General features: G+C 64.1%; 207 protein-coding genes, 2 tRNA genes and 4 pseudogenes (1 of these 213 only partly in view). 120 read left to right on the top strand and 93 right to left on the bottom strand.

What is annotated here, in order from left to right; all coding sequences use genetic code 11:
* The 3 genes from JJC00_RS35440 to JJC00_RS35430 form a co-directional block, all read left to right on the top strand.
* Positions 1–22 carry the 3' portion of a crotonase/enoyl-CoA hydratase family protein gene (locus JJC00_RS35440; protein WP_200470358.1) on the top strand. The gene continues 974 nt to the left of window position 1, outside the view, so the window shows 22 of its 996 coding nt (coding positions 975–996); its start codon lies off the left edge, out of view; it ends in the stop codon at positions 20–22.
* 267 nt (positions 23–289) lie between these two features.
* Positions 290–427, top strand: coding sequence for a hypothetical protein (locus JJC00_RS35435; RefSeq protein ID WP_200470357.1), 138 nt, complete (start codon positions 290–292; stop codon positions 425–427).
* Positions 428–567: 140 nt separating this feature from the next.
* Entirely contained in the window at positions 568–759 is a 192-nt protein-coding gene (locus JJC00_RS35430; RefSeq protein ID WP_200470356.1) for a hypothetical protein, read from the top strand.
* A 221-nt stretch (positions 760–980) separates the two neighbouring features.
* On the opposite strand, the gene JJC00_RS39060 is transcribed toward JJC00_RS35430, so the two are convergent.
* From JJC00_RS39060 to JJC00_RS35395, 7 genes are all read right to left on the bottom strand, one after another.
* Complete coding sequence (locus JJC00_RS39060) at positions 981–1,331, bottom strand: carcinine hydrolase/isopenicillin-N N-acyltransferase family protein (protein WP_200470355.1); 351 nt, start codon at positions 1,329–1,331, stop codon at positions 981–983.
* Positions 1,332–1,393: 62 nt separating this feature from the next.
* Positions 1,394–3,187 (bottom strand): tetratricopeptide repeat protein, encoded by a 1,794-nt coding sequence (locus tag JJC00_RS35420; RefSeq protein WP_200470354.1) that lies wholly within the window; start codon positions 3,185–3,187, stop codon positions 1,394–1,396.
* A 109-nt stretch (positions 3,188–3,296) separates the two neighbouring features.
* On the bottom strand, positions 3,297–6,413 hold the full coding sequence (locus JJC00_RS35415) for an efflux RND transporter permease subunit (protein WP_200470353.1): 3,117 nt from the start codon (positions 6,411–6,413) through the stop codon (positions 3,297–3,299).
* Positions 6,410–9,568 carry an efflux RND transporter permease subunit gene (locus JJC00_RS35410; RefSeq protein ID WP_200470352.1) on the bottom strand — a complete coding sequence of 1,053 codons (3,159 nt, stop codon included), beginning with the start codon at positions 9,566–9,568 and terminating at the stop codon, positions 6,410–6,412. The genes JJC00_RS35415 and JJC00_RS35410 overlap by 4 nt, the downstream gene beginning before the upstream one ends.
* 8 nt (positions 9,569–9,576) lie before the next feature.
* Entirely contained in the window at positions 9,577–10,800 is a 1,224-nt protein-coding gene (locus JJC00_RS35405) for an efflux RND transporter periplasmic adaptor subunit (RefSeq protein WP_200470351.1), read from the bottom strand.
* Positions 10,801–11,013: 213 nt separating this feature from the next.
* Complete coding sequence (locus JJC00_RS35400; protein ID WP_200470350.1) at positions 11,014–12,111, bottom strand: glycoside hydrolase family 3 protein; 1,098 nt, start codon at positions 12,109–12,111, stop codon at positions 11,014–11,016.
* Positions 12,112–12,316: 205 nt separating this feature from the next.
* A complete protein-coding gene (locus tag JJC00_RS35395) occupies positions 12,317–13,612 on the bottom strand; it encodes an MFS transporter (RefSeq protein ID WP_200470349.1) in 1,296 nt (431 codons plus the stop codon).
* A gap of 102 nt (positions 13,613–13,714) precedes the next feature.
* Between JJC00_RS35395 and JJC00_RS35390 the strand changes: the two genes are divergently transcribed.
* Positions 13,715–14,311 carry a TetR/AcrR family transcriptional regulator gene (locus tag JJC00_RS35390; RefSeq protein WP_200474340.1) on the top strand — a complete coding sequence of 199 codons (597 nt, stop codon included), beginning with the start codon at positions 13,715–13,717 and terminating at the stop codon, positions 14,309–14,311.
* A 22-nt stretch (positions 14,312–14,333) separates the two neighbouring features.
* Here the strand turns inward: JJC00_RS35390 and JJC00_RS35385 are convergent, their stop codons facing one another.
* Positions 14,334–14,615, bottom strand: a complete 282-nt coding sequence (locus JJC00_RS35385) for a helix-turn-helix domain-containing protein (protein ID WP_200470348.1) — start codon at positions 14,613–14,615, stop codon at positions 14,334–14,336.
* Positions 14,616–14,657: 42 nt separating this feature from the next.
* Between JJC00_RS35385 and JJC00_RS35380 the strand changes: the two genes are divergently transcribed.
* Positions 14,658–14,918: a hypothetical protein gene (locus tag JJC00_RS35380; protein WP_200474381.1), complete on the top strand. Its 261-nt coding sequence runs from the start codon at positions 14,658–14,660 to the stop codon at positions 14,916–14,918.
* Positions 14,919–15,013: 95 nt separating this feature from the next.
* On the opposite strand, the gene JJC00_RS35375 is transcribed toward JJC00_RS35380, so the two are convergent.
* The 3 genes from JJC00_RS35375 to JJC00_RS35365 form a co-directional block, all read right to left on the bottom strand.
* The gene (locus tag JJC00_RS35375) at positions 15,014–15,412 is read right to left on the bottom strand and encodes a VOC family protein (RefSeq protein ID WP_200470347.1); all 399 of its coding nucleotides are present in this window, start codon (positions 15,410–15,412) and stop codon (positions 15,014–15,016) included.
* Positions 15,413–15,540: 128 nt separating this feature from the next.
* Complete coding sequence (locus tag JJC00_RS35370) at positions 15,541–16,563, bottom strand: LLM class flavin-dependent oxidoreductase (protein WP_200470346.1); 1,023 nt, start codon at positions 16,561–16,563, stop codon at positions 15,541–15,543.
* Positions 16,564–16,846: 283 nt separating this feature from the next.
* Complete coding sequence (locus JJC00_RS35365; protein ID WP_200470345.1) at positions 16,847–18,577, bottom strand: serine hydrolase; 1,731 nt, start codon at positions 18,575–18,577, stop codon at positions 16,847–16,849.
* A gap of 446 nt (positions 18,578–19,023) precedes the next feature.
* Here JJC00_RS35365 and JJC00_RS35360 point away from each other — a divergent pair, with 446 nt between their 5' ends.
* Genes JJC00_RS35360 through JJC00_RS35350 form a run of 3 tightly spaced genes read left to right on the top strand, consistent with a single transcriptional unit; the run spans position 19,024 to position 23,114 of the window.
* On the top strand, positions 19,024–19,464 hold the full coding sequence (locus JJC00_RS35360; RefSeq protein WP_200470344.1) for a YybH family protein: 441 nt from the start codon (positions 19,024–19,026) through the stop codon (positions 19,462–19,464).
* A gap of 43 nt (positions 19,465–19,507) precedes the next feature.
* A complete protein-coding gene (locus tag JJC00_RS35355; RefSeq protein WP_200470343.1) occupies positions 19,508–22,876 on the top strand; it encodes an adenylate/guanylate cyclase domain-containing protein in 3,369 nt (1,122 codons plus the stop codon).
* A 7-nt stretch (positions 22,877–22,883) separates the two neighbouring features.
* A complete protein-coding gene (locus JJC00_RS35350) occupies positions 22,884–23,114 on the top strand; it encodes a hypothetical protein (protein ID WP_200470342.1) in 231 nt (76 codons plus the stop codon).
* Positions 23,115–23,165: 51 nt separating this feature from the next.
* Here the strand turns inward: JJC00_RS35350 and JJC00_RS35345 are convergent, their stop codons facing one another.
* Both JJC00_RS35345 and JJC00_RS35340 read right to left on the bottom strand, forming a co-directional pair.
* Positions 23,166–23,849, bottom strand: a complete 684-nt coding sequence (locus tag JJC00_RS35345; RefSeq protein ID WP_246774034.1) for a class I SAM-dependent methyltransferase — start codon at positions 23,847–23,849, stop codon at positions 23,166–23,168.
* Between the two features lie 26 nt (positions 23,850–23,875).
* Positions 23,876–24,334, bottom strand: a complete 459-nt coding sequence (locus tag JJC00_RS35340; RefSeq protein ID WP_200470340.1) for an Rrf2 family transcriptional regulator — start codon at positions 24,332–24,334, stop codon at positions 23,876–23,878.
* 384 nt (positions 24,335–24,718) lie between these two features.
* On the opposite strand from JJC00_RS35340, the gene JJC00_RS35335 reads away from it, so the two are divergent.
* Entirely contained in the window at positions 24,719–25,222 is a 504-nt protein-coding gene (locus tag JJC00_RS35335; protein ID WP_200470339.1) for a DinB family protein, read from the top strand.
* Between the two features lie 307 nt (positions 25,223–25,529).
* Here JJC00_RS35335 and JJC00_RS35330 read toward each other — a convergent pair whose 3' ends face one another.
* A complete protein-coding gene (locus JJC00_RS35330; protein WP_200470338.1) occupies positions 25,530–27,551 on the bottom strand; it encodes a YgiQ family radical SAM protein in 2,022 nt (673 codons plus the stop codon).
* Positions 27,552–27,746: 195 nt separating this feature from the next.
* On the opposite strand from JJC00_RS35330, the gene JJC00_RS35325 reads away from it, so the two are divergent.
* Positions 27,747–27,947, top strand: a complete 201-nt coding sequence (locus JJC00_RS35325) for a hypothetical protein (protein WP_200474380.1) — start codon at positions 27,747–27,749, stop codon at positions 27,945–27,947.
* A 6-nt stretch (positions 27,948–27,953) separates the two neighbouring features.
* On the opposite strand, the gene JJC00_RS35320 is transcribed toward JJC00_RS35325, so the two are convergent.
* Entirely contained in the window at positions 27,954–28,619 is a 666-nt protein-coding gene (locus tag JJC00_RS35320) for a GntR family transcriptional regulator (RefSeq protein WP_200470337.1), read from the bottom strand.
* 8 nt (positions 28,620–28,627) lie between these two features.
* On the bottom strand, positions 28,628–30,040 hold the full coding sequence (locus JJC00_RS35315) for an FAD-binding oxidoreductase (RefSeq protein ID WP_200470336.1): 1,413 nt from the start codon (positions 30,038–30,040) through the stop codon (positions 28,628–28,630).
* 169 nt (positions 30,041–30,209) lie between these two features.
* Here JJC00_RS35315 and JJC00_RS35310 point away from each other — a divergent pair, with 169 nt between their 5' ends.
* The gene (locus tag JJC00_RS35310) at positions 30,210–31,094 is read left to right on the top strand and encodes a dihydrodipicolinate synthase family protein (RefSeq protein ID WP_200470335.1); all 885 of its coding nucleotides are present in this window, start codon (positions 30,210–30,212) and stop codon (positions 31,092–31,094) included.
* On the opposite strand, the gene JJC00_RS35305 is transcribed toward JJC00_RS35310, so the two are convergent.
* From JJC00_RS35305 to JJC00_RS35290, 4 genes are read right to left on the bottom strand one after another with little or no spacing between them, the layout of a single operon-like run.
* Entirely contained in the window at positions 31,091–32,314 is a 1,224-nt protein-coding gene (locus tag JJC00_RS35305; protein ID WP_200470334.1) for an MFS transporter, read from the bottom strand. The genes JJC00_RS35310 and JJC00_RS35305 overlap by 4 nt on opposite strands.
* A 2-nt stretch (positions 32,315–32,316) precedes the next feature.
* Positions 32,317–32,646 carry a hypothetical protein gene (locus JJC00_RS35300; protein WP_200470333.1) on the bottom strand — a complete coding sequence of 110 codons (330 nt, stop codon included), beginning with the start codon at positions 32,644–32,646 and terminating at the stop codon, positions 32,317–32,319.
* Positions 32,643–33,212: an isochorismatase family protein gene (locus JJC00_RS35295; protein WP_200470332.1), complete on the bottom strand. Its 570-nt coding sequence runs from the start codon at positions 33,210–33,212 to the stop codon at positions 32,643–32,645. The genes JJC00_RS35300 and JJC00_RS35295 overlap by 4 nt, the downstream gene beginning before the upstream one ends.
* 33 nt (positions 33,213–33,245) lie before the next feature.
* Positions 33,246–33,698 carry a MarR family winged helix-turn-helix transcriptional regulator gene (locus JJC00_RS35290; RefSeq protein ID WP_200470331.1) on the bottom strand — a complete coding sequence of 151 codons (453 nt, stop codon included), beginning with the start codon at positions 33,696–33,698 and terminating at the stop codon, positions 33,246–33,248.
* A gap of 350 nt (positions 33,699–34,048) precedes the next feature.
* Here JJC00_RS35290 and JJC00_RS35285 point away from each other — a divergent pair, with 350 nt between their 5' ends.
* The 8 genes from JJC00_RS35285 to JJC00_RS35250 all read left to right on the top strand — a co-directional run bounded on the left by JJC00_RS35285 (position 34,049) and on the right by JJC00_RS35250 (position 45,168).
* Positions 34,049–36,367: a TonB-dependent siderophore receptor gene (locus JJC00_RS35285; RefSeq protein WP_200470330.1), complete on the top strand. Its 2,319-nt coding sequence runs from the start codon at positions 34,049–34,051 to the stop codon at positions 36,365–36,367.
* 63 nt (positions 36,368–36,430) lie between these two features.
* On the top strand, positions 36,431–37,612 hold the full coding sequence (locus tag JJC00_RS35280; protein ID WP_200470329.1) for a PepSY-associated TM helix domain-containing protein: 1,182 nt from the start codon (positions 36,431–36,433) through the stop codon (positions 37,610–37,612).
* Positions 37,613–37,689: 77 nt separating this feature from the next.
* Positions 37,690–38,922: a rhodanese-like domain-containing protein gene (locus JJC00_RS35275; RefSeq protein WP_200470328.1), complete on the top strand. Its 1,233-nt coding sequence runs from the start codon at positions 37,690–37,692 to the stop codon at positions 38,920–38,922.
* 114 nt (positions 38,923–39,036) lie between these two features.
* Positions 39,037–39,441 carry a hypothetical protein gene (locus JJC00_RS35270; protein WP_200470327.1) on the top strand — a complete coding sequence of 135 codons (405 nt, stop codon included), beginning with the start codon at positions 39,037–39,039 and terminating at the stop codon, positions 39,439–39,441.
* Between the two features lie 147 nt (positions 39,442–39,588).
* Positions 39,589–40,833 (top strand): phosphoglycerate dehydrogenase, encoded by a 1,245-nt coding sequence (gene serA / locus JJC00_RS35265; protein ID WP_200470326.1) that lies wholly within the window; start codon positions 39,589–39,591, stop codon positions 40,831–40,833.
* A gap of 115 nt (positions 40,834–40,948) precedes the next feature.
* Positions 40,949–41,968, top strand: a complete 1,020-nt coding sequence (locus JJC00_RS35260) for a patatin-like phospholipase family protein (protein ID WP_200470325.1) — start codon at positions 40,949–40,951, stop codon at positions 41,966–41,968.
* Positions 41,969–41,971: 3 nt separating this feature from the next.
* A complete protein-coding gene (locus JJC00_RS35255; protein ID WP_200470324.1) occupies positions 41,972–43,426 on the top strand; it encodes a GntP family permease in 1,455 nt (484 codons plus the stop codon).
* 80 nt (positions 43,427–43,506) lie between these two features.
* Positions 43,507–45,168 (top strand): tannase/feruloyl esterase family alpha/beta hydrolase, encoded by a 1,662-nt coding sequence (locus JJC00_RS35250; RefSeq protein ID WP_200470323.1) that lies wholly within the window; start codon positions 43,507–43,509, stop codon positions 45,166–45,168.
* A gap of 33 nt (positions 45,169–45,201) precedes the next feature.
* Here the strand turns inward: JJC00_RS35250 and JJC00_RS35245 are convergent, their stop codons facing one another.
* Positions 45,202–46,920, bottom strand: a complete 1,719-nt coding sequence (locus JJC00_RS35245) for an ATP-dependent Clp protease adaptor ClpS (RefSeq protein ID WP_246774313.1) — start codon at positions 46,918–46,920, stop codon at positions 45,202–45,204.
* 209 nt (positions 46,921–47,129) lie between these two features.
* Here JJC00_RS35245 and JJC00_RS35240 point away from each other — a divergent pair, with 209 nt between their 5' ends.
* The 6 genes from JJC00_RS35240 to JJC00_RS35215 all read left to right on the top strand — a co-directional run bounded on the left by JJC00_RS35240 (position 47,130) and on the right by JJC00_RS35215 (position 54,072).
* On the top strand, positions 47,130–47,591 hold the full coding sequence (locus tag JJC00_RS35240) for a MarR family winged helix-turn-helix transcriptional regulator (RefSeq protein WP_200470322.1): 462 nt from the start codon (positions 47,130–47,132) through the stop codon (positions 47,589–47,591).
* A gap of 12 nt (positions 47,592–47,603) precedes the next feature.
* Positions 47,604–48,374, top strand: a complete 771-nt coding sequence (locus JJC00_RS35235; protein WP_200470321.1) for an enoyl-CoA hydratase — start codon at positions 47,604–47,606, stop codon at positions 48,372–48,374.
* 122 nt (positions 48,375–48,496) lie between these two features.
* A complete protein-coding gene (locus tag JJC00_RS35230; protein ID WP_200470320.1) occupies positions 48,497–50,578 on the top strand; it encodes a methyl-accepting chemotaxis protein in 2,082 nt (693 codons plus the stop codon).
* Positions 50,579–50,717: 139 nt separating this feature from the next.
* A complete protein-coding gene (locus JJC00_RS35225; protein WP_200470319.1) occupies positions 50,718–51,656 on the top strand; it encodes a dihydrodipicolinate synthase family protein in 939 nt (312 codons plus the stop codon).
* A 338-nt stretch (positions 51,657–51,994) separates the two neighbouring features.
* On the top strand, positions 51,995–53,395 hold the full coding sequence (locus JJC00_RS35220; RefSeq protein ID WP_200470318.1) for a selenium-binding family protein: 1,401 nt from the start codon (positions 51,995–51,997) through the stop codon (positions 53,393–53,395).
* 83 nt (positions 53,396–53,478) lie between these two features.
* The gene (locus JJC00_RS35215; protein ID WP_200470317.1) at positions 53,479–54,072 is read left to right on the top strand and encodes a hypothetical protein; all 594 of its coding nucleotides are present in this window, start codon (positions 53,479–53,481) and stop codon (positions 54,070–54,072) included.
* A gap of 3 nt (positions 54,073–54,075) precedes the next feature.
* Here the strand turns inward: JJC00_RS35215 and JJC00_RS35210 are convergent, their stop codons facing one another.
* From JJC00_RS35210 to JJC00_RS35200, 3 genes are read right to left on the bottom strand one after another with little or no spacing between them, the layout of a single operon-like run.
* Complete coding sequence (locus tag JJC00_RS35210; RefSeq protein WP_200470316.1) at positions 54,076–54,774, bottom strand: DUF1045 domain-containing protein; 699 nt, start codon at positions 54,772–54,774, stop codon at positions 54,076–54,078.
* Between the two features lie 18 nt (positions 54,775–54,792).
* On the bottom strand, positions 54,793–55,986 hold the full coding sequence (locus tag JJC00_RS35205; RefSeq protein ID WP_200470315.1) for an alpha-D-ribose 1-methylphosphonate 5-triphosphate diphosphatase: 1,194 nt from the start codon (positions 55,984–55,986) through the stop codon (positions 54,793–54,795).
* Positions 55,983–56,639: a chloramphenicol acetyltransferase gene (locus JJC00_RS35200; protein WP_200470314.1), complete on the bottom strand. Its 657-nt coding sequence runs from the start codon at positions 56,637–56,639 to the stop codon at positions 55,983–55,985. Before JJC00_RS35200 ends, JJC00_RS35205 begins: the two co-directional genes overlap by 4 nt.
* A gap of 174 nt (positions 56,640–56,813) precedes the next feature.
* Between JJC00_RS35200 and phnC the strand changes: the two genes are divergently transcribed.
* The 4 genes from phnC to phnE (JJC00_RS35180) all read left to right on the top strand — a co-directional run bounded on the left by phnC (position 56,814) and on the right by phnE (JJC00_RS35180) (position 60,428).
* Positions 56,814–57,623: a phosphonate ABC transporter ATP-binding protein gene (phnC, locus tag JJC00_RS35195; protein WP_200470313.1), complete on the top strand. Its 810-nt coding sequence runs from the start codon at positions 56,814–56,816 to the stop codon at positions 57,621–57,623.
* Positions 57,624–57,689: 66 nt separating this feature from the next.
* On the top strand, positions 57,690–58,625 hold the full coding sequence (gene phnD / locus JJC00_RS35190) for a phosphonate ABC transporter substrate-binding protein (RefSeq protein ID WP_200470312.1): 936 nt from the start codon (positions 57,690–57,692) through the stop codon (positions 58,623–58,625).
* Between the two features lie 73 nt (positions 58,626–58,698).
* Entirely contained in the window at positions 58,699–59,583 is an 885-nt protein-coding gene (gene phnE / locus JJC00_RS35185; protein ID WP_200470311.1) for a phosphonate ABC transporter, permease protein PhnE, read from the top strand.
* A gap of 2 nt (positions 59,584–59,585) precedes the next feature.
* Entirely contained in the window at positions 59,586–60,428 is an 843-nt protein-coding gene (gene phnE, locus JJC00_RS35180) for a phosphonate ABC transporter, permease protein PhnE (protein WP_246774312.1), read from the top strand.
* A 52-nt stretch (positions 60,429–60,480) separates the two neighbouring features.
* Here phnE (JJC00_RS35180) and phnF read toward each other — a convergent pair whose 3' ends face one another.
* Positions 60,481–61,209, bottom strand: a complete 729-nt coding sequence (phnF, locus tag JJC00_RS35175) for a phosphonate metabolism transcriptional regulator PhnF (protein ID WP_200470309.1) — start codon at positions 61,207–61,209, stop codon at positions 60,481–60,483.
* Positions 61,210–61,368: 159 nt separating this feature from the next.
* Here phnF and phnG point away from each other — a divergent pair, with 159 nt between their 5' ends.
* From phnG to JJC00_RS35125, 10 genes are all read left to right on the top strand, one after another.
* Positions 61,369–61,782, top strand: coding sequence for a phosphonate C-P lyase system protein PhnG (phnG, locus tag JJC00_RS35170; protein WP_200474338.1), 414 nt, complete (start codon positions 61,369–61,371; stop codon positions 61,780–61,782).
* A gap of 4 nt (positions 61,783–61,786) precedes the next feature.
* Positions 61,787–62,395 (top strand): phosphonate C-P lyase system protein PhnH, encoded by a 609-nt coding sequence (phnH, locus tag JJC00_RS35165; protein ID WP_200470308.1) that lies wholly within the window; start codon positions 61,787–61,789, stop codon positions 62,393–62,395.
* A 4-nt stretch (positions 62,396–62,399) separates the two neighbouring features.
* A complete protein-coding gene (locus tag JJC00_RS35160; protein ID WP_200470307.1) occupies positions 62,400–63,515 on the top strand; it encodes a carbon-phosphorus lyase complex subunit PhnI in 1,116 nt (371 codons plus the stop codon).
* Complete coding sequence (locus JJC00_RS35155) at positions 63,512–64,408, top strand: alpha-D-ribose 1-methylphosphonate 5-phosphate C-P-lyase PhnJ (protein ID WP_200470306.1); 897 nt, start codon at positions 63,512–63,514, stop codon at positions 64,406–64,408. The genes JJC00_RS35160 and JJC00_RS35155 overlap by 4 nt, the downstream gene beginning before the upstream one ends.
* Complete coding sequence (phnK, locus tag JJC00_RS35150; protein WP_200470305.1) at positions 64,401–65,198, top strand: phosphonate C-P lyase system protein PhnK; 798 nt, start codon at positions 64,401–64,403, stop codon at positions 65,196–65,198. The genes JJC00_RS35155 and phnK overlap by 8 nt, the downstream gene beginning before the upstream one ends.
* 22 nt (positions 65,199–65,220) lie before the next feature.
* Positions 65,221–65,919: a phosphonate C-P lyase system protein PhnL gene (gene phnL / locus JJC00_RS35145; protein ID WP_200470304.1), complete on the top strand. Its 699-nt coding sequence runs from the start codon at positions 65,221–65,223 to the stop codon at positions 65,917–65,919.
* 14 nt (positions 65,920–65,933) lie between these two features.
* Positions 65,934–67,085: an alpha-D-ribose 1-methylphosphonate 5-triphosphate diphosphatase gene (locus tag JJC00_RS35140; protein WP_200470303.1), complete on the top strand. Its 1,152-nt coding sequence runs from the start codon at positions 65,934–65,936 to the stop codon at positions 67,083–67,085.
* A complete protein-coding gene (gene phnN / locus JJC00_RS35135) occupies positions 67,082–67,678 on the top strand; it encodes a phosphonate metabolism protein/1,5-bisphosphokinase (PRPP-forming) PhnN (RefSeq protein WP_200470302.1) in 597 nt (198 codons plus the stop codon). Before JJC00_RS35140 ends, phnN begins: the two co-directional genes overlap by 4 nt.
* A 25-nt stretch (positions 67,679–67,703) precedes the next feature.
* Positions 67,704–68,315 (top strand): pyridoxamine 5'-phosphate oxidase family protein, encoded by a 612-nt coding sequence (locus tag JJC00_RS35130; RefSeq protein WP_200470301.1) that lies wholly within the window; start codon positions 67,704–67,706, stop codon positions 68,313–68,315.
* Positions 68,316–68,517: 202 nt separating this feature from the next.
* Positions 68,518–69,819 (top strand): IS4 family transposase, encoded by a 1,302-nt coding sequence (locus JJC00_RS35125; protein WP_246774251.1) that lies wholly within the window; start codon positions 68,518–68,520, stop codon positions 69,817–69,819.
* 157 nt (positions 69,820–69,976) lie between these two features.
* On the opposite strand, the gene JJC00_RS35120 is transcribed toward JJC00_RS35125, so the two are convergent.
* The 5 genes from JJC00_RS35120 to JJC00_RS35100 all read right to left on the bottom strand — a co-directional run bounded on the left by JJC00_RS35120 (position 69,977) and on the right by JJC00_RS35100 (position 74,342).
* Positions 69,977–70,708, bottom strand: coding sequence for an SDR family NAD(P)-dependent oxidoreductase (locus JJC00_RS35120; protein ID WP_200470300.1), 732 nt, complete (start codon positions 70,706–70,708; stop codon positions 69,977–69,979).
* 81 nt (positions 70,709–70,789) lie between these two features.
* Positions 70,790–71,293, bottom strand: coding sequence for a DUF6496 domain-containing protein (locus JJC00_RS35115; RefSeq protein ID WP_200470299.1), 504 nt, complete (start codon positions 71,291–71,293; stop codon positions 70,790–70,792).
* A 65-nt stretch (positions 71,294–71,358) separates the two neighbouring features.
* The gene (locus JJC00_RS35110) at positions 71,359–72,144 is read right to left on the bottom strand and encodes an alpha/beta fold hydrolase (RefSeq protein ID WP_200470298.1); all 786 of its coding nucleotides are present in this window, start codon (positions 72,142–72,144) and stop codon (positions 71,359–71,361) included.
* A 4-nt stretch (positions 72,145–72,148) separates the two neighbouring features.
* A complete protein-coding gene (locus JJC00_RS35105) occupies positions 72,149–73,444 on the bottom strand; it encodes an O-acetylhomoserine aminocarboxypropyltransferase (RefSeq protein ID WP_200470297.1) in 1,296 nt (431 codons plus the stop codon).
* Between the two features lie 97 nt (positions 73,445–73,541).
* Positions 73,542–74,342, bottom strand: coding sequence for an IclR family transcriptional regulator (locus tag JJC00_RS35100; RefSeq protein ID WP_200470296.1), 801 nt, complete (start codon positions 74,340–74,342; stop codon positions 73,542–73,544).
* A gap of 129 nt (positions 74,343–74,471) precedes the next feature.
* Here JJC00_RS35100 and JJC00_RS35095 point away from each other — a divergent pair, with 129 nt between their 5' ends.
* The 6 genes from JJC00_RS35095 to JJC00_RS35070 are packed head-to-tail and all read left to right on the top strand — an operon-like array spanning position 74,472 to position 79,081.
* Entirely contained in the window at positions 74,472–75,437 is a 966-nt protein-coding gene (locus JJC00_RS35095) for a Bug family tripartite tricarboxylate transporter substrate binding protein (RefSeq protein ID WP_200470295.1), read from the top strand.
* Between the two features lie 3 nt (positions 75,438–75,440).
* The gene (locus tag JJC00_RS35090; protein WP_200470294.1) at positions 75,441–76,058 is read left to right on the top strand and encodes a flavin reductase family protein; all 618 of its coding nucleotides are present in this window, start codon (positions 75,441–75,443) and stop codon (positions 76,056–76,058) included.
* Positions 76,059–76,107: 49 nt separating this feature from the next.
* Entirely contained in the window at positions 76,108–76,968 is an 861-nt protein-coding gene (locus JJC00_RS35085; protein ID WP_200470293.1) for a fumarylacetoacetate hydrolase family protein, read from the top strand.
* 3 nt (positions 76,969–76,971) lie between these two features.
* Positions 76,972–77,775 (top strand): 2-oxo-hept-4-ene-1,7-dioate hydratase, encoded by an 804-nt coding sequence (hpaH, locus tag JJC00_RS35080; protein WP_200470292.1) that lies wholly within the window; start codon positions 76,972–76,974, stop codon positions 77,773–77,775.
* A 24-nt stretch (positions 77,776–77,799) separates the two neighbouring features.
* Positions 77,800–78,192 (top strand): RidA family protein, encoded by a 393-nt coding sequence (locus JJC00_RS35075; RefSeq protein WP_200470291.1) that lies wholly within the window; start codon positions 77,800–77,802, stop codon positions 78,190–78,192.
* A 13-nt stretch (positions 78,193–78,205) separates the two neighbouring features.
* Positions 78,206–79,081 (top strand): amidohydrolase family protein, encoded by an 876-nt coding sequence (locus tag JJC00_RS35070; RefSeq protein ID WP_200470290.1) that lies wholly within the window; start codon positions 78,206–78,208, stop codon positions 79,079–79,081.
* A gap of 170 nt (positions 79,082–79,251) precedes the next feature.
* Here the strand turns inward: JJC00_RS35070 and JJC00_RS35065 are convergent, their stop codons facing one another.
* Positions 79,252–80,259 (bottom strand): LLM class flavin-dependent oxidoreductase, encoded by a 1,008-nt coding sequence (locus tag JJC00_RS35065; protein WP_200470289.1) that lies wholly within the window; start codon positions 80,257–80,259, stop codon positions 79,252–79,254.
* Positions 80,260–80,540: 281 nt separating this feature from the next.
* Between JJC00_RS35065 and JJC00_RS35060 the strand changes: the two genes are divergently transcribed.
* The 3 genes from JJC00_RS35060 to JJC00_RS35050 all read left to right on the top strand — a co-directional run bounded on the left by JJC00_RS35060 (position 80,541) and on the right by JJC00_RS35050 (position 82,220).
* Positions 80,541–81,044, top strand: a complete 504-nt coding sequence (locus JJC00_RS35060) for a Twin-arginine translocation pathway signal (protein WP_200470288.1) — start codon at positions 80,541–80,543, stop codon at positions 81,042–81,044.
* A 74-nt stretch (positions 81,045–81,118) separates the two neighbouring features.
* The gene (locus tag JJC00_RS35055) at positions 81,119–81,676 is read left to right on the top strand and encodes a ferric reductase-like transmembrane domain-containing protein (protein ID WP_246774033.1); all 558 of its coding nucleotides are present in this window, start codon (positions 81,119–81,121) and stop codon (positions 81,674–81,676) included.
* A gap of 58 nt (positions 81,677–81,734) precedes the next feature.
* Complete coding sequence (locus tag JJC00_RS35050) at positions 81,735–82,220, top strand: Crp/Fnr family transcriptional regulator (RefSeq protein ID WP_200470286.1); 486 nt, start codon at positions 81,735–81,737, stop codon at positions 82,218–82,220.
* Positions 82,221–83,268: 1,048 nt separating this feature from the next.
* On the opposite strand, the gene JJC00_RS35045 is transcribed toward JJC00_RS35050, so the two are convergent.
* Positions 83,269–83,343, bottom strand: a tRNA-Thr gene (locus JJC00_RS35045).
* A 316-nt stretch (positions 83,344–83,659) separates the two neighbouring features.
* Here JJC00_RS35045 and JJC00_RS35040 point away from each other — a divergent pair.
* The 5 genes from JJC00_RS35040 to JJC00_RS35020 all read left to right on the top strand — a co-directional run bounded on the left by JJC00_RS35040 (position 83,660) and on the right by JJC00_RS35020 (position 87,594).
* Positions 83,660–83,878 carry a hypothetical protein gene (locus JJC00_RS35040; RefSeq protein WP_200470285.1) on the top strand — a complete coding sequence of 73 codons (219 nt, stop codon included), beginning with the start codon at positions 83,660–83,662 and terminating at the stop codon, positions 83,876–83,878.
* 25 nt (positions 83,879–83,903) lie between these two features.
* Positions 83,904–85,610 carry an FAD-dependent oxidoreductase gene (locus JJC00_RS35035; RefSeq protein WP_200474337.1) on the top strand — a complete coding sequence of 569 codons (1,707 nt, stop codon included), beginning with the start codon at positions 83,904–83,906 and terminating at the stop codon, positions 85,608–85,610.
* 124 nt (positions 85,611–85,734) lie between these two features.
* Positions 85,735–86,043 (top strand): EthD family reductase, encoded by a 309-nt coding sequence (locus JJC00_RS35030; RefSeq protein WP_194479374.1) that lies wholly within the window; start codon positions 85,735–85,737, stop codon positions 86,041–86,043.
* Between the two features lie 190 nt (positions 86,044–86,233).
* Positions 86,234–86,743: a hypothetical protein gene (locus tag JJC00_RS35025; RefSeq protein WP_200470284.1), complete on the top strand. Its 510-nt coding sequence runs from the start codon at positions 86,234–86,236 to the stop codon at positions 86,741–86,743.
* Between the two features lie 26 nt (positions 86,744–86,769).
* Positions 86,770–87,594 carry an alpha/beta fold hydrolase gene (locus JJC00_RS35020; protein WP_200470283.1) on the top strand — a complete coding sequence of 275 codons (825 nt, stop codon included), beginning with the start codon at positions 86,770–86,772 and terminating at the stop codon, positions 87,592–87,594.
* Between the two features lie 9 nt (positions 87,595–87,603).
* On the opposite strand, the gene JJC00_RS35015 is transcribed toward JJC00_RS35020, so the two are convergent.
* A complete protein-coding gene (locus JJC00_RS35015; RefSeq protein ID WP_246774032.1) occupies positions 87,604–87,744 on the bottom strand; it encodes a hypothetical protein in 141 nt (46 codons plus the stop codon).
* Between the two features lie 74 nt (positions 87,745–87,818).
* Between JJC00_RS35015 and JJC00_RS35010 the strand changes: the two genes are divergently transcribed.
* The 10 genes from JJC00_RS35010 (at position 87,819) to JJC00_RS34965 (ending at position 102,641) form a co-directional block, all read left to right on the top strand.
* Entirely contained in the window at positions 87,819–88,268 is a 450-nt protein-coding gene (locus tag JJC00_RS35010; RefSeq protein WP_200474336.1) for a DUF2948 family protein, read from the top strand.
* Positions 88,269–88,413: 145 nt separating this feature from the next.
* Complete coding sequence (gene hisD / locus JJC00_RS35005; RefSeq protein ID WP_200470282.1) at positions 88,414–89,709, top strand: histidinol dehydrogenase; 1,296 nt, start codon at positions 88,414–88,416, stop codon at positions 89,707–89,709.
* Positions 89,706–90,203 carry a UPF0262 family protein gene (locus JJC00_RS35000; protein WP_027530339.1) on the top strand — a complete coding sequence of 166 codons (498 nt, stop codon included), beginning with the start codon at positions 89,706–89,708 and terminating at the stop codon, positions 90,201–90,203. Before hisD ends, JJC00_RS35000 begins: the two co-directional genes overlap by 4 nt.
* 71 nt (positions 90,204–90,274) lie before the next feature.
* A complete protein-coding gene (locus JJC00_RS34995) occupies positions 90,275–90,742 on the top strand; it encodes a low molecular weight phosphatase family protein (RefSeq protein ID WP_200470281.1) in 468 nt (155 codons plus the stop codon).
* Positions 90,743–90,900: 158 nt separating this feature from the next.
* Positions 90,901–91,530: a Maf-like protein gene (locus tag JJC00_RS34990; protein WP_200470280.1), complete on the top strand. Its 630-nt coding sequence runs from the start codon at positions 90,901–90,903 to the stop codon at positions 91,528–91,530.
* Between the two features lie 145 nt (positions 91,531–91,675).
* Positions 91,676–91,858: a DNA gyrase inhibitor YacG gene (yacG, locus tag JJC00_RS34985; protein ID WP_200470279.1), complete on the top strand. Its 183-nt coding sequence runs from the start codon at positions 91,676–91,678 to the stop codon at positions 91,856–91,858.
* 197 nt (positions 91,859–92,055) lie between these two features.
* Positions 92,056–92,131 (top strand) — tRNA-Phe (locus JJC00_RS34980).
* A gap of 336 nt (positions 92,132–92,467) precedes the next feature.
* Positions 92,468–94,165, top strand: a complete 1,698-nt coding sequence (locus JJC00_RS34975; protein WP_246774031.1) for a ShlB/FhaC/HecB family hemolysin secretion/activation protein — start codon at positions 92,468–92,470, stop codon at positions 94,163–94,165.
* A gap of 360 nt (positions 94,166–94,525) precedes the next feature.
* Complete coding sequence (locus tag JJC00_RS34970; RefSeq protein WP_200470278.1) at positions 94,526–99,349, top strand: YDG domain-containing protein; 4,824 nt, start codon at positions 94,526–94,528, stop codon at positions 99,347–99,349.
* The gene (locus JJC00_RS34965; RefSeq protein ID WP_200470277.1) at positions 99,249–102,641 is read left to right on the top strand and encodes a beta strand repeat-containing protein; all 3,393 of its coding nucleotides are present in this window, start codon (positions 99,249–99,251) and stop codon (positions 102,639–102,641) included. The genes JJC00_RS34970 and JJC00_RS34965 overlap by 101 nt, the downstream gene beginning before the upstream one ends.
* A gap of 229 nt (positions 102,642–102,870) precedes the next feature.
* Here JJC00_RS34965 and JJC00_RS34960 read toward each other — a convergent pair whose 3' ends face one another.
* On the bottom strand, positions 102,871–107,700 hold the full coding sequence (locus JJC00_RS34960; RefSeq protein ID WP_200470276.1) for an NAD-glutamate dehydrogenase: 4,830 nt from the start codon (positions 107,698–107,700) through the stop codon (positions 102,871–102,873).
* A gap of 493 nt (positions 107,701–108,193) precedes the next feature.
* On the opposite strand from JJC00_RS34960, the gene JJC00_RS34955 reads away from it, so the two are divergent.
* Positions 108,194–108,826 carry a DUF1326 domain-containing protein gene (locus tag JJC00_RS34955; RefSeq protein ID WP_200470275.1) on the top strand — a complete coding sequence of 211 codons (633 nt, stop codon included), beginning with the start codon at positions 108,194–108,196 and terminating at the stop codon, positions 108,824–108,826.
* A 38-nt stretch (positions 108,827–108,864) separates the two neighbouring features.
* Entirely contained in the window at positions 108,865–109,644 is a 780-nt protein-coding gene (locus JJC00_RS34950; protein ID WP_200470274.1) for a DUF2182 domain-containing protein, read from the top strand.
* Positions 109,645–110,081: 437 nt separating this feature from the next.
* Here JJC00_RS34950 and JJC00_RS34945 read toward each other — a convergent pair whose 3' ends face one another.
* The 5 genes from JJC00_RS34945 to JJC00_RS34925 all read right to left on the bottom strand — a co-directional run bounded on the left by JJC00_RS34945 (position 110,082) and on the right by JJC00_RS34925 (position 117,053).
* Complete coding sequence (locus JJC00_RS34945; protein WP_200470273.1) at positions 110,082–112,394, bottom strand: TIM-barrel domain-containing protein; 2,313 nt, start codon at positions 112,392–112,394, stop codon at positions 110,082–110,084.
* A 21-nt stretch (positions 112,395–112,415) separates the two neighbouring features.
* Positions 112,416–113,495 (bottom strand): ABC transporter ATP-binding protein, encoded by a 1,080-nt coding sequence (locus tag JJC00_RS34940; RefSeq protein WP_200470272.1) that lies wholly within the window; start codon positions 113,493–113,495, stop codon positions 112,416–112,418.
* An 18-nt stretch (positions 113,496–113,513) separates the two neighbouring features.
* Positions 113,514–114,569, bottom strand: coding sequence for a carbohydrate ABC transporter permease (locus JJC00_RS34935; RefSeq protein WP_200470271.1), 1,056 nt, complete (start codon positions 114,567–114,569; stop codon positions 113,514–113,516).
* A 10-nt stretch (positions 114,570–114,579) separates the two neighbouring features.
* A complete protein-coding gene (locus JJC00_RS34930) occupies positions 114,580–115,521 on the bottom strand; it encodes a carbohydrate ABC transporter permease (RefSeq protein ID WP_246774311.1) in 942 nt (313 codons plus the stop codon).
* Between the two features lie 125 nt (positions 115,522–115,646).
* A complete protein-coding gene (locus JJC00_RS34925; RefSeq protein ID WP_246774030.1) occupies positions 115,647–117,053 on the bottom strand; it encodes an ABC transporter substrate-binding protein in 1,407 nt (468 codons plus the stop codon).
* Positions 117,054–117,192: 139 nt separating this feature from the next.
* Here JJC00_RS34925 and JJC00_RS34920 point away from each other — a divergent pair, with 139 nt between their 5' ends.
* Both JJC00_RS34920 and JJC00_RS34915 read left to right on the top strand, forming a co-directional pair.
* Positions 117,193–118,176, top strand: a complete 984-nt coding sequence (locus tag JJC00_RS34920) for a LacI family DNA-binding transcriptional regulator (protein WP_200470269.1) — start codon at positions 117,193–117,195, stop codon at positions 118,174–118,176.
* 130 nt (positions 118,177–118,306) lie between these two features.
* Positions 118,307–118,555 (top strand): hypothetical protein, encoded by a 249-nt coding sequence (locus tag JJC00_RS34915; RefSeq protein WP_200470268.1) that lies wholly within the window; start codon positions 118,307–118,309, stop codon positions 118,553–118,555.
* A gap of 16 nt (positions 118,556–118,571) precedes the next feature.
* Here the strand turns inward: JJC00_RS34915 and JJC00_RS34910 are convergent, their stop codons facing one another.
* Positions 118,572–119,951, bottom strand: a complete 1,380-nt coding sequence (locus JJC00_RS34910; RefSeq protein WP_200474333.1) for a SagB/ThcOx family dehydrogenase — start codon at positions 119,949–119,951, stop codon at positions 118,572–118,574.
* A 93-nt stretch (positions 119,952–120,044) separates the two neighbouring features.
* Positions 120,045–122,285 (bottom strand): TOMM precursor leader peptide-binding protein, encoded by a 2,241-nt coding sequence (locus tag JJC00_RS34905; protein WP_200470267.1) that lies wholly within the window; start codon positions 122,283–122,285, stop codon positions 120,045–120,047.
* Positions 122,286–122,781: 496 nt separating this feature from the next.
* On the opposite strand from JJC00_RS34905, the gene JJC00_RS34900 reads away from it, so the two are divergent.
* From JJC00_RS34900 to JJC00_RS34880, 5 genes are all read left to right on the top strand, one after another.
* On the top strand, positions 122,782–123,201 hold the full coding sequence (locus JJC00_RS34900) for a hypothetical protein (protein WP_200470266.1): 420 nt from the start codon (positions 122,782–122,784) through the stop codon (positions 123,199–123,201).
* A gap of 1 nt (position 123,202) precedes the next feature.
* Positions 123,203–124,072: a VOC family protein gene (locus tag JJC00_RS34895; RefSeq protein ID WP_246774029.1), complete on the top strand. Its 870-nt coding sequence runs from the start codon at positions 123,203–123,205 to the stop codon at positions 124,070–124,072.
* Positions 124,073–124,205: 133 nt separating this feature from the next.
* Positions 124,206–124,865 (top strand): FABP family protein, encoded by a 660-nt coding sequence (locus tag JJC00_RS34890; protein ID WP_200470265.1) that lies wholly within the window; start codon positions 124,206–124,208, stop codon positions 124,863–124,865.
* Between the two features lie 22 nt (positions 124,866–124,887).
* Positions 124,888–125,592, top strand: coding sequence for a RibD family protein (locus JJC00_RS34885; protein WP_200470264.1), 705 nt, complete (start codon positions 124,888–124,890; stop codon positions 125,590–125,592).
* A gap of 9 nt (positions 125,593–125,601) precedes the next feature.
* On the top strand, positions 125,602–126,867 hold the full coding sequence (locus JJC00_RS34880) for a flavin monoamine oxidase family protein (protein WP_200470263.1): 1,266 nt from the start codon (positions 125,602–125,604) through the stop codon (positions 126,865–126,867).
* 34 nt (positions 126,868–126,901) lie between these two features.
* On the opposite strand, the gene JJC00_RS34875 is transcribed toward JJC00_RS34880, so the two are convergent.
* The 7 genes from JJC00_RS34875 to JJC00_RS34845 all read right to left on the bottom strand — a co-directional run bounded on the left by JJC00_RS34875 (position 126,902) and on the right by JJC00_RS34845 (position 132,022).
* Entirely contained in the window at positions 126,902–127,222 is a 321-nt protein-coding gene (locus tag JJC00_RS34875) for a hypothetical protein (protein WP_200470262.1), read from the bottom strand.
* Positions 127,223–127,332: 110 nt separating this feature from the next.
* A complete protein-coding gene (locus JJC00_RS34870) occupies positions 127,333–127,908 on the bottom strand; it encodes a cysteine hydrolase family protein (protein WP_200470261.1) in 576 nt (191 codons plus the stop codon).
* Positions 127,909–127,997: 89 nt separating this feature from the next.
* Positions 127,998–128,345 carry a DUF3088 domain-containing protein gene (locus JJC00_RS34865; protein ID WP_200470260.1) on the bottom strand — a complete coding sequence of 116 codons (348 nt, stop codon included), beginning with the start codon at positions 128,343–128,345 and terminating at the stop codon, positions 127,998–128,000.
* Between the two features lie 56 nt (positions 128,346–128,401).
* On the bottom strand, positions 128,402–128,980 hold the full coding sequence (locus JJC00_RS34860; RefSeq protein ID WP_200470259.1) for a hypothetical protein: 579 nt from the start codon (positions 128,978–128,980) through the stop codon (positions 128,402–128,404).
* Positions 128,981–129,182: 202 nt separating this feature from the next.
* Complete coding sequence (locus JJC00_RS34855; protein ID WP_200470258.1) at positions 129,183–130,496, bottom strand: tetratricopeptide repeat protein; 1,314 nt, start codon at positions 130,494–130,496, stop codon at positions 129,183–129,185.
* A 15-nt stretch (positions 130,497–130,511) separates the two neighbouring features.
* Positions 130,512–131,534 (bottom strand): aldo/keto reductase, encoded by a 1,023-nt coding sequence (locus JJC00_RS34850; protein WP_200470257.1) that lies wholly within the window; start codon positions 131,532–131,534, stop codon positions 130,512–130,514.
* A 50-nt stretch (positions 131,535–131,584) separates the two neighbouring features.
* On the bottom strand, positions 131,585–132,022 hold the full coding sequence (locus JJC00_RS34845) for a PaaI family thioesterase (protein WP_246774028.1): 438 nt from the start codon (positions 132,020–132,022) through the stop codon (positions 131,585–131,587).
* 68 nt (positions 132,023–132,090) lie between these two features.
* Between JJC00_RS34845 and JJC00_RS38500 the strand changes: the two are divergent.
* A pseudogene (locus JJC00_RS38500) lies at positions 132,091–132,168 on the top strand (NUDIX hydrolase); the annotation flags it as partial.
* A gap of 53 nt (positions 132,169–132,221) precedes the next feature.
* Positions 132,222–133,439 (top strand): hypothetical protein, encoded by a 1,218-nt coding sequence (locus tag JJC00_RS34840; protein WP_200470255.1) that lies wholly within the window; start codon positions 132,222–132,224, stop codon positions 133,437–133,439.
* A 127-nt stretch (positions 133,440–133,566) separates the two neighbouring features.
* Here JJC00_RS34840 and JJC00_RS34835 read toward each other — a convergent pair whose 3' ends face one another.
* Complete coding sequence (locus JJC00_RS34835; protein ID WP_200474331.1) at positions 133,567–133,869, bottom strand: hypothetical protein; 303 nt, start codon at positions 133,867–133,869, stop codon at positions 133,567–133,569.
* A 194-nt stretch (positions 133,870–134,063) separates the two neighbouring features.
* Between JJC00_RS34835 and JJC00_RS34830 the strand changes: the two genes are divergently transcribed.
* The 5 genes from JJC00_RS34830 to JJC00_RS34810 all read left to right on the top strand — a co-directional run bounded on the left by JJC00_RS34830 (position 134,064) and on the right by JJC00_RS34810 (position 139,346).
* Positions 134,064–134,543, top strand: coding sequence for a hypothetical protein (locus tag JJC00_RS34830; protein ID WP_200470254.1), 480 nt, complete (start codon positions 134,064–134,066; stop codon positions 134,541–134,543).
* A gap of 345 nt (positions 134,544–134,888) precedes the next feature.
* Complete coding sequence (locus JJC00_RS34825; protein ID WP_200470253.1) at positions 134,889–135,836, top strand: TAXI family TRAP transporter solute-binding subunit; 948 nt, start codon at positions 134,889–134,891, stop codon at positions 135,834–135,836.
* Positions 135,837–136,032: 196 nt separating this feature from the next.
* Positions 136,033–138,147, top strand: coding sequence for a TRAP transporter permease (locus JJC00_RS34820; RefSeq protein WP_200470252.1), 2,115 nt, complete (start codon positions 136,033–136,035; stop codon positions 138,145–138,147).
* Positions 138,108–138,527: a DUF1850 domain-containing protein gene (locus JJC00_RS34815; RefSeq protein ID WP_200470251.1), complete on the top strand. Its 420-nt coding sequence runs from the start codon at positions 138,108–138,110 to the stop codon at positions 138,525–138,527. The genes JJC00_RS34820 and JJC00_RS34815 overlap by 40 nt, the downstream gene beginning before the upstream one ends.
* Before the next feature lie 12 nt (positions 138,528–138,539).
* Positions 138,540–139,346: an SDR family NAD(P)-dependent oxidoreductase gene (locus JJC00_RS34810; RefSeq protein WP_200470250.1), complete on the top strand. Its 807-nt coding sequence runs from the start codon at positions 138,540–138,542 to the stop codon at positions 139,344–139,346.
* Positions 139,347–139,442: 96 nt separating this feature from the next.
* Here JJC00_RS34810 and JJC00_RS34805 read toward each other — a convergent pair whose 3' ends face one another.
* Genes JJC00_RS34805 through JJC00_RS34790 form a run of 4 tightly spaced genes read right to left on the bottom strand, consistent with a single transcriptional unit; the run spans position 139,443 to position 143,298 of the window.
* Positions 139,443–140,270, bottom strand: a complete 828-nt coding sequence (locus JJC00_RS34805) for a carbohydrate ABC transporter permease (protein ID WP_200470249.1) — start codon at positions 140,268–140,270, stop codon at positions 139,443–139,445.
* Complete coding sequence (locus JJC00_RS34800) at positions 140,267–141,163, bottom strand: carbohydrate ABC transporter permease (protein ID WP_027530509.1); 897 nt, start codon at positions 141,161–141,163, stop codon at positions 140,267–140,269. Before JJC00_RS34800 ends, JJC00_RS34805 begins: the two co-directional genes overlap by 4 nt.
* On the bottom strand, positions 141,160–142,512 hold the full coding sequence (locus JJC00_RS34795; RefSeq protein WP_200470248.1) for an ABC transporter substrate-binding protein: 1,353 nt from the start codon (positions 142,510–142,512) through the stop codon (positions 141,160–141,162). The genes JJC00_RS34800 and JJC00_RS34795 overlap by 4 nt, the downstream gene beginning before the upstream one ends.
* Positions 142,513–142,542: 30 nt before the next feature.
* A complete protein-coding gene (locus JJC00_RS34790) occupies positions 142,543–143,298 on the bottom strand; it encodes a FadR/GntR family transcriptional regulator (protein WP_200470247.1) in 756 nt (251 codons plus the stop codon).
* 169 nt (positions 143,299–143,467) lie between these two features.
* On the opposite strand from JJC00_RS34790, the gene JJC00_RS34785 reads away from it, so the two are divergent.
* Positions 143,468–144,895: a sulfatase family protein gene (locus tag JJC00_RS34785; RefSeq protein WP_246774027.1), complete on the top strand. Its 1,428-nt coding sequence runs from the start codon at positions 143,468–143,470 to the stop codon at positions 144,893–144,895.
* A gap of 182 nt (positions 144,896–145,077) precedes the next feature.
* A complete protein-coding gene (locus JJC00_RS34780; protein WP_200470246.1) occupies positions 145,078–146,352 on the top strand; it encodes a lipase family protein in 1,275 nt (424 codons plus the stop codon).
* On the opposite strand, the gene JJC00_RS34775 is transcribed toward JJC00_RS34780, so the two are convergent.
* Positions 146,349–147,440 carry an enolase C-terminal domain-like protein gene (locus JJC00_RS34775; RefSeq protein WP_200470245.1) on the bottom strand — a complete coding sequence of 364 codons (1,092 nt, stop codon included), beginning with the start codon at positions 147,438–147,440 and terminating at the stop codon, positions 146,349–146,351. The two genes, JJC00_RS34780 and JJC00_RS34775, sit on opposite strands and share 4 nt — an antisense overlap.
* A 392-nt stretch (positions 147,441–147,832) precedes the next feature.
* Between JJC00_RS34775 and JJC00_RS34770 the strand changes: the two genes are divergently transcribed.
* The 3 genes from JJC00_RS34770 (at position 147,833) to JJC00_RS34765 (ending at position 148,931) form a co-directional block, all read left to right on the top strand.
* Positions 147,833–148,285 carry a phasin family protein gene (locus JJC00_RS34770; RefSeq protein ID WP_246774026.1) on the top strand — a complete coding sequence of 151 codons (453 nt, stop codon included), beginning with the start codon at positions 147,833–147,835 and terminating at the stop codon, positions 148,283–148,285.
* Positions 148,286–148,480: 195 nt separating this feature from the next.
* Positions 148,481–148,693 carry a hypothetical protein gene (locus JJC00_RS38495; protein ID WP_246774025.1) on the top strand — a complete coding sequence of 71 codons (213 nt, stop codon included), beginning with the start codon at positions 148,481–148,483 and terminating at the stop codon, positions 148,691–148,693.
* Between the two features lie 40 nt (positions 148,694–148,733).
* Positions 148,734–148,931 carry a hypothetical protein gene (locus JJC00_RS34765; RefSeq protein ID WP_200470244.1) on the top strand — a complete coding sequence of 66 codons (198 nt, stop codon included), beginning with the start codon at positions 148,734–148,736 and terminating at the stop codon, positions 148,929–148,931.
* 94 nt (positions 148,932–149,025) lie between these two features.
* On the opposite strand, the gene JJC00_RS34760 is transcribed toward JJC00_RS34765, so the two are convergent.
* From JJC00_RS34760 to JJC00_RS34740, 5 genes are all read right to left on the bottom strand, one after another.
* On the bottom strand, positions 149,026–149,802 hold the full coding sequence (locus tag JJC00_RS34760) for a Crp/Fnr family transcriptional regulator (protein ID WP_200474328.1): 777 nt from the start codon (positions 149,800–149,802) through the stop codon (positions 149,026–149,028).
* A gap of 492 nt (positions 149,803–150,294) precedes the next feature.
* Positions 150,295–151,518, bottom strand: coding sequence for an ABC transporter substrate-binding protein (locus JJC00_RS34755; protein ID WP_200470243.1), 1,224 nt, complete (start codon positions 151,516–151,518; stop codon positions 150,295–150,297).
* 408 nt (positions 151,519–151,926) lie between these two features.
* The gene (locus JJC00_RS34750) at positions 151,927–152,859 is read right to left on the bottom strand and encodes an alpha/beta hydrolase (protein WP_200474327.1); all 933 of its coding nucleotides are present in this window, start codon (positions 152,857–152,859) and stop codon (positions 151,927–151,929) included.
* Positions 152,860–152,995: 136 nt separating this feature from the next.
* Entirely contained in the window at positions 152,996–153,430 is a 435-nt protein-coding gene (locus JJC00_RS34745; protein ID WP_200474326.1) for a hypothetical protein, read from the bottom strand.
* A 193-nt stretch (positions 153,431–153,623) separates the two neighbouring features.
* On the bottom strand, positions 153,624–154,025 hold the full coding sequence (locus JJC00_RS34740) for a DUF3606 domain-containing protein (RefSeq protein ID WP_200470242.1): 402 nt from the start codon (positions 154,023–154,025) through the stop codon (positions 153,624–153,626).
* A gap of 271 nt (positions 154,026–154,296) precedes the next feature.
* Between JJC00_RS34740 and JJC00_RS34735 the strand changes: the two genes are divergently transcribed.
* Positions 154,297–154,437, top strand: a complete 141-nt coding sequence (locus tag JJC00_RS34735; protein WP_167353997.1) for a hypothetical protein — start codon at positions 154,297–154,299, stop codon at positions 154,435–154,437.
* A gap of 11 nt (positions 154,438–154,448) precedes the next feature.
* Here JJC00_RS34735 and hydA read toward each other — a convergent pair whose 3' ends face one another.
* Complete coding sequence (gene hydA, locus JJC00_RS34730) at positions 154,449–155,903, bottom strand: dihydropyrimidinase (protein ID WP_200470241.1); 1,455 nt, start codon at positions 155,901–155,903, stop codon at positions 154,449–154,451.
* 272 nt (positions 155,904–156,175) lie between these two features.
* Between hydA and JJC00_RS34725 the strand changes: the two genes are divergently transcribed.
* The 4 genes from JJC00_RS34725 (at position 156,176) to JJC00_RS34710 (ending at position 159,176) form a co-directional block, all read left to right on the top strand.
* Positions 156,176–157,240 (top strand): amidohydrolase family protein, encoded by a 1,065-nt coding sequence (locus tag JJC00_RS34725; protein ID WP_200470240.1) that lies wholly within the window; start codon positions 156,176–156,178, stop codon positions 157,238–157,240.
* A 14-nt stretch (positions 157,241–157,254) separates the two neighbouring features.
* Positions 157,255–158,367, top strand: a complete 1,113-nt coding sequence (locus JJC00_RS34720) for an amidohydrolase family protein (protein ID WP_200470239.1) — start codon at positions 157,255–157,257, stop codon at positions 158,365–158,367.
* Positions 158,368–158,372: 5 nt separating this feature from the next.
* Positions 158,373–158,786 (top strand): Rieske (2Fe-2S) protein, encoded by a 414-nt coding sequence (locus JJC00_RS34715; protein WP_200470238.1) that lies wholly within the window; start codon positions 158,373–158,375, stop codon positions 158,784–158,786.
* 183 nt (positions 158,787–158,969) lie between these two features.
* The gene (locus tag JJC00_RS34710; protein WP_200470237.1) at positions 158,970–159,176 is read left to right on the top strand and encodes a hypothetical protein; all 207 of its coding nucleotides are present in this window, start codon (positions 158,970–158,972) and stop codon (positions 159,174–159,176) included.
* 113 nt (positions 159,177–159,289) lie between these two features.
* On the opposite strand, the gene JJC00_RS34705 is transcribed toward JJC00_RS34710, so the two are convergent.
* Positions 159,290–160,135 carry an SDR family NAD(P)-dependent oxidoreductase gene (locus tag JJC00_RS34705; protein ID WP_200470236.1) on the bottom strand — a complete coding sequence of 282 codons (846 nt, stop codon included), beginning with the start codon at positions 160,133–160,135 and terminating at the stop codon, positions 159,290–159,292.
* Between the two features lie 186 nt (positions 160,136–160,321).
* Here JJC00_RS34705 and JJC00_RS34700 point away from each other — a divergent pair, with 186 nt between their 5' ends.
* The 4 genes from JJC00_RS34700 to JJC00_RS34685 all read left to right on the top strand — a co-directional run bounded on the left by JJC00_RS34700 (position 160,322) and on the right by JJC00_RS34685 (position 165,494).
* On the top strand, positions 160,322–161,818 hold the full coding sequence (locus tag JJC00_RS34700) for an aldehyde dehydrogenase family protein (protein ID WP_200470235.1): 1,497 nt from the start codon (positions 160,322–160,324) through the stop codon (positions 161,816–161,818).
* 119 nt (positions 161,819–161,937) lie between these two features.
* Entirely contained in the window at positions 161,938–163,065 is a 1,128-nt protein-coding gene (locus JJC00_RS34695; RefSeq protein WP_200470234.1) for an alkene reductase, read from the top strand.
* Between the two features lie 156 nt (positions 163,066–163,221).
* Positions 163,222–163,725 carry a GFA family protein gene (locus JJC00_RS34690; RefSeq protein ID WP_200470233.1) on the top strand — a complete coding sequence of 168 codons (504 nt, stop codon included), beginning with the start codon at positions 163,222–163,224 and terminating at the stop codon, positions 163,723–163,725.
* Positions 163,726–163,832: 107 nt separating this feature from the next.
* Positions 163,833–165,494, top strand: coding sequence for a thiamine pyrophosphate-binding protein (locus JJC00_RS34685; RefSeq protein WP_200470232.1), 1,662 nt, complete (start codon positions 163,833–163,835; stop codon positions 165,492–165,494).
* A 78-nt stretch (positions 165,495–165,572) separates the two neighbouring features.
* Here the strand turns inward: JJC00_RS34685 and JJC00_RS34680 are convergent, their stop codons facing one another.
* On the bottom strand, positions 165,573–166,952 hold the full coding sequence (locus JJC00_RS34680) for an LLM class flavin-dependent oxidoreductase (RefSeq protein ID WP_200470231.1): 1,380 nt from the start codon (positions 166,950–166,952) through the stop codon (positions 165,573–165,575).
* Positions 166,953–167,232: 280 nt separating this feature from the next.
* Between JJC00_RS34680 and JJC00_RS34675 the strand changes: the two genes are divergently transcribed.
* From JJC00_RS34675 to JJC00_RS34650, 6 genes are all read left to right on the top strand, one after another.
* On the top strand, positions 167,233–168,618 hold the full coding sequence (locus JJC00_RS34675; RefSeq protein WP_200470230.1) for a M20 family metallopeptidase: 1,386 nt from the start codon (positions 167,233–167,235) through the stop codon (positions 168,616–168,618).
* An 84-nt stretch (positions 168,619–168,702) separates the two neighbouring features.
* Positions 168,703–169,614 (top strand): amino acid ABC transporter substrate-binding protein, encoded by a 912-nt coding sequence (locus JJC00_RS34670; protein ID WP_200470229.1) that lies wholly within the window; start codon positions 168,703–168,705, stop codon positions 169,612–169,614.
* A gap of 125 nt (positions 169,615–169,739) precedes the next feature.
* The gene (locus JJC00_RS34665) at positions 169,740–170,471 is read left to right on the top strand and encodes an amino acid ABC transporter permease (RefSeq protein ID WP_200470228.1); all 732 of its coding nucleotides are present in this window, start codon (positions 169,740–169,742) and stop codon (positions 170,469–170,471) included.
* Between the two features lie 4 nt (positions 170,472–170,475).
* On the top strand, positions 170,476–171,168 hold the full coding sequence (locus JJC00_RS34660) for an amino acid ABC transporter permease (protein WP_200470227.1): 693 nt from the start codon (positions 170,476–170,478) through the stop codon (positions 171,166–171,168).
* An 8-nt stretch (positions 171,169–171,176) separates the two neighbouring features.
* Entirely contained in the window at positions 171,177–171,908 is a 732-nt protein-coding gene (locus JJC00_RS34655) for an amino acid ABC transporter ATP-binding protein (RefSeq protein WP_200470226.1), read from the top strand.
* Between the two features lie 93 nt (positions 171,909–172,001).
* Positions 172,002–172,862 (top strand): D-amino-acid transaminase, encoded by an 861-nt coding sequence (locus JJC00_RS34650; protein WP_200470225.1) that lies wholly within the window; start codon positions 172,002–172,004, stop codon positions 172,860–172,862.
* A 139-nt stretch (positions 172,863–173,001) separates the two neighbouring features.
* Here the strand turns inward: JJC00_RS34650 and JJC00_RS34645 are convergent, their stop codons facing one another.
* From JJC00_RS34645 to JJC00_RS34635, 3 genes are all read right to left on the bottom strand, one after another.
* Positions 173,002–173,463, bottom strand: coding sequence for a carboxymuconolactone decarboxylase family protein (locus tag JJC00_RS34645; RefSeq protein ID WP_200470224.1), 462 nt, complete (start codon positions 173,461–173,463; stop codon positions 173,002–173,004).
* A 27-nt stretch (positions 173,464–173,490) separates the two neighbouring features.
* Entirely contained in the window at positions 173,491–175,110 is a 1,620-nt protein-coding gene (locus tag JJC00_RS34640) for an MDR family MFS transporter (protein ID WP_200470223.1), read from the bottom strand.
* 117 nt (positions 175,111–175,227) lie between these two features.
* Positions 175,228–176,379: an HlyD family secretion protein gene (locus JJC00_RS34635; RefSeq protein WP_200470222.1), complete on the bottom strand. Its 1,152-nt coding sequence runs from the start codon at positions 176,377–176,379 to the stop codon at positions 175,228–175,230.
* A 140-nt stretch (positions 176,380–176,519) separates the two neighbouring features.
* Between JJC00_RS34635 and JJC00_RS34630 the strand changes: the two genes are divergently transcribed.
* Positions 176,520–177,431, top strand: a complete 912-nt coding sequence (locus JJC00_RS34630; protein ID WP_200470221.1) for a LysR family transcriptional regulator — start codon at positions 176,520–176,522, stop codon at positions 177,429–177,431.
* Positions 177,432–177,653: 222 nt separating this feature from the next.
* On the opposite strand, the gene JJC00_RS34625 is transcribed toward JJC00_RS34630, so the two are convergent.
* Positions 177,654–181,103, bottom strand: coding sequence for an indolepyruvate ferredoxin oxidoreductase family protein (locus JJC00_RS34625; RefSeq protein ID WP_200470220.1), 3,450 nt, complete (start codon positions 181,101–181,103; stop codon positions 177,654–177,656).
* Positions 181,104–181,257: 154 nt separating this feature from the next.
* On the opposite strand from JJC00_RS34625, the gene JJC00_RS34620 reads away from it, so the two are divergent.
* Positions 181,258–181,713 carry an Lrp/AsnC family transcriptional regulator gene (locus JJC00_RS34620; RefSeq protein ID WP_200470219.1) on the top strand — a complete coding sequence of 152 codons (456 nt, stop codon included), beginning with the start codon at positions 181,258–181,260 and terminating at the stop codon, positions 181,711–181,713.
* A 117-nt stretch (positions 181,714–181,830) separates the two neighbouring features.
* Here the strand turns inward: JJC00_RS34620 and JJC00_RS34615 are convergent, their stop codons facing one another.
* Positions 181,831–182,334, bottom strand: a complete 504-nt coding sequence (locus JJC00_RS34615; protein ID WP_200470218.1) for a hypothetical protein — start codon at positions 182,332–182,334, stop codon at positions 181,831–181,833.
* A gap of 56 nt (positions 182,335–182,390) precedes the next feature.
* Entirely contained in the window at positions 182,391–182,732 is a 342-nt protein-coding gene (locus JJC00_RS34610) for a hypothetical protein (protein ID WP_246774023.1), read from the bottom strand.
* Between the two features lie 149 nt (positions 182,733–182,881).
* Here JJC00_RS34610 and JJC00_RS34605 point away from each other — a divergent pair, with 149 nt between their 5' ends.
* On the top strand, positions 182,882–183,799 hold the full coding sequence (locus JJC00_RS34605) for a LysR family transcriptional regulator (protein WP_200470217.1): 918 nt from the start codon (positions 182,882–182,884) through the stop codon (positions 183,797–183,799).
* Positions 183,800–183,845: 46 nt separating this feature from the next.
* Here JJC00_RS34605 and JJC00_RS34600 read toward each other — a convergent pair whose 3' ends face one another.
* Genes JJC00_RS34600 through JJC00_RS34590 form a run of 3 tightly spaced genes read right to left on the bottom strand, consistent with a single transcriptional unit; the run spans position 183,846 to position 187,091 of the window.
* Positions 183,846–184,634 carry a fumarylacetoacetate hydrolase family protein gene (locus JJC00_RS34600; RefSeq protein WP_200470216.1) on the bottom strand — a complete coding sequence of 263 codons (789 nt, stop codon included), beginning with the start codon at positions 184,632–184,634 and terminating at the stop codon, positions 183,846–183,848.
* A 15-nt stretch (positions 184,635–184,649) separates the two neighbouring features.
* Positions 184,650–186,017 (bottom strand): LLM class flavin-dependent oxidoreductase, encoded by a 1,368-nt coding sequence (locus JJC00_RS34595; protein ID WP_200470215.1) that lies wholly within the window; start codon positions 186,015–186,017, stop codon positions 184,650–184,652.
* 21 nt (positions 186,018–186,038) lie between these two features.
* The gene (locus tag JJC00_RS34590; protein WP_200470214.1) at positions 186,039–187,091 is read right to left on the bottom strand and encodes an Ldh family oxidoreductase; all 1,053 of its coding nucleotides are present in this window, start codon (positions 187,089–187,091) and stop codon (positions 186,039–186,041) included.
* Between the two features lie 295 nt (positions 187,092–187,386).
* On the opposite strand from JJC00_RS34590, the gene JJC00_RS34585 reads away from it, so the two are divergent.
* The gene (locus tag JJC00_RS34585) at positions 187,387–191,502 is read left to right on the top strand and encodes a bifunctional diguanylate cyclase/phosphodiesterase (protein ID WP_200470213.1); all 4,116 of its coding nucleotides are present in this window, start codon (positions 187,387–187,389) and stop codon (positions 191,500–191,502) included.
* Here JJC00_RS34585 and JJC00_RS34580 read toward each other — a convergent pair.
* The 5 genes from JJC00_RS34580 to JJC00_RS34560 all read right to left on the bottom strand — a co-directional run bounded on the left by JJC00_RS34580 (position 191,476) and on the right by JJC00_RS34560 (position 197,239).
* Entirely contained in the window at positions 191,476–191,817 is a 342-nt protein-coding gene (locus JJC00_RS34580) for a hypothetical protein (RefSeq protein WP_200470212.1), read from the bottom strand. The two genes, JJC00_RS34585 and JJC00_RS34580, sit on opposite strands and share 27 nt — an antisense overlap.
* Positions 191,818–192,041: 224 nt before the next feature.
* Positions 192,042–193,034, bottom strand: coding sequence for a UDP-glucose 4-epimerase GalE (gene galE, locus JJC00_RS34575; protein ID WP_200470211.1), 993 nt, complete (start codon positions 193,032–193,034; stop codon positions 192,042–192,044).
* A 15-nt stretch (positions 193,035–193,049) separates the two neighbouring features.
* Positions 193,050–193,856 carry a WecB/TagA/CpsF family glycosyltransferase gene (locus JJC00_RS34570; RefSeq protein WP_200470210.1) on the bottom strand — a complete coding sequence of 269 codons (807 nt, stop codon included), beginning with the start codon at positions 193,854–193,856 and terminating at the stop codon, positions 193,050–193,052.
* Positions 193,849–196,143 carry an exopolysaccharide transport family protein gene (locus JJC00_RS34565; RefSeq protein ID WP_200470209.1) on the bottom strand — a complete coding sequence of 765 codons (2,295 nt, stop codon included), beginning with the start codon at positions 196,141–196,143 and terminating at the stop codon, positions 193,849–193,851. Before JJC00_RS34565 ends, JJC00_RS34570 begins: the two co-directional genes overlap by 8 nt.
* A 295-nt stretch (positions 196,144–196,438) precedes the next feature.
* Positions 196,439–197,239, bottom strand: coding sequence for a class I SAM-dependent methyltransferase (locus JJC00_RS34560; RefSeq protein ID WP_200470208.1), 801 nt, complete (start codon positions 197,237–197,239; stop codon positions 196,439–196,441).
* Positions 197,240–197,628: 389 nt separating this feature from the next.
* Between JJC00_RS34560 and JJC00_RS34555 the strand changes: the two genes are divergently transcribed.
* The gene (locus tag JJC00_RS34555; RefSeq protein ID WP_200470207.1) at positions 197,629–198,657 is read left to right on the top strand and encodes a glycosyltransferase family 2 protein; all 1,029 of its coding nucleotides are present in this window, start codon (positions 197,629–197,631) and stop codon (positions 198,655–198,657) included.
* Positions 198,658–198,668: 11 nt separating this feature from the next.
* On the opposite strand, the gene JJC00_RS34550 is transcribed toward JJC00_RS34555, so the two are convergent.
* A complete protein-coding gene (locus tag JJC00_RS34550) occupies positions 198,669–199,574 on the bottom strand; it encodes a glycosyltransferase (protein ID WP_200474324.1) in 906 nt (301 codons plus the stop codon).
* A gap of 297 nt (positions 199,575–199,871) precedes the next feature.
* Between JJC00_RS34550 and JJC00_RS34545 the strand changes: the two genes are divergently transcribed.
* From JJC00_RS34545 to JJC00_RS34530, 4 genes are all read left to right on the top strand, one after another.
* A complete protein-coding gene (locus JJC00_RS34545; protein WP_200470206.1) occupies positions 199,872–200,939 on the top strand; it encodes a glycosyltransferase in 1,068 nt (355 codons plus the stop codon).
* Positions 200,940–200,978: 39 nt separating this feature from the next.
* Positions 200,979–202,400, top strand: a complete 1,422-nt coding sequence (locus tag JJC00_RS34540) for an O-antigen ligase family protein (RefSeq protein WP_200470205.1) — start codon at positions 200,979–200,981, stop codon at positions 202,398–202,400.
* An 80-nt stretch (positions 202,401–202,480) separates the two neighbouring features.
* Positions 202,481–203,623, top strand: coding sequence for a GNAT family N-acetyltransferase (locus JJC00_RS34535; protein WP_200470204.1), 1,143 nt, complete (start codon positions 202,481–202,483; stop codon positions 203,621–203,623).
* Positions 203,624–203,718: 95 nt separating this feature from the next.
* Positions 203,719–204,603: a protein-L-isoaspartate O-methyltransferase family protein gene (locus JJC00_RS34530; protein ID WP_200470203.1), complete on the top strand. Its 885-nt coding sequence runs from the start codon at positions 203,719–203,721 to the stop codon at positions 204,601–204,603.
* Positions 204,604–204,905: 302 nt separating this feature from the next.
* Here JJC00_RS34530 and wrbA read toward each other — a convergent pair whose 3' ends face one another.
* The 3 genes and pseudogenes from wrbA to JJC00_RS34515 all read right to left on the bottom strand — a co-directional run bounded on the left by wrbA (position 204,906) and on the right by JJC00_RS34515 (position 207,055).
* The gene (gene wrbA / locus JJC00_RS34525; RefSeq protein WP_200470202.1) at positions 204,906–205,505 is read right to left on the bottom strand and encodes an NAD(P)H:quinone oxidoreductase; all 600 of its coding nucleotides are present in this window, start codon (positions 205,503–205,505) and stop codon (positions 204,906–204,908) included.
* Positions 205,506–205,564: 59 nt separating this feature from the next.
* Complete coding sequence (locus tag JJC00_RS34520; RefSeq protein ID WP_200470201.1) at positions 205,565–206,263, bottom strand: pirin family protein; 699 nt, start codon at positions 206,261–206,263, stop codon at positions 205,565–205,567.
* Between the two features lie 39 nt (positions 206,264–206,302).
* Positions 206,303–207,055: pseudogene (locus tag JJC00_RS34515) on the bottom strand (SDR family NAD(P)-dependent oxidoreductase).
* 116 nt (positions 207,056–207,171) lie between these two features.
* Here JJC00_RS34515 and JJC00_RS34510 point away from each other — a divergent pair.
* Complete coding sequence (locus JJC00_RS34510; RefSeq protein WP_200470200.1) at positions 207,172–208,107, top strand: LysR family transcriptional regulator; 936 nt, start codon at positions 207,172–207,174, stop codon at positions 208,105–208,107.
* A 91-nt stretch (positions 208,108–208,198) separates the two neighbouring features.
* Here JJC00_RS34510 and JJC00_RS34505 read toward each other — a convergent pair whose 3' ends face one another.
* Positions 208,199–208,456 carry a hypothetical protein gene (locus JJC00_RS34505; protein WP_200470199.1) on the bottom strand — a complete coding sequence of 86 codons (258 nt, stop codon included), beginning with the start codon at positions 208,454–208,456 and terminating at the stop codon, positions 208,199–208,201.
* 263 nt (positions 208,457–208,719) lie between these two features.
* Here JJC00_RS34505 and JJC00_RS34500 point away from each other — a divergent pair.
* Both JJC00_RS34500 and JJC00_RS34495 read left to right on the top strand, forming a co-directional pair.
* Positions 208,720–208,977, top strand: a pseudogene (locus tag JJC00_RS34500) (tripartite tricarboxylate transporter substrate-binding protein); the annotation flags it as partial.
* Between the two features lie 95 nt (positions 208,978–209,072).
* Positions 209,073–209,423, top strand: a complete 351-nt coding sequence (locus JJC00_RS34495; protein ID WP_200470198.1) for a hypothetical protein — start codon at positions 209,073–209,075, stop codon at positions 209,421–209,423.
* A gap of 68 nt (positions 209,424–209,491) precedes the next feature.
* Here JJC00_RS34495 and JJC00_RS34490 read toward each other — a convergent pair whose 3' ends face one another.
* Positions 209,492–210,325, bottom strand: a complete 834-nt coding sequence (locus JJC00_RS34490; RefSeq protein ID WP_200470197.1) for an adenylate/guanylate cyclase domain-containing protein — start codon at positions 210,323–210,325, stop codon at positions 209,492–209,494.
* A gap of 156 nt (positions 210,326–210,481) precedes the next feature.
* Here JJC00_RS34490 and JJC00_RS34485 point away from each other — a divergent pair, with 156 nt between their 5' ends.
* The gene (locus tag JJC00_RS34485) at positions 210,482–210,757 is read left to right on the top strand and encodes a hypothetical protein (protein WP_200470196.1); all 276 of its coding nucleotides are present in this window, start codon (positions 210,482–210,484) and stop codon (positions 210,755–210,757) included.
* 236 nt (positions 210,758–210,993) lie between these two features.
* Here JJC00_RS34485 and JJC00_RS34480 read toward each other — a convergent pair whose 3' ends face one another.
* The 4 genes from JJC00_RS34480 to JJC00_RS34465 form a co-directional block, all read right to left on the bottom strand.
* Complete coding sequence (locus JJC00_RS34480; RefSeq protein WP_200470195.1) at positions 210,994–211,461, bottom strand: YbaK/EbsC family protein; 468 nt, start codon at positions 211,459–211,461, stop codon at positions 210,994–210,996.
* A gap of 64 nt (positions 211,462–211,525) precedes the next feature.
* Positions 211,526–212,257 carry a haloacid dehalogenase type II gene (locus JJC00_RS34475; protein WP_200470194.1) on the bottom strand — a complete coding sequence of 244 codons (732 nt, stop codon included), beginning with the start codon at positions 212,255–212,257 and terminating at the stop codon, positions 211,526–211,528.
* A gap of 895 nt (positions 212,258–213,152) precedes the next feature.
* Positions 213,153–213,749: a phasin family protein gene (locus JJC00_RS34470; RefSeq protein ID WP_200470193.1), complete on the bottom strand. Its 597-nt coding sequence runs from the start codon at positions 213,747–213,749 to the stop codon at positions 213,153–213,155.
* Between the two features lie 496 nt (positions 213,750–214,245).
* Positions 214,246–214,617, bottom strand: coding sequence for a winged helix-turn-helix transcriptional regulator (locus tag JJC00_RS34465; protein WP_200474323.1), 372 nt, complete (start codon positions 214,615–214,617; stop codon positions 214,246–214,248).
* A 160-nt stretch (positions 214,618–214,777) separates the two neighbouring features.
* Here JJC00_RS34465 and JJC00_RS34460 point away from each other — a divergent pair, with 160 nt between their 5' ends.
* A complete protein-coding gene (locus tag JJC00_RS34460) occupies positions 214,778–215,512 on the top strand; it encodes an SDR family NAD(P)-dependent oxidoreductase (RefSeq protein ID WP_200470192.1) in 735 nt (244 codons plus the stop codon).
* Between the two features lie 75 nt (positions 215,513–215,587).
* Here the strand turns inward: JJC00_RS34460 and JJC00_RS34455 are convergent, their stop codons facing one another.
* Entirely contained in the window at positions 215,588–215,998 is a 411-nt protein-coding gene (locus tag JJC00_RS34455) for a winged helix-turn-helix transcriptional regulator (protein WP_200470191.1), read from the bottom strand.
* Positions 215,999–216,114: 116 nt separating this feature from the next.
* Between JJC00_RS34455 and JJC00_RS34450 the strand changes: the two genes are divergently transcribed.
* Both JJC00_RS34450 and JJC00_RS34445 read left to right on the top strand, forming a co-directional pair.
* Positions 216,115–216,987, top strand: coding sequence for an NmrA family NAD(P)-binding protein (locus JJC00_RS34450; protein WP_200470190.1), 873 nt, complete (start codon positions 216,115–216,117; stop codon positions 216,985–216,987).
* Positions 216,988–217,101: 114 nt separating this feature from the next.
* Positions 217,102–217,461: a DoxX family protein gene (locus tag JJC00_RS34445; protein WP_200470189.1), complete on the top strand. Its 360-nt coding sequence runs from the start codon at positions 217,102–217,104 to the stop codon at positions 217,459–217,461.
* 33 nt (positions 217,462–217,494) lie between these two features.
* On the opposite strand, the pseudogene JJC00_RS34440 reads toward JJC00_RS34445, so the two are convergent.
* The 3 genes and pseudogenes from JJC00_RS34440 to JJC00_RS34430 form a co-directional block, all read right to left on the bottom strand.
* Positions 217,495–217,785, bottom strand: a pseudogene (locus tag JJC00_RS34440) (amidohydrolase family protein); the annotation flags it as partial.
* A gap of 58 nt (positions 217,786–217,843) precedes the next feature.
* A complete protein-coding gene (locus tag JJC00_RS34435; protein WP_200470188.1) occupies positions 217,844–219,274 on the bottom strand; it encodes a DUF1254 domain-containing protein in 1,431 nt (476 codons plus the stop codon).
* A complete protein-coding gene (locus JJC00_RS34430) occupies positions 219,271–220,677 on the bottom strand; it encodes a DUF1254 domain-containing protein (protein WP_200470187.1) in 1,407 nt (468 codons plus the stop codon). Before JJC00_RS34430 ends, JJC00_RS34435 begins: the two co-directional genes overlap by 4 nt.
* Before the next feature lie 765 nt (positions 220,678–221,442).
* Between JJC00_RS34430 and JJC00_RS34425 the strand changes: the two genes are divergently transcribed.
* Together JJC00_RS34425 and JJC00_RS34420 are read left to right on the top strand one after the other, a co-directional pair.
* Positions 221,443–222,492, top strand: a complete 1,050-nt coding sequence (locus JJC00_RS34425; RefSeq protein ID WP_200474322.1) for a SphA family protein — start codon at positions 221,443–221,445, stop codon at positions 222,490–222,492.
* A gap of 107 nt (positions 222,493–222,599) precedes the next feature.
* Positions 222,600–222,884, top strand: coding sequence for a hypothetical protein (locus JJC00_RS34420; RefSeq protein WP_246774022.1), 285 nt, complete (start codon positions 222,600–222,602; stop codon positions 222,882–222,884).
* 82 nt (positions 222,885–222,966) lie between these two features.
* Here the strand turns inward: JJC00_RS34420 and JJC00_RS34415 are convergent, their stop codons facing one another.
* Positions 222,967–223,872 (bottom strand): hypothetical protein, encoded by a 906-nt coding sequence (locus JJC00_RS34415; RefSeq protein ID WP_200470186.1) that lies wholly within the window; start codon positions 223,870–223,872, stop codon positions 222,967–222,969.
* A 326-nt stretch (positions 223,873–224,198) separates the two neighbouring features.
* Positions 224,199–225,083, bottom strand: coding sequence for an amidohydrolase family protein (locus JJC00_RS34410; protein ID WP_200470185.1), 885 nt, complete (start codon positions 225,081–225,083; stop codon positions 224,199–224,201).
* A gap of 314 nt (positions 225,084–225,397) precedes the next feature.
* On the opposite strand from JJC00_RS34410, the gene ykgO reads away from it, so the two are divergent.
* From ykgO to JJC00_RS34395, 3 genes are all read left to right on the top strand, one after another.
* The gene (gene ykgO / locus JJC00_RS34405) at positions 225,398–225,523 is read left to right on the top strand and encodes a type B 50S ribosomal protein L36 (protein WP_006611362.1); all 126 of its coding nucleotides are present in this window, start codon (positions 225,398–225,400) and stop codon (positions 225,521–225,523) included.
* Between the two features lie 120 nt (positions 225,524–225,643).
* A complete protein-coding gene (locus tag JJC00_RS34400) occupies positions 225,644–226,282 on the top strand; it encodes a tetratricopeptide repeat protein (RefSeq protein ID WP_200470184.1) in 639 nt (212 codons plus the stop codon).
* 125 nt (positions 226,283–226,407) lie between these two features.
* Entirely contained in the window at positions 226,408–226,668 is a 261-nt protein-coding gene (locus JJC00_RS34395; RefSeq protein WP_200470183.1) for a hypothetical protein, read from the top strand.
* Here JJC00_RS34395 and JJC00_RS34390 read toward each other — a convergent pair.
* Positions 226,665–226,847 carry a hypothetical protein gene (locus JJC00_RS34390; protein WP_200470182.1) on the bottom strand — a complete coding sequence of 61 codons (183 nt, stop codon included), beginning with the start codon at positions 226,845–226,847 and terminating at the stop codon, positions 226,665–226,667. The two genes, JJC00_RS34395 and JJC00_RS34390, sit on opposite strands and share 4 nt — an antisense overlap.
* Positions 226,848–227,169 lie beyond the last annotated feature (322 nt).

The raw sequence follows: 227,169 nt of genomic DNA, 5'->3' as shown, positions 1-227,169 counted from the left end.
TCCCGCCTTCCACGGTCGCTGATCCCGGGCGCCTGTCGATCATTCGTCAGACCGATCGATCAGGCGCGAGGAGAGGGGCCCTGCGAACAGATCGGTGATCCAATTTGCACGAGCGACACGCGACAGGTACGCTTCTCCGCTGATCGGCGCGGAGTAGCGGACCTCATCCAACGTCATCAGGACCAAGGAGATGACGGCGGATCACGAGTCGCGCACACTGCTTCGGTCGTGAGCACCTCATCCCCTTTTGCTTGGGGAACTTTGTTCACCCTGAAAGGGGAGATATCTCATGACTAATCCCACCGAGCAGGTGATCTTGCTGGAAGCACAGCTCCGGGTAGCCATGCTTGCCGGAGAGGTGAGGGTACTCGACGCTCTGCTGGCGGACGATCTCGTTTTTACGGTAGCGCTCACGGGGGCTAGGTAGCGAGGATCGCCTGAAACGGCGACGGCGACGCCCTCGTCGAACCATTGCGGTGCTGCGCGACGCCAAGTCTGCCATAGGCCCAAACGCGCGTGCAACTCGATATGAGAGAGCTCATGTGAGGCAATGACCGGCGTTGTGCCATGTGGCGACAAGAACAATGCGAAAGTCATGATCGCCATGCCTTTCAATTCACCGCCATCAATGCGCTGGTAGCAGGACGGTATTACACAGATGAGGATACGCGGATTGCTGCGAAGGCTGCCGTAGAAGCCAGAAACGCGCTGCCGCGCTTCGTCGAGAATTATGCTTATCTCGGTGCGATCCGTCGGTGAAGCGCTCTGCTCGATATAAACGCCGGAAGCCTCGCGCTCGAACCCGAAACAGGTCGGACAAGCCGCGGCCGCAGCAGCTGGAAAGGCGAAGCCCAAAGTTACGATAACCGCGAGGGCGCAGCCTGCGGTCGCCACGATTGGTACCGCCATACGCCGCAAAGGCAGCTTTGCTCATGCGCATGACTTTGCATCCTCCGCTCTTACGCCAGGTAACCTCGCGTCTATTCAAAGACATCGCGCCTCGCAAGCGGCCGCTGCACACGATTATTCCCGGTATGGTGTTTGAAGGAGATCGACAGTTCGGCGCGACACCAAGTTTCGAGAGGGGGAAGGCGCCGATGTGACCCCGCGTTACGTCGGTTGTATCGTCCAAGGGTTGCGATCTGGAAATGATTGGTGCAAGCGAGTTGCCGACCATCCCGCACGGAAGTTGCCACTGGCGAAGCCTCAACTACCGCTGCGGCTCCGTCTGCATCGAGAATCGAATAATTGAAGGGCTGGCCATGGGGAATTCGCGTGAGTAATCTGACCGCCTCCCGCGTCGTCGCGCATCGCGCGATCGGCTGCGGCATCACAGCCCCACGGCGAAGCAATGGTGCTCGGCGATCGGCGCCGTTCGCCGCGCATGTCGGGCTCAATGTCCGAACGCCCTGCTCAGTGCCCGCAATTCGTCCCGCACGCGATCGAGCACGCTCTCGAATTCGCGCGTTTCGGTCTGCCGGAACAGCCGCACGCTCGGATACCAGGGGCTGTCCGCGCGATCGAGCAGCCAGCGGTAGTCGGGCGTCCATGGCAGCAGGATCCAGGTTGGACGGCCAAGGGCGCCGGCGAGATGGGCAACGCTGGTGTCGACGGTGATCACGAGATCAAGGCAAGCGATCAACGCGGCGGTGTCGGCGAAGTCGGTGAGATCTGCGGTCAGGTGGAGAATGTCGTTTCTCTCCCGCAGCACCGCCGCATCATGCAGGCGCGGGGCCTTCTGCAGGCTGACATAGGTGGCATCGACGTCGAGGATACGGGACAGCGTTCGCAGCGGAATCGAGCGGGTCTCGTCATTCACGTGAAATGGATCGCCGGACCAGACCAGGCCGACCCGAAGCCTGGTGCGAGCACCAAGACGAGTCTCCCAGGCTTGAACAAGGTGATCCGGAGGGGCGGGCAGATACGGTCCCGAGGGGATCGTATCGAGCCGGGTCTTGAACGCGAGCGGCAGGCTGGATATCGGGCAGTGCAAATCGAACGCCGGCAGCGTGCCCATGGCCGACCTCGGAACACAATGGGATACACCGCCTAGCGTTGACATCAGGCGATGCAGCGGGTCTTGAACGACGAGAACAACGCGTGCTCCTCGCTCCGCGAGCATGGGGATGTAGCGGACGAAGTGAATGGTGTCGCCTAATCCCTCGTCCGCCGCGACAAGGATCGTCTTTCCCTCGATGTCTTCACCGCCGAGCCACATCGGTTGTTGAAACTGAGGGTGTCTTGCCGAAGGCAGCTTCAACCGGGTCTGGTGTCCGAGCCAGCCGGCTTCGAAATTGCCTGTCAGGAGATGCACCAGCGACACGTTCCACTCGGTCACCGTACTGCTCAGCCCGAGCGACTTCATGCGATCGGACAGTGCGAACACCTCGTCGAAGCGATGAAGGTGGAATAGCGCGACCAGTTTGTTGTCCAAGGCGTCCACGAAGCGCGGTTGGATCTCGATGGCCTTGTCGAACCATGCCAGCGCCTCTTCATTCCTGCCGAGCCGGCGCAATGAAAGACCCAGATTGTTGCAGATCTCGGCATTTTGGGGATCGAGCTGGTGCGCCCGCCTGCCGTCGGTCGCGGAGTCCTCGAACCGTTTCAGGCAATAGAGAACCCATGCGCGCACCCGCAGCGTCGCGGCATGGTTTGGAGACAGGCTGTCACTGAGATCAAGGTGAGCGATCGCCTCCTCGTTCCGCCCGAGCTTATGGAGGACAATCCCGCCCTTATACAGGGCGTCGTGATGTCGTGGATTGAGCTTGAGCGCGTGTTGAAAATTCGGCAAGGCTTGATCCAGGCGCGCAAGCTGAATGAAGATGTCGCCACGCCGTCGCCACAGCTCGGCGTCGTCGGGCCGAAGCTGTATAGCCTGGTCGATGACATTGAGTGCTTCGTCGCCGCGCCCATATTGCTGCAGGACCGTTGCGAAGCTCGCAAGATATTCGGGCTTCGGTGCGAGCTGGATCGCGCGGACGATCCACTGCAGGGCCTCGTTGTATTGCTTGGCCTGGAGAAGCAGCAGCCCCATGAGATGTTGGGCGTCGGTGTGCTCGGCATCGATCGTCAGGGCCTGCTGATAGCAGGCACGCGCGTCGAGATGCCGTCCGTCCCTGAAATGCGCAAGGCCCGCGTCACAGAAGGCGGCTGCTGTGCTCATCGCTGTTGCGTTCGAGGCTGTCATTGAATTCTGCAGGCGGCTCCGCACTTGCGACGTCCGGTCAATTCGCGATCATAATCGCTTGCAAGGGTAGGGGCGGGAGCTGGTGCGGAGCCGTCGGCGCAGCGCCGGATTAGCCGCCGAGGCCTGAAAGAGGCGAAGCCGGCGAAGCGCTTGCGGCGAGTGTCTGAGTCGCGCCCGCGGCGGGCGCCTTCTTCCGCCGCCTCAGCCTGTCCAGGATCAGGTACATCGCCGGCGTCGAGTAGAGCGTGAAGAGCTGGGCGACGACCAGGCCGCCCATGATGGTGATGCCGAGCGGCCGGCGGATCTCGAAACCCGGGCCGGTACCGAGTGCGATCGGGACGGCGCTTAAGAATGCCGCCAGCATCGTCATGGTGATCGGCCGCGCCCGCAGCCGTGCAGCGAGCAGGATGGCGTCGTGGGCGCTGAGGCCGCGATGCCGCTCCGCATCGAGGGCATAGTCGACCATCATGATGGCGTTCTTCATCACCATGCCGACCAGCAGGATACAGGCGATCGTGGTCACCAGCGTGAACTGCGTTCCAGTTGCCCACAGCGCGACCAGCGCGCCGAAGGCGGTGGGCGGCAAGGTCGAGAGAATGGTCAGCGGATGGACATAGCTTTCGTAGAGCATGCCGAGCGCGATGTAGATCGCGATCAGGGCCGCTGCGAACAGCGCGGCCTGCTTGACGATCGACTTGTCCGCCTCCTTGGCCTCGCCGCGGAATTCCGCCTTGATGTCGTCGGGCAGCTTGGCCGCGGCCTCCTCGTTGCGGATTGAGGCGATCGCGTCGCCGATTGACGTGCCGGGCTTGATGTCGAACGAAATCGTCGCGGCCGGAAACTGGGCGCTGTGGCGGACCCACATCGCCGCGTGCGCGCGCTGCGGCCGGGTCAATGCCGTCAGCGGCACTGCGCGGCCGCTGGCGCTCGGCACGTAGATCTGGCTCATCGAGCCGGGGTCGCTCGCCGCCTGCGGCTCGACCTCGAAGATCACGCGCGCATAATTGGTCGGAAGGAACAGCAGATTGATCTGGCGCTGGCCGAAGGCGTCGTTGAGCGTGTTGTCGACCGCGAGCGGCGTGACGCCGAGCATCGCGGCGCGCAGGCGGTCGATGGTCAGGCCGGCCTGGAGGCCTCCGGTTTCCCAGCTCGCGATGACGTCGATGACCTGAGGAATGCCGCGGACGCGGCGGATCATGTTCTCCGCGGCGCGCAGCACCTGCTCCTCGTCGATGCCCCAGAGCGTATATTGATAACGCGAGCCGCCGGACTGAACGCCCAGATTGAGATCCTGCAGCGGCACGAAGAAGACCCGGACGCCGTCGATCCTGTTCATGCGTTCGCGCAAGCGCGCGATGACCTGCTGGATCGACAGCTTGCGGATGTCAGGCGGCTTGAGCGCGACCAGCATCTGGCCGACGCTGAGCGCGTTGCCGTTGCCCTCTCCGATGAAGGAGGTCAGACCCGAGATCGCGGGATCCTGCAGGATCGCCTCGCCGACCGCACGCTGCCGGTCCTCCATGGACAGGAACGAGATATTCGACGGGGCGACCGTCCGGACGAACATCACGCCGGTGTCCTGGGTCGGCATGAAACCTTTCGGCAGCTGCAGATAGAGCCAGACGCTGGTCCCCGTCAGCGCGGTGATCATCAGCACGGTGAGAAAACGGTGGCGCAGCGTCCAGTCGAGGCTGCGGGCATAGAAGGTGCGGCGCTCGGGGGCCGCACCGGGATTATGTAGCCGCTGCCGGCCGCGATCGAGCAGATGTCCGCACATCATCGGCGTCAGCGTCAGCGAGATCGCCGCCGAGGATACGATGGCGACCACCAAGGTCACGCCGAACTCGCGGAAATAGCGCCCGACGACATCGGGCATGAACAGGATCGGGATCAGCGCCGCAATCAGGGCGACGGTGATGGCGACGACCGTGAACGCCATCTGGCGGGCGCCGTTGATGGCGGCCTGGAGCGCCGGCTCGCCCTCGGACATCCGCCGGATGATGTTCTCGATCATGACGATGGCATCGTCCACGACGAAGCCGGCGGCGATGGTCAGCGCCATCAGCGACAGATTGTCCAGGCTGAACCCGCACAGGCTCATCACGAACAGGGTCGCGGCCAGCGAGACCGGAATGGTGACGCTCGGGATCACGGTGGCCCAAAAGCGCCTGAGGAATAGCGCGATGACGAGCACGACCAGCGCCGAGGCGATCACGAGCGTGAGCTTGACGTCGTTCACGGCGGCCCGGATCAGCGTGGTGCGGTCATAGACAGTATGCAGCTTGATGCCGGGCGGCAGCCAGAGCTGGATTTCCGGCAGCTCGGCTTTGATCGCGTCGACGGTCTCGACGATGTTGGCGTCCGACTGCTTGTAGACGAACAGAACGATGCCGCGCTCGGTGCCGTACCAGCCGGCGAGACGGTTGTTGATGACGCTGTCGGTCACGGAGGCGACGTCGCCCAGGCGGACCGGGGCGCCGTTGCGCCAGGCCAGCACGATATCGCGATATTCGGAGGCCTGCAGCAGCTGGTCGTTGGCCTCGATGGTGAGGCGCTGCCCGTCGACCGAGATCGCGCCCTTCGGCAGGTTCTGCGATGCGTTGACGACGGCGACGCGGGCCGCCTCCAGCGACAGGTTCATGGCGGCGAGCCGCGCCGGCGACACCTGGATGCGCACCGCGCTTCGCTCGGCGCCGCTGACGATGATCCGCGCGACGCCCGGCAGTTGCGACAGTTTTGGCGAGATCACGCCGTCGGCGAGGCTGTAGACCTCGCCGGGTGTGAACACGTCGCTCGTCAAGGCGAGCGCCACGACCGCAGGGCCGGCTGGGTTCGCCTTCCAATAGGTCGGCGGCCACGGTCCCTTCGGCAGATTGGGTCCCGCCGAATTGATGGCGGCCTGGACCGCGCCGGCGGCGGCATCGAGATCGATGGAGAGCTCGAACTGCACGGTGATGCTGGTGCCGCCCATGGCGCTGAAGGAGGTGATTTCCGTCACCCCCGGGATCAGCGCGAGCGTGGTCTCGAGCGGCTGCGCCAGCGCGTTCGCGACCGTCGTCGGGCTCGCGCCGGGGAATGGCGCGTAGATCCCGATGGTGGGCCGCTCCACCGCGGGAAGCGAGGCGATTGGCAGACGGAAATAGGCGACGCAACCGAGCAGGAATACGCCGATCATCAAGAGCGTCGTCGCCACAGGCCGCAGCACGAATTGTGCGGTGACGCTCACGGCGCGGTCCGCTCCGTCTGGGGCAGCGCCGTCGGATCATCGGCGGATCCGGATTGCCATCCGAACCGGGTGCGCAGCGAGGCGAACGCCAGATAGACGACGGGGGTCGTATAGAGCGTGAGAACTTGCGAGACGATCGGGCCGCCGACGATGGCGATGCCGAGCGGCTGGCGCAGCTCGGAGCCGGTGCCCGAGCCGATCGCAAGCGGCAGCGCGCCGAACAGCGCGGCCATCGTCGTCATCATGATCGGACGGAAGCGGAGGATGCAGGCCTGCCGGATGGCGTCGAACGAGGAGGCGCCGTCCTCGCGTTCGGCGGCGAGCGCAAAATCCACCATCATGATGGCGTTCTTCTTGACGATGCCGATGAGCAGGATGATGCCGATCAGCGAGATCAGATTGAGATCCTGCCGGTACAGCATCAGCGCCAGCCAGGCGCCGATGCCCGCCGACGGCAAGGTCGACAGGATCGTGATCGGGTGGATGTAGCTCTCATAGAGCATGCCGAGGATCAGGTAGACCGTCACGATCGCCGCCAGCAGCAGCCACTTCTCGTCCGAGAGCGAATTGGCGAACTCGGCGGCGGTGCCGATCAGCTTGGTGGTGACCGCATCCGGCAGACCGATCTCGCGCTCGGTCCGGCGCAGGGCGTCAGTCGCCTGGCTCAGCGAAACGCCGTCGGCCAGGTTGAACGAGATCGTCGTGGCGGGAAACAGGCCCTGGTGCGAGATCAGCAGCGGCGCGTGCTGGCGCTCGATCCGCGCGAAGGCCGACAGCGGCACCGGCGTGGAGGCCTTGCTGAAGGCGCCGCTGAAGCCGCTGGTCTGCTGGTCGATGGTGCTGGCCTGGGCCGCTGCCGCGGTCAGATAGATCTTGCCCAGGATGTCGGGATCGTTGCGCAGGGCCGGATCGACCTCGAGGATCACGTGATACTGGGTGAGGGGACCGAAGACGGTTGCGATCTGGCGCTGCCCGAACGCGTCATAGAGCGTCTGGTCGATCGTGTTCAGGCTGACGCCGTAGCTCGCCGCGAGCTGACGGTCGATGGTGACGGACATTTGCAGGCCTTCGTCCTGGCGGTCATCGGCGACGTCGGCGAGCTCCGGGCGCTTGCGCAGCGCCTCAACCAGGCGCCGGCTCCAGAGCCGAAGCTCGTCCTCGTCGAGATCCTGCAGCGCATATTGGTATTGCGTGCGCGCGACGCGCGATTCGATCTGGAGATCCTGCGCCGGCTGCAGATGCAGCGTAATGCCGTGAACGCCCTCGGCCGCATGTTGGAGCCGCGCCATGACGGCTGCAGCGGATGATTTCCGCGCGTCGGGGCTGCCGATATCGATGTAGAGCCGGCCGCTGTTCAGCGTCGTGTTGACGGAGCCGATGCCGACGAAGCTGCCGACGGTGACGACGTCGCCGTCTCGGGCGATCACAGCAGCGAGCTGCTGCTGCCGCTCGGCCATCGCCGCAAAGGAGATATCCTGGGCCTCGTCGGTGGTGCCGATCAACAGGCCAGTGTCCTGCAACGGCAGAAAGCCCTTGGGGATGGCGACGTACAGCATGCCGGTTGCGACCAGGGTGAACACGGTGAAGACCAGCGTGAGGTTGCGGTGCTTCAGCACCCAATCGAGCCCCCACAAATAGAAGCTTGCGGATGCGTCGAAGCCGCGCTCGCTGATGCGGAACAGCCAGCCGTGCTGCGCGTCCGGGTCCTCGCGTTGCAGCAGCTGCGCGCACATCATCGGGGTCAGCGTCAGCGAGACCAGACCGGATATGACGACGGCAAAGGACAGCGTGATCGCAAATTCCCGGAACAGCCGGCCGACCACGCCGCCCATCAGGAGCAGCGGGATGAACACGGCGATCAGCGAGACCGTCAGCGAGACCGTCAGCGAGACGATCGTGAAGCCGATTTGTCGCGCGCCCTTCAAGGCCGCTTGAAGCGGATCCTCGCCGTCCTCGACATAGCGCGCGATGTTCTCGATCATCACGATGGCGTCGTCGACGACGAAACCCGAAGCAATCGTCAGCGCCATCAGCGAGAGATTGTCGAGGCTGAAGCCGCACAGCGCCATGGCACCGAAGGTTGCGATCAGCGAGACCGGCAGCGTGACGCTCGGGATCACTGTCGCCCACAGCTTGCGCAGGAAGATGAAGATCACGAGCACGACGAGGGCGACCGTCAGCACCAGCGTGAACTGCACATCGTGGATCGCGGCCCGGATCGTCGTGGTGCGGTCGCTGACGACCGAGATCTTCAGCGCCGCGGGGAGCGAATCCTGGAGCTTCGGCAGGATGCTCTTGATGGCATTCACGACCTCGATCGTGTTGGCGCCGGGCTGGCGCTGGATGTCGAGCAGCACGGCTCGCTCGCCCTGGAACCACGCCGCCTGCTCGGCATCCTCGACGCCGTCGATGGCGGTGCCGACATCGCGCAGCAGCACCGGCGCGCCGTTGCGATAGGCGATCACCGCGTCCTGGTAGGCCTCGGCGGTGAAGAGCTGGTCGTTGGTGTCGACATGAAACGCCTGCCTGGGACCGTCGAGCGAGCCCTTCGGATTGTCTGCGGTGGTGGCGGCGATGCCGCGGCGGACGTCGTCGAGCGACATGCCGAGCCCGGCAAGCCGGGTCGGGTTCATCTGCAGGCGTACGGCTCGCGTTTGCCCGCCTTCGATGCTGACGGCACCGACGCCTGGGATCTGCGACAGTTTTGGCACCAGAATGGTCGCGGCATGATCATTGGCCTCGTGCAGCGCCATCGTCCTGGAGGTCAGCGCCAGGATCAGCACCGGCGTGTCGGCCGGATTGACCATGCGATAGGTCGGCGGGCTCGGCAGCTGCTCGACCGGGATCCAGCCCGCCGCCGCATTGATCCGCGCCTGCACATCCTGCGCGGCGGCGTCGATCTTGCGCGACAGGTCGAATTGCAGCGTGATCTGGCTGTAGCCATAGGAGCTGGTCGAGCTCATGTCCGTCAGACCCGAGATCGTGCCGACGGTCGCCGAGGCGCCGGGATAGCGCGTCACCACCTGGATGGTGGGAAAGTCGACATTGGGCAGCGGCGCGATCGGAAGCTCACGGTAGCCGAGCATGCCCAGCAGCACGACCGCGACGATCATCAGCGTCGTTGCGATCGGCCGGAGGATGAAGGGCGCGGACATGGCGGACCTCAGTCAACGCGCGGCTCGGAGCGCGGCTGGGCGGTTGGCTGCGCCTTGGCGGTCGGCGTCGTGCCCTCGATCGTGATGCGGGCGCCGTTCTCAAGCCGGTAGTAGCCGTCGGTGACGACGCGCTCACCTCTGGCAAGGCCGCGGTCGATCAGCGCGCGTCCGTCGAAGATCTGCCCGACTGTGACCGGCCGGAAGGCCGCGGTATCGTCCGCCTTTGCGACCCAGACGAAATCGCCACGCGGCCCGTGCCGCACGGCGATCGCGGGCGCCGTGATCGCGTTCTTGCGCGTGTCCACCGTGATCCGCCCGTTGGCAAAATTGCCCGGCCAGAGTTTTAGCGCCTTGTTGGGAAAGGTCGCCTTCAGCTTGATCGTGCCGCTGGCCTGATCGACCTGGTTGTCGACCAGCGTGATCGTGCCCTTGTCGAGCTCGGTCGTGTTGTCCGCCGTGAGCGCGACCACCGGTGCATCGGCCTGGCCGAGGCTGAGCCGGGTCTGGCCGACGGCGACGGCAGCAAGGGTGTAGATCACCGAGATCGGCTGCAATTGCGTGACGGTGACGATGGTCGTGGGCGACACCGCGCGCACGTAATTGCCCTGGTCGACCTGGCGGATGCCCAGCCGGCCGCTGATTGGCGCGCGGACGTTGGTGAAGCCGAGCTGCGTGCGCGCATATTCGATCTGGGCCTCGTCGTTCCTGACCTGCGCCTTGTACTGCTCGACCAGCGCATGCTGCTGGTCCACAATCTGCCGGGAGATCGCGGCGGTCTTAATCAGCGCGTCGTAGCGCTCCATGTCGATCTGGGCGCCGTCGAGCAGCGCCTGGTCCTTTTGTCTGACCGCGACCTGCTGGTCGAGCTGGGCCTGGAACGGGCGCGGATCGATCACCGCGAGGATGTCGCCTTGTTTGACGTCCTGCCCTTCCTGAAAGAGGATCTGGACGATCTCGCCGTCGACCCGGCTCTGCACGTTGACGGTGTTGTAGGCCTGGATCGTGCCGATGCCGGTCAGGTAGATCGGGACGTCCTCCGCCTTCGCGGCGGCGACCTTGACGGCCACCGGCGGCCTTGGCGGAGGTGCCGCGGTGGGACCTTGCTCCGCTTCTGCCGCTTGCACGAAGGGCAGTGTGACCGGAAGCTTGAGATCATGCCTGAAATAGTAGGCCGCATAGCCCGCGGACAGCACGACCAGCGCGGCGATGAGGAGTTTTGCTGTGCGTTTCACGTTCAAACCCATCACCCCAGCCGGCCGCCGATGCCGGGTTGTTTGTCCCGGAGGCGCAACCCTTAGCATGGAGCAACCTGACGTTGATATCGGCAGGGCGCGCTATGCTACCAGTAGTAACACTAGCACGCGTAGCACATCGAGATCAACGGCGCTCGCGTTGCTGAACGTCTGGTTCGCTGATGGATTTTTGGCGGCCTGGCCGCGGGTGGCCTACACGACCTCGACGGTCGTCGCCTCGAACTGGGTGCCGGCGCCACGATGGCGGGCGAGCACCTCGCCTGGCAGCTCCGACACCGCGTTTTGCGCGGTGCTGCCCAGCATCGCGTGGACGCGCTGGCTTGATGCCTTCAGCACCGCCGGATCGAGCTTACCCTGGTCCACGCCGTTGATGATCGACTGGGCGAGGCCGCGGGCGCGTTCGGTATTGGTCAGATGCGAGCAGATCATCAACATGTCGTTGCCGGCTTCCATGAAGCGTGCGCCGGAATCCGGCGCGTCGAGCCGGCCCGCCATTGCGCGCATGCCGACGTCGTCGGACACGATCACGCCGCGGAAATTCATCGCCTCGCGCAACAGTCCGTGCGTGATCGCGCGCGACAGCGTGACGGGATCGTTGGGGTCGAGCTTCCGGTACAGGATGTGCGACGTCATGATCATCTCGATGCCGCCATCGATCGCGGCGGCAAAGGGAAGCAGCTCGCGCGCCTTGATCTGGTCGAGGTCGAGATCCAGCACCGGCAATTCGTGATGCGAGTCGACCTGCGTGTCGCCGTGGCCCGGAAAGTGCTTGCCGCAGGCCCGGACGCCGCGGCGTTCCATGGCCTTCGCGAATGGGAGCATCGACTTGATGACGTCGTCAGCCGTGCGGCCGAAAGCGCGCTCCCCGATCACGGGATTGGCGGGGTTGCTGTGAATGTCGAGCACCGGCGCAAAATTCAGATTGCAGCCGAGGGATGCGAGCTCGACACCCATGGCGTCGCCGACCTGCTCCGCGGTGCCGGCCCATCGCGCCGCGTAGGAATAGCGTGTGATCGGCGGCGGCGTGCGGCACACGCGTCCGCCTTCATGATCGATGGCGATGAACTGCTTGTCGCGCTGCGAGGCGTCGCGGATCGCGGCGATCAGATCCCGGTAGATCGACAGCCAGTCCCGATAGGGCAGATCGTGGCGGAAATTGCTTTTGTAGAGGATGACGCCGGCCGGCCGGAGATCCCGCAGCAGCGCGCGGTCGCGGTCGTCCAGGACGCTGGTCGGCCGCAGCCCAATGAAGAAATGGTCACCGACCGTTGAAAGGAAGGAATCGTTCATCCGCCAGCACCGCCACAGGTCGTTTCGGTTGAGTGAGATAGAGCCGGACGCAACGCGAACAGTCAGCCCCTGCGCGTGCTTTCGAACCGCCCGCTTCGTTGGCTCAATATTTCAAATTTCCTCAACGGAATCAATGATCAAATCACGCGTCGCGCGAAGCTGCGCCGGCAAGGTCAATTTTGATCGCCTTGCCGGCGCGCCGTCCTCACGCCGCAGCGAGCGCAGGCCGCACCGGCCGCCGGCCGATCATCAAGGAGAGTACGGCCGCGACGATGCCGGTCGCGCCGGCGATCATGAAGGCTTGCAGGTAATCGCCCTGCGACGAGCGCATGAAGCCGGCGAAGAAGGCGGCGCATGCTGCCCCCAATTGATGGCCCGCGACCACCCAGCCGAAGATCAGCGGCGCGTTCTTGTCGCCGAAAGCTTCATTGGCGATGCGCACGGTCGGCGGCACGGTCGCGATCCAGTCGAGACCGTAGAACACCGCGAAGACCGAGAGGCTGACAAAGGAGAAATCCGAGTAGGGCAGGTAGATCAGCGACAGCCCACGCAGGCCGTAATAGAAGAACAACAGCTTGCGCGGATCGAAGCGGTCGGTGAGCCAGCCCGACAGCGTGGTGCCGAACAGGTCGAAGAACCCCATCAGCGCCAGCAGGCTTGCGGCCTGCACCTCGAAGATGCCGTGGTCGCCGCAGAACGCGATCAGATGGGTGCCGACCAGGCCGTTGGTGGTGAAGCCACAGATGAAAAAGGTCGCGAACAGGAACCAGAAGGTCTGTGTCTTCGCCGCGCGGACGAGGTTGCGGATCGCCGCTATGAACGGATTGCCCTGCGCGGGCGCCGCGGGCTGATCCTCATGCGGACTGCCGTAGGAGCGCAGGCCGATCGACGCCGGCCGCTCCGGGACCAGAAAATACACCAGCGGAATCAGCGCCGCGCAGCACGCGGCGACCGTCAGCACCACCGGCTTCCAGCCGCCCCATTCGACCAGCGATGCGAGGCCCGGCATGAAGATGAGCGTGCCGGTAGCCGTGCTCGCGGTCAAAAGTCCCATGACGAGGCCGCGATTGGTGCTGAACCAGCGGTTGACAATGGTGGCGCCGAGCACGTTGGCGACTGCACCCGAGCCGATGCCGGACAGCAGCCCCCAGCTCATGAACAATTGCCACGGCGCGGTCATGAAATAGCTCATAGCCGTCGAGACCGACATCAGCGCCAGCGCGCCCAGCACCGTGCGGCGGATGCCGAAGCGCTGCATCACGGCGGCGGCGAAGGGACCTGCGAGGCCATAAAGGAAGATGCCGACGGCCGCTGACGACGAGATCACGCCGACGTCCCAGCCGAAGGCTTTTTGCAGGGGCAGCATCAGCACGCCCGGCGTCGCGCGCAGGCCGGCCGAGGCCAGCAGCGCCAGGAAGATCACGGCAACGACCACGAAGGCGTAGTTCGGGCCGAACGGCCGCCGGGAGACGGAGGAGGATTGAACCGAAGCTGGGGGCATGTTACTTACCGGTACGTATTGCGATGCGGCAGTAATACGTACCGGTTAGTAACATTGTCAAGCCAAAAACCCAAATCCACGCCGAAGATCGAACGAAGCCAGATGCCGAAAAAAGCAGAAAAACCCGCAGACGCGCCCCTTCGGGCCGCCGACCGGATTCGTGCATCCGCCAGCGAGCTGTTCTACCGCGAGGGCATCCGTGCCGTCGGCGTTGACGAGGTGGTGGATCGCGCCGGCGTGACAAAACCCAGCCTCTATCGCAGCTTTGCCTCCAAGGACGATCTCGCCGCCGCCTATTTGCGCGACTACGATCTGAGCTTCTGGGAAAGTTTCGAACGCCCCGGCGGCAAGACCTACGGCAATGCACGCGATCACGTGCTTGCCTATATCAGCCAGCTCGCACCGCGCGCCGTCGCCAAGGGCTATCGCGGCTGCGGTCTCAGCAACGCCGCGGTGGAATATCCGTCACGCGACAATCCTGCGCGGCAAGTTGCCGAAGCGCACAAGAAGGTCTTCCGCAAGCGCCTGCGCGAACTCGCAGCCGCCATGGGCGCGCGTCAGCCGAATGTGCTCGGCGACGCCCTGCTGCTGCTGATCGAAGGCATCTACGTCACCGGCCAGCAGTCCGAAGACGGCCCGGCGCAGTCGGCGCTCGCCGCGGCGAAGCTGCTGATCGATGCGAGCGTGAAGGCGGGGTGAGGGCATCGCGTGAAATGCTGCGTCAGGCCGCCGATAGCCGCACGCGGAATTTGCTGCCGGTCGCCTCGGCATAGCGCAAAAGTGTCTTTGTGCTCGGCAGTGTCTGTCCGCTCTCAAGTCGGGCGATCGTGGATTGGCTGGTGCCCATGCGGTCGGCCAGCTCGGACTGTGAGAAGCCAGCTCTCACGCGAGCCCTGAGCAATTCCGCGGCGATCTCGAATTCTGGAGTGAGCGCATCGTATTCGGTCTTCACCTTCGGATTGGTCAGAAGGCGAGCCTTGAGCTTCTCGAACGGGATTGTCATGTCATTTCCTTTCCAATAGCGAATATCTCAATTTTGAGATATATGCAGGAGGCGCTCGGCGACAAGGATTTTGCGGAGACCGACATCCGCTCGCGGGTGCATACCGGCACGGTCAATTTCGCCACGGTGCCGACGGTGCCCACGGCCGTGGCGCTGCATCAGCAGATCCAGGGCAATCGCATCTGGGACCGGTTCCCCTGTGGTCATCCTTCGAGACGCCCGCCTTTGGCGGGCCCTCAGGATGAGGATCGAGTGCGCGGCCGTGGATTTGACGCGCACCGATGCTCCTTAGCCTCATCCTGAGGAGACCGCGAAGCGGTCGTCTCGAAGGGCGAGGCGTGCGCTCAGGTCGTGCAAGATGCCATATGCGATAGCCCTCTCCCGCGGCCGCGCGTGCGTCAACTGCGCTTGATCGACTGGATCAAGTCCCAGCGGTTGCCACAGAGATCCTCGAACACCGCCACGACGCCATAGGCCTCCTGCCGTGGCGGCCGAACGAAACGGACGCCGGCGGCGATCATGCGCGCATGATCGCGCTCGAAATTATCCGTCTCCAGGAACAGGAAGACGCGTCCTCCGGTCTGGTCGCCGATGCGTGCCGCTTGAACCGGGCCGTCCGCCTTCGCGAGCAGCAGGCCGCAGCCTGAACTGCCCGGCGGTCGCACGACCACCCAGCGCTTGCCGCCGCCGAGCGGCGTGTCCTCGCAAAGCTCAAAATTCAGAGCGCCCGTGAAGAAGGCGATCGCTTCGTCATAGTCCGCGACCACGAGACTGACGAGGGACAGATGCTGATTCATCGCGCAATCCGGCGAATGGCGGCAAGCTCGCCGTCAGGAAGACGAGGATAGCACGACATCGGCCATCCGCGCGATCGCTAGAGGTAGCGCCCTAGCGCCGCCCCTTCATTGATGATCGGCTTGCAGCGTTACCGCCACCCCAGCGCCGGGGCCACGTGCTTCAAGATCGCCTCGATCGCATGCGCGCAATAGTCCACCCCGAGCTGGTTGGGGATCGTCAGCAGCAACGTATCGGCCTCGGCGATCGCCTCGTCCTGCCGCAACTGCTCGATCAATGCATCCGGCTCGGCGGCATAGGAGCGGCCGAAGATGGCGCGCGTGCGCGGGTCGATGAAGCCGATCTGGTCCTCGCCTCCGCGCTCGCCGCCGAAATAGGCGCGGTCGCGGTCGTCGATCAGCGCAAAGATGCTGCGGCTGACGGAGACGCGAGGTTCGCGGGTATGGCCGGCTTCCTTCCACGCCGCGCGAAAGCTACGGATCTGGGCGGCCTGCTGCACGTGAAAGGCTTCGCCGGTCTCGTCGCTCTTCAGCGTCGAGCTCTGCAAATTCATGCCGAGCTTTGCCGCCCATACTGCGGTTGCGTTCGAGCCGGCGCCCCACCAGATGCGTTCGCGCAGGCCCGCGGCGTGCGGCTCCAGGCGCAATAGGCCGGGCGGGTTGGGGAACATCGGCTGCGGATTGGGCTCGGCAAAACCCTCGCCCCGCAGGAGGTCGAGGAAGACTTCCGCGTGGCGCCGGCCCATCTCGGCGTCACTCTGGCCCTCGGCCGGCCGATAACCAAAATAGCGCCAGCCATCGATCACCTGCTCTGGCGAGCCGCGGCTGATGCCGAGCTGCAGCCGTCCGCCGGCGATGAGATCGGCAGAACCCGCATCCTCCGCCATGTAAAGCGGGTTCTCGTAGCGCATGTCGATCACGGCCGTGCCGATCTCGATTGTGCTGGTCCTGGCGCCGACCGCGGCGAGCAGCGGGAAGGGTGAGGCGAGCTGGCGCGCGAAATGATGCACGCGGAAATAGGCGCCGTCCAATCCGAGCTGTTCCGCCGCCACAGCAAGCTCGATCGATTGCAGCAGCGTGTCTGCCGCCGAGCAGGTCTGCGATTGCGGCGAGGGTGTCCAGTGTCCGAAGGACAGGAATCCGATCTTTTTCATGACGGCGATCTAGTTATGATCGGTCTGGTTTGCGAGACCCTCACCGCGCATGTCCGATGGAGTGACGCCGAACCGATCGGAGCTTGACCGTCGAGAACCACGCCCAGCCGGTCCTCGGCCTTGTGGCAGATCGACAGCAGCAAGGATCGCGGGATCCGTACGGTCTCGATCCGGCATTCATTGCTGACGCGCGAACTGGCTGACATTGCTGCCCTGCGGGCAAATCTCCAATGTCGGTCCAAGCGCTCGTTTCCCGCCTGCATTCCAGGCAGCGCATATCTGATCATTGCAACGATTTCGAGCCGATCGGATCGAGCGAGATCCTGTCGAATCGCAGCTGCTTGACGCGGCCATCATCGATCGACAGTGCATTGCACTTGCCATCGTTCGCGCACGCGAACTTCAGATTTCCGATCGGAAAGCCCGTCGTGAACGCATCAGTCCCGACAGGCTGCAGATCGAGCTCTCCCCGCGGATAGTGCACCATCAGTCCGTTCTCGCGAACGAATACGTCATAGATGACGCCGAGTTCTGCGCTATAGTAATGGCCCTCGTACGCCTTGAGCCGGTCCGCCGCCGGCTTGACGATGTTGATCCGCTTCAGAGGAAGATTGGCGCCGTTCTGGTGCAGAACCGCGTTCTGAGCCGTTCCGCCTTGCGCGACGTCCTCGAAGACGACTTCGGCGGGAACCACCCTCAGGCGGAAAGCGGTGTTGGAGACCGCATACATTGGAAACGATGGCTGGCCGGTCGCGCGCGTGACGAGATGGTCATTGTCCTTGCTGATGGAAATGACGAACCCCGGTCTGAGTTCATAGTCGCCAACGTAGGCATCGAGAATCCTGGGGTCGACCGTGACTTCCGGCTTGTCGTCAAGGGCTGGCTTGTCAGGCGCAGGCTTGAGCAGCTCCTTGAGATAGGTGTCGGCGATCCTGAATGAGAGCGCTGCTGGATTCATGTCTCCCGCGTTTGCCAGTACCACGACCGAGAAATGCTGGTCTGGAAATCTGAGGATGTTGGTCCGGTATGCGGCATCGCCGCCGGCATGCTCAACCGTCCTGAGCCCGCGATACTTTCCGATGAACAGGCCAGACGCGTAGTTGATGTCCTTGCCGTCGTTGAGCTTACCCTTCTGCTGCATCTCGGCGAGTAGCGGCAGCCCACCGACTTCACCGGTGTAGAAGTTCTCATCCCAACGCGCCAGGTCGCCGACCGTTGAAAACAGGCTTGAAGGCCCGACTGTCGAATAGGTCAGCGCAATATATTGGTATTTGCCGTCCGGCTGTCGCCCGTAGGAATAGGCCCGGTCGTTGGCGACGACGCCGTATTTGTCCTGGAAGTGCGTGTGAGACATCCCCAGAGGGTCGAAGATGCGCTCCTTCGCGAACTCCGGCAGCGTTTTGCCGGACACTTGTTTCACGACCATCGCGAGCAGCGTGTAGCCGCTGTTGCTATAGAGGAATTGATCGCCCGGCGCGAAGTTCAACTCGGTCTGTTGAAACAGCAGGCGCGCGACATCATCGTCCGTGATTTCGTCGTCGAGCCGCCATCCTGCGAGCGCCAGAAGATTCCACTGGTCTCGAACACCGCTGGTGTGATGAAGCAGCTGGCGGATCGTTATCAACTTGCCGAAGTCGTGCAACTTCGGAACATACTTGCGAACGTCGTCATCCAGAGACAATTTTCCGTCGTGAGCGAGGAGATAGATCGCGAAGGCGGTAAACTGTTTGGAGACCGAAGCCAGGTGGAATACGGTCGCCGGCGTATTAGGCACCCCATACTCAAGATTGGCCGCGCCATAGCCGTGGCTGTAGATAATCTTACCGTTCTGAATGACGGCAATGGAAGCGCCGGGTGAGGCCGGCCCAGCCCAATGAGCAAATAGCTGATCGACGGCGTGCGCCATAACTTCTTCGGGTGCAGCGGAGGTCTTGGCCTCCGTCTGGGCGCCACCGGCACGAGGTACCAAAAGACAAAGCACTGCAACAGCGACCGCCGCAATCCTGGCCAGCATCGAGCCTCCCCAATCGACCCGTTAAGGTTGCACCAATGACCGCAAATCGCAAGCGCCGTATCTCGGAATTGCCCGAATGCAAAGATCGCGGCGGCATCCTGCACGTCAGCAGCCGAGGCCCGACCGGACATACGCAGACGCGGCCAGATCGACACATATGATCCATTGCAACATCGAACCTGAAAAATGCCGAGCTGGATCGAGTAACATTTCCCACTCGCCGCCCGACGCGAGGTGCCAATAGCGGCGGGCGCTTTGCAGTCCCATGTCATTGGGAACAATCGCTATCGGTGCTTGTCGATCCGAACGAAACCCCAGATAGAAAGGTCGCGCCCGCGACCTTGCAGAGCGTCGATCCGATGCCCAATTGAGCCCGCCCTTTACGGTGCACCACCGTGGTGGTAAATTTCACACCCTTACAAAAGCAAATCTAAAAGGGAGGATTCATGCGCTCGATTTATGCAGCGGCATTCGCTCTTTGTTTGCTCACAGTCGCGCCGGTAAGGTCCCTCGCCGGTGATCCCCAGCACGATGTCTCGGCGGCTTACGCAACATTTGATGCGACGTACAACAAGGGCGACGCGAAGGCCGTTGTCGCCTTATATTTGCCGAACGCGAAGGTGTTACCGCCAACCCACGAGGTGGCGTCGGGTCCGGCGGCGATCGAGAAGTTTTTCGCCGGGTTCTACGCCAACGGCGTAACGGACCACAAACTCGAGCTGATCGACGCGGGTGGCGATGACAAGGTCGTCTATGGCACGGCAAACTGGAGCGCCAAAGGCAAGGACAAGGATGGCAAGCCCGCGAACTTCTCTGGCATCGCCACCCACGTGTTCGAGCGTCAGGCGGACGGTTCGCTGAAGCTGAGGTTGCATACCTTCAACTGAGCTGGCCGTATGTGCCGCCTGACGCCTCGCGAGGAGACTTCGCGTGGATATCGCGGAATGGCTTCGTGGCCTTGGGCTGGAACGCTACACACAGGCCTTCCAGGATGCCGAAGTCACGCCCGAGATCCTGTCAGAGCTGACCGACGGCGACCTGCGGGAACTTGGCTTGCCACTCGGCCCGCGTAAGACGGTGCTGAAAGCGATTTACGCACACGGTTCATCGCATGCTCCCGTCCCTGTTGAGGCTCGCGCGTCGGCTATAGAGCGGAAGGTAGCACTCCCGTCGGATGCTGACCGTCGGCAACTCACCGTCATGTTTGTCGATCTGGTCGGCTCGACCGCGCTCGCCTCGGGGCGCGACCCTGAGGAAGTGCGAGACCTCATGCAGGCCTACCAGAACACCGTGGCAGGCGAGATCACCCGGTTCGAAGGCCATATAGCCAAATTCCTGGGCGACGGCGTGCTCGCGTACTTCGGCTGGCCGCGGGCCCATGAAGACGAGGCGGAGCGTGCCGTTCGCGCCGGCATGCGGGTGACTAAGGCGGTCGCGGCCCTTGCCGAGCCCGCTGGTGCAGCGCTTGCCGCTCGCGTCGGCATCGCAACCGGCCTGGTGGTCGTCGGCGAACTGATTGGCGAAGGCGAGGCCCGCGAGCGTGCGGTCATCGGTGAGACCCCGAACCTGGCCGCGCGATTGCAAGGGCTCGCCGAGCCAGGCAGCGTCGTGATCGCCGAGTCAACGCGCCATCTAATTGGCGAAGCCTTCATGTACCATGACCTCGGCACAGTGCCTCTAAAAGGTTTCCCTGGCCCAGTGCAAGCCTGGCTGGTGATCGGTGAGAGTGCGGCGGAGAGTCGATTCGACGCACAGCACGGGGTGTCGACAACTGCGCTGGTCGGGCGCGACCAGGAACTCGCACTTCTCTTGGATCGCTGGGAGCGGGCGAAAGAGCGAGAGGGACAGATCGTCCTGCTTGGCGGCGAACCAGGCATCGGCAAATCCCGCCTCCTGCGGGCCCTGCGCGACCGGCTCGCGGGCGTTCCGCACACACCCCTGAGCCATTTCTGTTCGCCATTCCATACCAACAGCGCCCTATACCCTGTCATTGGGCTCCTTGAACGAGCAGCGGGAATTCGGCGGGAGGACCTTCCCGAAGAGCAGCTCGATAAGCTCGAGGCAATGCTCGCTCTTGCGACGGACGACGCGCATGAGAGCGCACCCGTTCTCGCGGACCTGTTGGCAATCCCGACAGGCGAGCGCTACCCGCCACTGAAGCTCGGTCCACACCAGAAGAAGGAGCGAACGTTTCAGGCTCTTTTGGAGCAGGTACGAGGCCTGGCGGCAAGACGGCCTCTGCTTGCCATTTACGAGGATGTCCACTGGGCCGACCCCACCATGCTCGAACTCCTCGACCGGGCTGTTGACGAGGTGCAGCGGCTCCCGGTCCTCATGATTATTACCTTCCGACCGGAATTCGTTCCGCGCTGGACGGGACATGGACACGTGACAGCACTCTTTTTGAGCCGGCTGGGACGCAGGCAAGGCGCGGCCGTGGTCGACCGGATAACCGGCGGCAGATTGCTTCCACAGGAGGTGCTTGAGCAGATTTTGGCCAAGACGGATGGCGTGCCGTTGTTCGTCGAGGAACTGACTAAGACCGTCCTCGAATCCGGGCTCCTTAGAGAGCGGGGCAACTGCTATGAACTGATAGGTCCGTTACCGCCGCTGGCGATCCCGACAACGCTCAAGGACTCGCTGATGGCTCGTCTGGACCGGTTGGCACCTGTGAAGGAAGTCGCCCAGATCGCAGCCTGCATTGGGCGAGAGTTCGGACGCGACCTTCTGAAAGCAGTAGCTCCGCTCGATGAGGATGCCCTCCAGCTTGCTCTCAATGAACTGTTGGAGGCGGAGCTCATATTCCGGCATGGAATTCCGCCGGATATTGGGTACAGCTTCAAACATGCGCTGGTACAGGACATCGCGCACGAGAGCCTCTTGAGGAGCAAGCGGCAGCAGATCCATGCTCGTATCGCCGCTGCTCTCGAAGAGCTTCATCCAGCCCGTGCGGAGGCGGAGCCGGAGACGATTGCTTCGCATCTCACCGAGGCTGGGCTGGCGGACAGGGCCGTCGGCTATTGGCTACGGGCCGGCCGGAACGCCGCGGGGCGTTCCGCCAATCTCGAAGCGATCACTCATCTCACAAGCGGGCTAGAGGCGCTCAAGTCCTGTCGAGAAGGGCCGGAGCGGGATCGCCAGGAACTCGCGCTGCAGACGGCAATCGGGGGTCCGCTGATCGCCATTCACGGATACACGGCTCCGCAGCTCGGCACTGCGTTCGACAGGGCTTACGCGCTCTGCAAGGAACTTGACGACGCGGATGCCTTGTTCGCCACGCTCAGCGGCAAGTTCAGTTTCCATTTTGTAAGAGGCGACTACGGCGCCATGCAGAGCCTGGCGGTCGAGGCGCGTAGCGCCGCCGAGCGCACCGGGGACATGACACTGGAATTGGCGGCGCATCGTTTGGCGGCTCTCACGGCCATGCACGCCGGTGACTTTCGTAAGGCCCGCTCCGAGTTCGAGACGATCCTGAGTCGCTATGAGCCGAAGGCGCATCGGCCGCCGCCTGTGTACTATGTCCATGACCCGAAGGCTTCTGCGTTACCCTACTTGGCGATTGTGCTTTGGATCCTTGGCTACCCCGAGCAGGCGCAGAGGGCGAGCCGCACGGCGTTTGAGTACGCTGTGGAGTTGAACCAGACGAACCTTACCGCCCACGTGGCGGTCTATGGCGGGGCGGCGCCTGCGGAGCTGATGGGGGATGTGGCGGCTGCGCGTGCACACGCGGACGCTATCATCGACCTCGCCGATCAACACAGCTTGAACTACTGGCGGTTGAGCGGACTCATCCTGCGGGGCTGGGCCATGGCACGGGAAGGCAACGTGGAGAGTGGCTTGACGCTCATGCGCCAGAGTCTGAACGAGCGGAACCGGCTCGGAGCCAGTTGGTACGAGGTTCGGTACTTGTGCATGCTGGCGGCGACGTACCTGCAACTGGGTGACGGCGACAAGGGTCTCGTTGCCCTCGCTGAAGCAAAGGACCTCGCTGCACGCAATGATGAGCACATGTGGGAGGCAGAACTTGCATGCCTCGGTGGCGAATTGCAGCGCATTCGTGGTGCTTCACCGGATGAGGTCGAGGCCTATTTGCAAACCGCGCTCCACGTTGCACAGGGCCAGAGCGCCAAGTCATTCGAGCTGCGGGCCGCGATCAGTCTCACTCAACTCTGGCGCGATCAGGGCAAGCACCCTGAGGCCCGCGCTCTGCTCGCACCGGTCTATGACTGGTTCACCGAAGGCTTTGATACGCCCGACCTGAAGCAGGCCAAGGCCTTGCTCGACGAATTGGCTCGATGAGGGCGCTTTGGGCCAGCATGTCAACCTGAAGAAGGCAAAGGCCATGGAGATCACGGTCCCGCATCCGCTGCTCGGCCGCGCAGACGACGTGATCACAAGGCATTGCAATGCTGCGGCGCGTGAGTCTGCATCTGGCCCATTGCTGACTCGCAAAGCCGAATTGGCTCTGTCCGGTTTCAAAGGCAGAACGGACGCGGCCTGCTTCGCGGACTACCCGCTTCATCAGTGCACGCCCTAGCGCCTCTGACGCCGCACTGGTGCCTGGCCGTGTTGATGAAGCCATGACGCTTCAGGCGTAGGCAACCCAGCCGCGGAAGGTGAAGCCGGTATAGAATAGCGTTGGATCGGAGAAGCCAGCCTCGCGCAAGATCGCTTCATCCTGCGCAGGAGCGAGAATCTCCAGATGGTTGGTGACGGCGTCCCGTGCGGCAGCCGCCTTGTCGGGCTCGACGCCGGACGCGGCCAGGAATGCGGAGTACCGCGACAGCCATAACGGGCGCTCGTCTTCGCCATTTGGCGCGCTCAAATGGGCGACCACGAAGGCGGCGCGCGGCTTCAGGCGGCGCCGGATTTCCGAGGCGATGCGACGCCGTTCCGCGGCATCGACGAAGTGCAGGGTCAACAGGCAGGTGGCGCCGTCGAACGGTCCTTCCGGCGCATCGTCGATGTAGCCTTGATGAAGACGCGCGCGGGGCGCGGACGATCCGAGGGTTTTCCTGGCGAGCCCCAGCATTGCCGCGGATGGGTCCACGCCATCGAAGCTCCAGCCCTGATGCGCTTCTGCAAACGCCTTCAGCTCCAGGCCGCCGCCCGCCCCGAGGACGAGCACCTTCGCGTTCCGGGGCGCACGCTCGGCCAGGAGGATCGCGGCCATGGACAGCATGGCATTGTAGCCGGGAACGAAGCGGGGCGGCCCTTCCGTGTATTTCGCCACGGCTTGCGGATCGGAGAACATGGCTTGAATGTCGGTCATGATGTTGCCTTGCTGAAAGAAGCCAGTCATGCGTGATGTGCACTGATGTCGCGGATCTTGCGGGATCCCAGCCGCTTGCGCAGATCGTCGCCCAGCATCGCCAGCGTCACCTCGCCGAGACGCGACAGCAGCAGCGCCTCGGCGTCGCGAAAGGCCTGATCAAGCGCGGCATTGACGGCCTGCTCGACCAGGCAGCCGGGCGCCTCCGTCCGGTTGCCCATGGCGAGCAACGAGGGACTTCCGAGCGCGGCGTAGACGTCGCGCAGCGTCACCTTCGAAAGATCGCAGGCAAGCCGCCAGCCACCGCCGTGTCCCTTCTCGGAGCGGACGTAACCGAGCTCCCGCAGGCCCGCCATGATGCGCCGGATCACCACGGGATTGGTGTCCATCGCTTTCGCCAAAGTCTCGGATGTGAACGGGCCAGGCTGTTGTGCCATGTGCAGCAGGACGTGCAGCACGCCGGATAGTCGGGAATCTCGTTTCATGTAACTTCATATGTTGCATGATTGAATTCGAGTCAAGCGGCTTGAGCGGTGACGACGATATCGAGGGCTGCCTTCGGCGCAGCTTGGTCCTTGTATCCCCGCCGCGCTCGGAAAATACGTCCTCCCGCGGGCGCTCGGCGCGCACCTCTTCGGCAAGCTGCTGGCAATGGCGTTGACCAAGCATCCATCACAGTGAATGCGAAGATCCGCTCACGCATGGTTGTATGAGAGCGGCAGAAAGCGTATATCGATTACCGCGTGCAGCAAATACCGTCACTCAGGCGACAGCCTGGCTTTTAGCGACGTGACGCGGATTGCATAGGACGAGACTGATCCGTCCGGCACTGCTTCAGCCCAACATCGATAACCTCTGGAGGATGAGAAATGATCTCACCCGGATACTGCCGGCTCATGTCCCGTTACAACGCATGGCAGAATGCCTCTTTGGTAGCTGCAGCCGATGGACTCACCAACGAGGAACGCTGGAAGGATCGAGGTGCCTTCTTCAAATCGATCGCGGCGACCTTCAACCATCTTTACTGGGCCGATGCCCTGATACTGGAGCGATTAAAGGGGAATGAGCGCCCCGAGGAAACCATCAAGCACTCTCTCACACATCCGTCGAATTGGGATGACTTCAAGGCGCTCCGTTTGCAACGGAACGAGCAAATCGAAGAGTGGTCCGCCGGATTGGTAGACGCGCAGCTTGGCGGCATACTTGTCTGGTATCCAGGGGATGGCTCCACTCGGATCGAGAAGCCAAAAACGCTCTGCGTCATGCAGTTCTTCAACCACCAGACACACCATCGAGGTCAAATCCACGCGATGCTGACCGCAGCGGGTGCGAAACCAGAACCGACCGATCTTCACATGCTGGAATTGCCGTGACTCAGAAGCACGACAGCCCCATTGCATTACGGTGACAGAACGCTCTTGAGACGCGGCCGGTTGCGGTTGGCCCTCCACGTTCTGCGACAATGCCACCTTGCGCCTGTTTTGCCCGACGGGTCAAGCGATTTGCGGTTTTTCGGAAATTTCGCGCTAGGACAACACGCTTATGCGCGATACCGATTCATCCCCATCTCATCGCGCTTCAAGCTCTTGATTTCGCTAACCCCGGCTACTGTGCATGGGGTTGTTTTCGACTTTTGTCTTGAAGGCGCGAAGGTGTCAGGAGAGATCCGGCGTTCGCCCGTTACTTCATCACCCGCAGCCCCTTGGTCGTGAACCGCTGCGTCTTGCCGCCGGGCCGCAGCGGACGCTTGGTGCCGGCGGCCTTGCCGGTGCCGGGCGGCTGGTGTGCGGGCACGAGCTGGTGGGGCTGCGAGCCGATCAGGTCGCGGCGGCCCATCTCGATCAAGGCCTCACGCAGCACCGGCCAATTGTCGGGGTCGTGGTAGCGCAGGAAGGCCTTGTGCAGGCGGCGCTGGCGCAGGCCCTTGATCGCCTCGACCTTGTCGCTGCCGCCGCGGCGCACGCCGCGCAAGGGATTGACGCCGGTGTGGTACATCGCCGTCGCGGTCGCCATCGGCGAGGGCAGGAAGGTCTGCACCTGGTCGGCGCGATAGCGGTTCTTCTTGAGCCAGAGCGCGAGGTTCATCATGTCCTCGTCGGTCGTGCCCGGATGCGCCGCGATGAAGTACGGGATCAGGTAATATTTCTTGCCGGCCTGTTCGGCCGCGGCATCGAACATCCGCTTGAACTTGTCGTAGGCGCCGATGCCCGGCTTCATCATCTTGTCGAGTGGGCCGCGCTCGGTATGTTCGGGTGCGATCTTCAGATAGCCGCCGACGTGATGGGTGACGAGCTCCTTGATGTATTCGGGGCTTTCGACCGCGAGGTCGTAGCGCACGCCCGAGGCGACCATCACCTTCTTGATGCCCTTGGTCTCGCGCACCTTGCGATAGAGCCGGATCAGGTCGTCATGCGAGGTGTTGAGGTTCGGGCAGATCTCGGGGAAGACGCAGGACGGCCTGCGGCACGCGGCCTCGACCTTCGGGTCCTTGCACGCCATCCGGTACATGTTGGCGGTGGGGCCGCCGATGTCGGAGATCACGCCGGTGAAGCCTGGCGTCTTGTCGCGGATCTTTTCGATCTCGCGCAGGATCGAGCCTTCCGAGCGGTTCTGGATGATGCGGCCTTCGTGCTCGGTGATCGAGCAGAAGGTGCAGCCGCCAAAGCAGCCGCGCATGATCGTCACCGAGAATTTGATCATGTCCCAGGCGGGGATCTTGGCGTCGCCGTAGGACGGATGCGGGGCGCGGGCGTAAGGCAGGTCGTAGACCGCGTCCATCTCCTCGCTGGTCAACGGGATCGGCGGCGGGTTGAGCCAGAGATCGCGATCGCCGTGACGCTGCACCAGCGGCCGCGCGTTGCCGGGATTGCTCTCACGATGCAGCACGCGTGAGGCGCGCGCATAGGCTTCCTTGTCCTGCTCGACCTGCTCCAGCGCCGGCAGCCGGATCACGGTCGCGCCCTTCTGGCGCGTTGCGCCCTCGTCGGCGGAATCGAGGTCGTCGGCATGGAGCTCCGCATAGTCCTCCGGCACGCGGCGGAACAGCGCGACGCCTCTGATGTCGTCGAGCTCGCGCGGCGCTTCGCCGGCAGCAAGGCGGTTCGCGACTTCGACGACGGCGCGCTCGGCATTGCCGTAGAGCAGCAGGTCGGCCTTGGCGTCGGCCAGTACCGAGCGGCGCACCTTGTCGGACCAGTAGTCGTAATGCGCGATCCGGCGCAGCGAGGCCTCGATGCCGCCGAGCACGATCGGCACGTCCTTGAATGCCTCGCGGCAGCGCTGGGCATAGACGATGGTGCAGCGGTCCGGCCGCTTGCCGCCTTCGCCGCCGGCGGTATAGGCGTCGTCGCTGCGAATGCGGCGGTCCGCGGTGTAGCGGTTCACCATGGAGTCCATGTTGCCGCCGGTGACGCCGAAGAACACCTTCGGCTTGCCGAGTGCCTTGAACGGCTCGGCCGACTGCCAGTCCGGCTGCGCGATAATGCCGACGCGAAAGCCTTGCGCTTCCAGCAGCCGGCCGATGATCGCCATGCCAAAGCTCGGATGGTCGACATAGGCATCGCCCGTCACCAGCACGATGTCGCAGGCATCCCAGCCGAGCGCATCCATCTCGGCGCGGCTCATCGGGAGGAATGGCGCCGGCTTGCGCGGGCGCGCCTGGGCCATCAGGGGCTTTTCGGCGGTGATGATTTGGATGTCCATGGCGCACAGGCATAGGGCTCCGGGCCTGCGAATACAACCGACGGACGCGTGAAAGATTGGGGTTCCGCAGGCGGTAAGCCGGGCGGGCGTCGAGGCCGTATCCCTGCTGCGTGAGGAACCATCCGCCTTCGCGAACATTCAGATGGGAGGGTTTGCGACGAGCCCGGCTCGCGCACGTTCGTGTCCAGGATCCGGATGACCTCGATATTCGCTTTGGGCGATGGGGGAACTGTGAGTACAGTCATAGAGAATTTGCTGTCGCGGAAGCAGCAGCTTGTGGAACAGCTCGAGAAGGCGCAGTCGGTCGAGGACCGCGACAAGATCGAGCACCAGCTCGAACAAATCAACACCGCGCTGGATTTTCTGGACAGACCGGAATCGAGAGACGCGCGGTAGGACCGCTCAATCCACCTTCAGCGCTTTTGCGTAGACCAGGCCCGAATTGGTGATGTGCGTCGTCATCGCTGCCTCGAACGCCGCGTGCTCGCCGCGCGCGAACAGATCGAGCAGCTTGCGATGCTCGTCGAAGGAGGAGCGGGTGCGTACGTCGATCGGCGAGGTCAGATTGGTGCGGAGCGCGGCGACGCGCCCCGAGACGAGCTGATAGGATTCGGCGAGATAGCGGTTGCCGCAATGCGCGAACAGGCCCTCGTGAAAGGCGGCGTCGGCGCGGCCATAGGCGATGTTGTCTTTGGTCTCGACCGCCGGCTCCATCGCCGCGATCGCCTCGCTCATCGTCGCGATCGCACCGTCGCGGTCGTGGTGAAAAGCGAGCTCGGCGGCCTTGGGTTCGAGCGCGATGCGGAAGGTGCAGAGCGCGGTGATGTCCTCCGCGCTCGGCGTGAACACAAAACTGCCGACCTGCGGCCGGATCACCACGAGCCCTTGTGCCTGCAATTGGCCCATCGCCTCGCGCACCGGGGTGCGGCTGACGCCAAAGGAATTTGCCACCATCTCCTCGGAGATGGCGGCACCGAGCCCAAACTCGCCGTCGATGATCGCCTGCCGCAGCCGCAGCATCACCCGCTGCGACAGCGATTTCGGCGCATCGAGTTTCAGCAAGCGCATGGATGCTCTCAGATGATCTTGCCGGGGTTGAGCAGATGATCGGGATCCAGCGCGGCCTTCAACGTCCGCATCAAGGCGATCTCGGGCTCGCTGCGCGCATGTCCCAGCCATTTCTTCTTCAGCGTGCCGATGCCGTGCTCGGCGGAGACGCTGCCGCCCATGTCGCGGACGAGACCATAGATGATCGTGTCCATCTCCTCCTTGGGCTGCTGCTCGACGGGAAGGCCCGTGACCCAGGAGACGAGGTGCAGATTGCCGTCGCCGATATGGCCGTAATAGACGCTCTCGCAACCTTTGATGCCGGAGGCGAGTGCCGCCTTGCAGCGCGTAGCGAACTCGTCCATCCGCGCCACCGCAAGGCCGATGTCGTAGGAGATGTGCGGGCCCAGCACCCGGCCGAATTCGGCGCAGATGTCGCGCACACGCCAGAACGCCTGCGTCTGCGCCAGCGATTGCGCCACGGCGGCATCGGCGAGCAGCCCGCGCTCCATCAGCTCTTCGAGCCAGGCCTGGAAACGCGGCGCATCGATGCTCTCGTCGGTACCCTGCGCCTCGACCAGCACATAGAGACCTTGGCCGGCGGCGACCGGCGGCTTGACGCCGGCGCGCGTCGTGATCACGTCCCAATAGTCCGGCCACATCACCTCGAACGCCGACAGCAGCGGACCGAGCCCGCTGCGTGCGGCATCGAGCAGCGCGATCACCGCGGCATAGTCCTTCAATGCGCAGAGCGCGGCCATGGTCGAGCGCGGTTTCGGAAACAGCCGCAGCACCACGCGGGTGATGATCCCAAGCGTGCCCTCGGAGCCGATGAAGAGATGCTTCAGGTCGTAGCCGGCATTGTTCTTCATCAGCTTGTTGAGGCTGGTGATGATGGTGCCGTCGGGCAGCACGACTTCGAGGCCGAGCACCAGCTCGCGCGTCATGCCGTAGCGAATCACGCGGTTGCCGCCGGCATTGGTGGAGAGATTGCCGCCAATCGCGCAGGAGCCGCGCGAGCCGAGATCGAGCGGAAAGAAGAATCCGGCTTCGTCGGCGGCTTTCTGGATCGTCTCCAGTGGCGTGCCTGATTTCACCGTCATCGTCATCGAAGCGCGATCGATCTCCTCGATGCCGGTCATGCGCTCCAGCGAGAGCGCGACCCAGCCGGCTTCGGGCGCGGCGCCGCGGCAGAGCCCGGTCAGACCGCCCTGCGGCACGAAGGGCAGGCGCGCCTGCCGACAGGTCGCAATCGTATCGGCAACGCCCTGCGCGTCGAGCGGCCGGATCACTGCGAGCGGCGTCTGCGGCAGGCTCGCGCTCCAGTCATTGCAATTGCGCGCGGGCACGTCGCTGCCGGTCAGCACGGCCGCAGCGCCGAGCTTGTCACGCAAGGCGGCGAGCAATGGCTCGGGATGTCCGATAGGGGTCACCATGTTCATGCGAGACCTCCTCTAGATTCGGCTGCGCCTCATGCGCGCAGTGACGGCGGAAAGGATTTGCGTGCATCTTGTATGTAAGGTACAAGGCCAAAAGTAAAGGGAAAACAAGGCTCGATAGGCCCTCTCAGATCATTGGAGATCAGGGGGAGCCGCAACAATGGGTGGTGCTATGACGGAGGCAATTCGCGGGTTCTGGGTGGCGTCAGCGACGCCGCTGGCGACGGACGGCAGCGTGGACTCCGCCAAGCTGGCCGCTCATGCCAAAAAACTCTTCGGCAAGGGTGTCGACGGCGTCGTGCTGTTCGGCACCACCGGCGAGGGCACCTCGTTCAATGTTGCCGAACGCGTCGCAACCATCGAAGCCGTGCTCAAGGCCGGCGTGCCGGCGGAGCGCATCGGCATCGGCGGCGGCTTCGCCGCCATCAGCGACGGCATCGCGCTGACGCGCGCCGTGCTCGGCCTTGGTCTGCGCCACGTGCTGTATCTGCCGCCTTACTTCGACCGCAGCGTCACGCCTGAAGGCATCGAGGATGCGTTCGCGGCGATCTTCGACAGTGTCGCCGACGATCGCCTGCGCGCTTATCTCTATCATATTCCGCAGGTCTCGGGCGTCGCGATCCCAACGAGGGTCGCAGCGAACCTGCGCAAGCGTTACGGCAAGGTGGTCGCGGGTCTGAAGGACTCCAGCGGCGACTTCAAGCAGTTCCAGGCATTCCGCGCCGCTGCGCCTGAACTCGCCATCACTGTCGGCAACGAAACCGACATCGCACGTGCGATCGCCGGCGGCGGCGCCGGCACCATCTGCGGCATGGCCAACATCACGCCGGAGTTGGTCAAGGCGATGATCGACGGCAAGGATGTCGAAGCGCGCATGCAGGCCGCGGTCGATATCGTAGTGAAGTCGCCGTCCTTCCTGACGACGCTAAAGGCCATTCTCGCCGCGCAGACCGGCGACGCCGGCTGGTTGCGCGTGCGTCCGCCGCTGCGTGCGTTGACGGACGGCACCGCGCTCAAGGCGAAGCTGGACGAACTGACCAGCCCCGCCATCGCCTAAGCGCGCGTTTCATTCGCGGTGAACGCCGACATGGCGCGGGCCGCAACCAGCGCGGCCGCGAAGCCTGCCGCTGCGCCCACGCCGAGCGCCCAGCGCGGACCCAGATTGTCCGCCACCCATCCGACGATCGGTGCGCCGATCGGTGTGCCGCCCAGCGCGACGCCGAGGCGCAACGCCATCACGCGTCCCCTCATTCGCGGCTCGGTGGAGAGCTGCATCATGGCGTTCGAGGTATTCGTGACCGTCAGCGCCGCGACTCCGATCAGGACCAGGCTGCCTGCGAACAGCCAGTAGTTGGGTGCGAGCGCGGCCAGCGTGCATCCCGCGCCAAAAGCAGCCGCGCCCAGCAGCAACGAGACGAATCGCGGCCGCGCGCGCCCTGCAGCCAGCAGCGCGCCTGAGATCGTGCCGACCGCCATCGTCGATGACAAAAGGCCGAAGCCGCGCGCATCGGTGTGGAAGACGCTGACCGCCATGGTCGAGATGAAGATCGGAAAATTCAGTCCGAACGTGCCGATCAGGAACAGCATGATCATGATCGCCCTGAGATCGCTGCGTGACCACACATAGCGAAAGCCCTCCGTCATGCCGCCTTTGGTCCGGTGGGCCCGTGCGTTCGGGCGAAGCTCAGAGGTGCGGAGCATAGCGAGCGAGCCGAGCACCGCCGTGAAGGATGCGGCGTTGAGCAGGAAGGCCCATCCGGTGCCGATCGAAGCGATGACAATCCCTGCCACCGCGGGCCCGACCATCCGTGCGGCATTGAAGGACGTCGAGTTCAGCGCGATCGCATTGGAGAGCTCACCGTCGCCGACGAGTTCGGCCACGAATGTCTGGCGCACCGGGGCGTCGAAGGCCGCGGCGCAGCCGAACAGGAAGGCAAACGCGTAAACATGCCAGAGCTGCACCAGGCCAGTGACCGTGAGAAGGCCGAGAACGAGCGCCAGCACGCCCATCGTCGCCTGAGTCGCGACCAGAAGCCGTCGCTGGTCGAGATGATCGGCGGCAAAACCCGTCCACGGCATCAGCAGAAGCTGCGGCCCGAACTGGAGCGCCATCACCACGCCGACAGCCGACGCATTGTGTCGTGTGAGCTCGGTGAGAACGAGCCAGTCCTGCGCGGCGCGCTGCATCCATGTCCCGGTGTTGGACACCAGCGCGCCCGCTGCCCAGATGCGGTAATTGTAGTTCCGCAGTGAGCGAAACGTACCCGCGCCCGCCATGCTCACGACCCTGTTGGCATGTTGCCGCCGTGGAGCTGGCCGAACCGCCGCGCGCAAAACAGGCTCAGCAGCAGAGCGCCGAGGCCGAGGGCTGTGACGTCACCCATGTCCAGCAGTGAAAACCCTCCGACACGGCAGACGAGGAGATATCCGACGACGAGGTTGAAGAAGCCCCAGAGCACGTTGACCGTCGACGAAGACAGCCCTTCTCCTCTCGGTTTTGCGAACGGGGTTTGGAACGGTTCGCCGCGCAGGCCACTGACGAGATGCGGAATAGTGTTCGCGAGACACGCGCCGCCGAAGAAATAGGATACGAAATGAAGCCAGTTCATGCCTGCGCGCTCCGTGTTGCCAGGTGATCGATGATCGCCTGCGTCGAGCCACTCTCGCCCAGCCGCGGAAAGACGTTTGCGATGCTGTAGTCGTGAGCCTCGGAACGTGGATCGGTCATGGCGTCGGTGGCAAGGGTGACATTGAAGCCCGCCTCGTACGCCTGCCTCGCGGTGGACTCGACGCCGGTGCCGGTGGCGACGCCGGCGATGACGACTTGCGTGACGCCGCGCTGCCGCAGCTGCCTCTCGATGTCGGTGCTCGCGAATGCGCCCCATGTCCGCTTGGTCACGGCGATATCGTCGGGCTGTCGATCCAGCTCGGGAATGAGGTCGGTCCATCCGTCGGGGAACGGACCGCCAGGGCGCGGCCGCTCAGTGCGGCCCGGCGCTCCGCCAGCGACGTTGACCAGCACGACCGGCAGGCGATGCCGCCGAAACGCTGCGGCAAGCTCGCTGGCGCGCGCCACGACGTCTCCAATGGAATGGACCGAGGGGAGATCGACGATGCCGCGCTGCAGGTCGACGATGATGAGCGCAGTGATCGGGTCGAGCATCGTGAGAGCCATGATCATGTCCTTCAGGCAGCACGGCGGGGCCCGTCAATCGTCAACGAGCCGTTTGAGCAGAGAGACGGCGGCGGCCAGTTCGTCCTGCTCCCGCGCTGACAGCCGTGCCGAAATGGTGCGCGAGAGCCAATCCTGCCGGGCGGCGCGACCGACCCGGATCCAGTCGCGGCACGCTTTCGTCAGCGACAGAATGGTCTGACGTCCGTCCTCCGGGTCGCGGGCGCTACTGATCAGGCCCGCGGCCAGAAGCGCGGCGACCGCCGTGCTCATCGATTGCGGGCGCATCTTTTCCGATCGCGCCAGGCTCGACACCGTGGCGGGGCCATCCCTTTCCAGGCGGAGCAGGATGGACACCTGAGACGGGGTCAAATCCTCCGGACCTGCCTGCTCGCGCAGCCGGCGCTTGAGCTTTCCGACCAGCGAACGGAGGTCTTCTGCGAGCGCGCCGGCGCGCGCGGATGGGCGTTGGCCCGATGAATTGATCATGGCGGAGTGAATAGTATATCTGAAGGTAATCTGCAAAGAATAACTGTACAGTTAATCTGAACAAAATGACGTGAGCGGAAATCCCGAGCGCGGAGCTCTCGTGCGACATGGCGTCGCGTCGATGACCTCATCAGCTTCGACAATGAGCAGGTGCGCTCATTTCGTGCGCGTTCCAATCCCGCTGTCCCGTTCTTGCTGGCGAAAACGTCAGGCGCCGCACGATTGCGCGATCGTTCCCACTCTTAGAACGATTCAACACTAGAGCTATTCAAGTCCAACTACGGTTCTCTTCATTCGCAGCGGCTGGTAGATGCGGCAACTCAATGCTGTGACTTGGAAGTGAATCGAACGTGCGTGCTCCTGTGGATGGCCGTTGTGTCAGCGGTCATCGAAATCGCGCCGGCAATCGCCGCGCTAGTCTTCTCGTCGGAGCGGCCGTGCTGCTCGCCCCCTTCGACTCCACCACCGTGCAGGCACAAACGGCGCTGCCGCCGGTGAATGTTGATGCGCCAACGCAGCGGCCGAAATCGGCGCGGGCGTCGGAGCAGTCCCAACGGCGCACGCAGGCAGTCGCACGCCGTAGCCCGACTGCCGGTCCACCCGTAGCACCGACGCTGTCCGAGCGTGCTGCGGCGGACGCCGCCGCACAACAGGCCGCAAAGCTCGGCTATCGTGCGATGCCGAGCGCGACCACGCTGCGCTCGGGCGCTTCGCCGCTCGATACCTCGCAATCCGTTAACGTCGTGCCCGCGCAGGTCCTGAAGGACCAACTGCCGCGCAACATCGACGATGCGCTGGTCAACATCAGCGGCATCACCCAGACCAACACGCTCGCCGGCACCCAGGATGCGGTGATCCGCCGTGGCTTCGGCGACAATCGCGACGGCTCGATTATGCGCAACGGCATGCCGCTGGTGCAGGGCCGCAGCCTGAACGCCGCGGTCGACAGCGTGGAAGTGCTGAAGGGACCAGCCTCGCTGCTCTACGGCATCATGGATCCCGGCGGCATCGTCAACACCATCAGCAAGCGCCCGGAGCTCTATCAGCATGGCTCGGTCACGCTGCTCGGCTCGACCTACGCAAACAATCGCAATGGCGCGGACGGCACCCTCGACGTCACCGGTCCGATCGGTGACGGCGGTCTCGCCTATCGCTTCATTGGCTATGGTGTCAGCGAGGATTATTGGCGCAATTTCGGCCGCCATCGGGAAATGCTCGTGAACCCGTCGCTTGCCTGGTACGGCGAGACCACGACGGTTCAGCTCACCTACGAGCATCGCGAATTCATCACTCCGTTCGACCGCGGCACCGCCTTCGTCAACGGTGCTCCGCTGGCGATCCCCGCGACGCGCCGGCTCGACGAGCCCTTCAACAACATGTGGGGTACGTCCGACCTGGTGCAGGGCTCGGTCGAGCAGAAGCTCGACGACAATTGGAAGGTCACCGCGGCCTACAGCTACAACACCGAGACTTTCAGCGCGAACCAGCTTCGCATCACCAAAGTCGACGCCAAGACCGGCGTCGAGACCCGCAGCAACGACGGCACCCAGAACTCGCTGAGCAACGCCGGCTACGGCACCTCCTATCTGCAAGGTGACGTCTGGGTCGGCGGCTTCCGCAACGAGATCCTGTTCGGCGGCGACGCGATGTATCGCACGATCGATCGCCACGATCTGATTCGCCAGGCCACGCCGAGCTTCAATTTCTACAATCCGGTCTATGGACTGGTCACACCGGGCACGACCGTTTCGGCGACCGACAGTGAGCAGACCGACAAGCTCGGCACCCGCGGCTTCTTCGCCCAGGATACGTTCCATCTGACCAACTGGCTGTCCGTGGTGGGCGGCGTGCGTTGGATGGAATACGAGCAGCTTGCCGGAAAGGGCCGGCCTCTGTTCATCACCAACACCAATCTGGCAGGCGACAAGGTGCTGCCGCTCGGTGGCGTCATCGTCAAGCTGAGCGATCAGCTCTCATATTACGTGAGCTATACGCAGTCGCTGAAGCCAACATCGGTTATCGCAGCGTTCACAACCGGCTTCGTCGTCGACTCCACCATCGCCCCTGAAGAGGGAACGCAGTGGGAGACCGGCCTGAAGTTCGACGTCAACAAGCGGCTGTCGGGCACCCTGGCGGTCTACGACATCCAGAAGAAGAACGTGCTGGTGCTGGATGACATCGGCGGCGGCAAGTCGGCGGCGCGCACCTCCGGTGCGGCCCGGTCGCGCGGTGTCGAACTGGACGTCACTGGGAGGTTGACCGACGAATGGAGCATGATCGGAAGTTATGGCTACACCGATGCCCGCCTGATCAACGATCCCGTTGTTGGCAATGCAAAATTGTTCAACGCCGCGATGAACACGGCTTCGCTCTATCTCGCCTATGATTTCGGCGACCGGCTGCCCGGACGCCTGCGCGTCGGCGGCGGCGCACACTATATCGGTGATAGGCCCGGCGACTCCGCCAACACGTTCTTCATGCCGGCCTATACAGTCGCGGACATCTTTGCGACCTACGACACCAAGGTCGACAAGGTGCCTGTGACCTATCAGTTCAACGTCAAGAATCTGTTCGACAAGGTCTACTACACCTCCAGCACCGGAAACGCCCTGAACGTCGCGTTGGGCGATGGCCGTCGCATCTCGCTGTCGGCAACGGTGAAGTTCTAGCGATGGGGTGCGGCGCAAAAGACGATGATGGTTCGGTCATTCCGGCCGGAAGGGCCTGCGCCGATGCATAGGCCCGGGCACACCATCAAGGCGGCGCTGTTCCAGGCCCATTCCATTGCAGGCCTCGTGCTCGCGCTGGTGTTCTCCCTGATCGCGCTGACTGGCGTGATCATGAGCTTTGAGGACGAGATCGTCGACCATCTGAACGCTTCCATCATGCAGGTCGTGCCCCGGACAACGCCGGCGCTGCTGCCGGATGAGCTGGTGGCGCGGCTGAAGGTGGTGCCGGATGCCGGCAAGGTTGCGGCCATCACGCTGTCGAGCGATCCGTCGGCGGCCGTGCATGTTCGCTTCGCCCGCGACGAGCAGGGCGCGCGGCCATCCTCGCTCTTTCTCGATCCCTATGATGGCCACGTGCTTGGCGTTCCGCGCGGCGAGGACTTCTTCGCAACGGTGCGCATGCTGCATCGCTGGCTGCTCATTCCTGGCGATGCGAAAGGCTGGGGGCGTCAGATTACCGGCGTTGCCGCGCTGAGCCTGATCGTGATGCTGATCTCAGGGCTTGTGCTGCGCTGGCCGCGCCGCGCCAGCAGCGTGAAGATGTGGCTGAGGCCGAATCTCGGGCTCAGCGGCCGCGGCCTGCATCGCTCGCTACACGCCGTCATCGGCACCTGGGTTCTTCCGATCTATCTCGTGATGGCGCTGACCGGGCTCTGGTACTCGTTCGACTGGTACAAGGATGGCGTGGTCTGGCTGCTGTCGCGTCCGCATGAGGCGGCGGCGAAGATGCAGCCGAAGCACTCGCGTCCCCCCGGCCATCGCGAACCGGCTCAGCCGGTCGGGTTCGATCGCGCATGGTCGACCCTCCGGCATGAGGAGAGCGGCGGTTTCGCCAGGGCGCAGCTGACGCTCCCGGCCGGCCCGGGCACGGTGATGCGGATCCGGTCGTGGCCGAAGGATTCCGCGCTCGAGTCCATGCGCGATGAGTTCCGCATCGACGCCGTCACCGGCCAAGTGGTCTCCGCAGAGCGCTATGCCGACAAGACGCTTGGCGAGAAGACGATTGCGAGCGTGCTCGACATCCACCGCGGCGCGGTCCTGGGCTGGCCCGGCAAGCTCGCGTTCATGATCGCGGCGGCGCTGATGCCGCTGTTTGCGATCACCGGCGTGCTCTTGTATCTGTCGCGCCGCAAGTTGCGGCGCCCGGCGCAGCCGCCGCTCGGACGACTCGTTCCCGGCGAGTGAGTTGCTGCCGGAAAGGCTAGCCAACGCCGCGACAATCGTTCAAAAACCGGTGGCACGTCCTTGTTCGGGTTCACGCCATGAATTTTCCCTCCGTCACTCCCGCCGATATCCGTCGCGCGCTGCTGTTGCGCGAGGAGATCGCGCTGCTCGATCTCAGGCATGAGGCCGCCTTCGCCACCGGCCATCCGCTGTTCGCCGCCAACATGGCCGCGGACCGGATCGAGATCGAGGCCGCGGTGAGGCTGCCGCGCAAGGACGTGCCGGTCGTGCTCTTTGATGACGGCGAGGGGCTGGTTGCGGCAGGCGTCGAACGCCTGGCGGCACTCGGCTACAGCAATGTCCGTGCGCTCGATGGCGGGCTGAAGGCCTGGCGCGCGGCGGGCTATGAGGTGTTCGAAGACGTCAATTCCTATTCAAAGGCGTTCGGCGAGTTGGTCGAGGCGCGTCGTCACACGCCGTCCTTCAGCGCCGACGAGGTAGCAAAACTGATCGCCGACAGGGCCAATATTGCCATCCTCGACGTCCGCCGCTTCGACGAATATGCGACCATGAACATTCCGGGCTCGGTCAGCGTGCCCGGTGCGGAGCTGGTGCTGCGTGCCGGCCAGGCCGCGCCCGATCCCGACACCACCATCATCGTCAATTGCGCCGGCCGCACCCGCTCGATCATCGGCACTCAGTCGCTGATCAATGCCGGCGTGCCCAATAAGGTACGGGCGCTGCGCAACGGCACGATCGGCTGGACGCTGGCGCGGCACACGCTGGCTCATGGTGCTGACCGGCGCGGCGCGATCGGGCCGTTCGAAGGCGGGCCGGCCAAGGCCCGCGACGTCGCCTATCGCGCCGGCGTCCGCCATATCGGCGCGGGCGAGATGTCGACACTGGTCGCTGAGACCAACCGCACGCTCTATCGCTTCGACGTGCGCGACGCGGAGGAGTATACGGCCGGTCATCTCCCGGGCTTCCGCCACTATCCGGGCGGCCAGCTTGTGCAGGAGACCGACATGGCCGCGCCTGTACGCGGCGCACGCATCCTGCTGACCGATGACAAGGGCGTGCGCGCCGACATGACGGCCTCCTGGCTCGCGCAGATGGGCTGGGAGGTCTATGTGCTTGAAGGCGGTTATGCCGGCACGCTCGAGGTCGGTCCGCCGCGCGTGCTGCCGAAGCCCGACCCCGCGCATCGCTACCGCCGCCCCTATGAGGGAACCGACATCGCCGAGCGCGCGATGCAGGCCTATCTCGAGTGGGAATACGGCCTTGTCGACCAGCTCCGCCGCGACGGCACGCACGGATTCTATGTGATCTGAGCGCGATGGCGTTGATCCACCGCAGTTGTGCGGGGTGGTCGATTTTAACCCGAGTCAGTCTTGCGTTCTGCTCAGACATCCCGGCTCCCCGGGATCCCGCCGCGACGGACGCAAATGGCTCACGACGCCGACACGATCGAACGACCAGTCTCGACGCAAGATGCAGCCGCAAGCGCCGCTTTCCTGCGCAACCTGCCGGCGCCGGAACCGTCGATGGGCTCTGCCGCCTACGCCGCCCAGCGCGAGCGCGCGCTCGCCTTCGATCCGCGCCGGCGCGCCAATTATGAAAAATATCTGCGCGCGCGGACCGACCGCAGAATCGTCGACTATCTGCCGATCAAGCTCGACATCGAGAATGTCAGCCGCTGCGATTTTCGCTGCACCATGTGCCAGGTCAGTGACTGGCACAAAGGCCAGCGCGCCGGCGACATGCCGCTCGACAGCTTCAAGGCGCTGCTCGACCAGCAATACGGCCTGATCGAGATCAAGCTCCGGGGCATGGGCGAGCCGCTGATATAGGGCGAAGGCGGATTTTCCGGCCGTTTCGGTATGCTTGTAGTGCGTCATCTGGACGGTGCGAAGCGAAATCCCATATCCAAACCCTATTGTGCTGTGCGTCGTCCGCGGTCTATGAGCTGCGGCAAAGCCGCCATTCATGGAGATATTATGCCAGCCCCAGGCCAAAGCCCTGAGCGGAGCGCGAAGGCGCTGCTGCTTGAAGGTGTCAACGACAGCGCCGTGGACCTGTTCAGGAGCGCGGGCTTCAGCAATGTCGAGCGCCTGACCAAGGCGCTGGATGGCGAGGCGCTGCGCCAGGCGCTCAAGGGCGTCTCGCTGCTCGGCATCCGCTCCCGCACCCAGATCACCGACGAGGTGCTGGAAGCCGCGGACGGGCTGCTCGCGGTCGGCTGCTTCAGTGTCGGCACCAACCAGGTCGATCTGCTGGCGGCGCGCAAGCGCGGCATTCCCGTGTTCAACGCGCCGTTCTCCAACACGCGCAGCGTCGCCGAGCTCGTGATCGGCGAGATCGTGATGCTGCTGCGGCAGATCTTTCCGCGCTCGGTGTCGGCCCATGACGGCGGCTGGGACAAGTCGGCGGCGGGCAGCCGCGAGGTGCGTGGCCGCACGCTCGGCATCATCGGCTATGGCAATATCGGCTCGCAGCTCTCGACGCTCGCCGAAGCCATGGGCATGCGGGTGATCTATTACGATCGCACCGACAAGCTCCGCCACGGCAATACCGAGCCGGTCGAGAAGCTGGACGAGCTGCTGGCGCAGAGCGACGTCGTCAGCCTGCATGTGCCGGAAACGCCGGAGACATCAGGCATGATCGGCGAGAGGGAACTGTGGGCGATGAAGCCGGGCTCGTTCCTGATCAACAACAGCCGCGGCACGGTGGTCGATCTCGATGCGCTTGCCGGCGCACTGCGTGACGGCCACATCGCCGGTGCCGCCATCGACGTGTTTCCAGTCGAGCCGTCCTCGAACTCGGAGCGCTTCAAGAGCCCGATGCAGGGTCTCGGCAACGTCATCCTCACGCCGCATGTCGGCGGCTCGACCGAGGAGGCGCAGGAGCGTATCGGTGGCGAGGTCGCGCGCAAGCTGGTGGACTATTTCATCACCGGATCGACCATGGGCGCGGTGAATTTTCCGGAGGTGCAGCTGCATTTGCGTCCCTCCGGCGTGCGCTTCAGCCACGTCCATCGCAACGTGCCGGGCATGTTGCGCCGGCTGAACGAGGTCTTCCTCCAGCGCGACATCAACATCGCCGCGCAATATCTGGAGACCGCGGGTGACCTCGGTTACGTCGTGCTGGACGCCGATCTCGGCGGCGAGGATTCAGGCGCGCTGCTGGCGCAGATCAGCGCGCTCGAGGGCACGGTTGGCGCGCGGCTGGTATTCGAGCATTAAACGGCAGGGCGTCACGTTCCGGTTGCATCACGTGGCTACAGCTCTCTAGACTGCCCTCATCCTCGGCGCGTGATAATTTGCGTCGAATTTGAGCTTCAGTTGCGTGGGTGCCGCCATGGAACGGGACGCCGTACTAATCGACCTCGCGCTCCAAGGCGGCGGTTCGCACGGCGCTTTCGCCTGGGGTGTGCTTGACCGCTTGCTTGAGGAGAAGTGGCTGACCATCGCCGCGATCTCCGGAACGTCAGCCGGCGCGATGAATGCGGCGTTGCTGGCGGATGGCTGGACGGCCGGCGGCGCCGAAGGCGCGCGCGATGCGCTCGAACAATATTGGCGCCGTGTCTCGAAGGCGGCGGCCTTCAGCCCGCTGCAGCGTTCGCCGTTCGATCGGTTGATGGGGCGCTGGACGCTCGATACGTCGCCGTTCTACATCCTGACCGACCTGATGTCGCGGGTGCTGTCGCCCTACGATCTCAATCCGATGGGTTATAATCCACTGCGCGCGGTGCTGGCCGAGAGCATCGATTTCGAGCGGCTCGCGCGCTCGCCGATCCAGCTCTTCGTCACCGCGACGCGGGTGCGCACCGGCCGCGGCCGCATCTTCCGCAACGCCGAGATCACGGCGGATGTGCTGCTGGCGTCGGCCTGTCTGCCGACCATGTTCCGCGCGATCGAGATCGACGGCGAGTCTTATTGGGACGGCGGCTACGCCGGTAACCCGACCATCACGCCGCTGGTCCGCGAGAGCGACGCGCACGACACCATTCTCGTTCAGATCAATCCGACCGAGCGGCTGGAGGCGCCGCGGACGGCCGCGGAGATCCTCAATCGGCTCAACGAGATTTCCTTCAACTCGCCGCTGATGAAGGAACTGCGCATGATCGCGCTGCTGCGCCAGGCGGCCGATCCCGGCAGCGGCGAGGGCGCGCGCTGGGCCAGGATGCGGACGCATCGGATCAAGAGCGACATGCTGGCGAAGTTCGGCGCATCGTCGAAACTCAATGCGGAATGGGAGTTCGTCTCGATGCTGCGCGCCGAGGGGCGTATCGCCGCTGACGCCTTCCTCGACGAGCACGGCGCGGATATCGGCCGGCAATCGACTGCCGATCTCGATGTCCTGCTGTCGGAGTGCTGAGGCATGGGTCTTCTCGGCCTCTTCGTCGGGCTCGGCCTGCTCGTCCTGTTTGCCTTTCGCGGCTGGAGCGTGCTCCTGCTGGCGCCATTCGCCGCGCTCGTCGCCGCGCTGTTCGGTGGCGAGCCGCTGCTTGCGAACCTGACCCAGGTTTTCATGGTCAATGCGGCGGGATTTCTGGCGCAATTCTTCCCGATCTTCCTGCTCGGTGCCGTCTTCGGCAAGCTGATGGACGATAGCGGCGCGGTGACGGCGGTTGCTGCCTTCATCGCCAAGCGTCTCGGAGAGCGCCGCGCGATCCCAGCGGTCGTGCTGGCCGGCGCGCTCGTCACCTATGGCGGCGTCAGCCTGTTCGTCGCGTTCTTCGTCATCGTGCCGATGGCCCGCTCGCTGTTTCGTGCCGCCGCGATTCCGCGCCGGTTGATTCCGGCCACGATCGTTCTGGGCACGTCGACCTTCACCATGTCGGCCTTGCCGGGTACGCCCTCGATCCAGAATGCGATTCCGATGCCGTTCTTCGGTACGACACCCTTTGCCGCGCCGGGCCTCGGGATCATGGCCTCCCTCGTCATGCTCGGAACGGGATTGTGGTGGCTGCATCGCGCCGAGGCCAAGGCTAGGTACGCCGGGGAGGGTTATGGTGATGATGTCGCGGATGCGACTGATCGCGCCGCATCCGACGAGCTCGTGCGCGAACGCGCGACGACGGCACGGGAGTTCGATCCGGCGGAGATGAAGCACGGCCATCGCAGCAGCGAGCCCTCGCCGGTCGTGAGCGCCATCCTGCCGCTGATCGTCGTCGTGGCCGTCAATCTCACGATGTCTCTCGCGGTGCTGCCGCGGCTGGACGTCGGCTATCTCGCCGAGCAGCGTTTTGGCGAAACGTCGCTCGCCGCCGTCGCGGGTGTCTGGTCGGTCGCGGTCGCCCTGACCGCGGCGATCGTCACGACGATCGCGCTGAACTGGGCTCGCTTGCCGTCATTACGGCAGACCATGGATGCCGGCGCCAATGCGTCGGTGCTGCCGGCATTCAGTGTCGCGAGCCTGGTCGGATTTGGTGCGGTCGTGGCGGCGCTGCCGGCGTTCACGGTTGTGCGCGACTGGGTGCTTGCGATCGAAGGCGGCCCGCTGGTGTCGCTGGCGGTCGCGACCAACATTCTGGCGGCGCTGACCGGCTCGGCGTCGGGCGGCCTGACTATCGCGCTCGATGCGCTCGGTCAGACCTATGTCGAGCTCGCCGCGCGCACCGGCATCGACCTTGCGCTGATGCATCGTGTTGCGGTGATCGGTTCGGGGACGCTGGACATCCTGCCGCACAATGGCGCGGTAGTCAGCCTGCTCGCGATCTGCGGCCTGACCCATCGCGACAGCTATCTGGACATCGTGATGGTGGGTATCGTGACGTCGCTGCTGGCGCTGGTGGCCGTGATTGCGCTGGGAGACGCGCTGGGCTCGTTCTGAAGCGATTGACGCAGGCACGAAGGTTGCGTTGAATGCGGTCAACCGTCGGACGCAAAAACCGAGAAAGCCGGGTGGAAACGATGACGCCAATGAGGGCAACGCTGTGTGCTGGGCTTGTGGGGACGGCGGCGGCGCTGGGCGCGACCGGCGCGTTCGCGGCGACACTGGCCGAGGATGCGGATACCGTCTGCAAGGGTCTCGTCGGCGGCACCGATGCCGTCAAGATCGACGCCGCGACGTTTCAGGCCGCGTCTCAGCTCGCTATTGCCGAACGCGGACCGACGCCGTTGGGACGCATCACGCCGGCCAATCCCGCCTTCTGCAAGGTGCTCGGCCATATCGAGCCCGTCGATCCCAAGGCGCCGCCGGTGAAATTCCAGGTCAATCTGCCCGTCGAATGGAACGGGCGCTCGGTGCAATATGGCGGCGGTGGTTTTAACGGCGTGCTGATCACCGGCCTCGGTTTGCCGCCGGCCTATCCCTTCGACAAGCCGTCGCCGCTCGCGCGCGGCTTCGTCACCTACGGCACCGATTCCGGTCATGAGTCCAAGCCCGGCGAGCCGCCGCAGCTGTTCGCGCTGAATGACGAGGCGTTCGAGAATTTTGCCCATCGCGCCTACAAGAAGGTTCGCGATGCTGCGGTCGTGCTGATGCAGCGCGCCTACGGCAGGAAGCCGGACAAAATGTACTTCATGGGCTCGTCCGAAGGCGGCCGCGAAGGTCTCACCATAGCGCAGCGCTATCCCGACGATTTCGACGGAATCTTTGCGCGCGTACCCGTCATCAATTGGGTCGGCTTGCAGCATGCCGGTACCCGTTCCGGCCTCGTCACCATGGGCGAGGGCTGGATCAATCCGGCACAGGTCAAGCTCGTCGGCGATGCGGTGCGAGCGGCCTGCGACAAGGCGGACGGCTCCGACGACGCACTGATACAAAACCCTGTCGCTTGCAAGGCGGCGTTCAAGGTCGAGACATTGCGTTGCGCCGACGGCAAGAGCGGCGACCAGTGCCTCACCGACGCGCAAATCAAGGCCGTCGATACGCTGCATGCCACCTACAAATTCCCGTTCACGCTCGCCAACGGTCTCGACGACTATCCGGGCTGGGGCGTGTCGGGTGAGGATACGCCGGCGGTCGGGCCGACCGGCGGCTGGATGGCGTGGTGGCTCGGCGCCGCGCCGCCGGCGCAGCCGCCCGCGCCCAACAACGGCATCGCCTGGATCTATGGTGCCGGCGGCATGCAATATGTATTCGCGCGCGATCCCAAGCTCGACGTCACCACCTACAAGGTGGAGGACCACAAGGCGCGGCTGCTCGAGGTCTCGAGCCTGATGGATTCGACCGATCCCGATCTCGGCCGCTTCCGCGCCCGCGGCGGCCGGCTGATCATGCTCGAGCATATGGCGGACTATGCGCAGAGCCCCTATGCCGGCATCCGCTACTTCGAGAGCGTCGAGCGCAAGCTCGGCAAGGCCGAGACCGCGGAGTTCGCGCGGCTCTACACCGCGCCCGGCGTCGACCATGTCGGCTCCGGCGCGCCCGCCAATGTCGACATGCTGAGCGCGCTGGTCGACTGGGTGGAGAAGGGCACGGCGCCGGGCGACTTGGAAGTCAGCGAGCAGAAGGTCGAAGCGCCATCATTTGCCGTGACGCGCGCGATGCCGCTGTGTCGCTGGCCGGCTTGGCCGCACTACAAGTCCGGCCCTGTGACGGCGGCAGCGAGCTTCGCTTGCGCGCCGTAGGCGCAATGCGAACAGAGCATGATGGCGATGGATTTACCCCGCCGCCATGGCCTGTGCGCCGCCGAGCAATTGCGCGTTGAGCCGGCCGCCTGAGAACAGCATGTCGTCGAGCGCCTCGTCGATATCGGCTGACGTCACGGAGTTGCCGCCATCGCGCGCCAGGCTCGCCTGCGCCAGCCGCCGCATCAATTCCTTGATGAAAGCGCAACTCGTGCCCGCGCTGCGACGGGCCGCCTCAGTGATGACCGCGTCGTCGAGCGGCAACCCCTTGCCGTAGAGCCGGACCAGCTTGCCGCGGCTGGTCTCGTCAGGGAGCGGTACTTCGATCGCCTGATCGATGCGACCCGGGCGACCAGCAAGCGCGCCTTCGAGGTCCTCGGGCCGGTTCGTGGTCAGGACGAACAGGATGTCTGCATCCTCCTTCAGTCCGTCCATCTCGTTGAGGAGCTTGTTCAGCATGGATTCTTCACACGGCCCCATGTCGTCGCGATCGCGGGCGATGAGATCGACATCCTCGATCACCACCATCGACGGCTGCAGCAGCCGTGCCAGGCTCATATAGGCACCAAGAAGGCCGATCTGCTCGGCGGTGATGATCAGCGTCGTATGTCCGGGTAGGTGTGTCGCGAGATAGCGGATCGTATGGGTCTTGCCGGTGCCGGGCGGGCCGTACAGCAGGATGCCCTTGCGCGTCGACTGGCCAAGCCGGCGCAACTGTTCGCGGGTGCCGACGAAGGTCAGCACATTGCGGTCGAGCAGCCGCAAGGTTTGCTCCGGCAGGATCACTTCCTCGCGCGCGACCTGCGGCAATCGATGCACCGTGATGCCGCGCGACCGCCCGCGATAGTCGGAGTCGGCATCAAGCGACAGGATCTTGCCGCGATAGGTCCGTGCGGCGTGGACGGCCTCTTCCAACTCGCTGAAGCATTGCTGGACCAGGGCCGCACCTGCTGAGCCCGATGGCACCAGGATCTCGATCCGAATGCCCGGCTCGCGACTGTATTCGCGGTGGGCGCAGAGCAAAACCGCATAGCGGAGATGATCCTGCTCGCACAGCCATAGTCCATTATCCAGACACTTGACTGGACTCTTCTCGCCCACGTCGACGTCTGAATATTGCAGCGGGGCGATCGCGACCGCATAGCGGCCGCTCTGGAGGAGTCGCGAAATCGACAGCGTTTCGTAGCGCTGCTCCTCGTTCAGCCCGAACAACCGGGTGGCCTTGCCGAACAGCCGGTCGACCGCTGCCTGGACATCGACCCGCATGTGGCCAGGAAACTGGCGGATCGTGGTCACGAGTTTGCTGCGCGCCGTGGCGGCAAAGTGCCAATCAAGGACGTCGCAGGCAAAGTCGAAATTTTCTTCTTGTTCGTTCGAGGGCCCGTCCGCAGCCCGCATGCATTCGCCACACAGCCAGACCGCGCGGTTGCCGATCCGAACGTCCGTCTTCCCCTCAGGCTTGCCGCAGAGTTCGCAAGGAGTCTTGATCGCCTCAAGCGTGACCTGCAGCCGGTGGCCGGCCAGGCCGATGGATTGTTGTGTGGATTTGAAAAGGGCCTCGGCGACGGATTGCGGGTAAGGCCCGCAGATCGCCTTTTCCTTCTGCTCGATCTGAGTGATCAGTGCGGTCGCTTCACGCTCGGTCTTGCCGAAAACCTGACGGAGCAGATCCATCACGAATTGGTCCGGCGTATCGTCATCATTGTGAATAACGAGCTGGGTCGGCTGGCTCTCGCTCCGCATACTGTTCATCACGAAAGGTCTCCGGGACAATCTATGATAGAATAGAACGAATAGGGAACATAAAACCAAGCGGCCGTCAAGCGTGACGTCCGCGACAAATTGCAGTTGGACGCGAGGTCTAATGCGCGCCACCCCCGCCGCCGGCCGTCTTCACGCGCCGCGTCAGCAGCACGGGGCTCCCTTTTGACAATCCGATCCGTGTCGACTATGTATTTCGCATGCGAAATAAAGCGGACGCAGCGAGGCATCATCGGCTGATCTATCTGCTGAACGTCGCGCAACGGCGCTTGCAGCGCTGGATGGCGGCGCAGCCCTCAAGCGAGGTGACGCCGGCGCAGGCGGGGCTGCTGTTCATCCTCGGCAAGCAGGATGGCGTCCTGATGGGCGAGGCGGGCGCGGCGCTCGATATGGGGCCGGCCGGCATTTCCGGCCTGGTCGATCGCAGCGCTGCGGCGAGGCTGGTCGAGCGGCGGGCCGATCGCGAGGACGGCCGCGCCTGGCGCGTATGGCTAACGCCGAAGGGCCGCGCCGTGCTGGTGCAGGCGAAGACCGACGCGGCCGCGGTCAACGCGGCGCTGACGGAAGGATTTACCAGCGCGGAGATCGACGTCGTCGCGCGCTGGCTGACGAGCATTCAGGACAAGTTTCCAAGAGATCTGACAAGAGACCCAGAGAAATAGCAGGAGAGAACCATGACCGAGCATGTCCGGATCGAGAACCAGGATGGAATTCTCACGATCACGCTGGCGCGCCCTGACAAGAAGAACGCGCTGACGGATGCGATGTACGGCAAGCTCGCCGACACCATCGAATCCGCCGAGTTCGATCCGTCCGCGCGCGTACTGTTGATCCGCGGCGAGGGTGACATGTTCACCGCCGGCAATGATGTCGGCGAGTTTGCGGCCGTGGCGTCAGGCAAGTCCGAAGGCAGCCGTAACGTCGGCCGTTTCATCCAGTCGCTGGCGCGTTGCACCCGCCCGCTGATCGCGGCCGTGCAAGGCCGCGCCGTTGGCATTGGCACCACGATGCTCCTGCATTGCGACCTCGTCGTGCTCGCCGACAACGCGCAATTGTCGACGCCTTTCGTCGGTCTCGCGCTCGTGCCGGAGGCCGCGTCGAGCCTGCTGATGCCGGCGCGCATCGGTTATGCCCGCGCCTATGAGATGTTTGCGCTCGGTGAGACCGTGCCGGCCAAGGCCGCGCTGGAATGGGGCCTGGTCAACCGCGTGGTGCCGCTCGACAAGCTCGACGCCGAGGCGCTTGCGCTCGCCCAGCGTCTGGCCCGACAGCCGGCCGGTGCGCTCACCGCGACCAAGAAGCTGATGCGCAACGGCGAGGCGCTGGTGGCGCAGATGCTGGCGGAGGGCGAGCAATTCGGGCAGCGCCTGCGCACGGCGGAGGCGCGTGAGGCGTTTACCGCCTTTGCAGAGCGCCGCCCGCCGGATTTCACGAAGGTTTCGTGACGCCGCGGCCTGGTTAAGGGTCTGGCAAATCGGGAATTCCCCTCATTTGACTAAAACCTTAACCGAACATTGGCATGTCGCGGTGCAAGGTGGCCTCTCTTGGAAGAGCAGGCCCCTGACCCATGGCAATGTTTAAGAAATCGGTAAGTTCGCTTCTCCTGGTGTTGATGGCCTTGCTGGCGGCCGGTGCGCTCGCCAGCACGGCGATCCAGATGGTCGGGGCCTTCGGCCGCTACAGCGACAGTCTCGAGACCGCGCGGCTCGCCGCCGCCGACAAGGCGATCTTCCACGGCGTATTGTCGCTGCGCAACAATCGCGGCGACGCCCAGAGCGCGCTGCTCGGCGACGACGACCCACGCGCAAAGCTTGCCGAGGCCGAGAAGGCGGAGCAGGGTGGCTATGAAGGCGTCAGCGCCGCAATGGCCAGCGTCGCCTTCGCGCGGCGCGACGAGCTTGCGAGCACACTGAAGCAGCGCTGGGGCGAGGCCGCGCCGCAGTTCCAGTTGTTCTACGACGAAGCCAAACGTCCGCGCGCCGAGCGCAAGATCGAGCGGACCAATTCCTGGTACGACGCCGTCACCAAAGTCATCGAGACCGCGAACCTCGCCTCTACCGCGGTGTCGAACCGCGCCTGGATGGACGATCCCTTCATCGCCCGCATGATCCAGGTCCGCCGTCTCGCCTGGCAGGTGCGCGACCGCTATGGAATCCATTGTTCGGCGCTGCGCTCGAACGTCAACAGCAGCAAGCCGCTCGACGACGTTCAGAAGCGCACGGTGGCGCAATGGGACGGCACAATTGCCTCCGGCTGGTCCGGCATGGCCGAATTGCTGGCTGCGCCGGACGTGACGGCGGAATTGGTCACCGCGGCGAAGGACGCGCAGGCCAAGACCGACGGCGTCCTCAAGCAGATCGGCGATCTCACCAAGAATTTTGACGGCAGCGGCAAACCGGCGATGGCCGCCTCGGAATGGAACACGCTGTGCCAGTCGCCGTTCCCGCTGATCGTTGCTGTTGCAACCAAGGCGCTCGACCAATCGATCGCGCGCGCCGAGACGGTGCAGGCGAAGGCGCTGACCAATCTCGTGATCCAGTCGCTTGCCTTCCTGCTGGCACTCGCCGTGACGCTCGCCGGCGTGTACGTCGTGCGCAATCGCCTGATGCGCCCGGTGCGCGCCATTCTCGACGCCATCGCACGGATCAGCGCCCGTGACTATGCGACGCCGGTTCCGCAATCCCGATATCCCGACGAGTTCGGCACCATGGCCGCCGCGCTCGAAAGCCTGCGCGAGAGCGCGGCGACCGCGGAACGTCTGGGCCGGGAGCGCGAATCACAGCAGGCGCTGCAGCTCGCCCGCTCCGGTACCGTCGACGACGCGTGCCGAAGTTTCGACGACGCCGTGCAGGCGGTGATCCACAGCGTCGCCGCGTCGACCAAGGAGCTCGATGCCACCGCGACCGAAGTGCGCACGCTGGTGTCGGAATCGAGCAACCAGACGGCTGCGGTCTCCTCCGCCGCCGAGCAGGCCACCAACAATCTCGAAAGCATTGCGGCTGCGACCGAGGAGCTTTCGGCTTCTGTCGGCGAAATCTCCGCGCAGGTGCAGTCCAGCGCACGCGATGCGCGCGAAGCGGTTTCACAGGTGGAGCAGACCAATGCCACCGTCGAGATCCTCGACCAGACCGCGGGCCGCATCAGCGAAGTCGTGAAGATGATCCACGCCATCGCCGGCCAGACCAATCTGCTCGCCTTGAACGCCACCATCGAGGCCGCCCGGGCCGGCGAAGCCGGCCGCGGCTTTGCCGTGGTTGCCGGCGAGGTCAAGAGCCTCGCGGCACAAACCGCGACCGCGACCGAGGAAATCTCGCGCCAGGTCGAGGAGATCCAGGGCGCGACCGGGCAGGCGGTCGCCGCCATCCGTTCGATCGGCGGGGCCATCAGCGGCATTGACGAGAAGATGACCGCGATTGCGGCTGCCGTCGAACAGCAGCGCGCGGCCACCACCGAAATCTCGCGCAACTTCCAGCATGCCGCCCAGGGCACCCGTGAGGTCACCGATACCATCGGCAGCGTCGCCAAGCTCAACCAGGAGACCGGCAACGCCGGCACGGTGCTGTCCCAGTCCGTGACCAAAATGTCGGCCGACGCCGACCGTCTCCGCGTCGCGGTCGAGGGCTTCCTTGGCGCGGTGAAATCCGCCTAGGCTTTTGTTCCCTGTCCAACGGCACGCGGATCGGCATTGCCGCGCGTGCACGCGCCCTGTAAATGGTAGCGGTACCACGCTCTAACATGCCTCGCCGGCGCATCAAAACTAGCGGCAGGACGACAGGGAGATAATTTCGATGCCGGTCACCCCCCACAACGCCCAGCGCCCCTATCGCGGCGTGTTCCCGGTTGCGCCCACCATCTTCGACGAGCGCGGCGAGCTCGATCTCGAGGGGCAGCGCCGCTGCATCGATTTCATGATCGATGCCGGCTCAAACGGCATCTGCATCCTCGCCAATTTCTCCGAGCAGTTCGTGCTCACCGACGCCGAGCGCGAGAGCGTGATGCAGGCGGTGCTGGAGCACGTCGCGGGCCGCGTGCCTGTGATCGTCACCACCACTCATTTCAGCTCGGCGGTGTGCGCGGCGCGGAGCCAGCAGGCCGAGGCCGCCGGTGCGGCCATGGTCATGGTGATGCCGCCCTATCATGGCGCCACCTTCCGGGTGCCGGAGAAGGGGGTTGTGGAATTCTTTAGGGTGCTTTCGGGTGCGATCAACATTCCGATCTTGATCCAGGACGCGCCGGTGGCGGGCACGCCGCTGTCGGTCGAGCTGCTGGCGCGGCTGGCGCGCGAACTCTCCAACGTCCGCTATTTCAAGATCGAGGTCGCAGGCGCGGCGTCAAAGCTCCGCAGCCTGATCGAGGCCGGCGGCAAGGACATCGAGGGACCCTGGGATGGCGAAGAGGCGATCACGCTGCTCGCCGATCTCGATGCGGGCGCAACCGGTGCGATGACCGGCGGCGGCTATCCCGACGGCATCCGCCAGATCATCGATCCCTACTTCGCGGGTGATCGGGAGAAGGCGAAGGCCGCCTATGAACGCTGGCTGCCGCTGATCAACTACGAGAACCGCCAATGCGGCCTGATTGCCTGCAAGGCGATGATGCAGGCCGGCGGCGTGATCAAGTCGGATGCGGTGCGCCATCCGCTGCAACCGCTGCACCCGGCGACGCGCGCGGGATTGCTGGAATTGGCCAAGGAGCGTGACGCGCTGGCGTTGCGGTGGGGGAAGTAGGGCTCTCCGCCGTCATTGCGAGGAGCTCTTGCGGCGAAGCAATCCAGACTGCACCCGTGGACCGGCTCGCGCCACGACCACTCTCCGGGGTAATGGGTCCTGGTTTTCGCCAGGACGACGTCGGTAAAAGGCGCGTGTTGGACATGCCTCGTCCAAGTCCGTTTGGCTGAAGGCGTCGAATTGGCGCGGTTCGGGCGGTTTCCCGCGGCTCGGCGATGACGTATTGTACGCTCGCCAACCAGGCCACGGAGCATCTCAAGCCGTCGCGTCGCAGATGTTCATTATGCCGTTATCCCGAGCCAGGTTGGCGCGAGCCGAAAAAACAGGGAGGCAGTGCCATGACGATGAGGCCGGATCCCACCTTTCACGCATCGCCCAAGCTTGCGATGGATGCACCTGCGGAGAACTTTGCCTACACGTTGCTGCTCAGTCCGGATTTTTCAAAGCCGGATGCCCTCGCAGTCATCGACGTCAAGCCGGGATCGCCGACCTATAGCCAAATCGTCCACACCGTGCCGATGCCCAACAAGGGCGACGAGTTTCATCACTTCGGCTGGAATGCCTGCTCCTCCGCCTTGTCGCCGCTCGCCGGACACGCCTTCATCGAGCGGCGCTATCTCATCATCCCCGGGCTGCGCTCGTCGCGGATCTACGTCATCGATACCAAGCCCGATCCGACCAAGGCCAAGATCCACAAGATCATCGAGCCCGAGGAAGTCTTCAAGAAGACTGGCTACTCGCGGCCGCACACGATCCATTGCGGGCCGGACGGCATTTACGTGAGCACGCTGGGAGGCGGCGGTAAGGACGGCACCAACGGGCCTCCGGGCGTCTTCATCATGGATTGCGAGACGTTCGAGGTTCTTGGACGGTGGGAGATCGACCGCGGTCCGCAGATGCTGCATTATGACTTCTGGTGGAATCTGCCGCGCGATTACATGGTGACGAGCGAATGGGCGTTGCCGCCGCAGTTCGAGAACGGGATCGTCCCGGAGGATCTGCTGTCGAACAAATATGGCCATCGTCTCCACTTCTGGGATCTCCGCGCCCGGCGCAATGTGCAAACCATCGACCTCGGCGCCAATCATCAGATGGCGCTGGAGGTGCGGCCCGCGCACGATCCGGTTCGCGAGCACGGCTTCGTTGGCGTCGTGGTCGACACCACCAACCTCGAAGCATCGATCTGGACCTGGTGGCGCGAAGACGGAAAATTCCATGCCGAGAAGACGGCAACGATCCCTCCCGAACCCGCGCCAAAGGAGGAGCTCCCGCCGCTGCTGCAGGGATTTGGCGCCGTGCCGCCGCTGGTGACCGACATCGACCTGTCGATGGATGACCGGTTTCTCTATGTCTCGTGCTGGGGCACGGGTGAAATGCGCCAGTACGATGTGAGTGATCCGCGAAAGCCGAAGCTTGCGGGCTCCGTCCACATCGGTGGCATCGCGCGTCGAACCCCCCATCCGAACGGGAAGGCATTTGCGGCAGGTCCGCAGATGGTCGAGATCAGTCGCGATGGCAGGCGCGTGTACTGGACCAATTCGCTCTATTCCACCTGGGACGACCAGTTCTATCCCGATGGGGTTCCGGGCGTGGAGGTCATGGCCAATGTCGGTCGCAACGGCGGCATCGAGCTCGACAAGGACTATTTCGTGAGCTTCCCCGACGGATATCGCGCGCACCAGATCAGGCTCGAGGGCGGCGATTGTTCGACGGATTCCTTTTGTTACCCGTCGGTCTAGACGGGGGGCACGCGAGCCCGGCGCTTGGCTGGCTCTGGCTCGCTCTTGTTGCGAGTGGTCTCTACCACGGGGGCAATCCGGGAATGGGATGGCCGCTTGCCGTTTCGGCCGGGCTCATGGACAAGAGCCCACGCGCGCTGTTCCGTGCGTTGTGGGCTCTGTCGGCCGGGCATCTCCTGGCAACACTTCTCGTGCTGCTGCCATTCGCGTTCCTGCTCGTGCTGGCCGAGTGGCAGCGTTTGATCCAGCTGGGCGCGAGCCTTCTCGTCATCGGCTTCGGCGTCTATCGGCTGATCGCGCGGCGCCATCCCCGCGCGCTGGCACGAATTGCGCCAACGCAATTGGCGCTCTGGTCATTTGCCGTTGCCATTGCTCACGGCGCCGCCCTGATGCTCGTACCGATCTATCTCGGGCTCTGCCAGGCCTTCGAGCTCGATGCTGGCCATGAGGCGGCGGGTGCGCTGATGAAGGCAAGTCTCGGGATGGCGGTACTGGTGTCCTTGGTGCACGTTACCGCCATGGTCGGCGCCGGCGGATGTCTGGCCTGGCTGGTCTACCGCCATCTGGGATTGAGGTTCGTCTCGCGAAGCTGGTTCAATCTGGATGCAGTCTGGGCGGCCAGCCTCGTTCTGGTTGGCGCGGTGGCGCTCGCCTTCAATCTTGCGAGCTGGCGCTGAAATCTACCGCGTCAAAGCCCATTCGCCGATGATACGGAAGCGTGAGGCGGCATCATCCTGCCTGAACAGCGTGATGCGATCGATCGCGAGTGTAGCGAGCTTTAGCGTCGCAAATCTCGCCCGTAGCATCTCCAGAATCGGCCCGCGCCGCTCCGCATCGAGCCGCCCCGTCAGCGTCATGTGGAAGCGGAATTCTTCCATCACGTAAGGATAGCCCCAACGGTCGAGATAGTCGCGCTGCCGCTCGCCGAGCTTTTCGGGTTTTCGCCGCGCGCGCTCTTCCGCCGTCAGGGGCGGACGAAAGGAATCGAAATCGCGGACGCAGTCGGCTGCCAATTGCTGGAGCGCGTCGACCGGCTCTGCCGGAATGACGGCGATGAAGCCGCTGATGGTATCGACCACCGGCCGGATCACCGGCATCGGCCGCGCCTTTTCGGCGAATGCCGCACAGGCAGCCTTGAGCTCGGCCTCGGTCCTGCCGGGCGCCAGCGCCATCGGCGCCTTCAGCGTGCCGTGAAATCCGTATCTGCGGGGATCGGTGGTGATGTCGTGCCAGTCCGGCGCGACATCCAGGGCGGCTTGCGGAAACGAAACCTCGTCGCCCGTATAGGCATCATAGCCGAGCAGCTCGGCGCCGAAGCGGGTCAGCGCATGGTCGGCGCCGGCGGCAAAATAGATCGCGTAGCGGGGTAAACCTGTCATTGCCCGAGCATAACCAATTTATGCCGCGACGACAGTCTCGCGCGGCGACACTGCTGTGCCAAGCAGCCGCGTCGCGTCGGTGAGATGCACGAGCTTGCCGGCTGATATCACCGTGACCAGCCGCGGCCGCTGCGGCGTGCTGTCGTCGACCAGCAGGATGTCGGCGCGATGGCCTGCGGCGAGCGTGCCGCGATCGGTGAGGCCGGTTGCTTGCGCCGGTGCCGACGAGATCAGCTTCCAGGCCTCCGTCAGCGGCAGCACGCCGTCGGCGGCAAGGCGGAACGCGGCGAGCAGCGGCGCCGGATAGTAATAGTCGGAGGCCAGCACCGAGCAGAGCCCCTTCGCGATCATGTCCGAGGCCTTGGTCCAGCCGGTGTGGCTTCCGCCGCGCACGACATTCGGTGCGCCGTAGACGATGGCGTCGCCATGATCTGCGGCTTCGCGCGCCGTCTCCTCGTTGATCGGAAATTCGGCGAGCGTCACGCCCATGGCACGAAAGCCCTGGCGCATCGCCGGGGTCGCATCGTCGTGCGAGAGCATCCGCACCTCGGCGGTGCGGGCGGCAGTAGCGAGCCGGGCGATCGAAGGCGGAACATCGGCTGCGCGCGAGACAATATGCGCGACGAGCTTGTCGAACTCTTCGCTCGACAGCCCCGTGCGCTCCACCATGCGGTTGCGCTTGCGCGGATTGGAGATGTCGGCAACGACCCCGTCCATGTGGTCGTTGAAGGCGAACAGGTCGACGCGCCCCTCGGCGAGCCATTGGCCGATCTCGGCCTCGGCGTCGAGATTGTAGGTCTCGTGCCGCAGGTGAAAGCGGGTGTCGGCGGCGAAATGCGGACGCTGCCGCTCGATCGCCTCGAGCAGACGCCTTGCATTGTCGCCGCTGCGCAGGCCCGGCTCCCACGACCAGGTCGTGGCGTGGAACACCGTGGTGATGCCGTTGCTGATGACCTGGCGATCGGTGTCGGCCAGCGCGACGTCGATCGGGAAATCGACGCCGGCGCGCGGCATCATCTGCCGTTCGAAGGCGTCGCCGTGCAGATCGACGATGCCCGGCAGCACCAGCAGGTTGCGCGCATCGATCGCCAGCCGCGCGCGGCCGCGCGATGCATCGATCTGCGCGATGTCGGTGCCCGATACTGCAAGGGAGGTTTCGGCGAGCTCGGAGCCGATCAGGGTCCGGCCACCCTCGATGAAAATGTCTGTCACGCGACCGCGCTTCGTTTGCTGGCAGAGGAACCTGCCCCTGCTTCGTATGCCGTCAGGAAATCTTCAATCGAGAGCTTGCGGAAATTTGGCAGCGCTTCACGCAATTTGTCGTGATCCCAGTCCCACCATGCCAGCCTGGCAAGCCGTCCGGCAGCCTCTTCCGAGAACCGGCGCCGCACGATGCGCGCCGGATTGCCGGCGACGATGGTATAGGCCGGCACGTCCTTGGTGACGATGGCGCCGGCCGCGATCACCGCGCCGGTGCCGATGTTGCGGCCCGGCAGCACGATGGCGCCATGGCCGATCCAGACGTCATGGCCGATATGGACGTGATGCTGGCGCCGCCAGTCGAAGAAATCGGTGTCGTCGCTCTCGCCCGGAAAGTAGGCGCTGGAGCGGTAGGTGAAGTGCGCCTGCGTAGCGCGATGCATCGGATGATTGCCCGGATTGATTCGCGTCATCGCCGCGATCGAGCAGAACCTTCCGATGGTGGTGTAGGTGATCTGTGCGTCGTTGACGACGTAGGAGTAATCGCCCATCGTCACTTCGTGCAGGATGGTGCGCGCGCCGACCTCGGTATAGGCGCCGAGCCTGGTCTCGTGCAGCTTCGCCATGGGATCGATGGTCGGTTGGACCGAAAGCACCTTGGCCATGCTGCATCCAAGAATTCGAGGGCGGCCGCCCGTCATCGAGCGGCTTGATGACAATGTCATGACGACGCGATGACAGGGGACGAAGTGCGTAGGATCGCCGCACCGCGGTCCACGTGTCACACAAGTGTCAAGCGCCAGCGTTAGCGGTGGGTCCCAGCTACTCTGGAGCCCTGCATGCTGGTGGTGGAAGGTCTGACGTGCCGCTTCGGCGCAAAAGCCGCGGTGGACGACGCTTCGTTTCAAATCTCCCCCGGCGGCTTCGTCGGTGTGATCGGGCGCTCCGGCGCCGGCAAGTCGACGCTGTTGCGGACCATCAACCGTCTGGTGACGCCGACCCAGGGCCGTATCCTGTTCGACGGCCTCGACGTCACCGCGCTGCGCGGCAAGGAGCTGCGGCAGTGGCGGGCGCGATCTGCGATGATCTTCCAGCAGTTCAACCTGGTCGGCCGGCTCGACGTGCTGACCAATGTCCTGATGGGACGCCTTGCCACGATGCCGGCCTGGCGCTCGTTGTCGCAGATCTGGCCCGAGCAGGACAAGGCATTGGCCATGTCGGCGCTCGAGCAGTTCGACATCGCTTCGCTCGCCGCCCAGCGCGCCGACCAGCTCTCCGGCGGCCAGCAGCAGCGCGTGGCGATTGCCCGCGCCCTGGTGCAGCAGCCCGACATCATTCTTGCCGACGAGCCGATCGCTTCGCTCGATCCGCGCAACACCAAGATCGTTATGGATGCGCTGCTGCGCATCAACAAGCACTTCGGCATCACCGTGATCTGCAATCTGCATTCGCTCGATCTCGCGCGCAGCTATTGTGATCGCTTGATCGGCATGGCGCAGGGCCGCGTGGTGTTCGACGGCGCGCCGTCCGCGCTGACCGACCTTGTCGCGCGTGAGCTCTACGATCTCGAAGCCGCCGACGTCATGGGCGGCACTCCTGCTCCGATGCCCGAGGGCGTCCCGGCGCTCGGAACGGCGGCCGCCGCCTGAGCCCGCGTCGCACCTGTTGAATGTCCTATTTTGCGTCAACCGACCCCAACCGATGAAGAGGGTATCATGATCACTCGCAGACTGGTTCTTGCCGGCGCCGCCGCGCTCGCGTTCACGACTTCGGCCTCGGCCGAGGACTGGAAAGCCAAATATCCCGAACTGACCTTCGCGGTCATTCCGGCGGAAAACGCCTCGGGCGTTACCGAGCGCTGGGCGCCGTTCATGAGCTATCTCTCCAAGGAGTTGGGCGTGAAGGTCACGCTGCGCATCGCCAACGACTACGCCGCGGTCATCGAAGGCCAGCGCGCCGGCAACATTCACATTGCGAGCTACGGCTCGGCCTCGTTCGCCCGCGCCCGCCTGACCGGTGTCAAGACCGACGCCTTCGCCAACGACATCAACGCCGACGGCTCGACCGGCTACTATTCGGTGTTCTTCGTCAAGGCGAACAGCCCGTACAAGAAGGTCGACGATCTCAAGGGCAAGAACCTCGGCCTCGTCGACCCGAACTCGACCTCGGGCAACAACGTGCCGCGCTTCGAACTCGACAAGATGGGCATCCCGGATGCCGACACCTATTTCAGCAAGGTCGTCTTCACCGGCAGTCATGAGAACGCGATCCTGGCACTGGCGCAGGGCACGGTGGATGTCGCCGCCAACCAGTGGACCAGCGATGATGATTCGACGCTGGCGCAGATGCTGACCAAGGGCATGCTGAAGAATGCCGACGGTTCGCCGATGAAGAAGGACGATTTCCGCATCATCCACAAGTCGGCGCCGATCATCAACGGCCCCTACGCCTACAACTCCGACCTGCCGGAAGAGGCCAAGGCGGCGATCGCCAAGGCGTTCTTCGACGCGCCGGCCAAGGACAAGGCTGCCTTCGACCGCCTCCAGGACGGCCAGAAGAAGGGTTTTCATCCCGCCACCACCAAGGACTGGGATGGCACGATCGAGCTGATCAAGTTCGTCGATGCACTGCGTAAGAAGAAGGCGTCCTGAGTTTTTGGGACGACGCACTGGAGCCGGGTCGATGGACCCGGCTCTTTCTCTTTTGACGGGTCCTCTTTGACCAATGACCATCGCGGTTTCGATCCTTCCCGAGCAGCAACTGGCGACGCTCAATGCCGCTTACAGCCAAGCGGTTGCGCGCAGGCGTTGGCGTCTGCTGTTCGGAGCCGCGGTGTTCGCCGCGGCGCTGCTTCTCGCCGCGGTCGGCGCGGAGGTGAACCTACGCACGCTCTTCACCCATTTCGGCAACTTCGTCAGCTATTTCGACCGCATCCTCACGCTCGACGGCGGCCAGCGCGTCTGGACCGATGTTGGCGAGTGGCTCTGGGGCTGGCGCAAATGGCTGAAGATGCTGGGTGAGACCCTGCTGATCAGCTATGTGGGGACGCTGACTGGCGCCGCCTTTGCTTTTTGCCTGAATTTCTTTGCCGCCGAGAATACATCGCCGTCGCCATGGCTGCGCTTCGTGGTGCTCCGCCTGCTTGAATTCGCGCGTACCGTCCCAGGCATCGTCTTCGCACTGATCTTCGTCATCGCCTTCGGCCTCGGGCCGATGGCGGGCGTGCTGGCGATTGCGATCCACTCGACGGGCGCGCTCGGCAAGCTGTTCTCGGAGATCGTCGAGAATGCCGACATGAAGCCGGTCGAAGGCATCCGCTCGACCGGCGCGAGCTGGCTGTCCTGCATGCGCTTTGCCATCGTGCCGCAAGTGACCGCGGGCTATGCCAGCTACGCACTGCTGCGCTTCGAGATCAATGTCCGCGAAGCTTCTGTCATGGGCTTCGTGGGTGCCGGCGGTATCGGCCAGGAGCTCGTCGTTGCCATCCGCAAATTCTATTACTCCGACGTCAGCGCCATCCTGCTCATGATCATCGTCACCGTCTTCATCATCGACATCTCGACCGGATGGCTGCGTGGCCGCTTGTTCGGCAAGGAGGCGCGGACGTGACGATTGGGCCGCAGAAGGTCGATACCGCCGAGATTCGCGCACGTTATCCCGATGTGTTCGAGCGGCCGGCCTCGGCGCGGCTTGCGACGCCGGCGATGATCGTTGCGGCGCTTGGCATCTTCATGTACGGCCTGGTCGATCTCGACTTCTCGCCGTCGCGCTTCGCCGCTGGCCTCAGCCAGCTTGGCTGGATCAGCATGATGATGATCCCGCCCGATCCCGGCACGTCGCTGCCGATCTATCTGAAGGCGCTGGGCGAGACCCTCTCGATTGCGTTGCTGGGCACCACCCTGGCCGCCATCTTCGCGCTGCCGGTGAGCCTGCTTGCGGCGCGCAATGTCGTGCCGAACATTCTCCGCTTCCCCGTGCGCCGTTTCCTCGATTCGATCCGCGGCGTCGATACGCTGATCTGGGCGCTGGTGTGGATCAATGTGGTCGGGCTCGGCCCGTTCGCTGGCGTGCTCGCGATCGCGGTGTCGGATTTCGGCGCGTTCGGCAAGCTGTTCTCGGAGGCGATCGAAGGCGCCGACCAGAAGCAGGTCGAGGGCATCCGCGCCTCCGGCGGCAGCGCGCTGCACGAGATCCGGTTCGGCCTGATGCCGCAGGTGCTGCCCGTGATCGCGGGCCAGGTGCTCTATTTCATCGAATCCAACACGCGCTCGGCTACCATCATCGGCATCGTCGGCGCCGGCGGCATCGGTCTTCAGCTCGCCGAGCAGATCCGCGTGCTGGAATGGCAGAAGGTGTCGTTCCTGATCCTGATGATTCTGGTCGCGGTCGCCGCGATCGACTTCATCTCGGGCAAGCTGCGGTTTGCGATCATCGGCAGGCGCGCTGTGGCCTGATCAAAGGTGCGAACTCTCTTCCCTTCTCCCCTTGTTGTGGGAGAAGGTGGCCCTACGGTTCCACCAAAAACTCCACCCGCTCCGCCGCGAAGCGCGAGTGCTTGGTCACCAGCGGCTTGCCGTCGAGATCGAGGTCCGTCGCATCGACCACCAGGATCGGCCGCCCCAGCGGCAGGTCGAGCCGCGCGGCGTCGGTCGCATCGACGATGCCGGCGGTGATCCGGGTCGCGCCGCGGCGATAATCGCGGATCCCGTAATGCTCGAGCATCTTCGTCATCGAGCGCGTCGCGGCGAACACCGTGCCTGCGCCCGGAAACCGCTCCGCCGACAGCCAGGTGGTGGAGACGCAGATCGGAGTGCGGTCGGCGAGACGTATCGCCTCGATCCGCACCAGCGGTGCGCCGGTCTTCAATCCCAGTTCCCGCGCGAGCTCGCGGCTCGCGACATCTTCTGACGCCGCGATCATCCGGCCATGCGGCTCGCGGCCCTCGGCGCCGACGATCTCGGAGAAGCGCGTGCGCGAGCGCAGCGGATAGGCGAGCTTCTGCGCCTCGACATAGGTTCCGCTGCCGCGCTCGGCGCGCACGATACCGCGTTCGGCAAGCGCCGCCAGCGCACGCCGTACGGTGTGGCGATTGACCCGGTAGGTCTCGGCGATCTCCATCTCGCCCGGCAATTTGTCGCCTGCGGCAAAACGGCCGTCGGCGATGCCGCGCTCGATGCCGTCGGCAACGAGGCGCCACAGCGCGACGCCCGAAGAGGCGGTGTCCTGCATGCTCATGTCGGTGGCCAGCCTAGCCCGAAAATCACAGCTTTGTCACGAAACAGTCATGGCGTTTCCGTATCAAGTTGTCTACTATCATAGACAACTTGAATTCGGCAAGGTCGGTAAGATTCGGTGACCCAGCACAACACGCAGCAAGCCCAGCGCCAGGCCGCCATGGCCGTGCTGGCGCACGCGGAGGCAGGCGAGATCGCCGCCCGCCTCCGCACGATCCCCTTGCCCGGCCATCAGGATCTGCGCGAACCGGAGAACGGCCTGGTGATGCTGCGCGGCCGGGTCGGCGGCGACGGTGCGCCGTTCAATCTCGGCGAGGCCACGGTGTCGCGCGCGGCGGTGCGGCTTGCGAGCGGCGAGGTCGGCTTCGGCTACACGCTCGGGCGCGACGGCGAGAAGGCTCGGCTGATTGCCTTGTGCGACGCGCTGGTGCAGTCGCGCGATTTTGGCGGACTGGTGGAGCGCGACGTTATCGCGCCGTTGCGTGAGCAGCTTATGATTCGGCGCAAGCAGGCGGCGGAAGAGACCGCAGCGACGAAGGTTGATTTCTACACCATGGTGCGCGGTGAGGGGTGAGGCCATGACCACGATTGCGGAACTGCCCCCGGGGTTCGTCGACAAAGTGTTGTCGGCGCAATCGACTTTTCGCTCGGTGATGGACGCGATGGCGCGGCCGGGCTCGGTCCAGCGCATCGTGCCGATGGCGGGAACGCCCGCGACGATGATGCGCGGCACCGCTGCGATCGCGCTGACGCTGTTCGACCATGACACGCCGCTCTGGCTCGATGCGCGGATGTCGGAAAGCTCCGACGTCCTGAAATGGCTCAAGTTCCACACCGGCGGGCCGGTGATCCAGGATTCCTCGATCGCAGCCTTTGCGCTGATCAGCGACGGCGGCGCGCTGCCCTCGCTCGAGCGCTTCGCGCTCGGCACCAACGAATATCCGGATCGTTCGACCACGGTGATCATTCAGGTCGACAGCCTGGACACAGGCCGCAGCTTCGAGCTGCGCGGCCCCGGCATCGACGGCATCGCAACGCTGCAGGCGTCGATCAAACCGTTCGACCTGTTCGAACGCCTGCGGTTCAACGAGACGCTGTTTCCTCGCGGCATCGACGTGGTTCTGGTCGCCGATGATGCCATGGTCGCGATTCCGCGCACCACGCGTGTCATGAGCAAGGGAGGCTAGAGGCATGTATGTCGCAGTCAAAGGCGGCGAACGCGCCATCGAGAACGCCCATCGCCTGCTCGCCAATGCGCGGCGCGGCGATCAAAGCGTGCCGGAAATCTCCTTCGACCAGATCTCGGAGCAACTCGGCCTCGCCGTCGATCGCGTCATGAGCGAGGGCTCGCTCTATGACCGTGAGCTTGCTGCGCTGGCGATCAAGCAGGCGCGCGGCGATTTGATCGAGGCGATCTTCCTCGTTCGCGCTTTCCGCGCCACCTTGCCGCGCTTCGGCGCCAGCGAGCCGGTCGACACCGGCGCCATGCGGGTGCGGCGGCGGGTGTCCTCGACCTTCAAGGACATTCCCGGTGGCCAGATCCTCGGGCCCACCTTCGACTACACCCATCGCCTGCTCGATCCCTCGCTGGCCGAAGGTTTTGTGCCGGAAGCGCCGGCTGTGACCGAAGCCTCGACGGCGCCGACGCCGCGCGTGACCGACATCCTGGGCCGCGACGGGTTGATCGAAACCTCGCCGCAGGCCGACGACGGCGCCAGCATCGGCGATCTCACCCGCGAGCCGCTGAACTTTCCCGCGGACCGCGATTTGCGCCTGCAAAATCTCGCACGCGGCGACGAAGGCTTCCTGCTGGCGATGGGCTATTCCACCCAGCGCGGCTACGGCCGCAACCATCCCTTCGCCGGCGAGATCCGCTTCGGCGAGGTCGAGGTGGAGTTCGCTGCCGAAGACGTCGGCTTTGCCGTGCCGCTCGGCTCGATCGAACTGACGGAGTGCCAGATGGTCAACCAGTTCAAGGGCTCGGCAACGGAAGCGCCGTGCTTCACCCGCGGTTATGGCCTTGCCTTCGGCCAGAGCGAGCGCAAGACCATGTCGATGGCGCTGGTCGATCGCGCGCTACGCGCCCGCGAGCTCGGTGAAGAGGTTGGGGCCCCGGCGCAAGATGAAGAATTCGTGTTGTCGCATTCGGACAACGTCCAAGCGACCGGCTTCGTCGAGCATCTGAAGCTGCCGCATTATGTCGACTTCCAGTCCGAGCTCGGCCTGCTGCGCAAGCTCCGCAGGGAGTTTGCCGAAGCCTCGAGCGAGGCCAATGCGCCCGATGCCATGAAGGAGGCCGCGGAATGAACGCGCCCGCCTACAATTTTGCCTATCTCGACGAGCAGACCAAGCGGATGATCCGCCGCGCGATCCTGAAGGCGATCGCGATCCCCGGCTATCAGGTGCCGTTCGCCAGCCGCGAGATGCCGATGCCCTATGGCTGGGGCACCGGCGGCGTGCAGGTGACCGCCGCGATCCTGGGGCCGCAGGATGTGCTGAAGGTGATCGACCAGGGTTCGGACGACACCACCAACGCGATCTCGATCCGCAAATTCTTCGCCAAGACCGCCGGCGTCGCGACCACGACGTCGACGGACGAGGCCACCGTGATCCAGACCCGCCACCGCATTCCCGAGACGTCGCTGCACGGAAACCAGGTGCTGGTCTATCAGGTGCCGATCCCGGAACCCCTGCGCTTCCTCGAGCCGCGCGAGACGGAGACGCGGCGCATGCACGCGCTCGCCGAATACGGCCTGATGCATGTGAAGCTCTACGAGGACATCGCCCGCTTCGGTCACATCGCGACCGCCTACGCCTATCCGGTGAAGGTGAATGCGCGCTACGTGATGGACCCGTCGCCGACGCCGAAATTCGACAATCCCAAGATGGACAATTGCCCGGCGCTGCAATTGTTCGGCGCCGGCCGCGAGAAGCGCATCTATGCGATCCCGCCCTACACCCAGGTGGTGTCGCTCGATTTCGAGGACCACCCGTTCGAGCCCTACCGCTTCAACGCGCCCTGTGCGCTGTGCGCCGCCGAAAATTCCTACCTCGACGAGATCGTCACCGACGACAAGGGCAGCCGCATGTTCGTCTGCTCGGACACCGACTATTGCGAGGGACGTCAGGCTGCCGGTCATCACGGTGCCCTGAGTGCTGCGCCCTACAAGGACAAGGCGCAGGGAGGAGCAAATGGCTGATCAGGATCTGCTCGAAACCGATCAGCCGTTGCTGGTCGCGGAAAGCCTCAGCAAGTCCTACGGCCGCATCGCCGCCTGCCGTGACGTGTCGTTCTCGCTCTATCCCGGCGAGGTGCTGGCGATCGTCGGCGAATCCGGCTCCGGCAAGTCGACGCTGCTGCAGCTCCTGTCAGGCCAGCTCGCGGCAAGCGGCGGGCAGGTGTCGTACCGGATGCGCGACGGCGTCACCCGTGATCTCGCTGCGCTTGGCGAGGCCGAGCGGCGGCTCTTGTTCCGCACCGACTGGGGTTTCGTGCACCAGGATCCGGCGCAGGGCCTGCGCATGGCGGTCTCGGCGGGCGCCAATGTCGGCGAGCGGTTGATGGCCGTGGGCTGGAACCACTACGGCCGCATTCGCGAATCCGCCTCCGACTGGCTCACGCGCGTCGAGATCGACGTCGCGCGTATCGATGATGCGCCACGCACCTATTCTGGCGGCATGCGCCAGCGCCTCCAGATCGCGCGCAACCTCGTCACCGGGCCGCGGCTGGTGTTCATGGACGAGCCGACCGGCGGGCTCGATGTTTCAGTCCAGGCCCGCCTGCTCGATCTCCTGCGCAATCTCGTCGCCGAATTGCATCTGGCCGTCGTCATCGTCACCCACGATCTCGCGGTCGCGCGCCTGTTGTCGCATCGCGTGATGGTGATGAAGGGCGGCCGCGTCATCGAGACCGGTCTGACCGACCAGGTGCTGGACGATCCGCGCGAGCCCTACACCCAGCTCCTCGTCTCCTCGATTCTGCCGCCATAAGCTTTTCAGCATGAGTTTACCGATGACCGCCATGATCGACATCGCCGACGCCAACAAGACCTTCACGATGCACCTGCAGGGCGGCATCGAATTGCCTGTCGTGCGCGGCGTGACCTTCCACGTCGAGCCCGGCGAGTGTGTCGTGCTGTCGGGGCCGTCAGGTGCCGGAAAATCGTCGATCCTGAAGATGATCTTCGGCAATTACCGCTGCGACTCCGGCAGGATCGGCATCCGCCATCGTGGTGAGGTGATCGACCTCGCCACCGCCGAGCCGCGGCAGGTCCTCAACGTCCGCCGCGCCACCATCGGCTATGTCAGCCAGTTCCTGCGTGCGGTGCCGCGGGTCGCCACCATCGACGTCGTCGCCGAGCCCTTGATCGTCAACGGCCTGACGCGCGCCGATGCGCAGGCACGCGCCGGCGAGCTGCTGCATCGTCTCAACATCCCCGAGCGTCTCTGGCAGCTTCCGCCCGCGACCTTCTCCGGCGGCGAGCAGCAGCGCGTCAACATCGCGCGCGGCTTCATCTCGGATCTGCCGATCCTGCTGCTGGACGAGCCGACCGCCTCGCTCGATGCCGCCAACCGCGCCGTCGTGGTCGCGCTGGTCGCCGAGAAGAAGCGCCAGGGCGTCGCCATGGTGGCCATTGTCCATGACGACGAAATCCGCCATCTGATTGCCGACCGCATCGTCGACGTCACCAGCTTTGCCGCCGCGGCCTGAAGGAAGCCAAGAACATGAAGCCGAAGGATATCGTGATCGCGAACGCCAGGATCGTGTTGGCTGACCGGGTGATCGAGCAGGGCTGGCTTGCTCTGGTGGACGGACGCATTGCCGAGATCGGCGAGGGCAGGGCGCCCGCGGGCGCTGACGATGCCGGCGGCGACCTGATCATGCCCGGCCTGATCGAGCTCCACACCGACCATCTCGAAGCGCATTATGTGCCGCGCCCGAAGGTGTTCTGGAATCCGGTCGCCGCCGTCGTCTCCTATGACGGCCAGCTCGCGACCTCAGGTATCACCACGGTGTTCGATTCGCTCCGGGTCTGGCGCGAGGACGGCGCCGAGGAGGTCGATGGCCGTGCCGGCGTGCTCGCTGCCGCGATCACGACCGCACGCGACTCGCGCCTGTTGCGCGCCGACCACTTCCTGCATCTGCGCTGCGAAATCCCGATGCCGAGCGTGGTCGAGGAAGCCAAGGAGCTGATTGACCGGCCCGACGTCAAGCTGATGTCGCTGATGGACCATACCCCCGGCCAGCGCCAGTTCCGCGACGAGGTCAAGCTGCGCGACTATTATCGCGGCAAGGGCGGTGGCAAGACCGATGCCGAGCTCGACGAGCTGTTCGCAAAGCGCTTCGAGTACCAGAAGGCCTATGCCACGACCAACATGCGCCAGATCGTCGCGCTGGCGCATCGGTACAAGATTCCGCTCGCAAGCCATGACGACACCACCGAGGAGAACGTGGCGGACGCCGTGCGTGATGGTGTCGCGGTGGCGGAATTTCCGACCACGATCGAGGCCGCGCGCGGCCTGCACCAGGCCGGCATCGACATCCTGATGGGGGCGCCCAACGTCGTGCGTGGCGGCTCGCATTCCGGCAACATCGCCGCGGTCGATCTCGCCCGCGAAGGCCTGCTCGACATCCTGTCGTCCGACTACATCCCGTCGAGCCTGCTGATGGGCGCGCTGCAATTGCCCGAGCATGCGCCGTCGATCAGCCTGCCGGCGGCCGTTCGTACCGTGACGAAAGCGCCCGCTGATGCGGTCGGCCTTACTGATCGCGGCGAGATTGCAATTGGCAAGCGCGCTGATCTGATCCGCGTGCATGTCGCGGGCAGCGTCCCCGTGGTTCGCAGCGTCTGGCGCGAAGGGGGCCGGGTCGCATGAGCCAGACGGTCACGGCGGTCGAGGAGCAGGCGGGCGCGATCGGGCCCGGGCGACTGGTGCTCGTGGTCGGCCCGAGCGGTGCCGGCAAGGACACGCTGCTGCGTCTGGCGCAGGCGGCCTGTGCCGACGATCATGGCATCGTCTTCCCGCGCCGCGTCGTGACGCGCGCGTCCTCTGCCGACGAGGACAATATTGCGTTGAGCCCCGACGAATTCGCCCGTGCGCGCGATCACGGCGATTTCGCCGTGCATTGGGACGCGCATGGCCATTCCTATGCTCTGCCGCTGGAGATCAACGACGACATCCGCGCGGGTCGCGCCGTGGTCGTCAACGTCTCGCGCACGGTGATCGCTGTGTTGCGCGGGACCTACGCCAACGTCGTCGTGGTCGCGATCACGGCGCCGCCGGACGTGCTGGCGCAGCGGCTCGCTGCGCGCGCGCGTCACAGCGACGGCAATATCGCAGATCGGCTCGCGCGCAGCGTCGATGACGCATCGACCAACGCGGACGTCACCATCTTCAACGCTGGGAGCGCTGACTATCACAGCCGCCACCTCCTGCGCGTGATCAGGAACGAATGCTGGCACGAGTAAGCGCCGGCGTAACAAGGAGAACGGAATGTCGGTGATCGAAACGGTCGAACAGCTAGAGGCCATCTACGGCGCCACCAATGACGCCTCGATCGTGAAAGTCGCCGACCACGTCACCCCGCTCTACCGCATCTTCATCGAGAAGGCGCCGTTTGCCGCGCTCGCCACCATCGGGCCCGAGGGCATCGACTGCTCGCCGCGCGGCGATCTCCCCGGCTTTGTTCGCATCCACGATCCCAACACGCTGATGCTGCCGGATCGCCGCGGCAACAACCGGATCGACTCCTTGCGCAACATCGTGCGTGACCCCCGGGTGTCGCTGATGTTCCTGATTCCGGGGTCGGGCAACGCGGTCCGCGCCAACGGCCGCGCGCATCTCTCAGTGGATCCGCAGCTGCTCTCTTCGTTCAAGATCGAGGGCAAAGCGCCGCGCAGCGTCATGGTGATGAATGTGGAAGAGATCTACTTCCAGTGCGCCCGCGCCATCGTCCGCGCCGACCTCTGGAATCCCGACAAGCGCATCGACCCGAAGACCTTGCCGACGCCAGGCCAGATCCTCGCCGAGATGAGCCAGAACAAGGTCGGCGGCGCCGAGTATGACCGCGTCTGGCCGGAGCGCGCGGCCGCGACGATGTGGTGAGCTCTTCCCCTCTCCCCACTGTGGGCTAGCGTGAGCACACATCTTTCCGCGATTTATCAAGCATTTGGGACTTGAGCGGAGGGAATCCGATGTGATTCTTTATCTGCTGTCGCGATTCTCACGAGAAGGCGGTGGCGGAGATGAATCTTGGGCATTTTGGCGACGCGCGTCTTAAAAAAACGGCGCGCGGCTGTTGCAGCGCGTGTCGGATCGGCAGACGATCTGCCTGCGTCAACTTGGCGACACGCGTGCCGAGCAAGTCGCATTCCGCCGGTTTGTGCTGAACGATCGGGTCACAGTCTCGAAGATGGTGCTGCATCAGAGAGCACGGGTAGCCGAGGCCAGCGCCGATCGTCATGTGCTGGTGATCCAAGATACCAGCGAAATCAATTATGAGAGCCAGCGCGAACGCAAACGCGGCCTTGGCACCGTCGGCAATGGCCGCGATGTCGGGTTGTTCGTGCATCCGATGCTGGCGGTAGACGCCGAGCATGGACATTGTCTCGGTCTGCTTGACGTCCAGGTCTGGCGGCGCTTGAAGGCCAAGAGCAAGGATTATCGCAAGCAGCCGATCGAGGAAAAGGAGTCCTACCGCTGGCTCAAGGGTCCTCAACGCGCCAAGGCGGCGCTGGGCAAGGCCGTCCGGGTCACGGTGATCGATGACCGCGAAGGCGACATCTACGAGAAATGGGCTCGTCTGCCGGACCGGCGCACCGAGCTTCTGACGCGCGCCTGCCGCGACCGCGCGATGGTCGATGGCGGGACGTTGTTTGCAGCCATGGCGGAACTGCCCGAAAGGCACAGCTACTCGCTTGATCTGCCGGCGCGGCCTGGCAAAAAGCGTCAGGCGCGGCAGGCCCGCCTGACCGTGCGCTTCGGGCGCGTCCGAATCCGCCGCCCGCAATCCTGCTCCGACCGGGATGCCCCGGAGGAGATCGAATTGTCCGCCATCGAGGTCATCGAGCGCGATCCGCCCGCCAAGGAAACGCCGGTCCACTGGCGCTTGCTGACCACCCATGCCGTCGATACCGCCGCACAGGCGCTGACTGTCATAGGCTGGTATCGGCAGCGCTGGCACATCGAGCAGCTGTTCCGGACCGTGAAGAGCCAGGGACTGAAGATCGAAGAGAGCGTCGCCGAAGACGGTGAGGCTCTGGAAAAACTCGCCGTCATCGCATTGATTGGCGCAACGACCAGCATGCAACTCGTGCTCGCACGTGCCGCTCCCCACCATGACCAGCCCGCCAGTCACGTCTTCGACGACAGACAGATCGAAGTCCTCGAAGCGCTCCAGGACAAACTCCAAGGTCGCACGATCAAGCAGCAGAACCCATATCCGCCCCAAAGCCTTGCCTGGGCCGCCTGGACGATCGCTCGCCTCGGCGGATGGACAGGTTATGAAAGCGAGCGATCCACAGGGCCAATTACAATGTCCCACGGCCTCACACGCTTCAATGCCATTGCCGAAGGATACTTCCTCGACCAAGATGTGTGCTCACGCTAGCCACTGTGGGAGAGGGTGGCTCGCCGCGAGAGCGGCGGGTGAGGGGTGTCTCTCCGCGAACTCATCGCATAGTTGGACTCGCGGACAGATACCCCGCATCCGGCGCTTCGCGCCACCTTCTCCCACAGGGAGAGAAGGGAAGGGCCACATCTCGCCTCTAATTAAACGCCATCCCCCCACTCAGGGCCACCGTCTGTCCGGTCATGTAGGCGTTGTCGACCAGCAGCATCACGGCTTTCGCCACCTCATCCGCGGTGCCGAAGCGACCGAGCGGGATGCGGCTGATGAGTTGCGGCTGGCCGCTCATCATGTCGGTCTCGATCAGCGAGGGCGCTACCGCATTGACGGTGATGCCCTCCTTCACCAGACGCGCCGCGTAGCCGCGCGTAAGCCCCTCCATGCCGGCCTTGGAGGCATTGTAGTGCGGACCGATCGAACCGGCGCCGCGCGCGGCACCCGAGGAGATGTTGACGATGCGGCCCCACTTTCGCGCTCGCATCGATGGCAGTGTCGCCTGCGTGCACAGGAAGGCCGATTTCAGATTGACCAGGATGGTGCGGTCGAAATCGTCTTCGGTGAGATCGTCGACGCCGCGCGTGATGGCGATGCCGGCGTTGTTGACGAGAATGTCGACGGGGCCGAGTTCGGCCGTAACCCCGTGCACCATTCCGGCTACCTGCTCACGCTGCGAGACGTCGGCGGTGACGACAATGGCGCGGCCGCCCTGCTTGCCGATCTCGTGGGCCAATTGCGCGGCCTGCTCCATCCGCTCGCGGCAGTTGATCGCCACGGCGGCACCAGCGTCCGCCAGCGCGCGACAGATGGCCGCGCCTATCCCGCGCGAGCCACCGGTGACGAGCGCGACGCGTCCCTTGAGAGTCTCTGACATGAAAGCTCCGATCGATCCAGTGGCGACCGGATCGTCAGCCGACAGCCGCTCGCGTTCAACTCACAAGGCCGCTACACGAGATCAACTTCGCCGGCGGGTCCTGGTGCGCGCCGCCTTCTTTGCGGCGGCGGAGCGGACCTTGGCGCCCTTGGTCTGGCTCGCCTTCCGTGCGGCAGCCGAGCGCGAGGCGGCGGTTCGACCACTCGCAGCACGCTTGCCCTGCTTCGAGAGCGCGCTGCGCGACGCAGTCGAGCGCGGCTCTTTCTTCAAGACGCCTTCGACGGCCCGCGACACGCGCGGCCGGCGCTTCGGGGTGCGTTTGCCCTGGCCAACCTCGTAGGCATATTTGGCGCTGCGGCGCGTCGACTTCTTGGTACGCCCTTTGCGCGGCGGCGGCAGATCGACACCGGCGCGCCGCGCCTCGGACAGGCCGATAGCAATGGCTTGCCTGGTCGAACGCGCGCCGTGCTTGCCTTGCCTGATCTTGTCGATCTCGTCCTTGACGAATTCGCCGGCCTGCGTGGTGGCCGATTTGCCGGCACGCTTGTCTTGCCGGGCTTTGCGGATGATTTCTTGTCTTGGCATGGGTCGAGTTCCCTTTTCGAATCGCAGGGATGGCCGACCACAACGCACCAGCGCGGAGATTGATCCTATCCGCCCCTCAACGCCGCTAGCAATTCATCCGGGCGTTCGGCTATGATCATGTGGCCGGCGCCCGGCACCACGATGGTCTTCGCATGCGGGATCGCCGCGGCGAGCGCCTTGCCCGCCTTCACGGGCGTCATCATGTCCCGCTCGCCGAGGATGAGGGTGGTCGGCACTTTGACGGTAGCGGCGGCGGTGAGCGCGTTCGCATAGGCGTTGCAGGCCGACAAATCCCTGAACAGCACGCCCGGCTCGCAATGCTTCAACACGGCCTGCGCGCCGCCATGCATCCACAGGCCCGGCGCGAGGCTGCCGCCGAGCTCGGCCTTGAAACCAAGGCCCCAGATCGACACCATGTCGTTGGCGTCCTGCTCGTTGGCTTCGGCGGCCTTAAGGAGTTCCGTTCCGACCGTCATGGTCGCTGCGGTGCCGATCAGGCTCAGCGCCCAGACCTTGTCGGGGTGACGTGCCGCGGTCTCCAGCGAGATCAGCGATCCCATGGAATGGCCGATCAGATGCGCCTTCGCAGCGCCTGCCGCATCGAGCAGCGCGGCCGTCCAGTCGGCCATGTCGGCGATGCTTGATAGCGACGGACCTGCCGAGCGGCCGTGACCGGGCAAATCCGGAGCGAGAACGGAAAAGCCATGATGGGCGAACCAGCGCGTATGCAGCGCCCAGGTCGAATGATCAAAACCGGCGCCGTGGATGAAGACGACCGCAGGCAAGGACTTGTCGAATTCGCGGCCGCCGGTCGCGGCAAATACCTCGGCGCCGTTGACGGAGAAGTTCATCGTGTCAAACCTTCTGCGAGATGCGCAGTGCCTGCGCGAGATCGTCGATGATGTCGCTGGCCGTCTCGATGCCCACCGACAGCCGCACCAGCTCCTCGCCGATGCCGGCGGCCTTGAGCTGCTCGGCATCCATCTGCTGATGCGTGGTCGAGGCCGGGTGGATCACCAGCGTCTTGGCGTCGCCGACATTGGCGAGATGGCTGATCATGCGCAAAGACTCGATGAACTTGCACCCCGCGGGCCGGCCGCCCTTGATGCCGAAGGAGACGATCGAGCCCGCGCCGCGCGGCAGCAATGTCTTCGCGAGCTGATAGTCGGGATGGTTCTCCAGCGACGGATGCAGCACCCAGTCCACGGCCTTGTTGGACTTCAGCGCCTCCAGCACCAGATGCGTGTTCTGGATGTGACGGTCCATGCGCACGCCGAGCGTCTCGACGCCCTGCAACAACTGGAACGCGTTGGTCGGCGACAGGCAGGCGCCGAAATCGCGCAAGCCTTCGGTGCGCGCGCGCATGATGAAAGCCGCTGTGCCGAACTGCTCGTCGAAGACGATGCCGTGATAGCCGCCATAGGGCTCGGTCAACACGCCGAATTTGCCGGAGCCGCGCCAGTCGAAGCGGCCGCCATCGACGATGGCGCCGCCGATCGCGATGCCGTGGCCGCCGATCCATTTGGTCGCCGAATGCATGATGATGTCGGCGCCGAGCTCGATCGGTCGGCTGAGATAGGGCGTGGCAAAGGTGTTGTCGATCAGCAGCGGAATTTTTGCGTCATGCGCGATCGCCGCGACCTTCGGGATATCCAGCACTTCGAGCCCGGGATTGCCGATCGTCTCGCCGATGACGAGTTTCGTGTTCGGCTTGATCGCTTTCCGGAACGCATCGAGATCGCGCGGCTTCACGAAGGTCGTGGTGATGCCGAAGCGCGGCAGCGTGTGCGCCAGCAGATTGATGGTGCCGCCATAGAGCGAGCTCGACGCCACGATGTGGTCGCCGGCGTTGAGCAGCGTCGCGATGGCCAGATGCAGCGCGGCCATGCCGCTCGCGGTGCAGATCGCACCGACACCGCCTTCCAGCGCCGCGAGCCGCTCTTCCAGCACGCCGGTGGTGGGGTTGGAGATGCGCGTATAGATGTGGCCGGCGCGCTCCAGATTGAACAGCGCCGCCGCATGATCGGAATCCTGGAACACGTAGGACGTGGTCTGATAGATCGGCACCGCGCGGGCGCCGGTCGCGGGATCCGGATGCTGGCCCGCATGCAGGCTCAGGGTCTCGAAGGCGGGCGGTTTTGGCGCGGGCATGCGTGGCCTCGTTGGTCGGTCGGCGATGGCGGCCCTTGTGCCACAAAAACGCCCGCCACGTCAGCCCATTGACAGCGTCAGGCGAGCTCACGCAGCGCTAGACACTCGTGCCGATGGCCCGCTCGATCGCGCGGGTCTCGCGCAACAAGATCTCCGCAACCTCCTGCTCGCGGCGCGGGCCGAGCCTCGTCCGAACGGCGGAGACGGTCATCGCAGCCGCAGGGCGTCCGTCGGGGGTCTTGATCCAGGTCGAGATCGATTTCGTGCCCTGGACGAGACCAATCTCCCGCATGCCATATCCGCACCGCCGCGCCGCGGTGACCTGGGCGATCACCGTTGCGGCGTCGGTCCGATAGGCCTCGAACCGCTTCTCATTCGCCGCGACGACCTTTCGCGCGTCATGCGCCGGTAGCGCGGCGAGGATGGCGACGCCGGCGCTGGAGACGCCGAGCGGGCGGCGGGCACCGACCTCGATCGACAGCACCTGGATCGGATAGGCGCCGATCCTGCGATCGACGCACAGCGTGTCGTTGCCGGTTCGCACCGTCAGGAACAGCGTGTCGCCGATCTCGGCGGAGGCGCGTCGCAGCGAAGAACCTGCGGCGACCAGCAGTGGCGAGGGCCGGGGGCGCGCGAGCGCCAGCTCCGGCACCTGGTTGCCGATCGCGTAGCGGCCGGTCCTGCCGTGCCGCTCGACGATGCCCTCCTCGATCAGCACGTGAACGATGCGGTGGACGGTTGGGCGCGTGAGGCCGGTGGCCTGCACGACCTCGGCCAATGGCACACCGTCTTCGCGGCCTGCGGCAAGAATACGCAGCACCGAGAGCGCGCGCCGGATTGCCTGCGCGCCCTGCCGCGGTTCTGTCACGTGCGCAGACCTTGCGGATGTCCTGTCCATAATATGGACAAGAACGCCACAATTCGCTCGACAGGTAAAGCCCGCATCTGGAGATTGCGATCCAGTCGGGAATGCCCTGCGACGTCACGGCACTCGATTTGAAATTGGAAGCGCCGCCGGGAGGTTAACATGAGATTAATCTGGATTGCCATCGCTGCTGTCGCGGCAATGCTGGCGGGACCGGCGTCGGCGCAACAATGGCCGGCCCGCAGCGTCAAGCTGATCGTGCCTTACCCGGCCGGCGGCAATGTCGACAGCGCGGCGCGCATCATCGCCGACAAGCTCCAGGAAAAGCTCGGCCAGCCCTTCATCATCGAGAACAAGGCTGGCGCCGGCGGCATGATCGCGGGCGAAGCTTTCGCGAAATCGGCGCCCGACGGCTACACGCTGTTCGTCGGCGCCAACGGCCCGGTGCTGTTCGCGACCGAGATCAACAAGCGCGATGCCTATAACTGGAAGAAGGATTTCCTGCCGATCTCGACCATCTCGATGACGCCGCTGGTGCTCGAAGTCCATCCGTCGGTGCAGGCCACGACCTTCAAGGAATTCGTCGACCTCGCCAAGCGCGAGCCCGGCAAGCTGACCATGGCCTCGCCCGGCCCCGGCACCACCAACCACCTGCTCAGCGAGCTGATGCAGTCGAGCCTCGACCTGCAATGGGTCACCGCGCATTATCGCGGCAACGCGCCGGCGATCAACGATTTGCTCGGCGGCCAGGTGCAGTTCGCCTTCGACCAGCTCACGGTCAGCCTCCAGCACATCAAGGCCGGCCTGTTCCGCGCGCTTGCGGTCACCAGTCCGCATCGCCTGAAGTCGCTGCCTGACGTGCCGACCTTCGCCGAGCTCGGCTACAAGGATTTTGACGGCCAGACCTTTACCGGCATGTTCGCGCCCACGGGCACACCCGCACCGATCGTGGACAAGCTGCACGAAACGCTGGTCGCGATCCTGAAGGACCCCGGCGTGGTCGACAAGTTCGACAAGCTCGGCGGCGAAGCCGTCGCGATGACGCCGGACGAATTCCGGGCTTATCTCGACCGCGAGGACGCCAAGTGGATTCCGGTCGTGCGCAAGGCCAACATCAAGGCTGACTGAGCGATGCGGATCGACCCCACCGAGCTCGGCGCCGAGCGCATCTACCGGCTGATGACCGGCATCGTGGTGCCGCGCCCGATCGCCTGGGTGACCAGCCTATCACGCAGCGGCGTGCTCAACCTTGCGCCGTTCAGCGCCTTCACCTTCGTCTCGCAGAAGCCGCCGATGCTCGCCATCAGCGTCGGCCGCAAGGGCGCCGACTACAAGGACACCGCGCACAACATCCTCGACACCGAGGAATACGTGATCCACATCGCCGATACGCCGCTGATGAATGCGGTGCACGACAGCTCCGTCGAGCATCCGCCTGAAATCAGCGAGGTCGAGCATCTCGGGCTGGAGACGCTTGACTGCGAGCGCATCAAGGTGCGCAGGCTCGCAGCAGCACCCGTCGCGATGGAATGCGTGTTCCGGCAATGTCTGGAGTTCGGCGAGGCGCGCAGCCGGCTGATCGTCGGCGAGGTCGTGATGTTCCACATCCGCGACGGGCTCGTCAATGACGGCAAGGTCGAAACCAAAGCACTCGACCCGATCGCGCGTATCGGCGGTCCCCGTTATGCCCCCCTCGGCGAGATCGTGACGCTGAACACCGTATTCCAGACTCCCAAATCGAAGGACTGAGCGTGCGGACGCCTTGCGTACGCCGCCTGAAGACCATTGGAGAACGACGATGCGACTGTTGAGCTATCTGGTGGACGGAGAGCCGCGCTACGGCGCGGCTGTTGATGGCGGTGTCGTCGATCTGACCACGCGGATCGGCCGCGACTTCTCCGATGTGAAGGCGCTGATCGCGGCCAACGCGCTGGCCGAGGCGCAGGAGGCGGTGGCCGGTCAGAAGCCTGATTATGCGCTGGAGAGGCTCACGCTGCTGCCGCCGGTGCTGGCGCCCGAAAAACTCTGGTGCATCGGCGTCAACTACGCCGAGCGCAACGCCGAATATAGAGACAATTCGGACCTGCCAAAATATCCGAGCCTGTTCGTGCGCAGCATGTCGTCGATATCAGGTTCCGGCCAGCCGCTCGAGAAGCCGCACGTGTCGGACCAGCTCGACTACGAGGGCGAGCTCGTCATCGTGATCGGCCTGGGCGGCCGCCACATTCCGCGCGAAAAGGCCTGGTCGCACATCTTCGGCATGACGCTGTGCAACGAAGGCACGATTCGCGACTGGCTGCGCCACGGCAAGTTCAACGTGACGCAGGGCAAGAATTTTGATCGCTCCGGCAGCATCGGCCCGTGGATCGTCACCGCGGACGAGCTCGACCCGCGCGGGCCGCATGACATCGTCACGCGCGTCAATGGCGAGGTGCGGCAGCAGGACACGACCGAACGGCTGATGTTCCCGTTCGACTTTCTGATCTCCTATCTCTCCACCTTCGCCACGCTCAAGCCCGGCGACATGATCGTGACGGGCACGCCGACCGGCGCAGGCGCGCGCTTCGATCCGCCGCGCTGGCTGAAGGTTGGCGACGTCGTCGAGGTCGAGTCCAGCCGCATCGGCGTGCTCCGCAATACCGTCGCGGCGGAGCAGTAGGCCATGCTCGATAGCACTACGATCGAACGCCTTGCCGCGCGGCTGGACGAGGCCGAGCGCACCAAAGTGCTGATCCCGATGTTCTCGAAGGACTATCCGGGCTTCAGCATCGAGGATGCCTACGCGGTCCAGCGCGCCTGGACAAGACTTCAGCTTGGCCGCGGCCGCGTCATCAAGGGCCACAAGATCGGCCTGACCTCGAAGGCGATGCAGAATGCGGTCGGCATCGCCGAGCCCGACTACGGCGTGCTGTTCGCCGACATGTTCTATGCCGACGCCACACCGATTCCGTTCGACCGCTTCCACGCGCCGCGGATCGAGGTCGAGCTCGCCTTCGTGCTGAAGGCGCCGCTGCGCGGGCCTGATTGCACCATCTTCGACGTGCTCAACGCCACCGACTACGTCACGCCCGCGCTCGAGATCTTGGAGACGCGCATGCACCGCGTCGATCCCGAGACCGGGAAAGCGCGCAAGGTCATGGACACGATCTCCGACAACGCCGCCAATGCGGCGCTGGTGCTCGGCGGCCGGCCGTTCCGCCCCATGGACGCGGACATGCGCTGGATTGGCGCCCTGCTGTTTCGCAATGGCGAGGTCGAGGAGACCGGGCTTGCCGCCGGCGTGCTCAACCATCCCGCCAACGGCATCGCCTGGCTCGCCAACCGCCTCGCGCCGCATGACGAGCATCTCGCCGCCGGCGAAATCGTGCTGGCGGGATCGTTCACGCGTCCCGTCGATATCCGCCGCGGCGACACCTTCCACGCTGATTATGGCGCCTTCGGCTCGGTGTCGTGCCAGTTCGTCTGAACCAACAATAAGAGGAAGCGCACCATGTCAGACCCTACGCGCCGCAAGAGCATCCAGATCGGCGGCTTCAAGCACGCCAATCCGATTCCGAACGCCTGCCGCATCGGCGATCTCGTGATGTCAGGCGTCATCCTCGGCCGCGATGCAGCCGGTGTGATGCCCGAGAGCCTCGACGCGCAGTGCGCCAACATGTTCGCGCATATGAAGGCAACGGTAGAGGCCGCCGGCGGCAACACCGACGACATCATCAAGATGACGGTCTGGCTGAAGGACCGCACGCAGCGCGGCCCGGTCAATGTCGAATGGCTCAAGATGTTTCCGGACGAGCATTCGCGCCCGGCGCGTCACGCGCTGCCGATGGACAACATGGATGGCGGCGCGCTGGTGCAATGCGACTTCACCGCCGTGATCGACTGAGGCAGTTTTGCGCATGCCGACCTATCTGCCGTTCGATCCGAACCCGCGCCGTCCGGTCAAGGCGCCGCCGCCGAGAACCGTCGACAGCCAGTTTCACGTGCTCGGTCCCGTGGACAAATATCCAGAGCGTCCGGGTGCGGCCTATCGGATGCCGACGGCGACCTGGGAAGCGGCGCTGCGCGTGCACAAGACGCTCGGCATCGAGCGCGGCATCATCGTGCAGACCACGACCTATGGCGCCGACCATTCTGTCGTGCTCGACGGCCTCGCCGCGATGGGCCCGAACTATCGCGGCTGCGCCAACGCGCTGGTGTTCGCGGAGGCAAGCGACTCCTATCTCGCCAAGCTGCATGACGCGGGCGTGCGCGGCGCGCGCTTCAGTTTTCGGCAGGAGCTGGGCGCCGTGCTGTCGGATGCGGATTTCGCCCGTGCCATCGCACGCATCCGCGAGCTCGGCTGGTATGTGAAGATCCAGCCCGAGAAGGACGGCATCGTCTCCAGCGTCGCCAAATACGAGAACCTCGACGTCCCCGTGCTGATCGATCACATGGCGCGGCCCGTGCCCGCGAATGGCAAGGACGACCCGAACCTGCGCAAGATGCTGGAGCTGCTCAAGAAGGGCAATTTCTGGGTCATGCTCTCGCTCGGCGAGAAGACCTCGCAAGCCGGCCCGCCCTACGACGACGTGATCCCGATCGCGCGCAGCTATATCGAGGCCGCCATCGACCGCTGCGTCTGGGCCAGCGACTGGCCGCATCCGGTCTCGGTGAAGCAGCCGCCCAATGACGCCGATCTGCTCGAACTGATGTTCCGCTACGCGCCCGACCAGGCGGAGCTGGAAAAGATCCTCGTGCACAATCCGGCGAAGCTGTTTGGGTTTCCGGATTAGAGGGCTCGAAGCTCGCCAAGAATGCGGTGGCTCCCTCTCCCGCTTGCGGGAGAGGGCGGGGGTGAGGGCTCTATCCTCATCGGGAGTCTCTTCGCGGGAAGACCCTCTCCCCGGCCCTCCCCCGCAAGCGGGAGAGGGAGCGCACCTTCATCGGGGCGCACACATCGCGTTCACACCACTGGCTGCTTCGCCAGCCGATCCCGCACCTCGGCCGCGATCTCGAATGAGCGCAGCCGCGCGGCGTGGTCGTAGATCTGCCCGGTGGTCATCAGCTCGTCGGCGGCGGTGTCGGCGATGATTGCCTTCAGCTTCTCCTCGACCACTGCGGGCGAGCCGACCGCGGAGATCGCCAGCGACTGGCCGACGCCGGCCTTCTCGGCGGGCGACCACAACGCGTCCATGTCGTCGACCGGCGGCGGCAGCTGGCCGGGCGTGCCGCGGCGCAGGTTGATGAACTGCTGCTGCAGTGAGGTGAACATGCGCAGCGCCTCGAGGTCGCTGTCGGCGGCGAACACGTTGACGCCGACCATCGCATAGGGCTTGTCGAGCTGCGCCGAGGGCTCGAACCGCGCGCGATATTCGCGCAGCGCTGGCATCATCATCTGCGGCGCGAAATGCGAGGCGAAGGCGAACGGCAGCCCCAGCATCGCCGCGAGCTGCGCGCCGAACATGCTGGAGCCGAGAATCCACAGCGGCACCTTCGTCCCCATGCCGGGCACGGCGCGGATGACCTGGTTTGGCTGCACGTCGCCGAGCAGCGCCTGCAATTCCAGCACGTCATGTGGAAAGTTTTCGGCAGCGGTTGCAAGATCGCGCCGCATCGCCCGCGCCGTGAACTGGTCGGTGCCCGGCGCGCGACCGAGGCCGAGATCGATCCGCCCGGGATAGAGCGACTCCAGCGTGCCGAACTGCTCGGCGATCACCAGCGGCCAATGGTTCGGCAGCATCACGCCGCCCGAGCCGACGCGGATCGTCTTGGTCCCGCCCGCGACATGCCCGATCACCACGGATGTCGCTGCGCTCGCGATCCCCGTCATGTTGTGATGCTCGGCCAGCCAGAACCGCTTAAAACCCCAGCTCTCCGCATGCTGCGCGAGATCAACCGAATTGCGAAACGCTTGCGCGGCGTCGGAGCCCTGCTTGATGGGAGCGAGGTCGAGCACGGAGAAGGGGATCATGGGGGCACCGGAGTGGAAGGGCTGCGCGTCAGAGAGCATGACATGTAATGTCATCGCGTAGGATGGGTAGAGCACTTGCGAAACCCATCATGTCTCGTCATCAAAAGACCTCGATGGGTTTCGCTTCGCTCTACCCATCCTACAAAAGCTGCTTGAGCGGCCGCGCCTCCGTTCACAACCCTGTTATTGCGACCCGTCGCGCCCCTCGTCTCAACTGGGCGTTTCGCACGTGTTGTTGTACCCTGTGGAGGCTACCGCCACCATCGCCCGGAGGAACCGACATGACGATCGTCGTACTCAGCCGCCGCAACCTCCTCGCCGCCGGCGGCTCCGTGCTTGCAACAGGCGTTTTGGCGGCCGGGGTTTCCGGCCTGCTGCTGCCGGCCCGTGCGGATGGCCTCGCACCGACTGAATCGATGACGGGCGGTGCGAACAACTACCGCAAGGGTACGGCGATCGTGGAGCGGATCGGGAAGGGTGGCTTCTGGATGAGCGGCACCGTGCGTCGCGCCGGCGACGGGGCGCCGCTCGCCGGGCAACGCATCCAGATCTGGGCACACACGGTCGAAGGTCAGGAGCACGAGCCGCAGAGTCACGGCGCCACGCTGACCGACAAGGACGGCGCGTTCCGGCTCGAGATGCCGCAGATCATTCCCATCTTCGGCCAGCCGCATGGCCACCTCGCCTATGACAGCGGTGAATTCAAAACCGTCTTTCTGCGGCCGATCATGCGGAGCGCAAAGGAAACCAGCCTCGAGGCGCACTTCGTGCTTCAGCCGGCCTGATCGCGTTGCAAGTGCAAGGGCTAGTAGGAGGGTGGAGATCCCTGATCTGGGCCGCCCTTGCTTTGGCCATCGGCGTGCCGATCGCGCTCGCTGCAGAGAGCGAGCAGCTTGCATGGCGCGGTCCGGTCTATATCCTCGCCGGATTCGCGGGCATCGTTGCCCTCGGCCTCGTGCTGGTTCAGCCTCTGCTGATCGGCGGATATTTGTCGGGACTATCGGCCTATCGTGGACGGCGCGCACATCACTGGATCGGCGGCACGCTGGCCGTCGCGGTGGTGATCCATGTCGCCGGCCTCTGGATCACCAGCCCGCCCGACATGATCGACGCGCTCACCTTCGCATCGCCGACGCCGTTCTCTCCCTTTGGCGTAATCGCCATGTGGGCGATCTTCGCCGTCGCGCTTCTGGCTGCACTGCGCCGGCGCCTGGGATTGCGGCTGCGAACCTGGCGCATCGTCCATATTCCCCTCGCGATCGTCATCGTCGCCTGCAGCGTGGTCCATTGCCTGCTGATCGAGGGGACGATGGAGACAATCTCGAAGGCGGCGCTTTGCGCCGCTGTGCTGGCGGCAACCATCAAGGTCATGGCGGATCTCTGGCGAAGGCGGACATTGCGCGGCGAGAGGGCGTAGGTGGACCTCATCCGGCGGGCTGATTGCCGCTGACGGCAACGGAAGCTATTCTCGCGCGATGACCGTCAGTTCCCCCGATCTGAAAGCGTTCCTGCTTGCGACGCCGTTCTTCGGTGGTCTCACGGATGCGAGCCTCGACCTCCTGATCTCAATGCTGGTCGAGTGCCGCTTTGATGTCGGCGCGACCATCGTGGCGGAGGGCGCGCCGGGGCGCTCGATGTTCATCGTCAAATCCGGTCGGCTGGCGGTGAGCAAGCGGGCGGATTCAGGCAGCGTCATCCCGATTTCCGTTCTGCAGCCCGGCGATTTCTTCGGCGAGATGACGCTGATCGAAATGCAGAACCGGTCAGCCACGGTGGTCGCGGAGTCTCCGACCGTGCTCTATGAGCTGACGGCCCAAAAGCTCTACGCCTGCTACAAGGCCGATATCCACGCCTATGTGATCGTCCTGCAAAACATCAATCGCGAGCTGTGTCGACGGCTCCGCCGATCGGATGATCGATTCGCGGGGCATCCGGTGGGGACGGCAATTGATCGTGCGTAGGATGGGTAGAGCACTTGCGGAACTCATCATGTCTCGGCACCGAACAAGCTCTCGATGGGTTTCGCTTTCGCTCTACCCATCCTGCAAGCGGCTCGCTGCTACAGCTACAGCAACGCCATTGAGTGCAGCGAATTTCGATGAAAGCCGAAGGCAACCAAGCCGGAGAGAAGCAACGCAGTCCCAGTCACGATCAGGCAAAACGCAAGCACTATTGGAGCCCCGGGTTCGTCTTGAATGACAAAGACGATAATAGATAAAATTTTACCGACAATCGAAAGGAAGAATTAACCTTACCTGCGCGGTCCAACAGACAGGGACCTCGGCATCTTGGATCCGATATGCGCGCAGATCCAACCCGTCGGGCAAAACACCTCCCTCCCGCCAAGACCCCGTCAACCCTCCTCCGCAAAAATATTCCACTTTACCGAAATTCGGATTTGCGGCATGATCCCGCCATCCCGACCCGAGGAGAGGGGCGATCGTACGTCGTCACGAACGCGGGTTGGGGTGCGGTGGACGCGGCAGCGCCGGCGCGGATGTGGGAGCAGGGCGGGCGGAGGATTGAGCCGAACCCCGTGAGCTCGCCGCAAGCCGTGTCGAACGAACGGCGCCTGTATCCGACGACGCTCTGGGTCTGAGCCGGCTGCGTCCGGCGTAGCCCTTGGGCGGAGACGGAATCGCTGCGTACGGCTAAACCGTGTGGTCCTGGCTGTCGTTGCTACAGCCAAGCTTTTGCGACGATGCATCGCCCCAACCGGGCGCGGTGCGTCAACGGATCGCGAAGTGACGGTGACAAAAGGAACTCGTCGCCGGGGAGAGCGCGGCATACGCCGTCAACCCATCGCGCAGGGAAGGCCGAGTGTTCGGCGTCACCTGTATGCTGCTGTGCGGTTTCCTTGCGCTACACTTTCGCGCAGCGGACCGCGGGTGCCCGTCGGCACCCGGTCTTCCCTGCGCCCTCTTCACAAAGCAGGGCGAAAGCGGAGAGCAAAACTCGGGCGTTGGGTGCCGCGAGAACGCTGATCCATGTGCATTTCTAGAGATGGAATGGTGCTGCCAGACAGGATTGAACTGTCGACCTCTCCATTACCAATGGAGTGCTCTACCACTGAGCTACGGCAGCATGTGCTGGGATAAGAATCGGCCGCACGAGGAGCCTACCAAGCGGGCCGATATCTGCCACAGGCCTCCCCGCTGTGCAAGCTTGCCGGACCCGCCAAAGCGAGAAAATCGGGGCGATATCGGGGGTATCAAGGCTGTTTGGGCTTGAAACGACCGACTTTCCGTCGATTTTGGTTCCTCTTCCCCCGGCCAACTGGCCAGTTGGCCCGTGACGCCGATTCCAGCCATTTTGAGGTTCGCACGTTCGGGACCGCGCGGGCCTCTTGAGCTGCCGCATTCTCCGGGCATGTTATCGCCAACCGCTGTATGGACCCGGAATGGCTGACGAGAACGACACGAACGCGAGACAGGCGAGAGCATCGCGGGACGACCGCCTGAAATCGGCGCTGCGGGAGAATCTGAAGCGCCGCAAGGCGCAGGCGCGCGCGCGCGCCGCAAGCGCCGACCCCTCGCAAGTCGACGATGGTTCCCTAGATGAGGGGACCGCAGGGCAAGACCGATTAGACAAGACCGGCGACCGGAAGACGAGCGGCTAGAAATTTTGGAGTGCATGCAGTGACAATGGGGCAGGACGACTCACACCGAACCGATCGCGACGCGATGATGTCGCGTTTCACCCGCCCCGAGCAGACTTTTCCCGCGCTGACATCCGCCGAAATCGAGCGGATGCGGAATTTCGGCGAGGTCCGCACCTATAAGGATGGTGAGCTGCTGTTCGAAACCGGCAAGCCGGGGCCGGGCATGTTCGTCGTGCTGAAGGGCCATGTCGCCATCACCCAGCGCGACGGCCTCGGCAACATCACCCCCTTGATCGACCAGGGGCCGGGGCAATTTTTGGCCGAGCTCAGCCAGCTCTCCGGCCGTCCGGCGCTGGTCGATGGCCGCGCCGAAGGCGATGTCGAGACGCTGCTGCTGCCGCCGGAGCGGCTGCGCGCGCTGCTGGTTGCCGAGGCCGAGCTCGGCGAGCGCATCATGCGCGCGCTGATCCTGCGCCGGGTCAATCTGCTTCAGGCCGGCGTCGGCGGCATCGTGCTGATTGGTCCCTCGCATTCGGCCGGCGTGGTGCGCCTGCTAGGCTTCCTCACCCGCAACGGCCAGCCGCATCATCTGCTCGATCCCGAACGCGATCGCGATGCGGCCGAGATGATCGCGCGCTATTCGCCAAAACCTGAGGACTGGCCGCTGGTCGTCACCTCCGATGGCGCGGTGCTGCGCAATCCCGGCGAGACCGAGCTTGCGCGCGCGATCGGCATGATCGGCGGCCCGCGCAATGACCGCATCTACGATGTCGCGATCGTCGGCTGCGGCCCGGCGGGGCTTGCGACCGCCGTGTATGCGGCATCCGAAGGGCTTTCGGTCGCAGTGCTCGACACCCGCGCCTTCGGCGGCCAGGCCGGCGCCAGCGCGCGCATCGAAAACTATCTGGGCTTTCCGACCGGCATTTCCGGGCTGGCCCTCACGGCGCGCGCCTTCAACCAGGCGCAAAAATTCGGCGCCGACATTATGATTCCCGTCACGGTGAAGTCGCTCGACTGCTCGCGCACCGACGGTGCGTTTACGGTCGCGCTCGACGGCAGCGATCCGCTGCGCTCGCGCGCGGTGGTGGTGGCGAGCGGTGCGCGCTATCGCCGGCCTGACATCGAAAACCTCACCAAGTTCGAGGGCCGCGGCGTCTGGTACTGGGCCTCCCCGGTCGAGGCGAAGCTGTGCGCCGGGGAAGAAGTAGCGCTTGTGGGCGCCGGAAATTCGGCGGGGCAGGCCGCTGTGTTCTTGTCCGGCCACGCGAAGAAGGTGCTGATGATCATCCGCGGCGGTGGCCTGGGCGCCAGCATGTCGCGCTATCTGATCGAGCGCATCGAGGCGACGCCGAACATCGAGCTGCTGTTCAACACCGAGGTCTCGGCGCTCGAAGGCGACGAGGCCTCGCTGCTGCGGCGGATTCGCCTGAAGAGCCGGTTGTCGAACGACGAGGATTCCGCCGACATCAAGAATCTCTTTTTGTTCGTCGGCGCCGATCCCGCCACCGGCTGGCTCGACGGCTGCGGCGTGACGCTCGATCGCGGCGGCTTCGTCGTGACCGGCGCGCAGTCCGAGCTGAACCAGGGCAAACTGGTGGCGCCGCTCGAGACCTCCGTGCCCGGCGTCTACGCCGTCGGCGACGTCCGCTCCGGCTCGGTCAAGCGCGTCGGCGGAGCCATCGGCGAAGGCGCGCAGGTCGTGGCCTCCCTGCACGGCTATCTCGGCGACGCCGCAAAACCGGCGCTTTAGTCAAGCAGAAGACAAGCAGACGGCAAGCCGATTGTGACTTGCAGTTTTGCCGTGTCCCACGGACTATTCACCTCGCCGCGATCAATCGCGCGTGGAAGAACAAAGATTCATACGGGAGAACTAAATGGCCGAACTCGTCGTGCTCTACAAGACGCCCAAGGACGCTGCCGCCTTCGACAAGCATTATGCCGAGACCCACATTCCGCTCGCCAAGAAGCTCCCCGGCCTGAAGAAATACGCCGTCAGCACGGGCGCGGTCGGCTCGCCCGCCGGACCATCAGGTGTTCACCTCGTCGCCATTCTCAGCTTCGATAGCGTGGGCGACATCCAGAAGGCCTTCGGCAGCGAGGCGGGCAAGGCTGCAGCTGGCGACGTGCCGAAATTCGCCAGTGGCGGCGCAGACCTGCTGATCTTCGACACCAAGGACGTGTGACGCTCCGACCCAACTTTCGTCGAAACGTGCTGTCGTTTGTGACAGCGCTGCAAAAGATTCAGCCATGCATTTGTCGATTCGCACGATGACGCATGGCTGCGCGCACATGTGTGATGCCGCGCATGTGGCAATTCGATGAGGACCGTAATATCAGTCTCTCGATCTCAATGCAGAGAATAGGAGAGATGCCATGGTTCTCGGGATGAGCCTGCAAGCCTTCACACTGGTCCATGTCATCATCAGCCTGATTGCCATCGTCGCCGGCCTGATCGTGATGTTCGGGCTGCTTGGCTCGAAGCCGATGCCGGGCCTCACTGCGATCTTCCTGCTGCTCACCATCCTGACCAATGCGACGGGCTTCCTGTTTCCGTTCAAGGAACTGCTGCCCTCATACATCATCGCCGGCATTTCGCTGGTGCTGCTCGCGATCGCCTGCATCGCGCTCTACGGCATGAAGCTCTCGGGCGCCTGGCGCCCTGTCTATGTCGTGACCGCGATGATCTCGCTCTACTTCAACGTCTTCGTGCTGATCATCCAGTCGTTCCTAAAAGTGCCGGCGCTGGCCGCGCTCGCGCCGGCCGTGCCGCCGGCGCCGCCCTCCGGTCCGGTGTTCGCCGTCGTGCAGGGCATCGTGCTGGTGTTCTTCGTGCTGGTGACCATCGGCGCCTGGCGCCGCTACAAGCCGATGGCGTTCGCCTGATCGTTTCTGACTAAAGGAGTCCCCCCATGCCCACCATCACCACCAAAGACGGCGTCGAGATTTTCTACAAGGATTGGGGCTCGGGCCAGCCGATCGTATTCAGCCATGGCTGGCCGCTGTCGTCTGACGACTGGGACGCGCAGATGATGTTCTTCGTCACCCGCGGCTATCGCGTCGTCGCCCATGATCGCCGCGGCCATGGCCGCTCGGCGCAGGTCGCCGACGGTCACGACATGGATCATTATGCCGACGATCTCGCGGCGGTGACGGCGCATCTCGATCTCAAGAACGCCATTCACGTCGGCCATTCCACCGGCGGCGGCGAGGTCGTGCACTACATCGCGCGCCACGGCGAGAGCCGGGTGGCGAAGGCCGCGATCCTCTCCGCGGTGCCGCCGCTGATGGTGAAGACGGAGGCCAATCCCGGCGGTCTGCCCAAGGACGTGTTCGACGGCTTTCAGGCTGCACTCGCCGGCGGCCGCTCGGCGTTCTATCGCGACATCGCCGCAGGCCCGTTCTATGGCTACAACCGTCCCGGCGCAAAGCCGTCGGAAGCTGTGATCCAGAACTGGTGGCGCCAGGGCATGATGGGCGGCGCCAAGGCGCACTACGACGGCATCGTCGCGTTCTCGCAGACCGACTTCACCGAGGACCTGAAGAAGATCAACGTGCCGGTGCTGGTGATGCATGGCGACGACGACCAGATCGTGCCCTACGCCGATTCCGCGCCGCTGTCGGCCAAGCTGCTCAAGAACGGCACGCTGAAGACCTACAAGGGCTTTCCGCACGGCATGCCGACCACGCACGCCGAAACCATCAACGCGGACCTGCTGGCGTTCTTCAAGGGCTGAGGGACGCGCTCACGCCAGGATCGCCCTGATCGCATCGAAGGTCCGCTTGACGAAAGCCTCCGGCTCGTCGCGCGCACCTTCGCTGAGCCAGTTCTCGCCGCCGACGCGCATCGCGCCGGTCTCGATCATGGCGGCAACAATGTCTCGCATGAGCCGCGAGCTGGGTGGATACTTCGGCAGTCCCGCGCGTTGAGCCCCGTCCGCCCGCAGGAGAAGTGTCGGTGATGTCTCCCCCGCTCAAACTGATCGCGCTCGATGCCGACGATCTCGCCGTGATCTCGACCCAGGTGCAGGATGCTCGGGTGCAGTCTTCCGACATCATCTGGCGGCAGGGCGAGAAGCGCCTGGTGGTCGGCATGAGCCGGCTGGACTGGGAGCAGACGCTGGCGGGCGAGGCCGAGCCGCGCCGGCTGGTCTCAGCGCTCCGCTTCGACCGCGTGCTCGCCTGCAAGTCGCGCAATATCGATCTCGCGACACCTGAGGCGGTCCTGGACCTCGTCGGCATCGAGTTTCATCCCCGGGACGGCCGCGATGAGGAGCCCAGCGGCAGCGCGCTCTTGCTCTTTGCCCAGGGCGGCGCCATCCGCCTCGACGTCGAATGCCTGGAATGCGAGCTGACCGATCTGGGGGCGGACGAACTGGGAACGGGTCTGAGGGTCGAGGGGGAGGGGTGAGGTTGCCTGTATACCAGCCGAACCGGCTCAGGCCGTCGCCGGAGCGACATCTTCCAAGGGTTGACGCAGCTTCCCTGCCGCGCCATTGAGCAGGGGGCCGGTGAGCCAGACTGCGCCCTCTCAACCAGCAGAAGCCAAGCCCAAAATGCCCCTTCGTCTCGACCGCAGCAGCGCCGATTTTGACCAGCGATTCCAGGCCTTCCTCGCCGCCAAGCGCGAGGTCTCGGCCGATGTCGAGGCGGCCGCGCGCACCATCGTCGACGATGTGGCCAAGCGGGGCGACGCCGCCCTGCTCGAGGCCACGGCAAAGTTTGACCGGCTGACGCTGGATGCATCCGGCCTGCGCGTCTCGGCCGCCGAGATTGAAGCCGCGACAAAGGCCTGCGATGCCGCGACGCTGGATGCGCTCAAGCTCGCGCGCGACCGCATCGAGACCTATCATCGCCGCCAGTTGCCGAAGGATGAGCGCTTCACCGATCCGCTCGGCGTCGAGCTCGGCTGGCGTTACACCGCAATCGAATCCGCTGGCCTCTACGTGCCCGGCGGCACCGCGGCCTATCCGTCCTCGGTGCTGATGAACGCGGTGCCGGCCAAGGTCGCGGGCGTCTCGCGCCTGGTGATGGTGGTGCCTTCGCCCGACGGCAAGCTCAATCCGCTGGTGCTCGCGGCAGCCTCGCTCGGCGGCGTCTCCGAGATCTACCGCATCGGCGGCGCACAGGCCGTGGCCGCGCTCGCTTATGGCACCGCGACGATCGCGCCGGTCGCAAAGGTCGTCGGCCCCGGCAACGCCTATGTCGCCGCTGCAAAACGGCTGGTGTTCGGCAAGGTCGGCATCGACATGATCGCGGGCCCCTCCGAGGTGCTGGTGATCGCCGACGACACTGGCAATGCCGACTGGATCGCCGCTGACCTGTTGGCGCAGGCCGAGCACGATGCCAGCGCGCAATCGATTCTGATCACCGACTCGGCGCGGCTTGCCGCCGATGTCGAGAAGGCGGTGGAAGCGCAGCTGAAGACGCTGCCGCGCGCCGCGATTGCCGGCAAGTCCTGGGTCGATTTCGGCGCCATCATCATGGTGAAGGCCCTCGCCGACGCGATTCCGCTTGCGGACGCGATCGCGGCCGAGCATCTCGAGATCATGACCGGCGATCCCGATGCGCTCGCTGCAAAGATCCGCAACGCCGGCGCGGTCTTCCTCGGCGCGCATACGCCGGAGGCGATTGGCGATTATGTCGGCGGCTCCAACCACGTGTTGCCGACGGCGCGCTCGGCGCGATTCTCCTCAGGGCTCGGGGTCGCTGATTTCATGAAGCGCACCTCGATCCTGAAATGCGGCCCGGACCAGCTGCGTGCGTTGGGCCCGGCTGCGATGACGCTCGGACAAGCGGAGGGGCTGGATGCCCATTCGCGCTCGATCGGATTGCGCCTCAATCTGTCATGACAAAGCCGCCCGAACAGGACGACTCGACCAATCGCATCGTCGCGGTCACCCTCGACGAGGACTCGATCGGCCGTTCCGGGCCCGACATCGAGCACGAGCGCGCGATCGCGATCTACGATCTGATCGAGCAGAACCTGTTCGCGCCCGACGGTGCGGACGGCAAGGGCCCGTTCACGCTGCACATCGGCATCACCGGCAGCCGGCTGATGTTCGACATCCGCCGCGAGGACGGTACGCCCGTGGTCGCACACCTGTTGTCGCTGACGCCGTTCCGGCGGATTGTGAAGGACTATTTCATGATCTGCGACAGCTACTACCAGGCGATCCGCACTGCGACCCCGGACAAGATCGAGGCCATCGACATGGGCCGCCGCGGCATCCATGACGAGGGATCGCGCACGCTGCAGGAACGGCTCAAGGGCAAGGTGCGGGTCGATTTCGAGACCTCGCGCCGCCTGTTCACGCTCATCACTGTTCTTCACTGGAAGGGCTAGGGCATGGCCCGGAAAAGTGTGCAGCGGTTTTCCGACAAGGCCATGCCCTCTATCAAAAGGGCCTAACCGCGATGGCGGGTCCGCCACGCGCAAACAATCCGCAATCGGTGCTGTTCGCCTGTGCGATGAACAGCGTGCGCTCGCCGATGGCCGAGAGCCTGCTGCAGCACATGTTTCCGCAAGGGCTCTACGTGAAGTCGGCCGGCGCCCGAAAGGGCGAGCTCGATCCGTTCGCCGTCGCCGTGATGGCCGAGCTCGGCCAGGACATCTCCACCCACAGGCCGCAGACCTTCGAGGATCTGGAGGATTGGGAGGGGTTGAACTTCGACCTCATCATCACGCTCTCGCCGGAAGCTCATCACAAGGCGCTCGAGCTGACCCGCACGCTCGCCGCCGACGTCGAATACTGGCCGACGCACGATCCCACCACCATCGAGGGCAGCCGCGACCAGAAGCTCGCCGCCTACCGCGAGGTCTGCGACCAGCTCCTGATGCGGATCCGCCGGCGTTTCGCCAAGGTGGGCGCCGCGAGCGGGTAGCATTGGGCAGGCGTAACACCGGCGTCACAGACTAAGGGCACACGCATATCGGATACCTCGAATCAGCAAAGTCAGGGTTCCCGGGTTGTGAAATCAGCCCCCTTCCGATAGGTTCCGCGCGCAATTCACCCCCTGCCTCGTCTCCCAAAAATCACCTGATGCTCGGCCGCCCCAAATTCGTTCTCGCCTCCGGTTCGCCGCGGCGCCTGTCGCTGCTCAACCAGGCCGGCATCGACCCGGACGCGCTCCGGCCGGCCGATGTCGACGAGACGCCGAAGCGGGGCGAGCTGCCGCGTGCCTGCGCCAATCGGCTTGCCAGGGCCAAGGCCGATGCGGCGCTCAAATCGGTGCAGCTCGACGACGAGCTCCGCGGCGCCTTCATCCTGTCCGCCGATACGGTGGTGGCGGTCGGCCGCCGCATCCTGCCAAAGGCCAATCTCGTGGACGAGGCCGCGCAGTGCCTGCGGCTGCTGTCGGGCCGCAACCACCGCGTCTACACCGCGATCTGCCTGGTGACGCCGCGCGAGGCTTTTCGCCAGCGCCTGGTCGAGACCCGCGTCCGCTTCAAGCGCCTGTCGGAAGACGACATCCAGGCCTATATCGGCTCGGGCGAATGGCGCGGCAAAGCCGGCGGCTACGCGGTGCAGGGCATCGCCGGCTCGTTCGTGGTGAAGATGGTCGGGTCCTACTCCAACGTGGTCGGCCTGCCGCTCTACGAGACCACGACGCTGCTCGGCGGCGAAGGCTTTCCGATTCGCTTCGGCTGGCTCAACGCCACCGCCGTGTGAGCCAACAAAACCAGCTCCGACAAAAATCTCGAAAACAACCCCACGCACAGTAGAAGCGGATGGGGAAGAGCATGCGCCTTCGCCGGAGGAACCCGTTTGCCGGGAGGCTCTTGAACCCTCTCACCTCGTGTAGACTGCCGCCATCATGGACGACCACCTCAAAAAGCCCGCCGGACCCCTCAAAACCTGCCCGATCTGCGGCAAGCCGCAGGCGCAGGCCACCCGTCCGTTCTGCTCCTCGCGTTGCCGCGACGTCGACCTGAACCGATGGCTGAAGGGCTCCTATGTCATCCCCGGTCGCGACGACGAGGTGGATGACATCGAATAATCAAGTAATATCAGTTGTTTAATCTGGGACCCGCCGTGCCGCGCGCCAGCCGCGGCAAACCCGCCCCACCTTGTGCACAGCTAGGCCGCGCCCGGCGAAGCCTCTTGGCGAAGCCGGGTAGACAGGCCGCTGCGAGCCCACTATAAACCGCCCGCTCGATGGGCCTTGACCTTCTCTTTGGGTCCTTCCCTCAGCACGCCCAGGTAGCTCAGTTGGTAGAGCATGCGACTGAAAATCGCAGTGTCGGTGGTTCGATTCCGCCCCTGGGCACCATTCGTGTACAAAACCACGAGCATTTCAGTTCTCGATCTGCCTGCTCGCAATAGCGGCTTTCCTATTCGTCGAAACTATTTGCCTTGCCGCCGGAGCTCGCGAGACTTTTGACGAACGCAAAGATCGCCGCCTGCGATCTTTTTCGAATCTGTCGGTTCAACTAGCGGATGTTTACAAAGCGTGAATGTCAGGATAGTCCTCAAGGAAATCTGATCCGCGATCGATGGCACGCCTGCTTGGCGCGTTAGCCTCGAAGCTGTCAGGTTGGATGAGGTTGGAAGTCTGGGGTGCTGGGTGCTGGTGCGCGGAGGGCTGGGGTATAAGGATATTGGGGCCGTGGTTGTTGCACTTGCGTGCCTGCCAGTGTCCGGCTTTGCGCAGACCGCTTCGCAGATAACACCACCTAGTTTCCGCCCCAGTATCGAGCGTCAGGGCGGCTTTGCGCTGCCGGGCACGCCGGGATTGGCGACACCGGCAGGCGCCGAAAAACTCTTCGTCAGATTGTCGGGGGTCAGCATCGAGGGCGGCCTGCCGGCGCTCGCGGCGGTGACCGCCGAACTCCAGGCGCGGCTGACCGGCCGCAAAATCTCCGGGGCCGACATCTTCGCCGCGGCGCGAGATCTCGAAACTGCCTATGCCAAGGCGGGCTACGTTCTGGTTCGGGTCATCCTGCCGCCGCAGCAACTGGTCAACGGGGCGCGGCTGAAGCTGGTCGTGGTTGACGGTTTCATCGAGCGGATCGACACCAAGGACGTGCCGGAGCGGGTGCGCGAAAGGATCATGACGCTGGTCGGTCCGCTGACCGGCCGCCGCGGTCTGACGCTGACCGAGATCGAACGCCGGGTGCTGTTGGCCGGCGATACGCCGGGCGTGGTGCTGCGTTCGACATTGGCGCCGGGCAAAGGCGAGGGCACCACCATCCTGGTGATCGACGCCAAGTACCAGGCAGTGAGCGAGACGCTGACTTTCGATAATACATTGTCGAAGGCGCTCGGCCGCACGACGTTAGGCGCCGGCCTCGACTTCAACAGCATCGCCGGTCTCGGCGAACTGGTGTACCTGCGCGCCGCGGGTCACCCTGACGACGGCAACAACGGTTTCTTCGAGACCTACCCGCGCAACCGGACGCTGGCCGCGGGGTTCATCCTGCCGCTGTGGATCGATGGCCTGACCTTCAACGCCGAGTATACCGACGCTCGGACCACCCCCGAGGCGGTCGCCGGGATTCAGACTACCGACACATTCGAAAGACTGTCGCTGCGGCTACGCTATGCCTGGCTGCGCGGACGTATCGCCAACTTCAACAGCGAAGTGTCGTTCGATGCGCAGGACGAGAAGCAGAGCCTGTTCGTGGCTACCGTGCCGGTGCCGCTGTCAGTGGATCGGCTGCGCATCGTCCGCTTCGCCAATGACGGCGACGTGCTGACGCCGTGGGGCGCCACCCTCTCCGGCCGCGCCACCGCCTCGTTTGGTATCAACGGGCTTGGCGCGCGCAGCGCGGTGGATGCCAGCGTGCTGCTGCCGCTGTCGCGCCAGGGCGCCGACGCCAGCTTCCAGAAGTTCGACATCACGATTGGCTATGGACAGGCCCTGATCGAGCATCTCGCGATCAGTCTCGCAGCGCGGGCGCAGACTTCGTTTAACGCACCGCTGGTCCGTAGCGAGCAGATCGGCATCGCCAACACCTCGGGCCTGTCGGCATTCGACGCCGGCACCGTGGTTGGCGATCAGGGCTATGTGGTGCGCGGCGAACTGTCGTCGCCATGGAGCCTGCCGCTGCCAAATGATGCTATCGGCGTGGTCGCAGCGCCCTATTTATTCGGTGCCTACGGCGAGGTTTCTTTGAAGAATCCGACAGCGCTGGAAGTCGCGTCGATCCGCGCCACCTCCTATGGCGGCGGTCTGCGTCTCGGCGGTGCTGCGCCCGGCACGCTGTCGAACGGGTCGCTCTCGCTCGAATATGGCCACGCCTATCGGAGCGACGGGGCTCCGGCAGGCGATCGCTTTACTGTAGTATCTGCCTTCAGATTCTAGAGATCTCGCCTATGGCAGGGCTCGCGCGGCCTGCTGCTTCCGAATTCGTGACATCATCATATCGATCAGCATGAGAGGGGCTGGCCCGGTCGCGGTGCGCGGCCGGGCGAGCCGGTTGTTGGGTGGGCCTTCGCGGCAGGGTCCACAATACGATGCAGTTTTCCCCGGTTCGCTTCACTTGAATGGGGGACCGGTGAATGGGCGCCCGGCCGTGAATGAATTCAATGCCGTTTACCAAGAGCACATGCAGGCAAAAAATATCGATTGCCGATTGGAAACATTTCTAGCCAGACACATCGAATTCTTTTAAGCATCTCTTAACGTTTTTGCATCTCTTAACGTTTTTTTTGGATTTGCTTCATGTTTGTTCAGGCTTCTTTCAAGCGCATTCTATTGGCATCCACGGCGCTCGGATGCGCGCTTGCAACTCCCGGTGTCGTCCACGCGCAAAACCTGCCGACCGGAGGCAGTGTCGCCGCCGGCAGCGTCGCGATCGCGCAGCCCACCGCGACGCAGATGAACATAACCCAGTCGAGCCAGAGCGCCGTCGTCAACTGGCAGGGCTTTTCGGTCGGGCAGGGCAGCACGGTGAATATCGCGCAGCCGAACGCCTCTTCGGCGATCCTCAATCGCGTCACGGGTAATACGCCCTCGACCATCGCCGGTTCAGTCAATGCCAACGGCCAGGTCTACCTGGTCAATCCCAACGGCATCGCCATCACCCGAAGCGGCACCGTCAATGCCGGCGGCGGCTTCGTCGCCTCGACACTGGGGATCTCGGATTCCGACTTCATGACGGGCAAGCGCACGTTCACCGGTACCGGCGCCTCGGCTGCCGTCAACAATGCCGGCACCATCACCGTCGGACGCGGCGGCTACGCGGCGCTAATCGGCGGCGCGGTATCGAACGCTGGCTTGATCAACGTGCCGCTCGGCAAGGTGGGGCTCGGCTCCGGCGAGAAAGCCACGCTCGATTTCTCCGGTGACGGCTTCCTGCAAGTCACGATGCCGACCGCAGCCGGCGGCAAGGACGCGCTGGTCAAGAACTCCGGCTCGATCATCGCCAATGGCGGCAGCGTCATCATCAGCGCGGCGACGGCGCGCGAGGCGGCGCGCAACGCCATCAACATCTCCGGCCTGGTGCAGGCGCGCTCGATCGGCGGGCATAGTGGCGCGATCATCATCGGCGGCGGCGCCGGCGGCCGGGTCAAGATCACCGGACGCCTCGACGCGACCTCGCGCCGTCATGCCGGCGGCACGATCAACGTCACCGGACAATCGATCAAGCTGAAGGGCGCCGCCGTCGATGCGTCCGGCGCGACCGGTGGCGGTGATATCAACATCGGCGGCGGCCGTCAGGGCTCAGGCCCGCTGCCGCACGCCGACACCGTGACCATCGGCGCCGACGCCACCATCAAAGCCGACGCCACGCAGTCAGGCAACGGCGGCAACGTCGTGGTCTGGTCGGATCGGTTCACCAGCTTCGCTGGCACCATCGCCGCGCGCGGTGGCGCGCTGTCCGGCAATGGTGGCGAGGCGGAAGTCTCCGGCAAGGCGAAACTCGCTTACACCGGCTTCACCGATCTACGCGCCGCTAACGGCAGTTTCGGCACGCTGCTGCTTGATCCGTATAACGTCACGATCTCGAACGGGGCCAGCAACACCGGCGGCAGCTTCACCGCAAACACCGACGATTCCATCATCAACGTCACGACGCTGCAGAACGCGCTTGCCGGCGCCAATGTCATGGTCACCACCGGCGGCGCCGGCTCGGCCGGATTCCAGGTGGGCAACATTACAGTGGCCGATGACGTCACCTGGTCGAGTGGCAGCACGCTGACGCTTTCGGCGTATCGCGATATCGCGGTGAACGCCAATCTCACCGGCGGCGCCGGCGCTCATGTGGTATTGCGGGCGGACAATTCCGGAACCGGCATCTCCAGATTCGGCATCGGCACCGTGACATTCGGCAACGGCAAGACGGTGACGGCGAGCGGCGGAGTTGCGATCTATTACAACCCGTACAAGGACGAACAGAGCTTACCCTACGCCACCCCGACGAATTTTACGGCCTTCCAGGGCACCGGCACCACCATCACCGGCTATATGCTGGTGAACACCGTTCGTGACCTGCAATTCGTCCAGATCAATCTCGGCGGCGCCTATGCGCTCGGCCGCGACATCGACGCCAGCGCCACCGCGACCTGGAACGGCGGCGGCGGCTTCGTGCCGATTGGAGACTCCACGACGCCGTTCACCGGCAAGCTCGACGGGCAGGGCCATGTCGTCAGCGGGCTGACCATCTACCGCCCAATTAACCCAGCCACTGATAATGTCGGCTTGATCGGCTTCCTGAATGGCGGCGTGCTCTCCAATATCGGTCTCGTCGGCGGGAGCATCAGCGGCAGGACCAATGTCGGCGCGCTGGTCGGGTATAACTATCACGGCACGGTGCAGCAGAGCTACTCCACCGCCGCGGTTACGGGCAGGGGCGATAATGTTGGCGGGCTGGTTGGGTATAATAATGTCGGCACGGTGAGCCAGAGCTACGTTACCGGCACGGTTACAGGCAGCAACTCTGTCGGTGGGGTGGTCGGGTATAACAGTGGCGCGGTGGAGCAGAGCTATGCCACCGCTGCGGTCGGGGGCAGCGGCAATAGTGTTGGCGGGCTGGCCGGCTATAATTATGGCACGGTGCAGCAGAGCTACGCCACGGGGACGGTCTCGGGCGCTGATTTTGTCGGCGGGCTCGTCGGAAATAACTATTGGGGCACGGTGCAGCAGAGCTACGCCACCGGTGCGGTCACGGGCGTCCATTATGTCGGCGGGCTGGTCGGGTTTAGTAGTGGTGGTGGCGCCACAGTGAACCAGAGCTACGCCACCGGCGCTGTCTCGGGCGGCAGTTATGTCGGCGGGCTGTTCGGGGCGAAGTTCGGTACCGTCGCCTCCTCCTACTGGGATGTGCAGACCAGCGGCACGAGCGTCGGGAGCGGAATCGGCGATACGTCGGGCGTCACCGGCCTGACCACGGCGCAGATGATGGACAGCGCCAGTTTTGCCGGCTTCGATTTCGCGAGCGTCTGGGCGAGCGCGGGCAACGGCTTTCGGCCACAGCTCTACGGCGTCTCCGGCGTGGTCGGTGTGCGCGCCAGTGCTACCATGGCCTATGGCGATGCCGTTCCGACGCTCGGTGCCTCAAACTATCTCGGCCTCGGCTACTGGAACACGCTGACCTCCGGCGCGACACTGACGACGACGGCGAACTCAAAATCCAATGTCGGCAGCTATGGCATCACTGGCAGCGGCGCGGCGGCGACCTTCTCCGGGGGCGGCGCGAGCCGTGTCGTCTATCTGCCCGGAACGCTGACCATCACACCGCGCGTGCTGACGATTGCCGGAGCAACTGGCGTCGACAAGGTGTACGACGCAGGCACTGCGCTCACCGCGGGCGCGACCGGCTTTACGTTTGGCAACGCCGTCTCAGGCGACGACATCTCGGTCGTTGCGGCCTCGGCCATCTATGATTCGCGCAATGCAGGTTTGCGGTCGATCAATGTGTCCGGCCTGTCCCTGTCTGGGTCCGCCGCGAGCAACTACACGCTGAATGGCGTCGTCTCTGCGACCGGTTCCGGCACCATTGCGCAGCGGCAGCTCACGGTGTCGGCGAGCGGGGTCGACCGGGTCTATGACGCGACCACCGGCGCCACGGTCACGCTGTCCGACAACCACCTCGGCAGCGACAGCCTGACGCTGGGCTATGGCAGCGCCGGCTTCGGCGACAAGAACGTCGGCACCGGCAAGAGCGTGTCGGTGGCGGGCATCCAGGTGACCGGCGCCGATGCCGGCAATTACACCTTCAACACCACCGCGAGCACGACGGCGACCATCACCAAGGCGGCGCTGACGGTGTCGGCGAGCGGGGTCGACCGGGTCTATGACGCGACCACCGGCGCCACGGTCGCGCTGTCCGACAACCACCTCGGCAGCGACAGCCTGACGCTGGGCTACGGCAGCGCCGGCTTCGGCGACAAGAACGTCGGCACCGGCAAGAGCGTGTCGGTAGCGGGCATCCAGGTGACCGGCGCCGATGCCGGCAACTACACCTTCAACACCACCGCGAGCACGACGGCGACCATCACCAAGGCGGCGCTGACGGTGTCGGCGAGCGGGGTCGACCGGGTCTATGACGCGACCACCGGCGCCACGGTCACGCTGTCCGACAACCACCTCGGCAACGACAGCCTGACGCTGGGCTATGGCAGTGCCGGCTTCGGCGACAAGAACGTCGGCACCGGCAAGAGCGTGTCGGTGGCGGGCATCCAGGTGACCGGCACCGATGCCGGCAATTACACCTTCAACACCACCGCGAGCACGACGGCGACCATCACCAAGGCGGCGCTGACGGTGTCGGCGAGCGGGGTCGACCGGGTCTATGACGCGACCACCGGCGCCACGGTCACGCTGTCCGACAACCACCTCGGCAGCGACAGCCTGACGCTGGGCTACGGCAGCGCCGGCTTCGGCGACAAGAACGTCGGCACCGGCAAGAGCGTGTCGGTGGCGGGCATCCAGGTGACCGGCGCGGATGCCGGCAATTACACCTTCAACACCACCGCGAGCACGACGGCTGATATCACCAAGGCGGCGCTCGCGGTGTCGGCGAGCGGGGTCGACCGGGTCTATGACGCGACCACCGGCGCCACGGTCACGCTGTCCGACAACCACCTCGGCAGCGACAGCCTGACGCTGGGCTATGGCAGCGCCGGCTTCGGCGACAAGAACGTCGGCACCGGCAAGAGCGTGTCGGTGGCGGGCATCCAGGTGACCGGCGCCGATGCCGGCAATTACACCTTCAACACCACGGCGAGCACGACGGCGACCATCACCAAGGCGGCGCTGACGGTGTCGGCGAGCGGGGTCGACCGGGTCTATGACGCGACCACCGGCGCCACGGTCGCGCTGTCCGACAACCACCTCGGCAGCGACAGCCTGACGCTGGGCTACGGCAGCGCCGGCTTCGGCGACAAGAACGTCGGCACCGGCAAGAGCGTGTCGGTGGCGGGCATCCAGGTGACCGGCGCCGATGCCGGCAACTACCTTCAACACCACCGCCGCGAGCACGACGGCGACCATCACCAAGGCGGCGCTGACGGTGTCGGCGAGCGGGGTCGACCGGGTCTATGACGCGACCACCGGCGCCACGGTCACGCTGTCCGACAACCACCTCGGCAACGACAGCCTGACGCTGGGCTATGGCAGTGCCGGCTTCGGCGACAAGAACGTCGGCACCGGCAAGAGCGTGTCGGTGGCGGGCATCCAGGTGACCGGCACGGATGCCGGCAATTACACCTTCAACACCACCGCGAGCACGACGGCGACCATCACCAAGGCGGCGCTGACGGTGTCGGCGAGCGGGGTCGACCGGGTCTATGACGCGACCACCGGCGCCACGGTCACGCTGTCCGACAACCACCTCGGTAGCGACAGCCTGACGCTGGGCTATGGCAGCGCCGGCTTCGGCGACAAGAACGTCGGCACCGGCAAGAGCGTGTCGGTGGCGGGCATCCAGGTGACCGGCGCCGATGCCGGCAATTACACCTTCAACACCACCGCGAGCACGACGGCGACCATCACCAAGGCGGCGCTGACGGTGTCGGCGAGCGGGGTCGACCGGGTCTATGACGCGACCACCGGCGCCACGGTCGCGCTGTCCGACAACCACCTCGGCAGCGACAGCCTGACGCTGGGCTACGGCAGCGCCGGCTTCGGCGACAAGAACGTCGGCACCGGCAAGAGCGTGTCGGTAGCGGGCATCCAGGTGACCGGCGCCGATGCCGGCAACTACACCTTCAACACCACCGCGAGCACGACGGCGACCATCACCAAGGCGGCGCTGACGGTGTCGGCGAGCGGGGTCGACCGGGTCTATGACGCGACCACCGGCGCCACGGTCACGCTGTCCGACAACCACCTCGGCAACGACAGCCTGACGCTGGGCTATGGCAGTGCCGGCTTCGGCGACAAGAACGTCGGCACCGGCAAGAGCGTGTCGGTGGCGGGCATCCAGGTGACCGGCACCGATGCCGGCAATTACACCTTCAACACCACCGCGAGCACGACGGCGACCATCACCAAGGCGGCGCTGACGGTGTCGGCGAGCGGGGTCGACCGGGTCTATGACGCGACCACCGGCGCCACGGTCACGCTGTCCGACAACCACCTCGGCAGCGACAGCCTGACGCTGGGCTACGGCAGCGCCGGCTTCGGCGACAAGAACGTCGGCACCGGCAAGAGCGTGTCGGTGGCGGGCATCCAGGTGACCGGCGCGGATGCCGGCAATTACACCTTCAACACCACCGCGAGCACGACGGCTGATATCACCAAGGCGGCGCTCGCGGTGTCGGCGAGCGGGGTCGACCGGGTCTATGACGCGACCACCGGCGCCACGGTCACGCTGTCCGACAACCACCTCGGTAGCGACAGCCTGACGCTGGGCTATGGCAGCGCCGGCTTCGGCGACAAGAACGTCGGCACCGGCAAGAGCGTGTCGGTGGCGGGCATCCAGGTGACCGGCGCCGATGCCGGCAATTACACCTTCAACACCACGGCGAGCACGACGGCGACCATCACCAAGGCGGCGCTGACGGTGTCGGCGAGCGGGGTCGACCGGGTCTATGACGCGACCACCGGCGCCACGGTCGCGCTGTCCGACAACCACCTCGGCAGCGACAGCCTGACGCTGGGCTATGGCAGCGCCGGCTTCGGCGACAAGAACGTCGGCACCGGCAAGAGCGTGTCGGTGGCGGGCATCCAGGTGACCGGCGCGGATGCCGGCAACTACACCTTCAACACCACGGCGAGCACGACGGCGAGCATCACCAAGGCGGCGCTCACCATCGCGGCGGCGTCGGATAGCAAGACCTACGACGGCAGCACCACCTCGACGGGCACGGTGACCTCCAGCGGCCTGGTCGCGGGCGACACGCTGGCGGGGTTGAGCCAGAGCTTCGACAGCAGGAACGCTGGACCGCGAACGCTGAGCGTGGACGGAGGCTACACCATCGCCGACGGCAATGGCGGCGGCAACTACCGCGTCACGCTGCAAACGGCTGCCGGCACGATCCTGCAGAAGGGCCTCACGCTGGCGGCGGCGACCGATAGCAAGACCTATGACCGCAGCGTCACCTCGACCGGCACGGTGACCTCCAGCGGCCTGGTCGCGGGTGACACGCTGGCGGGGTTGAGCCAGAGCTTCGACAGCAGGAACGCCGGACGGCGAACGCTGAGCGTGGACGGAGGCTACACCATTGCCGACGGCAATGGCGGTGGCAATTACCGCGTCACGCTACAGACGGCTGCCGGCACGATTGCGCAGCGCCCGCTCACGGTCACCGCGGATCCGAAGAGCCGTTCGGTCGACGATCCGAACCCGCTGCTCACCTATGCCATCGGCGGCCTCGGCCTGGTCAGCGGCGACACCCTGACCGGTGGCCTGGCGACGGCGGCGACAGCACAGTCCGCCGCCGGCAGCTACGCCATCACGCTGGGATCGCTGGCCGCCAGCCCCAATTATGCGCTGACCTATGTCGGAAATAATCTTACGATTGTCGAAAATAATCTCGCCGCCGCGCCGACCGCCAGCTTGATCACGGCTGGCGCGCAATATCAGTCGCCCAAGACGACCAGCATCAATTTCGTCACGACGCCGGGTACACCCGGGCCGCTGATCGCATTCACGCCATCGGCGCCGAACACCAGGACCGCCGCCGCGCCCGACCGTGGCGATTCGAACAAGACCGCCGCCAATCCCAATGACGTGGTCACGAGCAGCATCGGCGCGCTGACGTCCAGCGCCGACGGTCTGGTTTACCAGCCGATCAGCCAATATGATCCCGGGCAATACTCCAACGACAAGCTTCCCGATCATGTCGACCAGGCTGGCCTTGCCACCATCCTGACCATGATCGCCCGCGCGGCCGGCCACGAGCTCACGCCGGCGGCCACGCCTCCGACCATCGATCGATTGTTCGATCCGGCGAAGGGCGCCGACTGGCACGGCGTCGGCTGGGAGAATCCGCTGGTCAACAAGGTGACTTTCGGCAGCGGCCCGCAGGCCTCGGACCTGAGCACCGCGATCGCGCTCCCGCTGGACGGCAAAACCGACATCGGTGCACTGCTCGGGCATGGGCCCGTCATTCTCGGCGGCGCCGGCGATACATGGCTGCTCGCGGTCGCGATGACCGAGAGCGGGATCGTAGCCGACGATCCCGTCACCGGCACCTCGGTTTTGCTCGCTTACGATTCCGCCGCCAAGACCGTCGGTCCGATCAGCAAGATATTCGATTTCACCCACAACAAGTGGATCGCGCTGAGTGGTGCCGCCAACGCAGGTATCGATTTCGTCGATGAGGCGAAGATCGCGGCGTTGCAGACAATGAAGGCGGAAAAATACCTCACCTTCGCCGTAGTCAAGTGATCGCACTGCCGATCATCAACGGCCGTGATTCCGGGCCGCGCCCTTGCGCGAGCCCGGAATGACCGCGTTGGTGATTAGCCATTAAATTTAGCGCCCGGGCCGCGCTTGGCGCGGGCTGCGATTTCAATGACGTAAGAGTTCGCAGTTTTATTCTGAGTGGCGCACCATCAGATCAGGCCGGCTCCTCCTGCGCCAGACCATAGCCTCCTGCATTCCCTTCCGTCGCGTCTCAGGCCTTGACGAGGTCTCCCAGCAGATTGGCTGCCACCGTCAGCCTGGCGAGCGTCAGGCCGCTGGCCGCGATCTCCTCGACCGAGCGGCGGACTCGCGTCGCCTCAGGATGAGCCGCAAGCCAGTCGCCGGCGGCCTGTTGGCCGGATCCGCCGTTTGCCAGCATGTTGGCGACCAGTGCCCTTTCCGCGGCCGCGATCTGGTCAACGGCACGATCGATGGCGAGACGGTCGTAATTGTCGCTGGCCGGCACGCTGCGTGCGGCGGCGATGATGCGATCGATCCTGAAATCGGCCTCGGCGGCGAAGAAGGTCGTGGCGGCATCACCGATGGCCCGGCTGGTGCGCTCTGCGACGGTGACGATATCCGGCGCGGAAACGAGCGCGTCGAGATCGGCGAGTTCTCCGGCAAGGTCTGCCGGGACGCCGGCATCGATCAGATCTCGCCGCCGCTTGGTGCGCCCAGCCTGCAAGCCCTGCGGCAGGGTCTCGTCGAGCCCGGCGGCGACCTCCCGGATTCCGGGACCGAAGCGCGCGATCACGGCGTCGAGACCGGCCTTGAGATCGGCATTGCGCACATACCAGACCATGCGTGAGAGCAGGAGATCCTGAAGCGAGGCGTAGAGGCCGAGCTGCAACTGCCCGTCGATGCGGGTGTCGAGTGCATCGATCGCGGCATTGAGCCGCTTGAGGCCATAGGATTCATCCACCGCCACGAAGGCGGTGACGATGGTGGCAATGTCGGCATCAGTCTCGTCGGTCAGGCGCACGACACAGGCCGGGCCGCCCCGATTGATCACGGCATTGGCGAGACTGGTGGCGATGATCTCCCGCCGAAGTCGATGCGATGGCACCGCCGTCGGGAATTTCTCCTGCAGCTGGTGCGGAAAATACTGGGATAGTTCGCGGGCCAGATAGGGATCGTCAGGTACGCCAGTCGCGAGCAGGTCGTCGTAGAGCGTCAGCTTGGCGTAAGCGAGCAACACCGCAAGCTCGGGCCGCGTCAGAAGCTGGCTGCGTCTCGTGCGCTCCGTGATCGCCGCATCGTCGGGCAAGAACTCCACGGCGCGGCTAAGCAGGCCGCGCTGCTCGAGCGATTGCATCAGGCGGGTGAGGAAGCCGATCTCGGCCACGCCCTTCCGTTCGGCCAGCGAGAGCGCCAGCGTCTGAAGATAATTGTTGCGTAGCACCAGTGCGCCGACCTCCTCGGTCATCGCGGCGAGCAGGTTGTTGCGGTCGCCAGGGGTAAGGCGCCCCTCGCGCTCGGGACGCGCCAGCGCGATCTTGATGTTGACCTCAACGTCGGACGTATTCACGCCCGCCGAATTGTCGATGGCGTCCGTGTTGAGCTTGACGCCCTTCTGCGCCGCCTCGATGCGGCCGCGCTGGGTGACGCCGAGATTGGCGCCTTCGCCGATCACCCGGGCGCGGACGTCGGCGCCCGCGATTCGGATCGGATCGTTGGCGCGGTCGCCGGCCTGATCATCGCTTTCCGAGGACGAGCGGATATACGTGCCGATGCCGCCAAACCACAGGAGGTCGACGCGGGCCTTGAGGATCGCTGTCATCACCTCGAAAGGCGTGGCCTGCGGCTTGTCGAGATCGAGCAGCGTGCGCACTTCCGGCGCAAGCGGGATCGCCTTGAGCGAGCGCGAGAACACGCCGCCGCCCTGCGAGATCAGGGACTTGTCGTAGTCCTGCCAGCTCGATCGCGACAGGGTGAACAGGCGCCTGCGTTCGGCGAGGCTGATCGCCGGATCAGGCGACGGATCGATGAAGATGTCGCGGTGATCGAACGCCGCGATGAGCTTCGTCGCCGGCGAGAGCAGCATGCCGTTGCCGAAGACATCGCCCGACATGTCGCCGACGCCGGCAACCGTGAACGGCTTGGTCTGGATGTCGGTGCCAAGCTCGCGGAAGTGACGCTTGACCGCCTCCCACGCGCCTCGCGCCGTGATCCCCATCTTCTTGTGGTCATAGCCCTGGCTGCCGCCGGAGGCGAAGGCATCGCCGAGCCAATGGTGCTTCTCGGTCGAGATCGCATTGGCGATGTCGGAGAAGGTGGCGGTGCCCTTGTCGGCGGCGACGACCAGGTAGGGGTCGTCGCCGTCATGCCGCACGGTCGAGTCGGGCGGCACGACGTCGTCGCCGTCAAGATTGTCGGTGAGTTCGAGCAGCGTGCGAACGAAGATGCGATAGGCTTCGGTGCCTTCCGCCATGAAGTGGTCACGACTGGAGGGCGAGGGCAGGCGCTTGGGCACGAAGCCGCCCTTGGCCCCGACCGGCACGATCACGGCGTTCTTCACCTGTTGCGCCTTCACGAGGCCCAGGATCTCGGTACGGAAATCCTGCGGCCGGTCGGACCAGCGCAGACCGCCGCGCGCGACCTTGCCGAAGCGCAGATGAATGCCTTCGACGCGGGGCGAGTAGACGAAAATCTCGTACAGTGGTCGCGGTGCCGGCAGGGCCTCGATCTTGCGGGCGTCGAACTTGAAGGAGATCACCGGATGCGGATGTCCATCCTGACCGACCTGCCACAAATTGGTGCGGATGGTTGCCTGCACCAGATTGGTGAAGCTTCGCAGGATGCGATCTTCATCGAGCGAGGCGACGGATTTCAGCTGCTCCTCGATCTCGGCGACGAGGGCCATCTCGCGCGCCGAGCGCTCCGCAATCGTGAATCCAAGGCGCGGATCGAGGCGGCCCTGGAACAGGGCGACGATGTTGGCGGTAATCGCGGCGTTCTTGCGCAGGGTTTCCCACATGTAGTCCTGGGTGAATGGCGCGCGGATCTGATGGAGGTAGCGCGACAGCGCGCGGATCGTCGATACTTCCCGCCAGCTCAGGGCTGTGCGCAGGATCAGTGCGTTGAACCCGTCGGATTCGGCGCGATCGCGGACCACCGCCATGATCGAGGCTTCCAGACGATGGTTGAATTCATGGCTGATTGCGATCGGCTTGCCGTCGCTGGTCTCGATTGTCATATCGTGCAGCCATACCGGCGCCTGCCTGGTGCGCGGCACGATCTGATAGGTGCGTTCGTTGACTACGTTCAAGCCGTGATTTTCAATCACCGGCACGCGATAGGATAGCGACAGCGGTGCGGCATCCGAGAAAACCTTCAAGCCGAATCGTCTGGGATCGTCGTTCCCGTCAAGGCGGTAAACCGAAATCGTCACCGGCCGGGCTGAGGTCAGCTTTTCGATGGTGGTGATGTCGGCGATCGCCTGTTCGGCGCTGAATATCTCGGTGTAGCCGCCGGTAAAGGCCTGGGCATAGCGGCTTGCGAGCATGCGCGCCCGCATGCCGTCGGCAGACGCAGCGAGCGCGACCTTCAACTTGTCGCCCCAGGTCTCTGCAATGGCGCTGATTCCGGTTTCGAGTGTCTCGCGCTCGACGACCGGGGTCTTACCTTCATATCGCCCGACGATGTAGTGGACGCGCGCCAGTGATCCTTCGGGGAAGGACGCGTAGGAGGCCGACAGGGTCCCCTTGTAGACTTGCGAGAGGAAAGCGCCGACGCGCGTGCGCACGTCGGTGTCGTATTTGTCGCGCGGAATAAAGCAGAGGATGGAGACGAAGCGATCGAACTTGTCCACGCGTGCCAGCGCCCGGACACGGGGGCGCTCATAGAGGATCAGGATCTCCATGACGAAATTGTAGAGCGTGTCGACGTCGATCTGGAACAGATCGTCGCGCGGATAATCGTCGAGAATATGCGTCAGCGCCTTGCCCGAATGGCTGTTCGGGTCGAAGCCGGCGCGCTGCAGCACCTGCGCCACCTTGTGGCGGGCATAAGGGATTTGCTTGACCGAGCGGGTATAGGCGCCGGACGTGAATAGACCGACGAGGCGCAATTCCCCTTCGAGCCGGCCGTCGGGGGTATAGAGCTTGATGCCCACATAATCCATCCGGATGCGGCGATGAACGCGGCTGGAGACGTTGGCCTTGATGACGATGAGGAGGCTCGGCTCCCGCATGAACTCGCGAATTTCCGACGTCATCACCACCATTTCGCGACCGCGGCGCAGGACCTTCACCTCGGGATCGCGCAGAATGCCGAGGCCCTCACCGGTCGTGATGTCGTCCGACGCTTCGCTGTTGGGGGAAAAGCGATATTCGCGCACGCCCAGAAAGGTGAAATTGTCCAGGCACAGCCAATGCAGGAACTGGCTGGCTTCGGCGATCTCGTCGATCGGCAGCGGCGGCGGATTGGTCGAGAAGATCTTGATCGCCTCCTCGATGCGGGCACGCATGGGCTTCCAGTCGGTGACGCAGGCGCGCGCGTCGTTCAACGTCATGGTCAACCCATCGACCAGCTTTTGGCGGTCGGCGTCGACGTCCATGCGGGTGATGTGGAGATGGATGAGGCTTTCGCGCGCGCCCCTTGCTCCCTCCGGCAGGGCTTCGCCATGGAAGCGCATCAGCTTGCCTTGCTCGTCGCGCTCCACCGCGATGATCGGATGAGCGACCAGGGTGACCTCGATGCCCTGCTCGGCGAGCTCTGCCAGCGTGGAATCGAACAGGAAGGGCATGTTGTCATTGAGAATTTCGAGCACGGAGATCTCGCGGCCATCCGGCATCATCGGATTGACGATGCGGATATCGGCGCGACCTGCCGTGCGCCGCTGGACATGTTCCCAGGCCTGCTCGGCCAGGAAGGCCAGCGAAGCGGCGTCGTGGTTGGCGAGATCCTCGCTATTGGTGTGGCCGAACAGGAGTTCGGCAAAAGTCCGGGGCGTGTTGCCTAGCTGCACGCTTCCCGCTGCATCGCGAATCAGGGTCGACCGGGCCTTGTCGTCACGCCACGCTTCCATAACGTCCTCCATCTCTCGCATCGTTCGATCGCAATCGCGATCATCAGCTTGCTTCTGGAGTTCATGGCTTCGAGCGCCGTTATCCTGACCGCGATCCGGCGCCGCGAAATCTGCCCTCGGCACCGGAGCTTACCACTCCGAGCGGCCAAGGCGCGCGGAGTCGTGGCGAAAAGCCCTGCGACCGCAGGGTCGGCGGCATCGTGGGAAATCATAAGTACATTCAATGACATACGAGCTCGCATGTTTGTTCGGAGCAGCGCACCATTCCTCTCAGTGTCGAATGTCCTGCAGACCCGCTTGCTCCGCCGCGCTGTACGCGCCCCGCCTGGGCTGATATGCTTTTCGCCATTGGGACGGTAAACGGCAGCTCGCCAACCGACTTTTTTGCAAGGCGGCCTTCTGATCGGATCTCGATCCCGCTGGCGGTTCTACGCATTGCTTCGATATAACGCCAAAAAAATTCGCCCATGGCTGCCGCGTCCCCCTTCACATTGGGAGATGTGCCATGGCTGCATCGGACTGGCGTCTCGAAGGCGAATGGATGAAGAATTGCAACTGCGCATTCGGCTGCCCCTGCGATTTCAACGCGCCGCCGACCCAAGGCTATTGCAAGGGGCTGGTCGCCATGCGCATTGCCAAGGGACATTTCGAGGGGACCAGGCTTGACGGTCTCTGCTTCGCGATCACGGTCGATTTCCCCGGAGCGCTGCATGAGGGCAACGGGACGATCCAACCCATCATCGACGAACGCGCCACGCCGGAGCAGCGCCAGGCGTTGTTCGAGATCTTTTCGGGCAAGCATTCTGCCGAGGGCACGCTATTCCAGATCGTCAGCCTGATCGTCACCAAGATCCACGATCCGGTGTTTGCGCCGTTCGAGTTCTCCTTTGACAAGGACGGACGCGTCGCCCGGCTTGTCGCCCGGGGCGTGCTCGAGACCGACGTCGAGCCGATCAAGAACCCGGTGACGGGTGCTCCGCACCGCATTCAGGTCGTGATGCCCGAGGGCTTTGAGCATAGGGCTGCCGAAATCGCGTCCGCCAATATCCGCTCGACCGGCGCGATTCCATTCGAAGCCCGGGGCACGCACAGCTCGCTTGCCACCGTCGTGCAAACGCCCGACGGCGTCGCGATGTGATACTGCGCTGAAATCGAGAGATCGGGGCGGGCAAGCCCATGCACGGACGCTTCCTGCTGGAACACCTGCTTCACCGCGACCGCCTGATCGTTGCGATCGGGACCGCTGCCGTGGCGGCGCTCGCCTGGGCCTATCTCGCCAGCGGCGCCGGCATGGACACCGAAATGATGGCCGTCATGCCGGACATGGCGCCGATGCCGTGGACGCCGCTCTATGCGGCGCTGCTGTTCGTGATGTGGTGGGTGATGATGGTCGCGATGATGGCGCCGAGCGCGGCGCCCACCGTCCTCTTGTATGCGACGGTCAAGCGCAAGCAGGAGACTGCATCCCGCGCCGCAATGGACGCCTGGATATTTCTCGCCGGTTATCTCGTGACATGGGCGGGGTTCAGTGTCGTTGCGGTCCTGGTGCAATGGGCGCTCGAGCGCTTCGGCTTGCTGTCGATGGCGATGGCAAGCACCAGCTCGATTTTGGGCGGCCTCATTTTGCTTGCCGCAGGGCTCTACCAATTCACGCCGCTCAAACGTGCCTGTCTGCGTTACTGCGAGAGCCCGCTGATGTTTCTCAGTCGGCATTGGCGGCCCGGTACGAGAGGGGCATTCCACATGGGATTTCGCCACGGCAGCTATTGCGTCGGCTGCTGCTGGTTCTTGATGGCACTGCTGTTCGTCAGCGGAGTGATGAATCTCGTCTGGATCATCGCCATCGCGCTCTATGTCGCCGGTGAGAAACTGCTGCCGTTCGGCCCAAGGCTGAGCCATGCGGCAGGTGGGGCCCTCATCATGTCCGGCACGATCATGCTCGCACGCGCGATGTGAGAAACCACCGTGGCACGGCAGGCGCTGCGAAAATGCCATTCTCAAATACGCCGATACCGCCAAGCTGCTCAAACCAGCCGGCTTCCGTGGTCTTACGGAGGTCGTTAGCTGGACAATTGAGCCTTTTCCCAACCGAAACTTAAGGCTGTTGCTTCTAGGCTCGCGCTCCGGGATGACGACAGTGCCGGCTTGCGCCGTGGCGTGAGGCGAGCATCAGAACATCGTGCCTGTCCACGATGTCGCGCGCGCCGCTGCCTGGCGCCGGGCGTGGCTGACACGCTGCTGAAGATCGACGCGCCGGCAGGACATCACCACCGACCGCACAGCCCCTTGGCGCCATTTCACTTCAAATCTCAAATGCTTTGAGACGATGGGCGCCGGATCGCGCTCATTGCGTTAGCGCCGGATGCGAACACGACCGATTTCGGCGGCGCGGCTCACTTTGTCGTGTCGGCGAGACGCAGATTGGGCACGCCCACGCCGCGGACGCGGATGGGTGCGGGCAACTCGCCTCCACTGACATCGAGAACGAAGCCGGTCGCGTCGGGGCGCAGGCGGAATTCGACGGCCATGCCGACGTTGCGCCAGTCCGAGGTCTCTCCATCGTCGACATAGAGAAGGCCGGAGCCACCATGATCGGGTGACCCGAACACGATCGCTGTCAGTCCCGTCCCGTCTTCGATCGGAACGATCGCGCCGGCGCGTGCGAACACCGGTAGCCGGCCCAGAGGCGCTGCGACGGTGATGGTTCGCCCGCCTTCGAACAGCGTCCCGTCATGCCAGTCGTACCAGCCGCCGGGATGGGCGGGCAGATAGACCTCGCGCGTCGTCGCCCCCTCGTCCAGCACCGGAGCGACCAGGAGATCGCGGCCAAGCATGAATGCGTCCTCGACGGTCGCTGCGATCGCGTCCGAACCGAACTCCCACAACAGCGGCCGCACCGGCGGCAGGTCCTCCAGCGCCGCACGCCACATCTGCGTGTAAAGATATGGGATCAGGCTGTGGCGAAGCTCCATGGCGGATCGGACCTGTGGAAGCACGCCGGGATGCATCCAGGGGGTGTTGACGATGCCGCTCGCCTTCCAGGAATTCATCACCATGCGCGGCCACAGCGCGCAGAACTCGACGAAGCGGCAAAACAGTTCCGGGCCCGGCGATTCGCCATGGAAGCCGCCGACGTCGTGGCCGATGTTGTAAAGCCCCGACAGGCTCATGTTCAGGCCCTGGATCAGATTGTAGCGCAGCGTCTTCCAGGCGGTTTCGTTGTCGCCGCTCCAGGTCTGACCGTAGCGTGCGATGCCGGCGCTGCCGGCGCGCGTGATCGTATAGGGGCGCTTGCCAGGCGCCTGCGCGGCCTGGGTCTCGTAGGCGAGCTTGTGCATCAAGAGCGCCTGCCCGGGGCGGGCGAGTCCTTGCTGAAACGGCCGGCCGTCGCCATTGCAGATCGCATCCTCGTCCCAGATCTCGTATTCGTTGTTGTCGCTCCAGACCGCCGTCACGCCAAAGGCAAGCAGCGCGTCGCGGATGCCATCCGCCCACCACTGCCGGCCTTCGGGATTGGTAAAGTCGACGTGGAAGCCGAGGCCGTCCCAGAATTGCGCGACCGCCGGCTCGCCGGTCTCGCCGTCAGCGACCAGTATGCCGCGCGCCTTCGCTTCATCGAGCCGTGGATGATCATCGAGCAGGCAGGGCTTGATGTTGGTGACCGGCTGCATGCCGGCCGCCTTAAGTCGCGCCATCGTCGCCGCCGGATCGGGGAACTTGTCACGGTTCCAATTGAAGACGTAGCGACGGTTGCCGATCGAAGTGTAGCCAGAGCCGAAGTGAAAGCTGTCGCAACGGATGCCGTTCCGCCTGCAATCCTCGATGAAGGCGGTGATGCGCGCGTCCGCGTCCGGCGCGTCGGCGATGGTCATGGTCGTCATCGCAAAGCCGAGCGTCCAGCGGGGCGCGAAGGCCTGTCCGCCGGTCAGCCAGGAAAACCGCCGCGTGACCTCGGGCACCGTCGGTCCGGCGAGCACGTAATAATCGAGGTCGCCATCCTCGGCACGATAGCTGCGGAACAGGCCGTGGTAATTGTCGATGGTGCAGCCGAGGTCGACCGAGCCGAGCGCGAGATTGTCGTAGAAGATGCCGTGCGCGCCGCGGGCGCCGTCGACGATGAAGAACGGAAGCATCTTGTAGAGCGGATCGGACAGCTCGGCGTCGTAGCCGCAGGGATCGACGGCATCGATCGCGAAGCGCCGGCCGGTTCGATCGAGCGGACCGGCCTTGTCTCCGAGGCCGTAATGGCGTTCGCCTTCGTGCCGTTCCATCGCATGCAGCAACGCGGTGGTCTTGCGCGACAGGAGATAGGCCTGGGTCGGCCGGTCCTGCAGGAATGGCTGCTGCTCGCCGGCGCGGTACCACGCGATGCCGAACGGATCGAGCCGGATTTGAGCGCGAAGACCCGTAGCGGCGAGCGTGACAATGCCGCCATCCTCCGACACGGTCGCCGCCGGATTGGCAAAGCCGGAGATGTCGTCGCGTAGCCTTCCCTCGAACGGCGGCTCGGTGCGATCAGGGGCGATCGCCCAGCCGCGATCGAGCCGATAGCCCTCCGGCCGGCGCAGGGTGACGCGGCCGATGTCGCTCTCGAGAATCGCGATGCGCAGCGTGGTGAGCGGGGTCGCCGCCGGCCCGGTCGCGAGGTCGAAGAGCGCGGCGTGGCCGTCGAGGCCGCGGAAGCGGCCGTGGGTCAGGGCTTTCATTTGATCAGACTCCGGAGACGATCACGGCCGGGCGAGAGCCGCGCCGGCCGCGTCGAAGATATGCAGATGGTCGGGGGCGAAACGGATCGCGATTGCATCGCCGCGGTCAAACCGCGACTGGCCATCCTGGCGCAGCGTGATCTGCGGCAGGCCGGGAGCCGTGGCATAGATGAAGGTCTCGCCGCCAAGCTGCTCGACGAGATCGACGGTTGCGGCGAGCATGCCCGTGTCGGGCGCGACGTCGATATGTTCGGGGCGGATGCCGAGCGTCACGCGGGCGCCGGCGGTGAGGCCGGAAGCGGCGCGGGGCAAAGCGATTTCACGCTCGCCAACGCTCGCGCTGAGCATGCCGTCATCGGACATCACGGTCGCGGGCAGGAAGTTCATGCGGGGAGAGCCGATGAAGCCCGCCACGAAGGCGTTCACGGGCCGGTTGTAGAGCTCGAGCGGCGAGCCGACCTGCTCGATCCGACCGCCGTTGAGCACCACGATCCGGTCTGCAAGCGTCATGGCTTCGACCTGATCGTGCGTGACATAGATCATCGTGCCGCCGAGATTGGCATGCAGAGCGGCAAGTTCCTTCCGCGTCGCGACGCGGAGTTCAGCGTCGAGGTTCGACAGCGGCTCGTCGAACAGAAAGATCTTCGGATCGCGCACGATGGCCCGGCCGATGGCGACGCGCTGGCGCTGGCCGCCGGAGAGCGCCTTGGGTTTGCGGTCGAGATAGTCCGCAAGACGCAGCATGGCGGCGGCGCGACTGACGCGCGCCTCGATCTCTTCCGGCTTCAACCCCATGTTCTCGAGCGCAAAGGCCATGTTCTTGCGCACGCTCATATGCGGATACAGGGCATAGGACTGGAACACCATGGCCAGCCCCCGCTCGGAGGCAGGCAGGTGGGTGACCCGCTCGCCGTCGATATGGACCTCGCCGCTCGTGACGTTTTCGAGGCCGGCGATGACGCGCAGGAGCGTCGACTTTCCGCAGCCGGACGGGCCGACGAAGACGACGAATTCGCCATCCTTCACCGCGAGATCGATGCCGTGCAGCACATCGATGCTGCCGAAGGATTTTCGCGCGGCCGTGAGTTTCAATTCAGCCATGGTGGATAGCCCGATCGGTCATTTCATCCCCGTCGAGCCGATGCCCGTCGTGATGAAACGCTGGAGGAACACGAAGACGAGGGCGACGGGAGCGAGCGTCACGACCGTCATCGCAAGGAGATAGTGCCACTGGGTCTGGAGTTCGCCCTGGAACGCATTGAGCGCGATCTGCAACGTGTAGACCTCGGTCTTGGTCAGGACCGCGAGCGGCCACAGGAATTCGTTCCAGCGCCACATGATCGAGAAGATCGCCAGAACTGCCAGCGCCGGCAGGGTCAGCGGCATGACGATGCGCCAATAGATCTGCCACTCCGATGCCTTGTCCATCCGCGCGGCCTCGATCAGATCCTTCGGCAATGTCAGCATGTATTGCCGCAGCAGGAACACGCCCGTTGGCGTCGCGGCACCCGGCAGAATCACCGCCCAAAGCGAATTGGCGAGTCCGAGCTCGGTTATCACCAGATAGACCGGCACGAGGATGATGGTCATTGGGATCATCAGCGTCCCGATCACCGCCAGCGTCGCCGCCTGCTTGCCGGGGAACGCATAGACGGCGAGCGCATAGGCGGCCATGGAGTTGATGAGCAGCGTGATCAGCGTGGCGACCACCGTCACGAAGACCGAATTGAACAGGAAGCGCAGGAAGGCGAAGCGCTGGAGCGGCTCGGTGTAGTTCTCTGTCGCGAGTGCGACGCGGCGCACCGGTTCGCGCTTGTCGATCGCCACGCGAAACTGCTTCGAGGGATCGGCCGGATCGACCATCTGGGCGACAAGCCCGATGCGCCGAACCTGCGCCAGCTCGCGGACCGAGCCGTCAGGAAGCGTCGTGCGGAAGAGAGGCAGCTTCTGCGGCTGGCCGGGCACCGTCACTTCGACCTGCGCGAAGGGCAGCAGCGACGGCGGAAATTCCAGCAGCGCGCTCTGGGTCTTGAACGATGACAGCACCAGCCACAACACCGGGCCGAACATCAGCGCGACGCCGAGCGCGAGATAGGCGTAGGCTGCGACGTCGGTCCAGTGCAGCGGCCGTCCGGGCCCGTTGCGACGTTGACCAAGCAAAACCGCAAGACGCATGGCGGCTACCTCAGATCTCTTTGCGCCGCGCGGCGGCGAATTGCAGGAGCGTCAGGACGAAAAGGACGACGCCGAGCACGACGGACGCGGCGGCGGCGAGGCCGAAATTCTGCACCTGGCTGGCGAAGCCGGTCTCGTAGATGTACTGGACGATCATCAGCGTGGCGGTGCCGGGGCCACCGCCGGTCAGCACGAAGACTTCGTCGAAGGTCTGCGCACCCTTGATGAGCGCGAGCACGATCACGACGATCATGTTCGGCCACAGCAGCGGTAGCGTGATGTGTGTCAGCACGCGCCAGCGCGGGGTCGCATCCATCTCCGCCGCCTCGTAGAGGTCCGCCGGGATCGCCTGAAGGCCGGCGAGCAGGATCAGCGTGTAGAAGCCCATATGCGCCCACACGGATACGAACACCGCCCAGAACATCGCCCAGCTCGGATCGACGAAGAACAGGATCTTCTGACCGCCGAGTGTGGTGATGGCGGCGTTGAGGAGCCCGTCGCGCTGCAGGATCCATTTCCAGATCAGCGCGACGACCACGGGCGATAGCAGAACCGGAAAGAAATAGACGGCACGGAAAAAGCCGCGGCCACGGATCTTCATGTTGAGGACCAGCGCAGTGACGAGCGAAAACGCCACCATTGCCGTCACCTGAAACACGACGAACTTCGCGGTATTGGCGACGCCGCGCCAGAAGTGGTCCTCGCGGCAGGTCGCCGGATCGAGATAGGAGCCGCAGTCGAACAGATGGGCGAACTGTTCGCCGCCGACATAGGGGCGCTGCGAGGGAAACAGGGCGGTGCCGCCGGTCACCGAGAACACGACGTTGATGCCGATCGGCAGGAACACGAACAGGCCGAAGAAGACGAAGTTGGGCAACAGGAACACATAGGCCATGCGCCGCGCGCCGATCATGCGCTGCAGCCGTCGCATCGGCGGATCGAACAGACGCATCGCGACGTCCACCGGCAGGACCGCGACGCGCCGGAATTCCGCGAGCGCTGCCGCGGCGATGCCGGGCTTCGGCACGGAGGCGGACGGAATGTCCGACATCGCGGTGATCCTTCGCTCCTGTGCCGTCACTTCTTGTTGCGCTCGGCGATCTGCTGCGCGACGTCCGCGGTGATGCGCTTGTAGGCGTCTTCAAGCATCGTTTCACCGGAGACCGCCTGCCCGAGCCGGCTGATGACGGCGTTGAAGATGATCCGGCTGTTGATGTAGCCCTGGGTCCGGTAAGCGAGCGGCGAAATCTGGGCCGCGCTTGCGGTGAAGACCTTCAGCGCCGCGGCGGCTTCGGGGCTGGCCGTCGGATAGTCGATGCCTTTCTTCGCCAGACCGAGGTGGCCGGGCACGAACAGCGAGCGCGCATAGAACTCCGCCAGCACGGGTTCGCTCGCGAGATATTCCATCAGCCGCGCGACTTCCCTGGGATGCTGGGTCTGCTTGAAAGCCACGAGACCGGCGCCGCCCGGCATGCTGCTGCACCCGCCCGGTCCGCAGGGATTGGGGACCGCGACCCAGTCGAAGGCGTTGTCCACGGTCTTGGCGAACTGAGCGGTCTGCCACGATCCGGACAGGTACATCACGACCTGCGCGTTCTTGAACTCGTCGTTGGCGCCGCGATAGGCCGTGCCGGAGACCGAGCCCCACAGCTCCTTCGACATGACGCCGGACTTGTGCCAGTCGTAGACGAGCTGCGCCGCGCGCTTGAAGCCCTCGTCCACGACATCAGGCTCGCCGTTCGCGTCGAAGACCTTTGTGCCTTGCGACACGGCAAGCGCATAGAAGCGATGGCCCGAGCGGTCGAGCGCGAGCGGGAACGGCGCCTGGACCTTGCCCGCAACCTCCTTCACCGCCTTCGCCCAGTCCTCCCAGGTCGACTTCTCGCCGGGTATCGCGACCCCGGCCTGCTCGAACAGGGTCTTGTTGACGAAGGGGCCGGTGACGGTGAGCTGGGTCATGAAGCCCGGAATGGCCTGCGGGTCTCCCGCCGGGCGCATCCATTCGAGGAAGGGGCCGAAGTTCGTTTCCCAGTAGCCGGGGTCCTTCAGATAGGGGCGCATATCGAGCGCGTAGCGCGACAGGCCGCCCATATCGACGATACGCGCCATGTCGGGACCCTGGCCGGAGGCGAGTTGCACGGGCAGATTCTCGTTGATCGCCTTGTAGGGCACCTGATCGAGAACGACGTCGATGTCCTTGTTCTGGTCGTGAAATCGCCGCAGCAGGTCGGCCATCACCTCGCCCTCGTTGCCGTCCGAGTACCAGGCCATGCGGAGCACTGTCGTCTCGGCCGACGCCGGGCCGCCGAAAACGGCGGCGGACAGAAGGGACAGCACAAGAGATGCGATAACGGGCTTGACGGCGCGCGCGATCATTTTTCCTCCGTGCTCGCCGGTCCAGTCGGACCGCGCGAGATAGGCGCCGCGGGCCCGTTCTTCGACGGATCCTCTGGCGCAGGTGTTTCCTTCCGTATCAGCATCCACTTGGGGGTCTCCCAAAGGGCAAAACCAGTTTGGCAAACGTTTGCCTAGCTGTCAATCTCGGTTTAAAACGTGTTGCCGAGTCTCGGAACGGGGCTCGACTGTGGCTATAGCTGCAATCGGACCAGCCCCGGGGAGGCCGATGCCGGAAGACGTCTCACTTGCTACAGTCGCCGCCAGGGCCGGCGTCTCGGTTTCGACCGTCTCGCGGATCGTCAACGGTGAGATGCGCCGCGCCTCCCCAGCTACGGTGGCGCGGGTGCTCGGTGCGATCGAGGCAGTAGGCTACCGGCCAAACCCGGTGGGACGGGCGCTCAAGAGCGGCCAAAGCCAGCTTGTTGCGATGATCGCGGCCAATCTCGACAATCCGGCCATGGCGACGATCGCAAGCTCCACCGAGGCCGCACTGCGCGAGGCCGGCTACGTGATGGTCCTGTGCGATACGCACGACCGCCCCGAACTTCAGGACGAATATCTCTACGCGATGCGGGCTCAGATGGTGCGTGGCTATGTCCTCGTCGCGGCGGTGCCCAGCCCCGGGTTAAGTGAGCTTTCCGCGTCCGGCGCGCCGGCGGTGTTCGTGAACCGCCGGAATCCGACCGGCGCCGGCCCGTTCGTCGGAATCGACGATTGCGCGGCGGGTGCGACCGTCGCCGACTATTTCGCCGATCTCGGACGGCGAGCCCCGGCCGTTGTTTTTCCCCTGCTGAGCTCGTCTGCATCGCGGGACCGCGTGTCAGGCTTTCTGGCCCGACTGCGGCAGCGTGGATGGTCCGACGAGGCGATCATCCGGGCCGGCGGGGAAGGAGGATCGCATCTCCAGATCGGCTATGATGCCGGCGCGCGAATTTTCGCCGGCCGCGACACGCCGGACGCCATTCTCTGTGTGAGCGACCAAATCGCCTACGGCGTGAACCGGCGCGCGCTCGAGCGCGGCCTGAAAATCCCCGGCGATTGCGATCTGGTCAGCATCGACGGCACGCCGCTCAACCAGTGGGTCGCACCCTGGTTGAAGTCGATCGAAATTCCTTACGCCGTCTACGGGGCGGAGATCGTCGCGGGCCTGCAATTGATCTGGCGAGGCGAACCCTTTGGCCAACGCCTGCTTCCCTACAAGTTCGGCTGATGCCCGACCAGTGGATCCGGCTTGCGTCCCGATCGTGTTTCGCGTCCAGGCCCGTTCCTGGCATCACGCTTGCTCAGTCCTGACCAAAGCCAGGCCTCAGCAGGGAGGCCGTTTCAGGGTGAGGCAAGTGATGCAGGAAGTGTCCCGTTCTGGTGCTGCCGGAGAACTCCGGCTCGACGCATTGATCGCCGATTTATGGTGGCGCGTTCGGCTGCTCAACACCGACATTCTCGAGGAAGAGGCCCGCGCCGGGGTGTTCGACGCGCAGCAGCCGACCTATCCGCTGCTCGCAGCGAACCTTCGCGCCCGGCGCGACAATCTGGTCGCGACGATCGGCGTGCTGGAGCAGCGTGCGAGATCGACTTCGGAAGCGGCTTGAGGGCGGACTCCGCGCCTCACTGGCTGGAGCTCCCCGTCTTCCTCCCGCGCCCAAGCGCGAATTGGCCGACTGCGCCCTCGACGTGGAATTCGAGTCCCGTCGTTTTCGCAAACAGATCGATGTTGCCGGTGCCGATGGCGCAGCCGCCGAGGTCCATATCGGTTGCGGCCAGATAGAATGTCTGGATCAGGCAGCCGACATCCTTCAGGATCAGCGAATACGCGATCGAGGAGTACTTCCAGGAGATCCGCCCGAAGCGCGCGGCGATCGTGATCAGGATTTGCGGCGGAGCGGATGCACCCATGGCAAACGCGGCGGCCATTGAGAGCGCCTGGAGCTGATTTGCGGAGGCGTCGATCGCGACCAGCGCATGGCCGCCGGCATCGTAGTGATAAAGCCCACGCGCCAGCCCCTCGCAGTTCGACACCGCCAGGTACAACTCAAGCTCATACGCGCTGCCTGCCGCCGGATAAGGTCTCGAGCTGTAGCTGACCTCAAGGCCACCGTCGAAATCTGCCTCGCCCTTCCATTCCGACAGCACGCGGGCGGTCGTGTCGAGAAACTGCGCGAGCTCGGGAAGGGTGATCGGATGCCGGTCGTCGAAATCCCGTGTCGAATGACGCTCGCGCAACAGTTTTGCGAAGGGCGATTTCGGCTCGGGCGCGCCGAGTTTGCCCAGCGCGATCGTCTTGCCGGGCCAGCGCGGGCGCACCGCGGGCAGCGGCGGAACAGCCCGCGCATGGAGGTAAGCGCCGCCAACCGGATTGACGTGCCGGCCCTCCGTGCTGCGGGTGTGAAACACGAGATCGTGGAAATCCCAGAGCACGAGATTGCGGTCGCCTTCGGTCACCCCACCGCCGTCTGCGCCATTCGCACCGAGCTTGATCAGCATCTCGCTGTCGAGCAGCAAGCCGAGCAGGTCGAGGTTCAGGGAGGCGCCTTGACTGCGAAGCCTGCTGATCTTTTGCGGCCGCGAGAGGGCGGCCAGCGTGGCGGCGATGGCGGGATCGCAAATCCGGAACAGTGCGCCGGCGCGCGGCGATTCCAGCACCATCTCATTGCCGCGCCGGCGCAGATAGGCAAAGCGCGACAACACGATCGTATCGCCGCTCGATAGCTTGGCGCGTTGCGGCCAGTAGTCGGCGATCTGCGGTTCGATGATCACCAGGTCTTGCGCATCGCGGGGAGAGAACAGGCGGTAGTCGAGAAGCCCGTGCCGCGCCAGCCGCTGCACCAGACCATGAACCTGCTTCGCGACCACGCTCTTGCCAGCAAGCGATGCGAGCGGAAGGGCGGTCGCGAGATGCCCGGCCCGGGCAATCGCCGCCGCGCTGAATTGTCCGAGGCTGACCGAATAATCGCTGGAGACAGCGGCAATGCTTCCGTCGGCCTGCATCTGCAGGGAGAAGCGGCCGTTCAATCGCGCGGCGATGATGGGGGCGCTTGTCCTCGTCGGCTTTTTCCGGGGTGCGCGCAACGAGGCCAGCCTTCAGGTATGTGGCAGGAACGACGTCAGCTCGCTTTCCAGTCGCGGGCGGTCCAGCAGTCCAAGCTTCACCGGGACGTCGTAAAGCCGGCCGGGCCCGAAGCGGCGGTAGAAATGCCGCAAGCCCGGAACGAGCACTCTGACGACGGGGACCTCGACGTCGGGCCGCGTCTGGTCGAGCACCAGGAAATCGTATCCCGCCCTGACCGCGATCTCGACGCAGGCATTGACCTGGTCGCGCGTGTTGTCGTGAACCTCGAGATCTGGCGCCGGCGGGAGAAGCGGATTGTCGTCGGGGATCAGGAACGGATGATCGTCCAGCCGCAGCGGCGTGACACCGTCAAGCGACGGTTTCTCGCCGCTCCCGCCGCCCATCATGCCAATCGACATGAACTGGGTCAGCTCGGTGAGGGACCGCAGCAGGGCGATGCGGGGATCGAAATGCGAGCCGGATCCGAACTCGATATTTTCGTGTCCGTTCTGCATCCAGTGCATGATCGCGACGTAGGAGGGAATGCCGAGATCGCTGGTAATGTCGAGCACCCAGAGCCGGCGGCCCGCATCGGCAAACTGGTGTTGAAGATCGCGCACATAGGAATCCTCGAATTGCGAAAGGTCGATCTCAGCGCGCCGCACGCGATTGTACCACCAGATCGCGTAGGCGTCGCGTTCGACCAGCTCAAGGAAGCCTTGAACGATGGCCTCCTCACGGGTGTTGCCGGCCGCGCATCCGTTGGAATCGGTGTGGAAGCCGCCATAGAAGAAATACAAAAGGCCGGTCGGAAGATATTTGAAGCGCTTGTCACGCAACGACCAGACCGGCGACCACTCCGTGCTGGTCGAGGGATCGAACGGCTCGGGGACGGGATGGGAATCGTCCGGCAGCGGGACATGCCTGTTTTGAAACTGCAGATCGCTGAAGAACTGGACGTCGTTGGGAAGCAGCGCGTCACCGGGCGCGAAATCGGCAAAGCGGCGCTTCGCCCTGATCTCGTCGCCCTGAAAAATGCCGGAGTAGCGCTCGATCGCTTCCATCAGCGCACTGGCCTCGCCCTGCTCGGCCGTCGAGCCCTTGCCGAAGCTGCCGCCGCTCAGGCCGGACCTGAGCTGATCGACGTTCCAGGCCGGCGCAGAGAAATTGTGATGCGCAAAGAAATTGGTGTTCATCGGCAGATCGGCCTCGATCCGCTCGAGCCGCGACACCACGCCGGTCAGCGGACTGACGTGCTTGCGAAACCGCGCCACGGTGGCTCGCGACGTCACGGTGCGGTATCCACCGCTGGTCATGACGAGCTTTTGGCCCGCGGCAATTTCGATCGGCGCTGCGGCCCGTCGCGGATTCCTCAGCTTCTTGCTGCCGCAGGCCGAACATTGCGGGCGCTTCGCGACGTAATGCTTGGCGATGGCGGCCCCGGTCAGGTCGAAGCTTGCGATGTGATCGTTGAGATCAGTGCGAAATCCGGAGGCGATCGCCTTCGCGATCTCAACGGCCGCGAAGTGGATCGCGGTCTGTCCGACGGTGTCGTTGACCAGCGGTGATATCGCGACAGCTTGCGCCGCTCCGCGGTCGAGAAATCCCTTGATCTCGCGATTGCGGATCATGCGATCGTGCAGGCAGGTCCAGCAGGCGCTCTCGCCCGGCTTGAACACAGGTCCTACCAGCGGAAACACGCCCGACGGCTGAACCAGCAGCCAGGGCGTCCCGTCGGCGACGCGCTCCCCATTCACGTCAGCGAGCCGCCGCTCGAGGTAGTCGTTCACAAGCGTGATGACGAGCCTCGGCGATCGCTTGGTGATGTGAACCCCGAGCTTGCTCAACGCCGCGCTCAGCTCGCCCGCGCCTTTGACGTCGATCGATTCCACCCGCACCGGCCAGTTGCGCAGGTTTTCCTCGGCGATCTCGGGAGGCAGGCCGAGGCTGGCCCAATATCCGTCAACGGCGCCTGTATGCGATGCGCCGCTGACGACGTAGCGGCGCTCGAGCAACCGCCTGATCGCTTCCTCGATCTCGGCTGTCGGAAATCTCTTTGAAAGCTGCCGGATGATCTCCGGCGCACCCTTGCCGTTTTTTCCGATCGCACTCGCCACGGCGCAATAGAGATCGCCGTGCAGGAAGAATTTGCGGTTCTCGGAGTAGAGACAGACCACATTGGGAGGAAGCAGATAGGCGGTGAAGTTCGGCGCGAAGCGCAAAATGCCCTTGCGGGTCTGCTTCGCAGTGCTGCTCTTTCGCTTGACTGTCATCGGGGCAGCACGCTGATCCTGTTCCCGCCATGCCGGATCGTTGAGGGCACGACAAACGCCTGGGCGGCCCGACTTGTACGCCGAGCACCACCGGATTTCTTGGCATGAGTTGGAACATACTCGCTCGCGATCGGCAAGCTGAGGCCAGACGAAGTGAATGCCGTACGACAACAGAAATTGGCCGGGTCGCTTGCGAGCCCGGCCAATGAAATTGCGACCTGTCGATGTCCAGTCAGGGAGCGCTCACGCCTAGCACCAGCGGCAGCGGCCCCATGATGCGCAGCATCCCGTGCATGCCACCGGCAATGGCACGCCGATCCAGCCGACGCCACAACCACCACAGCCACCGCAACCGACGCCGCAGCGACAGGCTCGGCAGCCGGCGCAACCTCTGCAGCCACCGCAACCTCTGCAGCCGCCGCATCCTCTACACCCGCCGCATCCTCGCGCAAGCAGCACGCCGCTCAAGGTTTTTTCGTCGCCGGCAAGGTGGAAGGTGGCGAGGTTCACGTCGGCGAGTTCCTCCTCGCTGAGCGCACTGAACTGGCCAGGCGTGATGTTCAGTTTTTGTGGAGGCTCGTCTGCCGGCACCGCGGATGCCATCGCGCTTCCCGCCAGCGAAAAAGTCAGTCCGGCAAACCCGAGCGCCGGTACTGCAGCTTTGGTGATCCGCTTCTTGTTCGAAGCTTGCTTCGTCCGCCGCATGGCCGCATCCTCCAAGTTGGAAGAACGATCTTCTCCGATGATCCTACGCCGGGCCATCAAACTGGGCAAGATTCACGTGAACACGAAATGGTATGGCGCTCGTTTAGATTGCATTCATCTTCATGAACGACATCGCGGCAAATTCTTGTCGATAGTGCCGAGCAGCATGATGCAGTGCGCCATCGTCTGTCCGCTCGAACGGGGAAGCTAGCTTGGCCGACCAGCGCGGACGCTTCGTTTGGTATGAGCTTCTGACGACGGACATGCCGTCAGCCGCTGCTTTTTACGCCGACGTCGTCGGCTGGGCTGTGAAGGATGCGTCGAGCCCCGAGCTGGCCTACACGTTGCTGACTGCAGGCAACGCGCCGGTCGTCGGTCTCATGAATCTCCCGGAAGAGGGAGTTCGCATGGGAGCAACGCCGAGATGGCTCGGCTACGTCGCCGTCGATGACATGGATGCGACGATCGCGCGGATCCACCCGCTTGGGGGCGCGATCCTGGTCTCGCCGACCGACAGCAACATCGGCCGCATTGCAGTGGTCGCCGATCCGCAAGGGGCGACATTCGCGCTGGTCACGGGCCTGACATATGGCCAATCGCAACCGGGCGGAACCGACAAGCCCGGGCGCGTGGGCTGGCACGAGCTGCTGGCCGAAGACCAACGCAGGATCTTTCCGTTTTATGGCGAGCTTCTTGGTTGGAAAAAGCCGTCCGCTGGAACCGATCCGGCAAGCGTCTACGAATTGTTTTCCGTGGCCGGGCAGACGATCGGCGGCATGCTCACCAAGCGTCCGAGCGTATCGCAGGCCTGCTGGCTGCATTACTTCAATGTCGACGATGTCGGCGCGGCGGCCAGACGGGTCAATGCCGGCAGAGGGCGGGTTCTCCAGGGACCGATCGAGCTGCCCGACGATTGCTGGATCGTGCGATGTGTCGATCCCCAAGGCGCCCTGTTTACGCTGCAGGGGGCGTGGGACCGGAAGGCCATCGAGCGATCCTCCGCCTCGGAGGTCAGCTGGTCCGCCAAATGGGGCGGCATTGCTTCACAGGGCAGAATGGTGCTTCCGAAGACAAAGCGGTGAGCCGCGATATGTCGCGCGCACCATCACCCAATGATCGGCGCCTCACACACGCCGAGCAGACCCGAGATCGCGTCGCATTCCGCTCGATTCGCCCTTGTGCTATTGCTGCTCCGCGCAACGATGCGAGGTCTCCATGCTGCCCCTTCCCGCCGACATCTTCACCGAGCCCGAGGACGTCTCGCCCGACAGTCTCGCCAATCTCGGGCCGCTCCGCCGGCTCGCCGGCGCCTGGCGGGCGGACAAGGGCATCGATATCAATCCGAAGGCGGATGGGCCGGAGCGGCGGACCTTCATCGAGCATATCCGGATGGACCCGATCGATCCGCAGGCCAACGGACCGCAGCTATTCTATGGATTGCGCTATCACATCCACATCAACACGCCCGAGGAAGATATCACTTTCCACGACCAGGTCGGCTACTGGCTCTGGGAGCCTGCGACCGGACTGATTCTGCAGACGCTGGCGATTCCACGTGGGCAGGTGCTGCTGGCCTCCGGCCGGGCCAAGCCGGATGACAAGAAGATCTCCGTCACGGCGAAGCGCGGCGACACCGCTTACGGAATCTGCTCGACCGACTTCCTGGAACAAGCGTTCCGCACCGATAGTTACCGTTGCGACATCGCCTTCAACGACGACGGCAGCTGGAGTTATCAGATCGAGACGGAGTTGTTCGTCCGCGGTGCGCCGTTCAATCATCATGATAGCAACACGCTCAAGCTGGTCGCGCCGCCAAAACTCAATCCGCTCGCGGTGATCGTGAACGATCGCGCCGGAAACGATAAGCCGGCCTGAGAGGCCGGTTCGGAGAATCCGCATGAAACCTTATGTCATCTGCCTGATGCACGCGAGCCTCGACGGCCGCACGCATCCGAGCCGCTGGCGTCCGAAGGGTGCCGGCACCGACTGGTTCGAGAAAATCCATGACGAGCTCGGCGGCGACGCCTGGGTGATCGGCCGCGTCACCGGCTCCGAGTTCGCCAAGGGCAAGCCCTATCCCGAGATGCCGAACGAAAAATTCCCACGCGAAAACTGGTTCGCGCGGCGCGACGCGAAAACCTACGGCGTGGTGCTCGACGCGCACGGCAAGATCGGATGGGGCCGCTCCGACATCGGCGGCGATCCGATCGTCGTGGTGCTGACCGAGAGCGTGCCGGACTCGCATCTCGCCGGCCTGCGCGGCGAGGGCGTCTCCTATATCTTCGCCGGTAAGTCCGAGATCGACCTCGTATTGGCGGTCGAGATCCTCAATCGCGAGCTTGGCGTCAAGCGCCTGCTGGTGGAGGGCGGCGGCGTCGCCAATGGCGCGTTCCTGCGCGCCGGCCTGATCGACGAATTCAACCTGATCCTCAGCCCGGCGATCGACGGCGCCAGGGGCGCGCCCTTCGTGTTCGATTCGACCGAGGCGGACCACGACAAGCGCGCGCCGCTCACTGCGATGACGCTGGAGAGCACGCGGCAGCTCGGCGGTGGCGTGCTGTTGCTGCGCTACTTGATCCAGAACGGCGCCGCGGGCCAATAAGCAACGGCAATGTCGGACACGTCAGAGCATATCGTCATCGTCGGCGCGGGCGCGGCCAGCCTGATGGCGGCTCGCGCGCTTGCGCGGGCGGGCAAACGCGTCACGATTCTGGAAGCGCGCGACCGCTGCGGCGGGCGCATCCATCCGCTGCCGGCCTCGGAGTTCGGCTATGCCGCCGATGGCGGCGCCGAGTTCGTTCATGGCGAAGCGCCGGTCACGCGCGGTCTCGCGCGCGAGGCCGGGCTGTCGGTGCGGACGATCGGAGGCACGCAGTGGAGCTTTGACGGCAAGGCGTTCTCGCGGGAGAGCCCGCGCGATGCCTATCACGAAAAGCTTCATGCCGCAGTGAAGGAGCTGACGGACGATCTCACCGTCGCCGATTTCCTGCGCCGGCATTTCGCCGGGCCGGAATATGCGCGCTTGCGGCACGCCGTCGAACGCATGGTGGAGGGCTATGATGCGGCCGACCCCGAGCGCGCCTCGACGCTGGCGCTGCGCGACGAGTGGATGAATGACGGACACGCGACGCAGGGCCGTATCGACGGTGGCTATGGCAGGCTGATCGATTTTTTGGCGGCTGAATGTCGCAAATCTGGTGCTGCCATTCACCTGGGTGCCGTGGTCGTGGCGATCGAGGAGAGCGGCGGCAAGGTTGTTGTCCGTTGCGCCGGCGGCGAGGAACAAATCTGCGATCGCGTGATCCTGACCGTGCCGCTGCCGCTATTGCGCGAGATCGCGCTGCCTGCAGCCGCACGCACGAAGGCGGCCGCCGCCGACGATATCGGCTTCGGCAGCGTCATCAAACTCCTGCTGCGCTTCAAGCGGCCATGGTGGCGCGAACGGGAAGAGCTTGCGGACATGCTCTTCTTGTTGTCGGACGAGACCATTCCCGTGTGGTGGACACGGCAGGATCAGCATCACGTGCTTACCGGATGGTTCGGCGGTCCGCGGACAGCCGAGCTGTCGCACCTTGACCCACAGGGGCTGATCGACGCCGGGCTCGATTCACTCGCTGCAATCTTCAACCGGCCGCGCGAGGACATCGCGCGGGGCCTCGTTGCGGCCGCGGCCGCCAACTGGGCGCACGATCCATTCGCCCGCGGCGCCTATTCGTGGGCGACGCCGCAGACGCGGGCGGCGCAGGAGATCCTCGCGCGCGCCGATGGCTCCGTGCTGTTCTCCGGCGAGGCGCTCTATCGTGGCCGCGACATGGGAACAGTCGAGGCTGCACTTGCGAGCGGCGTGGAGACGGCTGGCCTCATCTTGCAGGGTTGAGAAAGAAGGCCCGCATCTCTGCGAGCCTTTGGGCTCACCAGCGATTGCCGCCGAAGCTGAACGTCACGCCCGGGCCGCCGCCACCATAGTAACCGTACGGTCCGCCGCCGTAATAGCCCCGGTGCCGTGGATAGTAGCCATAGCTGCGATAATGTGGACGGTAGTAGCCGCCGTACTGAGGGTGCCAGCGGTGATGGCGATGGCCATATTGATAGTGCCTGTGCTGCGCGCTGATGTCGGTCGATTGGCGCGTCTGCGCGTTCGGCTTGGCCTTGCCGCCGGTAGCCGCGTTGGCCGCGGATCCGCCGGCCAACGCCGCAGCGCCGATGGCCATCGCGACAAAGAGATACTTCATGTCATCACTCCAGTTGAGATGTCGAGTGACAACAGATGGGCATTGGTCGCGTTCCGGCGAGTGCGGGCGTCGAAACGACGCAGACAATCGGCGCGAAATCGCGCTGGGATTTATTGTCGCACCGCTACGAGCGCAGTGATCACCTCGTTCGTGGTCACGATGCGGGCAAATTCGCTGTTTAGATTCGACAGCGTCATCGCGTGAATGGATTCGGCCGAATGCGTGTCGCCGTCGGGGCCGACGCGATCGAACGTCCAGGTCGCGTCGCGCACGAGGGCGGCGTCGAAGCCGAGATTGCCCGCCATGCGCGTCGTCGTCTCCACGCAATGATTGGTAGTCGCGCCGCAGATCACGAGCGTGGCGAAGTCGCTCGCGCGCAGGCGCGTCTCGAGGTCGGTGCCGATGAAGGCGCTGTTGACGCGCTTGACGATCACGGGCTCGCCGTTCCGTTCGCGCGCCTCGTCCTTGACGGCGTAACCGGTGCGCGACGGCAGGAACGTCGAGTTCGGCTTGGTGCCTTCGTGGCGGATGTGGAAGATCGGCGCGCCGCTCGCCCGGAACGCCGCGAGCAGATCGACGATGCGCGCCACCGCGTCCGGATTGTTGCGCCGCTTGCCCGCCGCCTCCCATTCGTCGAATGCGCGCTGGACGTCGACGACGATGAGGGCGGGGAGGGGATGGGGCATGGCGAGGGATTCCGGAGTTTTGTCGAGAATATGCGAGGCGATAGTCGAGCCAGGCAATGCCGATTTTCCCTCGTTTCGGGACGGAGGCCTCATGGATGCGGATGGGGAAAGCCGTGGCGCTCGGACAGCGCGGCGAGGATGGCGTCCTTGTCGGCGATGATGGCGCGCCCCTGATAGCTGCCGGTCTGGTGCGGCGAAGTCGCCCCATCCGCCAGCACGAGCAGCGGCAGCCACTGGTTCTCCTCGCCGACCAGCGCGATCACGGCCTGCCGCGGCTTCGGCCAAGCGACGCGCTCGACGTCGAGCCTCTCGGCCAGCGCAGGAAACGAGGCGAGCAGGCCTTCGATCAGCGCGCAATGCCAGCAATAGAAGCGCCGGCCCGGATAGGCCGGATCCTCGAAATCGGGGCGTACCAGAAACAGGCGGTCGCGCGTCATGGGTCACTCCGAAGCATGGCCGCGATCATACATGCTCACGACGACGAATGATGGCGCTACTTGAACGGATCCTGGACCGAGGGCGATGACTGCCTGATGCGGCGCACGCTCACCGGCTTACCGTCGGAGACGAACAGCAGTTCATACTTCCGGCCTTCATTGTCGGTCGCGGAGCAGGTGACGTCGTTCACCTTCCTGGCGGCGAAATTGCCGGTCTGGCGGCAGGTGCCGGTGGAGGTCTGCGCAGCCGGGACTGGCAGGCCGTCGATCTTCGGCCTATTCTTGGAGTTGAGCAGCATGCGGTCGACCGGCAGCTCGTAGGAATTGTCGTCGGCTCGCTTGCCGTTCTCGCCGGAGAACGACACGACATGGTTCTCGTCGCTGGGGTCGTCGACGGCGACCGCGAAATTGACCCGCCCCTTGTCGTCATGGGCGAAGGCCACGGTCTTGCAGGCAAAGGGTCTCCCGGCGACCTTCAGTGTCTTGCAGTGGCCCGACATCAGCGCCAGCATGTCGACGAGGGAATTCTGCTGCGCCGGCGGATTGTTCACCGCGATCGCCGTGGAAGACTCGGCAAAACAAGGACTTGCGAGAGCAACGAAGGGGGCGGCCAGGACCAGTCGGAGGAGGCGCATCGTCAGGCTCATGTGCCAGGGGGCCGCGGACGGACGAAAGTTCCGCCCAATAACCATCGAATCGCAAATTGGTTGCGATCCCGTTTGCACGGCCAAGCCCGACTGGAATACCACCGCGCCACCCATCGGCGATTCGCCCCGATCGCCCCGACCCGTCCTAGCAGGCACTTACCGCTCGACCGATGTTTTTTTCGTGGCAGAGCTAAGCCATCGCCGCCTGCCAGCGCCTATCGCGCAAGGACGGGCGGCGGTGCAGGCGGACATCGAGCAGGCTGCGGGCGCGTGGCAGCTCGCCGCTGCGCATCAGAGCAACAAGGAACGTGTCTTCGATCAGCTCGCGCTGGGCGCGGCTGCCGCCGATGCGCACGACCTCAGTGAGGACAGGCGCGAACTCGCCCACGCAGCCGGCGTAATTCTCATCCGCGAAGGCGACAAGCGCGCGGCAGATCGCCGGCACCACCGGGCCGGCCGGCAGCTTGCCGTCAGCGAGCCGCTGCTCGATCACGGCAAGACGCGCGGCCAATGCGTCGCGATTTTGCGTCGCGGCCGCAAACAGCGCCATATGAACGTCGGCAAAGGGCAGGCCCGATTTCGGGAATAGTTTTTGCGCCGTGCTGTCGGCCTCGACCCAGAGTGCCTTCGGCACGCCGTGGCCGTAGGCCGATAGGCGCCAGAGCAGCGAGGCGCTGTCGGTGATGATATTGAGCGGCGGCGCTTGCGTGGCGGAGGGCTGCAGCACGTCGGCATAGATTGTGAGCGCGCGGGCCGCATCGCCGTGCTCCAGCGCGCCGAGCGCCTGATGCCAGAGGATATGGCCGTGCAGGATGCCGGCGCGGTCGTAAGTCGGAATCCACTCGTCGACGAGACGGTCGGCTGCCTCGATCGAGCCGTCCTCGAACATCGCATGCAGCACCGCGTGTGCGGCGTGGGCGTTGGCCCGGCGCAGATTGAAGCCACGCTCGGTGACGGCGCGGCCGCGGCCGACGTCGCCGTTCTCGGTCATCGCCCAGCCGGACATGGTCAGGAACCACCAGTCCTCGCCATAATGATGCGCGACGCGTTCGCACAGCTCATGCCGCGCGCGGTCGTGATCGGCCATGCCGGAGAAGGCGAACAGGCCGAACGCGCCGAGTGGCAGCGATAGCACCATGGCATCGCGCGGCCAGCTCTCGATGTGCTTGAACATTGCCGCGATCGCATCGGGCCCGCGCCCCTCGATCGCGAGCGCCAGCGTCTCGACATGCGAGCGCTCGCGCTCCGTGCCGCGCCTGGCGACAAGCTCGCGCGCCAGTGCCGCTTTCTGCCGCGCAAGATCGCCCTGCTGGTAGAACGCATGCACCCGGGCGCGGGCGATGTGGGCCAGCGCGAAATCCGGATCGGCTGCAATGGCGCGTTCCAGCGTCTCCGCCGCGCCGGTCCAGCCGGCAAGCATGAAATCGACGCCTTCGCGATAGGCGTTTGCTGCCTCGTGCGAGGAGGCAGAGACTGGTAGTCCGTAGCGGTCTTCAAGCGCCATCGTTGTCCCCGGCGTTCAGGTCGTCCGCGCGCGGCGTCCCTCGATCGGATAGGCAGGGTCGTTGTAGCCCGGCGTCGACGGATGGCCCGGCACGACCAGCCGGTCGATCAGCGCCTCGTCATCCGCGGTGAAGCGATAGTCGAGCGCGCTTATATAACCGTCCCACTGCTCCTCGGTGCGCGGGCCTGCGACGATCGACGAGACGAAGGCGGAGTTGAGCACCCAGGCCACCGCGAACTGGCCGGCGGTGATGCCGTTCTTCTCGGCGTGGGCCTTGATCTCCTGCGCGAGCTGAAGCGATTCCGGCCGCCATTCGGTCTGCATCATGCGGGTGTCGTTGCGGCCGGCGCGCGTTTCCTTGTCCGGAGCCGCATCGGGCTTGTATTTGCCGGTGAGCACGCCGCGCGCCAGCGGACTATAGGGCACGATGCCGAGGCCGTAATAGGCGCAGGCCGGAAAGTGCTCGACCTCGGGCATCCGGTTCATCGCGTTGTAATAGGGCTGGCTCGCCACCGGACGGTCGATGCCGAGCCGGTCGCAGATGTTGCAGATCTCGGCGACGCGCCAGGCGCGATAGTTGGAGACGCCGAAATAGCGGATCTTGCCGGCGCGGATCAGATCGCCCATCGCGCGCACCGTTTCTTCCAGCGGCGTCGCAGGGTCTTCCTTGTGCAGATAGTAGATGTCGATGTGGTCGGTGCCGAGCCGCTTCAGGCTCTCGTCGGCCGCCTGCAACACCCAGCGCCGCGACAGCCCGACGCGATTGGGATCGTTGCGCGTATCGCTGTTCATGGGATTGGCGAGCTTGGTCGCGAGCACCCAGGCGTGACGGTTGTTGCCGATCGCGCGTCCCACGACCTCCTCGGAGCCGCCCTTCGAATAGGCGTCCGCGGTGTCGATGAAGTTGATGCCGGCGTCATGCGCCTTGGCGATGATCCGCGTTGATGCCGCCTCATCCGTCGGCCCGCCGAACATCATGGTGCCCAGACAGATCGGCGACACCTTCAGGCCAGAGCGGCCAAGTTTGCGGTATTGCATGGGATGTTTCCTCAAGCTTCGTTGGGCGGCAGCATAGCCAGCTACTTCCGTCATTGCGAGTTTAGCACCGGCCCCTTCAAGATCTTGAACACGCCGTTGGCCATCACCACACAGCGGTCGTCGACGGACACCTCGGTGCTCATGAAGATCAGGCTGCGGGTCGAGCGCACCACGCGGGGGCGGGAGATCAGGATGTCGCCGATCTGGCCGGCCTCGACGAAATGGGTGTCGAGCTGCACCGTCGCCATGTATTCCTTGCCCGACATGTAGCGGGCGGTCATGCCGCAGGTGCGGTCGGCGAAGGTCATCATCACGCCGCCCTGGACCATGCCGCGGCGGTTGTGGTGCTTGTCTTCGGTGGCGAGTGCGAATTCGTATTGGCCGTCGACCTTGCGCTCCCACAAGGGGCCGACGAGGTGCATGAAGCCAGAGGTCTCCAGGATGGTCCAGCCGTCTGATTTGAGCTTTACGGCGGTCTTGCTTGTCATCTCTCTGTTCATCCTTGCAACGCTTCTCTCATCGTTTCATCGAGCGCGGTCCTGGTGTAGTCAAGCATCACCAGTTCCGCGAGATGCTGGCAGGGCGGCGGACCCGCGTCACCGATTTGGAACAGCCGGTATTCGCCTGGAAGTGATGGTAAACGGCGCGTTAACGTGACGGTTACCGGATGCCTGCTAAGAGGGCAGCATGCATCATTCGATTCGAACACATTTGGCGCTGGTTCCACTCGCGCTGGTCCTGCTCGTTCCCGCCGCGCGTGGAGGCGAGTCCGACGCGCTGCCGCCCGCCGTCAGCAATGCCAACGCCCAGCTCCTGTCGCAGTTTTTTGCGCAAAGCGGGGGCGCATCTCCGGCCGTGCTCGAATATCGCCGCAAGCTGGCCGAGTATCAGCAGATCCGCGGCGCCTTCGATGCTGAGGCCGGCGCCTATTGGGGCCAGGTCACGGAAAAGCGCCGTGGGCGCAATGCCAAGCGGCGCAGCGGGCAACAGATCACGCTCGACGATTACGTGCTGGAGCAGCCGCCGGTCTATACCGGACCGAAGCGGCCAGTGAATCCGGAGCCCGAGGAAGCACCGGAGCGCCCGGCCCGCAAGCCGCTACCGGTGGCCTCCGATCTCCTGCGAGCCGCGCAGGATCTCTATCAATTCGCGCCGCAGCGTCCGACCAACGAGGTCGAGTTCAAGCGCGCCTATGCGCGCTACGCGCTCGCCTCCGGGCTCACGCGCGAGCAGGCGGTGCGGGTCTACTCGTTCGAGACCGGCGGCACCGGCAGTTACGACGTGCAGGCGGGCATCGAGCATGGCGGCAAGCGCGCGATCTCGACCGCGATGGGCTACAACCAGCTGCTCACCACCAACAGCGTCGAGCTGCTGGCCGAGCAGGGCCATGAATTCATCCGTGCGCTCTCCGACAAGGTGGCGCGCACCTCCGGGCTGGCGCGCCAGTTGCTCGAGCATAAGCTTGCTGTCCTGAAGAAGATGGTGGCGCATGCGAAGTCGGTGCCGGACACCTGGTCGGAGCATGAGAAGATCGGCGACACCGCGCAGGGCTGGGCCATGCATGCGATGGTGCTCGACATCGACATCGCGCCGATGCTGCAGACCCACAAGCTCCTGACCTCGGTGCTGTTCGCCCGCGCCAAGGGCTACACCCGTCCGCTCACCGCCGCCGAGCTCGAGATGATGAACCTCACCGGCGACGGCACCGGCCTCGACATGGTGACGATGCCGCAGGCGATGCGCGAGCAGGTGCCGACCTCGAACTTCTTCCAGCGTGGCGGCTACGAGCGCAACCCGGTCGCGATCCGCCATAACACGGTGGCGAAGCTGCTCGCGGTGACGGATACGCGGATGGACAGCAACAGCAACAATGCCGGCGCGCGAGAGCTGGCGGCGGCGTTTTAGCGACGCTGCCGCAGGGGGGCGAGCGCGCCCTCCATTCTCGATCAGAGCATGCTGATAGATGGTGGGCACGGTGCTAACGCGCCTTTGCCCACCCTACGTCAGCTTCGTTTGTGGCGAGAGCCGCGCCCTACTGATCCGGCCCGAACTTGAATCTGCCATCGCCTTCGAGATACTGGCCGCTGCGCATGTAGAGCTGGCCGTTGTGGCCGATGAAGAACAGCGTGCCCTTGGGCACTTTCTTGGCGCCCTTCAGCAGTTCGCCGGCATTGCTGGTGCCCATCTTGTAGGAAAACGTCTTGCCTTCCTTGTCATAGGCATAGCCGGTGTCCGGCTTGAGCTCCCACGGCGTCGCCGCGCTCTGCGCGCATGCGGGGGCGGCGAGCACACCCAGCGCAGCCGCCATAGCAAATGTCTTGATTGAAAATGCCATCATCCATCCTCCCCATCGTACGGGCGCCCATTTTGAACAAATCACGAACGGCGTGCCCGGGTCAATCCGCGATGCCGCAGCAACGCATCACGTCTTGCCCAGCAGTTTGTGATTTTCCCTTGGTCCCCTCGCGACTATGTTCCGCTTTCAGTCTAGAACGCAACACGACAAAGATATTGGTGGGGATGATTCGAATGGGCCACGTCATTAAGTTTTGCTGGATTGCCGGGTTGTCGCTGACGGCGCTCGCGCCGGTCGCCCGGGCCGATGATTACCAGCTCAGCCACAACCAGCGGATTTCGTGCAGCCGTGGCCTTGCGCCGGGCAAGCTCAACACCGCGACCTGCAAATCCTACACCTATCTGTTCAATACCAAGACCTCGGAATATTTCCGCTGCCAGGTCTCGCTGGCGCTGACCCGCGACAACAAGGAAGTCATCAACGTCCAGACCGATGGCGGCTGCACCAAGAAGCCGCGCATCTTCGAGACCGACGGGCACTATGATTTCGACGCGACCGAGACCGAGCCGCCGAACACCAACTCGTTCTTCGGCCCCGGCGGCTACTCGATCTGGGCCGCCGACATGGCCGCGCAGAAGATCCGCGGCTGCATCACCATCTCCTCCGGCCTCGGCTCCGACATCTCCAAGTGCCTGGACATGACCTTTCAGTGACGGTGCGCTCCCTCCCTCGCTTGCGGGGGAGGGTTGGGGAGAGGGTGTCTCCGCAATGGGGCAATCCCCTAGAGGAGAAAGCCCTCACCTGGCGCGCGGGACGATGCTTCGCATCGCCCGGACACGCCGACCTCTCCCGCAAGCCGGAGAGGTGACTGAGCCCGCTGCTCGACCGACTCAACCAGATGAATTCACACCGGCTGTGCCACGTCGCCGCACCTGCCGGGTTCCCTGAAAACCAGGGCAAAACGACCGTTTACCGCAGCCCTGTTTTGTCTTTTGGATGGGTTGACCCGCACCCCTCATCCGGCCAATTTCGCCGCTGGTTTGGGGAGTACAACAACCATGAAACGGACGATTTTCGGCGTGGCCACGGCTTTTGCTCTGGCGGCGTCGGCACCTTGCGCGCATGCGCAATCCTTCATCAACGTGCTGACCGGCGGCACCTCCGGCGTCTACTATCCACTCGGGGTTGCGATCGGGAAGATCTACGGCGACAAGATTCCGAACGTGAAGACGCAGGTGCAGGCCACCAAGGCGTCGGTCGAAAATCTCATCCTGCTGCAGCAGGGGCGTGGCGAGCTGGCGTTCACGCTGGGTGATTCGCTGAAAGCCGCCTGGGACGGCGACGAGGAAGCCGGCTTCAAGACCAAGCTCGACAAGCTCAGGACCATCGGCGCGATCTATCCGAACTACATCCAGATCGTCGCAACCGCCGAGAGCGGCATCAAGACGCTCGCCGACCTCAAGGGCAAGAGCCTCTCGGTCGGCGCGCCAAAGTCGGGCACGGAGCTGAACTCGCGCGCGATCCTGGCGGCAGCCGGCATGACCTACAAGGATCTCGGCAAGGTCGAATATCTGCCGTTCGCCGAATCCGTCGACCTCATGAAGAACCGCCAGCTCGGGGCGACCTTGCAATCGGCCGGCCTTGGCGTCGCCTCGCTGAAGGATCTCTCGACCTCGGCCGCGATCACGGTGGTGGCCGTGCCGAAGGAGACCGTCGACAAGATCGGCCGACCCTTCATCGCGGCGACCATCCCGGCCAACACCTATACCGGCCAGGACAAGGACGTGCCGACCGCGGCCGTGGTCAACTATCTCGTCACCAGTTCAGCCGTGTCGGACGATCTCGCCTACCAGATGACCAAACTGGTCTATGAGTCGCTGCCCGAGCTCGCCAACGCGCACGCGGCGGGCAAGGAGATCAAGCTCGAGACGGCCGCCGCCGGCAGCCCGATCCCGCTGCATCCCGGCGCGATCCGCTATTACAAGGAAAAAGGGCTGATCAAGTAACTCTCTCAATCGTCATTCCGGGGCGGCTCGCCAGGGCCGAACTATGGTGCGCAGTTGCGCACCATAGTTCGATGCTGCGCATCGCCCCGGAATGACGGAGAGGATCATCGCGAATGCCCGGGACAATCCCGGGCGTGGCGTTCTTAGAGCGCCGTGCGAATGCTAAGCGGGATTGGCAGGCTGGGGGCGATTTGAAATGCTGGAACAGGCAGAGGGCAGCGACGCGGCGCCCATCAAGGTTGAGTTCGACAATTTCGAGCACGGTTTCCCGGAAGGCTTTGGCCCGGGCTGGTGGGGCAGGCTGGCCTACTGGATCGGCATCGCCTTTGCGACCTTCCAGCTCTATGTCGCGGCCTTCAACTATCTGCCGAGCCAGGTGGTGCGCGGCGTCCATGTTGGCTTCCTGGTCCTGCTCACGTTCGGCCTGATCGCCAACTTCACCGCGAAGAGCAATCTTGGCCGTGCGCTGGGTTGGGTGATCGGCGGCGCAGGTTTTTTCTGTGGCCTCTATCAATGGATCTTTTACGCGGACCTGATCGCGCGTGACGGCGATCCGACCAGGCTCGACCTCGCGGTCGGCACGCTGCTCGCGGTGCTGATCTTCGAGGGCACGCGGCGCCTGATGGGCGCGGCGCTGCCGCTGATGTGCGGCGCGTGCCTGGTCTACTGGTTCTTCGGACAATATCTGCCGTCGCCGCTGAACCATCGCGGCTATGATTTCGACCAGATCGTCACGCATCTCTCCTACGGCACCGAAGGCTTTTACGGCGTGCCGATCTACGTCTCGGCGACCTACATCTTCCTGTTCATCCTGTTCGGCTCGTTCCTGGAGCGCGCCGGCATGATCCGGCTCTTCACCGACGTCTCGCTTGGGTTATTCGGCAGGACCCGCGGCGGTCCGGCGAAGGTCGCGGTGTTTGCCTCGGGCATGATGGGCACGATCTCCGGCTCCGGCGTCGCCAACGTCGTCACCGTCGGCCAGTTCACGATTCCCCTGATGATCAGGTTCGGTTACCGCCGCGCGTTTGCGGCTGGCGTCGAGGCGACGGCCTCGATGGGCGGGCAGATCATGCCGCCGGTGATGGGCGCGGTCGCCTTCATCATGGCGGAGACGCTCGGCGTCCAGTACTCGGAGATCGTCAAGGCGGCCGCAATTCCGGCGGTGCTCTACTTCGCATCCGCCTTCTGGATGGTGCATCTGGAAGCCGGCAAGCACGGCCTCGTCGGCATGAGGCGCTCGGAAATCCCGAGCGCCTGGCGGGCGCTGGTGACGCGCTGGTACCTCGTGCTGCCGCTGGCGGCCCTCGTCTACATGCTGTTCGAGGGCTTTACCCCGCTCTATGCCGGCAGCATGGGCCTCGCGCTCACGGTGACGCTGATCCTCGGCGCCAGCATCACGGCCGGCGCCTCCTCGATGGTGATCCGCACCATCTTCTGGGTCGGGCTTGCGCTGGTCGTTGCGGCGCTGTCGCGCGACGGCCTGCAGATCGTGCCGGTCGCCAGCGTTGTCGTCGGACTGATGGTGATCACCGCGTTCATCCGTGGCGGTCTCAAAGCCTTGCGTGAGTGCCGCGATGCCTTGGCCGAGAGTGCAAAATCCGCGATCACCGTCGGCATGGCCTGCGCCATCGTCGGCGTCATCATCGGCATGATGTCGCAGACCGGCGTCGGCACCATTTTTGGCGGCTGGGTGATCGGTCTTGGTGAGAAGAGCCTGTTCCTCGCGCTGATCATGACCATGCTGCTGTCGATCCTGCTCGGCACCGGCATTCCGACGATCCCGACCTACATCATCACCGCCGCGCTCGCGGCGCCTGCGCTGGCGAAGCTCGGCGTGCCCTTGATCGCGAGCCACATGTTCGCGTTCTATTACGGCATCATGGCCGACCTCTCGCCGCCGGTTGCGCTCGCAGCGCTGGCGGCAGCGCCGATCGCGAAGGAGAATCCGGACAAGATCGGCTGGGAGGCGATGCGCATTGCCCTCGCCGGCTACGTCATCCCCTTCATCTTCGTCTATTCGCCGGCGCTGATGCTGCAAGCCGGCGATCCCGTGGCGGCGAAGCTCGGTTTCTACGGTGCGGTCGCGCTCGCAAGCTTCAAGGCGCTGGTGGCGATCGCGCTGTTCGGCACGGTCGCGATCGGCTTCCTGTTCACGCGGCTGACACTGCTCGAACGCGTCGTCGCGCTCGGCGCCGCGATGTGCCTGCTCGGCGACTTCCCGTTCAGCGACACCGCGGGCTTCTTTCTCTCGGCCGCAATCGTGCTGTGGCAGTGGCGGCAGCGTCCGCCGGCAGCGGTCGAGGCGGTGTGAGCCTCTGCTTCGCAACAGCGGGCGGCGTGAAGGTGCTGGCGCTGTCCGCGTTCACGCTTGTGTGGACGCATTCGATCGCGAAGGTCGATTGGCAGGAAGACTGGCGCGTCACGCCTGCCGGGCTCGAGCTGGTGCAGGCCCGCGTCAAGGGGACCGGCCCCGGCATGGAGCCGCCGCCCGAGGCACGGCTCGTCGACGGCTGGTTTCAATGGAGGCCTGAGCGCGCGCCGATGCCGGAGGTCGTGCTCGGCAATTCCGGCGCCGCCGGCGAATGGCGGCTATGCCATGATGGAACGTGCCGGACGCTTTCGGAGATTGTCGGCCACCCCATCGGTGCTAACGTCACCACGATGAGCATCTGCGACGAACAGCGGAAATAAGGGAGACACGCGATGGACCGGCTCAAGGGCAAGGTTGCGATGGTGGTGGGCGCCGGCTCGATCGGGCCCGGCTGGGGCAACGGCAAGGCGACCGCGGTGACCTTTGCGCGCGAGGGCGCGCAGGTGTTTTGCGTCGACCGCAACGGTGCGGCCGCCGAGGAGACCGCCAAGATCATCACCGGCGAAGGCGGCAAGGCGACGGCGTTCACCGCCGACGTGTCGCGGCCTGCCGAGATCGAAGCGATGGTCGCCGCGTGTCTCAAGGCCTACGGCCGCGTCGACGTGCTCGACAACAATGTCGGCATCGCCGAGATGGGCAGCGTGGTCGAGGTCACCGAGGAGAGCTGGGACCGCGTCTTCTCCGTCAATCTCAAGAGCGCCTATTTCGCCATGAAGCATGTGATCCCTGTCATGGTGGAGCAGGGCGGCGGCTCGATCATCAACATCTCCTCGATCGCCTCGATCCGCCACATGGGCATCTCCTACGTCACCTACGGCACCTCCAAGGCCGCGATGAACCAGATGACGCGCACCACCGCGATCGAGTTCGCGCGACACCATGTACGGGTGAATGCGATCCTGCCCGGCCTGATGAAGACGCCGATGGTCGAGCATTCGGCCGGCCTCGCCAACAGCTATGCCAAGGGCGACGTCGATGCGATGTGGCGCGCCCGAGATGCGCAGGTGCCGATGGGCCACATGGGCGACGCCTTCGACGTCGCCAACGCCGCGTTGTTCCTGGCGTCGGACGAGTCGAAATATGTGACGGGAATTGAGCTGGTGGTTGACGGCGGGATTACGTGCAAGGCGGGGGCCTGAAGCAATCCTGCAAGACCCGTCACCTTGAGGTGGCCGCCGCTTCAGCCGCCCTCGAAGGGCGACGGCCCGGCTGTTTCAGTCGGAAGCTTCATGATGTCAGCCTTTGACGGCGCCGGCCGTGAGCCCGGAGACGAGATAGCGCCGCACCGCGAGCGAGAAGATCAGCACCGGCGCCATCACCAGTGAGCCGCCGGCGGCGATCTTACCCCATTCCCAGCCTTCGTAGTTCATGAAGTTGACGACGGCGACCGGTGCGGTACGTGCATTGGTGCGGGTCAGGATCAGCGCGAAGAAGAAGTCGTTCCAGGCGTAGAGGAAGCACAGGATCGCGGTCGCGGCGATTCCGGGCGTCACCATTGGCAGCACGATCCTGGTGAACACTGTGCGCGTCCGCGCGCCGTCGACCAGCGCCGCTTCCTCCAGCGACACCGGGATGGTGTCGAAGAACGGCTGCATCATCCAGATCACCAAGGGCAGGTTGAAGCTGGTGTAGACCAGCACGAGGCCGGTGATGGTGTCGAGCAGCCCGATCCAGCGATAGAACAGGAAGAAGGGGATGGTGAACGCAATCGGTGGCGCCATGCGCGTCACCAGGATGGCAAAGCTCAAGCCATGCTTGCCGCGGCCGGACCAGCGCGATAGCGCGTAGGCTGCAGGGACACCGAGCAGCAGCGCCAGCGCGGTCGAGAGCGAGGCGCTCAACAGGCTGTTGACGAAGGAGGCCGAGAACGCGCTGTGCCACAGCGAGATGTAATTCTCCAGCGTGGGCGTGAAGATCAGCGGCGGCGGGAATTGCAGGATCTCGTCGTTGGTCTTGAAGCTCATCTGCAACAGCCAGAGGAACGGCGAGAGCAGGATGAGCAGCGTGACCGTGATCGCGACCAGCCGGCCGGGCGTGGCCTTGCGGAGGGACGACTCGCTCATGCCAGCGCCTCCCGGCGGCGGCCCATCCAGACCAGGCCCAGGCTGATGCCGCAGACCAGCAGCAACATCACCACGGTGACCGCGCTGGAATAGCCGATCTCGTTGGTGTCGAAGGCGAGGAGATATGCATAGTAGTTGGTGACTTCAGTGACGGTGCCCGGCCCGCCGCCGGTCAACAGGAAGATCAGCGGGAACGCCTTCACACTGTCGATCAGGCGGAACATGCCGGAGATCACCAGGATCGGCGTGATGAAAGGCAGCGTCACGTACCAGAAGATCTGCAGCTTGCTGGCGCCGTCGACGAGGGCGGCTTCCGAATATTCGTCGGGAATGGTCTGCAGCGCGGCCAGCACCATCAGGAAGGTGAAGGGCAGCCACTCCCAGGTGTCGGCGATGATGATCGACGTCAGCGCGAAGTCGACGCTGGAGGTCAGCGCCGGCAGGGTGACATGCAGCGCCTGCGCCGCGTAATAGAGCGGGCTGATGTCGGGCGCGTAGATCAGCTTCCAGATCACCGCGACCACGATCGGCGGCAGCACCATCGGGATCAGGAAGAAGGTGCGGGCGAATTCGACGAAGCGCGACGGCACGTTCAGCAGCAGCGCCAGCAGCATGCCGAGCAGCACCTGGAACAGCACGCTCGCGACCGACAGCTTGGCCTGCACGGCCAGCGAGTTGACGAAGCGGGGGTCGCCGGGCAGCAGGCGATAGTTGCGGAACGGCTCGCTGAAATCCGTGGCCGAGCCCGGCGTCGTCAGCTGGAACGGCGTCAGGCTGGTCACGATGAGATAGATCGCCGGCAGCACGGCGACCGCAAACAGCACGATCAGGCTCGGTGTGAGCGCCCAGGCGATGAACCTGCGGCGCTCACCGTCGATTCCGCTCTCGCTCAAAGTTTTGTCCCGGCGCGGCGGAGTGCGGCGATGGCCTGGTCCTGGGCCGCGTTCATCGCGTCCTTTGCCGGAAGCTGGCCGGTGGCGACCTGCTCGAATGCCTTGTTGAGGACGTCGCCGACAACAGGAAATTCCTTCGACGTGCGATAGGCCATGTAGTTCTCGCCCTTGCCCGGCAGCTCCAGCACCTCGAGATAGAGCGCGCCGAGGTCCTGGCCGTTCACCGTGTTGAGCTTGCGATAGTCGTCGCTGGTGATGATCGAGCGGCGGCACACCGAGGAGTGACCGTGCTCCCTGACGAGCTTCATCGAGATCTCAGGGCTGAGCGCCCATTTGATGAATTCCCACGCCGCCTTCTGGTTCTTGGCGTTCCTGGGAATGCCGAGGCCCTGGCTGTTCGACGCCGGATAGTCGTGCACTGGACCGGCGGGCGAACGCACCACGCGCGAGGTGTCCTTCACCTTGCTCTCGTCCGAGAGCAGGATCGGCGTCACCCAGGCGCTGGAGTGAATGAAGATGTTGGAGCGGCCGGTCAGCATCGACTGCCGGGCCTGGTCCTCGGTGTAGGTCAGAACGCCCTTCGGCGCGCTCTTCAAGAGGTTCGCATAGAACTCGACGCCCTGGATCGCCTCGGGCGTATTCAGCGCCGGCATGACGTCGCCGGGCGGATTCTTGAAGATGTTGCCGCCAAAGCCCTGGATGTAGGGCGGCAGATTCCAGTTGTGCAGGAACCACGACACCATGCCGTTGACGCCATCGGCGCCGTTGATCTCGGCGCAGACCTGCTGCAGCTCGGCGAAGCTCTTTGGGATATTCAGCCCCTTCTTCTCCATCAGGTCCATGCGCGACAGCCCCATCAGCATGGCGCCGCCTTCCCAGGAATAGCCGTAGGTGGCGCCCTTGGCGTCGCGATAGGGCACCTGCGCGCCATCGACGAAGTCCTTCGGATTCCAGTCTGCCGGCGTCAGATTGGCATCGCCGGTGAACTCATCGAGATTGGCGAGCAGGCCGGCCGCGATCCAGCGGGTCGCAAGCGTGAAGGTGACGTTGACGAAGTCATAGGCCGAGCCGCCCGAGGACAGTTCGAGATTCGCCTGCTGGTTGTAGACCGGCAGGGCCGAGAGCTGGAGGTCGACCTTCATGCCGGTCTTTTCCTCGAACTCGGGAATGTACTTCTGCAGCAGCGTGAAGAAGCGGTGCTGGAACGAGGCACCGTGCAGCGTCACGCCGGCAAACGGTTTTGTCTGCGCGATCAGCGGGGCCGGGAATGCGGCCAGCGCCGCGCCTGCGGCGCTCGCTTTCAGCAGTTTGCGGCGGGTGATCGAGCTCGTGCGCGATGCGTTTTTCATCTTTACCTCCCTCACTCTTGTTGGCTGGCTTCAACGCGTCCGTCTGGTGCGGACGTTCTCGTCCTCGGCGTCTTTCTTTTTTTGACGCGACATGGCCGAGACGATGTTCTGTTCGGTGAGATCCATCAGCTTGTGCATGGCCTGGCGTGCGCCATCGGCGTTGCGCGCCCAGATCTCGTCGAGCACGGCTCGGTGATAGGGCAGGCTTTTCCGCGGTGCGCCGGGATTGGTGCTCGACAGATCGAAGGACATCCGCAGCGCAGCAGCCACCGTCGCGCCAAAGGCGATCAAAAAGTCGTTGCCGGTGGCGATGAGAATGCCGCGGTGAAACTGAAGGTCCGGCTCGGCGTAGGCGACGCGGTCCATGCCGGCCGCGTCCATGCCGCGATAGGCGCGCTCGATCCGGGCGAAGTCTTCGTCGGTGCCGCGCACTGCGCAAATGGCGCAGGCCTCCGGCTCAACGATGCGGCGAACCTCCAGGATCTGCTTGGCGAATTCCTGCGTCGGCAGCGCCGCCAGCGTCCAGTTCAGCAGCTCCTCGTCGAGCATGTTCCAGTCGAACCGCGCCCGCACATGGGTGCCGGCCTTCTGCTTCGAGGCGATCAGCCCCTTGGCCTTGAGCAGCGACAGTGCCTCGCGAAGGGAGGCGCGGCTGACATCGAAGCGGGACGCCAGCTCGATCTCGCGCGGCAGTGTCGTGCCCTCGCGCCAGACGCCGGTCAGGATCAGCCGTGCCACTTCGCGGGCGATCGACTGCGGGCTGTCCTTGCTAGCAGATTTTGCCACGTTGATCTCGGTCTCGTAGAATAAAATGTCTGATTTATCTCAGCTCTGACGAAAAGATGCGCGGAATTAGGCCTCAGATCGAAGATAGTCAAATCCATCCTGGTTTGACAAGAATTATTATGTCAGACATATTTTCTATTGACTCAATGCCGCGCAGGACAGAACAACCGTGACAAAGCCCCACATCATCCTGGTCATGACCGACCAGCAACGCTTCGACACGATCGCGGCGACGGGCTATCCCTATATGAAGACGCCGAATCTCGACCGCCTGGTGCGCGAGGGCGTCTATTTCGACAATTGCTTCATCAATGCGCCGAGCTGCGTGCCCTCGCGCGCCGCGCTGTTCTCTGGCCTCTATCCGCACGCCTCGGGCGTGCTGAAGAACGGGCAGCACTGGCAGAAGACCTGGGTGAGCAATCTCGGCGACGCCGGCTATCACTGCGTCAATGTCGGCAAGATGCACACCATCCCCTATGACGCGAAGGCCGGCTTTCACGAGCGCTTCGTGGTCGAGAACAAGGACCGTTTCCTCGAGGGGCGCTGGTTTGCCGACGAGCTCGACAAGGCCTTTGCCGCGCACAAGCTGACAAAGCCGTCACGCGCCGGCTATCGCAGCCTGCCCGACTATGGCGATCGCATGGGCGCCTTCACCTGGGAGATGCCGAAATCGCTGCACCCGGACATCTTCGTCGCCGAAACCGCGATGTGGTGGCTGGAGACGCGGCCCAAACCGGAGGCGCTGTTCATGCAGATCGGCCTGCCCGGACCGCATCCGCCCTATGATCCCTTGCCGGAATATCTGGAGCACTATCTCGCCCGCAACGATCTTCCGGTGCCGCAGCCGACCGAGGCCGAGATCGAGGGGCTGCCGGCTTATCTGAAAGAAAAGCGCCGCCACGACACCGAGGTCGATCACGACGCGGTGTCATGGAAGCTCGCGCCGACGCATGAAGAGATGCGCCGCCTGCGCGCGCATTATTATGCCAACGTCACCATGATCGACGAGCAGATCGGTCGTCTGCTGACGACGCTGGAGGACAAGGGCTATCTCGACAATTGCGTCGTGATCTTCATGTCGGACCATGGCGACAATCTCGGCGAGCACGGGCTGAGCCAGAAGTGGTCGATGTACGAGCCGGTCACCCGCATCCCGCTGCTGTTCTGGTCGCCGAGCCTGTTTCCCGATGGTCGCCGCATCCGCGAAAAGTGCCAGCTGTTCGATCTTGCGCCCACCATTCTGGATCTCGCCGGCGCGGAGCATCCAAAGCCGTTCCAGGCCCGCAGCCTGCTGCCGGCGCTCAAAGGCGAGGAATGGACCGGCCGCGACTTCGTGTTCTCCGAGCAGGCCGGCGACGTCGCCATGACCGGCGCCCGGCTGATCACCATGGTGCGCGATAACAGCTGGAAAGTCGTGTTCATCCACGGCGCCGAGGATGGCCAATTGTTCGATCTCGCGACCGATCCGCTCGAACAGCACAATCTCTGGGGCATGCCCGCGCACGCCGGTGAGATCAGCCGCCTCAAGGACGCCTTCATCGACTGGCGCCAGAACAGTTTGCTCGAGACCATGGACCTGAACGTCGCGGCACGGTGAACCAACTCCGCGATCGCGCGGGCCGGGTTGGCGCAGGCGTTCTCTCCAAGTCCATGTCAGATCGGCATCGGTCCATGTCCGAAAAGACATGGACGTTGGCGTGACGGCCTCCATAATCGGCGCAGAAGCAGGATTGCTGTGACAGCCAGCCAATCCAAAAGTGCCAGGGATGGAGAAGCCTGATGTTTGAACGCCTGACGACCAGATCGTTGGTGGCGCTAGCCGTTATCCTGGGCCTCGCGGCGACGACGGCACGCGCGGACTCGCTGTTGCCGCTTGGACCGAAAGTGGGCGACCAGAACCTGTCGCCATTCTATCGCTGGTCCGAAACCTTGCCCGAGAGCCCCGGCGTCATGCTGCGCAAGGAGCCGATGCTGGCGCAGGGTGAGATCACGAGCGCGGCCCTCGCCGAGCGCATTCTCTACACGTCGAGCGATTTTCGTTGGCACGCCGGCATCGTGCCCGTCAGCGGCACGCTCTATCTGCCCAAGGGCGAGCCGCCTGCCGGCGGATGGCCCCTGGTTGCCTGGGCGCACGGCACGCTTGGCATTTCCGATGCGTGTGCGCCGTCCTGGACCGGTCACAAGCCGCGCGATGCCACCTATATCCAGCGCTGGCTGGAGAGCGGCTTTGCGGTCGTCGCCACCGACTATCAAGGCCTCGGTGGACCAGGCCCGCATCCCTATCTGATCTGGCAGGCGGAGGGACGCTCGGTGCTCGACGGCGTGCGTGCCGCGCTCTCCGCCTATCGGGGCAGGCTGGCACCAAAAGTCTTCGTCACCGGCCAGTCGCAGGGCTCCGGTGCCGCAATGGGTGCGACCGTGATTGCGGAGAGCTACGCGCCGGACGTGCCACTGGTCGCCACCGTGGCAACGGGACTTGTCTCGACCTTCCCGGACGGTCCCTACAAGCCGCCTCAGACCACGTCGATCGGCTCACCGATCTATACGTCGCTGATGCTGCTCGGCGGTTCGCTGCCCGACGGTGCACCCTCGGCTGATGATCTCGTTGCCGAAAAGGGCAAGCCGGTGCTGAAGGCGGCGCGCGAGAGCTGCACCACGGAGATGCGCGATGTGGCGCGCAAGGACGACATCACCGCCGACAATGTCTATGTCGAGCCGATCGCCAATGTGCTGGCGCGGCTGACTGCGATCACGGACATGAAGGCAGTGCGGCTCAAGGTGCCGTTGCTGCTCGGCACCGGCCTTGCCGATTCCACGCTGGTCCCGACCCGGCAATATGCGGAGGTCGCGGCTCTCTGCGCCGCGGGCAACGATGTGGTCTGGAAGTCCTATCCCGGCGCTACGCATAATGGCGGCCTGAACGCCGCCTTCCCCGATGCGCTCGCTTTCTTCCGCGGCATGCTTGCCGGCCAGAAGCCGCAGAGCAATTGCACCGGCATCACAGAACCCGGCCCGCCCGGCGACGTCGCACAAGGAATCGCCTTCAACGACTAGGTTACCAGATATTTCTTCACCGCCGCCTCATCCCATTCGATCCCGTTGCCGGGCTCCTCGCCCGGCAGCGCAAAGCCGTCCTTGATCGTCAGCCGGCTCGCGAGCACCGCATCGGCCCAGTCGACATATTCCAGCCAATGCGCTGATGGCGTCACGCAGAGCAGATGCGCGCTGACTTCCGAGAACAGATGCGTCGACATCTCGATGCCGGCGGCATGCGCGAGTGACGCGGCACGCAGCCAGCCGGTGACGCCGCCGATGCGCTGCACGTCGGGCATCACATAATCGCAGGCTTCGGCGGAGAGCGCGGTCTGCATCGAAAACGCACTATCAAAATTCTCGCCGATCTGGACCGGTGTGCGCAGTGCGTCCGCAATGCGGGCGCAACCCACATAGTCGTCATGGCGGATCGGCTCCTCGATCCAGCTCAGGCCTTCGTCGTCGAGCATCTCGCCGCGGCGGATCGCTTCGGTCACCGTCAGCGCCTGGTTGTAGTCGCACATCAGCGTGACGTCGTCGCCGACGGCCTTGCGCACCGCGCGCACCACGGCGAGATCCTCGCGCGCATCGGACCGGCCGACGCGGATTTTTGCGGCGTGAAAGCCCTCGGCCAGCAGCTTGTGGGCTTCCTCCACCGCAGCGCCCGCCGGCATGATGCCGAGCCCCTTCGAGTTGTAGGCCTTCACCGGCTTCGGTGCGCCGCCGAGCAGGCGTGCCAGCGGCAGGCTTCGCGCGCGGGCCAGCGCGTCCCACGCCGCCATGTCGACGCCGGATTGCGCCAGCCGTTGCAGCCCGGCGAGCCCGAGCAGCGTGAAACGCTGGGTCAGCTTGCGCTCGATCTCGAACGGCAGCAGCTTGTCGCCGGCGAGCAGCTCCGACATTTCAGTGACCATCGCGGTCAGCGGCCTCAAGGCCGACGGCGTGATCGAGAACAGATAGGCATGCCCCGGCACGCCGTGGTCGGTCTCACAGTCGATCAGCACCAGCGGCGCCTTGTCGATCGCACCGGTGCTGGTCTGCAGTGGCAGGTTCATCGGCACGATCACGGGCCGCACGACAATGCGCGTGATGCGAAAGGTCTCGGTCATGGCTCGCTCCGTCTTAGTGCAAGAGCTTAGTGCAAGAGCTTGGGTGCAAGAGTTTAGACCGGCAGCGCCACCGATGCCCACCTGCTCGTTGATCTTGTCGATCAAAAGCCGTTCGCGGTCTGCCCGTCCACACACGCATCATTCCTGTAGATATGACGGTTGTGTGTATTGACATGCTCAAGAAAATTTTTGGCGAGAGTCGCAAATCGAACGGACACTTCGCAATTTCGTCGCGCATACTCGTGTCCGGGCTGGATGCTCAACAGACAACTGATCGAACACCGAGGCGGGATAAATCCTCGCCTCCATGCGCTCTCGTGACGCAATGCAGCGTCGCGGGCAATGGGAATGGTTTCGTTTGAGAAGGAGTTGGTGCCGTGAGTGAAAGTGAAGTGAAGGTCGCGCCGAATGGAGCGAATGGTTTTGCGACGCCGTTGTTCGGATTCCCGAAGATCGAGTTGCCTGCTGTGATCGGCGAACTCGCAGAGCAGAGCGTCGCCCGCGCAAAGCAAGGCTGCGAGCGGATCAAGATCGCATCGGAAGAGATGGCGGACACGTTCCGTGAGACATACTCAAGCCATGCAAGGAGCGCGACAGACTACGGGCTCAAGCTGTTGGAGATTTCGAACGCAAATACGTCCGCAACGATGGATTTCTTCGCCGATCTTTTGGGCAGCAAATCGGCGACTGATGTCGTCACCTTGACGGCGGCGCAATCGCGCAAGGTCTTCGACGCTGCATCCGCCCAGAACAGGGAATTGTGGAAGCTTGCTGAGAAGCTGACGATGGAAACGAGCGAGCCGATCAAGAAGCACTTTGCCAAGGCCGTTGAGAAGGCCGGCTAAAAAAGCGGCATTCCAGGTTCGTCCAAGAGGGAACCGCCGGTTGGAATAAGCCCCGCCACGAGCATGCGCCCCATGCTCGGTCAACAACGGGCAGGTGCACGATGCCCCCCAAGTAACTGCACCTCAAGAGGCGCATTCCAACCGGCCGGTCGTTTGCTTCGAAAACCAGCAAAAGCCAAGTTATGGGAGGCTCATATGGGTATGGTTATGGTCAGATGCCCGCAGACCGGCCGGGCGATCCCCACCGGTATCAGGACCGATCGCGAGAGCTTTCGGCGCAGCGTTGTTTTCTTCGGGCGCACCCGCTGCCCGATCTGCCAATCCGATCACGCCTGGTTCGCGCCGGAGGCCTGGGTCCATGAGCCGAGCGGATCGCGGCATCACAGCGCGACCTCGTGGAAGGTTTGATGTCCAAGCAGATCATCAGTGATTGCGATGGAGGGACACCATGGCGCACGCTCAAAACTATATCGAGACATCCACCTGGCTGATGCAGGCCAAGGAATTTCTTGACGAAGCACGACGGCTCAAGCCGGGCCCTGCGCGCAACGAATTAAGAGAGGTGGCGAAGGTGCTGCGCGAGCTTGCGAGGCTCGAGGCGCAATCCCAATCCGGACAGAATCTCGACCGGACGAAGAGAACCTGATTGGGTTGAGAAGCGGCTTTGATTGCAGCGCCGGCATCACGCCGGCGAATCTTTTTGAGGCTGACGCGGCAAGGCTGACGCGGCAAGGCTCAGCTCACGCGGCATCGCCCGATTCATCTCCTGACATGCGCCGATCGTCTTGCGCAGCCGTGATGTAAGATCGGGCTGGTTTCGTCGAGAAGATATCCTCGACTTCGAGACGGATGTTGTCGTGGCATTCGCACGCCGCCGCGGCGAGCCGGGCTGGATCGATCTCGATGTGGCCTCGTCGATCGGACTTGATCGCTCCAGACGCGCGCAGATTGCGCATCAAGAGCGTCACTGTCGTTCGTCGCACACCAAGTATTTGCGACAGCGCCTGCTGAGTGAGCGGCAGGACGTCATCGTCGACGCGGTCGCGAACCTGGAGCAGCCAGCGAGCCATACGGGCTTCGACCGGATGCAGCGCATTGCAGGCCGAGCCGAGCTGAAGCTGCACCAGTATCGCCCTGATGTGAATCTGGATCGCGTGCCGGATTGCGGGGCTCCGGCTGAAAGCGGCGTAAAATCGCGATGCAGGGACTCGCGCGGCGGTGCCGGCCGCACGGACGATGGCGGTAATGGCCGAAGGAGACGGCCCCAGCACCGAAAGACTACCTACTGCGCCTTCGCGCCCGACCATGGCGGTGGCAACCGTCCGTCCGTCCGCCATGTCGGCCATCAGTGAGATGGCACCGCTATGAGGGAAGAAGACATGCTCGATCCGGTCACCCGCTTGCGAGAGGACTGCGTCCTGGCCGAGCACGACCGTCTCCAGCTCAGGCGCCAGTAGATGGAAATCCGCGGGTGGCAGCGCTGCCAGAAGTCGGTTACCAGTTCCGCTGGAACTCATTACTGTAGCCGACCCGCGGTGGCGCATGCGCCATCTTCTCCGTTCCGCGCGCAGCGAAAAGACGCTTCGTTATTTCGCATCGTGTTCCATGTCGCTTCTGCTCCGCCGCGAGTCGTTTCCATTCGCGCCATCTAGGACTTAGATGCAAATGCGCGGCCAGAGACAACTGCCAAATCGGTATGGGTAACATCGTAGGCGCCACGCGCGCGGAGTTCCGCGTTCGACGCGCCAACGATAACGCGATCAAGAGCGTTCGCAGCAGGCAGAACGGCGTGTCGGGACGCTCGCTCGTCGCGCGCGAGCATCTCCGAGATCTCGTGGACCATACTTGCGAGCGGCTTCAACGCCGCAGGCGCAATCGAGAACAGACAAGCATGCCCCTTGCGGCGAAACCGAAAGTCGTCTGCGGCGACTCCCATCAAATGGGGTTGCGCAGGGTTGCGTTTACGGGCTCTGTGCCGGACCCTCCAGGGGAGGGTAAGAGCCCAGCTCTCACCGCGCCGCGCCTTCCGTAAACGCCGTCTCGATCACCGCCCCAAACGGCTGCCAGGAGCGGCCGTCGAATTGCACCAGCCGCATCTGCTTGATCGGCAGATAGCTGTCGGGTGACGTATTCATCCTGATATTGGGCAGCGCGACGGAGGGGTGATAATCCCTGAGCGATGCCGCCTGACGCATGATGTTCTCGTGCGAGAAATCGTCGCCGCACTGCTTCAGCACCTTGGTCAGCGCTTCCGCGGCGGCATAGCCGTAGAGCGCCGCGCTGTTGTTGGTGCTTTCGACCTGGTGATACTTGTCCATGAAGGCGAACCAGTCCTTCATTGCGGGATCGTCCTTCCAGGCGGGATCGCTCGGATCCTTCAGAAAGGCCGCCGAGATCACGCCGGATGAATTCTCGAGCCCCGCCGGCGCCATCGCATTGGCGATCGAGGCGGAAGCGTCGTTGACGATGAAGACCGGGTGCCAATTCAGCGACGCCGCCAGCTGGATCACCTTGGATGCCGTCGAGGGCACGCCGAGGAACACGAAGATATCCGCGCCGGCGCGCTTGAGGATCGAGACGTGGCCTTCGAGATGCTCGTCCGAGATGTCGAAGGCGACGTCGACGAGGACGTGACGGTTCAGATCGCCGAGACCTTCCTGGATGCCCTTGTAAAGCATCCGGCCGAACTGGTCGTTCTGCCAGAGAACGACGATCTTCTTCCGGGGATAATAGGCCTGGATGTAATTGGCGTAGATGCGACCCTCCGACCGGAACGGCGGTTGCCAGCCCATGGTCCAGGGAAACGCCCTGGCCTGGCTCAGCTCCTCGTCACCCGAGGCGACGAACAGTTGCGGAATTTTCTTCTCGTTCAGGTACCAGCGCGTGGCGAGATTGCCGGGCGTGCCGAATGACCCGAACATGAGCTGCACGTTGTCCTTCTCGACGAGATCTCGGGTCAGCTCCAGCGCGGCTGCGGGATCGGAATTGTCGTCGCGGGTGATGAAGCGGACCTTGCGGCCGTTGATGCCGCCGCGATCGTTGACCATGTCGAAATAGGCGGCTTCCGCCTTGCCGATCGCGCCGAACTCCGAGAGCGGTCCCGAATAGGGCACGAAATTGCCGATGCGGATTTCCTTGTCGGGAATTGGCTGATCCGAACGCTGCTCCGACATCGCCCCGAGTGAGGCGAGCGCGGCGATCAAAACGAACAGCAGTCTGCCGGTGACGCGCATGCTCGACACCTTGTCGTTGGCCCCCAACGAAGTCGGCTCGATCCGCACCCAAGCGAGTTGATCTACGTCAAGCGTTTGGCAATCCTGTGGCTGAGCGTTGGGAAGCCGCAGCCGAAACGGCAGGCGTGTTGACGCGCTGTTTCGCGTTCAGGTCACCAGTTCCGTCATCCTGAGGCGCGAGGCCCACGATGCAGCGCATCGCGGGCGGAGCCTCGAAGGATGAACGGCCACCGTTGTCGCCAAGCGGAGAGATCCGGGCCGGCGCCCTTCGAGGGCCGCTGAAGGAGCGGCCGCCTCAGGGTGACGGTGATGGACTAACCGTCGCGGTGAGGATTCGTAGCCAGCATGAGCGCAGGCGATATGCGAGGCTCAGCTGTGACACTGTGGAAGCCTAAGTGCTCGCGTCGGCTACGGCAGCCCTCGCGCCTCGAGCTGATGCACCAGCAGCAGCGTCGGCTCGGCAAGGCTGTCGCCGGAACCATCCAGCCCAAACGCCGCGGCGATGCCGTCGTGGCTGCGCAGCAGCGTGGAGCGCGGGCAGTGGCCGGCGCCGCACAGCGTCTTTTTCAGGGTCTCTCCTTGCGCGACCAGGTTCGCGGGATCGTTGGCGGCCCAGGCCAGCACGATCGGCGCGTCGACATTGAGGATGCCGGGAAACACCGAGCGCTTGTCGTATTGACTGGTGTCGGCGCCGAAATAGGCCTTCTCGCTCTCACTGGCGTCCTTGCCGGCGCGATAGATGCCCGACACCAGCACCACAGCCGCGACATCGGCGCGGTCGGCCTGGAGCTCGGGATGCGCCAGCAGGCTCGCGACATGGAACGCGCCGGCGCCGTAGCCGACCGCGACGATCTCGCGGGCGTCGCCGTTGAACAGGTCGATATTGCCGTGGACCCAGGACAGCGCCGCCGCCACGTCGGTTGCGCCCATCGGCCACGTCGCTGCGGGCGCCAGGCGGTAGTTGACGCGCACCCCGATCATGCCGTTGCGCGCGGCAAAGCACATCGCCTCGTCCTGGATATCGCGGGACAGGTCCGGCGCGCCGCGGTCGCCGGTGAAGGTGTCGCCTGCCACGAACAGCAGCACCGGCCGCGACGTGTCCGCCTTGGTGTCGCCGCTGGTCGCGACATCGAGCACATTGGCCTCGCCGTCGCCATAGCGCAGGCCGCGCGAGAAGGTGACCTGCTCGCATAGGCGCGCGACGCCGCCGGCCGTCGTGTCGTTATCGGTGAGGCCGACCCGGACAAGATCGGACGGAGCGGTCGGCCGCGCCGGCAACAGGCCATGTGCGGAGGCCGCGGTTACGGTCAGAAGCAGAAAAAAAACGAGATAACTCTTCATCATCTTGGTGCCGGCCTTGCTGGCCCAGATATGGTGCGCCGGCTTGGCCTGTCTTTTCAATTCGCCTTATTAGTTGGTCTTGTCAGCCCCTCTTGCGGCGATTTCGCGGCACCTCGCCGGCGCGTTCAACGCCGGCTTAATTCCCCGGCTGGAACGTGCAATCCGCCCCGCTGCCGTCCTTCTGCCTGATGGCGTTCGGGTCGATCGTGCAGCTCAGCTTGCTCAGGCTCTCGAAATTCGATCCCGCCGCACCGTCGGCCGGGATACCGGCCAGCGCCTCGGTCGCGAAGATCTCGTTGGCCGTGGATCCGTTCACAGTCTTGACCTTCTTGCCGAAGGTGACCTCGCAGTTGCGCAAGGTGATGTCGACATTGCTGGTGCGGCAGACGATCCTGTCCGCGGTCACCACGATCGGCTTCTTGGTGGGGATGTCGGCATTGGCGGCGAACAGCATCGCCACCGCCTTCTTCTCGGCGCCCGACAGCAGCGGCGACAGCGGAGCAATCACACCCGCCAGCGCCAGCGCCGTGGAGCCCGAGATTTTTGAGGGCGTCGCGCCGGATTCGCCCATGACATGGGAGACGCCGGCCACGAGGATCGCACCGGCGAGGCAGGCCGATATCGCAAGTTTCATGGGCGTCTTTCCTCTCCTGTCGGCGCTTCAGCGTCGCGTAGGCGCGCTCGCCGATACGATTCGCGTAAAACTCGTCGACCGCTGTCTGGTCACCGGGGCTGCAGGACAGGCGTCCGACGTTTTAGCTGGCCTACTTCCGCGAAGCGGATGTCTTCTTCTTGCCGGTCTTCTTGGCCGCTTTCTTCCTGGCTGCCCTCTGGGCGATCAGATACGCCTCGACCTTCTTGGAAGAATGGCCGGCGGCGGCGACGGCGGCCTTCAGCTTGGCCGGCGTGATCTTGAACTTCTTCGACCAGTAGCGGACTTCATAGGCTTCGCCGAGCGCGATCCGGCTCTTGTCGGCGGCGCGGTGCTTCTGGAGCTTGATGTACTCTTCTACCTTCCGTGCGGAACGGCCGACCTTCTTGACGGCATATTTCAGCTTGGCCGGCGTCACCTTGAACTTCTTCGACCAGTAGGCGACTTCGTATGCCTCGGTGAGCGCAATCAGCTTGCGGTCCGCTCCGCCCCGCCTGGTCTTGTCGTCGGCCATGCTTGTCTCCTGCCCTGGATCGCGTGCATCCAGTCTAGCATGCAATCGGATTTTGCACGCAAGGGGAGGCCGCGTGGCGATTGCGCGAGGCGGCCGTTTTGTCCCGACGCGTCAAGTGGTTACGCGACGCGACCCAACCTCATGCCGAGGGGGCCGTTCTACTGTGCATGGGGTTGTTTTCGACTTTTTGGTGTCTCGCGCGTCCGTGACGGAACCTTATGGCGGCTGACGCGACTTATCCATGACACGGGAAAACACGTGCGAGGCAGTCATGGCAGACAAGCATACCGCCGATCCGGCAGAGATCATGCGGGCGACCGGTCATCCTGAACTGGAATATGCCGCCGGCTGGACCATCGCCGGTCTGGTCACCATCGGCACCATCGTCGCCGCCTGGGTGTTCGCGATCTAGGTTGCTTTGCGCTACGGCGTCACCGGTCCGCGTGCGACCGCGCGCGGGGCGGCCAGCGCTTTCCACGTGGAATTCGCCACATGCACCGGCGAGAACGCCGGCCGCTCGACGTAGCGGCCGTCTCCTGCCTCGGCACGCAGATCGCCATCCTTCCACACGATACGACCGCGCGAGAGCGTCGCGGCCGGCCCGCCGGTGCAGGAAAAGCCTTCGAATACATTGTAGTCGATCCGGCTCATCTGCCGCTTTGCGCTGATGGTCTTCGTCGCCTTGGGATCCCACACCACGATGTCGGCATCCGAGCCGACGGCGACCGCGCCCTTGCGCGGATAGATGTTGAGGATGCGGGCGATGTTCGCCGAAGTCACGGCGACGAATTCCTCCTTGGTCAGCCGCCCCGTGGCGACGCCCGCGGTCCATAGCAACGCCAGGCGATCTTCGAGGCCGCCGGTGCCGTTCGGGATTTTTCTGAAGTCGCCGAGGCCGAAGCGCTTCTGCTCGGTGGTGAAGGCGCAATGGTCGGTTGCGACCACTTGCAGCGAGCCGGACTGCAGGCCGGCCCACAGGCTGTCCTGATGCGACTTGTCCCGGAACGGCGGCGACATCACGCGCTGCGCGGAATGATCCCAGTCCCTGTTCTGATATTCACGCTCATCGAGCAGCAGGTGCTGGATCAACGGCTCGCCATAGACGCGCTTTCCTGCGGCCCGCGCACGGGCGATCGCCTCATGCGCCTCGCGGCAGCTCGTATGCACGATATAGACCGGCGTGCCCGTCATGTCGGCGATCATGATGGCGCGGTTGGTGGCTTCGCCCTCGACCTCCGGCGGCCGTGAATAGGCGTGGCCCTCCGGGCCGGTGACGCCGCGCGCGATCAGCGCCTCCTGCATCAAGGCAACGACGTCACCATTCTCCGCGTGCACGACAGGCATCGCGCCGAGATGGGCGCAGCGCGCGAACGAGTTGTAGAGCTCGTCGTCGTTCACCATCAGCGCGCCCTTGTAGGCCATGAAGTGCTTGAAGGTGTTGATGCCGTAGGTTTTGACCACGGTCTCCATCTCGTCATAGATCTGTTTCGACCACGACGTCACCGCCATGTGGAAGCCGTAGTCGGTCGCCGCCTTCTCGGATTTGTGGCGCCATTCCTGGTAGGCCGCGAGCATCGACTGGCCGGGATCGGGCAGGCAGAAATCCACCACCATGGTGGTCCCCCCGGTCAGCGCCGCCTTGGTGCCGGACTCGAAATCATCCGCGGTCACCGTTCCCATGAACGGCATTTCGAGATGGGTGTGCGGATCGATGCCGCCCGGAATGACATAGGCGCCGCCGGCGTCGATGATCTCCGCCCCCGTTGGCGCGTCGATCGCTGCGCCGACCGCGACGATGGTGTCGCCCTCGATCAGCACGTCCGCACGGCGCGAATGATCATGATTGACGACAGTGCCGCCGCGGATGAGGAGGGACATGGGAACTCCGAGGGAAAGGAGGGAGGACAGGGCGCGGTGAAAGCTAAGCGTGTCGGCTGCGATGCGACAGGCGAAATTTTAGTCAGCCGCCGTTTCCGCCACCGACACCGCGATTGAGTTGGACGCGCCCGCCTGACCTGATATCGCGCCTGCCAAATGCAACCGAGCCATGACGGATCGCGCTGTCCTGCGCACTTGCGCGTCGGCACAGGCCGGAGCACTCTGCGCTCGCGGCGCAAAGAACACCGCCAATAAGGACGCGAGGAAGCTCCATGGCGGTGACGCGGATCGACTGCGACATCCACCCGGCGGTTGGTGGCACGCGCACGACACTTCTTCCTTATCTCAGTGATCACTGGAAAGAGCAGGTGGTGAGCCGCGCCATCGACGGTCTCGACCTCACCTCCTATCCGCCAAGCATGCCGTTTTCTGGCCGCGCCGACTGGCGGCCGGCCAATGGCACCAAGCCGGGCTCTGACCTGGCGATGGTGCAGAAGGACGCCTTCGACCAATTGGGCGCGAGCCACGCGATCCTCAACGTGCTCTACGGCGCGCAAGCCGTGTTCGATTCCTACATGGCGGCCGATTTCTGCAAGGCGATCAACGACTGGATTGCCGCCGAATGGATATCGCGTGACCCGCGCCTGCGCGCCTCCATCGTGGTGCCGATGCAGGCGCCGGATCTCGCCATCGAAGAGATCGAGCGCCGCGCGAGCGACAATCGCTTCGTCTCCATCCTGGTGCTGGCGCAGGGCGAGACGTTGCTGGGCCGGCGGCATTTCTGGCCGGTCTACCAGCTCGCGGAAAAGTACAAGCTGCCGCTTGCAATCCATGCCGGCACGCAATATCGGCAGGCGCCGAGCTCTGCCGGCTGGCCGTCGCACCGCTACGAGTACTATTTCGTCGAGGCGCAGGCGTTTCAGGCCCAGATCTTGAGCCTGATCTACGAGGGCGTGTTCGGCAAATATCCCGATCTCAAGGTCGTGCTGATGGAATCAGGCGTGAGCTGGCTGCCGGCCTTCATGTGGCGCGCCAACAAGACCTGGCGCGGCGTCCGCGTCGAGGTGCCCTGGGTCGAGCGCGAACCCGCCGCGATCATCCGCGACAATTTCCGCGTCACCATGCAGCCGTTCGACGCGCCGGGCGACGCCAAAAGCGTCGAGGAGATCATCGACCAGATCGGCTCCGACAAGATGTTCCTGTTCGCGTCCGACTATCCGCACTGGCAGTTCGACGGCGATGATCCGATCCCGCCGCATCTGCCGAAGGGCATCATCGCAAAAATGTGCGTCGACAATCCGCTGGAGACATTTCGGCGGCTGTCGCTGGCCAATTAATCCAGGAGGTTCGCATGAGTGAAGTCATCGACCGTCCGCTGCGTGACGACGAGAAGCCCGCCGCCTCGCGGCTGCGCATCGTCGATTGCGACGTGCATCCGAGCCTGCACTCGGTCGACGATCTCAACGAGTTCCTGCCGAAACGCTGGCAGCAGCATCTGAAGGAATATGGCAGCCATCTGCGCACGCCCTATCTCTTCACCACACCCTATCCACGCTCCTCGCCGCTGATCGCGCGGCGCGATGCCTGGCCGCCGACCGGCGGGCCACCCGGTTCCGACCTTGCTTTCATGCAGAAGCAGCATCTCGATCCGCTCGATGTCGAGTTCGGAATCTTGCAGGTGCTCGATCTCTTCATCTTCTCGCAGCAGAACCTGGAATTCGGCGCCGCAATCCAGCGCGCCATCAACGACTGGCAGCTGGCGTTCTGGTCGCACCGGGATCCGCGCCTGAAGGCCTCGATCCTGGTCGGGCAGGACGGCACGGATCTCGCGATCGCCGAGATCGAGCGTTGTGCAAAGATCGGCGAATACATCCAGATCAACGTCTCGCCCCGCGCCAACGAGCCGCTCGGCCGCCGCCGCTACTGGCCGATCTACGAGCGCGCGCAGGCGCTGGACTTGCCGCTCGGCATCCATGTCGGTGGCTATGGCGGCCACGCGCCGACCGGCGGCGGCTGGCCGTCTTATTACGTCGAGGAGCACCAGTCCAACGCACACACCATCGCGGCGCAGCTTGCCAGCCTCGTGATCGAGGGCGTGCCGGAGCGGTTTCCAAAACTGAAGATCGTCTTCATCGAGGGCGGCTTCGGCTGGATCCCGTCGGCGGTGTGGCGGATGGACCAGCATTTCGAGCGGTTCCGCAGCGAGGTGCCGCATCTCAAGCGCAAGCCGTCGGAATATGTCCGCGAACATTTCTGGTTCACGACCCAGCCGATCGACGAGCCCGACGAAGCCCGGCATCTGCGCTCGCTGATCGAATGGGTCGGCGTCGATCGCCTCTTGTTCTCGTCGGATTATCCGCACTGGGATTTCGACGATCCGCGCTTCGCCTTCAAGACGCCGCTGACGGAGGCCGAGCGCAAGAAGATCTTTAGCACCAATGCGCGAGCGGTCTACAAGTTCTGATCAACATGGCCCGTCATATCGTCGCGCGAACCAGCGAGATCCCGCCCGGCGGCAACAAGGTCGTCGACATCGCGGGCCGCGATATTGTCGTGTTCCACGTCAACGGCGAGTTCTTTGCGCTGTTGAACCGCTGCCCGCACGAAGGCGCGCCGCTGGAAAAGGCGGCTTGCGTGGCGCGGCTGACCTCACCCGAGCCCGGCGTCTACCAGCGCTCGCGCGTCGGCGAGATGCTGCGATGTCCCTGGCACGGCTGGGAATTCGACATGCGCAACGGCCAGTCCTGGTTCGATCCCAAACGCTTCAATATCCGGTCATATCCGGTTGCGGTGGAACGCGGTGACGAACTGCAGAAAGGCCCGTATGTCGCCGAGACGTTTCCGGTGCATGTCGAGGACAGTTATGTGATTGTCGAGGTCTGAAATCACACACCGTCATTCCGGGGCGTTCGCGAAGCGAATGAACCCGGAATCTCGAGATTCCCCGGTGCGCAATTGCTCACCTGAGGTCTGGTCCTTCGGACCATCCCGGAATGACGGATCACGCATTGAGATTCGAACGCAAGTGCGATATGGCTCTCGCGCTTTCAGAGGCGGAGACGAGCGTTGTCGAAACAATCCCTGCGTGAGGAGGCCGAGCGCCTGATCCGCGAATCGATGGAAAAGAAGACCATCGTCGTCAAGCACGGCATGACCCGCATCGAGGCCGTCTGCGGCAAGTGCGGCGCGCCAAACCGGGTCCAGGCGGAGAAAGGCCAGAGCCGCGTCAAGTTCGCCTGCAAGAATTGCGGGCACCAGCAAGAGACGCTCTAAATCCCTCATCCTGAGGAGCCCGCTGGAAGCGGGCGTCTCGAAGGATCGAGGCCCGAGACGGGCCTTCATGGTTCGAGACGCGCTCTGCGCTCCTCACCATGAGGGTCTGACAGCTACTCCCCCTTCACGAACTTCGCGAACGCATCCGCATAATCCGGATGCCAGCGCGACAACGGCGGGCGGTTCTCGACGACGTCGCCGGCGGCCCACAGCATGCGCTTCTCGTCGAGCGCGCGCGGCACGTCGTTATCGGGGCAGAGAATGTAGAAATCGCCGGCCTCAAGCCGCGCGATCATGAAATCGACGGTCTGCTCCGGCGTCCACGCGCCGGCCGGCTTTTCGGTGCGGCCCTTGGCGGTGAGCCCGGTGAACACGAAGCCGGGGATCAGCAGATGCGCGGTGACGTGGCAGTCTTTCATGTTGCGCAGCTCATGCTGAAGCGCTTCCGTAAAAGCCTTCACGCCGGCCTTGGAGACGTTGTAGGCGGGATCGCCGGGCGGGGTGGTGATGCCCTGCTTGGAGCCGGTGTTGATGATCAGGCCGGCCTTGCCGCGCGCGATCATGTTGGGTGCGAAAATCCGCGCGCCGTTGATGATGCCCCACATGTTGACGCCGATGATGCGCTGCCAATTGTCTGATACGCCGAACAATGTGCTGCCTGGCTGGATGCCGGCATTGTTCATGAGCAGGTCCGTGCCGCCGAAATGCGCGCCCACGGCGCGTTCCAGTTCCGTCACGCTCTCGATCCGGCTGACATCGACCGCGGACGTCATCACATTGGCTGCGCCCACAATCGATGACAGTTTTGTTGCGGCCTCCGCCAGCCGTCCCTCGTCGACGTCGACGATGCACACCTTCATGCCGGCGCGCGCAAACGCTGTTGCCGCCGCAAGACCGATGCCGGATGCGCCCCCGGTGATCACGGCGACGTTGTCCTTGGCGATGACAGGATGCGACATGACTGTTCTCCGGAACTGGATCTTGATCGAGCTATAACATGGCGCTCGCGCGACCCTGCACAAGTCGGCATGGCAGGGCTTCGTTCCACGCCGACTTTACGCCCTTCAGGCGCCGCTGTATTCTGTTTGACTTAACGATCCCGCCCAGATCGAACCCAATCAATCACCTACCTAGGGAGTGCAGCCATGGCTGTATCGCAGGCTATTCCGATCACGCGCCATCCGTTCGCCAACGGGTCCTACAAGCAGATGCTGATCGACGGGAAGTGGGTGGATGCCGCTTCCGGCAAGCGCTTCGAGACCCACAATCCCGCCACCGGCGAACTGCTCGCAACCGTTGCCGAAGGCGACAAGGAGGACATCGACCGTGCGGTCGCCGCCGCCCGCCGTGCCTTCGAAGGTCCCTGGAGCAAGGTCAAGCCGTTCGAGCGGCAGAACCTGCTGCTCAAGCTCGCCGATCTCGTCGAGAAGAATTTCGACGAATTGTCGCAGCTCGATACCCTCGACATGGGCGCACCGCTCAGCCGCACCCGCGCCTATCGCCTGCGCGCCGTCGGCATGCTGCGCTATTACGCCGGCCAGACCACCGCGATCCATGGCGAGACTATCGAGAACTCGCTGCCCGGCGAGATTTTCTCCTACACGCTGAAGGAGCCCGTCGGTGTCGTCGGCGCCATCATTCCCTGGAACGGCCCGCTCACCGCGACGCTTTGGAAGATCGGCCCGGCGATCGCGACCGGCTGCACCGTGGTGCTCAAGCCCGCCGAAGAGGCGCCGCTGACCTCGCTGCGTATCGCCGAGCTTGCGATGGAGGCCGGCATTCCGCCTGGCGTCGTCAACGTGGTGCCCGGCTATGGTGAGACCGCGGGCGCGGCGCTCGCTTCGCATCATGACGTCGACAAGGTCGCCTTCACCGGCTCCCACGTCACGGGCCAGTCGATCATTCGTGCCTCGGCCGGCAACCTCAAGCGCGTCTCGCTCGAGCTCGGCGGCAAGTCGCCGGATATCGTGTTCGCCGACGCCGATCTCGATGCCGCCGTGCCGGGCGCCGCGATGGCGGTGTTCGCCAACTCTGGCCAGATCTGCAGCGCCGGCACGCGCCTGTTCGTCGAGCAGTCGATCTACGAGGAGTTCGTCGGCCGTGTCGCCGAGTTCGGCAAGAAGTTGCAGGTCGGCAACGGCCTCGATCCGAATACCCAGATCGGCCCGCTGGTCTCCGAGCAGCAGCTCGAGCGCGTCACCGGCTATCTCGAAATCGGCCAGAAGGAAGGCGCGCGAGCGCTCGCCGGCGGCGGCCGCGTCACCGAAGGTGCGCTGTCGAAGGGCTTCTTCGTCTCGCCGACGGTGTTTGCGGGTGTCCAGGACAACATGCGCATCGCGCAGGAGGAGATCTTCGGTCCAGTCATCTCCGCGATCGCATTCAAGGACATGGATGAGCTGGTCAAGCGTGCCAACAACACCACGTTCGGCCTCGGCTCGGGCCTGTGGACGCGTGACGTCAGCAAGGCGCATGCGGTTGCCAAATCGCTGCGCGCCGGGTCGGTGTGGGTGAATTGCTACCAGGCGATGGACCCGGCCGTGCCCTTCGGTGGCTACAAGATGAGCGGCTACGGGCGCGAGTCCGGCAAGCAGCATGTCGAGGAATATCTCAACGTGAAGGCCGTCTGGATCAAGACGGCGTAAGGCCTGTCCTCTTCCGCGTTCCGCGCGAGGGAATATCTAATTCTGCAGGGGCGGCGCCTTTTCCGGTGGCCGCCCCTCGCTATATGATCCGCATCCTTTCATAGACATCCGGGGCCCACATGAAATTCGAGGCGTTGTTCAAACCGTTGCAGGTCGGTCCGTACAAGCTCGCACATCGCGTCGCGATGGCGCCGCTGACGCGCATGCGGGCGGAGCGGGAGAGCTTTTCGCCGCGGCCGCTCAACGCCGAATACTACGGTCAGCGCGCGACGGAAGGCGGCCTGATCATCGCTGAAGCTTCGCCCGTGCTCTCGCACGGCCGCGGCAATCCGGCGACGCCCGGCATCTATTCGGAGGCGCAGATTGCCGGCTGGCGCAAGGTGGTTGATGCCGTGCATGCCAAGGGCGGCATCATCTTCCTTCAGCTCTGGCATGTCGGCCGCGTCTCGCATTCGTCCTATCATGGCGGCCAGCCGCCGGTCTCGGCCTCGGCGATCGCGATCAAGGCCCAAGGCATGAAAGCGATGACCGCCGACGGCAAACTCGCCGACTACGAGACGCCGCGTGCGCTGGAGACCGACGAGGTCAAGGGCATCGTCGAGGCGTTCCGGCAGGGCGCCAAGAATGCGCTCTCCGCCGGCTTCGACGGCGTCGAGATTCACGGCGCCAACGGCTATCTGCTCGAGCAGTTCTTGCAGTCGCGCAGCAATCAGCGCACCGATCAATATGGTGGCTCCATCGAGAACCGCGCGAGGCTTCTGATGGAAGTCGCGCAGGCCGCGATCGACGTCTGGGGCGCCAACCGCGTCGGCGTGCGCCTGTCGCCGCATGGCATCGCCAACGATTCCGGCGAGCCCGACCCGATGCCGCTCTACACCCACGTGGTGAAAGCGCTCGACAAGTTCGGTCTTGCCTATCTCCACTTCATCGAGCCGCGCTCCAGCGGCGCCGGCCGCGCCGACGTCCACTGGGAGAACGTGCCGTCGGCCATGGTGCTGTTCCGTCCGCACTACAGCGGCGTGCTGATGACCGCGGGTGGTTTCACCGGTGAGACCGCGAACGCGGCGGTCGCCGACGGCCACGCCGACATCATCGCCTTCGGTCGCATCTTCATCTCCAACCCCGATCTGCCGCGGCGGCTTGACCAGGACTATCCGATCACGCCGTACAACCGTGCGACGTTCTATGGTGGCGAGGAGAAGGGATATACGGATTATCCTGCGTACGATGAGCTGACGCCGGCCTGACCTCTCCCGTCATTCCGGGGCGATGCGCAGCATCGAAGCCGGAATCCATTTCACGTCCTGGTCTGCCGCTCGATGGATTCCGGGGCCGCGCCTTTCGGCGCGTCCCGGAATGACAATTGTGTATTGTTGTTTTCGCAATGACGGTGGGGAGACACCATGGCCAAAGCCGCAGTCGCCGCAGGAACCGCCGCCGGCCAGTGCCTCTGCGGCAAGGTCACCTTCGAGATCGACGTTCCCGCACGCTGGGCCTGGCACGATCACTCCGCCGCCAGCCGCCGCGCCCATGGCGCGGCCTACGCCACCTATGTCGGCAGCTGGAAGAAGCGGTTTCGCATCACCTCCGGCAAGACCGCGCTGACCCGTTATGAGGACAAGGCGACCAAGACCGCGCGCAGCTTCTGCTCGCATTGCGGCACGCCGATTGCCTATGAGCGCCCGCGCGGTCCGCACATGGTCAATATCCCGCGCGCGCTCTTCAAGGAGCGCACCGGGCGCCAGCCGCTCTATCACATCGCGATCGAGGAGCTGCAGGAATGGGCCTATACCGGCGAGCCGCTGGTGCCGTTGAAGGGCTTTCCCGGCGTGGTCTGGCAGCGCTCGAAAAAGAAGAAGCGCGCCGGCGGCGAGGACCCGTTCGAATTGGGGCGCGAGGAGATGTAGCTCCTCGGCCGCGCAATGCAGCCATGACTGCACTTCCTTGCGCGTCCCCCAAAACGTCGGCCATCATGCTCTCGGTCCTTGCGGCAACGTCCGCTCCTGGAGGAAGCATGAAGAATAAGATCACCGGCCGCTCCGCCTTTCTCGCGCTGCTCAAGGACGAGGGCATTACGCACCTGTTCGGCAATCCCGGCACCACCGAGCTGCCGATCATGCATGCGTTGAAGGACCACCCTGATCTCACCTACGTGATGGCGATGCAGGAGAGCCTGGTGGTGGCGATCGCGGACGGCTACAGCCGCGCCTCCGGCAGGCTCGTTGCCTGCAACGTCCATGTCGCGCCCGGCCTCGGCAACGCCATGGGTTCGCTCTACAACGCCCAGTTCACGGGCACGCCGATGATCCTCACCGCGGGCCAGCAGGAGCAGGGCCATGGCCTGATGGAGCCGGTGCTTTATGGCCCGTTGGTGCGTATGGCCGAGCCGCTGGTAAAATGGGCGGTCGAGGTGACGCGGCTGGAGGATTTGCCGCGCATCGTGCGCCGCGCTGCCAAGGTCGCGATGACGCCGCCGACCGGGCCGGTGTTCATCTCGCTGCCGGGCGACATCCTCAACAGCGAAGCCGGCATCGATCTCGGCCGCTCCACCCGGATCGACGCGCGCGTAAAGCCGTCGGACGAAGCGCTCAGGGCTTTTGCCGCGCGGCTGTTGAAGGCCGAGCGTCCTGTGATCGTCACCATGGACGAGGTCGTCAAGAGCGACGCGCTGAAGGAAGCCGCCGAGCTTGCCGAGGTGCTCGGCGCCGCCGCCTATCAGTCTTCGACGCCCTATGGCTCGCACTTCCTTTCGGAGAGTCCGAGCTTCGTCGGCACGCTGGCGCGCGCGCAGAAGGTCGCGCGCGATACGCTCGCGCCTTACGATCTGCTGGTCGCACTCGGCGGCGATCCCCTGCGGATGTCGGTCTTTAGCGAGGTCGATGCGCTGCCAGATGGTCTTGGCATCGTGCAGGTCGGTCTGGCCGATTGGGAGATCGCCAAGAACTACGGCGTCGAGATCGCGCTGAAGGCGGATTTGAAGGAAACGCTGCGCGCGCTGCTCCCGGTGCTGAAGGAGATCGGTGGCGCCGCGCTGGCACAACGCGCAAAACAGCGTCTCGCCGAGCTTGCGCCGAAGAACTGGACCGCGCGGCGGGCCGCGCTGGTCGAGCAGATCAGCAAGGCCGCCAGCCGTTCGCCGATCGATCCGGACTTCCTGGTGCTGCAAATGGTCGAGGCCATGCCCGACCATGCGATCCTCGTCGACGAAGGCCTCACCTCCAGCCGCCAGATTGCGAACCTGCGTCCGCACCGCGATCGCTATGGCTATCACGGCCTTGCCTCCGGCGGTATCGGCTGGGGCTTGCCGGCCTCGGTCGGCGCCAGCATCGCCAATCCGGACCGCCCCGTGGTGTGCTTCTCAGGCGACGGCAGCGCGATGTACTCGATCCAGTCGCTGTGGACGGCTGCGCATCACAAGCTGCCGCTCAACGTCGTCATCGCCAACAATGGCGGCTACCGCATTATCAAGCAGCGCTTGCTCGCCTTTCACGGCGATGACAATTACGTCGGCATGGACTTCGTCGATCCGCCCGTGGATTTCGTCGGCGTTGCCAAGGCACTCGGCTGCGAGGCGATCAGGATCGGCGACCCCCGCGAATTGAAGGCAACGCTGGCATCGGCGTTCAACCGGCCGGGGACCAAGCTGATCGAGGTGATGGTGGATGGGAAGGTGTAGGGCGGTGCGCCTGCGGCAGCGTGCCTCCCAGGCGTCATCCCAGCGTCGACTTCTGTTTCGCCAGGACGACACTGGGTCCTACCCCTTCTTCCCCACCCGATACCCCGCCGCCGGATGCGGCGCGTCGAGCCGCGCGCGACCATCGCCAAAGAGTTTCTCTCGCAGCGTGCCCTTGGCGTAGTCCGGCTTGTACCGTCCGCGCCTGGTCAGCTCGGGCACCAGCATGTCGGCGATGTCCTCGAAATCGCCGGGCGAGATCGCAAAGGCGACGTTGAGGCCGTCGACGTCGGTCTTCTCGAACCAATCCTCGATCTTGTCAGCGACGCTTTCGGGCGTACCCACCACGACCGGGCCGGCGCCGCCGATGCCGACATGCTCGATGACGTCGCGCACGGTCCAGACGCGGTCGGGATCGCCGCGGGTGACGTTGTCGAGTGCGCTGCGACCGGCATCGTTCTGGACGTGACGGACCTGCTGATCGAGCTCGTAGCCGGAGAAGTCGATGCCGGTCCATCCCGACATCAGGGCAAGCGCGCCTTCCGGATTGATATGCGACCGGTAGTCGGCATATTTCGCCGCCGCTTCGGCTTCGGTATTGCCGAGGATGATCGTCATCATGTTGAACATCAGGATCTCGGCCGGGTTGCGGCCGAAGGCGGCGGCTTCCTGGCGGATCGCGGAGACGCGGGGCGCAATGATCTTGGCCGAAGGTCCCGACATGAACACGCATTCGGCATGTTTGGCCGCGAACTGCCGCCCGCGCGGCGAGGTGCCGGCCTGGTACAGCACGGGCGTGCGCTGCGGCGACGGTTCGCTGAGGTGGATGGTATTGTTGATGCGGTAGTTCGCGCTCTCATGATTGACGCGATGAACTTTTGTCGGATCCGTGAAGATGCCGCGCTTGCGATCCCGCAGCACGGCGTCATCCTCCCAGCTTCCTTCCCAGAGCTTGTAGACCACCTCCATATATTCGTCGGCGATATCGTAGCGGTCGTCATGCCCGGTCTGCTTGTCCTTGCCGGCGCCGCGCGCGGCGCTGTCGAGATAGCCGGTGACGACGTTCCAGCCGATCCGACCCTCGGTCAGATGGTCGAGTGTCGACATCCGCCGCGCGAACGGGTAGGGCGGCTCGAAGGATAGATTGCTGGTGACACCGAAGCCCAGGTTCTTGGTGACCGCGGCCATCGCCGAGAGCAGCAGTAGCGGCTCGTTCGACGGTGTCTGTGCTGCATTGCGCAAGGCTGCGTCAGGGCTGTTGCCATAGACATCGTAGACGCCGAGCACGTCGGCCAGGAACAGCCCGTCGAAACGGCCGCGTTCCAGCGTCTTGGCGAGATCGATCCAGTAGGGCAGACGGTTATATTCGGCGGTGCGGTCGCGCGGATGGGTCCACAGGCCCGGTGATTGATGGGCGACGCAATTCATCGCAAATGCGTTGAGCCTGATCTGCTTGGCCATGCTGGTCCCCCGGGCGCCCTGTACTGAGCGCTCTTCGAATGATAGATGTGCGCCCCAACTTGGCGACGTTCTTGCATATGGTTGGGCCTTGGCAAGGCCAAAATCGGCGGCACTCCCGCCCTTGGTAAGCCAATCTCAAGAGAGCAAGAACGAAATCCCAAGAGAAACTCCAAGAAAACATTCCAGGAAAACTTCAAGAACTATCCAGCTCCCCGCCACTTTCGAAGGCTTGCCCGTGTCGGGTAAGGTCCTTCCTCCAAAAGTTTCGAAAACCAAGCCAATGACCAGAGCCGACGCCATCGCCCGCGCCCGGGACGACTTCAAATCCGGCGCGTTCCTCGCTGAACTCGACCGCCGCGTCGGCTTCAAGACCGAAAGCCAGAATCCGTCGCGCGGCCCCGAGCTGCGTGCCTATCTGGAACAGGAGATGATGCCCTCCTTCGCCGCGCTCGATTTCACCAGCCGTCTGGTCGAATCCCCGAGCGGCAAGGCGCCGTTCCTGTTTGCCGAGCATCACGAGAGCGCGTCACTGCCGACCGTGCTGGTCTACGGCCATGGCGACGTCGTCGATGGCATGGAGGGCGAGTGGCGCGACGGCCGCGATCCCTGGCGCACGACGCCGGCAGGCACTCGCCTCTATGGCCGCGGCACCGCCGACAACAAGGGCCAGCACAGCATCAACATGGCCGCGCTCCGCGCGGTGCGCGAGGCCCGCGGCGGCAAGCTCGGCTTCAACGCAAAATTCATCGTCGAGATGGGCGAGGAGATCGGCTCGCCTGATCTCGGCAAGGTCTGCGACCTCAACCGCGACGCGCTCAAGGCCGATCTGTTCATGGCCTCCGATGGGCCGCGGCTGTCGGCGGATCAGCCGACGCTGTTCCTGGGCTGCCGTGGCGGCATCCGCATCCATCTCGACGTGAATTTGCGCGACGGCGGCCATCATTCCGGCAATTGGGGCGGCGTGCTCGCCAACCCCGCGACCATCCTGGTCAACGCGATTTCGACGCTGGTCGACGGCCATGGCCGGCTTCAGCTCGACGCCCTGAAGCCGCCGCGGCTCACCAACCAGATCCGCAGCTACCTTGCCGACGTGCAGGTGGTGCCGACCGAGGACGAGCCCGCGCTTGCGGAGAATTGGGGCGAGGACGGCCTGTCCGCGGCCGAGCGGCTCTATGCCTGGAACACGCTGGAAGTGCTGGCGATGTCGTCGGGCAATATCGAGAAGCCTGCCAACGCCATTCCGGGTCACGCCAACGCCGTGCTGCAACTGCGTTTCGTAGTCGGCACCAAGGTCGATGGTCTGATCGATGCCGTCCGCGCCCATCTGGTCGAACGCGGCTTTCCGATGGTCGAGGTCCGGGCGGCCCAGAGCTTTGCGGCCTCGCGCACCGATTTCGACAGCCCCTGGATCAAATGGGCGGCGGATTCGGTCCAAAACACCACCGGCAAGGTGCCGGCGGTGCTGCCGAACTTCGGCGGTTCGCTGCCGAACGACGTGTTTTCCGAGATTCTGGGCCTGCCGACGATCTGGGTCCCGCACTCCTATCCCGGCTGCTCCCAGCATGCGCCCAATGAGCACATCCTGCTGCCATTGACCGAAGAGGCCTTGACGGTGATGGCCGGGCTGTTCTGGGATCTCGGCGAATTGCCGCGGCCGTTAACCTGAGCTTCGATCTCGTCGAAAGTTACATTCTATTCCGGCCTGATTTGTGCTTGCATCCGGCCGCATCATCCTGAAAGGGGAGAAAAAGTGAAACATTTCCGTCACATCGGCCTCGCGCTCGTCGCGACCTTTGCCATGAGCCAGGCTGGGGCCGAGGAGCTCACCGGCACGCTGAAGAACATCAAGGACACCGGCGCGATCACGCTGGGCTTCCGCGATTCCTCGATCCCGTTCTCCTATCTCGACGACAACCAGAAGTCCGTCGGGTTCGCGATGGACATCTGCTACAAGGTCGTCGACGCCGTGAAGAAGGAGCTCAAGCTCGACAAGCTCGAGGTCAAGCTCAATCCCGTCACCTCGGCGACCCGTATCCCGCTGATGGCCAACGGCACCATCGACCTCGAATGCGGCTCGACCACCAACAATGCCGAGCGCCAGAAGCAGGTCGCCTTCACCAACACCCACTACCTGACCGCCAGCCGCTACGTGTTCAAGAAGTCGAGCGGCCTGAAGTCGATCGACGACCTCAAGGGCAAGACGGTGGTCTCGACCGCGGGCACGACCAACATCAAGCAGCTGACCGAAGCCAACGTCGAGAAGAAGCTCGGCGCCAACATCATCCCGGCCAAGGACCACGCCGAAGCCTTCCTGATGGTCGAGACCGACCGCGCGGTCGCGTTCGTGATGGACGACATCCTGCTCGCCAGCCTCGTGGCCGGCTCGAAGTCGCCGGACGACTACGTCATCTCGAAGGATGCGTTCTCCAAGCCAGAGCCCTACGGCATCATGCTGCGCAAGGACGACGCGCCGTTCAAGAAGGTGGTCGATGCGGCAACCGCTGCGCTCTACACCTCCGGCGAAGGCGAGAAGATCTACGACAAATGGTTCACCCAGAAGATCCCGCCGAAGGGCCTGAACCTCAACACGCCGATCTCGCCCGAGTTGAAGCACGAATTCGCCAAGCCCACGGACTCGCCGAACCCGGACGACTATAAGTAAGATGCTGTTCGCCTCTCCCCGCGTGCGGGGAGAGGGAAGACATTCCGGCCATTCTGGAGGGAGTGGCCGGACATTTGCATAGACGCCCAAGACTTCTCTAGAGGGCGCGTTCGCGCGGGGGACACGTGAACTACCATTGGAACTGGGGAATCTTCTTCCAGCCGAACCCGATGGGGACCGGCACCTATCTCGACATGCTGCTGTCGGGACTGGTGCTGACCCTCGAAACCGGGATGCTGGCCTGGATCATCGCGCTGATCACTGGCTCGGTCGTCGGCGTGCTGCGCACGCTGCCGTCGAAGGGCGCCAACTGGTTCGGCTTTTGTTACGTCGAATTCTTCCGGAACATGCCGCTGCTGGTGCAGCTGTTCCTGTGGTTCTTCGTGCTGCCGGAGCTGCTGCCGAAGTCTGCCGGCCTGTGGCTGAAGCAGTTGCCGAACGCGCCGTTCTGGACGGCGGCGATCGGCATCGGTTTCTTCATGTCGGCGCGCGTCGCCGTGCAATTGCAGGCCGGCATCGGCTCGCTGCCGCGCGGGCAGAAGATGGCCGCGACCGCGCTCGGGCTGACCACGGTGCAGGGCTATCGCTATGTGCTGCTGCCGATGGCGTTCCGCATCATCCTGCCGCCGCTGACCTCCGAGTTCCTCAACACCATCAAGAACACCGCGGTCGCCATCACCATCGGCCTGCTCGAGCTGACCGGACAGGCGCGCTCGATGCAGGAATTCTCGTTCCAGGTGTTCGAGGCCTTTACCGCAGCAACGCTGCTCTATCTTCTCGTCAACGCCGTCGTCGTGACCGCGATGCGCTTCCTCGAGCGCCACGTTGCGATCCCCGGCTACATCACGGGGAAATAGCGCCATGTTCAGCAATTTCGATTTCGGCGTTATCATCCGCGCGCTGCCCTATCTGTTCTACGAAGGCATGAGCTTCACGGTGATGCTGACGGCGCTGTCCGCGCTCGGCGGCCTCGTCTTCGGCACCGCGATCGCGCTGATGCGGCTCTCCGGCCTCAAGACGCTGGGACGCATCGCCGGCCTCTATGTCGACTTCATGCGCTCGCTGCCGCTGGTGCTGGTGATCTTCTGGTTCTACTTCCTGGTGCCCTATATCGGACAGTGGCTCACCGGCGCCTCGCGGCCGATTAGCGTCGGCGCGTTCGCGTCCTCGCTCATCACCTTCATCATGTTCGAGGCGGCGTATTTCTCCGAGATCATGCGCGCCGGCATCCAGTCGATCTCGCGCGGGCAGCCGGCTGCGGCCAACGCGCTCGGCCTGACTTACGCGCAGACCATGCGCTACGTCGTGCTGCCGCAGGCGTTCCGCAACATGCTGCCGGTGCTGATCACGCAGACCATCGTGCTGTTCCAGGACACCTCGCTGGTCTACGTGCTGTCAATCACGGACTTCCTCGGTGCGGCCAGCAAGGTCGCGCAGCGCGACGGCCGTCTGGTCGAGATGTACCTGTTCGCCGCCGTCGTCTACTTCACCATTTCCTGTATCGCGTCCTTTGGCGTCCGCCGCCTCCAGGCGCGCATCGCCATCCTTCGTTAGGGCCTGTCATGATCGAAATCAGCCACGTCGATAAATGGTACAGCCCGACTTTCCAGGTGCTGACCGATTGCACCACCAGCGTCGCCAAGGGCGAGGTGGTGGTGGTGTGCGGTCCGTCCGGTTCGGGCAAATCGACGCTTATCAAATGCGTCAATGCGCTGGAGCCTTTCCAGAAGGGCGACATCAGCATCGATGGCATCAAGGTCAATGACCCCAAGACCAATTTGCCAAAACTGCGCTCGCGCGTCGGCATGGTGTTCCAGCACTTCGAGCTGTTCCCGCATCTGAAGATCATCGACAACCTCTGCCTCGCGCAGGAGAAGGTGCTGGGACGCGCGCACGACAAGGCTGCGACAAAGGGTATGCAACTCCTGGAGCGCGTCGGCCTGACGGAGCATGCGCAGAAATTTCCGGCGCAGCTCTCCGGCGGTCAGCAGCAGCGCGTGGCCATTGCGCGGGCGCTCGCCATGGACCCCATCGCCATGCTGTTCGACGAGCCGACCTCGGCGCTCGATCCGGAGATGATCAGCGAGGTGCTAGACGTCATGGTCGATCTCGCCCGCGAAGGCATGACCATGATGGTCGTGACCCACGAAATGGGCTTTGCCCGCAAGGTCGCCAACCGCGTCATCTTCATGGACCGCGGCGAGATCGTCGAGGACGCCCCGAAGGACGATTTCTTCGGCAAGCCCCGCAGCGACCGTGCGCAGAAGTTCTTGTCGAAGATTCTCTCCCACTAACTCCGCCGCCTCAGATTGACGAATAGAGGGGTGCTCGGCACCTCCGTTTCGCGTATAACGCCCCAAATCCCCCTTTCCCGCCAGGAGACCTCCTTGGATTCGACCGCCTACGTCAACGGCTCATTCGTCTCGCTCTCGGACGCGAAGATCTCGGTGCTCGATCGCGGCTTCCTGTTTGCCGACGGCATCTACGAGGTCTCGGCCGTGCTCGACGGCAAGCTGGTCGACAACGCCTCGCATCTGGCGCGGCTGGAGCGCTCGGTCGGCGAGATCAGCTTGAGGTTGCCGGAGACGGTCGAGCGCATCACCGAGATCCAGAAGGAGCTGATCGCTCGCAACAAGGTAGTAAACGGCCTGGTGTATCTCCAGGTCACGCGGGGCGCCGACAAGGGCCGCGACTTCGCTTTCCCGAAGGGCGACGTCAAGTCGAGCCTGGTGATGTTCACCTCGGAGAAGGACATCATCAACGCAGCTTCCGCCAAGACCGGCATCAACGTGATCACGGTGCCCGACATCCGCTGGGAGCGGCGTGACATCAAGAGCGTGGCCCTGCTGGCGCAGGTGCTGGCGAAGCAGGCGGCGGCCGAGGCCGGCGCCGGCGAGGCCTGGATGCTGGAAGACGGCTACGTCACCGAAGGCGGCTCGTCGTCGGCGTTCATCCTCACCAAGGACGACGTTATCGTCACCCGCAAGAACTCCAACGCGATCCTGCCGGGCTGCACCCGCAAGGCCGTCGTCGCGCTCGCCGAAGAGCGTCAGCTCCGCGTCGAGGAGCGCTCCTTCACGGTGGAAGAGGCGCTAGCCGCAAAGGAGGCCTTCGCGACCTCGGCCTCACTGTTTGTCCAGCCGGTGGTGGCGATCGACGGAAAGAAGGTGGGCGACGGCAAGCCCGGTCCGCTTGCCGCGCGTCTGCGCGAGATCTATGTGGAGTTCGCCAAGGCGACGGCCGTGTAAGCCGCATACTCCGCTGCCGTAGGGTGCGCAAAGGCGCGCTTGCGCCGTGCCCACGTCTTCTCTCGCGTTCTTCGAGGATGCGGTGGGCACGCTTTCGCTTTGCCCACCCTACGAGACAGGCGCCTGGGCGCGCCGCGGCTCACGCCACCGACGCTTTCACCTTCACCGGATGGACCGCGCGGAACGCGATCGCCAGCCTGTTCCAGGCATTGATGGCGCCGATCAGCATGGTCAGGTTCACTGTCTCCGCATCGGAAAATTGCGCGCGGACCTCGCCGTAGACATCGTCTGGAGCATGCGTCTCGGAGATCAGCGTCACCGACTCGGTCCAGGCCAGCGCGGCGCGCTCGCGGTCGGTGTAGAGCGGGGATTCACGCCAGGCGTTGAGCAGATAGATGCGCTGCTCGGTCTCGCCGCGTTTGCGGGCATCCTCGGTGTGCATGTTGATGCAGAAGGCGCAGCCGTTGATCTGCGAGGCCCGGATCTTGACGAGCTCGATCAGCGATTTCTCGAGTCCGCTCGACTGGATCTGCTCTTCCAGCGCCATCAGCGCCTTCATCGTGTCGGGGGCGGCCTGGTAGAAATTCATGCGGGGCTTCATGGTCGTTCTCCTTGCTTCAAGTTGTGGTCAGTGGGCGCTACCGGCCGAGACATGGCCGGGCTTCTTCAGGAAGAGGACGGCGATCAGGGCCACGATTAGCGCCATGCCGAGCAGATAGAAGGTGTCGCTGAAGGCGAGGATATAGGCTTGCTTCTGGACGGTATGACCGATCGCGACATAGGCGCGATGCGCGGCATCCGCACGGCCGAGCACGCCGTGATTGACGAAGTACTGCGTGAGCTGCTCCAGCCGCGTGCGGGTGGCCTGCTCGAACACCGAGACCGACTGCATCAGCACGTTGGAGTGATACTGCTCGCGCTTGGTCAGCACGGTCTGCAGCAGCGCGATGCCGACGGCGCCGCCGAGATTGCGCATCATGTTGAAGAGGCCGGAGGCCGAGCCCGCATTCGCCGGCTCGATGCCGGCGGTCGCCACCGCCGACAGTGGCGCCAGCACCAGCGCCTGGCCGATGGCGCGAACGACGTTGGACCACAACAGCTGATCGGCGCCGTAGTCGTTGGTCATGTAGATGTTCATGAAGTTAGATGCGGCGAACAGGATGAAGCCAATGCCGATGATGATCCGCGCGTCGAACTTCTGCATCAGCCGCGGCACCAGCGGGATCAGCAGCAGCTGCGGCAATCCGGTCCAGGCCAGCACCATGCCGATCTGTTCGGAATTGTAGCCCTGGATGCGCGATAGATATTGCGGCAGGATGAACACCGAACCGTAGAGCGCGATGCCGAGCAGGAAGTTGGCGAGCATGCCGAAGCCGAAATTGCGGCGGACCAGCAGGCGCAGGTTCAACAGCGGCTTCTCGACGGTCAACTCGATGATGAGGAATGCTGTCAGCGCCACGGCAGCAATCACGCTGAGCTTGACGATAAAGGGCGAGCCGAACCAGTCGTCCTTGTTGCCTTCCTCCAGCACGGTCTGCAACGCTGACAGGCCGATCGCCATGGTGATGATGCCGGCCCAGTCGCCGTCGCGGAGCAGCGATAGTTTCATCGGCTTAGGCTCGAGCGCATACCAGAGCATGCCGACCATGATAGCGCCTGGCACGAGGTTGACGTAGAAGATGTACTGCCAGCCAAAGTTCTCGGTGAGATAGCCGCCGATGGTCGGGCCGATCGCCGGCGCAAACGTCGCCGACAGCGCATACAGCGCAAGGCCCACCGGCTGCTTCGCACGCGGCAGCAGCGTGATGATCAGCGTGAACGCCATCGGGATCAGCACGCCGCCGGTGAAACCTTGTACGGCGCGCAGCACGATCATCTGCGGCAGGTCCTGCGCCAGCGCGCAAGCCGCCGACAGGACCAGGAACAGGATCGCGTTGGCGAGCAGATAGATCCGGATCGAGATCACCTGCGCCAGCCAGCCGGACAGCGGAATCACCACGATCTCGGCGATCAGATAGGAAGTCGAGATCCAGCCGCCGTCATCGATGCCCGCGCCGATCGCGCCCTGGATGTCGGCGAGCGAGGCGTTGACGATCTGGATGTTCAGCACCGCCATGAACGCACCGAGCGTGGCGCCGATCACCGCGATCCACGTTTTGGCGGACACGGCCGGCGTTGCGGGAGCAGCTTGCGGGGCGGGGAGATTGGCGGCGGAAGCGGTGTTGAGGGTCGGTTGAAGCGTGCTCATGGAAGCCTCGTCTCGGTTACAGAGACAGGATGCGTTAGACGGATGGTTTCGATAATCAGAGAAGTCTGGGAAGGATCATCCGGCAGGACTTGATAATCTTGCCGGGTCCTTCGCGCGTCAGCCGCCGTTTGGTCGCGGCGAATTGTCGGCAACGCGCTTGGCTGTTTCGCGCTCGGCCACCACGGTTGCCTTGGTGTCGACCGTCGGCACCGCCGACATGCCGGGGCGTAGCAGGCCGCTGAGGCCGTGATCGTCAAGCACGATCTTCACCGGGACGCGCTGCACGATCTTGGTGAAGTTGCCCGTCGCATTGTCGGGAGGCAGCAGCGCGAATTCAAGTCCGCTCGCCGGCGAAAGGCTGTCGACATGACCGTGCAGCGTGCGATTGCGAAAACTGTCGACGCGCAGCTCGACCGGCTGGCCCGCGCGCACATGCGTGAGCTGCGTCTCCTTGAAATTCGCGACCACGTAGACCGCGTCGAGCGGCACCACCGCCATCAATTGCGTGCCGGCCTGCACGTACTGGCCGACGCGCAAGCTGCGGGCACCGACCGTGCCGTCAACCGGCGCGGTGATCTCGGTATAGGACAGGTTCAGCTCGGCCTGGTCCGCGACGGCGCGAGCGTGATCGAGCTGCGCCGTGGCCTGGGCGCGCTGGGTGGTCAGCACGTCGACCTTGCGCTGTGCCGCGATCAGGCCCGACTTGGCGTGCTGCAATTGCGCGTTGCTGGCGCGGAGCGCCGCATCGGTCTGCTGCGCGCGCTGGATCGTGCCGGAGCCCGACTTCATGAGGTCGTCATAGCGAGCGCGCTCTTCCTGCGCGAATTTCAGATTGGCGTCGGCAGCGGCAACGTCGGCCGTGCTCTGCTCGATGATCGGCTGTTGCAGTTCGAGCTGGGCATCGAGGTTGCGGACCGAGGCTTCGGCCGCGGCAACGTCGGCGCGGGCCTGGCCGAGCGCCGCCTTGAAGTCGCGGTCGTCGATTTTGGCCAGGATCTGGCCGGCCTTGACCTTCTCGTTGTCGCCGACCCGCACCTGGGCGATGTAGCCCGACACCTTCGGTGCGATGATGGTGGAATCGGCCTTCACATAGGCGTCATCGGTCGATTCCAGGTAGCGGCCGGTCGTCAGGTAATCGTAGCCAAAGTCGCCGGCGACAGCGACGCCGAGGGCCAGCGCCAGCGCGAGGGCCGCCCGCTTGATCGCCTGGCGTGATGGCTTCAGACTGATTTTGTCAGTTGTTTCAGTGGTATAAGTGGCGTTCGACATGACATCCTCCGGGTTCCCCAGACGTCCCGTTCCCGAAGGGGCGCTGTTGTCTGGTGAGAAGATGCGCTGTCCCGGCGCTTGTGATAATCCGGCAAAAAGCAAAATGATTATCCACTCGTGCTGCATAATCCGAGGCGCTCATGGACCGGTTGACCAGCCTGACCGCTTTCGTCCGGGTCGTTGACACCGGCGGGTTCTCCGCCGCCGCCCGCAAGCTCAACATGTCGACGACCATGGTGAGCAATCACATCCAGGCGCTCGAGGAGCGGCTCGGCGCGCGGCTGCTCAACCGCACCACCCGCAAGGTCAGCGTCACCGAAATCGGCAAGACCTATTACGACCGCTGCATTCAGATCCTGTCCGACCTCGAGCAGGCCGATGACATCGCGGGCGCCTTGCAATCGGTGCCGCGGGGCACGCTGCGAATCCATTCAGCGACCCACATGGTGCCTTTCGTCGCGGGCGTCGTGGCAAAGCTGCTATCGACCTATCCGGACGTGAAGGTCGATTTGCGCATGGGCGAAGCCAATGTCGATCTGATCGAGGAAGGTTATGACGTTGCGCTGCGCATGACCCCGCCGCCGGATTCGAGTCTGATCGTCCGCAGCCTTGCCACCTGGCGCCACGTGCTGTGCTGCTCGCATGACTATCTCGAAAAGCACGGCCGGCTGCAGCAGCTCGCCGAGCTCACCGAGCACAATTGCGGCCGTCACCTCAACTATCCCTTCGGTGACGAGTGGCGCTTCTTCGATCGCAAGGGTGCGCCGGCTTCGGTACGCATCTCGGGTAGCCTCGTCACCAACAGTGGCGAAGCGCTTCGACGGATGGTGATCGAGGGTGCCGGCATCGGCCTGCTCGCAGGTTTCCTCGTGAGCGACGACCTCGACGCCGGCCGCCTGGTGCGCCTGCTGCCGGAATATCGGCCGGTCGAGATGTCGATGAACGCGGTCTATCCGCATCGCCATCATCTGTCGGCGAAGGTCAGAACCTTCATCGACATGCTCGTGCATCACAGCGCCGAGCAGCAGAAGCTGATCAATCCGTATTCGTGAGGCCTGGCCGACAGTGCCGTAAGGCGGGCGAAGGCGCGCACGCGCCGTGCCCACCATCTCCCCGCATGGTTGGCAGAAGTTGGTGGGCACGCTTTCGCTTTTGCCTACCCTGTACGATTGCGTCAACGCGTCGGCGGCAATCGTCCGAACACGCCATCGAGCGCCATGCCGCTCGCAAGCAGCCGTTTGTCGCTCGATCCTGGAGGCCTTGGCGGTGTCACGTCAACCGTAGGCACGCATCTTTGCCGGCGAAGATTCAGTCAGACCGGCGAGCAGCCGCTCGGCCTCGGGTTTCACCTTCGCGAGCGCGATGTCCTTCACCGGCCCGTAGCCGCGGATATCCATCGGCGCCTTTGCGATGGTGATGAGATCGGGCAGATGCGCTGCATCGAGCTGGCCTAACATCCGTTCGATCAAACCTTCATACCACACGATCAGCCCCCGCTCGGCCCGCCGGTCGGCGGTGTAGCCGAACGGATCGAACGGGGTTCCGCGCAATTTCTTCAGCCGCGCCAGCATTGTGAGAGGCATCTGGATCCACTGACCGAAGGCGCGCTTGTGCGGGCGGCCGCGGGCGTCGTGGCTGGATGGCAGGAACGGTGGAGCGAGATGATACTGGACGCTGAAGCCGTCCTCGAACTCGCGCTTCAACTCGTCGAGAAAGCCGGTCTGCATGTGCAGGCGCGCGACCTCGTACTCATCCTTGTAGGCCATCAGCTTGAAGAGGACACGGGCGACGGCCTCGGTCAGGGCCTCGCTGTTGAGGGCGGCTTCGGCAGCACGAACTTTCGCGACGAGTGCTCGATAGCGCGCCGCATAAGCCCCATCCTGATAGGCGGTGAGGAAATCGGCGCGCCGTGCGATAAGCTGGTCGAGCGTTTCGGCTATTGGCGTCTCGTTCGCCTTCGGCAAAAAGCCTGGATCGGCCGCGGCGATCCGACCCCAGGCAAAAGCGTGCTTGTTGCGTTCGACCGCGACGCCATTGAGCTCGATCGCACGCAGCAGCGCCGATAGCGAAACCGGCACTAGGCTGCGCTGCCAGGCAAAGCCGAGCATGATGATATTGGCATAGACGGCATCGCCGAGCAGGCGTTCTGCCAGTGCGTTGGCGTTGATGCTGTCGAGATTGTCGCTGCCGATGACCTGCCGGATCGCCCGAAGGCGGGCAGGGGAGGCGAGATCGGCATCGCGGAAGCGGACGACGTCGCCGGTCGGCATCTCCGCGGTATTGACAGCAGCGCGCGTGCCGCGGCGATAGGTGCCGGACGCCTTCGGCGAAGAGCTGACGACGAGGTCGCAGCCGATCAGCGCATCGGCCGCGCCCTGGTCGATCCGGACCTGATGCAGCGCCTCGGGACTTGAAGCGAGGCGGATGTAGCTCAGCACCGGACCAAACTTCTGCGCAAAGCCGGTAAAATCCAGCACCGAGACGCCACGGCGCTCCAGATGCGCCGCCATCCCGATCAGCGCGCCGACCGTGATCACGCCGGTGCCGCCGACGCCGGTCACCAGCAGGTCGTAGGGACGGTCGAGCGTGGCGGGGGCGGGGAGGGGGAGCGTGGCCGCGCGACCGATTACATCGATCTCGCTCGCGCTCTTCTTCCGGCGCGTCGCGCCTTCGACGGTGACAAAGCTCGGGCAAAAGCCGTTGAGGCAGGAGAAATCCTTGTTGCAAGCCGACAGATTGATCTGACGCTTGCGGCCGAACGGCGTCTCCTTCGGCTCGACGCTGAGGCAGTTGGACTCGACCGAGCAGTCGCCGCAGCCTTCGCAGACGAGATCGTTGATGTAAGCAAATCGTTTCGGATCGGCCATCTGTCCACGCTTGCGCCGGCGCCGCTTCTCGGTGGCGCAGGTCTGCTGATAGATCAGCACCGAGACGCCGGAGATGTCGCGCAGCTCGCGCTGCACGGTGTCCATCTCTTCTCGGGGATGAATGGTAACGCCGATTGGCAGATCCGCCGGCAAGAACTGCGCGGGATCGTCCGACACCAGCGCGACGCGCTCAACCCCCTCGGCGCGGACGCTGTGCGCGATGGCATGCACGCTGATGGGGCCGTCGACCGGCTGGCCGCCGGTCATGGCGACGGCGTCGTTGAACAGGATCTTGTAGGTGATGTTGGCCTTCGCGGCGATCGCCTGCCGGATCGCCATCGAGCCGGAATGGTAGTAGGTGCCCTCGCCGAGATTCTGGAACACATGCTTGTGGCCGGTGAACCGTGACGACGCGGTCCAGTTGACGCCTTCGCCGCCCATCTGGATCAGCGACGAAGTCTCGCGGTCCATCCAGCTCGCCATGAAATGGCAGCCGATGCCGGCCAGCGCCTTCGATCCCTCGGGCACCTTTGTCGAGGTGTTGTGCGGACATCCGGAGCAGAAGTAAGGGGTGCGCGTCGCGCCTGCGACGGTGATCGTGCGCTCGGCTTCCGGCAGCAGCGCGGTGGCGCGCGCGCCAAGATTGAGGCCCGGAAACATCGGATCGAGCCGGCGGGCGAGCACGGACGCCAGCGCGCGTGGTGACAGTTCGCCGATCCAGGAGATCAGCCGCGCGCCGGTTTCGTCGTGCTTGCCGACCATGCGCTCGGGTTTTGCACCGGGATAGTCGTAAAAATATTCCTTGAACTGGCTCTCGATGATGCCGCGCTTCTCCTCGACGACGAGGATCTCGCGCTTGCCCTTCACGAAATCCATGGCGTCGTGCAGCGCCAGAGGCCAGACCATGCCGACCTTGTAGATGTCGATGCCGATGCTGCGGCAGGCGGCTTCATCGAGGCCCATGAGCCGCAGCGCTTCCATCAGATCGAGATGCGCCTTGCCTGTGGTGACGATGCCATAGGTGGCATTGGGGATGTCGTAGATATGGCGATCGATCGGATTGGCTTTGGCGAAGGCGTAGACCGCGTGCTTCTTCGCTTCCAGCCGCTCCTCGATCTGCGGGCCCGGCAGATCCGGCCAGCGATAGTGCAGTCCGCCGGGCGGCGGGGTGAAGTCGGGCGTGCGGAAAAGGCGCGGCGGGCGCAGCGCGACGGATGCGCCTGACTCGACGATCTCCGAGATCGCCTTGAAGCCGACCCACATGCCGGAGAAGCGGCTCAGCGCGTAGCCGTACTCGCCGAATTCGAGATACTCGCTGACGCTCGCGGGATGCAGCGTCGGCATGAACCAGCTCATGAAGGCGACGTCGGACTGGTGCGGCATCGAGGACGACACGCAGCCATGGTCGTCGCCGGCGACCACCAGCACGCCGCCATGCGGTGACGAGCCATAGGCATTGCCATGCTTGAGCGCGTCGCCGGAGCGATCGACGCCGGGGCCCTTGCCGTACCAGAGCCCGAACACGCCATCGACCTCGCGGTCGGCTTGCGTTTCGACCTGCTGCGAGCCGAGCACCGCGGTTGCTGCAAGATCCTCGTTCACTGCGGGAAGGAATTCGATGCGATCCTGCTTCAATCGCTGCTGGATGCGCCAGAGTTCGAGATCGATGCCGCCGAGTGGCGAGCCGCGATAGCCGGAGATGAAGCCGGCGGTATTGAGCCGGGCAGCACGGTCACGCCTGACCTGATCGAGCGCGATGCGGACGATGGCTTGCGTGCCGGTGAGGAAGACGCGGCCCTCCTGGCGGTCGTAGCGGTCGGAGAGTTCGTAGGCGTCGAGTGACGGAATGGCGTCCATGGCAGACCTCGCGCGGCATCCTGCCGAATAGGCCAAGGTTAGGCCTGGCGCGCTGGTAGGTCCTTACCTATTTATCCCGTCGTGAGCACTAATTCGGTAGGTTTTTGCGATATGACATGAAATTTGGTAGATTTGATCGATTTGAGGGCTCTCGATGATTGAAGATCAGGACACGCGGATTCTCGCCCATCTCCAGAAGGACGGCCGCGCCACCAACCAGCAGCTGGCCGACGAGGTCGGCATGTCGACCTCGGCCTGCTGGCGCCGGGTGCGTGCGCTCGAGGACGGCGGCGTCATCCGCGGCTATGCGGCGCTGGTCGCGCGCGAGCAGGCGGGCTTTGCGATGTCCGCCATCCTCCACGTTTCGCTGGAACGGCACGACGCCAAATTCGTCGACGAGTTCGTCTCGCGCGTCACCACGCGTCGCGAGGTGCTGGAGTGTTTTGCGACGACGGGCGACGCCGATTATCATTTGCGCGTCGTCGTGCAGGACATGGCGGCCTACAACCGCTTCCTCGACGAGTTCATGTTCCGCATCCCCGGCATCCGCTACGTCCGCAGCAATGTGGTGCTGAAGGAGATCAAGACGAGCGTGGCGCTGCCGTTTTGACCCGCGCGAAGTGCCGTAGGGTGGGCAAAGGCGCTCTTGCGCCGTGCCCACCATCTCGCCCTGATTTGCGAAGGTGGTGGGCACGGCGCAAGCGCCTTTGCCCACCCTACTGCTCTGTCACTGTGTTTTCTCTTGCGGCTCGGTCCTCGATAGAAGCATGAAGGCAAGCACGTGCCCGACCAGCAGCAAAGGCACGTAAAGCGCCGGAATATAAATGCCGGCGCCGAACAGGCCGGGATTCTGAATCTTCGTGGCGCCCACGTAATACGCATTCAGGAGATCCAGCGTGCCCCAGATGTTGAAGATCCAGACCACCGGAACGGCGATCGACCATCGCCAGGAGAGCGCCGCCATCGAAATGAGTGCGAGGGTGGCGGCGATGAGATCTCCCCACCCAACTTCACTGGCGAAATCCGGGCTCAACTCCGGGGAGACGAACCCGGCGACCATGAAGTTCATCCCGAGGAAGCGGAACGCATGGAAGGCTGCGAGAAGTCTCAGGGCGTCATAACGCGGCATCGCGCGGATAAGGGGCCAAACATAGATGGAGGCCACCACCGTGCTTGTCAGCAAGGCGCCTGCGACACTGAGGACGAATGGAATGTTGAAGCCCGGTGGCACGTTCAGATGTCCTTGTCATGGTTCGTCCGGTCGGACGGAGCGAGGCTTGCGGCCGGTCAGGGTTTTGACATCAGCAGGCGGAGCGGCATGAGCGGGCCGACGGCGATGTATTCGTGGTCGATGAGATCCTGCCTGGCGAGCGGCAGCGCATCCATGATCGCGTGCGCTTCGGCATCATCCCTAGCATCCAGCAGGAAGACGGCACCCCGCCCATCGGACCGCGAATGCCATTCACGGACTTTTCCAGTCAGATAAAGCTGGACGGTCTGCCTGATTTCATCAGGCATGACGGCCATGATTTGCTCACGTGTGATGCCCGGCTTGGCGGTCAGGATGACCATGACCCCGGTGGTCGTGGGCGACGGCGCTTGGGCTTGGGCGGCGGCTAGGTCGGTCATGGCAGTAACTCCTGTCAGTGTGAGGGCGAGCGTCAGGACGGCGTTGCGGATTGCCTTCATTGGTTTTCGCTGCTCCGGTGCGGCTCATTTGCAATCCGGATGTAGGGCGTCTTCCCGTGAGCGACTATTCGCGATAATGTTGACAGGCCATGAAGCAGAACTTCACAGTCAGGCAGGGAGCGCTCGACGGTGTCGAGGCGTTCCTCAGCGTCGCCCAGCATCGCAGTTTCCGGCGGGCGGCTGCGGAGCTCGGCGTCACGCCCTCGGCGATCAGTCAGGCGGTCCGCGCGCTCGAGGCGCGTGTCGGGGCTGCGCTCTTCATCCGCACGACCCGTAGCGTTGGTCTGACCGAAGCCGGCGAGAGATTCTTTGCGCGCGCAAGACCGGCCTTTGAGGAACTCATCGCGGCAAGCGGTGCGGCGCGTGAGCTCGGTCAGCGGCCGGCCGGGCTGCTGCGCCTTACGGTGCCGCGTTCGGTCGTCCCGATCCTGCTGGAGCCGCTGATCGCCTCGTTCTGCCAAGCTTATCCGGAAATCGAGGTAGAGCTTGCAGCAAGCGAGGAGCTTGTCGACCTCGCGGCCGGCGGCTTTGATGCCGGCATCAGGATGGGCCAGTTCATCACCCCCGACATGATTGCGGTGCGGCTGACCAAGCCGCTACCGCTCATTGTCGTCGGCAGCCCCGCTTACCTTGCCCGTGCCGGCCGACCCGAGCATCCGGACGATCTGCGTGCGCACGCCTGCTTGCGATTGCGGCGATCGAACGGCGCGCTCGCATCATGGTTGCTTACCGACAACGGCCGTTCGGTCGAGATCGCGGTGTCGGGCCCTTTCATTGCCTACGATTTTCCGACGATGCTTGGAGCCGCGACCGAAGGCGTGGGTCTTGCGCAAGTGCCCGCACCATTGGCCACCGGCGCCATCGCTGCGGGAAGGCTCGTCCGCGTGCTGGAGCAATTCTCGCAGATGACGCCGGGTGTGTTCCTGTATTATCCGGGCCATCGGCAAATCATGCCGAAGCTGCGCGCTTTCATCGACCATGTGAAGAGCCGGTCGGCCGTAGGCTGATGTTGATCCGGGTCGACGTTGGCAACTCGGGTTGATCCCGCAACGCCTACTGCTGCCCCTCTCGCACAAACCTGTTCCGCAACGTTCCGACGCCGGTGATGTCGATCTCCACGACGTCGCCGTGTTTGATATCCGGTGAGGCCCCGTCCGTGCCCATCCAGATCACGTCGCCCGGCCATAGCGTAAAGTACTTCGTCAGCTCGACCAGGAACGGCACCACGCCAAAGATCATGTCGTTGGTGTGGAAGCGGTTGGTCTCGTTACCGTTGACGCGGACGATCGTTTCCATTTTCGCCAGATCGGCCTCGGTCTCGATCCACGGCCCCATCGGCTTGAACGAGTCGGCATTCTTCGAGCGCCAAAGGCTGCGGTCGGCCTTCTGCCAGGAGCGTTCACTGACGTCGTTGCCGATGGTGTAGCCGAACACGCAATCCATCGCGTTATCTTCCGAGAGGTGCTTCACCTTCTTGCCGATGACGACGGCGAGCTCGCCCTCGTAGTGGATCTTTTCCGTCGCGAAGGACGGGATCACGACATCCTCGTCATGCGCGATCAGCGCGTTCTGCGCGCGATAGCCGATCTCGGGTCGTTCAGGCACGGCGGGCACCTCGCCGCGCTTGTCGGCGGCCTCCTTTAGATGCTTCAGATAGTTCAGGCCGACGCAATAGAAGGTGCGCGGGATCAGCGGCAGCTCGATCTTCACGTCGCTAAGCGGATGCGTGCGCGAGGTCCGCTGCCAGTCGCCAAAGGGATCGCCGTCGACCGCGATCACCTGATCGCCTTCGACCAAGCCCCAGGAGGTTTTGGCGGAGGCGGTGAATTTCAGCCAGCGCATGTCTTGTCCTCGTTACTATTCCGCGGCGTCGCGCGGCTTTACTTTCCAGCCGCCGGCGGCCGGCCGCTTCAGCCCGAGATTTTCCCGCAATGTCTTGCCGCGATAGTCCTTCTGGAACAGCCCGCGCCGCTGCAATTCCGGCACGATATGTTGCACGAAATCCGCGTACGAGCCGGGCACATAGGTCGCGGCGATGACAAAGCCGTCGCAACCGCGCTCGACGAACATTTCCTCTAGCTTGTCGGCGATCTCCTTGGGGCCGCCGACCATGGCATCGTGCACCTGGCCGCGGCCGGAGAAGGTGACGAAGTCGCGCGCACTCGGATTGCTCTTGCCGGAATTCTTCAGCACGCCGTCGCGGATGCCCAGAATGCCCTGCATGCTGTTCAGCTCGTCCGTCGTCAGCGGCGCATCGAGATCCTTGGAGGCGAAATCGTAATTGAGCGCTTCGGCGAGCAATGACAGCGCGTCGATCTCCAGCGGCAGCTTGTTGATCAGCGCCATCTTGTCCTCGGCTTCCGCCTTGGTCGCGGCGCAGACCGGCGTCGTCAGATTGCAGAGGAACATCTGCTCCGGATCGCGGCCGGCCTTCGCGGCCTCGTTGCGGACGGAGGCATAGCCTTCCCTGGCACCAGTGAGATTGCGCGCGGCGGTGAAGATCACCTCGCCCCATCGGCCTGCAAAGCGCTGGCCGCGGCCGGATGCGCCGGCCTGGATGATCACGGGATGGCCCTGGTCCGAGCGCGGCACGGTGAACGGCCCGCGCGACTTGAAGGCTGGCCCCTTGTGATCGAGCCGCTTCACCTTGGTCGGATCGGCAAAGCGGCCGCTCGTCTTGTCCATGATGAGCGCGCCGTCCTCCCAGGTATCCCAGTGGCCAAGCACGACCTCCATGAACTCGTCGGCCTTGTCGTAGCGGGAATCATGTTCGGGATGGGAGTCGCGGCCCATGTTGAGGGCTTCACCGTCATTGAGCGAGGTCACGACATTCCAACCCGCGCGCCCGCCCGACATCAGATCGAGCGTGGCAAAACGGCGGGCGACGTCGAAGGGTTCGTAGTAGGTGGTTGAGCAGGTTGCTCCGAGCCCAAGCTTCTCGGTGACCAAGCCCATCGTGGTCAGCACGATCAACGGATCCATCTTCACGCAGCGGATGCCGTATTCGACGGTGTGGGCGTGGTCGTTGCCGTAGCGGTCCGGCATGGCAAGGCGATCGTCGAAAAACGCCATATGGAATTTTCCGGCTTCGAGAATCCTCGCGATTTCCTGGTAATAGTCCGCCGACATCGAATCTGCGCGCGAGTCCGGATGCCGCCATGAGCTCGGCAAGTTCGTGCAGTTCTGCGCCTGAAGGAAGCCGACCAGGACCATCTGCCGATTCATGTCGCTGTTCTCCGAATTGCCTCAGGCCAGGTCGAGGACGGTGTCGAGCCTGTATTCGCGTGCGAGCGCGCGCAGCTTGTCCCAGGTTGCATCCTCGACCTCGATGCCGTCGCGCAGGCGTTGCTGCTCGCGCACGCCCTCGATCTCGCCGGGATAGTAGACGCCTCGGCTACCCTCGGACGGTGGCGTCGATTTCAGGTATTGCGCGAACTCCGCGACCTCGCGCTTGAATTCTTTGAGCGGGCGGAATGCGGCGACGTTGAACACCGCCATGAAGCATCCGTCATTGTGCCGCCCCGTTGGCTCAACGCCGAAGCCCAATCCAGTGAGCAGGCCGCACAGCACCTCGACCATCGCGGCAAGCCCGCTGCCCTTATAGCCTTCGGTGCCGCCGAGCGGCAGCAGCGCGCCGCCCTTGCGGTATTGGGTGGGATCGGTGGTGTGCCGGCCCTCCGCATCGATGATCCAGCCGGTCGGGATCTCTTCGCCGCGGGCGACCGCGAGCTGGATCTTGCTGGCGGCAACTGCCGATGTCGCCATGTCCAGATAGAACGGCGCCGCGAGATCGGACGGCACCGCGATCGAGATCGGATTGGTGCCGAGCCGCGCTTCCTTGCCGCCGAACGGCGCGACGTGTTTTGGCGAGCGGCCGGAATCGGCGGTGGCAATCCCGATCATGCCTTCGCGCATCGCCATGAGCGGATAGGCGGCGAGGCGGCCGACATGGCTCTGCCGGAACACGGTGCAGGCGGCGACGTTCGCCGTTTTCGCCTTTTCGATCGTCAGCGCCATCGCCTTGGCGTTGACGTGGAAACCAAAACCCCAGTGGCCGTCGATCACGGTCGTCGTCGTCGATTCCTGGACGATGGTCCATTTGGCGCCGGGGACGATGTGCCCGGCCTTGATGCGATCGATATAGGTCGGAACCGCGATCACGCCGTGGGAGTCATGGCCGGCGAGATTGGCGTTGACGCAGCCGACGGCAACGGCGTCGGCTTCTTCCTCGGAGGCTCCGGCGGCACGGAGCAGCGCAGCGGCTACTCGCGTGAGGCGGTCGGCCTTGACGACGGGCATGGCGTTCCCTCGGCTTTGTGCCCTTAACGAGCTGCTTGTTGGACGCCATCGTCTCAAAGCGGGGCTGCGAGATCAATCTCCCGTAAACCAATACAGGGCTGCAAATTCGTAAAGAGAGCGCGCCCTTGGTCGTCAATTCCTCCCGCGCGGCGGTATTCCCGATAGTTTCGCGCTCGTCATTCGCAGCTCGTTCACTTTGATCGGCGGTTTCCAGCGCGCAATAACGACCACTTAGGCGATCCCCGTTCATAAAGCACCCGGGAGAAATCGGCAGAAATGGCCGGGAGTTAAGATCGTGCCGACGACACTCGCGCGCACCTTTGCGGCGTTGAGCGCCATCAATGAAGCGATTCTCTACGCGAAATCGCCGGACGAGCTGTACCAGAAGGTCTGCGACGCCGGGTTTTCGAGCGGAGATTTCATGGCCGTCGCCGTGTTCCTGGTGGAGCCGCATGGCCAGCGCTTACGCTTTGCGGCCGGCTGCGGCGACGACGTAGCGCGCCTGCGCGCGATCGAGATCACCACGCAAGCCGGCGCGCCCGAGGGCTCGGGCGTCGGCGGCGAGGCGTTCCGCAGCCAGAAGCTCTGCATCAGCAACGACTATCTGAACGATCCGCGCTCGCTGGCGTGGCGTGAGGGCGCGGCCAAGGCGAATATCGGTGCGACCGCTGCGCTGCCGCTTCTGTGCAACGGCAAGAGCGTCGGCGTGCTGTTCGTGACCCGCAGCGAAGCCAACTCGCTCAGCGACCAGGTGGTGTCGCTGTTCGAGCGCATGTCGGCCAACATTTCCTATGCGCTGGAGAATCTCACGCGCGAGACCGCGCGGCAAACCAGCGAGCGGGCGACGCGGCGCCTCAACCGCATGTTCGGCGCACTCAGCGCGACCAATGAGGCCATCCTGCGCGCCAAGACCGATCTGGAGCTCTATCAGCTCGTCTGCGATGCCGCCGTGCACAGCGGCAAGTCGCTGGCGACGATCGTGTTGCTGCGCGAGCCGGATTCGCACTGGATGGTCCCGGTCGCTTCCACCGGAGAGAACCTTCATCTGGTCACCCAGGCGCGCTATTCGATCGATCCGGACAATCCCTATGGCAAGGGCCTCTCCGGCGAGGTGTTCCGCACGCAGAAAGCCATCGTGGAGGACGACCTGCCGGCCCGCACCAGGGGAACGCCCTGGGAGCAAGCCAACGTCGATACCGGCGTTGCCGCCTGCGTGGTCGCGCCGCTGATCAAGCGCGGCGAGAGCGTCGGCGTCCTCCTGTTCTTCATCAGCCGCTCCTGGGCGAAGGACCAGGAGATCGTCGCCCTGCTGCTGCGCATGGCCGAGAACGTCTGCTTCGCGATCGAGAATTTCGACCGCGAGGCGGAAAAGGCCAGGATCGCCGATGAGGAGGACCGTCTCGCGCGCATGTATGCGGCGCTGAGCGCAACCAATGAAGCCATCCTGCGGGCGCGCTCGCGCAGCGAATTGTTCGAGCTGGTGTGCGAGGCGACGGTGCAGGGCGCCAAGTTCGCATCGACGTCGATTGCGCTCGTCGATCACGATGCCGAGCTGCTCCGCGTGGTTGCGAGCTACGGTCCGAACGAGGAGCGGGTGCGCCGCTTCAAGCTAGCGACCAGCGACAAGGTCCCGGAGGGACGGGGATTGACCGGCACCGCGTTCCGGACGCGGCAGCCCTGCATCAGCAATGATTTGTGGGCCGACCCGCGCATGAAGCCGTGGCGCGAAGGCGCGCACCGGGACGGCATCGCCTCGGCGGCGGCCTTGCCGCTGTTAAACGGCGACCGGGTCGAGGGTGCCTTCCTCTTCCATTCGTTCCAGCGCGATACGTTCACGCCCGAATTCGTCGAGCTGTTGCAGCGATTGCAGGCCAACGTCGCCTTTGCCCTGGAGAATTTCGATCGCGCCGAGGAGAAGGCGCGGGCCGACAGGCAGCGCAACCGCCTCAGCGGCATGTTCGAGGCGCTGAGCGCCACCAACGAAGCGATCATGCGCGCCAAGACGCGCGAGGAACTGTTCGAGGTGGCGTGCGAGGCGGCCGTGCTCGGCGGAGTGTTCGCCTCGGCGACGATCGGCATCTTGGACGAAAGCCGTGAGCTCGCCCGCGTCGTCGCGGTGAGGGGACGGCTCCAGGAGCGAATGACCGGACGGACCTGTACCGTCTCCGCCGATCATCCCGAGGGGCAGGGCATCATCGGAATCTCGCTACGGACCCGACAGCCGAGTGTCATCAACGACTATCTGAACGACCCGCGATCGGCCCACTGGCACTCCAAGGCGGCCGAGGATGGAACCCGGGCCGCGGCGAGCTTTCCGCTGCTGCGGGCCGGCCAGGAGCCGATCGGCATTCTGCTTTTCCTCGCATCGGAAGAGAATACGTTCACGCCAGATCTGGTCGAGCTGCTGGGACGTCTCGCCGAAAACGTCTCCTTTGCGCTCGACAATTTCGACCGCGCCGAGGAGAAGGCGCGCACCGAGGCGCAGAAGGAACGCCTGACGCGAATGTTCGCGGCGCTGAGTGCGACCAACGAGGCGATCATGCGGGCAAAATCCCGCGGCGAGCTCTATGACCTGGTCTGTCAGGCGGCCTCCGCCGGCGGCAAATTCACCTCGACGACCATCGCCCTTGCGACGCCCGACAGCGATCTGCTCCGGATCGTCTCGGCCGCGGGGCCTGCGGCGGAGACGACGCGTCACACCCGTCTGTCGACCGATCCCGCACGTCCCGAGGGCAAGGGAATGGCAGGCACGGCGTTCCGTACCCGGCAGCCCTGCATCAGCAATGACTATCTGAACGACAGCCGCGTCGCCGCCTTCCACGTCATCGTCCGCAAGGATGGCGCGCGAGCGGGCGCCGCGTTCCCGCTGATGGTTCATGGCGAGCCCGTCGGCGTCATGATCTACATGTCGATCGAGAAGGACATCTTCACCGTCGAATTCGTCGAGCTGTTGCAGCGTCTCGCCGACAACGTCTCCTTCGCGATGGAGAATTTCGACCGCGCCGACGAGAAGAACCAGGCGGACGAGCGGATCGAGTATCTCGCCTCGCATGACAGCCTGACCGATTTGCCGAACCGCGAGACCTTCAACGGGCTATTGCGGGCGGCGATCGACCAAGCGCAACGCCACGATCACCGTTTCGCTGTGCTGTTCATCGATCTCGACCGCTTCAAGGTCATCAATGATTCGCTGGGCCATGAGGCCGGCGATTTGCTCCTGCTCGAGGTGGCGAACCGTTTGCGCGGCGCGCTGCGGGCAAGCGACGTCGTGGCGCGCCTCGGCGGCGACGAGTTCGTGGTGATCCTCGACCAGTGCGGCGAGATCGACGACGTCCAGCACATCGCCACCGGGCTGTTGACGGCGCTCGCCGAGCCCATGGAGCTTGCCGGCCATGAGTGCCACACCACGGCTTCGATCGGCATCGCGATGTATCCTGCCAACGGCGCCGACGCGCAGACGCTGACCAAGAACGCCGACATGGCGATGTATCTCGCCAAGGAAGACGGCAAGAACGGCTATCGCTTCTTCTCCAAGGAAGTGAAGACGCAGTCGATCGAGCGGCTATCGCTCGAAAGCGCGCTGCGCCGGGCGCTGGAGCGCGAGCAGTTCTCGCTGAACTATCAGCCCAAGGTCGACATGGAGACCGGCCAGATCACCGGCGTAGAGGCGCTGCTGCGCTGGAGCCATCCCGATCTCGGCAATATCTCGCCGGCGCAGTTCATTCCGCTTGCCGAAGAGACCGGCCTGATCGTGCCGATCGGCCGTTGGGTGGTGAAGGAAGCCTGCGCGCAGGCGATGGCCTGGCAACGCCGCGGCCTGTTGCCGGTGTCGATGGCGGTCAACCTGTCGCCGCGGCAGTTTGCGGACGAACATCTGTTGCAGGACGTCGACGAGGCCCTGGCTGCCTCCGGCATGTCGCCGGTGCTGCTTCAGCTCGAGGTCACCGAGAGCATGATGATGCGCAATGTCGGACGCGCGCTGAAAGTGCTCGACGCCATTCAAAGCCGCGGCATCCGGCTTGCCATCGACGATTTCGGCACCGGCTATTCGTCGATGTCGCTGATGAAGCACTTCCCGATCGACACCATCAAGATCGACCGCTCCTTCGTGCGTGACCTGCCGCAGGATTCGGAAGACCAGGCGATCGCGCAGGCGATCATCAGCATGGGCAAGGCGCTCGGCATGACCGTGGTCGCCGAGGGCGTCGAGAACGCCGAGCAGGAGGCCTTCCTGCGCACCCATGGCTGCGACGAGATGCAGGGCTTCCTGATCGCCAAGCCGCTGCCCGCGAAGCAGATGGCCGAATTGCTGCGGCCGCTGGAGCTGTCGGTCGCGCCGCCGCTCCAGCCGGAGACGGACCCGGCCGTGGACGAAACCGCGGCGCTACGGCTGAAACGCGCTATCGTCTGACGGCAGCGGCTGCAATTCGCGGGCCTCGCCTTGCTTGATTTCCGCTTTGCGCGGAAAATCATCCGGCCAGGGCTGCGAGGTTTGCTCGGCGAACAGCTCAAGGAGGGCATGCGCCCCTTCAGCGAAGCTTGAGCCGTTGCCGAGGCCCAGCTCACAACACCACACCTGTCGCATCGGCTCGTGCGCGTCGACCACCGCCATCGCCGGTCCCCACCACCAGGCCGGTGCCGGCGAGCGTTCGTCCTTCGGCACGGCGTGCCATAGAACGAGCTCGTCCATCACGCGCTCGAATTGCAGGCTTGCGGCCTGATGCATTCGCTCCGTGCTCCTTGGGCCGCGCCTGAAAGCAGGCTGATGCGCGGGCTCGATCGTGGCTTTCGCTATGAAGAACTGGCTCGCGCCATTGGCGGAGCCTCACATGCCGCTTCCATCGGCGGCCATAAGAGCAACATGCGGCGGACGGGAACATGCGCCGCCGCTGGCTGTGATCGTCTCTTTAGCCGCTCAGGGGCCCCACCGGCAAGTCGCAATACGGGCGTCTAGCGCGACCTGAGCGGATGGGCCTTCTGGTGCCAGGCCCAGGCGGTGCGGATCACGGTCGACAGGTCGGAATGGCCCGGTACGAAGCCCAGCATCTTTCGCGCAGCAGAGGGGTCTGCGACGAGATAAGTGGGATCACCGGCGCGGCGCGGCTTGACGGTGTGCGGCACCTCGCGGCCGGTCTCCTGCTTGATGGCGGTGAGGATCTCGCGCACCGAGAAGCCTGAGCCCGTGCCGAGATTGAAGCTGCCGCCGGCATGTCCAGTTTCCAGCAGCTTCAGCGCCGCGACGTGTGCCGCGGCGAGGTCGGTCACGTGGATGTAGTCGCGGATCGCGGTGCCGTCGGGCGTGTCGTAGTCGTCGCCGAACACGGCGAAGTCGACATGCCCCTGCAGCGCCATCATGGCGCGCGGAATGAGATGCGTCTCGTTGTCACGCAATTCGCCGATGCCGCTGGCCGGATCGGCGCCGCTGGCATTGAAATACCGCAGGCAGAACGCGCCGAAGCCGTAAGCCGCGCGGTAGTCGGCAAGCATGCGCTCGATCATCCACTTCGAAGCACCGTAAGGGTTGATCGGCGCGCAGGGAAAGTCCTCCGGCAGCGCCTTGGAATCGGCGTTGCCATAGACCGCACCAGTCGAGGAGAACACGATGCGGTTGCAGCCGGCATTGCGCATCGCCTGAAGCAGCGACAGCGTGCCCTGGACGTTGTTGATGTAATATTTCTGCGGGTCGGTCATGGACTCGCCGACAAGGCTTGCGGCTGCGAAATGCATCACCGCCGCGATTCTGTGGTCGGCAAAGGCGCGCGCCAGCGTCGTGCCATCGAGCAGATCGCCCGTCACCAGCTCCCCCGCCACGAAGCTGCGATGACCTGTTGTGAGATTGTCGTACACGACGGGCCGATAGCCGGCAGCGGAAAGGGCGCGGCAGGCATGCGAGCCGATATAGCCCGCACCTCCTGTGACGAGAACAGTCGGCCGGTCATTCATGGCGTTCTACTCTTCTCAGCGATTGAAGGGCCGATTGCGGCTGAAGAGAAGATAGATCGCGCGAGGGTTGGTGGTCAAATAGCGCCAGAACAGGCGGCGCGGCTCGAGCCAGGTACGCCAGGCCCATTCGAGTCCGATCCGCTGCATCCATTGCGGTGCGCGCGAGCGGCTGCCCGACAGGAAATTGAACAGGCCGCCCGAGGTCTTGATGACGCCGACATTGGTCAGCAGCGGCGTGTATTCCTCGACGAAGGCCTGCTCGTTGGGCACGCCGAGTGCGACCCACAGGCAATCCGGCGCGAGGGCGTTGATCTCCTCGACCTTGGCCCGCAACGCGTCGCCGCTGAGATAGCCATGGCTGTATCCGACGATCTTGAGCTTGGGATACAGGTTCTGGACTTTCCTGACCGCGGCGGCGTTCTCGTCCTCGCTGGCGCCGAGCATGTAGAAGCTGCGGCCAGCAACTTCCGCCTTCCGCGCGACAACATGAAACAAGTCCGTCGTGGCCACGCGCTCTGGCAACGGAAACCAGGACTGCAGTCGTGACGCCGCCACCAGCGGCTGGCCGTCGGCGTTGATCAGATCGGCGGCGCGGAACAGGCGCTCGGTCTGCGGCTCTGTCGAGCAGCGCGCCAGCACCTCGCCATTGGCCGACGTCAGATACAGTGGGCGGCCGATGCGATGACGCGGATCGGTCGCCTCGATCATGAAATCGGCGGTCGCTTCCACGTCGAGGGCGGCCATGCGAAGGCCGCCGACGGTGATCCGTGGCACCTCGGCGGTCGCGGCCCGGCCATCCAGATTGACGCGGCGCTCAAGCATATTGTTTGCCTCGCTGGCGCGTTTGGGTTGCGGGGGGGAGCTCGTCGAGCACGACGCCGACGAGCTTGCGCTGGGCGCCGCCGAGCGTGGCCAGAATCTCTTCCATGCTGTCGTTGATGTCGAGGCTGGTCGGCAGCACCGCCACCAGCGCGTCGGTGCTGTCGAGCAGCTTGCGACCTGCGGCCGAGAGCGGCATCGCGGGGCCGTCGAGAATGACGAGATCATAGCCGCCGGCCGAACGCGCCTGTGCGATTGCCTTGCGGATGGCGTCAGCGGCCTTGGCGGCGTCATTCTCGGCCGCCGGCAGCACCGAGATGCCGTTGACGGTCTTGATCTCGCGCGCGGCCTTGCTGCCGATCGAGAGCCAGCCAAGCTTGTTCGGCTCGCTCTTGCCGGGACGATTGATCCTGTTCGAGAGCGTGTGCGCCTGATGGTCGGCGTCAATCATCAGCACGCGGCTGCCGTCGCGCGCGGCTGCGAGCGCGAAATTCAGCGCGGTCACACTGCGCCCGGTGATATCACCGGCGCCGATCAGCGCCATCACCGGCATGGTCTTGCCGCCGGCGCGGCGGGCCATCGCCGCCCGCATGTCGCGCAAGGCGTTGAGCAGCGTCGTCAGCGGAAATCCGGGGCGCAGCGTCGGCCAGCCGACGCGGGTCAGATCGACGCCGCTGCCGGTGGCGAGAATGGCGCCGAGCGTGCGGATGACGTCGGCCTCCTGAAGGCGGGCGATCAGCGGCTTCTCGACCAGCGCGAGCGCAGGTGGCGGCGCCGCGGCTTCGGGCTGAGGTCTCGTAAGATCCGGCGCCGGCGTGCGCTCGCGGCGGCTCGGTTCGGGGGCGGTCGCGCCGTTGAACAGATGCTCGGCCGCAACGAACCAGCAGGCGGCGGCAAGACCACCGAAGATGAAGCCGATCATCGCGAACAGGCTCATCGCCGGCGGGAACGAGCGCCGCTGCGGCACCGTGGCTTCGCCGATGACGCGGGCAGCCGACGTGTTCAGGGTCTCCTGCTCCTCGGTCTCGCGCGAGCGCTTGAGGAAGGATTGATAGACGTCGCGGCTGGCATCGGCCTCGCGCTCGAGCTCGCGCAGCCGCACCGCGGCCTGGCTGAGCTGCACGCTCTGCCGCTTCTGCACTTCCAGCGCCCGGTTGAGCGACGCCTCGTAGTCGCGGGCGCGGGTCAGATCGTTCTTGGCCGACAGCGCAAAGCGCTCGATCTCCTCGCTGATGGTGCGCTTGAGATCCTCGACCTGCTTTTCGGTCTGCCGCAGCGCCGGGTGCCGCGGGCCGAGCTCGGCGGTCTGCTCGGCATATTTCTTGCGGGAATCGGCATATTGCGCGCGGAGGTTCGCGATCGTCGGCGACTGCAGGGCTTCGGGAATGGCGCCTGCATCCGCAGCGGTCCGCTTGTTCGCCTCGATCTGGTCCAGCCGCGCCTGCGCGTCCATCGTCGCCGCGCGGGCCGCGGACAGCCGCTGGTTGCTATTGGAGAGTTGCTGATCGCTGATCAGCGAGTCCTGGGTGCCGACGAAGTTGTTCTGTGCCTTGTAGGTGGCAAGCGCGGTCTCGGCGTTGCGCAGCCGCTCGCGCAGCTCCTTCAGCCGGCCGGACAATTCACCGGTGGCGCGCCGCGCCGCCAGCGCCTGCGAATTGCGGGAATCCGTGAGGTAGGTGTTGGTCAGCGTATTGGCGAGCATCGCCGCCTTCGCGGGGTCGGTCGACCAGACCTCGATGTCGACGATGAAGCTCTTGTCGCCCTTTCGAATCGTGATGTGCTTGTTCAGCGCGTCGAGTGCCGCAAGCTGCACGTCCTTGATGTCGGCCGCGGACGGCGCGCGCGGCTGAAGGCCGATCAGGCCCAGCAGCGAATTCATCAAGGTCTTGGCATCGCCGCCGCCGCCGAATTCCGGATCCTTGTCGAGATTGGCCTGCTGGATCACCTGCAGCAGCACGCCGTTGGACGTGATCAGGCGCGCCTGGCTCTCCACCACCATGGACATGCCGGAGACGTCCTGCGCGCGCGGTGTGAGCTCGCGATCGACGAGCTGAAGCTCGCGCGGGTCGACATAAAGCTGGGCGGTCGCGGTGTAGCGGGGTGTCAGGCTTTTGCCGACGGTGACGGCGAGACACGCGCCGATCAGCGCCGCGGAGGCGATCGCAATCTTGCGGCGCCATAGCAGGCTGACGAGCTCCAGCACGTTGAAGCTGGCCTCGGACTTCCGCTGCGGGGCCTCCGACATCGTCGGATGTCTGGCCCGGTCGATCGGCTGGTTATAGTCGAGCATAATCCCCAGCTTTCATTCCAACGGCCGCGGGCTGAGGGGTTACTATTCTCTCTACGTCTCGCACCGGGGTTATAGGTGCGCAATCAACGCAACAAGGAAAATTAACCATACTCATTGAGGGACTATTCACCGAAATGGCAAACAAAGCGTTTAAGCGCGAGCCACGATGCGCCGCGTCGTTGTGACGCTTCGGCGGCGTCGGTCCCTCAGTGATTAACGGTTCGTTACCGCGCATGGCCAACGGCGCCCGCATGTGGCTTTGCACTGTATTGGCCGGCCAGCGTGCGCATGGCCGTTAGCGCTTCCGCAGGATGACGTGATAGTCGCCACGGCGGACGTCGGTGCCGCGCGGAAGCACTGCGTTCATGAGCGCGGCGCCGGCGTCGACGAGCGCAGCGAACAGCGGCTTGCGCTGGCGCATCTCGGGATAGCGCGGGCTTTCGACCTCACGGCGGTAGATCATCTCCAAGCCATGGGCGGCTGCGAACGCTTCGAGATTCGACAGCGTCACCAGCGGATGGAAGAAAGTCGGGAACGGCGCCTCGCCAGGCAGGCCGGCGGTCTTGATGCCGCGGATGTTTCGGTAGAACCAGACATGAAACCAGTGCGGTGAGTGCTTGGTGACGACGCCCGACAGCGAGCGTGGATTGGGCGCGCCGATCAGGATCATGCCGCCGCGCTTGAGCGCATCGCGGAAGTTCAGGAGTGCGGCCTCGACGTCGGGCAGGTGCTCGATCACGTTGTAGCAGATCACGACGTCGAAGGTTTCTGGGCCGAACCGATAGGTCTGCACGTCGCCTAGGATCGCCTCGTCGGCGTAGGTGTTGTTGCCGACCTGGTCTTCGTCGATATCGACGACGGTGACGTGGCTGCGGCCGAGCACGTCCACCGGCAGGAAGCTCGAGGAGCCGCCGCCGGCCTCGTAGATCGCAAGCCGGCCTTGCGGCAGCTCGCGGCGCAGCACCTCGTGAACGCCGAGCAGGCTGTCGCGGGCCTCGCCGGCGACGAGGTCGAGCAGTGCCTGGGTGTGCGCAGGACTTGTGGGGTCTTGGGCACAGGTAGCTGTCGCGAAGTCGATCGTGGCTGACTTGTTCATGTTTTATAACCGCGCTTGTTCGACTCAAAATTACAGGAAAAAACTCTCGTGCCCGAAGAGCAAATCTGATGCCGCGTGCCTTCACCGGTCGCGGTGCTTACGGCGGGGTTAATCCGACCATGCGTTAACTACGACATTGTCCATGTTGCGCTGTTGGCGGGCGATGGACTGCAAATTGCAGTAACACGCGCGCAGGAATTCGCACGGAAACACGCGAAAGCGGTTAAGCGCATGATAGGACGCCTCATAGCCGGGACATCAGCGCCGCGGCGCAGTTTGCGTGCCGGAGCAGGCCGTTCACTTTGGGACATATCTGTCCCGCGCGGCCGTGTCGCCTTGGGACAATCGACGCAGGGCTTTTTCAACATATCTCAGTCATCCAGAACGCCATGACGCTGATCCCGACAGATTTGTCCGCCAGCCGGATCTCGGAAACATTGCGCGATCCCAACCGGGAGATCGCCGCGAGCTCGCGCGTCATTGACCTGTCGGTCGGCATCGTCGTCTGCATTCCCTGCTTCCGCCGCCCGCAGCATCTGCGGCTGACGCTGGATTCGCTCGTCGACCAGCGCACCCCGCGCTCCTTTGCGGTGGTGATGGTCGAGAACGACGCGACAGGGCGCGCGAGCACGCCGGTGGCCGCGGAGTATCTCGCTTCCGGCAAGCTCCAGGGCATCTGCCTGGTCGAGAAGCGGCAGGGCAATTGCCAGGCGATCAACGCCGCGTTCGAGACGGCGCAGGCGCTGTTTCCCGCCGCAACCCGCTTCCTGATGATCGACGACGACGAGGTCGCTTCGCCCGATTGGCTCGACCTGATGGTCCGTACTGCGGAGGCGACCGGCGCCGACGTGGTCGGCGGACCGGTGCTGCCGGTGTTCGACGACGACAGCCAGCCGTGGCTGGCGCGTCATCCCGCCTTCTGCCCCACTTACGACTACACTGGTGCGGTGCCGCTGATCTATGGCTGCGGTAATTGCCTGATCACGCGCGCGGCATTCGAGCGGCTCGGCAGCCCCGCCTTCGATCTGCGCTTCAATTTCCTTGGCGGCGGAGATTGCGATTTCTTCTATCGCGGCCGCAATGCCGGCATGACCTTCCACTGGACCGCGGAAGCCGTCATCACCGAGACCGTGCCGCAGAACCGCACCAGCCTCGGCTGGATCGCCAAACGGAGCCTCCGCATCGGGGTGATCAACTATCGCGTGCGGTCCAAAGCCGCGCAGGGCGCGGGCGCGCGGGCGCGCGTGTTTGCGCAGACCTTGGCACGGCTGCCGCTGTCGCTGGTGCGCTCGGCTCGCCTGCTGACGTCATCGAAAGCAGTCGTCGCGATGCATCCGATGCTGGTGGCCATCGGTTCTGCTCTCGCGGCATTCGGTTACGATCCGAAGCCCTATGAGGCCTCGAAGATCGTTTCCTGACGCGTCAGCCGCTAGATTCCAAGATAGGAAAGAGCGATCTTGACCGCGGATCGCGGCACCACCTTGAGCGAGCGCCGGCCGACCATGCCGAGATAGCCAAGCGCTTCGCGATATCTCCCGAAGCGGACGGCCTGGGTCGCCGCATAGGTCACCAGATGGATTTCGGCTGCTCGCCGCAGCCGGGGCGCCGCGCCGGATGGCAGCTTGCCGAGGATCAATTCATCGTCGAACACCCGCGCGACCGCCGGGAAGAAATCCTGCGGCGTCCGCATCGCGGCGTTCATGGTGTTGGCTGTGTGCAGGCGGTAGTCGAGCAGGAGTTCCGGCACATAGGCGAACTCGCCTGTTGCGGCGAGGCGGCACCAGCAATGCCAGTCCTCGCAATAACGGAGCGAGACGTCGAAGCCGCCGGTGGCGCGGAAGGCCTCCGCGCGAACCAGCGTGATGCCGCCATTGACGATGAAATTGCCGCAGGCCAAGCGCTCCAGCACGTTACCGGACGGTTTGAGACGTCCCTTCAGGAGGCCGCGGCATCCGATCGCGTGCCCTTCGCTGTCGATCGTGTTGTAGTCGCCATAGACCAGCACCGCGCGCGGCGCGGCCTTCGCCGCCGTCAGTAGTGTCGTCACCGCATCGGCGCGCAGGCGATCATCGGCATCAAGGAACATCAGCCAGTCCCCGCGCGCGCTTCGTGCGCCGAGATTTCGCGCGGCCGACACGCCGCTGGCGTCGTTCATCGTCAGGCCGAGCCGCGGATCGCGAATGGCTTGGACGATCGCGACAGTATCATCGGTCGAGCCGTCATCGACGACGATGACCTCGGCGACATCGGCTTGCGTCAGCGCGCTTGCGATGGCTTCGCCGATATAGGCCGCGGCATTCTTCGCAGGAATGACGACGGAAACCACAGGCGGCATCGCACGCGCATCTGCCGCCGCGGGCGCGGCGGTCGATGCATCGAGCGTGGCGTCGGCGAGGGGCAAGCAATGGCTCGTCGTGTTTAAGGATTTGTTAACCAAGCGAAGGCGGCAACAGCTCTGGTCGTCGCGGATGATACCCACATAACGATCAAATCGTTGTTGTGAAGGCCGCCCGAGTCGCCGGTTTCGTAGATTAGCGTTAAACCTGTGGCGTTAAGTCTGTCGCAGCTTTCGAGAGGTGCGACAGCCGGTCTCACGCGAGAATGCAGGCCTGATTGCCGCGGATGGATGCAAGTGCCCGCAAAGACATTCGACTACGATCCCGACGACATGATCCTCAACCTGTTCTACGAGGACAAGGACGATCGCTGGTTTCCCGGCGATCGGCATTTGCGGCGTATGGCGCGCAGGATGTTGTTTGGCGAGCCGCGCATGAGCGGACAGCTGCGCGTGTTCCTCAATCTCTGCGCCGGGCTCGACCGGCTCGGGATCCGCTATCGCGTCAACGACTACGGCTACATCGCGCAGTATCCCGAGGAAGTTGCCTGCATCATCGGCCGCGCCTTCCTGCTCGACAAGTTTGCATGGAAGAACCCGATCCTGCTTGGCGTTTGTGCCTATAATCATCCGTTGGACGATCCCGACCTGTTCAAGCGGCTTCCAGTCCGGAAATTCCTGGTGCCTGGTCCGTGGTATGCGGAGATGTACCGGGCCCATTGGCCTGAGACGGAAGCCTGGCCCGTCGGCATCGACACTGATTTGTGGGCGCCGTCGCGCCCGGGCGAGAAGACCGTCGACGTCCTCCTCTACGACAAGGTCAGCTGGGACCGCGAGCGCTACGTGCCGGAGCTGGTTGAGCCGGTTCGCGCGCGGCTGATCAAGGAGGGTCGCTCCTTCACCGAGTTGCGTTATGGCAGCTACAAGGAGGAAGATTATCAAGCAGCGCTCCGGCACTCGCGCGCGATGATCTTCCTGTGCCAGAACGAGAGCCAGGGCATTGCCTATCAGCAGGCGCTGTCCTGCGGCGTGCCGGTGTTCGCCTGGGATCCCGGCGGCCCGTGGCCGGATCCCGACTACTATCCGCACCGGGTGCAGTTCGAGCCGGTGTCATCGGTGCCCTATTGGGACGATCGCTGCGGGCTCAAATTCACGGACCGCGCCGGCTTCGAGGACCGCTGGACCGATTTCTGGGCCGGCTGCACCGCGGGCAAATTCGATCCGCGCGGCTACATCCTGGACAATCTCACGCTGGAGCAGCGCGCGCTGCAATATTACGAGATCGCGCGCAGCGTCGCTCGGCAGAGCCAGGTTCCTGCCACCTCCGTCACGCTGGTTGACGGATGGTTAACGGGGATGGGCTAGACCTCTGAGGTCCCCCATCGTCCCCTCAGGGCTTGAGGCATGGATCGCAGCGCCGCAGACATGACTGACGTCGAGGCCCGCTCGCTCGGCCATGCGCTGCGCGACGCGCTGGCGAGGCTCAACGTCGTGAACGCAGCGCGCTGCCTTGTGGCAGTCACGGCCCTGCTTCTGGTCGTGATCACGCTCGATCCGTTTCCGGACCTGCGCAACCCCGACGTCGCCACCGTCGTCGGCGGACGATTGGCGACGACCTATATTTCGCTCGGATTGCTGGCCGCAGTCGCGGTGCTGCTCACCCTCAGCACCGACGGGCCCTCGCTGAGAACCCTGGTCACGCCGCTGCATCTCTGCCTGATCGGATGGATGCTGATCAATCTCGCATTTTCCGAGAGCCGAGAGGTCTCGATCCAGCGCTTCGTGCTCGCGGCCAGCGCAACCACGCTGGCCGTCCTGCTGCCGCTGCTGACGCCGACGCCGCGGAGCTTCAATCTGTGCCTCGGCGGCGCCGCGCTGCTGCTGTTGGCGGTGTGCTATCTCGGCGTCTTCTTTGCCCCGCAATATTCGATCCACAGCGCGCTCGATATCACCGAGCCGCAGCTCGCTGGCGACTGGCGCGGCAGCTTTGCCCACAAGAACATCGCATCGCCAGTGATGACCATACTGGTCTATGTCGGCATCTATCTCTCTGCCGTCGGGTCCTTCGTGATGGGGCCCGCGATCGCGCTGTTTGCCGGCATCTTCCTGATTTTCACCGGCGGCAAGACCTCGTCGGTGCTGTGTCTTGCGATCTACGCCCTGGCATCGCTGGTCTATATCACACGAAGCCTGTGGCTGAAGCGGATCATCTGCTTCGCGCCGCTGCTCGCGATGAACTTGCTGACGGTCGGCAGCGTCACGAGCCCGGTGCTCGGCAGTATCACGCGGGCGCTTCCGGTCGATCCCACCTTTACCGGCCGTTCCGAGATATGGGAGTTTGCACTCGCAGCCGTGGCGGAAAAGCCGATCACCGGTCATGGCTATGCGGCGTTCTGGGACGGCGCGGCGGAGGGGCAGACCACCCAGGGCTCGGAATGGGCCGTGACGGCAGCACACAGTCACAACAGCTACCTCGATCTCGCCGTCAACATCGGCCTGCCGGGCCTTCTGCTCGTCCTCATCATCTTCGTGCTCGCACCGTTGCGCAATTTTCAGGAGGTCCAGGCGCACAACCGCAATAGCGCGCTGGGCAAGCTGTTCCTGACCATCTGGCTGTTCGGCCTGTATTTCGGGACGACCGAGACCTTCCTGCTCGAGCGGCAGAACCCGGTCTGGTTCATGTTCGCGCTCGCGGTCGCCGGGTTGCATTTCCTCGCCAGGTTCCAATGCGTCACGCAGAACCCGGTCGCTGACAGCTTGTCGCAGCCGCGCGTTTCATATCGGGACACGAGGGACATTGGGCACGCTGCGACGGTATCGGCTTAACGATAAGCAGCGACGTAACTTGTGGTCTGCGGCAAAACATAATCTATCTGGAAACGTTCAGTAACTGTATGCCCCCGCAAATGGCGTTTCTCAGCGTCGAACAACTAGATGGTCGGGTGTCCGGCACGTCGGGAATCTCAGTCGATTTCTTGCGTGACTGGCGACAGGCCGCATTGCGCCTGAACGCCGGGCATCGCACCGCGTTTCAGCATGGTTACTGGTTAGGCGCCTGGTACGAGGCCTTTCACGGCGTCGCGCCGCTGATCGCTGTCATCGCCGATACGACGAGCGGCAAGGACATCGCGATGGTACCGATGTTCAGCCACGTCAAACGCGGCATTCACGTGATCGAGTTTGCCGATCTCGGTGTCTCCGACAACAATGCGCCGATCCTGGCCTGCGATGCGAGCTTCGATGCGACAGGTGCACAGGCTGTCAGCGCGGCGCTGGTCGATGGCTTGCGCGCCTTGCCTGATGGCTTCGACCTGCTGCGCCTGAAGAAGTTGCCGGCCTATGTCGGCGCGAAGCCGAACCCGCTGGTGTCGCTCGGCCGGCTTGGCTCGTGCTCGCTCAACGGCAATCTCGTGCTGACCGGCGACGACTATGCGGATTATCAGGCCTCGATCAAGCGCATGCAGATGCCGCGCTGTTGGCGCGTGTTCAGCCGTCACGGCGGTGCGCGGTTCGAGATCGCCGGCGACGTTATTCGCGCGCACGAGCTTCTTGACGTTCTGGATGTGCAGCAGCAGGAGCGCATGCAGCTGCTCGGCTCGCGGTTCGTCCTCAACGACGAGGCCCACGCCCGCTTCTACCGTGATGTCGCCCGGCAGGGGGTTGCGGAAGGCTATGCGGTGGTTTCGGCGCTCGTCTGCGACGAGGGCATTGTCGCGACCACGTTTGGCGTCAAATACGGCGCGACCTATTATTTGCTGCGGATCGGCCATGCCGGCAAGCTGTGGGCGAATTGCTCGCCGGGGCTGCTCGTGACCGAGCGTACCATGGCGGCGCTGCATGCGCAGGGCGTGCGGCGCTTCGATCTCAGCATCGGCAATCACGATTACAAGCGCCGCTTCGGCGCCGAGCCGGTGCCGCTGACCGATGTCAGCGTCGCGCTGTCCTGGCGCGGGCTGCCTTATATGCTGCGCGATCATGCCGCGCAGGGACTGCGCCGCTATCCAAAGCTTGCGGCCTTTGCCGCACGGGCCATTGGCAAGACACGCTGAATCGCCACGCTGAATCGCGCGGCTCCGCTGGTTGCAGCGGTCACTCGAAGATCGCATTCGTTGTGCTATCGTGACCTCCTCAGCCAGGAGGCGACATGCACGATCGTTCGGACAAATATCGCACATTCTATGCGCAGTTGATCTGCGCCGCGGCCAAGGCCACGGACCCTCGTCTCGAGCAGGCCTTTCGCAACGTGCGGCGCGAACCCTTCGCCGGGCCCGGGCCGTGGTCGATCGCATTAGGCGGCCATCCCTATGTCGTGACGCCCGATGACGATCCCGCCTTCCTCTATCAGAACGCGCTGCTGGCGCTGGATCCGGCGCGGGGCATCAACATCGGCATGCCCGGCGCACACGCTCATTGGCTCAGCGGCTGCGGTGTCAGGGAAGGCGAGACCGTGCTCCAGATCGGCGCGGGCACGGGCTACTACACGGCGATCCTCGCCGAGCTTGCCGGGCCCAATGGACGCGTCTACGCCTATGAGATCGACGAGCGCTTGGCGGGGCTTGCGCGCGAGAATTTGAAGGGCATCGCCACGGTCGAGCTGCGCGAGCGCTCGGGCATTGCGTCCGATCTGCCCAGCGTCGACGTGATCTATGTCTGTGCGGGCGCGGCGCAGCCGGCCATGGAATGGCTGGAGGCGTTGCGCCCTGGCGGCCGGCTCGTGTTTCCGCTGGCCCCGGTGGGCATGCTCGGCGGCATGTTGATGATCACGCGCCCGGAGCAGGGCGCGGCCTGGCCGGCGAAATTCCTGAGCCGCGCCCAGTTCATCGGCTGCGCGGGACTCCAGGATGCGGAGGCGGGCCGGCGACTGGCCGAGGCATTCGCGAGGGGATGGGAGGGCGTGCAGTCGCTGCGGCGAGGGGACGCGCCCGACGAGAGCTGCTGGTTTGCCGGCGATGGCTGGTGGCTTTCAACCGCGCCCGCGTCGGCGCGCGCCGTCAGCATCCCGCCGCACGCGGACATCACGCAGGCCTGACCGATTAATATCCTGCGCACCCGGCACAGTGAAACCGGCCGCGCGAGGCGCGGAACAGGCTGCGGCAGTACCAGCGGCGCGCAAGCGCCTGGGCGGGCCTGCGGATCATCTGCGCAATCAAGAGAAGTTCGAAAGCCATTCGTGTCGCAAGTCCTTTGTCTCGTAAGTCCTTTGTCTCGCAAGTCCTGCGTCTCGTATATCGTTTCTGCAGACATAGATGGGGCGGCATTCCCTCGGGAGAATGCCGCCCGCGTCGCATCAGCCATGCAGCTGGTTTTGGAGCTTAAGCTTAGCCATGCAGCTCATCCCTGAAGCTTTTTGGCGGTCTCCGCGATCTGACGTCCCTGATAACGCGCGCCGGCGAGCTCGTTGGCGCTAGGCTGGCGGCTGCCGTCGCCGCCGGTGATCGTGGTGGCGCCGTAGGGCGCACCACCGGTGACCTCGTCGAGCTTCATCTGGCCGGCAAAGCCATAGTTCATGCCGACGATCACCATGCCGAAATGCAGGAGGTTGGTGATGATCGAGAACAGCGTCGTCTCCTGGCCGCCATGCTGGGTCGCGCTTGCGGTGAAGGCACCGCCGACCTTGCCATGCAGCGCGCCCTTGGCCCAGAGACCGCCGGCCTGATCGAGGAAGTTCGCCATCTGCGAGGCCATGCGGCCGAAGCGGGTGCCGGTGCCGACGATGATCGCGTCGTAGTTGGTGAGGTCCTCGATCCTGGCGACAGGGGCGGCCTGATCGACCTTGTAATAAGAGGCCTTTGCGACCTCGGCCGGCACCAGCTCGGGCACGCGCTTGATGTCGACGGTGGCGCCGGCTTCGCGCGCGCCTTCAGCGACGGCATTCGCCATCGCTTCGATGTGGCCATAGGCGGAATAATAGAGGACGAGAACTTTGGTCATGGTGGTCTCCGTTGGGGTGATCAGTGAATGTTCGTGATTGCTCCGACAAATGATACGGTTCACGCCGCGTCGACGAGCACGATCTCAGAGTCTTCGAGCGCCGTGATCTTCAGCCTGGCCTCGTCGCGGATCGCGGCGCCGTCGCGGGCATTGACCCGCACGCCGTTGATTTCGACCGCGCCTGCGGCCGGCACGAGATAGAGGTGCCGCGCCTTTTGCGGCTCGTACTCCGCGCTCTCGCCGGCCTTCAGCGTGGTGGCGAGCACCCGCGCGTCGGCGCGGATCGGCAGCGCGTCCGTGTCACCCGCGATGCCGCTCGCAATGGTGATGAGCTTGCCGGAGCGATCCGCCTTCGGAAACGGTTTTGAGCCCCAGGTCGGCTGTCCCCCGCGCGCATTCGGCTCGATCCAGATCTGGAAGATCCGGGTCTGCGTTGGCTCGAGGTTGTACTCGGAGTGACGGATGCCGCTGCCGGCGCTCATCACCTGCACGTCGCCCGCTTCGGTGCGGCCCTCGTTGCCGAGGCTGTCCTGATGGGTGATCGCGCCTTCGCGCACATAGGTGATGATCTCCATGTTGGCGTGGGGATGGGCGGGAAAGCCGGTGTTCGGCGCGATCTCGTCGTCGTTCCACACCCGCAAGGCGCCGTGACCCATGTTGTTCGGGTCATAATGACTTGCGAAGGAGAAGTGATGCTTGGCCTTGAGCCAGCCGTGATCGGCGCCGCCGAGTCTTGCAAAGGGTCTGAGTTCGATCATCTGCGTAATTCCCTGATTTGGACGGTGGTGGCGCCTGGATCAGGCGCCAAACCCGCCATCGACATTGAGCACGGTGCCGGTGACGAAGGAGGCTTCCGGGCTGGCGAGGAAGACGACGCCGGCGGCGACTTCCTCAGGCCTGCCGAAGCGCTGCAGCGCGTGCAGCTTGCGCTGGGTCTCGGCGAATTCGCCGCCGTTCTTCGGGTTCATGTCGGTGTCGATCGAGCCGGGCTGCACCACGTTCACAGTGATGCCGCGTGGGCCGAGATCGCGCGCCGCGCCTTTGGTGTAACCGACCACGGCCGACTTGGTGGCGACGTAGTCGGCAAGGCCCGGGAATGAGGCGCGGTCGGCGAGCATCGAACCGACGGTGACGATACGGCCGCCTTCACCCATCAATTGCGAGGCGGCGCGGATCGCCGCGATCACGCCATGCACATTGACCTGGTCCTGCCGCTCCAGCGCGGCCGTGTCGGCGTTGGCGTCGTCGATCGCGCCGCCATTGGCGACGCCGGCGTTGTTGACGAGAATGTCGAGATGGCCGAATTCCTTGGCGACGTCGTTGACGAGCTTCGTCACATCCTTGGCCGAGGCTTAGTCTGCCTTAAAGGCGCGGGCCTTGACGCCCCGGGCCTTCAGCTCGCTGACGACAGCCTCGGCCTTCTCGGGCGAGGCGACGTAGCTGATGGCGACGTCCGCGCCTTGATCGGCGAGAGCGCGGGCAGAGGCCGCGCCGATGCCGCGCGAGCCGCCGATGACGAGGGCAACCTTGCCTGAGAGCTTCTTGGTCATTGGATGTCTCCAGTCCTGAATTTCTGATGACCCTTGGATAAGCCTCCGCCCGTGGTATAGAAATAGAAACTGTCGAAACACATTGTTTCCCCAAATACCCTTATTGGACCGTTGCCATGGCCAAACTCCCCGATTTCGAGGCGCTCGCGATTTTCGCAAAAGTCGTGGAATTACGGTCGTTTGCGGGCGCCGCGAGCGAGCTCACAATGTCCAAGGCTACGGTGTCGAAGGCCGTAACCCGCCTGGAGGAGCGGCTCGGCGCCCGCCTGTTCAACCGCACCTCGCGCCGGCTGGCGCTGACAGATGCCGGGCACAAGCTTGCCGACCGCGCGACGCGCCTGCTCGCCGACGGCGAGGCGGCCGAGAATGAGGCGCTGGCGCAATCGGTGGCGCCGCGCGGCCTGGTGCGGCTCGCGGTGCCGATGACGTTCGGGATCAAGGCGGTGGCGCCGCTGCTGCCGGAATTTTTCGAGACCTATCCGGAGGTCTCGGTCGATCTGCATTTGAGCGATGCGACCGTTGATCTCATCGGCGAAGGTTTTGACATGGCGATACGGATCGCCCGGCTGCCGGATTCCTCGCTGATCGCACGGCGGCTCTTCACCATGCCGCGCTTCACGGTGGCCGCGCCATCCTACCTCAAGACGCACGGCCGGCCGACGCATCCGATGCACCTCGCCGAACACAAATGCTTCAGCTACGCCTACCTCTCGACGCCGAACATCTGGCACTACACCAATTCCGCCGGCGAGCAGGCCAGCGTCCGCCCCGGCGGCCAGCTTCGCGTCAACAATGGCGAGGCCGTGATGCCCTCGCTGATCGCCGGTCTCGGCATCGCCGAGCTGCCTGAATTCATTGTCGGCGATGCGATCTCCTCTGGTGCGGTCGAAGTGATCCTGAAGGACTGGAAGCAGGCCGAAGGCGCCGTGCACCTCGTCACCCCGCCCGGCGGCCCGCGCCCCGCCCGCGTCGAAGCGCTCGGCGATTTTCTCGCAGCGAAGCTGCCGGGCACCTGCAAGCGGAAGCCGCGCGTGAAGGCAAAGGCGTCGTAGGACGAGTAGCCCTCAACGACCTCCTTCATTGCGAGGAGCGGAGCGACGAGGCAATCCAGAATCTTTCCGCGGTGAGACTCACGACGTTCAACTACAACATCTTCACGCCGTCGATCGCGACAATGCGCAGGCTCGTCTTCAGTGTCTTTTCCAGCTGCGACTTCAAGTCATGAACACGCGGGTCGGTCGAGCGCGCGGCGCACACCGCGTATTGATGGACCGATTGCGCCAGGGCGCGGCGCGCTTCCGGCGTTCGCGTCACTTCGGGCTTTGAAAGCCGCAGGACGATCGCTGCGAGATTCACCAGCATCTCGTCCAGCGCCACGTCGATGGTCGCGTATTTTCCCATGGCACACTCCCTGGCGAAGCAACGGAGGGTGCAGGGGATGCGTTCCGGAGCGGGGCGGACATGGCTAACGCTTCGTAAACAGCTTGTTCTTGCCAATCGGCGCGCTAGGCTGGAGCTGAAACAAGAAAATAAGGGGAGGGGGCTGCCATGGATCGACGTGACGTCTTGCGTGCCGTTGCCGCATTGCCGTTGTTGCGGGCCGCGTTACCAGAGCATGCCTCCGCCCAAACTTATCCGGTGCGCAACATCACCATGATCGTGCCTTCCAGGAGCTAGGCTACAAGGATGTGGAAATGTACATCTGGGCCGGTCTGTTTGCGCAGAGCTCGCTTCCTGCGCCGATTGCAAGCCGCCTGCGCGAAGCGATGGCGCCGGTGATGACGAGCCCTGACGTGCTCAGGACCTTCGCTGCCTCTGGCAGCCTCGTTGCCTATCAGGATGCTCCGGCGTTCTCCGACTTCGTCGCGACCGACAGCGCCCGGCTGATCGCGGCGGTCAGGAAGATCGGCCGGGTCGAATAGGTTCCAGCGGAGTTTTCACATTTTTTTGTTGGGCCAGAACCTGTCCGCGTCTCATTGATTGGGGAGAATTCGAGAGACTCGGAAGGGATCGTGACATGACAACACAGCGAATTGCGCTGGGTGTGGCGCTTGCGATTGGCGGCATCGTCGCGCAGAGCGCTGCGTCCGCCGAAGAATATCGCGGAACCATGGAGCAGCAGATGGCCTGCACGCCTGATGTCTGGCGCCTGTGCAGCGATCAGATTCCGGATGTGAGCCGCATCACGGCCTGCCTGCGGCAAAACACGCCGCAGCTCTCGAGCGGCTGCCGCGCGGTGTTCCAGTCCAATAATCAGATGCCGCCGCCGCAACCGGTCCCGCGCAATCGGGCTGCGCCGCCGCGCTATAACAATCCGCCGCCACCTCCGCAGGCGCAGCCGCGGCCCTATGACTATGACGACGATTAGCGCCGGCTGGAGCATGATCCGGAATAGTGCGCAGTAGCAGGCGCGAAGATGCGGTCGTGCCGCCTCGTTCAGCGCTCCTCCTTGCTGTCCGACCCAGGTCGACGTCCGAGCGCTGTCCGCATGAGGACACCGAAGAGGATGGCTGCGACGGGCCAATGGAACCAGATCTTATGCGCGCCGGTAAAAAGATTGATCAGAATCAGAAAGGCCGACACCGTGAGGGCCGCTGCAACCGGTCGGGGCAGTTTGGCCAGCCAACCCGAGACGACACCCATCCACGAGGATGGCTCATGCCTGTCGCCCATCCGCAGGCGACCGGCTTCCTCCCGCCGAGTTGGGCTTTCGTTGACCGCAAAGCTCCCTCGCCCGGCGGTTTGACCGCCCAAGGTCAGACGATAGCTCGTCACCGGAGCAATGTTTTTCATGGGTCGCTGGCCGAGACAGTCGAAGCCAACGGATAGCTTGTTGTGCACCTGATCGTAGACTGAGCTCGAGATCACGACGCCGCCGGGTTCGGCGAGTTCTTGCAGCCGCGACGCGATATTGACCCCGTCGCCATAGATGTCGGAGCCGTCCACCATCACATCCCCGAGATTGATGCCGATGCGAAACCGCATCGGGTGCGCGCGAGGCGGGTCTGAATCCTGGTTGGAAATTTCCTGCTGGATCTCGACCGCGCATTGCACGGCCTCGACGACGCTGGCGAATTCGGCGATCACAGCATCGCCCCAGGTATTCACGATGCGGCCGTCATGACGCTCCACCAATCCCGCAATGGAGGTGCGGTAGCGGCGGAGCGTCTCCAGCGTTCCCGCCTCATCTGCTTCCATGAGGCGAGAATAGCCGTACACATCAGCGCACAGCACGGTGGTCAGCCGTCGTTTGACCTTATCGTCGGGCATCGGCCATATGGTAGCCTCCCTAACGCATCGGCATCAAGCGTCGCATCCAGTGCCATGGTCGTTTTGCGACCAGTGCCGGCCCCAAACTCGTCACAACCGCGCAACGAATCGCAGTCAGCCGAGTGCGGTCGAAAATTGAGCATTGGAGGGAATGGCATGCCTGTGACCAAAACTCCTGGAGCGCTTGTTGTCATGATCGGCGCTGCGATATTGCTCGGTGCGCCTGCAATGGCCGCACCGGTCACGCCTCTGTCCGGGGCCGCCAGGCCGACGGTGCAGGAGGGCGATTTGGCCCAAGATCAGGCTCAAGATCTGGCCCAAGATTTGGCTCAAGATCTGGCTCAAGCGCGTTTCGGCTGGTGGCGCCACGGCTGGGGTCATTGGCAAAGCGCACGCTATCGCTGCCGTCCCTACTGCGGTTGGGGCGGCTAGCTCGCGAGATCAGCTAAATTTCGGACTTTGCCGGCCCATCACTTCAACTGGCGCAGTGTATTGGTATGTCTGAAGTTGGCGGTGGACCGGACGCCGCCGGCTAACTGCAAGAATGTCGAGACTGACCCCGACCGGACCACGAGCGACGTCGGCATTTCCGCGGCTGTCGGAATTATAGCGGGCATCAAGTGCGCCAGATCTGCGCGCCGCGATTTATAGGTTCACGCCCGCCTGATCTAAGGTCTGTGCTCGCAGACATCGACCCACTCCGCCGCGGTCAGCTCGGCCAACCGCTCCGGCGTGATGCGCACGGCGCTGTGGGTCGAGCCCGCGGCCGGCACCACAATGTCGAAGGTCTTCAGCGAAACGTCGCAATAGACCGGCAGCGGTGACTTCAGCCCGAACGGGCAGACGCCGCCGACCTCGTGGCCGGTGATCTCGGCGACCTCTTCCAGCCCCAGCATCTTCGGCTTGCCGCCGAACGCAGCCTTGACCTTCTTGTTGTCCATGCGTGAGGTGCCGGCGGCGACGATCAGGATCACACGTTCGCCGATCCGTAAGGACAGCGTTTTGGCGATCATCCCGGGCGCGACGCCATAGGCTTCAGCAGCCAGCGTCACGGTCGCCGAACTGATCGGGGATTCCATGACTGTTATGTCGGGGGCTTTCTCGGCGAAGAAGGCGCGAACGGATTCCAGGCTCATTCAAGTCAGCTCATTCCAGGCATTATTTCGGCCGTGCGGGCGGGCGGCGATCCCCGGGTCATCCTTAGACGATCCTGGCTAGCTCCGAGAGCGAACGGACACGATGATCCGGCGCAAAGCCGAGTTCGTCCATCTGGGTGCGGATCGCCCAAAACATCGTCAGCGGTGCCACGAGTTCGTTCTCGACGCAAGCCAGCGCCATGGCCTCCGGCGTCACCCGTTCGATCCAGGCGACGTTGAGCCCGAACGCTTTCGCCCCGGCGACGTCCCAGGGATTGGAGGAGACGAACAGCACCTCATGCGGCGCGGTGCCGAGCACCTCGCCGATCAGCTCATAGGCCTGTGGGCTTGGCTTGAATATCTTCTTGGCATCGACGCTGATGGTGGCATCGAGCAGGTGGTCGAGGCCGGAATTGCGCACCAGCGTGTTCAGCATGTCCGGGCTGCCATTGGAGAGGATAGCGAGCTTTCGCGGCTTGAGCGACGTGAGCGCTGCTGCTGCATCCGGATAGAGATCGAGATGCAGGTACTTCTCGATGACGCGCTCGAACGCCTCGTTCTCATAGGCAAGCCCGAGCACGCGCAGCGTATAGGCCAGCGAGTCGCGCGTGACGGCCGCAAAATCCTGGTAGCACCGCATCAGCGAGCGCAACCAGGTGTATTCGAGCTGCTTGATCCGCCAGACCTGCGTGATGATCTCGCCGTAACCCGGAAATGCATCCTCGGTGATGTCAGCGACCGACTGGATGTCGTAAAGCGTCCCATAGGCATCGAAGACGACGGCTTTGACGGGCAATGGACCGTTCCTCCGTAATCGTGGCGGCCCTGGACTATAGCCGGCGCCGCGATATCGATCCAAGCAGGAAAAGCAATTGCCGTGCTATCCGCGAGCTGCATCCCGACTTGCGCCGAACTAGCTGGCTTGGTCGCGAATGACCCGGATCAGACGTCAGCTAGCCAATGAGGTTCGATCACGGTCGTGCCTGTCAGGCCAACTGAACGGGCCCGTGGTCATCGCAATGATCACCATGCGGATGGTGCAGCCGACCGTCCACGAGATAGTCGACATGGTCGCCATGCGGCACCTGTTCATGTCCGCAGTTTGGGCCGTGTACGTGTGAACAGTGGACTTGAGGCGTGCACTTCACGGGGTTTGCTGGGCTGACCGGAATGACATGTTCGTCCACGTGATTCCCGTGCATGTGATGGAGATGGCCGTCGTGAAGATAATCCACGTGGCCGTCATGACGGATTCCAGTGTGCCCGCAATTGGGGCCATGCCTGTGCGAATGATTGGCATGATGCTTCTCGGTGCAGGTTTCCATCATTGTGTCCTTTCTTCGCTCAGGAACCAGGGCCCCACTGCTTCTCTGTAGGCTGCTCGATCGGCGCAAATGCAAAGATCTCAGAAATGTGCTTCGCCGCTCGCCGGAGTGTGGTTCCACCTCTCGTGTTTGGAGACGAAGCTGGGCCGGACCGCCATGCGCCCGGAACATCGATCAAGCGCCATTCCGGCCCCGATACGTTCCGTAGCTTCGCCCTGCACGAGGTAGAAATGCTTTTTGCAGGCGCCTGTTCCTTCCCGGACTAATCGCCCTTCACATTTGAAGGTGAATTTGGCACCTGCTCGAGGCAGACACGTGCGCGGCCGATTCCGCAGCGCACGTGCGCCATGATTGTGCTACCCGCGCCTAGGCAGCCTGCCGCATGCGTTCGATGCTCTGGGTTATATGGTTTCCGGCATCGTCAGCCACCTTCAGAGACAAGTCCGCCATCCGGCGGCTGGTATCCAAGGCGCTACTGATCGTGTCGCGCATCAGATCGGTCTGCACAGCCGCCAAATCGTGGAGAGTTCGGCAACGCAAAAGTTCATTCGTGCGGTCCATGCTCCTCTCGATCTGCTGTCGAACGAAATCGAAGTACTCGCGCGACGCACCGTTCATTCCTTTGGCGACTGCAGTCGTCGAGTACATGATTGCTTCTGCATTGCGGACCGATCGTTCCGCTGCCCGCTGCGCTTCATTGCCCGTCAAGCCGAACGAGCGACCAAGCTGATCAGTCGAGCGGCCCATCATTGCCGTGGCCATGTCGACGCCGAAGCGCCAACTGTTTTGCAACATCTCGGCATTTTGTTGCAGGAGATGGCTGCTGGCTTGAGCCACCTCTTCCCCGGCCTCAGCGGTAGCTAAGCCGATCCGTCTGGTCTGCTCGGCGGTCCTCTCGGCGGCGCGGCGGATTGTGTCCTCAGGGTTTTGGGTAGACTTTTCCTCCTGGCGTGGATTGGCCATTTTTTGCTCCATCGTTGTTGTTGGTGAGGTCGGATCCTATGCGCTCTGTCATAGGTGCCATCCTAACCGAGCAAACGTGGGCATTGCTGGACCGTTCCGGGTGAGCAATGTTTTAATCAATCCTCCGCCATTGCGCGCAGGAACGAGCGCTTCAACTTCCAATTATTCTTTGGTTGGCTCACCTGCTCCGCGCTGCGGGGCCAATGGTTTTTAGCCCTCGATCATCAAGGCTCAGCAATAACCACCGCTGAAGCCGTGGTGCTCATCGGTGCCTTGTTCTTGGCACTTTTCGTCATCGGTAACATCTGCTTCCCCAAACTAGCGAATGGAGGAATCCACCAATCAATTCAATAATCAATTCTTAAGGCCGACATGACTTCTCAATCGCATCGTCTATCCGGCGCTTCTGCTTCCGACCCGTTTGATATTTTCGGAGGATGAGCACGAACGCGCTGCTATCAGGGGCGGAGCAGCGTCACACGAACTGCAGCGCAAGCTAGCCAGTCGGCTGACGTCCTCGCCGCGTCCAGGTCGCCCGCTCGGCGAAGACCTTGCTGACCTCGGCCATGTGCTCTGTGCCCCACGAGCAGAGCGGCACCAGGGCCTGGGCGAGGCTGTGGCCCAGAGGGGTGAGACTGTAGTCCACCCGCGGCGGCACCTCCTTGTAGTCGGTCCGCTTCACGAGACCATCGGCCTCCAACTCCTTGAGTTGCTGGATCAGCATCTTGTCGCTGACATCGCGCACGGCGCGCCGGAGCTCGCCATAGCGGGTCGGGCCGTCCTGGGCGAGGAAGTACAGGATCAGCGGCTTCCATTTGCCGGCGACGACCCGCAGGGTTGCGTCGAGGCCGCAGGTGAAGCCGGGCAAGGTCGGTGTGCAGCCCTGGACCGGTGGCGATGCTGGCGCAGGCGTGAAGGTTGGCTCTGAATGATCTGATGACATTTTTTGGGTACTTACCAAAAGGTGCATACTTGTCGTTAGGTGGGTAGGCCGCCAGCTCAGTGCAACCCTAGTGAAGGAGCACATCATGAGCAGACTACAAGGCAAGACGGCAGTCGTGACCGGCGGCGGAACCGGCATCGGATTTGGAGCCGCCAAACGGTTCGTTGGCGAAGGCGCGTTCGTCTATCTCTTCGGGCGGCGGCAGGAGCCGCTCGATGCCGCCGTTGCGAAGCTGGGTCCCTCGGCGCGAGCTATCAGGGGTTCGGTGACGGATCTGTCCGACCTCGACCGGCTGTACGCGGTGGTGAAGGCCGAACGCGGCGGGCTCGACATTCTGTTCGCCAATGCCGGCACCGGGTTGTTTGCGCCGCTCGGCGAGATCACGGTCGAGCATTACGATCACATCTTCGACGTCAATGTGAAAGGCCTGGTGTTCACCGTGCAGAAGGCCCTGCCGCTGATGACGAAGGGGGCGTCGATCATCCTGACCGGTTCGAGCACGGGCGTGATGGGGACGCCGCAGTTCAGCATCTACAGCGCAACCAAGGCCGCGATCCGCAATCTGGCGCGGAGCTGGGCGCTGGACCTGCGCGGCACGGGCATCCGCGTCAACGTGCTGTCTCCGGGTCCGACCAAGACGGAGCTGGCGCTGGAGATCGTCGGCGAGGAAGCGTTCGATGCGCTCGGAAGCGCCACGCCGATCGGGCGTGTGGGCGACCCGGCCGAAACAGGCGCGGTGGCTGCGTTCCTGGCGTCCTCCGACAGCAGCTTCATGACCGGCGGCGAAGTTTTCGTCGATGGCGGCCTGGCGCAGGTCTGAAGCCTTTAGCGGTTGAGCATCAGGGCTTCGGTCCGCCGAAGCCCTGATGAAGGGAACTTTGTCTAGCGCTGGACATCAACAGGGTGCTCCGTCAAAGCGGACGCGCGCGGCGTGGATATCAGAATAACGACGGTCGGCCCAATCAATGAGGCTCGCCATCGGGTCCAGCAGGGATTGGCCTAGCGGGGAAAGGCAATATTCAACACTCGGCGGCTTGGTCGGAAAGACATGGCGGGTGATAAGTCCGTCGCGCTCCAAGTCGCGCAGCGTCTGGGTGAGCATGCGCTTGGAGATGTCGCGGATAGCTCGGTGAAGCTCGCTGAAGCGCTGTGGTCGCGTCGCCAGGGTCATGATCATGAGTATGCTCCACTTGTCGCCGATGCGGTCGAGCACGTCGCGCACCGGGCAATGTACGGGCTCCACCGACTGGGCGTCGTCCGATTGATATCGGCTGAATCGCTCGATCGCGCTTGGTGCGTCGCTCATGCCGGTCCCCTTTTTCTCTCCTGGTTACAAAAAACTGCCTCCTTACGGTGCAGGCTTCAGGTCTCTATGTGAGACCTTCCCTAGAACGTAGACCATCTAACACCGGGAGAATACCCATGTTTCTAGTTACAGGAATCACAGGAAAAGTCGGCGGCGCAACGGCTAGGCATCTGTTGGCACAGGGTAAGAAAGTGCGCGCGCTGGTTCGCGATCGCGCGAAGGCGGCAAGCTGGTCGAACCAGGGCGTGGAACTGGTCGACGGCGACTGGAACGATGCGGCCGCCATCGAACGGGCGCTCAAGGGCGTCGATGGCGCGTTTGTGATGTTGCCCGCCGTCTGGGCCCCCTCGCCGGACTTCAAGGAAGCCAACGGCGTCATCGCGAACTATGTCGAGGCGCTGACCAACGCCGCGCCGCCGCGGGTCGTCGGGCTCTCGTCGATGGGGGCGAACCGAACCAGCGGGCTGGGGATGATCACGGCCCTGTCGCTGCTGGAGCAAGGATTTCGCAAACTGACATCGCCGACCGCCTTCGTGCGCGCTGGCGGATTCTTCGAGAACTTCCTTTACGGCCTGCACGTCGCCCAGGGCGGCACACTTCCAGTCTACTACAATCCGACCAGCCGAAAATCGACGATGGTCGCGACGAACGACATTGGTGTCGAGGTGGCGACGCTGCTGACGGGGCCGGCTTGGTCTGGGCATCGCGTCATCGAACTTGGTTCGATGGTCAGCGCAGATGAAGTCGCAGCGCAACTGGGCGATGTCATGCAGCGCGAAGTCAAGGCCTTCGCAGTCCCGCGGGCCGAGTGGCCGGCAGCGTTCGAGCGGTTCGGCATCCCGAAGGGCCAAACCGGGCCGGCTGAAGCGATGTTCGACGCCGTCAACGCGGGCTGGATGGACCTCGGCGTCGCCGGCACGGAGCATGTCGCCGGCGCAACGCTTCCCCGCGATGTCTTCGCGGCGGCCCAGAAAGCCGCCACGGCGTAGGTCTGCGGATCAGAGAAATTCCCATCTCCTTCGGAATGAATGCGTCGCGGCCGGCCGTCTCTTGGCGTGACCACACAGGTCTTCCGCGGCGCCCCATCAGAAAAGGTTGAACAAATGTCAAAGATTTCCTGGCGCCAAGTCTCGGCCTTGGCACTGGCGGCTTTCTTCGTCGTGGGATCGCTCAGCAACATCCTGGCCCCTGGGTCGATCTACGAGGAATATCTGCGGTGGGGATACCCGCACTGGTTCCATTTCGTGACCGGATCGCTGGAACTCACGGCGGCCGTTCTGCTGGCGCAGCCACGGACGCGGCTGTGGGGCTCGGCGCTCGGCTGCGCCATAATGTTGGCGGCGCTCGCGACCGTCACCCTTCACGGCGAATACGGGCACGGGGTAGCGCCGCTTATCGTGGCGATACTGTCAATAGTTGTCGGCCGGCTCGCCTGGCGGAAGCGGCTCCCCAACTCGGCATGATTGTCGCCGCTGGCAAGTTAATGAGTCCGCGTCCTAGATCCCCAGAATCTTCCGCGCGTTGGCCTTGAGCACCTTCGGCCGGATCTCGTCGCGGATGTCGATCTTGGCGAAGTCCGACAGCCAGCGGTCCGGCGTGATCACCGGCCAGTCCGAGCCGAACAGCATCTTGTCCTGCAGGATCGAGTTGATATAGCGCACCAGGATCGGCGGGAAGTATTTCGGCGACCAGCCGGAGAGGTCGATGTAGACGTTCGGCTTGTGGGTCGCGACCGACAGCGCTTCCTCCTGCCAGGGAAAGGAGGGATGGGCGAGGATGATCTTGAGGCAGCAAAATCTGAGGCGAAGCTAGACGTCGCGACGAACTGACAGGCGACAAGCAAAGTCACGTCGATTGCATCGTCACGGCCGGAATTTTCCACGAACCATTAAGGATCGATGGAGTCCCTTCATTGGGCCAATACATGCGGAGCATCAGAACGAACTTGCCAGCCGGCGCAGGGAGCCAATTGGACTCCTTGTCGGGTCCGGGCGACTCCGTCTGGATGAAAAGGTCGGTGGACCCATCGGGATTAGCCTTGAGATTTTGTCGAGCGCTGATCGAGTAGCGGTTCAGCGGATTGCTCACGAAGAAATATTTGTCATCGTACATCGTAAGAGACCAGAAGCCGCTTACCGGGGGCAGGTGCCCTTTTGGAAAATGCATCACGTATTTGTTCGCCCCATCATAAGACCTGTTCTCATCGTCCTTTAGCGAAGTCGGATAGACCGCATCTCGGGGTCGATTGGCTCCGAGGCCTATGGCTGTTACCAGGGCCCGCATGAGGTAGTCGGTACCGTAGATGCCCGTTTTTGTCGTAAATCCCCAACCGTTAACGTCCTTCACCTCACTGTTGAGCTTGAACTGAGCCATGATCCGATCGAAGGCGACCTCGGGGATTCGCTTGGCAAAATCCGCGTTGAGCTTGCTCGCATCGAAATCTTGGCCCGGCACGAGCCCGATCCTTGCGAACCGCGCAACGGCGGGCCCATCCGCTTCTGCCGGCGGATTGGCTTTCATCAATTGAGCCAGCAAGGTGAAGTAACCCTTCGCATCCATCCGATTCACCTGATCGCGCACTGCGGTCTTGGTATCGATGGACGGATCAATCTTCCCTTCCGGTGGGGTGTAGGTCTTTCCGTAGGAGCTTAGCGGCGCCAGCTTGCACTGGTCTTGCAATTCGTGGACGGCCTTGTAGTCCTCGGGGGTGCCGGTGCAGTAGATGCGGCCAAGAATCCAAACGATGTTTGTCGGCGACTTATATTCTCGAACTCCCTGTGGAAGCACACCGTTCCAGTCCGGGCCGGTGATCGCGTAGATTTGCGCACCCGTGCCGGTTGTGCGCTTACCGGGAGCCTGAAACACCGTGGTCCACCCATCGAGCATTGGGAACAGGAAATACCGGTCCTTCATGTCGGGGATGCTGAGCACCCAGGGCTCGTTTCCGACATCCAAGAATGCAGTCGTATAGAGGGTGTCGGCGTTCGGCGCTGTCACATCGCGAAATGAGGCGTTGGGATACTCACGCAGCTTGATCAATTGCCCCATCGGGGCCTTGGTGCCTTCGGGCCGTGCGACATTCGTAACGATCCTGCGGGTCATCTCCATAGTCACCAAGGGGTAGCCATAAACGTAGGCGTCGGTCGCCAGCCAGAAATCCTCCAGCCCTTCGCCGAGATTGAGGTCGCCCCACTCGGCCCTAGACAAGGTGCTGAAAGAAGAGCCAGCGAGTAGGCTCAAACCGCCAATGGTGGCTGTACGTCGGGTGACGGTCATCGGAGGTCTCCTTCCCGCACGATTGGCGCAGGCTTCCAATTCCCGTTGAGGGCTTCCTCCTTCGGCCAGTAGAGCCGCATCACCATGTAAATCGGACCATCGGGCGCGGGCAGCCAATTTGCCTCCTTGTCCGCACCCGGTGATTTGTTCTGAACGTAAATTGTGAGCGAACCGTCGGCATTCTTCTTGAGGTCCGGCAACATCGGCGAATTGATCAAATATCGGTTGATCGGGTTTTCGATCAGCAACTGGGTCTTTCCATCATACATGGTAATTGACCAGAACGCGTTGACCGGTGGATATGCTCCAGCCGGGAACGTGACCGTGTATTTGTGCTGACCTCCGTCGAGCTTCTGTCCGAGATTGTCCATTACAGCCAAAGGATACATCGCCTCGATCGCATCGTTGCCGTAGATGCCCGCGAGTGCGGCGGCTGCCCGCAGTGTAAAATCGCCGTGGTAAAAGGCGCGGTCGCCAAAGGCCGAGCCAATCCGCCAGCCATTTTCCGATTTGCCGATATCCTCTTTTTGCTTAACGATCGCGTCATAACCTTCCTTGATGCCAAGCTCGGTAGCTACCTTGTCCTCTCCCAGACCTGGCAGCGCATATGTAGCGCCCGGGGAGATGCCGATCTTGGCGAATTTGGCCCGCAATTCCGTTTCCGCCGGCACAGCCGGCGCGAACTGCAGCAGGAAATTCAGGTAGGAGAATGCGTCGAGTTTGAAGGCGTCCTGCGAGAAAGGCGGGAAGTTAGGCAGCGGCAAGGCCGTCGGCGCAGCCTGCTTCAGGAATTGGGACAACGGCTGAGCCTTGTACTGAGCTTGAATTTTCCTGACGTTGTCGATATCGCCGGGATTGAGGAGCTGGGTGCGGAAGATCACAAGTCCGAACTCCGTCTCGCTCTTGAAGATCTTCGCCACACCGTTTGGCCTTTCCCCGGACCAATTCGGCCCGGCGATCATGTAGCACCCGGCAGCATTGCCGGTGGCGCGACTTCCGACATAGCCATAATTGAACGAATACATGTCGGTCAGTTGAACTGAATAATAGCGGCCCTTCTCTATCTCCGGCACGCAAAATACGATCGGCTCGGCCCGCAAGTCGGCTTGAAGCATCGAATACGGGGTATCGCTATTCGGCGTCACGATAGCGGTATCCTTGGGCGTGAAGACGCGGCCTTCGTTGATAATCTGATTAAACGGCCCTTTGTATTGCGATGACTTCCGATCGATGTTGAACTCGTCCATCGCCTTGTAGGCGGCGATCATCGGAAAGGCGTAGATGTAAGCTTCTTTTGAAGCTTCATAGGCTTCGATGCGGCTTCCTATTTGGGCTTTGGCTGTTTGCCCTTGCATCAAAACGGCAGCGAGACATGACGCGAGCACGGAGCACTTGTTGATCATAACTCTCCTCCGATCAATGGTAGCGTCGGGCGGATCCGTCACACCCGTGGTTTGCCGGCGTGACCGTTAGGGACGGTCAGCGGCGAGAGCAGCGAGCAGAAAGCGTGATGTAGCTCGGCAGGCAGGTTCGAGACGCTCATCATCGGCTAACTCCCGAAACCGAATGGATCGGCTGGAAGCCGAAAATCCTCTCTCCGTGTCGGCAGTACGTCTTGTCGGCAGTACGTCGCCCCATCTGAACCTGGGCGCAGTTTCCATCTTAATAAGACGGTCCGCGCGAGCGGCGCTTTGAACAGCTCGTTTGTCGTTATGTTTGCCGTGCAAATGCTGGAGCCGTGACGAGGAAGGCGGCAATCAGCGCAATAAGCCTCTTGCGAATATCCATTGCGATATAATTCTCAAGACGCACGAGCACTCTACTTCAGATCGCATTCTCCTGTCGAGTGTTGATCCAGATCAATTAAACCGGATGACGCTGTACCCGAGCGCGCAGACGGCTGGACTCCGCTCGCGTGCCGCCGCGCGATGACGCATACAGTATGTCAACACGGCTCGACCCGGTCGCCGCCGCGTCGTGTAACAAGCATGGATGCACTACCCTGCAGTGTCTTTTTGGTTACATGCGTGCGCCAACCATCTGCGGTTGTAACAATAAGTCATCGCCCGGTGCAGCGGGCGTGCTACGTTGCCGCGCACATACTCTCGATTTTTGTTTTTGCGGCCAAGCCGGTTATGGACCGCTCGATCAACGTGAACGGGGGCATCATGAGCGTGCGCAAGGCGGTAGCTGCCATCACACTTCTTGCGATTGCATCGATACCGACGATTGCCTTGGCAGACGAAGGCGGTGTGAGCTTCTGGATTCCAGGCTTTTTCGGCAGCCTCGCTGCCACGCCGCAGCAGCCGGGCTGGTCGGCCGCAGCGATCTACTATCACACATCGGTTTCCGCCGGCGGTGACGTGGCGCGCGCGAGAGAGATCGAAACCGGCCGTATCCCGGCAAATCTGACAGCGACGTTGAACGCCAAACTAAACGCTGATGTGGACCTCGGGTTGTTGGTCGGGACCTACGTTTTTGCGACACCAGTGATGGGCGGCCAGGCCTCTGCCACCTTGATGGGGATATACGGCGCCAACACCACCTCGATCGCGGGATTGCTGACGGGAACGCTGTCGACGCCGATCGGCTCGATCCCATTCTCCCGATCCGATTCCATCAGCGACTCGATCGTGGGATTTGGCGATTTGATCCCGCAGTTTGCCTTGCGCTGGAATGCCGGTGTCAACAACTACATGACCTACATCACGGGGGATATCCCGGTCGGTGCGTACCAGTCGACGCGGCTCGCCAATATCGGGATCGGGCATGGGGCGATCGACGCGGGCGGCGGCTATACCTATTTCAATCCGCAGACGGGACATGAGCTCTCCGGCGTCCTCGGCTTCACCTACAATTTGAAGAACACTGACACCCAATATCAAAGCGGTGTTGACCTGCACTTCGACTGGGGAGCTTCGCAATTCCTGAGCAAGCAGGTTCAGGTCGGTCTGGTGGGCTACGTGTACAAGCAGCTCGGCTGCGACAGCGGCTCCGGCGATCGCGTCGGCTGTTTTCGCTCTCAGGTGGCGGGCGCCGGCCCGCAAATCGGATTCATCTTCCCGGTCGGCGACATGCAGGGTTACCTGAACCTGAAGGCCTACAAAGAATTTGCTGCCGAGAACCGGCCCGAGGGCTGGAACGCCTGGGTGACGTTTGCGATCTCGCCGGCAGCGCCGACGCCGACGGGGCCACCGAAGCGAATGATCACGAAGTAGTCGTCTTCGCTCGCAATGAATATTCGTCCGATTTTAGCCACGCTCGTGACATCAACGGTCTCAGCTTCTGCGCTCGAAATTTTGTGCCCGCTCCTGGTGGAGGTCTCATGAGAACGTTCAATTCTGCCATTAGTCTAACCTGTTTGACAGCGTGCATCCTGCTCACAGGATTATCCACATCCTGCGCGCAACCCGCCGGCGAAATGCCGCGGGATGAGCTCGCGGCACAGATCCGCATGCAAGGCTTTGCGTGCGACAAGGCGCTCGGTGCCAAGAAAGACACAAAGCGCTCTAAGCCGGATCATGCGGTCTGGGTCTTGAGGTGCAGCAACGCAAGCTATCGGGTCAGCCGCGCACCCGATATGGCGGCAAAGGTCGAGCCGCTGCATTAGCACGGATCAGCCGCCTTGGACCTTCACGGCCCCAGCCTTCGCCTGCCAGCGGTCGTGCAGCGATCAGGCGCAGCAGTTTTGGCTAGTGGCGTACAGCGTAAAGCGGCGTTCTAAGCGTCAATTGATAGGCTGGTTTCGGCACCCACATGATCTCGGCCGTGACGCCAAATAGGCGGTTGCCGTTATCGTCCATGCGATCGATATCAAGGCGGATGATAGGCTGGGTGAAAGGCTGGACCGGCGTGAGGCTCAGAAGCTGCGCGCCTTCAAAGGACTGAACGCCGACGCGACCTGTGAACTTCCAGTTGTTCGGCCATTGATAGTAGCCGCCGAGATAGCCGATCGTGTTCGGTCGGATCCTTGCGAGGGGGCTGCCGGAATCCGTGAGGGTAGACTGTACGCCCGCGAGCAATCCTCTGGTCTCGTCTTTGTCGAAGGCGTAGTCGAACTCGAGGATGTTGTTGATGGAGGTCGTGGTCAGCGGCCCGTTGGGGATCGACTGCGTGATGGTCGATTGCAGCGTTACCGTCGGAAAGGTCCCGCCGTTCTGCTGGTACAGATCCGCCTGGAAACCGATATTCCAGCTCGTGACCTGAAAGGATGACCAGCCGGCGCCGCCCGAATCCGTTGAACTACCGCTGACGCCGGCATAGAGCGAAACGGAGTCGGTCACATCGACGGTAAAGGGTAAGTCCACGTTGAGCGATTTCACCGCAGGCAAGCCGGCGGGACGAGCCGCGCCGTTCGAGTTCGTCAGCGTTCGGAGACTAGAGAAAAGTGACGGATGGCCAAAGCCGAAGGCTAGCGTTCCCGCGGGAACCTGCGCATAGGTGGTGCGGAGATCGAGGTACAGGTTCGGGAGAGACGCGTTTCCGGCCCCATCGTCATCCGCCGCAAGCGCGGCGGCCGGGCTCATGGAGATGACAGCCAACCCGGCCTTGAGCAGCAATCGACGCAAGAAGCCGTCGCTACGGGTTTGGACCGACATACGATCCTCCTGCGGCCAATCGGCGCCATTCGAGGTATCTGGCTTGCGCGTTTCATTAGCAGGATTTCATAGTGCAGGGGAGAAACTTGTTCGCGCTGCCAGCCGCCAAACCGGCCGACTACGCCGACCTACGCTGCGACTTGGCCGTGGGCTTCTTCGCGGCAGTCTCCTTCGGCTTCTTGCCTTGGTGGCTGACCTCCGCGGGAAGTAGCCAGGCCCGAGGTCTGACGCCGAACTGGCCCCGCTAGATGTTGACGACCCTTATGGACTTTGAGTCCGTTGCGGAGCCGCTATGTGGGGCACTCCGCCAATCTTTGAGCCCGCGCCTAGATCCCCAGCAGCTTCCGCGCGTTGGCCTTGAGCACCTTCGGCCGGATCTCGTCGCGGATGTCGATCTTGGCAAAGTCCGACAGCCAGCGGTCCGGCGTGATCACCGGCCAGTCCGAGCCGAACAGCATCTTGTCCTGCAGGATCGAGTTGATATAGCGCACCAGGATCGGCGGGAAATATTTCGGCGACCACCCGGAGAGGTCGATGTAGACGTTCGGCTTGTGGGTCGCGACCGACAGCGCCTCCTCCTGCCAGGGGAAGGAGGGATGGGCGAGGATGATCTTGAGGTCGGGGAAATCAGCCGCGACATCGTCCATGTACATCGGGTTGGAATATTTCAGCCGCATGCCCATCCCGCCGGGCATGCCCGAGCCGACGCCGGTCTGGCCGGTGTGGAATAGCGCGATCGCGCCGCCATTATTGATCTCTTCGTAGAGCGGGTAGGCCATGCGGTCGTTGGCGTAGAAGCCCTGCATGGTCGGGTGGAATTTGAAGCCGCGCACCCCGTATTCCTCGATCAGCTTGCGCGCCTCGCGGGCGCCCAGCTTGCCCTTGTGCGGGTCGATCGAGACGAACGGGATGAGGACGTCGAGATGGTCGGAGGCGGCCTCGATCATCTCGTAATTGTTGTAGCGGCGGAAGCCGGTCTCGCGCTCGGCATCGACCGGGAAGATCACCGCCGCGATGTTCTTGGAGCGGTAATAGGCCGCGGTCTCCGGCACGGTCGGCGGATGCTTGTTGGGCGACTTGAAATACTCCGCCATCTGCGCCTGGAAGTCGTCATAGCCATCGTCGGCATGGCAGCCGCAGGGCTCCTCGGCATGGGTGTGGATGTCGATGGCGACGACGTCGTCGATATTGGGCAGCTTCAGCTTCGGCATGGTGTCCTCCCGACGGGTTGCCAAATTGATTATATGATATAACGAATTTGGCAAGGCGTTGCCGTGGCGAACCCTGGCTTGCCGCATGAATAGATCGGGCCGATCCGGCCATTTCTACTGTGCATGGGGTTGTTTTCACGAATTTGCCGGTTCGGAACCGGGCAGTTAACATTGACATCACCTCCCGCCATGCCTTAAGAACCGCCCCGTCCCGGGCGGTCGGTCCGCCAGCGGGAAAGATCTTATTTTGCCACATTCGCGCGTGCCGAAACGGTAGTGCCGAACACGGCCTTTCGAACGTTCAGGATTCTGCCATGAAGGTCCGTAACTCGTTGAAGTCGCTGCGCGGTCGCCATCGCGCCAACCGCCTGGTCCGCCGCAAGGGCCGGGTCTATGTGATCAACAAGGTGCAGCGCCGCTTCAAGGCTCGCCAAGGCTGATCTGGGCGGCTGATTGCCGTCGCGGTCGCCTGGCGCGCACAGCCCGCAAGACCACGGTCTCACACGAGTTTGACGCCGCCCTGCTTTGCAAGGGCGGCTTTGCGCGTTTAGACTTTCGCCATGACCGTGAGATTCCCTTTCGCGTACACGCTGTGCCTGGCCCTGGTCTTCGGAACCGCCGGCCTCGCGCCGGCGCGTGCGCAGGATGATCCCGCCCCGCCGGCGAAGCAGCAGAAGAAGCTGCCGGAGGCGCCGCCCAAGCTGCCCAAGGCCGAGCGCACCAAGAATCTCGATTTCCTGTTCGGCGCGCTGAAGGCCGCCCCTGACGAGGCCAGCGCCAAGCATGTCGAGGCGCGGATCTGGGCGATCTGGCTGCAGACCCCGAGCGACACCGCTGCGCTGTTGATGGCGCGGGCCAAGGCGGCGGTGGATGCGCAGAAGATCGAGATTGCGATCAAGCTTTTGGATTCGGTCATCAAGCTCCGCCCCGACTACATCGAGGCCTGGAATCGGCGGGCCACGCTCTATTACATGCAGAACGATTATGCCCGCTCGCTCGCCGACATCCGCGAGGTGCTGATCCGCGAGCCGCGTCATTTCGGTGCGCTCGCAGGGCTCGGCATGATCATGCAGGACGTCGGCGACGAGAAGCGCGCGCTCGAGGCCTATCGCAAGGCACTCGCCGTCAATCCGCACCTCGAGAAGATCCCCGACCAGGTGAAGGCTTTGACCGAGAAGGTCGAAGGCCGCGACATCTAGCGTCTAACTCGATCTTTTTTCGAGCGGTTGCGGCGCGTGGCGATTAACCACGATCGGAGGCGCAATGTCGCAAGGACTATTGCCGGCGCCGCCGCAGGTCTACCTGCATGGCAGGAGCAAAAGCCATGAAGCGTTTGATCTTTGCTTGCAGCTTGCTGCTGGCGTCGGGAACGATGAGCCTTGCCGACGGACTGTTCTGGGTGGTCGGCAATCGCGCCACCGGCAAATGCAACATCGTGACCCGCAATCCGGTCATCAACGGCGACATCTGGTTCGGCGACGGTCCTTACAAATCCAAGGACGATGCCAAGCTTGCACGCTCGACCATCCGCGCCTGTCCGGCGCTCACGCCCGACGAGCAAAAGGCCGAGGACGGCGCAGATTAGTGCAGGACGCTGCCGCCGCGTTCCGCAAGACCGCGATCGGCGGCCGCCGCGTAGGCCTTTGCGAGTTCGCTCTCGAGATGCTCATTGATCAGGAGCAGCGCCCGCACGGCACCGCGCAGGTCGCCGTTGCAGCTCGCGACGATCTCGTCGATTGCGGTATCGTTCGATCTGAAGCTCATCGAAAATCCTCCGGTTCAAACCAGGACAATCTTGCCGGTCTTTCCTGCATCCCCTGAGGTTGCGAGGAGGGATCGGCGCCCATCCATCCGGCGTCTAGATGGCGGAACCGACCGTGGCGATTATAAGGAAGCTGCGATGACGACTGCATGAAGCTGGTCTGAGGCTTGCGTATAACCCGTAGAGGCGTTGATTTTGTTGAGTTTTTTGGTTCGGCAATTGTGCACATATCCACAGGCCGGGATTCCGGTGGCCGCGCTGAGCCTCCTTAAGCGAAACCGCCGCCTGCCTAACCCGTAACTGCGATGTGCCCTGGATTGCCCG

Source organism: Bradyrhizobium diazoefficiens, assembly GCF_016616885.1.
Lineage (GTDB): Bacteria > Pseudomonadota > Alphaproteobacteria > Rhizobiales > Xanthobacteraceae > Bradyrhizobium > Bradyrhizobium diazoefficiens_F.
This window is presented reverse-complemented; position numbering and strand designations above follow the sequence as displayed.

Coding starts and splice junctions, on each gene's coding strand:
- JJC00_RS35435 (WP_200470357.1), top strand. CDS start 290: ATGACTAATCCCACCGAGCAGGTGATCTTGCTGGAAGCACAGCTCCGG.
- JJC00_RS35430 (WP_200470356.1), top strand. CDS start 568: ATGTGGCGACAAGAACAATGCGAAAGTCATGATCGCCATGCCTTTCAA.
- JJC00_RS39060 (WP_200470355.1), bottom strand. CDS start 1,331: ATGCCGCAGCCGATCGCGCGATGCGCGACGACGCGGGAGGCGGTCAGA.
- JJC00_RS35420 (WP_200470354.1), bottom strand. CDS start 3,187: ATGACAGCCTCGAACGCAACAGCGATGAGCACAGCAGCCGCCTTCTGT.
- JJC00_RS35410 (WP_200470352.1), bottom strand. CDS start 9,568: ATGTCCGCGCCCTTCATCCTCCGGCCGATCGCAACGACGCTGATGATC.
- JJC00_RS35400 (WP_200470350.1), bottom strand. CDS start 12,111: ATGAACGATTCCTTCCTTTCAACGGTCGGTGACCATTTCTTCATTGGG.
- JJC00_RS35395 (WP_200470349.1), bottom strand. CDS start 13,612: ATGCCCCCAGCTTCGGTTCAATCCTCCTCCGTCTCCCGGCGGCCGTTC.
- JJC00_RS35390 (WP_200474340.1), top strand. CDS start 13,715: ATGCCGAAAAAAGCAGAAAAACCCGCAGACGCGCCCCTTCGGGCCGCC.
- JJC00_RS35385 (WP_200470348.1), bottom strand. CDS start 14,615: ATGACAATCCCGTTCGAGAAGCTCAAGGCTCGCCTTCTGACCAATCCG.
- JJC00_RS35380 (WP_200474381.1), top strand. CDS start 14,658: ATGCAGGAGGCGCTCGGCGACAAGGATTTTGCGGAGACCGACATCCGC.
- JJC00_RS35375 (WP_200470347.1), bottom strand. CDS start 15,412: ATGAATCAGCATCTGTCCCTCGTCAGTCTCGTGGTCGCGGACTATGAC.
- JJC00_RS35370 (WP_200470346.1), bottom strand. CDS start 16,563: ATGAAAAAGATCGGATTCCTGTCCTTCGGACACTGGACACCCTCGCCG.
- JJC00_RS35365 (WP_200470345.1), bottom strand. CDS start 18,577: ATGCTGGCCAGGATTGCGGCGGTCGCTGTTGCAGTGCTTTGTCTTTTG.
- JJC00_RS35360 (WP_200470344.1), top strand. CDS start 19,024: ATGCGCTCGATTTATGCAGCGGCATTCGCTCTTTGTTTGCTCACAGTC.
- JJC00_RS35345 (WP_246774034.1), bottom strand. CDS start 23,849: ATGACCGACATTCAAGCCATGTTCTCCGATCCGCAAGCCGTGGCGAAA.
- JJC00_RS35340 (WP_200470340.1), bottom strand. CDS start 24,334: ATGAAACGAGATTCCCGACTATCCGGCGTGCTGCACGTCCTGCTGCAC.
- JJC00_RS35335 (WP_200470339.1), top strand. CDS start 24,719: ATGATCTCACCCGGATACTGCCGGCTCATGTCCCGTTACAACGCATGG.
- JJC00_RS35330 (WP_200470338.1), bottom strand. CDS start 27,551: ATGGACATCCAAATCATCACCGCCGAAAAGCCCCTGATGGCCCAGGCG.
- JJC00_RS35325 (WP_200474380.1), top strand. CDS start 27,747: ATGACCTCGATATTCGCTTTGGGCGATGGGGGAACTGTGAGTACAGTC.
- JJC00_RS35320 (WP_200470337.1), bottom strand. CDS start 28,619: ATGCGCTTGCTGAAACTCGATGCGCCGAAATCGCTGTCGCAGCGGGTG.
- JJC00_RS35315 (WP_200470336.1), bottom strand. CDS start 30,040: ATGAACATGGTGACCCCTATCGGACATCCCGAGCCATTGCTCGCCGCC.
- JJC00_RS35310 (WP_200470335.1), top strand. CDS start 30,210: ATGACGGAGGCAATTCGCGGGTTCTGGGTGGCGTCAGCGACGCCGCTG.
- JJC00_RS35305 (WP_200470334.1), bottom strand. CDS start 32,314: ATGGCGGGCGCGGGTACGTTTCGCTCACTGCGGAACTACAATTACCGC.
- JJC00_RS35300 (WP_200470333.1), bottom strand. CDS start 32,646: ATGAACTGGCTTCATTTCGTATCCTATTTCTTCGGCGGCGCGTGTCTC.
- JJC00_RS35295 (WP_200470332.1), bottom strand. CDS start 33,212: ATGGCTCTCACGATGCTCGACCCGATCACTGCGCTCATCATCGTCGAC.
- JJC00_RS35290 (WP_200470331.1), bottom strand. CDS start 33,698: ATGATCAATTCATCGGGCCAACGCCCATCCGCGCGCGCCGGCGCGCTC.
- JJC00_RS35280 (WP_200470329.1), top strand. CDS start 36,431: ATGCATAGGCCCGGGCACACCATCAAGGCGGCGCTGTTCCAGGCCCAT.
- JJC00_RS35275 (WP_200470328.1), top strand. CDS start 37,690: ATGAATTTTCCCTCCGTCACTCCCGCCGATATCCGTCGCGCGCTGCTG.
- JJC00_RS35270 (WP_200470327.1), top strand. CDS start 39,037: ATGGCTCACGACGCCGACACGATCGAACGACCAGTCTCGACGCAAGAT.
- serA (WP_200470326.1), top strand. CDS start 39,589: ATGCCAGCCCCAGGCCAAAGCCCTGAGCGGAGCGCGAAGGCGCTGCTG.
- JJC00_RS35260 (WP_200470325.1), top strand. CDS start 40,949: ATGGAACGGGACGCCGTACTAATCGACCTCGCGCTCCAAGGCGGCGGT.
- JJC00_RS35255 (WP_200470324.1), top strand. CDS start 41,972: ATGGGTCTTCTCGGCCTCTTCGTCGGGCTCGGCCTGCTCGTCCTGTTT.
- JJC00_RS35250 (WP_200470323.1), top strand. CDS start 43,507: ATGACGCCAATGAGGGCAACGCTGTGTGCTGGGCTTGTGGGGACGGCG.
- JJC00_RS35245 (WP_246774313.1), bottom strand. CDS start 46,920: ATGAACAGTATGCGGAGCGAGAGCCAGCCGACCCAGCTCGTTATTCAC.
- JJC00_RS35240 (WP_200470322.1), top strand. CDS start 47,130: ATGCGAAATAAAGCGGACGCAGCGAGGCATCATCGGCTGATCTATCTG.
- JJC00_RS35235 (WP_200470321.1), top strand. CDS start 47,604: ATGACCGAGCATGTCCGGATCGAGAACCAGGATGGAATTCTCACGATC.
- JJC00_RS35230 (WP_200470320.1), top strand. CDS start 48,497: ATGGCAATGTTTAAGAAATCGGTAAGTTCGCTTCTCCTGGTGTTGATG.
- JJC00_RS35225 (WP_200470319.1), top strand. CDS start 50,718: ATGCCGGTCACCCCCCACAACGCCCAGCGCCCCTATCGCGGCGTGTTC.
- JJC00_RS35220 (WP_200470318.1), top strand. CDS start 51,995: ATGACGATGAGGCCGGATCCCACCTTTCACGCATCGCCCAAGCTTGCG.
- JJC00_RS35215 (WP_200470317.1), top strand. CDS start 53,479: ATGGGATGGCCGCTTGCCGTTTCGGCCGGGCTCATGGACAAGAGCCCA.
- JJC00_RS35210 (WP_200470316.1), bottom strand. CDS start 54,774: ATGACAGGTTTACCCCGCTACGCGATCTATTTTGCCGCCGGCGCCGAC.
- JJC00_RS35200 (WP_200470314.1), bottom strand. CDS start 56,639: ATGGCCAAGGTGCTTTCGGTCCAACCGACCATCGATCCCATGGCGAAG.
- phnC (WP_200470313.1), top strand. CDS start 56,814: ATGCTGGTGGTGGAAGGTCTGACGTGCCGCTTCGGCGCAAAAGCCGCG.
- phnD (WP_200470312.1), top strand. CDS start 57,690: ATGATCACTCGCAGACTGGTTCTTGCCGGCGCCGCCGCGCTCGCGTTC.
- phnE (WP_200470311.1), top strand. CDS start 58,699: ATGACCATCGCGGTTTCGATCCTTCCCGAGCAGCAACTGGCGACGCTC.
- phnF (WP_200470309.1), bottom strand. CDS start 61,209: ATGAGCATGCAGGACACCGCCTCTTCGGGCGTCGCGCTGTGGCGCCTC.
- phnG (WP_200474338.1), top strand. CDS start 61,369: ATGGCCGTGCTGGCGCACGCGGAGGCAGGCGAGATCGCCGCCCGCCTC.
- phnH (WP_200470308.1), top strand. CDS start 61,787: ATGACCACGATTGCGGAACTGCCCCCGGGGTTCGTCGACAAAGTGTTG.
- JJC00_RS35160 (WP_200470307.1), top strand. CDS start 62,400: ATGTATGTCGCAGTCAAAGGCGGCGAACGCGCCATCGAGAACGCCCAT.
- JJC00_RS35155 (WP_200470306.1), top strand. CDS start 63,512: ATGAACGCGCCCGCCTACAATTTTGCCTATCTCGACGAGCAGACCAAG.
- phnK (WP_200470305.1), top strand. CDS start 64,401: ATGGCTGATCAGGATCTGCTCGAAACCGATCAGCCGTTGCTGGTCGCG.
- phnL (WP_200470304.1), top strand. CDS start 65,221: ATGACCGCCATGATCGACATCGCCGACGCCAACAAGACCTTCACGATG.
- JJC00_RS35140 (WP_200470303.1), top strand. CDS start 65,934: ATGAAGCCGAAGGATATCGTGATCGCGAACGCCAGGATCGTGTTGGCT.
- phnN (WP_200470302.1), top strand. CDS start 67,082: ATGAGCCAGACGGTCACGGCGGTCGAGGAGCAGGCGGGCGCGATCGGG.
- JJC00_RS35130 (WP_200470301.1), top strand. CDS start 67,704: ATGTCGGTGATCGAAACGGTCGAACAGCTAGAGGCCATCTACGGCGCC.
- JJC00_RS35120 (WP_200470300.1), bottom strand. CDS start 70,708: ATGTCAGAGACTCTCAAGGGACGCGTCGCGCTCGTCACCGGTGGCTCG.
- JJC00_RS35115 (WP_200470299.1), bottom strand. CDS start 71,293: ATGCCAAGACAAGAAATCATCCGCAAAGCCCGGCAAGACAAGCGTGCC.
- JJC00_RS35110 (WP_200470298.1), bottom strand. CDS start 72,144: ATGAACTTCTCCGTCAACGGCGCCGAGGTATTTGCCGCGACCGGCGGC.
- JJC00_RS35105 (WP_200470297.1), bottom strand. CDS start 73,444: ATGCCCGCGCCAAAACCGCCCGCCTTCGAGACCCTGAGCCTGCATGCG.
- JJC00_RS35100 (WP_200470296.1), bottom strand. CDS start 74,342: ATGGACAGGACATCCGCAAGGTCTGCGCACGTGACAGAACCGCGGCAG.
- JJC00_RS35095 (WP_200470295.1), top strand. CDS start 74,472: ATGAGATTAATCTGGATTGCCATCGCTGCTGTCGCGGCAATGCTGGCG.
- JJC00_RS35090 (WP_200470294.1), top strand. CDS start 75,441: ATGCGGATCGACCCCACCGAGCTCGGCGCCGAGCGCATCTACCGGCTG.
- JJC00_RS35085 (WP_200470293.1), top strand. CDS start 76,108: ATGCGACTGTTGAGCTATCTGGTGGACGGAGAGCCGCGCTACGGCGCG.
- hpaH (WP_200470292.1), top strand. CDS start 76,972: ATGCTCGATAGCACTACGATCGAACGCCTTGCCGCGCGGCTGGACGAG.
- JJC00_RS35075 (WP_200470291.1), top strand. CDS start 77,800: ATGTCAGACCCTACGCGCCGCAAGAGCATCCAGATCGGCGGCTTCAAG.
- JJC00_RS35070 (WP_200470290.1), top strand. CDS start 78,206: ATGCCGACCTATCTGCCGTTCGATCCGAACCCGCGCCGTCCGGTCAAG.
- JJC00_RS35065 (WP_200470289.1), bottom strand. CDS start 80,259: ATGATCCCCTTCTCCGTGCTCGACCTCGCTCCCATCAAGCAGGGCTCC.
- JJC00_RS35060 (WP_200470288.1), top strand. CDS start 80,541: ATGACGATCGTCGTACTCAGCCGCCGCAACCTCCTCGCCGCCGGCGGC.
- JJC00_RS35050 (WP_200470286.1), top strand. CDS start 81,735: ATGACCGTCAGTTCCCCCGATCTGAAAGCGTTCCTGCTTGCGACGCCG.
- JJC00_RS35040 (WP_200470285.1), top strand. CDS start 83,660: ATGGCTGACGAGAACGACACGAACGCGAGACAGGCGAGAGCATCGCGG.
- JJC00_RS35035 (WP_200474337.1), top strand. CDS start 83,904: ATGGGGCAGGACGACTCACACCGAACCGATCGCGACGCGATGATGTCG.
- JJC00_RS35030 (WP_194479374.1), top strand. CDS start 85,735: ATGGCCGAACTCGTCGTGCTCTACAAGACGCCCAAGGACGCTGCCGCC.
- JJC00_RS35025 (WP_200470284.1), top strand. CDS start 86,234: ATGGTTCTCGGGATGAGCCTGCAAGCCTTCACACTGGTCCATGTCATC.
- JJC00_RS35020 (WP_200470283.1), top strand. CDS start 86,770: ATGCCCACCATCACCACCAAAGACGGCGTCGAGATTTTCTACAAGGAT.
- JJC00_RS35015 (WP_246774032.1), bottom strand. CDS start 87,744: ATGCGAGACATTGTTGCCGCCATGATCGAGACCGGCGCGATGCGCGTC.
- JJC00_RS35010 (WP_200474336.1), top strand. CDS start 87,819: ATGTCTCCCCCGCTCAAACTGATCGCGCTCGATGCCGACGATCTCGCC.
- hisD (WP_200470282.1), top strand. CDS start 88,414: ATGCCCCTTCGTCTCGACCGCAGCAGCGCCGATTTTGACCAGCGATTC.
- JJC00_RS35000 (WP_027530339.1), top strand. CDS start 89,706: ATGACAAAGCCGCCCGAACAGGACGACTCGACCAATCGCATCGTCGCG.
- JJC00_RS34995 (WP_200470281.1), top strand. CDS start 90,275: ATGGCGGGTCCGCCACGCGCAAACAATCCGCAATCGGTGCTGTTCGCC.
- JJC00_RS34990 (WP_200470280.1), top strand. CDS start 90,901: ATGCTCGGCCGCCCCAAATTCGTTCTCGCCTCCGGTTCGCCGCGGCGC.
- yacG (WP_200470279.1), top strand. CDS start 91,676: ATGGACGACCACCTCAAAAAGCCCGCCGGACCCCTCAAAACCTGCCCG.
- JJC00_RS34970 (WP_200470278.1), top strand. CDS start 94,526: ATGTTTGTTCAGGCTTCTTTCAAGCGCATTCTATTGGCATCCACGGCG.
- JJC00_RS34965 (WP_200470277.1), top strand. CDS start 99,249: ATGCCGGCAACTACCTTCAACACCACCGCCGCGAGCACGACGGCGACC.
- JJC00_RS34960 (WP_200470276.1), bottom strand. CDS start 107,700: ATGGAGGACGTTATGGAAGCGTGGCGTGACGACAAGGCCCGGTCGACC.
- JJC00_RS34955 (WP_200470275.1), top strand. CDS start 108,194: ATGGCTGCATCGGACTGGCGTCTCGAAGGCGAATGGATGAAGAATTGC.
- JJC00_RS34950 (WP_200470274.1), top strand. CDS start 108,865: ATGCACGGACGCTTCCTGCTGGAACACCTGCTTCACCGCGACCGCCTG.
- JJC00_RS34945 (WP_200470273.1), bottom strand. CDS start 112,394: ATGAAAGCCCTGACCCACGGCCGCTTCCGCGGCCTCGACGGCCACGCC.
- JJC00_RS34940 (WP_200470272.1), bottom strand. CDS start 113,495: ATGGCTGAATTGAAACTCACGGCCGCGCGAAAATCCTTCGGCAGCATC.
- JJC00_RS34935 (WP_200470271.1), bottom strand. CDS start 114,569: ATGCGTCTTGCGGTTTTGCTTGGTCAACGTCGCAACGGGCCCGGACGG.
- JJC00_RS34930 (WP_246774311.1), bottom strand. CDS start 115,521: ATGCGTCTGTTCGATCCGCCGATGCGACGGCTGCAGCGCATGATCGGC.
- JJC00_RS34920 (WP_200470269.1), top strand. CDS start 117,193: ATGCCGGAAGACGTCTCACTTGCTACAGTCGCCGCCAGGGCCGGCGTC.
- JJC00_RS34915 (WP_200470268.1), top strand. CDS start 118,307: ATGCAGGAAGTGTCCCGTTCTGGTGCTGCCGGAGAACTCCGGCTCGAC.
- JJC00_RS34910 (WP_200474333.1), bottom strand. CDS start 119,951: ATGCAGGCCGACGGAAGCATTGCCGCTGTCTCCAGCGATTATTCGGTC.
- JJC00_RS34905 (WP_200470267.1), bottom strand. CDS start 122,285: ATGACAGTCAAGCGAAAGAGCAGCACTGCGAAGCAGACCCGCAAGGGC.
- JJC00_RS34890 (WP_200470265.1), top strand. CDS start 124,206: ATGCTGCCCCTTCCCGCCGACATCTTCACCGAGCCCGAGGACGTCTCG.
- JJC00_RS34885 (WP_200470264.1), top strand. CDS start 124,888: ATGAAACCTTATGTCATCTGCCTGATGCACGCGAGCCTCGACGGCCGC.
- JJC00_RS34880 (WP_200470263.1), top strand. CDS start 125,602: ATGTCGGACACGTCAGAGCATATCGTCATCGTCGGCGCGGGCGCGGCC.
- JJC00_RS34875 (WP_200470262.1), bottom strand. CDS start 127,222: ATGAAGTATCTCTTTGTCGCGATGGCCATCGGCGCTGCGGCGTTGGCC.
- JJC00_RS34870 (WP_200470261.1), bottom strand. CDS start 127,908: ATGCCCCATCCCCTCCCCGCCCTCATCGTCGTCGACGTCCAGCGCGCA.
- JJC00_RS34865 (WP_200470260.1), bottom strand. CDS start 128,345: ATGACGCGCGACCGCCTGTTTCTGGTACGCCCCGATTTCGAGGATCCG.
- JJC00_RS34860 (WP_200470259.1), bottom strand. CDS start 128,980: ATGCGCCTCCTCCGACTGGTCCTGGCCGCCCCCTTCGTTGCTCTCGCA.
- JJC00_RS34855 (WP_200470258.1), bottom strand. CDS start 130,496: ATGGCGCTTGAAGACCGCTACGGACTACCAGTCTCTGCCTCCTCGCAC.
- JJC00_RS34850 (WP_200470257.1), bottom strand. CDS start 131,534: ATGCAATACCGCAAACTTGGCCGCTCTGGCCTGAAGGTGTCGCCGATC.
- JJC00_RS34845 (WP_246774028.1), bottom strand. CDS start 132,022: ATGACAAGCAAGACCGCCGTAAAGCTCAAATCAGACGGCTGGACCATC.
- JJC00_RS34840 (WP_200470255.1), top strand. CDS start 132,222: ATGCATCATTCGATTCGAACACATTTGGCGCTGGTTCCACTCGCGCTG.
- JJC00_RS34835 (WP_200474331.1), bottom strand. CDS start 133,869: ATGGCATTTTCAATCAAGACATTTGCTATGGCGGCTGCGCTGGGTGTG.
- JJC00_RS34830 (WP_200470254.1), top strand. CDS start 134,064: ATGGGCCACGTCATTAAGTTTTGCTGGATTGCCGGGTTGTCGCTGACG.
- JJC00_RS34825 (WP_200470253.1), top strand. CDS start 134,889: ATGAAACGGACGATTTTCGGCGTGGCCACGGCTTTTGCTCTGGCGGCG.
- JJC00_RS34820 (WP_200470252.1), top strand. CDS start 136,033: ATGCTGGAACAGGCAGAGGGCAGCGACGCGGCGCCCATCAAGGTTGAG.
- JJC00_RS34810 (WP_200470250.1), top strand. CDS start 138,540: ATGGACCGGCTCAAGGGCAAGGTTGCGATGGTGGTGGGCGCCGGCTCG.
- JJC00_RS34805 (WP_200470249.1), bottom strand. CDS start 140,270: ATGAGCGAGTCGTCCCTCCGCAAGGCCACGCCCGGCCGGCTGGTCGCG.
- JJC00_RS34795 (WP_200470248.1), bottom strand. CDS start 142,512: ATGAAAAACGCATCGCGCACGAGCTCGATCACCCGCCGCAAACTGCTG.
- JJC00_RS34780 (WP_200470246.1), top strand. CDS start 145,078: ATGTTTGAACGCCTGACGACCAGATCGTTGGTGGCGCTAGCCGTTATC.
- JJC00_RS34775 (WP_200470245.1), bottom strand. CDS start 147,440: ATGACCGAGACCTTTCGCATCACGCGCATTGTCGTGCGGCCCGTGATC.
- JJC00_RS38495 (WP_246774025.1), top strand. CDS start 148,481: ATGGGTATGGTTATGGTCAGATGCCCGCAGACCGGCCGGGCGATCCCC.
- JJC00_RS34765 (WP_200470244.1), top strand. CDS start 148,734: ATGGCGCACGCTCAAAACTATATCGAGACATCCACCTGGCTGATGCAG.
- JJC00_RS34760 (WP_200474328.1), bottom strand. CDS start 149,802: ATGAGTTCCAGCGGAACTGGTAACCGACTTCTGGCAGCGCTGCCACCC.
- JJC00_RS34755 (WP_200470243.1), bottom strand. CDS start 151,518: ATGCGCGTCACCGGCAGACTGCTGTTCGTTTTGATCGCCGCGCTCGCC.
- JJC00_RS34750 (WP_200474327.1), bottom strand. CDS start 152,859: ATGAAGAGTTATCTCGTTTTTTTTCTGCTTCTGACCGTAACCGCGGCC.
- JJC00_RS34745 (WP_200474326.1), bottom strand. CDS start 153,430: ATGGGCGAATCCGGCGCGACGCCCTCAAAAATCTCGGGCTCCACGGCG.
- JJC00_RS34740 (WP_200470242.1), bottom strand. CDS start 154,025: ATGGCCGACGACAAGACCAGGCGGGGCGGAGCGGACCGCAAGCTGATT.
- JJC00_RS34735 (WP_167353997.1), top strand. CDS start 154,297: ATGGCAGACAAGCATACCGCCGATCCGGCAGAGATCATGCGGGCGACC.
- hydA (WP_200470241.1), bottom strand. CDS start 155,903: ATGTCCCTCCTCATCCGCGGCGGCACTGTCGTCAATCATGATCATTCG.
- JJC00_RS34725 (WP_200470240.1), top strand. CDS start 156,176: ATGGCGGTGACGCGGATCGACTGCGACATCCACCCGGCGGTTGGTGGC.
- JJC00_RS34720 (WP_200470239.1), top strand. CDS start 157,255: ATGAGTGAAGTCATCGACCGTCCGCTGCGTGACGACGAGAAGCCCGCC.
- JJC00_RS34715 (WP_200470238.1), top strand. CDS start 158,373: ATGGCCCGTCATATCGTCGCGCGAACCAGCGAGATCCCGCCCGGCGGC.
- JJC00_RS34705 (WP_200470236.1), bottom strand. CDS start 160,135: ATGTCGCATCCTGTCATCGCCAAGGACAACGTCGCCGTGATCACCGGG.
- JJC00_RS34700 (WP_200470235.1), top strand. CDS start 160,322: ATGGCTGTATCGCAGGCTATTCCGATCACGCGCCATCCGTTCGCCAAC.
- JJC00_RS34695 (WP_200470234.1), top strand. CDS start 161,938: ATGAAATTCGAGGCGTTGTTCAAACCGTTGCAGGTCGGTCCGTACAAG.
- JJC00_RS34690 (WP_200470233.1), top strand. CDS start 163,222: ATGGCCAAAGCCGCAGTCGCCGCAGGAACCGCCGCCGGCCAGTGCCTC.
- JJC00_RS34685 (WP_200470232.1), top strand. CDS start 163,833: ATGAAGAATAAGATCACCGGCCGCTCCGCCTTTCTCGCGCTGCTCAAG.
- JJC00_RS34680 (WP_200470231.1), bottom strand. CDS start 166,952: ATGGCCAAGCAGATCAGGCTCAACGCATTTGCGATGAATTGCGTCGCC.
- JJC00_RS34675 (WP_200470230.1), top strand. CDS start 167,233: ATGACCAGAGCCGACGCCATCGCCCGCGCCCGGGACGACTTCAAATCC.
- JJC00_RS34660 (WP_200470227.1), top strand. CDS start 170,476: ATGTTCAGCAATTTCGATTTCGGCGTTATCATCCGCGCGCTGCCCTAT.
- JJC00_RS34655 (WP_200470226.1), top strand. CDS start 171,177: ATGATCGAAATCAGCCACGTCGATAAATGGTACAGCCCGACTTTCCAG.
- JJC00_RS34645 (WP_200470224.1), bottom strand. CDS start 173,463: ATGAAGCCCCGCATGAATTTCTACCAGGCCGCCCCCGACACGATGAAG.
- JJC00_RS34640 (WP_200470223.1), bottom strand. CDS start 175,110: ATGAGCACGCTTCAACCGACCCTCAACACCGCTTCCGCCGCCAATCTC.
- JJC00_RS34635 (WP_200470222.1), bottom strand. CDS start 176,379: ATGTCGAACGCCACTTATACCACTGAAACAACTGACAAAATCAGTCTG.
- JJC00_RS34630 (WP_200470221.1), top strand. CDS start 176,520: ATGGACCGGTTGACCAGCCTGACCGCTTTCGTCCGGGTCGTTGACACC.
- JJC00_RS34625 (WP_200470220.1), bottom strand. CDS start 181,103: ATGGACGCCATTCCGTCACTCGACGCCTACGAACTCTCCGACCGCTAC.
- JJC00_RS34620 (WP_200470219.1), top strand. CDS start 181,258: ATGATTGAAGATCAGGACACGCGGATTCTCGCCCATCTCCAGAAGGAC.
- JJC00_RS34610 (WP_246774023.1), bottom strand. CDS start 182,732: ATGACCGACCTAGCCGCCGCCCAAGCCCAAGCGCCGTCGCCCACGACC.
- JJC00_RS34605 (WP_200470217.1), top strand. CDS start 182,882: ATGAAGCAGAACTTCACAGTCAGGCAGGGAGCGCTCGACGGTGTCGAG.
- JJC00_RS34600 (WP_200470216.1), bottom strand. CDS start 184,634: ATGCGCTGGCTGAAATTCACCGCCTCCGCCAAAACCTCCTGGGGCTTG.
- JJC00_RS34595 (WP_200470215.1), bottom strand. CDS start 186,017: ATGAATCGGCAGATGGTCCTGGTCGGCTTCCTTCAGGCGCAGAACTGC.
- JJC00_RS34590 (WP_200470214.1), bottom strand. CDS start 187,091: ATGCCCGTCGTCAAGGCCGACCGCCTCACGCGAGTAGCCGCTGCGCTG.
- JJC00_RS34580 (WP_200470212.1), bottom strand. CDS start 191,817: ATGCATCAGGCCGCAAGCCTGCAATTCGAGCGCGTGATGGACGAGCTC.
- galE (WP_200470211.1), bottom strand. CDS start 193,034: ATGAATGACCGGCCGACTGTTCTCGTCACAGGAGGTGCGGGCTATATC.
- JJC00_RS34570 (WP_200470210.1), bottom strand. CDS start 193,856: ATGCTTGAGCGCCGCGTCAATCTGGATGGCCGGGCCGCGACCGCCGAG.
- JJC00_RS34565 (WP_200470209.1), bottom strand. CDS start 196,143: ATGCTCGACTATAACCAGCCGATCGACCGGGCCAGACATCCGACGATG.
- JJC00_RS34560 (WP_200470208.1), bottom strand. CDS start 197,239: ATGAACAAGTCAGCCACGATCGACTTCGCGACAGCTACCTGTGCCCAA.
- JJC00_RS34555 (WP_200470207.1), top strand. CDS start 197,629: ATGACGCTGATCCCGACAGATTTGTCCGCCAGCCGGATCTCGGAAACA.
- JJC00_RS34550 (WP_200474324.1), bottom strand. CDS start 199,574: ATGCCGCCTGTGGTTTCCGTCGTCATTCCTGCGAAGAATGCCGCGGCC.
- JJC00_RS34540 (WP_200470205.1), top strand. CDS start 200,979: ATGGATCGCAGCGCCGCAGACATGACTGACGTCGAGGCCCGCTCGCTC.
- JJC00_RS34535 (WP_200470204.1), top strand. CDS start 202,481: ATGGCGTTTCTCAGCGTCGAACAACTAGATGGTCGGGTGTCCGGCACG.
- JJC00_RS34530 (WP_200470203.1), top strand. CDS start 203,719: ATGCACGATCGTTCGGACAAATATCGCACATTCTATGCGCAGTTGATC.
- wrbA (WP_200470202.1), bottom strand. CDS start 205,505: ATGACCAAAGTTCTCGTCCTCTATTATTCCGCCTATGGCCACATCGAA.
- JJC00_RS34520 (WP_200470201.1), bottom strand. CDS start 206,263: ATGATCGAACTCAGACCCTTTGCAAGACTCGGCGGCGCCGATCACGGC.
- JJC00_RS34510 (WP_200470200.1), top strand. CDS start 207,172: ATGGCCAAACTCCCCGATTTCGAGGCGCTCGCGATTTTCGCAAAAGTC.
- JJC00_RS34505 (WP_200470199.1), bottom strand. CDS start 208,456: ATGGGAAAATACGCGACCATCGACGTGGCGCTGGACGAGATGCTGGTG.
- JJC00_RS34495 (WP_200470198.1), top strand. CDS start 209,073: ATGACAACACAGCGAATTGCGCTGGGTGTGGCGCTTGCGATTGGCGGC.
- JJC00_RS34490 (WP_200470197.1), bottom strand. CDS start 210,325: ATGCCCGACGATAAGGTCAAACGACGGCTGACCACCGTGCTGTGCGCT.
- JJC00_RS34485 (WP_200470196.1), top strand. CDS start 210,482: ATGCCTGTGACCAAAACTCCTGGAGCGCTTGTTGTCATGATCGGCGCT.
- JJC00_RS34480 (WP_200470195.1), bottom strand. CDS start 211,461: ATGAGCCTGGAATCCGTTCGCGCCTTCTTCGCCGAGAAAGCCCCCGAC.
- JJC00_RS34470 (WP_200470193.1), bottom strand. CDS start 213,749: ATGGCCAATCCACGCCAGGAGGAAAAGTCTACCCAAAACCCTGAGGAC.
- JJC00_RS34460 (WP_200470192.1), top strand. CDS start 214,778: ATGAGCAGACTACAAGGCAAGACGGCAGTCGTGACCGGCGGCGGAACC.
- JJC00_RS34455 (WP_200470191.1), bottom strand. CDS start 215,998: ATGAGCGACGCACCAAGCGCGATCGAGCGATTCAGCCGATATCAATCG.
- JJC00_RS34450 (WP_200470190.1), top strand. CDS start 216,115: ATGTTTCTAGTTACAGGAATCACAGGAAAAGTCGGCGGCGCAACGGCT.
- JJC00_RS34445 (WP_200470189.1), top strand. CDS start 217,102: ATGTCAAAGATTTCCTGGCGCCAAGTCTCGGCCTTGGCACTGGCGGCT.
- JJC00_RS34435 (WP_200470188.1), bottom strand. CDS start 219,274: ATGACCGTCACCCGACGTACAGCCACCATTGGCGGTTTGAGCCTACTC.
- JJC00_RS34430 (WP_200470187.1), bottom strand. CDS start 220,677: ATGATCAACAAGTGCTCCGTGCTCGCGTCATGTCTCGCTGCCGTTTTG.
- JJC00_RS34425 (WP_200474322.1), top strand. CDS start 221,443: ATGAGCGTGCGCAAGGCGGTAGCTGCCATCACACTTCTTGCGATTGCA.
- JJC00_RS34420 (WP_246774022.1), top strand. CDS start 222,600: ATGAGAACGTTCAATTCTGCCATTAGTCTAACCTGTTTGACAGCGTGC.
- JJC00_RS34415 (WP_200470186.1), bottom strand. CDS start 223,872: ATGTCGGTCCAAACCCGTAGCGACGGCTTCTTGCGTCGATTGCTGCTC.
- JJC00_RS34410 (WP_200470185.1), bottom strand. CDS start 225,083: ATGCCGAAGCTGAAGCTGCCCAATATCGACGACGTCGTCGCCATCGAC.
- ykgO (WP_006611362.1), top strand. CDS start 225,398: ATGAAGGTCCGTAACTCGTTGAAGTCGCTGCGCGGTCGCCATCGCGCC.
- JJC00_RS34400 (WP_200470184.1), top strand. CDS start 225,644: ATGACCGTGAGATTCCCTTTCGCGTACACGCTGTGCCTGGCCCTGGTC.
- JJC00_RS34395 (WP_200470183.1), top strand. CDS start 226,408: ATGAAGCGTTTGATCTTTGCTTGCAGCTTGCTGCTGGCGTCGGGAACG.
- JJC00_RS34390 (WP_200470182.1), bottom strand. CDS start 226,847: ATGAGCTTCAGATCGAACGATACCGCAATCGACGAGATCGTCGCGAGC.